The organism is Bacteroides sp. AM32-11AC, from assembly GCF_003603515.1.
In the GTDB taxonomy this organism is placed as follows: domain Bacteria; phylum Bacteroidota; class Bacteroidia; order Bacteroidales; family Bacteroidaceae; genus Bacteroides; species Bacteroides uniformis.
In genome coordinates this window covers 225,477-456,162 of the sequence record NZ_QTNH01000001.1, presented here as the reverse complement: position 1 = coordinate 456,162, position 230,686 = coordinate 225,477, and the positions used below count along the sequence as shown (strand labels likewise).

Below are 230,686 nucleotides of genomic sequence, written 5' to 3'. Positions count from 1 at the left end.
CAAGACTATCTTCCGCAATGAGGACGGACACCTTTTCCGTCACCTCCGCTACACTTACACTTATGACAGTGAGAACCGTGTGACGAGCAAGGAAGCTTTCAAGTGGGATAGCGTAAAGGAAGCCTGGGTGCCTTATTTCAAGCTGGATGTTGAATACACTGACAGTGAAGTTGAGTTGAGCTATGCCCGTTGGAACAGTAGAACTAATGGTTACGACAGCTATACGCAAACTACCGTTTACGAACTGAATGACAGCAATGCGGCTTTGATGTTGGCAAGTACCAAATAAAGGATAATATATCAAATACAAAAGAGCCAAGTATCGTGAGGTGACACACCTTTGATACTTGGCTCTTTTTCGTTGAGGAAATGTATTATTGTTTCTCTGTTATCAGTCCGACAGCATAATTCAGCACTGTATCTTCATCCTTCATGAAATCTGCTACGGTTTGGGATACTTGATGATGGGGCGGTATGCCTATACCTTCCATGGGGAAACCTTTAGAAGAGACGTCCGGCTGGCGGGTAGGGATACGGAAATAGGTCCGCTGTTTGGTACAGAAAGGACGGGGGCCATTGCCGGTATCCCCTCCGGTAGCTTCGCCGATGAGGGTGACATTTCCGCTTTCCTTCATGTCGAGTGTGAAGCTCTCGGCAGCAGAGAGCGTATATGTGTCGGTCAGCAGATAGATTTTACCCTTATAGGCGTCGGCTTCGGGCTGCATGAAGTAGTTCTTGCTGACGCAGTGTGGTTGTGTTTCGCGGATGAAGTACTTGCAGATGTTTACTCCATTCATGCTGTTTCCTCCTCCGTTTCTACGTACGTCTATAATGAGGTATGGTAAATCCTTGACTTTGGGATAGACCGCCTTGAAATCTTCCATGACGGGGTTCATCATGGTTTTGATGGTAAGGTAACCAATGCTGTCTTGTAATATCCTGCTCTCCATAGTTTGTTCTTCGTTATCCGGAAAATAGTCCCTTTGTTTCAAGGGAAGGGTGACGGTCAGAGTATCGCCCCCTCTCAGCAGTGTATAGTTTCTTAGGGTGTCTGCATAACTACGGAACGCATCATAGGCTGTACGGAGCCGTCTGTGGGGGACGGTAGATGCTTCGGTATATTTTTCGTTCTGTTCAATCCATTGTTTATAGGGGAGTCCGTTGATAGCTATAATTCGGTCTTTGTCCTGGAAGCCGTATTCTGTCAGATAGTCACTGGGTTTGTCAACGAACAAGGAATCCTCTATAAAGGCTACGCGCTGATTGGCTGTGTACCTCTTGTAGCAGGTAATGGCGTGGGCGCATTGTAAGGCAGAGATGTATTCCTGCACTATCAGTCCGTAGTCTGTGGTGGTCTGCGCCTGGCGAACGCGGGCGTCACAAGCTTGATACAATGAATCCATATTCAGATGCTTGGCTTGGTATAATGAATAATTCTCCATGACAATCTGGTGTATTTCTTTGAAATCTTCTTCAAACTGCGAGGGGGGTAACGGTAGTTCCGCGATGTAGAAGTTTTCTACATCAATCTGCTTGTCATTATAGAAATAGTTGGCATAAACATACAAACCACACCAAATGGTTGCCAGTACAGCCATTACGATGACTATTACTTTTGAAATTTTTTTCAGAATCTTCATGTTTTATAGAGTTTAGTCGATATTTGCTTTTTCGGTAAAAATAGTAATAATTTTCGTTAATCTTATTTTTCTAACTCCTTATTTGCCAATAATGGTAACATGGAGGTAACTAGCTGAGCTTCAAGTGCCTTCTTGTACGATGTCTGGTAGTTGGCTAACTTTGCAGCCGTAAATCAAAACATACTAAGGAGAAGTGATTATGAAGAACTATCAGAAAGTAAATGTGCCCGCAGGCGAGGCACGTGTCGAGTTGCACGATTCATTGAATCTGACTGGTGCAGAAGTATCTATCAGCAATTTGCCGGCTGGTGCAGGAGTACCTTTTGTGCATTCGCACAAGCAAAATGAAGAAATTTATGCCGTCCTCTCCGGACGCGGCACCATGGTGGTTGACGGAGAAACCGTAGAACTGCAGGCGGGTGACTGGCTTCGCGTGGCTCCGGCAGGAGAACGCCAATTGTCGGCTGCGGCAGACAGCGCCATCAGTGTGATTTGTATTCAGGTGAAAGCCGGCTCTCTGGAAGGCTTTACGATGACGGACGGTGTGGTGAAGTAAGAGGAAGTCACACAAGTAAAATTAAGGTGATAGGGGATGGTCTGTGGTGCAGGCTATTCCCTATTGTCATATGATGTGCAGTGATTTATTGACTGCGATTTGTTTTAAGTCAAAATAATCATATATTTTGTACTATACCTAAGAAAACAGACTATGTCAACTGATGCAATAAAACAGAAATTATGATTAAATTGAAGAAAGAGCATTGTTTCTGTCACATAACGAGGACCCAATCAAAGAGCTTAAAACTAAGAATTGAAAACATAATATCATGACCCAGCATAATGCCATCAAGCTTTTCGAAGCGAAGAAAGTCCGAACCGTTTGGGACGACATAGAAGAAAGATGGTACTTCTCAATAGTAGATGTGGTGACAGTCTGCTGTATGCCTATCCAGTTACGTCTCCGATAGATTGGAAAAGGAAAGATATAAGAGGAAACGTGTTTTCATTTTGTTCTTGTTTTGGGCGCAAAAGTAATAAATATCTCCGTTAACCTAACATTAACGTAACGATAACCTAAAAGCTTTTTACCACCTCCTATCTTTGCAATGTCGAAAGGGAACAACTCCCCCAAAGACAAGAACTTGAAACAAAATGTATAACTTAAAAAATAGAACCATTATGAAGACTTTAGTAATTTCAGCAATCATCGCAATGACCTCTTTAGTAAACGTAGTAAGCGCAGCAGCCGTTAACCGTACAGACAACTTTGCCTATAATACCGAAACCAACGACGGCCGTGTGGAAACACAAACCGTATTCAAAGTGGAGAATCAGAAATTCCTGCACCGCCACCTGAAGTACAATTACATTTACGACAACTCCGGTCGCATCTCCCAAAAAGAAGTGCTGAAATGGAACGAATCCACGCAAAGCTTTGAGAAGCACCACAGTCTTAACTTCTTCTATACGGACGACGTCACTGTGGAATACGCCCTCTGGAACGAGCAAAGCAATGCCTACACCGACATCAAGCAGAAAGCCGTCTATCGGCAGACCGACAGCAGTGTCTTGCGCTACCTCAGTTACGAATGGGACGAAAAGAACAATGACTGGAGCTTGACAGCAGACCATCACATGACGGATGAATCTGTGCAGCTATTGGCAGAGAAATAAGAAAACACGATTTCTATTCTATTTATTTTAAAAACCAAGACATTATGGCAATATTATTTCGCAAACACGAACGTTTAAGTAATTTGGCACAGAATTCTGTAAAAAGGTATATCCTACAATTATATATAAATACAGCAATCCGGCAAGACTGAAAGAAGTGGCAAAGGAAATCAGCACCATGTCCAGTGGGAGTGAGGGTAATTCCTATAGTGTGCTGAAAGTTATCTGAAGAAATCACTGTTGGCAGGTCGTATCGTGACTGAGTAAATTCTGAAAATATAGAGACTATGGGCCTCCTTTCTACACTGTGTGCGGGAGGGAGGCCTTCTTCTCTTCCAAAAATAACGGATTGCCTTTCTTGAACAAACAATTATAAATATCTTTGGAGCATTATTCACTCATTAAACTAACAGAAAACACCATGAAAGTCACAAACAAATCAACAGTGAGAGTAGGCGCGGCAGGAGTCGCAGTCATTGGAATTATAGTATTGTTCTTGGTCATGTTTGCCGTGGAGCGTATTGATTCGGGACAGACGGGCATCATCGTCAATCTGGCCGGTAGTGAGCGTGGAGTAGATGATGCCAAGGTGGAGACCGGATGGGTGGTTTACAACCGTTTTGCCAAGCAGCTATTCGAATATCCTGCATTTGCGCAGATTGTAGACTACGAACCTTTCGACATTCAGGACAAGAAGGGAACCATCTTCAAGACAGACCCTACTATAGAATACTTCATTGAGCGGGAGGATGCCAAAGTAGTTTTTCTACGCTATCGCAAGACTACCGAAGAATTGGAACAGAGTGTTATCCTGACGGAAGTGAAGAACGCTTATAAGGACGTGGCAGGACTCTATGAGACGGATTCGCTCATCAACAACCGTCCGGCTTTCGAGAAGGAGGTGGAGGCATTACTGAAGGAGCGTCTCAGTACCCGTGGCTTTACGTTTACCAACATACAGTCGTCCGTGAAACCCAACGATGTGCTGCAAGCTGCCATTGACGAAAAGAATACTGCTGTGCAGAATGCCTTGAAGGTGGAGAATGAAAAGAAAGCCGCTATAGCCGAGGCGGAAAAGGTAGTAGCTGCCGCCAAGGGTAAGGCAGATGCCAACCGTATCCTTCAACAAAGCATCACGCCGGAATTGATTCAACTAAAGGCTGTGGAGAAATGGGACGGGAAATTGCCGTTGTCTACCGGTGGAAATACGTTGCCATTCCTGAAGTTGCAATGACAATCTCTATGAGACCCCATTGGCAACTTGATTCTTTTGGGGAGGTACTGATTGTGTGCGCGGATAATCACAAATAAATCAAGCGGTAAGCCATCTATCTCTCTATTTGCTAAGATTTATTCGTCCGATACTTGTTGAATTATCGTCCGACAGCCGTTGAATTATCGTCCGACAATTGTCGGACGATAATTCAACGGCTGTCGGACGAATAAGTTTTAGTAAGCAAGAATTTAAAATGCAGTATTGCAGGAATTGTTGCTTAAATAGGGAATGTAGTAAATGGGAGACAACTGTTGCTCATCCTTGTTGGGATCGCATGAACAAGGTTTTCAAGAAGATAAAGGGCGTTTCGCCGAGTGAATATGTACTTTTGTAAGGGAAAAGGGGAAAGATACGAAAGGTATGGGCATAAAAAAAGGAGTACCGCTGTACTCCAACCTTTGTTAACCTTAAATCTAATACTATGAAAAACACATTGCAAAGGTACGAACTTTTTGCTTATCTCCAAATAAAGCAAATAAAAAAGACTGTTTTATAACATGTTTTAGGAAAATGCGTCTCTTTGTTAAGGCTTGCTAAGGTTTTGAAGCCTCTCCGTGGCTGTTTTCTAAAAAAGAATTATCTTTGTCACATTAAGTTTTGGGTCTTACTTGACGATTTCCTGCTCTCTTGGCTCAAAGCTTTGGAAATTAAAAATTAAAGACTTGTATGCACGAAGATATTGTCCTTACCCCGATGATGAAGCAGTTCCTCGATTTGAAGGCAAAGCATCCCGATGCTGTCATGCTGTTTCGTTGTGGTGACTTCTATGAAACCTATTCCACCGATGCCGTCGTCGCGTCCGAAATCCTCGGTATTACCTTGACCAAACGTGCCAATGGCAAGGGGAAAACCATCGAAATGGCGGGTTTCCCGCATCATGCGCTCGACACCTATCTGCCCAAGCTGATACGTGCCGGCAAGCGTGTGGCCATCTGCGACCAGTTGGAGGACCCGAAGCTGACGAAGAAACTGGTGAAGCGCGGCATCACGGAGCTGGTGACGCCGGGAGTTTCCATCAACGACAATGTGCTGAACTACCGGGAGAACAACTTCCTGGCTGCCGTGCATTTCGGTAAGGGTGCCTGCGGTGTGGCTTTCCTGGACATATCTACGGGCGAATTTCTGACGGCGGAAGGACCTTTCGACTATGTGGACAAGCTGCTGAACAACTTTGCCCCCAAAGAGGTGCTTTTCGAGCGTGGCAAGCGGCTGATGTTCGAAGGAAACTTCGGCAGCAAGTTCTTCACCTTCGAGTTGGACGACTGGGTGTTTACCGAGACATCTGCCCGCGAAAAGCTGCTGAAGCATTTCGAGGTGAAGAACTTGAAAGGCTTCGGTGTGGAGCATCTCAAGAACGGTATCATCGCTTCGGGAGCCATCCTGCAATACCTCATCATGACGCAGCATACGCAGATAGGGCATGTCACTTCGCTGGCACGCATCGAGGAGAATAAGTATGTCCGCCTGGATAAGTTCACGGTGCGCAGCCTGGAGTTGATGGGGTCGATGAACGACGGTGGCAGTAGTCTGCTGAATGTGATAGACAAGACCATCAGCCCGATGGGTGCCCGCCTGCTGAAACGCTGGCTGGTATTCCCGTTGAAGGACGTGCAGCCGATTAACGAGCGGCTGAATGTGGTGGAATACTTTTTCCGCCAGCCCGATTTCAAAGAGTTGATAGAAGAGCAGTTGCATTTGATTGGCGACTTGGAACGCATCATCTCCAAAGTGGCGGTAGGGCGTGTCTCTCCGCGTGAGGTGGTGGCGTTGAAGGTGGCTTTGCAGGCGATAGAACCCATCAAGGCAGCTTGCATGGATGCCGATAATGCCAGCTTGAATCATATAGGCGAGCAGTTGAATATCTGCCAGTCTATCCGCGACCGTATTGACCGGGAGATAGACAATGACCCGCCGTTATTGATTAATAAGGGAGGTGTCATCAAATCCGGTGTCAGTGCCGAGCTGGACGAGTTGCGCCGGATTGCCTACTCCGGCAAGGATTATCTGTTGCAGATACAGCAGCGCGAGAGCGAACTGACAGAGATTCCCAGTTTGAAGATAGGCTACAACAATGTTTTCGGCTACTACATCGAGGTGCGCAACACGCATAAGGACAAGGTGCCGGCAGAGTGGATACGCAAGCAGACCCTTGCCAATGCCGAGCGCTATATTACCCAGGAATTGAAGGAGTACGAGGAGAAGATTCTCGGTGCGGAGGACAAGATACTGGTACTGGAAACACAACTCTATGCAGAATTGGTGCAATCATTGAGCGAGTTCATCCCCGCCATTCAAATCAATGCGAACCAGATAGCGCGTCTGGACTGCCTACTCTCCTTTGCCACGGCAGCGCGCGAGAACAACTATATACGCCCCGTCATTGCCGACGACGATGTGCTGGAAATCTGCCAGGGGCGCCACCCGGTGATTGAGAAGCAGCTCCCCATCGGCGAGAAGTATATTGCCAATGATGTGATGCTGGATAGCCAGACGCAGCAGATTATCATCATTACGGGTCCCAACATGGCGGGTAAGTCTGCTTTGCTGAGGCAGACGGCGCTGATTACGCTGCTGGCTCAAATCGGCAGTTTTGTGCCTGCGGAGAGTGCCCATATCGGGTTGGTGGATAAGATATTCACCCGTGTGGGTGCCAGCGATAATATTTCCGTGGGCGAGTCTACCTTTATGGTGGAGATGAACGAGGCGGCGGATATCCTGAACAACCTTTCTCCCCGCAGCCTGGTGCTGTTCGACGAGCTGGGGCGCGGTACTTCTACATATGATGGTATTTCCATCGCCTGGGCGATTGTGGAGCATATCCATGAGCATCCAAAGGCGAAGGCACGCACCTTGTTTGCCACGCACTACCATGAGTTGAACGAGATGGAGAAAAGCTTCAAGCGTATTAAGAACTACAACGTTTCGGTGAAGGAGATAGATAACAAAGTCATCTTCCTGCGCAAATTGGAGCGCGGTGGCAGCGAACACTCCTTCGGTATTCATGTAGCCAAAATGGCGGGTATGCCCAAAAGCATCGTGAAACGTGCCAATGACATTCTGAAACAACTGGAAACAGACAACCGCCAGCAGGGGATTTCCAGCAAACCGATGGTGGAAGTGGGAGAGACACGCGGTGGTATGCAGCTCAGCTTCTTTCAGCTCGACGACCCGGTGCTGTGCCAGATACGCGATGAGATACTGAATCTGGATGTGAATAACTTGACGCCGCTGGAGGCGCTGAACAAGCTGAATGATATTAAGCGGATAGTGAAGGGAAAGTGATTTTTACTTATAGGAGAAAACGTGGAATTTCAGGACTTGTACAAGTTTTTGCACAAGCCCTGAAACTCCATGGTTAATAGTTTTTCCTCTAAAATTATTCTTCCAAGATTATCTCTAATTCTGCTATGGCAGCTTTCTTTCCTTTGTCATGGGCCGATAATCCCAATAGTTTCACATAACGTGCCCGGCAAGGAGTAAATTCTATAGTTTGCGTTGCTGTACCTATATGGAAGGTGCCATAGATAATGGGCTGCCCCCAATTTTTTCCATCTTTGCTTGCATATACTTCATAGGAAGCTATCCGTCCTTCTTCGCTATCTTGTCGCGGAGTGTAGCGGATACCCTTTATAGTGGCCTCTTTGGATAGGGAAAGATGTATCTCATGAGGGTAGGGAGCTATGTAGAATTGGTTGTGTACCGTGTGCCAATAGGTGTTTATGTTACCGTCTGCCGCCAGCTTCATGCTGTTGTCTGCATCGCTGTCTACGGAGACCACTATTTGTCTCTGGGATGCTCCGCTGATGTTTTTCAGGATGCTCACATTCAGTTCGGCTGCCGAAGCCCATTTCCTGCCGTGCATTTCGGACAAGGGAACGAATTTGAAGTAACGGGCAGTGACGGGTGTTTCCAATGTTATGGTTTGGGCAGACGTCAGATTGGAGAATGTACCTTTGACGGTGCTTTCCCAATTTTTTCCGTCTTTGCTGAAGCTTAGCTCGTAGTCTTTGACGTGTCCGTTATCATTGGAATGTCGTGCTGTGTAGATGAATTTGTCCACTACCAGTAGGGAAGCCATGTCTACCACAATGCTGTGTGGAAACTCTGGAATGGGTTCGTGCCAACGGGTGTGCCAATACGTGGAAGGGTCTCCGTCGATGGCGTTTTGCGCCTCTTCTCCTTGGCTGTCGCTGCTGGAGGAGACCACCTTCCATGCCGAGTGGTCTACGAATATGGGTAGTTCCATAGTAGTGACCAGGCTCTTGCCTAATTTTCCGGAAACAGCGTATGTTTGTATCTTTCCACCGTCAATGAACTCGAATGGAGCTGTGTATTCCCGGTATTCGTTACCGTTAAGGCTGTAGAAGATGGTCGCGTCCGGAGTTCCAGTACTCATTTGCAGGTAACCGTTGTTATCGCGTTCTACCATTACGGGCATGCATGCAGGCATCTGTACGCGTGCTTTCTTGGTAAGCTCACTTTGCGTGTAGCTTCTTTCCAAAGGCATCATGATGAAGCTGAATGCTACGGGAGTTGCTTGCAGTTCGTATTTTTTCATCGGGCCCGGACCGCAGCTTGCGTTGCCCAGAGGACGATTGTGGGCATCAAGACAAAGAACTGTCTCCTTGCGCATCGGGATGTCGTATTTGTGAATCAGTTTTTGCAGATGGTCGGGATCTGCCATGTCTTGTGCTCTGACATGCAGGGCAGAAGCCGCCATTTGGTCGCCTGCCACGAAAACGAAGCCCATACCGTCGGCGTTGGTGATGGAAATCCAGCGTACCTCTTCATGGTTACCCATCTCCTGAGGCTTTACATAGTTCACCCATTGGTCGGATACTGTACTTTCGTATACGCCTATTGGGGTGGCATCCTTGCGGTCTACGTAGTTTTCCCATGGGCCACGTCCATACCAACGCATACGCTCGAAGCCTTCGGGCAGTTCCATTCGATAGCCCACACGCGGAATGATTTCGCTGTCGGATACCGGGATGATGACACTGTTCACCATGATGGAACCATCGGCATTTACGGTGTATTCTATTTCTGTGCGATACTCAAAACCGAGTTTACCTTTGTGGCAGTTCCGGATGTGCAGGGTTATTCTGTCCTCTTCTTGGTGGGTTTCCCATTTGCCGGTTTCCGCTTGCAGCTGGTAAAGGCCTTTGCGTTGCCAATCGCCACTTACCTGTTTATCGTTGTCGGTGGGAGCACGGAAGAGGTTCAGTTCGAGTCCTTTACTTATCAGGGGGATATTATTCAATGTATATGCCGATAAAGTTCCTTCTTCCTTGGAGAAGACAGCTTCAAAACGTTCACCTTTCACCACCAATGCGTCGGCAGTTTCGTTTAGATTGATGTTTCCTTTTTCGGGTACGAATATAGGTTTCTCGCTGCTTGATAGCTTGAATTGTTCGGTGGCTACCTCGTAGTCGGCTTTTGCCCATTCGGTATCTCTTTTTTGGCAGAAACTGAAATTGATAAAGTATTCTGCTCCGGGTACCTTCGTTGCGGGTATGTCTGGCAGGGTGATGACTTTGCTTGCCTGTGCTTCCAGCTTCAAATCTTCCAGATTGCCTGAGCAGACGGTCCTTCCATCTTCCGTTATTTCGTATCTCCCGTAGAGGTCTTCCATATTGGCATGGAATCGCTTGTTGCTGATTCTATATTTGCCATTCCCTAATGCTTCTATGCGGATGGGTTGATGTATCTTCTTCATTTCATAGGATTTGGCAGATAATGTACGGTCGGAGAAGATGACGCCGTTGGTACAGAAGTTACCGTCGTTGGGCTTGTCACCAAAGTCACCGCCTACGGCCATGTAGAAGCCTTTGCCGTCGGGAGTGGGCATACGCAGGCTTTGGTCTACCCAATCCCAGATGAAACCTCCGATGAGTGCCGGATAGCGTTCGTAGGTTTCCCAGTATTCCTTGAAGTTTCCTATGGAATTTCCCATGGCATGGGCATACTCGCATACTACGTGCGGTTTCACGATCTCGCCCTTTTGTATTTTCTCCAATCGTTCACGGCCTACGTTTTCCAGCCAGTCCACACTTGGGTACATGCAACTGGTCACGTCGCAGAAAGAACTGTTTCCCTCGTAGTGGGTGGGGCGGGTAGTATCCAAACGTTTGATGGCCTTTTCAGCAGTGGAGAAGTTGTTTCCGTTTCCCGATTCGTTGCCCATGGACCACATTACGATGGAAGCGTGGTTACGGAAACGTTTCACTTGGTTCTCGTTGCGCTCGGTGAATGATTTTTCCCATTGTGGCTCGTGTGAGAGACGCATTTCGCCGTGACACTCTACATTGGCTTCTGCCAATACATAGATGCCATAGCGGTCGCATAGGTCGTAAAAGTAAGGGTTGTTGGGGTAATGGGAGGTACGGACGGCGTTTACGTTCAGCGCTTTCATTAGTTGTACGTCCTTTTCCATCTCTTCTTTGGAGACGGTACGGCCATTCAATGGGCTGTGATCGTGGCGGTTGACACCTTTGAAAAGAGTGGGTTTGCCGTTAATCAGCAGTTGTCCGTTTTTGGCAAACTCTATTTCGCGGAAGCCTACCTTTACACTACGTAGGTCTGTCACTTTTCCCTTCTGTTTTAGGGTCAGGGTCAGGTTGTAGAGGCTGGGTGTTTCGGCTGTCCATTTCAGTGGGTTCTCCACATCGAATTCCAGATGGGTACTACCTGTTTTTGTGGCGTGGATAGTGCGTGATAGCACTTCCTTTCCTTCTGTGTCGGAGAGCTTCACTATGAGTTCGGCAGAACTTTTCTTACCGGTGATTTCCACGTCCAAAAAAACTGTAGCATTACGATAATCTCCGTCCAAGTCGGTTCGGAAGAAGAAGTCCCTAATTTGCGTGCGTGGTGCTGACCATAGGAATACATCGCGGAAGATACCGCTGAACCGCCAGAAATCTTGACATTCAAGAAAACTTCCATCGGTGAAACGGTACACTTCAACTGCCAATGTGTTTTTTCCTTCTTGTAAATAGGGAGTCAGATTGAACTCGGCAGGTAAGTAGCTGTCTTCTGAATAGCCCACTTTTTTACCGTTCAACCAAAGATAGAAACCTGCTTCCACTCCATTGAAGCGAATAAATACATCTCTGCCCTTCCAAGATGTGGGCAAAGTGAATTCACGTCGGTAACTGCCTACGGGATTGGGCATGTTGGCAAAAGTATAGTCTGCCGGGCGAGGTTGGATGACGTTGGGCCATTGTACTCCTTTACTGTAATCACAGAAAGGGTAAATGGTATTACAATACAAAGGCTTGTCCCAGGGCTTGTTATGGCGTACAGCCTCTATCTGCCATGTGGCGGGCACTTTGATGTTATCCCAGTCACTTACGTCGTAGTCGGGCTTGAAGAAATCCTTCGGCCGTTTTTCGGGGTCGGCCACCCAATGGAATTTCCATGTACCGTTCAGAGTTTGATAATAGGGGGATTCCTCGATGCTCAGGCGTAGGGCTTGTCCTTCGTCGGCAAAGGGAATGGCGGTTTGGCATGCCGTTTCTTTGTTCACTCCCGAAATGTTCAGGTCATTCCATTCGGGCTGTTCGTGAGTTTGTGCTGTTGCGGCTGCGGTAGCAAGCAGCCCGGTGAATGCGATACTCAAAAAAGAGCTTCTTTTCATAAATGCAGATGGTATAAGATGATTAAGTATTAGTGATTTCCTGTCCTTCCCTCACGTTCTTCTTTTGCCGTTCGCAGTATTGACGGGGCGGCATTCCGTAACGTTGTGAAAAAGCTTTATAGAAAGTGCTTCGGTTGGTGAATCCCGTGCGGTCCATCAGCTCTTCGATGGTGAAGTTGCTGGAGACTAACAAGCGTTCCGCCGTGGAGAGGCGGTATTCTTTGATGATGTCGGCAGGCGATTTGTCAGTAAGTGGTTTCAGTTTGCGGTAGAACTGCCGGCTGCTGTAGCCCATTTCCTTACTCAAAAGTTCTACTTGCAGGTCTGGATTGGCTAAGTTCTTTTCAATGACTTCTGTCATTTTCTCTAAGAATTCTTGTTCTTCTTTGTGCAAGCAGCTTCCTTCTTTCCAGGTAAAGGTGCTGAGTGCCGAACTATAATATTCCTTCAGGTTTTCTTCGCGGCGGATGAGATGATAGACCATCTTTTCCAAATATTTCACATTGAAAGGCTTGGTGACATAGGCATCCGCCCCCGATTCCAGTCCTTTTACTTGGTCGTCTTCGTGATGCAGTGCTGAGAGCAGGATTAGGGGAATATGGCTCCACAGCTTGTGTTGCTTGATGGTGGAGGTGAAGGATAACCCATCTATATCGGGCATCATCACGTCTGAGATGATGAGATCTGGCTGTCGTTGCTCCAGGCTGTCTAATGCCTTTTGGGCATTATTGAAAGAGAGTACGTTGTATTTCTCTGTGAATATTTCGGATACGAACCACAGCATGGAAGGGTCATCATCTATCACCATGACCGTCTGCTTGTTTGCGTCGAATTCTTGGGTGTATTTTTCGGGCAATTCTTGCACTTCTTCGGTGGGAATGCTTGGAGAAGCCGCTTCGTATGCTGTTTGCGGTACTTCTTGTCCGTTGGGGGGGAGCGAGGGAAGGCTTACAGTGAAGGTGGTCAGTTCGCCCGGTGTGCTTTCGATGTTTATGTCTCCTTCCAACAGTGTCACCATGTTTTTGCAGATGGCCAACCCCAGTCCGTTTCTTGAGTTTTTGCCGTTCATCTCCACGGAGTCGAGAATCTTATAGCGGTCGAATATCTTTCCGAGATTTTCCGGTGTGATGCCTTTGCCGGTATTGGCTATCTTCAAAATAAGACGTTCGTTTTTCGTGTACAATGTTACGCTGATGTTCCCCTTGTCGGGTGTGTACTTGAAAGCGTTGGATATGAGGTTTCCGGCTATTTTGTTGAAGCAGCTCAGGTCGGTGTTCCATGTCAGTTCGGGGGCTATGTCAAGGCAGTAGTTCATTTCTCTGTTTTCCGCCATGTCACCGAAGGATTCGGCGATGTCCCTTAACTTTTCGGAAACAGGTTGCGGCTGTATGGAGAGCATTTTGTTTTCCGTTTCCAGTCTTCTGAACTCCAGCAATTCCACAATGAGACCATTCAGCTTTTCCACATTTTGCTGAATCATCTTGGCGTAGCGGTGCGTGTAGATATCTGTCTCCTTGTGGGTGAGTATCTTCTCGCACGGTCCCTGAATCAGGGTGAGGGGGGTGCAAAACTCGTGGGTGATGTTGGTGAAGAAGCGTAGTTTTGATTCATAGACTTCCTCTTTTTTCTGTCGTTCCATTTTCTTCATCATGTGCTGCCGCTTCAGGCGGTAGGTATAGAATGCATAGGCGACTATGCCTGTACATAATAGTAACCCTAACAAAAAGTAGCCCACATAGGCCCAGGTACTGAGATACCAGGGAGGAGCGATGTAAATGGTGAAGGCTTGCGGATGGCTTTCTTTACCGTTGATGTTGTTGCGGTATTTCACAAACAGAGTATATTCTCCGGGGGAAAGGTTGGAGAAGATGGCATTGGGTGAAACTCCGTTTTCTATCCATTGGTCGCTTGCTTCCTTTAGTTTATAGGAGTAGAAATAGTCGTTTCCGTTAATGTAGTCTGTTATCCGGAAGTTGAGCTGGAAGAAGTTGTGTTTGTAGTCCAGTTGTAGCACGGGCTTCCCGTCTTTGTAATGTAAAAAGTCATGCAGGTTGTATTCCTTACCGAAGATGGAAAGTCCTTTCAGGCTGATTTCGGGCATATAGTCCGTGGTGATGTAAGAATCGGGCTTCACGGTGACGAAGCCGTTTACACCTCCAAAGAAAAGGATTCCCGTAGCATTGTCTTTGTAGAAGGCTCCATCACTAAATTCGGTCACGGCCAGTCCGTTTCCGTTGTTGTAGGTCTGCTTGGTCTGTTCTTGGGGATTGAGTCTCATTAATCCTTGATTGGTACTCACCCAGAGATTGCCTCGGTTGTCCTCCAAGATACCATGTACGGTGCTGTTGGTGTAGAGCTTTGCACTGATGCTGTCTGGGTTTCCGTCTTCGTTTGAGTAGAAGCGGAGAAGCCCTGATCCAGTGCCCAGCCAGTAGCCTTGCTCGTTTTTGTGTATGGCGAACACATCGTTGGCGGTTTGGCTGTTTACCAAGTTGTTGAAGCGGAACTGTGCCATTTCTCCAGTACGTACATCAATGCGGTAGGCTCCGAGCCCTCTGTTCCCGAACCACAGCGTAGAGCTGCTTTCACGGTAGGAGGTGAAAAAATAGTTTGATGCCATATGTCCGTTACTCACCAAAGTCCGTGTAGCATGCTTCACAATAGGATCTTTTCTCTGATTTTCTAATGTCACCTTTACGATTCCTTCGCCCACGGTGGAAATCCAAAGTGTACTGTCATTGGTTTGATCAATGGAGTGCACATATTTCACTTTGGTTCCATTGGCTTGTACCGCCAGTTCTTTCAATTGGTGGGTAGAGTAGGAATAATAATTGATTCCGTTTTCCGTACCTATCCAAAGTCGGTCTTTTCCACCGGGTGCAAAACAGTAGACGGAGTTGTCGGTCAATGTGCTGTTACCGGTGATGAGACGATCATGTTTTTCGGGTGTATTGTTGACAAGATAATTCGGTATACGCAATATGCCACTGCCTTTGGTTCCTATCCATAAGGTTTGCTGTGGGTCGAGGTAAAGGCTGCGTACCGGGTTGTTCACCTGATATGCGGGAGTGTTGAGCAGGGTGTTGGTCATGGTGAATGTGTCATTGTAAAGCATGTATAACCCTTCTCCGTCGGTAGCTACCCATACGATATCTTGAAATTTGTCTTTCATCAGACAGAAGATGCCCGACTGTATTTCAGTGTATTCTATACGGTATTTAATCTTTTGGTTTGCTTCATATTTCAGTACTATCAAGCCGCTGCTTTTGAAACCGATACAGAAGTCATTTTCTCGTTTGATGATGGAAGATACTTCACCTCGTTTTTCTATTTCGTCTTTCAGGTCGGCAATGTAGTAACACTGTCGGTTGCTGAAACTATATTCGTAGAGGGCATAGGTTTCATCAATGAAGTAGGCTGAATCTTCTCCGATGAAGGCATGCTTCAAGCCGTGATGTCCAAATGGCTTTTCCGGAATCAGTGTCACGCTTTTTCCCGTGTGGTTCAGACGATAGCAACGAGTGTTGTTTCCAGTTGCGAATATCCAAAGCAGGTTGTTGGAATCAATGGTCATGGACAGTACTTTATTAAAATCCATGGAAGAGATGTTTAACTGGAGAAATTTCTGGTTCTCTTGTTGGTAGTGATACAGATTTCCGTCATCTTTCAGCACTAACATGCACTTGTTGTTGCTTCGTGCCAAGAAGATGTTGTCCTTGAATTCGGTAAAGGTCCGGCAGGTCTGTCGGTATGTATCCAATCTGTCTAACCCGTAGTTGGTTTGTAACCACAGTATGCCTGGCTCTGATTCTACGATCTGGCTGATAATGTTGCCTGACAATAGGTTGCGTGACGCATCAACGGGCGTATATAGGTGGATATTGTTGCCGTCAAACACGTTCAGTCCGTCGCATGTTCCTATCCATAGTACACCTTGGCTATCTTGGTAAAGGGATTGGATGGCACTATTGGAAAGACCGTTTTTATTGGAGAATTGCCGTAGGCTGTAAGCGTACACAAAATCCGGAAAACAGCATAAGAGGCTGATAAGCAATAAAATCGTATGGCCTTTCCAGTATATGTCTTTCATGTGGCTTGTTGTATTGATTTTGAGTTGCAAAGATATATTTTAAGGTGGAAACAGTCAATATTTGCAATATATTTCTTTAGTTGTAGGCTTACAGTTTGCTTTGTATCTGCTCCGTATCCTTAGAAATGTATTTGTACGGAGCAGATAGGTATGGATATGATTAGCGAATGACCGCAGCGAATCCACCGTTGCGTGCCAAACGGACTGTGATATGGTCGCCTTTCTTCAAGGATTGTTCTTGCTTGCGGTAGTCCATGGCTTGGTGGTCAGCGTTGATGCCGTCTTCAAAAGAGGTCATGAGATAATTTTTTCCTTCTTGCAGGAAATCAAGGGAGATGTTAAAGACCCGTTCACGTTCGCGGTTGTTGGTCATGCCTCCTATATACCATTGTTCTCCTTTGCGTTTGGCCACGATGGCATATTCTCCTGCTTTGGCTTCGAGAGCGATGGTTTCGTCCCATGTTTGGGGTACTTGGGTGATGAAACGTGTACACTCGTCGTTGCGATAATAGAGGGTAGGATTGTCTGCCATCATCTGCAGGCCGGTTTCAAAAAGAACAAAGAGTGCCATCTGATAGGCACGTGTGCCGATGCTGGCAGAATTGGGACGTTCGGAATGGTAGATTTCAGGCTGCATGCTAAGCATGGCGCCGGGAGTATAGTCCATGGCTCCTACTGCGTTGCGTATGAAGGGGAAATAGACACTGTTGTCGGGACGGCATCCGCCCATTTGCTCCATACCTCTTACGCCTTCGTAGGAGAGTACGTTTGGGTATTTGTATTCTAATCCGGCAGGTTTGAAAGCACCGTGAAAGTCAACGAAGAGATGGTGTTTGGCGGCTTCATGTGCTACGCGTTCATAGAAGTTTACCATCCATTGGTCGCTACGATCCATGAAATCTATCTTTACGCCTTTCACACCCCACTTTTCGAAAGTTTCGAATAGGTCAAAGTGGTTTTCTACCGTAAGCCAAGTGAGCCATAACACAATGCCTACGTTTTTTTCTTTGCCGTAGCGGATGAGTTCGTGTATGTCTACCGAGGGATTGGGTTTATAGGGGTTGCGGGTGTTCATGGCCCAGCCTTCGTCCATTACTATATATTCTACGCCGTAGTGGGATGCGAAGTCGATGAAGTATTTGTAGGTGTCAAGGTTGCAACCTGCTTTGAAGTCCACGTCGGGGCCGTAGGGTGTGGCTCCGTTCCACCATTCCCAGCTGGCTAGTCCTGGTTTAATCCAAGAGGTGTTTTCTATGACATTCTTTTCAGCGAGGCGATAGGATAGAGTGTTTTCTATAAGTTTGCGGTCATCGTTGGTAATGACGAAGTAACGCCATGGATAACTGCGCTTGCCTGCGGTACGGGCTATGCAGTTGGCTTCTTTCAGAATCTTGAGACTGCGGTCACCGTCTTCTCCGAATTCAAGAGGCAGACGGGGGAAGACGGCGGTAATGCCGCCTTGTCCATCGTTTTTCAGAAACATGGCGGGATAGTCTGTCAGATTGGTTTCACTCATGAGGATTTTGTCACCTTTGGGTGTGCTGGCTAAAAGGGGAAGCAGAGCCATGCGATTGGAGTTTTTCCACTCGCTGCTTGTTTGGTGGCGATATTCTTCTTCATAGGAAGTCTTAAAGCCGTCAGGTTGCTGAAGATGTAGCAGGCAATCATCCACAAAGTTCAGGCGGAGGATTTCATTCATTATTTCTTGCTCGCCTTTCAGGTCAGTAAGGAAGCGGTAGGCGAATCCGTCATCAAAGGCACGGAACTCTACTGAATAGCCTCCTTTAAACTTCAGTAGCAATTGGTTGTAGCGGTTGGTTATAGTAGAGAATTTCAGGGGTACGATGGGAGTCAGTTCCTCGTTTACATTTTGGCGTACTACTTTGTTTAGTTTAGGATGGATGCCCAGCTGGTGGTTGGCAGTTTCCAGACCAATGACACAGTTGTCCATCAGTGTTTGATTTCCTTGGGTTACATCATATTGGATTTGATCGGTCAGCTCCACTGAGATGCGGATGTTTCCGCTGGGTGAGGCCAGTTGATGTACTTTCTGTCCGAAAGCGGTCAGTGAGAGGCAGAGAACTGCCGAGAGTAGGAATTGTTTTTTCATGTTCTTAGCTTTTGGATTTTTACAATATACAAAAGTAGTTTGTATTCTGTAGGAAATGTATGCTATTTATGACATAAATATATAAAATCATGCCACAGACGACTTTTTACATATCTATGTCGCGAATCTGTACAGTATGAGAGTGAAGGATGGGCTATTTTTGTTACCAACATTCCACATGTCAGAAAACTATTGTTGCCGGATGGAGGCTAAAGAGAGAAGGTGAAAGAGCGGTTTGCGGCTAGAGGAGGCAGCACATTTATAACAAAGAATGCGGTGGTTTATATCGAATTGACATTATCTTTTACGAAAAAACAATAATAACAAAACCATGAAAAAGAGACGAATACTGATGGGGAAGACCCATCTGATAGCGGGAGCCGTGATGTTGGCCGTTGCAGGAGGACAATTATCGGCTCAGACCGTTGCACCGAAGAAAGCAAAAGCGTACATGGTGGCAGATGCCCACTTGGACACGCAGTGGAACTGGGACATTCAGACTACTATTAAGGATTATGTTTGGAATACCTTGAATCAGAACCTTTTCCTTTTGAACCAGTACCCCGACTATATCTTTAATTTTGAAGGTGGAGTGAAATATGCTTGGATGAAGGAATATTATCCTCGTGAATATGAACTGATGAAGGCTTTTGTAAAGGCAGGTCGATGGCATGTGAGTGGGGCCAGTTGGGATGCTACCGACACTTTGGTGCCGTCTGTTGAATCGTTTATTCGCAACATTATGCTGGGGCAGGAGTTCTATCGTAAGGAGCTGGGGGTAGAAAGTACCGACATCTTCCTTCCCGATTGCTTCGGATTCGGTTGGACATTGCCTACTGTTGCTGCCCATTGTGGACTGATAGGTTTCTCTTCACAGAAGCTGGATTGGCGTAACAATCCTTTCTACGGTAAGAGCAAGCATCCCTTTACCATCGGACTGTGGAAAGGAGTGGATGGAGCGTCCGTCATGCTGGCTCACGGATATGATTACGGTCGTCGTTGGGATAATGAAGACCTTTCAGAAAATAAATATTTGATGGAACTCTCCAAATGCACTCCCCTGAATACCGTTTACCGCTACTATGGAACAGGTGATGTGGGCGGTTCACCTACCATCGCTTCTGTGGCTTCCGTGGAGAAAGGTATCAAGGGAGACGGTCCGTTGAAGATTATCAGTGCAGCCAGTGACCAGTTGTTCAAGGATTACCAGCCCTATGGCAGCCATCCCGAGCTCCCCGTATTTGACGGTGAATTGCTGATGGACGTTCATGGAACCGGCTGCTACACTTCACAGGCTGCTATGAAACTCTATAATCGTCAAAATGAACTTTTGGGTGATGCCGCTGAACGTGCTTCTGTGGCTGCTGCCCTTTTGGGGGTTGCCGAATATCCTGGCAAGAGTCTGACGGAGTCTTGGCAGCGCTTCATATTCCACCAATTCCACGATGATTTGACTGGTACCAGCATTCCCCGTGCCTATGAATTTTCTTGGAACGATGAACTTCTCTCTCTGAAACAGTTCTCCAGTATCCTGACTCATTCTGTGGGAAGTGTGGCAGGCAAGTTTGATACTCGTGTCAAGGGGATTCCCGTAGTGCTCTATAACGCTTCGGGCTTCAAGGCTACAGATGTGGTGACCATCGAAGTGGAGGCTTCCCGTTTTCCCAAAAGTGTAGCTGTATATAACGAACAAGGCAAGTTGGTGGTTTCTCAGTTGGTTTCATATACTGATGGAAAGGTCCGCTTGTTAGTAGAAGCCACTGTACCCGCCAATGGATACGCAGTTTACGATGTCCGCCTCTCCGGCGAAGGAAAAGAGATGTCTGCTGTTGAAGCTGCAAGTGTTGAAAATTCGTTCTACAAACTGACATTGAATGAGAACGGTGACATTACTTCACTGTTCGACAAGAGAATCAACAAGGAATTGGTAAAGGCTGGTAAGGCTATTCGTTTAGCCCTCTTCACTGAAAACAAGTCATTCGAATGGCCGGCATGGGAGATATTGAAAGAGACTGTGGACGCTACTCCTATCTCCATCACCGAGGATGTGAAAGTGACTCTTTGCGAAAACGGTGCATTACGTAAGACTCTCTGCGTGGAGAAACGTCACGATGATTCTTTTTTCCGCCAGTACATCCATTTGTATGAAGGTGTATTGGCCCACCGCATTGACTTTACTAACGAAGTGGACTGGCAGTCTACCAACGCTCTGTTGAAGGCTGAGTTTCCCCTCAATTTGAATAATGAGGTGGCCACTTACGACTTGGGCGTAGGCAGCGTGCAGAGAGGAAACAACATCTTGACCGCTTACGAAGTATATGCTCAATATTGGGCAGATTTAACGGACGCTAACGGTTCTTATGGCGTTTCCATCATGAACGACAGCAAATATGGCTGGGACAAGCCTGATAACAACACCCTGCGTCTCACTTTGCTGCACACTCCGAAGACAAAAAAGAACTATGCTTATCAAGATCGTCAGGACTTCGGTCACCATACCTTTACTTACAGCTTGGTAGGTCATGTGGGCGCTTTGGACGTAGTTCAAACCCGCGAGAATGCTGAGTTGCTGAACCAGCGCATCAAGGCGTTCGTTGTTGGAAAGCATCGCGGCGAATTAGGTAAGAGCTATTCATTGGCTTTTTCCGATAACCGGAATGTACTTATTAAAGCCTTAAAGAAAGCCGAAAGTTCAGATGAATATGTGGTACGCGTGTATGAAGCCGCAGGCAAGCAGGCGCAGAAAGCCTCGATTGTCTTTGCCGACAACCTTGTGGCTGCTGTAGAAGCAGATGGTACGGAAAAGACCATCGGTAAGGCTACATTCAGTGGAAATCGCTTGGAAGTGTCAGTCAATCCAAACAGCATTAAGACCTACAAGGTACGTTTTGCTTCCAATAAAAAGGTGCAGACGGTGGCCGAACCATTGCCCCTTGTTTATGATAAGAAGTGCTTCAGTTGGAACGAGTTCAAGGCTGCTGCCAACTTTGAGTCTGGTTATTCTTATGCTGCTGAATTGATACCTGCCGAGATGAATGTGCATGGAGTGCCTTTCGAATTGGAGACACGTGAAGAGCTGAATGGTATGGCTTGCAAGGGCAATGTACTGAAACTGCCCGCCGACTGTACTTATAACAGACTCTATATCCTTGCTGCTGCCGCTTCTGATAAAGATGTGAAGGGGATATTCCGCGTAGGCAAGTATGTGCAGGAAGTCATTGTTCCTTCTTATACTGGCTTCATCGGTCAGTGGGGGCACACCGGACATACGGAAGGTTATCTGAAAGATGCTGAAGTTGCCTATGTGGGTACGCACCGCCATTCCGGTGAAGGCGATCAGCCGTATGAGTTCACTTACATGTTTAAGTTCGCAATAGACCTGCCAGAAAAGGCTACTGAGGTGGTATTGCCCGATAATAAGGATATTGTTATTTTTGCCGCCACTTTGACTGATGTTGCTGCTACTTCTGTTTGTCCCGCTTCCGAACTGTTCCGTACGGCAAACAAGTGCAATCGCTATCAGACGGAAAGCTCCACAGAGAGAGTGAACATTCTGAAGCAGGACATGGTAATGGGCTATTCAAGCTATGTGAACGAGAAAGAGAAGCCGGCTTTCATGGTAGATGGCGACGAAAACACAAAGTGGTGTGCTATTGCTGAAATGCCCCACTACGTAGACTTTGATTTGGGCGGTGAAAGAAGCATTAATGGCTGGAAGTTACTGAACGCTGCCGGCGAAAACCATTCCTACGTCACTTCCTCCTGCTTTCTGCAAGGTAAGAGCGACAAGAATGGTGAATGGCGCACACTGGACTATGTTTCTGGTAATGGTAAGAATGTACTGAATCGCACGCTAAATAAGTCTGAAAGTGTTCGCTACCTGCGTCTTTTAGTGACACAGCCCATGCAATCGGCTTCTGGTAAAGATGTGCGCATTTATGAAATGGAAGTATACGAATAAACAGTTATTATATTCCCATTTTTCAGATCTTTGTGTCTGTCACCACAGACACAAGGATCTGATGATTCTCAGGTGTAAGTGCTTAATGTGAGTAAGTTAACAACTCTATTGAAGTAAATTTATTGGAAATAACAAATACCTTGAAAAATGAAAATTAAAATATTTGCTGTTGTATGTTTATTAGCTGCTAATCTCTTTACAATATCTGCTCAAAAGTGGTTTACGCCTGAGGCGGAGAAACAAGTGGATGCTCTTTTGAGCCAGGTAGTAGAAGGAAACTACAAGAATAATCGCTATCCTCTACTCCGTAAGCCCTTAATGGAACTTCCTTTAGGCAGTATCAAACCTAAAGGCTGGTTGCACGAAATGCTGGTTCGTCAGAAAAATGGCGCCAGTGGTCAGATGGATGTTCTTTACCCTTCGGTTATGGGCAAACGCAATGGTTGGTTAGGTGGTGATGGAGACCAGTGGGAACGCGGTCCATACTGGATAGACGGTCTACTTCCTTTGGCGTATATACTGGATGATGATGTCTTGAAAGCCAAAGTGCAACCTTGGATAGAATGGGCTTTGCAGAGCCAGCGTGAGGACGGATTCTTCGGTCCTGAAAAAGATTATCCGGGAGAGCCTGGACTGCAACGTGATAACTCGCAAGACTGGTGGCCGCGTATGGTCGTGCTGAAAATCCTACAGCAGTATTATTCGGCAACGAACGATAAGAGAGTCGTCGCTTTTATGACAAAATATTTCCGTTATCAACTGAATACCTTGCCGCAAAAACCTTTAGGACACTGGAGCAGTTGGGCAGAATTCCGTGCTTGTGACAATTTGCAAGCTGTATATTGGCTTTATAATCTTACGGGGGAGGATTTTTTGCTTGAATTGGGGCATTTGCTGCACCGGCAGAGTTTCAGTTTCATAGATATGGTAGATAGGGGAGACTTGCGCAGACCCTGCACTATACACTGTGTTAATTTGGCACAAGGCATCAAAGAACCGATTATTTATTATCAGCAAGATACCGACCGGAAATATATTGATGCTGTCAAGGAAGGCTTTCGAGATATTCGCCGGTTCCACGGACAGCCGCAAGGCATGTATGGAGGCGATGAGGCTTTGCATGGAAACAATCCTACACAAGGCTCGGAGTTGTGTTCGGCCGTAGAGTTGATGTACTCGCTGGAAAAAATGGTGGAGATTACAGGAGACATAGACTTTGCCGACCATTTGGAACGCATTGCTTTTAATGCTTTACCAGCCCAAATATCCGATGACTTTATGACTAAGCAATATTTCCAGCAACCGAATCAGGTGATGGTAACACGCCATCGTCGCAACTTCGACCAGGATCATGAAGGGACAGACCTTGCTTTTGGCACTCTGACCGGATACCCATGTTGTTTTTCGAATATGCACCAAGGTTGGCCAAAATTTACACAGCACCTATGGTATGCCACACCTGATAACGGCATTGCAGCCATTGTCTATTCTCCGTCGGAAGTAACAGCCAATGTGGGTGATAATGTACCGGTGGTTATCAGTGAAGATACTTACTATCCGATGGATCATCAGATAACTTTTACCATTAAAGAGGTGAGGAATAAGGTGAAACAAGTGAAATTTCCATTTCACCTGCGTGTTCCGAAGTGGTGCAAGCAAGCTGAAATACGGGTAAATGGAAAGATGGAGCAAACTGTCAAAGGTGGGAAAATAGCTATCGTAGACCGTATATGGAAGCGGAATGATAAGATTGAACTGTATCTGCCCATGGAGGTCTTTACTAGCACTTGGTATGAAAACGCAGTATCTATTGAAAGAGGTCCGTTGGTATATGCCCTGAAAATGGAAGAAAATTGGGAAAAGAAAGAGTTTAAGGATAGTTGGTATGGTTCTTATTATTATCAGGTGACTTCTTCGGATCCATGGAACTACGGATTGGTGGATTTTGACCGTAACAGAATGAACGAGGTGGCCCAAGTAAGTATCAATAGCCAAAAACAGCAATTGGACTTTCCTTGGAATCAGGAAAATGCACCGGTTGAAATAAAGATGAAGGCTCGTCTTATCCCTACTTGGACAGTATATAATGAAATGGCAGGGCCCCAGCCTTTCTCTTTCTGTGGCAGTGCCGAAGGAGGAGAGCAAGAAATCACGCTGATACCCTACGGTTGTACAACCCTGCGTATTTCAGAATTTCCAGTTGTTGGGAAATGATGTTTCCGAAGTATGGGGGAAACGGTGTGTCTGTTTTGTGACAAACTTGTTTTAGAATTCTGCCATGTCCGGAATGTGGACGGTTATGTCACGGATTTATAGTTGGCTTTTAACCTTACTGTCTATTTTTGCAATCGTTTTTAATAGGGTTTATATATTATATAAAAGAAGACTCCTGCAACGGAGTGAAAAACAAGTCGAACAATTTAATGCCGTAGAAAAAAGATGAAAAATTCCAAGAAAGCACTCCTCTGCCTATTGGCATGCGCCTTGGCAGTAACCGGATGCAAGACACAGAAAGAACCGGCTGTGGCAGACAACGCAATGCTGGTCAGATCTACACAAACACTTGATTCCTTATATGCTCACTATTCCGCACCGGGCACTTGTCTGTTGCGTGAGAATTATCCTTCGGACGTGGAAGGCTATACCGCTACTTATCTGGCTTCCGAGGAACAGAAGAACCGTCCCAATCTCTACTCTTATTTGTGGCCTTATTCCGGTACCTTCTCCGCAGTGAATGCGTTGATGGAGGCCACTAAAGATAACAAGAAAGATTTCGGGAACTATCAGAAGTTGCTTGATGAGAAAGTGCTTCCGGGACTTGCTGAATATTTCGATACTCGTCGTATGCCCAAAGCGTATGCTTCTTACATCAAGGACGCTCCGTTGTCCGACCGCTTTTACGATGACAACGTGTGGCTCGGCATTGACTTCACAGACGTCTATCTGATGACTAGCCAAGAGAACTATCTGCAGAGCGCCAAGCTTATCTGGAAGTTTATAGAAAGCGGTATGGACGATTGTTTGGGAGGAGGTATCTATTGGTGCGAACAGAAGAAGGAATCAAAGAACACTTGTTCCAACGCCCCTGGTTCCGTCTTTGCCCTGAAACTTTTCAAGGCTACGCAAGACAGCTCCTATTTTGAGAAAGGGAAGAGTTTGTACGAGTGGACTAAAGCAACATTGCAGGACACAACAGACTGCCTTTACTTCGACAACATGCGTTTGGACGGTGAGATAGGACGTGCCAAATTTGCCTATAACAGCGGTCAGATGATGCAGTCGGCTGCTTTGCTCTATCAGCTTACCGGTAATGGGCAGTATCTGAAGGATGCGCAAGCGATTGCTGCTGCTTGTCATAATTATTTCTTCATGGAATTCACCCCCGGACAAGGAGAACCGTTCCATATGCTGAAGAAGGGTGATGTGTGGTTCACCGCCGTTATGTTGCGTGGTTTTATGGAACTCTATCAGGTGGACGGTAACAAGGTTTATCTTGATTCCTTTGCCCGCAGTCTGGACTATGCTTGGACGCATGCCCGTGAAGATAACGGCCTTTTCAATACTGATTTCACCGGCAAGAGCCGCGACAATCGTAAATGGCTGCTGACACAAGCCGCCATGGTAGAGATGTACGCGCGTTTGGCCGTGTTCGCTAATCAGTCTTTATAATTAAAACGAATCAGACCAAATGAAAAAGAGAAACATTACCTTGTGCGCTGTTGCCATGCTCTGTATGCAAGGCTATGCTAAGGCAGACACTTTTATCCTGAAAGGTGACAACACTTGTGTGGAGAACTATGCTCAGATGACTGCTGCTTACAAGAGCAATCGTCCAAAAATGAAGAAACGCCTTTTCACCTCAAAAGCGGTGGAAGCTGAGATTGTTCGCGTGAAGAAACTGCTTACCAATCCTAAGTTGGCGTGGATGTTTGAGAATTGCTTTCCTAATACGCTTGACACTACTGTACACTTTCGCATGCTGGACGGTAAACCCGATACTTTTGTTTATACCGGTGACATCCATGCTATGTGGCTGCGTGACTCCGGTGCGCAGGTGTGGCCATATGTGCAGTTAGCCAACAATGATGCGCAATTGAAAGAGATGCTCGAAGGTGTCATTCGCCGTCAGTTCCTTTGCATCAACATTGATCCGTACGCCAATGCTTTCAACGACGGACCTACGGGTGGCAACTGGATGACTGACTTGACAGATATGAAGCCCGAACTGCACGAGCGCAAATGGGAGATAGACTCTCTTTGTTACCCGCTTCGTCTGGCTTACCAGTATTGGAAAGTAACTGGTGACAGCAGTATCTTCGACGGTGAATGGATGAAGGCAATTACTGCTATCCTGAAGACTTTCAAGGAACAGCAGCGTAAGGACGGTGTAGGCCCTTACCGTTTCCAACGTAAGACGGAACGTGCTCTGGATACGCTGAATAACGACGGCTTGGGTGCTCCGGTCAAACCGGTGGGACTGATTGTTTCCGCTTTCCGCCCATCGGACGATGCCACTACGCTTCAGTACCTGGTCCCTTCCAACTTTTTCGCTGTCTCTTCTCTGAGAAAGGCTGCTGAAATTCTGACGGAAGTAAACAAGGAAACATCCTTGGCCAAAGAATGCACCGATTTGGCAGCCGAAGTGGAGGCAGCCCTGAAGAAATATGCCACTTACAATCATCCTGAGTTTGGGACAATCTATGCATTTGAAGTAGATGGATTCGGCAATCATCTGTTAATGGACGATGCCAATGTACCCAGCCTTCTTGCTATGCCTTATTTGGGTGATGTGGACGTAAACGATCCTATCTATCAGAATACACGCCGCTTTGTGTGGAGTGGCAGCAACCCTTACTTTTTTAAAGGTAAAGCCGGTGAAGGTATCGGAGGTCCGCACATTGGTTATGATATGGTATGGCCTATGAGTATCATGATGAAGGCATTCACCAGCCAGAATGATGAGGAGATAAAGATTTGTATCAAAATGCTGATGGATACGGATGCCGGTACGGGATTCATGCACGAGTCTTTCCACAAGGATGACCCCACTAACTTTACCCGTGCATGGTTTGCTTGGCAGAATACGCTGTTTGGAGAATTGATTTTGAAATTAGTGAACGAGGGTAAAGTGGATTTGCTGAACAGCTTGTAAAAACAGGAATTATTTAAAATCAATAAAGTGCGCTGGAAGGAGGATTAGGATACAAATTGCATGAATTGGTTGTTCGTTGGTATTATTTGTGTTCTTTTCCTTTTTTTATCGTGATTTATTATAATGTTTAATCTTAAAGAATATGAAAAAGAATCGAGTGTACACAGTAAATTCATTGCTGGCTCGGATAGGTGGGAACTATAAGTTCTGGCTTATTGCCTTGCCTGCTGTGACTATGCTGGCGCAGGCTCCTGCGGTTTATGCACATGCGGAGACTATTACTGTGGTGCAGCAAAACAATGCCACGGTGAGAGGTTCCGTTAAGGATGCCACAGGTGAAAGCCTGATTGGAGTGAGTGTTACTGTTAAGGGTAAAGAAGGTGTGGGTACCATTACAGATGTGGATGGAAACTATTCCATTGTTTGTAGTGCCCAAGATGTTCTCGTCTTTTCCTATGTGGGATATGCCACTCAGGAAATTGCTGTGAAAAATCAAAAACAATTGAATGTTGTCTTAAAGGAGGATACCAAGGTGCTGGATGAAGTTATTGTCATCGGTTATGGTACTACTACCCGCAAGAGTGCCGTAGGTGCTGTAGACCAGGTAAAGGCTTCCATGATCGAAGACCGTCCCGTGGCTAACATGACAGATGCTTTGCAAGGGGCTGCGCCCAACGTGGTTATCCAGCAGCGCAGTAGCAATCCTAATGATCGTAAGACTAACTTTAATATTCGTGGTATCAGCACTGTGAATGACAATAGTCCGCTTTTTGTCATAGACGGATTGGTAGCTGATGGCGGTAGTTTCGATAAATTGAATCCCAATGATATTGAGAACATTTCCATCTTGAAAGATGCCGGTACAGCTGCTATTTATGGTTCACGTTCTTCCAATGGTGTAGTTTTGGTTACTACTAAGAAAGGTAAGAAGAACCAGCGTGCGACAGTTCGGTTAAGTGGTATGATGGGATGGCAGAATCCGGATATCTTGTTTTCTCCGGTGAAAGGCTATCAGAACGCTACTTTGCGCAATTTAGCTGCCACCAATGCTGGAGAGGCTCCTTTGTATACACCCGATCAAATCCGTGACCTGGCTGCCCATCAAAATGAAGAAAGCTGGTTTTTTGATCAGATAGTCCGCACAGCCTTACAGCAGAATTACAATCTAAGCGTATCTGGAGGTAGTGATAAAACTACTTACATGGTGTCCATGGGTTATTATGACCAGGAAAGTAATTATGTGGGCAACAGTGATTTTGGCGTGCAGCGTTATAATTTTCGTACCAATGTTAGCACGGAAGTGGGACGTTTGAAACTGAATGCTATTTTGGCTTATACACGTAATAATAGTGTAAGTACCACCGGTGGGAGTTTGGAAGTGGATGCCGCCCGTGTACCTACTTATTATTATTACAAAATGAAATCGGAAGATGGAAGATATTTGTTAAATGATGTATTGACTGAATTTAACCCATTGGGAGCATTGGAAGCTGGTGGCCGTAACAAGTATCGTAACAATTATCTGAACGCTAATGTCAATGCTGAATTCCGGCTTATTGACGGATTGAAGTTGCGTGGAGTGTTGGGTGCGGATGTGATAAACGACATGCGTTCTACCCGCAATTTGGGCGTATCCTATTACTTGAATGAAGAGGCTACCGAACCACGTCCAGTGAAAGATACTGACTATCGGACCAGTAACTGGAATCATACGGCTTACCTTATTAATAGCCAACTTTTGTTGGATTACAACAAGACATTCGGTAAACACAATGTCAGCGGGCTTTTTGGAGTAACCAATGAATCGTTTACTTCGTCTAGCAATGAGATTGAGAAGAAAGGGGTAGATCCCGACTTGGGTATCGGTACAGACATTACCAATAGTACTGTGGGAAACATCACAGGAAAAACATTTGTAGATGAATCCAACCGTACCAGTCTGACTTCTCTGTTGGGACGTGTGGGGTATTCTTACGCTGACAGATATTATACAGAATTCAGCTTCCGTTATGACGCTTCTTCCAAGTTTCATAAAGACTACCGATGGGGTTTCTTCCCTTCTGTTTCATTAGGCTGGCGTTTGAGCGAGGAGAACTTTATGCAGGCTTACAAGGAACGTGTGGGTGACTTGAAACTGCGTACTTCTTTTGGTATCTTGGGTAACCAGTCTATTGGTACTTATGACCGTTTTACTGTTTACGAACTGTACAACAACTCTTACGCATACAACAACCAGACAGTATCGGGCGCAGGTTTTAAGTTAGGTAAGGATAATTTGACTTGGGAAAAGACCAAAACCTTCAACGTGGGTGTAGACGCTTCGTTCTTCAATAACGCTTTGAATGTGACGTTCGACTATTTCTACAAGCGTACGAGCGACATTTTAATGAAGCCCCTTGTGCCTTCGGTATTCGGTACGGATATGGCGATGGACAACATTGGTGAGATGCAGAATCAAGGTTGGGACCTCTCTATCAACTATCGTTTGAAAACGGGAGCTGCAAATCATAACTTCAACTTCAATCTTGGTGACTCTTGGAATGAAGTGCTGAAGTACCCTGGTCACGAAAGAATCTCACAAATAGAGGAGTTGAGCCGTATCACCCGTGAAGGATGTCCGTTGGAGTCTTACTACGGTTACAAGATGGACGGCTTTTTCCAAAGCTACGAGGAGATTGAGGCATCGGCTATTCCTGTAGGTGGAAAGGTACAGCCGGGTGACGTGAAGTTTGTAGACCGTAACGAAGATGGTGTCATCGACTCGAAGGATAAGTTTATCTTGGGTAATGCCTTCCCTCGTCTTACTTTCGGTTTCAACTACAATGTAGAATGGAAAGGATTCGATTTCGGTATGTTCTGGCAGGGTGTGGGCAAGCGTGACATGATGCTTCGTGGTGAATTGATTGAACCGTTCCACGCCAATTACTCTTATAATATCTATAAGCATCAACTGGATTTCTGGACTCCTACCAACACCGATGCACGTTGGCCGAGACTTACTGCTCCGGGTTCTACTTCCAACAGAAACAACTACGGAAACGGACAAGGTTCCGACCTATTCTTGATGGATGGAAAATACCTGCGTCTGAAGAACTTGCAGATTGGTTACACATTCCCTAAAACATGGAGCCGCAAGGTGGGTATGGAAAAGGCACGTATCTATGTCAACGGACAAAACTTGCTGACTTTCAGTAATAACTCGTTTATTGACCCTGAATCTTCTGAGTTCGACTCTAAGATGGGTAATAGTGGCGCCAATTCTGGTAGAAACTACCCGACGCTCCGTTACTATGGTTTCGGTATAGACATTGAATTCTAAAAACAACAGATAACTATGAGACTAAGAAAATATATAGCTTTTGCCGGAATGGCTGTTCTGATGCTTTGCAGTTGCAACGAGATGGAGAACGCACCGACAAACAAATTTACGGATAACTCTTATTGGACTTCCACCACCAAAGCCCAGTATGTGGTGAACATGGCTTACAGCCAGATGTACAATGCAGGCCGTATGTGGAGCGATGAAAGTTTGAGTGACAATGCTTACGACGGTCGCAGTGTGGACGACCAACGTGCCATTCGCAAAGGTATGGCTACTCCCTCGCTCGACATCTTCAAGAATGAATGGAAAGACCTTTACGGAGGCATAAAGACCTGCCACGTGTTCCTTGAAAAGGTGGATCTGGTACCCAACATGGACGCATCTGTTAAAGCACGTATGATTGCCGAGATACGCTATATCCGTGCAAGCCTCTACTTCCGTCTGACTAACCTTTATGGTGCAGTACCTTTCTTTACGGAGGACATCACGCTGGAAGAATCGCGGAGTGTAAGTCGTACAGACCGCGAAACCATTATCAGCTTCATTCACCAAGAATTGGAAGACATCAAGGATGCGCTTCCCACTCGCGACCAATTGCCCGAAGAAGACAAGGGCAAAATTACTAAAGGTGCCGTTTGTGCTTTGCAGGCTCGTGTCTACTTGATGGATAGCGACTGGAACAATGTGATGCTTTATTGCGACAATCTGATGAACAAACAGGGCGAATATGGTACTTATGCCTTATTTCCTGATTATGCCGGGCTTTTTGATGAAGCCAATGAGTATAATGAAGAGATTATCATGGACCGTTCTTATGTACCCAATTTGATTACTTGGGGTGAGATGGTAGACATGATTCCTTTGTCAAGAGGCGGACGTGCCGTGAACCGTGTGCCGCAGCAATCGTTGGTAGACACTTATCTGATGCTTAGTGGAAAGACTATCAGTGAAGCCGGGACAGATTATAACCCTGCTTATCCTTACGACAACCGTGACCCACGTCTCACCGCTACTATCATTTATGATGGCTATGACTGGAGTGGCAATGTGGACGATGGCAGTAAAGACGTAGTCATCAACATTCGTCCGGGTTCGGGAACCGATGCCTACGATGGTGGTGGAAACGGCACTTCTACCGGTTATTTCACCCGTAAGTATTATAATCCGCAGGCTCCCGGTGACCAGAATTCCGGTATGAATATCATCACTATGCGCTATGCTGACATCTTGCTGATGTATGCTGAGGCTGTTCACGAAACAAGCGGTATGACTGAAGAGGTATGGAACAAGACCATCCGTCCCATCCGCGAACGTGCCGGATTTACTGCCGATGCAGCCTTGAACTTTCCTGCCGGAAAGAGCAAGGAAGAGATGAGGCAGATTATTCGCGACGAACGTCGTGTAGAAATGGCGATGGAAGGTTTGCGCTGGTATGATATTAAGCGTTGGAAGGCTGGTAACGAATACTTGTCGGGCAAGGTGCGCGGTGCAAGCTTCGTGGACGAGAACAAGCTTGACACTCGCAAGTTCGAAGAGGCAAGAGATTATCTTTGGGCAGTTCCTATCAGTGAAATCAATTTGAATCCCAATCTGGCGCCTAACAATCCGGGATATGGAAATTAACGTGTATCTAAACTCATTAAAAACAATAGAACAATGAAAACAATATTCTCAACAATAGCTCTTTTTTCGGCAGTCCTCTTTGCTACGTCTTGTACGGAAGACATGGAATACAAGGATTCCAAAGTTTCCTCAGTAAATCAGTTGTATGAACCCACTGACGGCAAGGAAGTAGTCTTGCAATCGTCGGCCAGCGCCAGCCTGTTCTTTGAATGGGAGTCGGCCAAGGCTGAAGATAGCGGTGCCCCTCTTTATGAAGTGGTATTCGATAAAGAAGGTGGAGATTTTTCTAAGCCTATTTACAAAGTGCTTTCTGACAATGGCGGTTCTTTGAGCTATGCTACCATCAGCCACAAGACATTGAACAAGGTTGGTGCGGCTGCCGGATTGAACAGTGGTGAGACGGGTACACTTGTTTGGACAGTAATGGCTTCCAGAGGTTTGAATTCTGTAATGGCAAAGGAAAGCAAGAAGCTCACCATCACTCGCTTGGTGGGATTTGAAGAGATTCCGGCACAGCTTTACTTGACCGGAAGTGCTACTGAAGGTGGTATGGATGCTTCTAAGGCTGTGGCGTGTGCTTCACCCGAAAAGGATAAGTTCGAAGTCTTTACGAAGTTGGAAGGCGGAAAGACTTACAAACTGGTAGATAGAGCAGCCGAAGGTGCCAAGGTGTTTTATATCAATGGCAATAAGATTATGGAAGGCGAAGGCGAGACAACCGTAGAAAAGACGGGAGTTTACCGCATTGAGATGGATTTCTCCATTGCATCTGTAACCGTCAGGGAAGTAAGTAAGATGGAATTCTACTTCTGTCCGAGTGGTGCCGCAACTTTTGAATTGCCTTATGTTGGAAACGGTGTGTTCTGCGGTCAGGATAAAATTGAGTTCAAGCAAGAAGGATGGGGGCGCGACCAACGCTATAAGTTCTTGATGACTTATGCTGATGGTAGTATACAGTATTGGGGAACCAAGAATACTACAGACTCTAATCCTGGTGCGGCTACTCCCGAAGATCCTTATTTCTACATTATGGAGACTCCTGATAACCAATGGGATCAGAAGTGGAAACTGAACAATGAATTCGATGGTGCGGCCGATGGCCACAATCCGGGTGCCATCACCAAGATTAGTGTGATATTCAATGTGGAGAACTATACTCATAAAGTGGAATTGGCCAACTAATTTAAGGAGAGATTATGAAAAAAATATTATTTTGTCTGCCCCTGCTTCTTTTGGCACTTCAATCGTGCGAGATAGAAGATGAGTATATGTATGATAAGGGGCTTTACACCATAGATTGGGATGCGGCTGCCGACAGCAGTTCTGTGACCCTGATAGATCGTTTCTGGAATACGGAAGAGAATTATTTCAACTACGGGAATGACGGTTCAATCAAGGATTTCCATTATTGGCCGCAGGCTCATGCTATGGATGTGATGATAGATGCTTACAATCGTACCGGAGATAGCAAGTACAGCGACTTGTTCGACAAATGGTATGTCGGTATCAAGGCAAAGAACGGTGGCAGTTATTGGAACAACTTTTATGATGATATGGAGTGGATTGCTCTCACCATGATTCGCTTGTACGAAGTTACTGATGAAAACAAGTATCTGGAAACTTCTCAAGAGATGTGGAATGAAATCAAGACCGGTTGGAACGATTACGCAGGTGGTGGCATTGCTTGGACTCACGACCGGCTATGGAGCAAAAATGCTTGTTCCAACGGTCCTGCTGCTTTGATTGCTGCTCGTCTTTACCGTATTAACGGGAATCAGGAGGATTTGGATTGGGCTGTCAATATTTATAAATGGGAGCGTGAAAATTTATTTAACCCTGCTACCGGCGCCATCTATGATAATGTGAACGGTGAAACGGGTGAGTTGAGTACACTTTCTCTTTCTTATAACCAAGGTACATTCTTGGGTGCTGCTTACGAACTGTATAAGATCACAGGAGAAGAGTCCTATTTGAAAGATGCTCGTAAGGCTGCCAATTTCGGTATCAGTAATAGCAGCATGATAGATACTGGAAACAATTTACTTCGTGATGAAGGCGATGGTGACGGAGGTTTGTTTAAGGGTATTTTCATGCGTTATTATGTGCAGTTGATTATGGAACCGAATTTGGACCCCATATATAAGAAGAAATTCATCACTTTCTTTAACAATAATGCTGAAATCTTGTGGCGAAAGGGAATCAATAAACTTGATTTGCTGTATAATACTAACTGGGCAATGAACAATAGCGGTAACAACCATTTGACTACGCAGACAAGTGGTTGTACTTTGATTGAAGCCAAAGCTCTCTTTGAAAAGAGCCTGAAATAAGTTAGCAATTAAAAGTGTGTCGAAACTCAATCTGGTTATTGGGTTTCGGCACATTTTTTTTTAGAGCCAGTTTTAATTGGCAGTTATTTTGGAAATAATGTTTTTAGAGACAACAGTTTTTTATATAAAATAAACACAAAAGATGAAACAGAATCAATATTTATTTCTACTGTTCGCCCTGATTGTTCTGACGGGCTGTGGCGGTACGCAGAAGAAATTAACCGAATATGTCAATCCTTTCTTGGGTACGGCTACTTTGTGGGAGCCTGAGGACTTAGGGTATACGCGCAAAATAAAGTCACGTACATGGGGTGCGGAAACTTATCCGGGTGCTACCTTGCCCAACGCAATGGTGCAGCTCAGCCCCGTTACACAGTTTCGTAGCGGTGCGGGCTATCAATATGAGGACACTGTGATTTATGGTTTTTCACATACTGCTAAAGGGCATTGGAACTTGTTGCATGTCCCCATGTTGCCAGTGGTGGGAACTATCGCTCCGGGTAATTATTGCTCCGGGTTTAGTCACGAGAAGGAATCTGCGCATCCGGGGTATTACCAAGTTTATCTGGAACGCTATAAAGTGAACGCCGAGTTGACCAGTACCTTGCGTTGTGCCTACCATAAATATACTTTCGGCAAGGGCGACGATAAGTCATTATTGGTAGACATCCGCCGTTCTAATAATGATGTCCGTGATTGGAAGATTGAGAAGGTTGACGATAATACGTTCACGGGTTATCAAGATGGCGATGGTAAAATCTACTTTTACGCTAAGACCAACTATAAAATAGGCCAAGTGGAAATGGTAAAAGACGACAAACATGAGGTGGCTGTGCTGCGTTTTATCGACAGCAAAGGTGTTGAACCTTTGGAAGTGAAGGCTGGTTTCTCGTTTGTGAGTATAGAGAATGCTCAAATGAATTTGAAGGCCGAAATGTTGAACAAAAGTTTTGCACAAGTGGCAGAAGAAGCCGATGCGGCTTGGGAAGCACTCCTCTCCAAGATTCAAGTTGCAGGTGGCACGGAACGTGAAAAGAGATTGTTTTATTCTACTTTCTTCCATGCTTTTAAATGGCCGGCTTTGCGTAGCGATGTGAATCATGAATATACTGATGTCCGTGGCGAAGTAGTGAATAACGGCTTCCACTATTACACTGACCCTTCTTTTTGGGACGATTATCGCAACAAACTGGTACTCATAGGTATGATTTCTCCCGATGTGACTACTGACATCATTAGGTCTATTATTGACAAAGGCGAGAAGCGTGACGGCTACATGCCCACCTTCTTCCATGGTGATCACGCTTCCACTTTTATTTCTGGTTCTTGGTTGCGTGGTTTGCATGATTTCGATCTGGAGCGTGCTTATAAGTTGATTCTGAAAAATGCTACGGTGCCCGGTAAAGGAGGACGTCGCTATTTGGATGAGTATATGGAGCGAGGTTGGATTGCTGAAAAAGACACAGTGAATGTACCCACATGGGACGAATACAAAGGGGCTGTGACCAAGACCCAGGAATATGCTTACGATGACTATGCCGTAGCCTTGGTAGCCAAGGAGCTGGGAGATGAAGCCAACTACAAGCTGATGATGGAACGCTCCAACAACTACAAGACGCTATTCGACCCCTCTACCGGCTTTTGGAGAGGTAAGATTGACGATGGTAGCTGGATTCAGGATTTCGATCCGTATTATCCCTATTACCAGTACATGTACCGTGAGGCCAATGCATGGAACGCCCTCTTCTTCGCCCCCCACGACCCCGAAGGCATGATTAAGCTCTATCCCAGTAAAGAGGCGGTGGAGGCTAAACTGGATTCCTTATTCAGCGAACCGTGGAGAGGTTACGAGGCCCACAACCTGACCGGATTCATCGGAAACTATTGTCACGGAAACCAGCCGGGACACAGCATTCCTTACACCTATTATTTCATAGACAAACAAGAGAAAGCCCAATGCATTCTCGACAGCCTGATGAACCACTACTATGACATGGGTGCCGACAAGCTGGCTTATGCAGGGATGGATGATGCCGGCGAGATGTCTTCGTGGTATGTGCTCAATGCTATTGGACTTTACACTTATTCGCCTGCCGATCCTGAATATATTGTTACTGTTCCCTTGTTCGATAAAGTGACGTTCAATCTGAATGGTCGTCCCTTTACGATTGTGAAGAAAGGAAGCGGCAAGAAGATTATTGACATTACTTATGACGGTAAGAAGATTGACGGTTACTTTATCACCCATGACCAACTGAGGGAGGGCAAGGAACTGGTGATTACTACGGAATAGATAAACAATGGAGTTATGAAAAGAAATATACTGCTTCTATTCACATTCTTTGCTTGCATTACTGTACAAGGGCAGACTCCGGTTCGTTTGGTTGATCTGAGGAGCGAACATCTTGACAGACCTATAGGTTTGGATAATCCCGTTCCACGCCTTTCTTGGCGGATGGAAGATGGTAGGCAGGGAGCTGTGCAGACTTCCTGGCGGATTGTGGTAGACGAAGACTCGTTGAATGTGGTCAATGGCTGTGGCAGGATGTGGGATAGTGGAAAGAACGATTCCCGTAATCAGCTTGTGGCCTATGCGGGCAAAAAACTGCAGCCTTTCACTAGATATTATTGGAAAGTAATCTGCAGCGACATGGAATATAAGGAGACTGCTTCTCCTGTCTCTTACTTTGAAACGGGCATGATGGGGATGCAACATTGGCAAGGTGCTTGGATTGGCGATGGCAAGGATATTCATTATGGGCCTGCCCCTTACTTCCGAAAAGAGTTCAAGACCGGCAAAAAGGTAAAGTCAGCGCGTGCTTATATTGCCGCTGCTGGACTATATGAGCTTTACATCAATGGCGAGAAGATAGGAGACCACTGCCTTGCCCCTCTCTATACCCGCTTTGATCGCCGCAACTTGTATGTGGCTTATGATGTGACTTCACAATTACAGAATGGTGACAACGCTATTGGCGTACTTTTGGGTAACGGCTGGTATAACCATCAATCCAAAGCAGTGTGGGACTTCGACCGTGCCCCTTGGCGCAACCGTCCCACTTTCTGTCTGGACTTGCGCATTACCTACACCGATGGAAGCGTGGAGACTATTCCCACCGATCTCAGTTGGCGGACAGCGTCGGGTGCAATCACTTTTAATAGTATCTATACTGGCGAGCACTACGATGCACGTCTGGAGCAGAAAGGATGGAGCACTCCGGAATTCGATGATTCCAAGTGGCGCGGAGTAGCCTATCGGAGTGTACCTTCTTCCAATGTCACTGCCCAGCAAGTACATCCCATCCGTAATGTAAAGATTTTCCCCGCCGTCTCTTTCCGCAAAGTGGACGAGAAAACATACATCTATGATTTCGGGCAAAATATGTCCGGTGTGACTTGTATTCATGTTTCGGGTGAACGGGGAACGGAGGTCAGAATCAAACATGGCGAACGCTTACATCCAAATGGCCGCCTCGATCTCTCGAACATTGATGTCTACTTTCGAGGCGATAAGGAGAAAGACCCTTTTCAGACGGACATTCTCATTCTGAGTGGAGAAGAGGATGAGTTCATGCCCCGATTTAATTACAAGGGATTTCGTTATGTGGAGGTAGTGGCAGATAAGCCTATTGAGCTTGACCAAAACAGCTTGATTGCTTACTTCATGCACAGTGATGTGCCGGCAGTAGGTAGCTTGGAATCTTCGAGCCCACTGATAGGCAAGCTGCTCCATGCTGCCAATCACTCTTACCTTTCCAATCTGATGGGCTACCCCACCGATTGCCCTCAGCGCGAGAAGAACGGTTGGACTGGTGACGGTCATTTTGCCATTGAGGCAGCATTTTATAACTTTGATGGAATTACCGTTTACGAAAAATGGTTGGCCGACCATCGTGACGAACAGCAGCCCAACGGAGTGCTGCCCGATATTATTCCAACTGGTGGATGGGGATATGGTACAGACAACGGGCTGGACTGGACTAGTACTATTGCCATCATCCCTTGGAATATCTACCTCTTCTACGGTGATAGCAAGCCCTTGAGCGATTGTTACGAGAGCATCAAACGTTATGTGGATTATGTGGAGCGTATCTCTAACAATCATCTCACTACGTGGGGGCGCGGAGACTGGGTGCCGGTGAAGTCAAAATCCAATAAAGAGCTGACTTCCTCGGTCTACTTTTATGTAGATACCAAGATTTTGGCCGCTGCTGCCAAACTCTTCGGCAAACAGGCCGATTACGAATATTATAATGCCTTGTCGGAGGAGATAAAGCAAGCTGTCAATGATAAGTTCCTGAATCGAGAAACAGGCATCTATGCCGAAGGTTCACAAACCGAATTGAGTGTTCCCTTGCAATGGAAGATTGTGCCCGAAGAGTTGATAGGAAAAGTGGCAGCTAACTTGGCACATAAGGTAGAGGAGGACGGTTTTCACTTGGATGTGGGTGTATTAGGAGCTAAAGCTATTCTGAATGCACTCAGCGAAAATGGTTATGCTGAAACAGCTTATAAGGTGGCTGTACAGGACACTTATCCTTCATGGGGTTGGTGGATGGTGAACGGTGCCACTACGCTGCTCGAGAACTGGGATTTGCAGGCTACTCGTGACATCTCGGACAATCATATGATGTTCGGTGAAATAGGTGCTTGGTTCTACAAGGGGCTGGGAGGTATTTTCCCTGATCCCGTGCAACCTGGTTTTCAAAACATTCTGCTCCGTCCCCATTTCATAAAGGGATTGAAACGGTTTGAAGCTCGTCATCGGTCGCCTTACGGTGAAATTGTTTCTCGCTGGGAATGGAAAGGGAAATGTGTGCATTATGAAGTTACAGTGCCCGCTAACAGTACAGCTACACTCACTTTACCTGACAAGGCCGAGAATGTACGGGTGGTGGAACTGGCGGCAGGAAGATATGAGTTTATTGTAAAGTGACCCTGTACTTTTCATTTATGCTTGCAAATATGTAATTAGCGGGTTTGCCACGTTGTTGTGGCATAACTCGCTAATTTTTATAGTCGGTATGTTAAGGGATGGCTTTTTCATTCTTATAGCCTGATCTTTCCCTCCAACCGTATATCTTCCGATGAAGCCCCTATCAGCAGCTTCACCGTTCCGGGTTCTACAACGAACATCTGCTTTCCTTCGTTCCAATAGCCGAGCTCTTCTTTGGGCACGGTAAGCGTCACTTTCCGGGTTTCGCCGGCCTTGATGGGGATACGCCTGAAGGCGCGCAACTGCTTGGAAGGACGTTCCACTTTGGAGTCCGGATAGCTGGCATAGAGCTGTACGACTTCTTCTCCGTCGCGTCCGCTGGTATTCTTCACTGATACCGTCACGCGGATGTTCTTCTTGTCTTGCTTGACGGATTCAATCTTCTCGTACGTAAAGTCGGAATAGCTCAGACCATAGCCGAAAGGATAGAGCACAGGGCCTTGGTGGTACATATACGTACGTCCGTTGCGGATGTCGTAGTCCATTATGTCGGGTAGGTCAGTGATGTCTTTCACCCACGTCTGTACGGTACGTCCGGCTGGATTCACCTTGCCGAAGAGTACGTCGGCCAGTCCGTTGCCCTGCTCCTGACTGCAGTGGGTGATGTGGACGATGGCAGGCACGTGCTCCTGGCTCCAGTTGATGGTGTAGGGGAAGCTGCTGACGAGCACCAGTATGGTATTGGGATTGGCCTTGAGCACCAGCTTCACCAAGTCTTCATCGGGCAGCATCAGCGATTTGCGGTCCACGGCTTCGCGGCCGTCACTGGGGACGGGAGAGAACTTCCAGTCCGCACGCGTGCCGTAAGGATGGTTTCCTACACACACGATGGCAACGTCGGCGGCTGCAGCAGCCTTTTCTGCCTGGCCCATGCGGTTGTCTTCGGCGTGGATGATTTCGGTTCCTTCTTTCACAGCATTGCGTATGCCACTCAGAATCGTTGTTTCGTAAGGCGGGGTACCACTATACCAGTCTTGCACGATTTTGTCCGAATACGGGCCTATAACGGCTATTTTACGCAGCTTTCCGGCATCGAGTGGCAGGAGTTTTTTGTTTTTCAATAACACCACGGACTTGGCGGTGACTTCCCGTGCCAGCCTGCGGGCTTCTGCTGTCATGAAAGGCGGTGTCTCCGTACTGTTCTTTCCGATAGAGAGATAAGGGTTACGGGAGTTGTCCCCGTCCAGCAAGCCGAGCTTGAGGGCGACGAAGATGTTCCCGCGGATAGCCTTGTCGATGTCGACTTCGGTCAGTAATCCCTTTTCCAGAGCTTCCTTGACGTAAGGAACGTATGCGTCGAGAAATTGTCCTGTGGTGGCTTTTACTACGGCAGCAGCACCCTCCGCAAAGCTCGGAAAACTCTTGTGCGCTTCAATCAGCAGTTTCAGGGCACCGCCGTCCGTACAGATGATACCGTTGTTGCCCCACTGCTTGCGGGTAATCTCTTCGAGGCAGGGATGGATGGACATGGGGATGCCGTTCCAACTGTTGTAGGCGGCCATGAAGGCACGGCTGCCTCCCTCGGTGATGCCTTTATAGAAAGGATAAGCATAGTATTCATGGAACAAGCGCGTGTCGAAGTCGGAGGAAGTGCTGTCCCGTCCGTCCTCGTTGCTGTTGGCAAGGAAATGCTTCATCAGAGAGGCGGTTTTCCAGTAGCGGGGATGATTGCCTTGCAGGCCGCGTACGCTGGCAATGGTGAGTTGGGCGGTGAGGAAAGCATCTTCTCCGAAACTCTCCTCGGTGCGTCCCCAGCGTGGGTCGCGGGCAAGGTCGGCATTCGGAGCGCGCATCACGAGGGCATGACGCTTGTTGCCGGTGGTCTGCATGTAGTAGCGGGCTTCTTCAGCGGCTTGTTCCGCTACTTTCCGCACCAAATCGGTGTCCCATGTGGAGCCCAGACCGTAGGACTGGGGGAATATGGTGGTGGGGCAGTCGGTAGGGACTACTTTCCCGTCTTCCGTTCTTTGGCGTCCGCCCCACATGGCAGGCCCGCCGAGGGTCAGCCCGTGCAGTCCTTCGTAGTGTCCGCAACGGGGAATGTTGAGGCGGGGGACACCGAGGTCGGTGGAAAGAAGGTTTATCTTTTCATCCAATGTCAGGATGGAAAGAAGATGTTCCACGCGCTGTTCGTCGGTGAGCGTGGTATCTTGAAAGGCTTGTGTGTGTTGTGCGCTTGCCTGTAAGCCGAATAGCAGGGGCAAGGCGAGGAACAATAACTTGTTTCGCATGGGGTATTAGGGTTTAATGTGTTTGATATACCGGTTATGGGATTGATATCCGTTGTAACTGTCCGTCCTGCGGCAGGCAGAGCAATCCTTTAGCTTTCTTTTCGTCTGCCAGATACTTCTTCCACGTAATCTTGTCCCATTTCATCTGGTCTGTGCATTGTGCCACGGGGATATGGGGGATGGCCGAACCGTCCTTTACAAGAATGACGATGGGCAGGGTGCCGCACTCGATATGGTTCCATCCCGGAGCATACACCTTTCCGGTCTGGTAGTCTATCCATTTCTGCCGTCCGGGGAGGTAGACATCCCGTCCGCTGCCCTCTTCGAGCATGGGTGCCACGAGGAGGTTGGAGCCGAACATGTACTCGTCCTCTACCAGCCATGCACCCGGGTCGTCGGGATACTCCAGCAGCAGGGCGCGGAGCATCGGCCAGCCGTTCTCGGTGCACTCTTTGGATTGTGCGTATACATAGGGCATCAGTTTGTACTTCAGCTCGGCGCAACGGCGGAAATAGTCTGTGAACTCTTTCCCGTAGTACCACGGCTCAGTGGGAGGTGCTCCGTGCACGCGGCTGTGGCTGGTGAGGAAGCCGAAGGGCAGCCAGCGGCGGTAGAGGCTTTCGGGGCTTTGGGTCACGAAGCCGCCTATGTCATTGCTCCAGAAGCAGAACCCGCTCAATCCGATGGAGAGACCGCTGCGGACGGTTCCCTCGAAACCGGTTTCGGTGGTGGCGGCATCACCGCCCCAGTGCAGCGGGTAGCGTTGTGAGCCTGCCCATGCAGAGCGTGCCCAGATGATGTTTTCGCCGTGCAGCTTCTTGATGATGTCGGCCACGGTTTTGTTGTAGCGCAGCGGGTAGAGGTTGTGTTCGTACAGTCCGCTACGGCCGTTGGCATAGATGGCATCCAGCGGGGCACCTTCGCCGAAGTCTACTTTGATGGCGCCTACACCCATTTCAATCAGATTGCCGAGTTTTTCCTGATACCACTTCACGGTTTCGGGGTTGGTGAAGTCCAGCACCACGTCCTCGTAGGGGAGCTGCCCCTTACCGTTGCGTACGTACAGACCGCGTTCCACCAGCTCGGGGAAGAACTTGTTTTTCGGAGTGAAGTAGGGGAGTTGCCAGAGGCAGGTGCGGAAGCCTTGTGACCTTAGGTCGGTGAGCATCTGCCGGGGATTGTCGAAGCGGTCGGCGGCAAAGGCGTAGTCGCACTGCCAGTCCACGCCGAACCAACCGGTATCGAAGTGGATGACGTCGCTCGGTATCTTGTTCTCACGCAGTTTCCGGGCTACATCGCGGCCCTCTGCTTCGCTGAAGTAGGTGATGCGGCTCATCCAGGTGCCGAAGCTCCACAAGGGGGGCATTTCGGGCCGTCCTACCAGTGCGGTGTATTCGCTCAGCATCTCCTTCGGCGAACCCAGGAAGATGAAGATGTCCATCGCTTCGTCTGCCATAAAGAGTTTGGTGGCTCCGATGTAGGAGCAGCCGAAGTCGCAGGTCACGGGGGCGGAAGTGTGCATAAACATGCCATAGCTGCGGTTACTGAAAAAGAAGGGGATAGGCTTGTACATATCCGGAGTTTCGGGGCCCTGCGGGTCGGTGACAAAGAGGTTGACCTTTTGTCCGGCCTTGTTCAGTGCGGTGGCGGACTCGCCGCAACCGTAGATTTTCTCGTTTGGCGCGAGGCTGAATACGGGATTGATGCTGCGTGAGTTGTCCGAGCCGCGCTTGATAAAGCTGAATGGAGGTACCTTGACCTGTGTGGAGTCGTTGTCGCTCCAGCAACGAGTCTGTGTCAGCAGGCGTCCGTCGGCATCTTTCAGCACCAGGCGCCAGGGGTAATTCTCGATGAGCAGGCTGCCGTATCGGGAGGTGTACAGGGTACCTTTATCCGTCTTCTCGGCTTTCCAGAAGGAGCGTCCGTCGGCAGGCTTTCCTATGAGCATGGGGTCATCGGCATCTTCTTTCGGTACGATGGGCGAGGTAAGCATACGGATGCGGAGGGTGCGTTCGCTGACCGGTTCGACGGTGAACGTCAGCTGCGGGTTGTTGTCGTAGGCCGTCTCCGGGAAGTCCAGCGACTGGAGGGGCTGGTGCAGGTAGGTGTTTGCATTGAATGCCTGGCGGGGCATCAGTTGCTGGCGTTTCCACTGGACAGTCCCTTTACCGGTAGAGGTGTCGAACGATACCAGGCTGTCGGCAAAGAAATAGGTGTTGCTGAGGTCCAGAAAATCCTGGCTCATGTCTTTCGACTGGGAAAGCAGGTATTGCACGCCGGCATTTGTTTTCAGTTGGGCATGTGCGGGCGGGATGGCAGTTGCTGCTAGCAGCATAAAAGCTGCCCCTTTCATCAGTTGTTTCTCTTTCATGATAAATATATGATTTACGGTTACTGTTTCGATGCCGTAAAAGTAGAGAAATCCACACAGATGAAAGGGGTGGGTATGTTGCTTATGTAGGGCTGAAATGTTTATTTGGAAGCTTTCTTCCCGTAGAAACACATGAAATATACCCCGATAATCACAAACGGGATACTGAGCCACTGGCCCATGTTCAGCGTCATGCTGTCCTCAAAGTTCACCTGGTTTTCTTTCAGGAACTCGATGAAGAAACGGAAGGTGAAAATCTCCGTCAGGCAGAGTCCGAAGAAGAAACCGCGGTGATAGGGCAGGGAGGCTTCGGCCTGCACGGTGGTTGATTTCCGCTTGGTGGTGCTGAAATCTGTTTCGAGCTTGGTCTCTTGTTTCTTCTGTCCGCGTTTGTATAGCCAGACCATCCCCAGGAAGAAGATGAAGTAGGCGATGGCTTCGTAGAGCTGTGCCGGATGGCGGGGCAGCATGTCTTCGCGCTCGAAGATGAATGCCCAGGGCACGTCGGTCGGTTTGCCGATGATTTCGGAGTTCATCAGGTTGGCAAGGCGGATGCAGCAGGCGGTGATGGGAGTGGCAACGGCTATCATGTCGAGCACGTCCATGTAGTGCATCTTCGTCTTGCGGCAGTACATCCAGAGGGCGATAATCAGGCCCAGCGTGCCGCCGTGGCTGGCAAGGCCGGTGTAACCCGTCATTTTCCATCCTGCGGCGGTCTGCTTGATGGGGAGAATCATTTCAACGAAGTGGTCTTGGTAGTATGCCCAGTCGTAAAATATGCAGTGGCCCAGTCGTGCGCCTATCAGTATGCCGAAGAAGCAATAGAAGAAGAGAGGTTCGAATTTCTTTTCGTCTATTTTGCGGTCGCGGTACTGGTGTTGCACGATAAGGTAGGCAAAAGCGAGGCCGATAATCCATAACAAACCGTAGTAGCGGATGGATATGCCGAAGAAGTTGAATAGTTCGGGGTCGGGGTTCCAGTTGATGGTGAGTAATGATAGCATATTTATGAAGAATTAAATTACTGAATTACGGGGTTGTTCGGGACAAAGGTATGAAATTATCTCGTTTGGCAGTTCATCGTGACAGTTTATTTGAATTTCTCCGCCACCATCCTATACGTCGGCACCTCAATCCCTTGTTCCTCTGCAGCCGTAATCATGTCGAACAACAAGCCTTGTACTTCGCTCTGATGTCCTTTGGCCATATCTTTCTGCATGGAGGCGGTACTTTCAGGGGCGAGTTTGTCTATTACTTTGAGGTTATACTGCACGATGTCTTCCTTGAATTCTATACCCAACTTCCTGCCCAAAGCTGCACTCTCTTGTGACAGTCCGATAAAGGTGTCGCGCACTTTGCCCGGTTTCTGGACTTCGCCCATAGGTACGTCGTAATAGGCTCCGGTGACGGCCATAGCAGAAATGAAGGACCACTTGACGAATGTGTCCCGGTTGATGTCGTCGGAGATTTCGGCTTTGATGCCGCTTTCCTGCAAATCGCGTTGCACGGCTTCCAATGTTTCACGGGAAACAATCGTGCTGCGGTGTGCTCCGTAGACGAGCCGGAAAATCTTTCCCATCTGCGTGATTTCTCCCCGTCCGGATACGAATCCTACGATGTAGATGCAGCCGTCGAGCACCGTGACGCCGGGGACCAACCGCTGGATACGGGGACCGGTTCCGTAAACATTCAGGATGGGGATTACCACTGTACGCTCGTGTGAGGCACGTTTGATGAGTTCCGTAATGGAGTCTACGGAATAACCTTTGACGCAGACGAAGATAACATCCGCTTTGCCTTGGAATTCTTCTGCGGTAAATGCCGCCACTTTCAGACAATGTTCACCTTTCAAATCGGAGTGCAGTTGCAGACCGTTCCCGCGTATGGCGGCAAGGTGTTCGCCACGTGCAATGCAAGTGACGTCTTTGCCGGATAATGAAAGAAAGGCGGCGATGCTTCCGCCTACGCCGCCGGTACCTGCTATGAGGTATTTCAGATTACTGTTTGCCATTTGTTGTGTATGGTTTATTGAACGTAGTTTTCCTTTTCCATATAGTAAAGCCCTTCGCCCCGGTCACCGTTTTCCATGTCTTCCAGCTCTACTTTGAAGATACGGTAGGGAAGGTCTTTTTTGGGATGCTTGGGCATGTCTACTGTCAATAGATAGGCGTTGCCATATTCGTTGCTGTCGAAATATTCTTTTATTTCCTGCTTCATCAGCACGGGGACTTTCTCGCCGTCTATCCAGACGGTGACTTTCAGTTGCCCGGGCCGGGGAGCCATCTGGCATTCTCTGGCTTCTTTGTTTTGTTCTTGTTGCTCAATGTCACTCAGGTTTTCACCGTGTACCAATGACTCGGGCTTTGTTTCTTTCATCCATTGGTAGGTACGTGTCAAGCTCATGGGACGGACGTATATCTGATAAGTAGGCATGGCTCCGGGGATGCAGAAAGCACGCAGGCCATAAGCTTCCATACGATGATAACGTATGTCGAGTGTAGTGTCGCGGTCGGCGATGAAATCCCAGGCCCAGAACTCCAGGCGGTGTTCAGTCTCGGGCAGCCCGCTTTTCATGGCAATGTGCGCATAGGAGGGCAGATAAATAGAGGCTGCACTTTGATATTTCCCTTTGGGTATACGGGCCGTGTAATGCCCGTCTTTGTCGGTTATGGCTTCTATGATGTCATTGAACTGCGGGTTTTGCCACCAGACGCTGGCACTGTCTATCGGCTGTCCGTTGTAATCAGTCACCCGTCCGTGAATGGTTACCGAGTCTTGCTGTTGTGCATAAACGGCAGTACAGGACAATAAGAATAAAAGGAAGATAATCTGTTTCACAGTATTGTTATTGTATGGAGTTTATTAGAAAATGGCAATGTACAAAGAAAGTACATTGCCATCTGGAATGAATATCATTACACATTGAACCTGAAGTGCATGATGTCCCCATCCTGCACCACGTATTCCTTACCTTCCACACCCAACTTTCCGGCTTCGCGCACGGCTGCTTCGCTGCCATACTTGATATAATCCTCATACTTGATGACCTCTGCCCGGATGAATCCCTTTTCAAAATCCGTATGGATAACGCCGGCGCATTGTGGAGCCTTCCAGCCCTTGCGATAGGTCCATGCTTTTACTTCCATCTCTCCGGCAGTGATGAAGGTTTCGAGGTTCAGCAGGCTGTAGATAGCTTTAATCAAACGGTTGCAGCCGCTTTCTTTCAGTCCCAGGTCTTCGAGGAACATCTGCTTTTCTTCGTATGTCTCCAGTTCGGCGATGTCGGCTTCGGTCTGGGCGGAGATGATGATGAGTTCCGCATCCTCGCCCTTGATGGCTTCACGCACCTGCTCTACGTACTGGTTGCCGCTGGCGGCACTGACGTCATCCACGTTGCAGACGTAGAGCACGGGTTTGGTGGTGAGCAGGAACATCTGCTTGGCACATTGTTCCTCGTCGTCGTTCTGCGGAATGACGGTGCGGGCGCTTTGTCCTTGTTCCAGGGCATCCTTGTAGCGGAGCAGGAGTTCGTACTCTATCTTTGCCGCCTTGTCGCCACCCACTTTGGCAATCTTCTCTACACGCTTGATGCGGTTTTCCACCGTGTCGAGGTCCTTCAGTTGCAGCTCTGTGTCGATGATTTCTTTGTCGCGTACGGGGTTCACCGAGCCGTCCACGTGGACGATGTTGCCATTGTCGAAGCAGCGCAGCACGTGGATGATGGCGTCGCACTCGCGGATGTTGCCCAAGAACTGGTTGCCGAGTCCTTCACCTTTGCTGGCGCCCTTCACCAGTCCGGCAATGTCGACGATGTCGCACACGGCGGGTACGATACGCCCCGGGTGAACCAGCTCGGCGAGACGGGTCAGTCGTTCGTCGGGTACGGACACTTGTCCCATTTGGGCGTCGATTGTACAGAACGGGAAGTTTGCCGCTTGTGCCTTTGCGCTGCTCAAGCAGTTGAAAAGAGTGGATTTTCCTACGTTGGGAAGGCCCACGATACCAGCTTTTAATGCCATAGTGTTATCTTGTTTTTTAGTTATTGTTCAGTTAATTGGATGCAAAGATAGTGCAAACCGAATGCAGAATAAAATGAACTCGTTCATTTTTTATGCTGAGGTGCAGCCTATCTTCACTTTTTTAAGCAAAGATAGTACTTACCGGGGAAAGTGGGTATGTTAATTTGCATTAAAAGCACGAGAGTAAAATGATAAATTGATAGTTTTGTCGCAATTATAAATTTAAGTATCATTCTATAAATCAATGCGATTATGAAAAACAAAGTAAGAAAAATTCTGATGATTTTCTCATGTCTCATCGGTCTGTCTTTTACATTATCTGCACAGAATCCTTATCTGCCGCTTTGGGAGTTTATTCCTGACGGTGAGCCCTATGTGTTTGAGGATCCTGACTGCCCCGGCAAGTACCGTGTCTATATTTATGGCTCGCACGATAATCTCAAGTGGATGTATTGTGGACGTGACCAAGTGGTGTGGTCGGCACCCGTAGAGGACTTGACCCGTTGGAGATATGACGGCGTGATATTTAAAGTCAATGAGTCGCCCGAGCTGTATAAACTGAATGCTGATGGGACCGACGACGTGCTTTTTGCCCCTGACGTGACAGTAACTACCGATGCCGATGGTAAGAAAACTTATTACCTCTTTCCGAATAATCAAGGTGGCGGGCGCAATTCCATGATTGCCAAAAGCGACCGTCCCGATGGTCCGTTTACAGTATGCAATTGGAACAAGGAACGTCCTCGTGAGACTTTCGGTTGCTTGGGATTCGACCCCGCAGTGTTTGTTGACGATGATGGACGCGTGTATGGTTATTGGGGATTTGGCATTTCGCATGGCGCGGAGTTGGACCCTGCTACCATGTGCACGGTAAAGCCCGGTACCGAAGTGGTGGAGAACATGATTTCGGGCTATCGGCAGGAAGGTATATTCCGCTTCTTTGAGGCATCTTCTATCCGCAAGATTGAGGATAAGTATGTGTTTATCTATAGCCGTACTACCGCTGAGGGTGAAGATGGCCTGCCAAACGCCAGCAACTATACGTTGGCCTATGCCTACAGCGAGCATCCCTTGGGCCCGTGGACTTATGGTGGGACAATCATCGATGCGCGGGCGCGTGAGTATGACGAAAAAGGCAACGTGATAGCTTCGGCCATGCCCGGTGGAAATACGCATGGCAGTATCTGCAAGATAGGCGAGCAATGGTACGTGTTCTATCATCGCCAGATAGGTACCGATTGCTATGCACGCCAAGCTATGGTGTCGGCCATTGATGTAAAGGTGGAAAAAGGAAAAGGCGGGAAAGTCGTGATTTCACGCGGAGAGTTCAATTCTGAAGGCTTCCTTCTTGAAGGGCTCAATCCTATGCAGCGCATCTCGGCCGGGCTGGCTTGTTGGCACACCAATCCCGGAGGAATCAAAGAGGTCTATCCCCATTATGTGTATACGGGGTCTTATATCCGGCCTGTGTACCGGGATAATAATCCCTATGCCGGCGATAACAACCACAAAATCCCGTTCGCTCCGGTGGTGAATAACACAAGTGGGTCGATTGTAGGATATAAATACTTGAATATGAGTGCCGTTCCGCGAGATAAGTCTTTGCAGATGCAGTTAAGGTTGAAGGCTGAAGATACCGACGGGCGCATCCGCATCATGCTGGGTAGCCCTTGGACAACAAAAGGCGGTGTAGAGATAGGACTTGTGAATGTGAAGGCTGGCAGCACTTGCAGGGAGTTCTATGCTTCGCTCTCTATTCCGGCAAAGCTGCATAAGGGAAAGCAGCCGCTCTTCTTTGTCTTCGAATCAGAGACCGAAGGCCAGTCCATCTGTGAGTTTTATGATTTCCTCATGTTGGCACGCCCATAAGTCTTTATACTTATGGAGGCGGATACTTATCTTGTGAGACCTTCTAAATAGAGCTATTGTATTAGTTCACAGTACTGAACACTTTGTTACACCCCGTCGGAACAGATTGTTTCTCTTGTATGAAACGACTTGTTTCGACGGGATAAAACGATTTGTTCCGTTATAGGAAACACTTTGTTTCCTTATAGAGAACACTCTGTTCCATTATAGGAAACAAACCGTTTCCATAGTCGGAAATGAAATGGGGCATATGTTTCATTGATACCGCTATTACTTTTCCTCCTCGAATATTCGGTTGAAAACTTGCCGCAGTCGTCCTTCGTCTGCGATAATGGCTTGGAGCTTCTTCAGCTGTTCCGCATTCTTCCCCTCGGGAAACCAAAGCTTCAGATAACCGCCGGGTGCATACTTTGCCATGAGATGCTGATGGAACCGTTGGTAGTGCCACTCCTTGTCTGCGGCAGGATTCTGTTTCAAGCCGTATTGGACGGTGCGGCGCAGGGTGATGTCCGGGTCGATGATACGGTCTGCTTCGGCAACAATCTTGCCGTAGATGCTGCGCGGCTCGTGGTCGGTGGAGGCGCGGTGGTCTTCTACGGCTTCTTTCATGAGGAGGATTTCCGTATCGGAGAACCATTGCCGCAGGGTGGAGTCCGCCATCAGTATCTCGCCGGAGACAAGGTGGTGGGTGGTGCGGTCGCGGCACAGTCCCGTATCATGGTAGGCGGCAATGACGTATGCCAGGCGTTCGTCCGCTTCGGGATGTTGCCGGGCGAGGGCAAGACTTTCTTCGATGACGGTACGGACGTGGGAGAGGTTGTGTGCCTTGTCAAACTCCTTGTAACGGGGGATGATTGCTGTCTCGATGTAGGTAATGAGGGGCTTGGGTATCATGTGGCATTCCTTTTTCGGGTAAAGGTACGAATAATAACCGATAGCTGAATAACGAGGAGCAGGGAATGGCTCATAATTAGGTACCGATTACTATCTGTCTGTTTACTTAATGTTCCAAAGACTGCTCGTAGCTTTTCCCGTTGGCGTCAGTCACCACGATTTTTATTTTCTTTGCTTTATCGCTCGGTTTTGTAGAGAAAAAGAAATAAGCATTCTTGTTAGCTTGGCGACCACGTTCCTTCATATCCTTTCCCTCTGTGACAGCTTTGCGCTGCAGGAAGAAATCATAATCAGGATCCATGCCTTTATACTGCTTCATTTCGCCTTTCAACTTCCCGTCTTCGTAGTATTCCACTTTCCAGCGGTTATCCCAATTCCATACCTTGACACAGAGTTCGTCTTCATGGCCGGGTACTGTACCCACGGGATAGTAACGGAACTGATAGTCACGGTCATGTCCTAATGACTTGAAATAATTTGCAATTCCGTTCTTGCCGGATTCGAATACTTGGTAGCCAATAGGGGTACCGTCTTTGCTATAGATGCCGTCCCATAACCACCACGCGCCTCCGATGGAGGCGATATTGTACTCACGAATGTTGTTTCTGATTTGTGTGTTGCATTGTACATGGGTGTGACCACTGAGAATATCTACCTTATAACCCTCGAAAAGGTCGAGTAACTCGGCTACGCGTCCCAACTTGTAGTTCTCGTTATAGAAGTATGCCGGAGCATGCATGCAAACAAACAGATGAGCCCCTTTGGGGACGTACTGCAGATAGCTCTTCACCCAATTGAGCTGCTGATCATTGAGCCCCACCTCATACTTCTTGTTTCCTTTATAAAGGATATTGTCCAAAACGATATAATAGTCTTTTCCAGCATTGAACGCATAGTAAGTGGGTCCAAAGAAATGCCGATAAAGATGTGCACTGGCATCATCGTCGCTCACCTCCTTGTCGTGGTCGTGGTTGCCGATAACCGGATAGATGGGAATTTGGATCTTTGCTATCTCTTGCTTGATGTGGGGAAACATTTCCAGGTTATCCCATAAGATGTCGCCCAAGAAGATGGCGAAAGCAGGAATATTCTGGCTCATATATTCAAAGCCCACTTGCTTGAGGTCGGGGAAAGCTTCCGTTTCAAGCCGATGGAATGCGTTCTCTCCGCGCGGTTGTGTATCGGCTGCTGCCATCATGGCGTATTTGCCTCCTACTGTTCCCCAGCGATGGAGCTGGAAATCGTGGCTGTTCTCGTTCAGAGTCTTATAGAAGACGGGAGTACCCCCGTTGCAAGGTGCCATATAGCCTGAAGGTGTCACTACATAGATAAAGTGGGCCTTCTCATCAGCATCAATCATATAGCTTCCGTCTTCACTGGTAAGAGCGAATGCGGTGCCATCGGTTACTACAACTTTGGCCAGCCCCTTGCCGTCGGCCATGACTTTGCCTTTAATCTCTTTAGCTTCTGCCCCTATTGCCATAAGCAGCAATGCGGCGTAAAAAATGTTCTTTTTGTTCATTGCTTTTCTCTTTCAATTATTTGTTGTTTGAATTGAGAGCAAAAATAGGTGAGTGAAATTACTTCGTCGTTTCTATGGGGTTACGTTCAAGTTACATATGTCGGGCTCTCATCCGGTGTCATATCAAAATCACAGAAGTGACACAAGTCTGTAATACAGCATCCATTCTTTTGCAGCCGAAATTAAAATCATCATAGAAACTAATGAAAACAAGAATGATTAAATCCTTTGTGTGTGTCTGTGGGCTGCTTGTTTCGTTGAATGTAGTCGCAGCTTCACTGAAACCCATCAAAGGTAAAGTGGTGGACCGGTTCAATAATCCACTTCCCGGTGCTACAATTCAAGTGACCCATTCTCCCGAGAAAACCATTACCGATGTGGACGGCAACTTCAATTTTGAAACCATCGAAGACGCGGAACTCATCGTATCCTACATCGGCTTCCGTACCCTCAAGCTGAAGACTGCAGGGGAGAACTTCATTCATGTGGTACTGGATGAAGACTCACAATTGCTTAACGACGTGGTAGTGGTAGGTTATAGCACTAACAAGAAGGTTAATCTGTCAGGCTCGGTTTCTTCGCTTAACAGCGAGAAGCTTGCAAGCCGTCGAGTATCAAACGTATCTTCGGCTCTGCAAGGCATGGCTGCAGGTGTAACTGTCACTACACAGAGCGGTGAGCCAGGCGGCAATGGCGGTCATATACGTATACGTGGTATCGGAACCTTCGGTGGTGATAGTGCCGCCCCGTTGGTGTTGGTCGATGGCGTAGAAGGAACCATAGATGAAGTGGATCCTAACATCATCGAGTCAGTGTCCGTCTTGAAAGATGCTGCATCTGCATCCATCTATGGTTCACGTGCTGCCAATGGTGTCATTCTGGTGACTACCAAACGGGGTGGCAGTCAAGACAAGTTCAGCATATCCTATAAAGGATATTTTGGATTCCAAGGCGCAACGATGCTTCCTCAAAAAGTGGATGCATTGGAATATATGCAATTGGAAAATGTGGCAGCAGGTAACGACGGATCCGACCTGCCCTATAGTGATGAATATATAAGGGAATATGTGGCTGGCATGGCTACTGACCCGGACATCTATCCTAATACAGACTGGCAGGACTTGATTCTTACAGAAAACGGATTCAACCATGGGCATACGCTTACTCTGACTTCTTCATCAGAACGTATCAAGACACTTACTTCTATAGGGTATCTGGACCAGACGGGTATAGTGGTCAATTCCTCTTACCGTAAAATCTCTGTACGCAACAATATGGACATCAAGCTTAGCGACCGTCTGGACATGAAGTTTGACATACAAGTAAGCAATGCCAATAAAAATAGTTCTCCCTACGAAGGACATGCCTTCAATTATATGAACACCCGAACCCCGAACATTGTCAATCAATTTACTACTGGTCTTTATAATGGGGCAAATGGTCTGATGGGCAATAACCCCGTGCTGTTGTTGCGTGAAGGCGGTATTGTGAAAAACAATGTTATCCGTGCTACCATGGCGATGGCTCTGACCTATAAGATTCTCGATGGATGGAATGTGTCAGTTCAAGCCACTCCACGTTATATCACCAAGAATAACCATAACTATAAGAATTCTGTCACCACGTATGGTGACCCGGAAGGTACTACCAGCTTCAAGAGCGGCGAAACCTACAACTCGCTTACAGAATCGGCCTACCGTTACTTCTACTGGAACACACAGGCACTGACCAACTATGAGAAACAGCTGGATGACCACTACTTCAAAGTAATGGCAGGTATGGAGTGTCAGACCTATACAGAAAAGACTCTTTCTGCCTATCGTCAAGTATTCAACTTCCCTCAATATGACCAAATTGATGCCGGTAACATTGAGAACATGAACAATGGAGGAGGGGAGTACCAATGGGCCATCAACTCCTTCTTTGGCCGCTTGAATTACAACTACAAGGAACGCTACCTTGTGGAGGCCAATATCCGTACCGACGGTTCTTCCAGATTTGCAGAGGGTAACCGATATGGCGTGTTCCCTTCATTCTCTGCAGCATGGCGCATCAGCGAGGAACCCTTTATGGAATCTATACGCGATAGAGTGGATAATCTGAAATTACGTGCCTCTTGGGGCAAACTGGGCAACCAGAATATCGGAAGTTCCTATTATCCCACTACTCAGCAACTCTCTACGGGCTCTATATCTATGGGAGGTAATCTTTACACGACCTCTGCTGTTACCTCGCTCTCCAATAGGGACCTTACATGGGAGACTTCTACCATGACTGACTTAGGCATAGATCTTTCACTGTTCGGCTGTATCAACATCACTGCCGACTGGTATAGGAAGATAACGGATGGTATCCTGATGAAGCTGGACATCCCCAACCACATTGGTATGGGTGCTCCCTTCCAGAATGCCGGCAAGGTAAGAAACCAGGGATGGGAGCTAAGCGTAGGCTACAGCAAGAAGCTGACGAGGGACTTTTCGCTGGATGCCGCCCTTACGCTGAGCGACGTGAAAAACACCATCACCGACATGCGGGGCACAAGCAGCACAAGCGGTGATATTCGTAACCAAGAGGGGTCTTCCATTAACTCCATTTACGGATTGATATGCGACGGTTTCATCAATTCACAAGAAGAAGCGGACGAAATCAATGCCAACTGTCTCCAATTCGGTACAACCGTATATCCCGGTGACCTGAAATACCGGAATGTCAGCGGAGACAACAAAATTACTACAGATGACAAGACGATTATCGGAAGTACAGTTCCACGCTATAGTTATAGCTTTAATTTAGGAGTAGGATACAAAGGAATTCGTCTTTCGGCTTTCTTGCAAGGAGTTGGCAAGGCCGACGGTTATCTCAATTCCTACTACGTGATGCCTTGCTATCAGGGAGGAACCTACCGCAAGGAACACCTTGACTATTGGACGGAGCAGAATCATGATGCATCCACGCCTCGCCTCTCCTATAAGAGCAGTAACAACACCTATACATCATCCTTCTGGATGAAGAGTGCTGCTTACCTGCGTCTGAAGAACCTGCAGCTGGGTTACGACCTGCCCTCCAAATGGATGAAAGCCATCGGACTGAAGTCTGCCTACATTTATGCCAATGCTGAGAATCTCTTGACTTTTACTGACTTTTGGGATGGCTATGACCCCGAAGTCAACTATAACGCATCAGCAACAGATGGGGTATCTCTGGGTGCGGCAAACAATTATCCCCAGACGAAAGCCTTCACTTTTGGCGTTGACATCAAATTCTGATTAGTCGGAATAGGGAAACCGTCTGTATTCAAGAAGACATAAAAAGAAAAAATGATATGAAACGAAACAATATTTATACAGCACTCCTTTCGCTGTTTCTATTAGGCCTCGGTGCTTGTTCACTCGGCCTTGAACCACTCACTTCACCGTCTTCTGCCTCTTATCCTTCGAGTATGGAAGAGGCGAATTTCGGTTTGAACGCTGTTTACTCATCTCTGACAGCTTATAGTGCCAGCACCACCACCTGGTGGAAGGTGACAGACAATATTACAGATATTGGTGCTACACGTGTCAACACGGCTATGTATACGGAATTAATCACCTCCGGAGCTTCTGCTGAAAACGCGGTGGCAAACAAGCTTTATAATTGCGTGTATAAGACCGTGGCACGTATCAACCAGCTTCTCGATGCGCTGGATAATCTGCATGGCACAGCCTCTGATACGGATATAGAGAGTATACGGGCAGAGCTGCTGTGCATACGGGCATTCTGTTATGATCAAGCTTGCCAGCACTATGGAGACTTGCCGTATGTGGTCCACACAGCGGGTATAAATGACAGCCAGACCCCACGTACACCGAGAGAGACCATTGTAGAGAATCTGCTTTCGGATCTTAGCGACGAGTGTTTGGCTAACCTTCCACTCCGCCATAAAGCAGAAAGCTATGGCAGTGCACGCATCGGACGGGTAGCAGCGTATGCGTTACGTGCCCGTATTGCCTTGAATTGGAAAAAGTATGACTTGGCTGCCAGTTCGGCCAAACAAGCCTTGAATTTGGCTAAGGAGGCAGGCTTTGAATTGGAATCCATCAATACACAGTATTGTGGAGAAAGTCATGAGGCAGGAGAGCCAACCGGTCAGACGGCTCTGTTTGGTTATGACGGTGAGGCAAGCAATGAGTGGCTCTGGTCCGTGCAGTATGATGCGGTAATATCCAGTAATAAAACCAAGGAGGCATATTACATGGCTCCACGTACACTGGGAGGATGCGCCTATTTTGGTCCTACACAAACATTTGTTGATATGTTTCAATGCAAGGATGGCAAATCGATTACGGAATCTTCTCTGTATGACTGGCAGAACCCTTGGCAAAACCGGGACCCTCGTCTGGATCTTTTCTGTTTGCGACCTGGTTCACGCATATTCAATCTAGAATTCCAGACTTCCACTACCAGTAAAAAGATTCACGACTATAGCACGGGCAAGGACGTGACAAACATGGAGTCACAGGGAACCAAGGGCGTATACGGTGCCAATGGCACTAAAGGTCCTGCTGGATATCTCTGGAGGAAATATTTGGATATAGCCGAGTTGGAAAGAGCTGCAATCTCCAACCATGAAACCAGTGATCTTAATTGCGGCTTGATGCGTTTAGCAGAGGTTTATCTAATAGAGGCAGAAGCCAATATTGAAATGGCTGATGGCAATCTGGAGTTAGCACGAACGGACATCAATATAATTCGTAATCGTGTAGGAATGCCCGATGTGGTAGTTACTTCGCAGAGCGGACTCCGAAAGGCATTACGTTACGAACGTACTGTTGAACTTTGTAATGAAGGTTTTCGTTGGTTTGATCTCCGTCGTTGGGGTATGGCTTCTACAGTGATGACAGGTAAGATTTATGCTCCCAATCAAAAAGGGCTTATGTCCAATGCCAAGCCTTCATTTGATGACAACTGGCATCCGGCATATTCAGAAGGTAGTTCTTGGGATGGGAAAGCACTGAATCTCCGTGTGTATAACACGATGAAGTATATCAAAGGAAAGGATGAACTTTGGCCGCTTCCCCAAAGTGAGACTGATACAAACAGTGCCATTATAGAAAACAATCCAGGATACTAATCGTGTAAGGTTATTGGTATCTGACGGAAAGGATTTGTTTTTCAAGATATAATAAAAGAGCCGGAATGTGCGAATCATTCCGGCTCTTTTATGAAAGGTTTCGGTTATTGTTGTTAGGAATAAGATTTCTTACTTTAAGAGAGAGTTTGTCAATTACATGTTAGGGTTGTCCATGATTACCGTCATCTCGGGAACCAGTATGTATTCGCCTTTCTTGCTGTTCCATTTATAGTACGTGGTAGTCACCGTCTTGCCCTGGTATGCATAGCGGATGCACATGTCGTTGCCCCATGTATTCTTGGTGCTGTTCCATTTCAGGGCTTCGCTTTCTGTCATGCGGTTCTGGTCGTCGTACTTATAATTGTACTTCATATAGTTGGCGAGCGTGTTTCCGTCCATCTTGTATACGGTCTCTGCCACCTTCATGCCATTTACTTCTTCCGAATTGTAAATGAGGTTGCTCTTATTGTCGGCTGAGGCATTTAATCCGCAAACTAAGAGAAGTGCTGAAACAATCACTGTTTTTAAAGATACTTTTGCTTTCATGGTTTTATATCTTTTTTAGTTTAACTTTCTATTTTCTATCAATATGTCATTGATTTCGCTGCAAAGGTACGTATTAAATTGACATAAATATAAATATCGGATTAAATTTTATCAATATGTCAGTAGTGAGGGTTTCGGTATGCTTTCCTTTTGGCAAGATTGGTGAATAAAAAATATCCGGCAGCGAGGTTGCCGGATATTCTGATGAGCAAACTGTATTTGGAAAGGATTGCTTCTGTTGCTTTCTGATTGTAAGTTAAATAAAGTTATTGGGCTGTTTAGTGTGCCTGTAACCAGTTGTTTCCCCACCCACAATCGGCTTTCAGGGGTACGTACATGCGATATGCCTGCTCCATCTCTTCGATTACGATTTTCTGTACAAGCTCTTTTTCTGCCTCTGGAACGCTGAAATTTAGTTCGTCATGGACCTGTAAAATCATCTTTGCTTTCAGATTGTAAGCTTGGAAGCGCTGATAGATGTGTGCCATGGCTACTTTTATGATGTCGGCGGCACTTCCCTGGATGGGAGCGTTGATGGCATTCCGTTCGGCATAGCCCCGTACCACCCCGTTTCTTGAGTTGATGTCCGGCAGGAAGCGCTTGCGGTGGAAGATGGTTTCCACATAGCCGTTCTCGCGTGCCACCTGGATGCTTTTGTCCATATACTCCTTCACTTGTGGGTAGGTTTCAAAGTAGCCGTCTATCAGCTCTTTGGCTTCCTGGCGAGAAACGCCCATGCGTTCGGCAAGCCCGAAGACGGAGATGCCGTAGATGATGCCGAAGTTTGCCGTTTTTGCCTTGCGGCGCATGTCGGCGGTTACGTCGTTTATATCTATCTTATATATCTTGGCAGCGGTGGCGGCGTGGATGTCGTGTCCGCTGAGGAAGGCGTCTATCATGTTCTTATCTTCGCTGAGGTGTGCCATGATGCGCAGCTCTATCTGCGAGTAGTCGGCAGAGAAGAACTCGCAGCCGGTGTCGGGGATGAACGCCTTGCGGATTTCCTTTCCGTCTTCGTCGCGGATGGGGATGTTCTGCAGGTTGGGATTGCTGGAGCTGAGGCGTCCGGTAGCGGTTACCGCCTGGTTGAAGGAGGTGTGTATGCGGCCCGTACGTGGGTTGATGAGCTGGGGCAGGGCGTCTATATAGGTGCTCAGCAGTTTCTTCAGTCCGCGGTATTCCAGTATCTTCCCGATGATGTCGTGCTTGCTGCGGTAGCTTTGCAGCACCTCTTCGGAGGTGACGTATTGTCCGGTCTTGGTCTTTTTCGCTTTCTCCACGATTTTCAGCTTGTCGAAGAGCACTTCGCCTACCTGCTTGGCGGAGCTGATATTGAATGTCTCGCCAGCCATCTCGTAGATTTCCTTCTCAATCTCCTGCAGACGGACGGTGAAGTGTTGGGACGATTGCTTCAAGGCTTCCGTGTCGAGCAGCACTCCGTTGCTCTCTATATTAACAAGTACGGGGACGAGCGGCATCTCTATTTCGTAGAACAGATGTTCGGCACCTTGCTCCTTCAGTTCCTTTTCCAGCACGTTTTTCAGTTTGAGGGTGACGTCCGCATCCTCGCAGGCATAACGGTAGACATCTTCGGGTGGAAGGTCGCGCATGTTCTTTTGGTTTTTGCCTCGCGCTCCAATTAGCTCATCGATGTGGATGGTCTGGTAGTGCAGGTAGATTTCCGCCAGATAGTCCATGTTGTGTCGCAGTTCGGGTTGAAGCACGTAGTGGGCAAGCATGGTGTCGAAAAGTTTGCCTTTCACCTGGACGCCGTAATTTTGGAGGATAATCATATCGTACTTGATATTTTGTCCCACCTTCATGGATTTCTCGTTTTCGAAGAGGGGACGGAACTCGTTTACAATTTTTAAGACTTCCTCTCGTTCGGCGGGAACGGGTACGTAGTATGCACGGTTTTCGGCATCGCTGAAGCTCATTCCTACAAGTTCGGCGTCCATTGGCTCGGTTCCGGTAGTCTCGGTATCTATTGAGAGAATTTCGCTTGTAAGTAACTTTTGAATAATTTCTGCTCTTTTATCTTCTGTATCAATGAGTTGGTAGTCTACATCGAGCATTTCTAACCGCGTCAGGTTTGAATTTTCAGAAACGCCCGTCCCCTCGCCCGCAAAATTTGCAAACAAATCGCCTTGAATCGGGGCGCTGTTTTCGGGAGTGGAGGTTTGCGACTGGGCAAACAGAGTCCCGGCAAAGAGGTCGGGTACCGGAGAGGTTGGAGTAGGGGAGGACGAATTGCCGCTTCCCTTTTTGAGTACCCGATCGATGAGTGTGCGGAATTCCAACTCCTCGAAAATCTTGCGGAGTTCCTCTTCGTTCGGTTCTTCGCGGACGAGCGAATCCATGTCGAGCTGAATGGGAACATCTGTTTTGATGGTGGCAAGGAATTTGGAGAAGGTTATCATCTCGCGGTTGGTTTCCACTTTCGTTTTCAGTGCGCCTTTCAGCTGGTCGGTATGTTCCAGCAGGTTTTCGATACTGCCGAATTCGGCAATCAGTTTCTGTGCGGTTTTCTCGCCCACACCCGGACAGCCGGGGATGTTGTCGGAAGCATCGCCCATCAGTCCCAGCATGTCGATGACCTGCTCGGTGGTCTGTATGTTGAACTTCGTCTTCACTTCTTCGGTACCCATCACTTCGAATCCACCAGTGTGCTTGGGGCGGTACATAAAGACGCGGTCCGATACCAGCTGGCCGTAGTCCTTGTCGGGCGTCATCATGTAGGTGGTGATGCCTTGTCGTCCGGCTTCGGTGGCAAGGGTGCCTATCACGTCGTCTGCCTCGTAGCCTGCCACCTCGAGGATGGGGATGCGGTAGGCGCGGATGACGTCCTTTATAATAGGTACGGAAAGGCGGATGGCCTCGGGTGTCTCCTCGCGCTGTGCCTTGTATTGCTCGTAGGCCTCGTGGCGGAAGGTGGGGCCCGACGGGTCGAAGGCTACTCCTATGTGTGTGGGATTCTCTTTTTTGAGCACTTCTTCCAGGGTGTTTACAAAGCCCAGAATGGCCGAAGTGTTGAATCCTTTTGAATTGATTCTCGGGTTCTTGATGAACGCGTAATAGGCTCGATATATCAGTGCATAGGCATCGAGCAAAAACAGTTTATCGATTGAATTCATACATTTAATCCTTTTTTTCATGGTAAAAGTACAAAAAAATACCGTATTAACCGTTTTATTACTATTTTTGTAGGCAAATAGCGATGCATGGACAACTCATCATTGATAAAATCTCCGATTTCTGAGGAATTGGAGGACTTCAAGAAGCTTTTTGAAAGTACCCTCTCCAGTTCCAACCTTTTGCTGAACAGCGTAATTGCGCATATCCGGCAGAAGAACGGGAAGATGATGCGCCCCATTCTGGTGCTTCTGGCTGCGAAGCTTTTTGGTAAAGTATGTCCTGCAACCCTGCATGCTGCGGTTGCACTGGAACTTCTCCATAATGCAAGCCTTGTACACGATGATGTAGTGGATGAAAGTACTGAACGCCGTGGACAACTCTCCGTTAATGCCATTTTTAATAATAAGGTAGCCGTGCTGGCAGGCGATTATCTGCTTGCAACAGCGTTGGTGCAAGTGGGCATGACCCGTAACCATGACATTATCGACATCGTCTCCTGCCTGGGGCAGGATTTGGCAGATGGTGAACTTCTGCAGCTTTCCAACGTCAGCAATCTCCATTTCTCCGAGGAAGTCTATTTCGACGTTATCCGCAAGAAGACGGCCGTGCTCTTTGCAGCTTGTACGAAGGCGGGCGCTCTCTCGGTGGGAGCCAGCGATGAAAAGGCGGAATCTGTGCGTCTGTTCGGTGAATATATCGGGCTTTGTTTTCAGATAAAGGATGATATTTTCGATTACTCCGAGAGCAAGGAGATAGGCAAACCTACCGGAAATGATATGGTGGAAGGGAAGTTGACCCTGCCCGTACTCCATGTACTCAATACCGTGAAGAATAAAACAGCGGAAGAGATTGCCGTGAAGATAAAGAACGGAGAGGCAACGCCTAGTGAAATAGCCCATTTAATCGAGTTTACCAAGCAGCATGGTGGTATAGAGTATGCTTCGCAAGTGATGTATGACTATAAGGAAAAGGCTCTTTCTTTGCTGGTTTCTTTGCCCGACACGGAGGTAAAAGCAGCGCTAGCCGGGTATCTGGACTATGTGGTGGAACGGGAAAAATGACGGAACTGTTTCCGGTTGATAATATGAAAAAGCCTGATGGAACCCACTCCATCAGGCTTTATTTATAGGTAAATGCAGCTTCCTCTTAAAAGAATTTCATTTCCTCGCCCTTGATTTCCGAAAGCAGCAGGTTGGCAAGACGACTGGTTCCCAAGCGGAACAGTTCGTTGTTCAGCCATTCTTCGCCGAGCACTTCCTTGACGATGGTGTAATAAATCAGTGCATCGTTCACGCAGTTGATTCCTCCTGCGGGCTTAAAGCCTACCTTGATACCCGTCAGCTCGTGATATTCCTTGATGGCCTGGCACATAACCAGGGCGGCCTCCGGCGTGGCGGCAGGCTGCTGCTTGCCGGTGGAAGTCTTGATGAAATCGGCACCCGAATACATGGAAAGGATGGATGCTTTTTTGATGTTCGAAGCCGTCTTCAAAGCTCCGGTTTCGAGGATTACCTTCATGTGGTGCTCTTTGCAGGTTGCTTTGAGTTCTTGTATCTCCTCGCACATGCCTTCATAGTCTCCAGCCAGGAACTTGCCCACCGAAATAACGATGTCTATTTCATCGGCGCCTTCCATCAGTGCCATGGCAGTTTCTGCCACTTTCACTTCAATGAAAGTCTGGGAGGAGGGGAAACCTGCTGATACACAAGCTATTTTTACATCCTCCACTTCCAGCGTGTCTTTTACGACTTCTGCAAAATTGGGGTATACACAGATGGCTGCCACATTCTTCAGGTCGGGGAACTCTTCGTCGAATTTATTCACTTTCTGGGTGAATTTCATGACGCTTTCATCGCTGTCTTCACTCTTCAGGGTGGTAAGGTCGATGCAGTTGAACAGGAATTTCTTTACCTCCGGTGTATTGTTTGCCGGTACCTTCTCTGCAATGATTCTGGCAGCTTGTGCAGCTATTTCTGCATCATCCAGTTGGGTGTTGTACTTAGCCAGGGCGGCGTCATACTTACTCTGGGTAGGCTCATTCTTCTCCATGGTCTTTCAATTTAGGATTATTGATATGTCTTGTCTGGTCACGTCTGGTTTTCTTCTCGAAGTTGCGGCGGAAAGCCTCTGTTAGGTTCACTCCGGTCTGGTTTGCAATACAGAGAAGTACCCAGAGAATATCTGCCATTTCATCGTCGAGGTTGTCTTTTTCTCCTTCTTTGAAGGACTGGTCTCCATACTTGCGGGCCATGACGCGGGCCATTTCGCCCACTTCTTCGGTCAGTATGGCCATGTTGGTGAGTTCGCTGAAATAGCGTACTCCGTATTCCTTTATCCAGGAATCCACTTGTTTCTGTGCTTCTTCTAACGTCATTATTCCTTGTTTTTTGTATCCATACAGATGGTTACGGGACCATCGTTCATTAGTTCTACTTTCATATCGGCACCAAATTCGCCGGTACCTATTTCTTTACCTAATGCTAAACTCAGTTCCCGGCAGAATTGTTCGTACAGCGGGACGGATATTTCCGGTCGTGCTGCCCGTATGTAGGAAGGGCGGTTACCTTTCTTGGTGGAGGCGTGTAGGGTGAACTGGCTGATAACCAGTATTTCGCCGCCTGCCTCAAGAATGGATTTGTTCATCACGCCGTTTTCGTCATCGAAAATGCGCAGGTTGACTATCTTCTTGCAAAGCCAGTCAATATCTTCTTTTCCATCGGATTCTTCGATGCCTACGAGTATCATGAGGCCTTTTCCGATAGAGGCTTTGCAGGTTCCGTTGATGGTGACGGAAGCGTGTCCGGCACGTTGTATCACTACTCTCATGTTGTTCTTGTCTTTTTGAGGGAACAAAGTTACGAATTAATTCGTTGTGTGCATGGCTTTGCAGGCTGATTTATCAGTCATTATTTCTCTGAGAAATAGGTCTGGATGATTTTGGCTTTCGCTTCTCCCACCACGGCGGCAAGCTCCTCGGCAGATGCTTCGCGGATACGCTTCACGCTTTTGAACTCCTTGAGCAACGCGCTTTTCGTCTTTTCACCGATGCCTTTTATCTCGTCCAGTGCGGAGGCAATCTGCCGTTTGCTGCGTTTGTCGCGGTGGAAGGTGATGGCGAAGCGGTGTACTTCATCCTGAATCTGTGTCAGCAACCGGAAGAGGGGGGTGTGCTGTTTCAATCCGATGGTCTGGGGAGGGTAGCCATACAATAGCTCGGAAGTGCGGTGTTTGCCATCTTTGGCAAGTCCGGCGATGGGGATGTTCAGGCCAAGCTCGTCTATCACCTCTTTTACGGCGCTCATTTGCCCTTTTCCACCGTCGGTGATAAGAAGGTCGGGCAGGGGTGTTTTCTCTTCTATAGCGCGCTGATAGCGCCGTTTTACGACCTCTTTCATGGAGGCATAGTCATCCGGTCCCTCTACGGTCTTGATATTGTACTTGCGGTAATCCTTCTTGGAAGGTTTCCCCTTGACGAAGACCACGCACCCGGCCACGGGGTCGGAACCCTGGATGTTGGAGTTGTCGAAACATTCTATCTGCATGGGCAGGCGGTCCAGGTGCAGCTCTTGCTGTATCTCTTTCAGCAGGCGCACGGTCCGTTGCTCCGGATTCAGCTTTTCGGCTTGCTTCAGGCGGTCGGCTTTGTACTGCTTCACGTTGAGGATGGAGAGTTCCAGCAGCTTCTTTTTGTCTCCCCGTTGCGGGATGGTAAAGACGACATCTTTCAGCTCCATATCCAGCTCGAAAGGCACGATGATTTCGCGTGAAAGGCTTTTGTATCTTTCCCGCATTTCGATGATGCCGAGGGAGAGCAGTTCTTCTTTGCTCTCATTCAATCGTTTCTTGTATTCAAAGGTGAAAGCCTGGTTGATGGCACCGTTTGTAATGTGCAGGTAGTTGACGAAAGCGGACTTTTCATCGCTGTCTTCCTCGATGGAGAACACGTCGATATTGTGCAGCACGTTGCTTACCACTTCCGATTTCGCCCGGTAGTTTTCCAACAGCAGGTATTTCTCCTTTATCTTCTGTGCTTCTTCAAACTTCATTTCGGCTGCCAGTTCCTGCATTTGCTGGAAAAGCATCCGTTCTATCTCCTGGGTATTCCCTTTGAGTATTTCCTTGATTTCAGCGATGTTTTTCAGATACTCTTCCTGGCTTTGCTTCCCGATGCAAGGTCCTGCACAGTTCTTGATGTGGTATTCCAGGCAAACATTGAACTTTCCGGCACGTATGTTTTCCGGAGAGAGGTTCAGGTGGCATGTACGCAAAGGGTACAGATGCTTGATGAGGTCGAGTAATGCGTACATGGAAGGTATATGGCTGTAAGGGCCATAATAGGAGGAACCGTTACGGATTATCTTCCGGGTTCTGAATACACGTGGAAAGTATTCGTTCTGCACGCAGATGCTGGGATACGTCTTGTCGTCTTTCAACAGTACGTTGTAGCGAGGCTTGTATTTCTTGATAAGATTGTTTTCCAACAATAGCGCGTCTTCTTCCGTATTCACCACGATATATCGGATATCTGCAATCTTGCTGACCAGCACTCTCGTCTTTCCCGGTTCGTGCTCCCGGTTGAAGTAGGAAGACACTCTTCGCTTCAGATTCTTTGCCTTTCCTACATATATAATAGTCCCTTCGGTATTCAGATATTGGTAAATACCGGGACTTTCGGGAAGGTTGGATACAATCCCTTTGAGGTAGTCGTTAGTTCTGAGTTCTTCCATAATACCGACGTTTCACCACAGATTACACAGATTAGCGCAGATTTCTCTTTGATAAAACTGTGTTTTGTGGTGGATAAATAATCTGTGTTAATCTGTGTAATCTGTGGTGAAATATGAAATGGCTAAAGCGACAGCACAGCCTCCACTTCCACATCATCTCCAAACACATCCTTGCCATGAAGCTCTTTCAGCTCGATGATGAAGTTTACATACACTTTCTTGGGGTTCATCTGTTTCACCAGTTTGCAGGCGGCTTCCATTGTTCCACCGGTTGCCAGCAAGTCGTCGTGTAGCAATACTACATCGTCTTCATTGATGGCATCCTTGTGCATCTGCACGGTGTCTTTGCCATATTCTTTATCATAGCTTTCTTCAATGGTTTCTGCAGGAAGCTTTCCCGGCTTGCGGATAGGTACGAAGCCTGCCCCCAGTTTGGTGGCGAGAATGGGGCCCATAATGAATCCTCTTGATTCTATACCCACTACTTTGGTGATGCCTTTGTCTTTATACATCTCGTATAGTGTGTCCGAGAGTTCCTGCAAGGCGGCAGGTTCCTTGAACAAGGTAGTTACATCGTAGAATAGAATTCCCGGAATGGGGAAGTCGGGTATTTCTCGGATGCTTTTGGTAAGAGTTTCTTTGCTCATAATCAGTTTATTTAATACGTTTATTGAATTCTTTGTTTCACGTGGAACTTTGCGCCCTATCGTCCGCAAAGTACCAGTAGCACGTTGATGTCGCTTGGAGATACTCCCGGAATCCGACTCGCTTGGGCTATTGTTTCCGGATCTATCTTCATCAGCTTCTGTCTGGCTTCGGTAGAAAGGGATTGAATGGAATTATAGTCAAACTTGCCTTTTATCTTGATGCTTTCCAATCTTGCCAATTTATCCGCAATAATCCGTTCGCGTCCGATGTATCCCTCGTACTTGATGAGTATTTCTGCAGCTTCTACAATTTCTTCCTTTCTATCGGATATTTTATCCAGTTCTCGTTTAAAGGCACTGACGTGTTCGGCAATGTTCTCAATCGTTATCTGCGGACGGTTTATCAAATCTATCAATTTGCATCCCTGGCGCAGTGGAGTAGTGCCGAGCTGCTCCAATACCGGATTGATTAATGCCGGTTTCATCGAGTAATTCCGCGCGAAGTCTATAATCCGGTTCACGGCTTCACGTTTTTCTGTCAGCAGCTTGTACCGCTCTTCCTTGACGAGTCCCAGCTTCCAGGCTTTTTCCGTGAGTCGCATGTCCGCATCATCCATACGGAGCAGGATGCGATATTCGGCACGGGAAGTAAACATACGGTAGGGCTCGTCCACACCTTTTGTTACCAAGTCATCGATTAAAACGCCGATATATGCTTCATCCCTTGCAAGGGTGAACGGTTCTCCGCCGTGGCAATTGATGTGGGCGTTGATACCTGCCATGATTCCTTGTCCAGCTGCTTCCTCGTAACCGGTTGTTCCGTTTACTTGTCCGGCAAAGAACAGATTCTTTATATTCTTCGTTTCCAGCGTATGTTTCAGTTGGGTGGGGTCAAAGAAGTCGTATTCGATGGCATAGCCCGGGCGGTAGATGACGAGGTCTCTGAACGCCGGTATCTTTTTCAATGCTGCAATCTGGATGTTCATGGGCAATGAAGAAGAGAATCCATTCAAGTAGAGCTCTTGGGTTGTTTCCCCTTCGGGCTCCAGGAAAAGCTGGTGCTGCGGTTTGTCGGGGAAAGTCACAATCTTGGTTTCTATACTGGGGCAATAACGTGGGCCGATACTTTGGATTTGTCCGTTGAAAAGGGGAGAATCCGGCAGACCTTCCTGCAGGATGCGGTGTGCTTCTTCGTTGGTGAAGCAGGTCCAGCAAGGGAGCTGTTTCAAATGGCGTACATGAGTGTCCATGAACGAGAACTTGTGGAAGTCACATTCTCCGTCTTGGATTTCCATATCCTCATAATGCACGCTGCGTCCATCTATGCGTACGGGGGTTCCCGTCTTCATGCGTCCAAAGGTGATGCCATGCTTTGCGATGGATTCGGTTAATTGGTAGGATGCAGGTTCTGCCATACGTCCGCCTGGAAGCATGGTACGTCCCACGTGCATCAGTCCATTGAGGAAAGTTCCTGCGGTGAGTACTACACATTTGGCATGGAACGTTACTCCCCATAATGTGACTACTCCCGTAATCTCACCGTTTTCAACGAGGATTTCCTGCACGGTATCCTGCCAGATATGCAGGTTGGGGATATTTTCCAGTATCTCTCTCCATGCCCAGATGAATTTGTTGCGGTCGCACTGCGCGCGCGGACTCCACATAGCGGGACCTTTGGAACGGTTCAGTATACGGAACTGTATGGCTGTCTGGTCTGTCACCAATCCCATATATCCTCCCAAGGCGTCTATTTCGCGTACTATCTGTCCTTTGGCGATGCCTCCCACTGCCGGGTTACAACTCATCTGTCCGATTTTGTTCATATCCATTGTGATAAGACAAGTCTTCGAACCCAGGTTTGCAGCAGCGGCAGCGGCTTCGCATCCTGCGTGTCCGGCGCCGATTACAATAACGTCATACTTAAACTCCATTCGTTCAGTGTATTTTAAAACTGTGCAAAGTTACGAAAAAAGTTGTATGCCGGGACGTGTCATATCTTAAAATCCGGATATATCTTCTTTGGCATTGCTTATATTTCCGTATCCAGTATCATACTTATTGCTTGGAATGCTTAGGCTATAGACATATTGCTTGTGTTTAGCTTAAAATACAATCAAAATGAAGCTTTTTGAATACTATTGCTTTTCTTTTTGAAAAAGATACATACCTTTGCAGCGTTTGGATATTAAAAAGTGTTTTGATTGACTAATTTTAAGGAAGAGAAGCATGAGAAAGAAATTCTTCTTGTTAATCATTGTCTGCCTGGTTATGGGGGCGGGAGTGATGGCTCAGACGTCTACGGTCTCGGGAACAGTATTTGCCGAGGACAACAATGAGCCGATTATTGGGGCATCGGTATTGGTGAAGGGCACAACGCTGGGGGCCGTGACCGATATCGAAGGTAAATTTACAATCTTGAATGTGCCGGGCACGGCAAAGACAGTGATTGTCTCTTTTGTAGGTATGCAGAAAGTAGAAGCTGCCATAAAGCCTGCTATGAAGGTGGTGCTGAAATCGGATTCGGAACTGCTGGATGAAGTGATGGTGGTGGCTTACGGCACGGCCAAAAAGAGCAGCTATGCAGGTTCGGCTTCTTTAGTGAAAGCGGATGCGCTGAAAGACATTCCGACGACCAGCTTTGAAAACGCGTTGAACGGTAAAGTGGCGGGCTTGCAACTGACGAATAATTCCGGCCAGGCGGGTTCCGCACCGGCCATCCGCATCCGTGGCATAGGTTCTATGAATGCCGGGAATGAACCGTTGTATGTAGTGGACGGTGTTCCGGTCTCTTCGGGCAATACGGGGCAGATGAGCGGTGAGCTCTATTCTACCAACAACATCATGAATACGTTGAACCCGGAAGACATCGAATCTATTTCTGTATTGAAAGATGCGGCGGCCAGCTCGCTTTATGGGTCGCGTGCGGCAAACGGCGTCATTCTGATTACTACCAAAAAAGGACAGATTGGCAAGCCGGTGGTGACGCTGAAAGCCGAAGTGGGCTTCACGCCCTGCTGGGCAACGGACAACTATGAAATGGCCAGCGTACAGGAGAATGTGAATATGCTCTACACCGTATTTCACGATGCCCGTACAAGCGGTAAGGGCGAAACGGACGAAAAGGCGGCAGCCTATGCCATAGGCCAGTTGAACAGCCGTTTCAACAAACATGGCTACCAATTTACCACAAATGGTACGGGAGCTTACGAGAACGTCAATATCCTTGAGTACGACAACTCCGGGCGTGGAGGCAAATACTACGATTGGGACAAGGCATATTTCCGTACCGCCATTTACCAGACCTACGATATGTCCGTCAGCGGTGCTACGCAGAATACCAACTATTACACTTCCCTTTCCTATACCCAGGACGAAGGACGTTTGAAGATGAACAGCTTCGACCGTGTTTCCGGTCGCCTGAACCTCACCCAGAAGGTGAGGAAATTCCTTGAACTGACCACCAATGCCAGCCTGGCGCGTACCAAGAAAAGCGGTTATAATGATACACGCAACACGGGCAGCAATTACTTCATGCAGACCCGTAACTTGCTGTGGGGACTCTACTGGCCCACTGATTACAAGACCGGCGAGCTCTGGACCGAACGTTACGGTAGCTACGCCTACAATGGGCTTTATTATGACAAAGAGTGGGAGAACGGTTCTACCAGTACCAAAATCATGGCTGCGGAGACGCTCACCCTGCATCTGATGCCGGGCCTGGACCTTCGTTCTATCTACTCTTACGACAATACTACTGTAAAAGACCATATCTATTACAGTGCCAATCACTATAAAGGCTCGGCAGACAATGGGAATGTCAACGAATACCGTACTACATACGAGAAGATGGTTACCTCCACTACCGCCAATTATACCGGCACCTTCGACAAACACACAGTTGGCACCATGGTGGGTTTCGAAGCGGAGAAGAACAAGACAGACTATGTGCGTGCCACAGGAAGCAATCTTGCGGTCAGCACCATTCATACAGTTTCTACTGCCGGAACGCAGACTTCTGCCGGATATTCCTGGGGAAACTCGATGGTGTCCGTGCTCTCCAAGTTGGATTATAATTACGATGAACGCTACTTCATTTCCGGTTCTTACCGCCGCGACGGTTCTTCCCGGCTCAGCAAGCAGGAACGTTGGGGAAACTTCTGGTCAGTGGCAGGAGCGTGGAACATCATGCGCGAGGGTTTTATGAGCAAATATTCTTTCCTGAGCAACCTGCGTATACGTGCCTCTTATGGTATTAACGGTACGCTGCCTTCGGACAATTACGGCTATATGAGCTTGATGAGCTATACCAGTAAGTACATGGGTAACCCGGGCGGTACAATCACTACCGTCACCAATGACAAGCTGTCTTGGGAGACGAGCTACAACACGAATGTGGGTATCGACTTCGGCTTCTTCGGCCAGCGTCTGCGCGGTACGGTGGAATACTTCAACCGTGATTCGAAGAACCTGCTCCAGGATGTTCCCATTTCGATGGTTACGGGATTTTCCTCTACGTTGCGGAACGTAGGATGCATCAATAACCATGGGGTAGAGGTGGAGTTGAGTGGTGACATCATTGATAGTAAAGGATGGTTATGGAGTGCCGGTGTCAACGCAACCTTTCTCCGTTCTGAGGTGAAAGAGTTGTATGGCGGTGCGGACATTATCTGGTACGACCCCACCAGTAGCGACAGCCGTGCGCAATATGTATACCGGGAAGGTCAGTCCACGCTGGCTTTCTATGGATACGAATGGGCAGGTGTGGACAAGACCAACGGCAAGAACGTCTACTATGTAAATGACCCCAAGAATGGCAAGGCCGGAGATTTTGAGTATAACGGACGCGGAGCTACTTATGACTATAACAATGCCAACTACACCATCATCGGCAATGCCGTTCCCAAAGTGTATGGGGGCATCAATACCTCGGTCTCCTACAAAGGCATAGCCCTTTCGTTGGGCTTTACCTATAAGATAGGAGGAGACTTGTACGATGGAGCCTACATGGATGTGGCCGACGACGGTTATTATTGGGAGCGTATCCGTGCTAAAAGCTACTACAACAACCTTTGGACGCCAGACCATACGAACGGTACAGAGCCCCGTATCGAAGGTGTAGACCTCGATGACCCGCAACAATACAGCAGCCGCCACTTGTTCAATGCCAGTTATCTGCGCTTGAAGAATCTCTCATTGGCCTATACGCTGCCCAAAGCCATGACCCGCAAGGCTTTCATCGAGAATGCCCGCCTTTTCTTCACTGCCAGCAACCTTTGGACAATAGCCAAATACAAGGAGGCAGACCCCGAAGTGAGCGAATACGGCACACGTGGTTGGGAAACCCCTATCGGAAAAACGTTTGTCGTTGGCGTTGAATTGAAATTTTAATGAACTGGAGGAACTAACAATGAAAAAGATATATCATTTATTGGCACTTGTGATACTTGGTGCCTTTACATTCACTTCGTGTGACGATTTTCTGGATATGCAGCCCACCAACTCCGGAAATGCAGAAGGTGCTGTCGGTACGGTAGCCGATGCGCAGGTGGTTATCAACGGTGTGATGAGTGCGATGACCTCATCGTCCTATTACGGCAGAAACCTTTTTATGTACGGTGATGCCAAGGGCGGTGACCTCACGATTTTTGCTGCCGGACGCGGACTGGATGCATTCTATACGTTCAACCACACTTCCAACAGCAATACTTATTCCGGTTTCTGGAGCCGTGGATATTACTGCATTCTGCAGGTCAACACCTTGTTGAGCAACATTGAGAAGCTGGAAGAATCGGGCAGTATGGAAGACTTTTCCGAAGCCAAAGGGCAGGCGTTGACTCTGAGGGCGCTGTTCTATTTCGATTTGGTCCGTCTCTACGGGCTTCCTTACAATTACAACAAGACCTCTTATGGAGTTCCCAATGTAACCGAGCCGCTTACGGTGAACGCCCAGCCCACCCGTGCTACTGTGGAGGAGAACTATCGCCAGATTCTGCAGGACTTGTCGGACGGGGCGGCCCTGCTTGCCAAGAAGAAGACAAAGCAGAGCGGATATGCGGACTATTACACCAACATAGCCCTGCAAGCGCGTGTGAAACTCTATATGGAAGATTATGACGGTGCTTTGAACGCTGCCCGGGAGATTATAGAAAGCGGTGTGTACAAACTGTATGAGCCTGCCGATTGGACGGCTTCCTGGAGCAAGCAGTTTGGTTCCGAGTCCATCTTTGAGCTGGGCATCACCACTGAGGAATCAGACCTGGGAACTTCTTCTTTGGGCTTTTACCTGATGCGCTACGGACAGTTGAAGAATGCCATGGGCTGGTATCTTGCCAGCGATTATTTCCTGAACCGTCTGGGTGAAGACGAGACGGATGTGCGTTGGGGAATTATGGACAACGATGAATACTGGGTGGACAATGAGATTGAACGCAAGGGAGCCTGCTACAAGTATATGGGCAGTACCACCCTGGCAGGTGACGGCAAGGCAACCAATACAGCCGTCAATATCAAGATAATCCGTCTTTCCGAGATATATCTGATTGCCGCCGAAGCAGCCTTGCACTCCACGAAGCAGGAAGCAGGCGCAGATGCCGCCGCCGGTTACCTGAATGAAATCCGCAGGCGTTCTCCCGGACTGGCACCGGCCACTGCCGCTACCATTACCGATGATATGATTCTGGACGAGCGCAGCAAGGAGCTTTTTGGTGAAGGACAACGCTTCTTCGACATGATGCGTATGGGCAGAACCATCGAATTCAACGACGATTTTCAAGATATTCCGGTGAGTCACCGTGGAAAAACAATCGACCGTACTTTCGAGAAGATTGTGCTTCCTATTTCGCAGGATGAGATAAATGCCAATCCGGCATTGGAGAACCAGCAGAATCCGGGATATTAGTCATTCCCTGCTGTCTATTGTTTGCTACTCCTTGTATATCAGGGAGGTATTTTGCCAACAAGTTGTCACTGCCTTGGCAAACTTTTGCCACGCCTATGGCAAAGTTTTGCCAACGCGGTGGCAAAGTCTTGCCAATGGGAAGGCAAAACCTTGTCATAGGCGTGGCAAGAAAAGCGGAAAAAGGTGCCTTTGATGAATTTCTTTGATAAAATGAGATGGTAATACCTTGATATTCCACAAAAATACTATTTATTGGTTCGAAATTTCTATTCTTTTTTTCTGAATCGGCTTATCTTTGCTTTCGTAGAAACCAATAAAAAGTTATAATACTATGAGAAGATTTTTCCTCATATCGTCATTCTTGACGTTGTTTGCAATCGGAAGCTCGGCGCAATGGAAGCCGGCAGGTGATAAAATCAAAACGGACTGGGCATCCCAGATCAATCCCGCGAATGTGTTGCCCGAATATCCTCGTCCCATCATGGAACGGAGTGACTGGAAGAACTTGAACGGACTGTGGAATTATGCCGTTATAAATAAAGGTGAGCATCTTCCGGCAGAGTTCGAAGGGCAGATACTTGTTCCTTTTGCCATCGAATCCTCCTTGTCCGGAGTTGGAAAAAGAATCAATGAAAACCAGGAACTGGTCTACCAGCGCAGTTTTGAAATTCCTTCTGCCTGGAAGGGAAAACAAGTGCTGTTGCACTTTGGCGCTGTCGACTGGAAAACGGATGTATGGGTGAATGATGTGAAAGTAGGCAGCCATACGGGGGGATTTACTCCGTTCTCTTTCGATATTACTGCCGCCCTTTCTGGCAAAGGCAATAATCAGTTGGTCGTAAAAGTTTGGGACCCAACGGATAAAGGACCTCAACCCCGTGGAAAGCAGGTCAGCAATCCGGAAGGTATCTGGTACACTCCCGTAAGCGGTATCTGGCAGACGGTATGGATGGAGCCGGTTGCCGGAAAACATATCAAGAACCTCCGTATCACTCCCGATATTGACCGTAATCTGTTGACAGTGAAGGCTGAATTGAATAGTGCATGTCCTTCCGACTTTGTGGAAGTGAATGTGTATGACGGCAATCAACTGGTAGCCACCGGCAAAAGTATCAATGCAGAGCCGGTGGAGGTGTCCATGCCCCGGAATGCCAAGTTGTGGAGTCCGGATTCCCCCTTCCTCTATACGCTGAAAGTGACTCTGAAAAGCGGAGGCAAGGTAGTGGATAAGGTGGACAGCTATGCTGCCATGCGTAAGTACTCCACCCGTCGTGACGCGGATGGCATCGTACGCCTGGAACTAAATAACGAGGCTTTGTTCCAGTTTGGACCGCTGGACCAGGGTTGGTGGCCCGACGGACTGTATACAGCTCCCACAGACGAGGCTTTGCTGTATGATGTACAGAAGACGAAAGATTTCGGTTTCAATATGATTCGCAAGCATATCAAGGTGGAACCGGCACGTTGGTACACACATTGTGACCGTTTGGGTATCATCGTATGGCAGGATATGCCGAGCGGTGACCGTAATCCGGAATGGCAGAACCGCCGCTATTTCGACGGAACAGAACTGAAACGCTCCGCCGAATCCGAAGCCTATTATCACAAGGAATGGAAGGAAATAATGGATTGTCTCTACTCTTATCCGTGTATCGGTACATGGGTACCGTTCAACGAAGCCTGGGGGCAGTTCAAGACGGTAGAGATAGCCGAATGGACGAAACAGTATGACCCGACCCGTCTGGTGAATCCGGCAAGTGGCGGTAACCATTATACTTGCGGTGACATGCTCGACCTCCACAACTATCCCCAACCGGAGATGTATCTGTATGATGCACAGCGTGCCACGGTTTTGGGTGAGTATGGCGGCATCGGCCTTGTCTTGAAAGACCATATCTGGGAACCGAACCGCAACTGGGGATATGTTCAGTTCAACTCTTCCAAAGAAGTGACTGATGAGTACGTGAAATATGCCGATATGCTGTATCAGATGATAAAAAGAGGTTTCTCGGCAGCCGTCTATACACAGACCACGGATGTGGAGGTGGAAGTGAACGGTCTGATGACTTACGACCGCAAGGTGATAAAGCTGGATGAGAAACGCGTGAAAGAGATAAATACACGTATCTGCAATTCACTTAAGAAATAGGGGCATTTACAATTTACCATTTACAAAGTACAATTTGGCTGCGCTGTCATCTGCATAGTTAAATTGTACTTTGTAAATGGTAAATTGTACATTAAAAGTGTTGTTATGAGACAGTTGATTATAAAGCTTTTACTTGGCCTGTGCATGGGAGCGGCGTTGCCGGTCTGTGCGCAGGATGCTGTTCATTACTATTTCAGAACGATGGATATCCGGAACGGTCTTTCGCAGAACACCGTGTATCAGATTTTGCAGGATAGGAAAGGCTTTATGTGGTTCGGAACCAAGGACGGTCTGAACCGGTATGACGGATTGTCTTTCCGTATTTACAAGAAAGAGAACTCCGGTTTAGGCAAGAATTTCATAACCGCGCTCTACGAGGACCGCCGGGGCAATATCTGGATTGGTACCGATGGGGGAGTCTTTATTTACGACCCGGTACTGGATTCCTTTACCGCTTTCGATGAGGCCAGTGATAACGGCAGTATCATCAGGGATTTCGTCACCATGATTGGAAGTGACGAGGACGATAATATCTGGATATCGGTAGAAAACCAGGGGTTGTTCTGCTATAAACCGGATGAAGGGAGGCTGCTGAACCATCTGCACGATTCGGGACTGCCCAATGTAACCCGCTTTTGGCTGAATGGGAATACGTGTTGGCTGGCCTTGTATGCGGATAATCTTTACTATACGAAAGCTGACTTTGAAACTCCTCTGCAGCCTTTCAAGGACGCGGAAGGAAATGAGATTTTCAAGAATGATATTATCAACTGGCAGGTCAGCGGACCCCATAATTGTGTGTATATCGCTTCGCTGAACGGGTTGACAGAGATAAACCAGACTACCGGCAAGACGCGGAAGCTGCTGAACACCTATGTGAGGGCTTTGCAGTTCAAATCTGACAACGAGCTGTGGGTGGGCGCAGAGTCCGGCTTGTATATTTACAATCTGACGAATGACAAGATTACCCATTTGACCGTTCCCGACCAGGATGATTCGTATGCATTGTCGGACAATGCCATTTATTCGCTCTGCTGCGACAAGGAGAACGGCATGTGGATAGGGTCTTATTTCGGTGGAGTGAACTATTGTCCTTATCAGTGGACTTACTTCGAGAAGTTCTATCCGAGAGACAATCTCAGGCATTTCGGCCGTCGTGTACGGGAAATCTGTGAAAGTAATGATGGCACCTTGTGGATAGGTACCGAAGACAAAGGCTTGTTCAATTACAATCCGGAAAACGGAAAGATAGAGCCTTTTGAGCATTCGGCCATTTATCAGAATGTTCATGGCCTTTGTCTGGATGGGGATGATTTGTGGGTAGGTACGTTTTCCGGTGGTCTGAATCGGGTGAATCTTCGGACCAGGCAGGTGAAACATTATGCCAAGGGTGAGAGTGAGAATTCCATGGTCGCCAATGACGCCTTTACCATTTGCAGGACCACTACGGGAGACGTGTGGATAGGCACCACGTCCGGTCTGTTGAAGTACAATCGCTCCACAGATGACTTTACCCGGATTCCTCAGCTGAAGAATATGTTTACTTATAACATTCTGGAGGACTTCAACGGAAATCTGTGGTTTGCTACTTTCTCCAATGGAGTGTTCTGCTACAATGTAAGAAGCCAGCAGTGGAGGAATTATCTGTCTAATGAGAATGATTCGACCTCTCTTCCCTACAATAAGGTAATCAGTATCTACGAAGACAGCAGGAAGCGTCTGTGGTTCATGACGCTGGGTGAGGGCTTTTGCCGCTACAATCCGGAAACGGACAATTTTACCCGTTATGACATGTCGAAAGGATTTCCGAGCAATACCATCTACAAGATGGTCGAGGATAAGCGGGGTAACTTATGGATTACTTCCAATTATGGTCTGGTCTGCTTCAATCCCGATACGGAGAGCAAACATGTCTATACCACGGCAAACGGGCTGCTGAGCAACCAATTTAATTTCCAGTCCGGTTACATTGACAAGAAGGGACGCATCTATTTGGGAAGTATCAACGGATTCATAGCCTTTGACCCGGAAACTTTTGTGGAGAACACTTTTCTCCCTCCCGTAGTGATTACAGATTTTTATCTGTTCAACAAACGGCTTTCGGTGGATAGTCCGGATTCTCCTTTGGAGAAGAGCATCACCTATGCGGATGAGATAGAGCTGGATGCCGACCAGAATTCTTTCTCTTTTCAGGTTGCAGCCCTGAGTTACCAGGCACCCGAAATGAATGGTCTTGAATGTAAGCTGGAAGGCTTTGACCGCGACTGGTATACGGTAGGGCGGAATTCCATCATCAACTATTCAAACCTTCCTTATGGAAGCTATACATTGCGTATAAAAGGTTCCAACAGCGATGGCAAGTGGAACGCGACGGAACGTGTGCTCGACATCCATATTCATCCTCCTTTCTATCTCTCCACTTGGGCGTATGCTGTTTATACGGTATTGGCGTTATGTTCACTGGCTGCTGTAATTATCTATTTCAGAAAACGGACCCGGCAGAAGCATCAGCAGGCTATGGACAAGTTTGAGCGGGAAAAGGAACGGGAGTTGTATACTGCGAAGATAGACTTCTTCACGAATGTGGCGCATGAGATACGTACACCGCTTACACTGATAAAGAGTCCGCTCGAGAATGTATTGGCTTCCCGTTCTGTTTCGGATGACATCAGGGATGATTTGGAGACCATGGAACTGAACACCAACCGACTGCTTGATTTGGTGAACCAGTTGCTGGACTTCCGGAAGACGGAGACACAAGGCTTCCAATTGAATTTTGTGGAATGTGACGTGTCTGAGCTCTTACAAAAGACGTATAAGCGTTTCAAGCCTTTGGCACGTGAAAGGGGGCTGGCATTGAGTATAGAGACTCCCGAAAGCTTGTATGCTTCGGTTGATAGGGAAGGGCTTACCAAGATTATCAGCAATCTGCTGACCAATGCGATAAAGTATTCGGAGACCTATATACGCATCAGGCTATATTCGGAAGGTGAAAGACTGCTGCTTTCTGTATGCAATGACGGCCTTGTCATTCCGGTAGAGATGCGCGAGGAGATTTTCAAGCCGTTCATCCAGTATAAAACCGGTACCTTGCGCTCTGTACCCGGCACCGGTATCGGGCTTGCACTTGCCCGTTCATTGGCCGAACTCCATGAGGGTACGTTGTGCATGGAAGATTCGATGGAGAACAACTGTTTCCTGCTGTCACTTCCGCTGAAGCACGAGCAGACGGTGGCTATGGAGCATAAAGAACCGGTAACGGGCGGGGAATCCTCTGAGGAAAGTGGTGCAGGTACTGCCTTGGAACAGCACCGGTATACTCTTTTGGTGGTGGAAGACAGTCTGGAAATGCAGGCATTTGTTGTGAAACAGCTCTCTTCGGAATATCGTGTGCTGACTGCCGTGAATGGGGTGGAAGCTTTGAAGGTGTTGAAGGAACATACTGTAAATCTTGTCATTTCAGACATTATGATGCCCGAGATGAATGGATTGGAGCTGTGCGAGCATCTGAAGTCCGAGCTTGACTATAGCCATATACCGATTATCCTGCTTACGGCGAAGACGACCCTTCAAGCCAAGATAGAGGGAATGAAGCTGGGGGCTGACGTATATATAGAAAAGCCTTTCTCTGTGGAATATCTGAAAGTGTGTGTAGCCAATCTGCTGAACAACCGTGAGAAGCTACGGGCTTCTTTCGTCAATTCTCCTTTTGTGCAGACGGGCAGTATGGCAATGACAAAGGCAGATGAATCTTTCCTTAAGACATTGAAGGAAGTGGTAGTTGCCAATATGCAGAATCCGGATTTCTGTCTGGATGATATGGCAAGCCTGCTGAACATGAGCCGTTCGAGCCTGAACCGGAAGATAAAGGGCATATTGGATATGACCCCGAATGACTACATCCGCCTGGAGCGGTTGAAGAAAGCGGCGCAGCTTTTAAAGGAAGGAGAGTGCAAAATCAATGAGGTTTGCTACATGACCGGCTTCAATACTCCTTCCTATTTTACCAAGTGCTTCCAAAAACAATTTGGTATTTTGCCCAAAGACTTCGTGAAATGATGAAACTATATAATCAAGTATTAGAATTTTTGTATCAACAATGCTTTGATGTATATATCCGCTCCAATTGTTTTATGAAATGATTGTTTTGTTGCATTTATAGTTGTATTTATGGATTATTTTTGAAGTGAAAAATTTCATTTGGTAATGTCTCGAGAATTTGTCGAATGGAATTGGATTTATGAAGAAAAAACAGTGTTTAATTAAAACTTTAAATCTTATGCAGGTAAATACAAAATTCCTCGTGTGTTCGCTTATATATATGGGGAGTCTTTCTGCGAACGCGGTGGGATCGTCTTCTTTGGCAAATGAAACGGTGCACGTATCTATCCTTTCGGTGGATCAAACAAAAAATGAACGGAACATTACAGGACGTATAATCGACGGAGATACCGGAGAGGCTCTTATTGGTGTCAGCATTCTGGTTAAAGGAGCCTCTATGGGTACGGTGACCGATGTTGATGGGAAGTTTTCATTGTCTGTGGCTACAGGAGATGTCTTGGAGATATCGTATATCGGCTATAAAAGCCAGTCGATAGTGGTTGGCAATCAGAGTGTCTTGGATATACGGATGATGTCCGATAACGAATTGTTGGATGAAGTGGTAGTGGTGGGCTATGGCTCTCAGAAAAAAGTGAATCTGACGGGCTCTGTTGCTACGGTTAATTTTGATGATAAGACCTTGTCGCGTCCCGTAACTACGCTTGCTTCTACTTTATCGGGTATGGTGGCCGGATTGAATGTGATGCAGACATCCAGTAAGCCCAACTCGGAATCATCTACTCTGCGTATTCGCGGTACAGGTACTTTAAATGATTCTGCACCATTGGTGCTGGTTGATGGAATGGAAATGTCGCTGAATAATGTCAATCCTAATGATATCGCTTCTATCTCCATCCTGAAAGATGCCGCTTCGTGTGCTATTTATGGTAACCGTGGTGCTAATGGTGTTATTCTATTGACTACCAAGAAAGGTACGGACGGGAAAATCAACGTGACCTATTCAGGAAAATTCTCCTATAATACACCGGCTAATCTGATCCGTATGGTTTCAAACTATGCCGACTACATGGAATTTATCAATGAGGCTTCGGACAATGCAGGGCAGGCACAGGTGTTTAGCCAAACTACCATTGATACGTGGCGTGCAGCGGCCAGTAATCCGAATGGAATATCCGAATCGGGCTATCCGAATTATGTGGCCTATCCGAATACGGACTGGTATGATGAGGTGTATAATCCGAAATTGATGCAGGAACATTCTATTACGCTTACCGGTGCGGAAAAGAGAACCCGGTATAGCCTGAATGCTACGTATGTGGATAACCCCGGTTTGGTGGTGAATTCAGGAATGAAGAAATATTATATGCGCAGTAATCTGGAATCACAGGTTGCCAGTTTCTTGGCTGTGGGGCTGAATGCATGGGGTTATCATGTAGATCAGGAAAGAAATAATGTTGATGATTTGAATGGTTTGCAAATGCAGAAAAGTACACCGGGAACCTATCCGTATTACGATGGGAAATATGGAGCTCCCGAAGCCCTCGAAGAAGATCCGGTAGTCAACAATCCGGTTTATTATCTGAATAGTGCGGGAGGCTCTTATAAAACAACGAAATTCTTTGTGAATCCTTATATTAAGATTGATTTCCTTAAGAACTTCCATTTGACTTCTAACTTCTACTACAATCATTATCGGCAAGAGAATCTGTGGCATTATTCCGATTATCAGGAAAGATTTTCATTCCAACGTGGAGAAACTATGAATGTTCCTCCTACTTCCGAATTGCTTGCGGAGTACCCTGTGAAATATTATATTGATGGAAATCAGAGCTGGAAAAATACTACCACCTTAAACTGGGGACAGATTTTCAAAGGTAAACACGATGTGGCAGCCTTAGTGGGCTATGAGGAATTCCGCAAATGGGCACGTACTACCGACATTAGTAAGAAAGGAATGCTTGATACCAGCCTTACAGACTTTGACGCATTGACGGAGCCTGATTATATTGATGGAAGCACTACAGAGTTTTCATCCCGTTCTATCTTTGGTCGTGTTACTTATACGTATGATTCCCGTTACTTATTTGAGGCGAATGTCCGTTATGACGGTTCCTCCCGTTTTTCTCCGGAGAACCGCTGGGGTATATTCCCATCCTTTTCGGCAGGGTGGCGTTTGTCGGAAGAGAAATTCATGAAGAAGCTGAATTGGCTCGACAACCTGAAACTACGTGTTTCCTGGGGACGACTCGGAAATAACTCAATCGGTAACTATGAATGGCAGGCTGTTTATGCTACGGCTCCCCATTATGCTTTTGGCAACAAGGAGGTTCCTGGACTGGGCATGGGAAGTTTTTCCAACTATAACTTGGAATGGGAGACAACTACGGTTACCAACCTGGGTATCGACTTCTCTATGCTGAAAAACCGTTTGAGTGGAACAGTGGAGGTTTATAATAAGTTGACGGACGGTATCTTGTATAATCCCACTTTGTCACCTACTTTGTCTGGGTTCAGTTCTCCCCGACAGAATATTGCAGAGGTTACTAATAAGGGACTTGAAATAACCTTAGGTTGGAATGATCGGATCGGTTCTGTCTCGTACGGCATATCCGGAAACTTCTCTTACAACAAGAATGAAGTAACCAAATACAAAGGAGAACTTGTCCGCGGATGGCAGCAGAATGCGGATGGTAGTTCCACTTATTATACCAATTTGGGTGAGGTTTCAACAGGAGACTTGCAGCGTGTTTTGGAAGGGCACATGATCAATGAATTTTATGTGCTGAACGTATATAAAGGCAATAGAAACTATTTTAATGCCGACGGTACGGTAAATCCGAAAGGAGGGCCTTCTGACGGAATGATCCGTACGGAAGATGATATGAAATGGTTGCAGGCCATGACGAATGCCGGATATAAGTTCTATCCGAAACAGGGAATCGGCAAGAGTAATATCTGGTATGGTGATATCATTTATGCAGACTTGGATGGAGATGGCATTTATGGTGACGACGATGACAAGGATTTCCAGGGTTATTCTAAAACACCGAAGTATTACTTCGGCTTCCAGACAAACCTGTCATGGAAAGGCATTGACTTCTCTATGAATTGGGCTGGTGCTGCCGGATTCAAAATCAACTGGTATCAGTCTGGTGAGAATAGTAGTATAACCTGGTTTGGGTATGGAATAGGTAAAGATGTAGCTTATGACCATTACTTTTACGATCCTGAGAATCCGAATGACCCGCGGACAAATCTTACTTCGGCAAATCCCCGTCTCACCATGGATAAAGCAGCTCAGGTAAGTGTTTCCGGCCAGCATATTCTACATAATGGCAATTATCTGAAACTGAAGAATCTGACAGTCGGCTACACGCTCCCCAAAGATTGGGTACAGAAGGTGTGTATGCAAAATGTGCGTGTTTATGTTTCGGGAGAGAATCTGTTGACGATTACTAAGTTCAAAGGTATTGATCCTGAAATGATGAGTGGAGTGGGCTATGCTCCTATGAGACAATATGCTTTTGGTGTAAATGTTACTTTCTAAAATTAAATGGTATGAACAAGATAAATATAAACAAAGGAAGAAATCTGATGAAAACGATGGCCGCAGTGGTCCTTGTGGGAATGTCAACCGCAGGTTGCGTAGATATGGATTTGTCACCCAATGGAAAGCCGGCGGAAGGGAATGTATGGTCGACTCCTACCTTGGCGGAACAGACGATAGCGGGTGTGTATAATCAACTGTATGTGGATTATAGCGATGTTGCCAATGGATGGTTTGATATATGGTCCAGTACTATGGATTACGGTATAGGTATAGCTCCTACTTTCAATTTCTTATTTGCGACAAATTCTCCGAGCTCTGTTAAGGGGAGTTCTGCTCCCTGGCAAAGATTCTATAAGGGAATTATCAAGGCAAATGATGTGATTGGCAATCTGCCTACGGTCGAGGGATTTGATGAGACTAAAAGAAGCCGCTATATTTCAGAATGTATGTTTCTGCGTTGCTGGTGGTATTACAGGCTGAATATCTTGTATAATGGAGTTCCTTACTATAAAAATCCGATTAAGGATATTGATGAGGCAAAACTGGCACGTTCCACTCAGGATGAAGTCTGGGGATATATAGTGGATGATCTGACTTCCTGTATCAATAATCCGGATTTGCCGGATAAATACAGTTCGGATGATGCCAATTACGGGCATATTACAAAAGGTGCAGCCTATGCTTTAAGAGGCAAGGTATATCTGTGGATGAAAGAATGGAAAAAGGCGGCTGATGATTTTCAGGCAGTAAAGGATTGTGGATACACGCTTTATAAAGGTGCGGGTGAGGAGTCATACAAGAAACTGTTTAAGGTGGAAAATGAGCGTTGCGATGAAATGATATTCTCTTTGCAATGTCTGGATCATCCAGATTATACGCAAAAGAAGAACAGAGGTTTCGGTAACAGATGCTTGCCGCCTGACCCTTCAGGCAATGGATTGGGATGGAATAATTATATTATAAACCCGCAGTTTGCCGAGTCTTACGAAAATAGAGACGGTAGTAAGTTCAATTGGGATGACATTATCCCCGGATATAATGATATGGGCATTGATAAGCGTATGGTGTATTTCCTGCGGAATAATATCACGGAGACTGAAAGAAAGAACGCAGTAGCTGCGGGGGCTGATATGTCCAAATATGATGCTTCCGGTAACGAGGAGAGGATTAAAAAAGCCTATGAAAACCGTGATCCGAGAATGGCAATGTCCGTTATAACCCCTTATGCCTCTTTTCTTGGTGGGGTTGAAGGAACTCCTAAAGAGTATGTGATGCGTTATCCTTTCCGTTCTTATACCACATATGGGGATTTGAAAACAGATACAAGTTTGAAGTTCTATTACTTAAATCGTAAGTTTGTGGGTGAAGGATTAGAGTTGCCGAATATATATTCTGAATTGGATTTGCCGTTTATCCGTTATGCGGATGTTCTGTTGAATTGGGCGGAGGCATTGAATGAGTTGAATGATCTTCCCGGAGCCATAAGCAAAGTGAATGAGGTGCGCGAAAGGGCAGGTGCCCAATTACTGGGAACCAACGAATTTACTCAGGTTACAGGAAAAACAGATATGCACCAGCGTATCATGAACGAACGCCATTGGGAATTAATAGGTGAAGACGTGATTTATTTCGATGAGATTCGCTGGAGAACCTGGAAAGATCTGAAGTTCTATAAGGACAAAGAAGGCAAGATGAATGGTATGACTCAGATATGGGGAACCAGAACTAATAATTATGCCTGGGGAGGAGATCATTACTGGAGTCTTCCGATACCGGCGAGAGAAATGCAAATGAATCCTAATATGGTGCAGAATCCGGGTTGGGATTGATGTGATTGAGTCTCTGCATACTTCATAATCTCTTTATAGGGGTTATGGAGTATGTGTCGTTTTTTATATGGTTATTAATTAAAATCAGATAGTTATGAAGTTTATAAAACATCTTTTCTCAGGAATCGTTCTCCAGGGAATAGGTTTGTCTTTGTTTGCGCAGACAGATAAACCTAATATCGTAGTGATAATGACGGACCAGCAACGTGCCGATTTGTGTGGACGTGAAGGTTTTCCTATGGATATTACTCCATTTGTCGATGAATTGGCACATCAGAACGCTTGGTTCGATAAAGCGTATACGGTTATGCCGGCCAGTACTCCTGCACGTTGTTCCATGTTTACCGGCCGTTTTCCAACTGCAACTCATGTACGTACCAATCACAATGTGCGTGACATTAATTATGCGAAAGACTTGGTAACCGTTCTGAAGGAGAATCATTATAAAACTGCTTTAGTAGGTAAGAATCATGCTTATCTGAACTCAAAGGATATGGATTTTTGGTCTGAATATTCTCACTGGGGGAAGAATAAGCCGGTGACGGAAGGAGAGCGTGCTATTTCCAAATTCTTTAAAGAGGCAGTCGGGCAGTATCTGGAACCTTCGCCTATACCTTTGAAAGATCAGCAACCTACGAGAATTGTGGATGAGGCTATAGAATGGATAGATAGCCAGAAGGACAATCCGTTCTTTGTATGGATTTCATTCCCTGAACCGCATAATCCGTATCAGGTTTGTGAACCTTATTATTCAATGTTTGCACCGGATAAGATTCCAGCTGTGAAGACTTCACGGAAGGATGTATTGAAGAAGGGAGAAAAGTATCAGATTCTGGCGGAACTGGAAGACGCTTCTTGTCCTAATCTTGAAAGAGACCTGCCTCGGTTACGTGGAAATTATATGGGGATGATTCGTCTCATTGATGATCAGATCAAACGCTTGGTTGAGGATCTGAAGGAAAAGGGACTATTCGAGAAAACTATCATCGTTGTTCTGTCCGATCATGGAGATTATTGTGGTGAATACGGACTAATTCGTAAGGGAGTAGGCTTGTCTGAGTCTCTAACCAGAATACCGATGGTTTGGGCAGGCTATCAGATAAAGAAGCAGCCTAAAGCTATAGATGCGCATGTTTCGTTGGCCGATCTTTTCCCTACTTTTTGTACTGCGATAGGTGATTCAATACCGGTAGGTGTTCAGGGACGGAGTTTGTGGCCTATGTTGACGGGTAAAGAATATCCGAAAGAAGAGTTTTCAAGCGTTGTTGTACAGTTAGGTTTTGGCGGAGAAGATGTTCCTTTGGACGATAGCTTGACTTTTGAGCAGGAAGGTGCGCTGGGACCCAATAAGGTGGCTCATTTTGACGAACTGAATACATGGACTCAAAGTGGAACCTCTCGAATGGTACGTATGGGTGACTGGAAACTGATTATGAATAGTTATGGAAAAGGGGAACTGTACAATTTGAAGAAAGATCCGTATGAAATTAATAATTTATTTGGAAATCCCAAGTTGATAGATAAGCAGAGCGAGTTGCTGACAAAATTGTTGGCTTGGGAATTGCGTTTGCAGGACCCGTTGCCATTACCAAGACATCGTTATCATTTTAAACGAAATCTTTATAATTATCATTTAATACAAGATAATAATTTAGAAAATCAAAGCAGTTTCTAAATAGGATACTTTATAAGATATAAACATGAAGAAGAATTATATATTGCTGCTATTGCTTTGTCTTTGTTTTGCAGGGTGCAAGGAAAAGCTGGTTGTAGAGTCCGACCATCTGCCCATTGCCGACCCTTACGTAATGCTTTACGAAGGCAAGTATTATGCCTACGGCACCGGCGGTACGGTGGAAGGAGAGGGCTTTGCCTGCTTCTCTTCCGACGACTTGAAAAACTGGACGCGTGAGGGGCAGGCACTGTCGGCTGCCAATTCCTACGGTACGTGGGGATTTTGGGCACCGGAGGTGTACTATATCAAGTCTAAAAATAAATTCTACTTGTTTTATTCCACCGAGGAGCATATCTGTGTGGCAACGGCAGATGTTCCCCAAGGCCCGTTCCGTCAGGAAGTGAAGCAGCCGATATGGGATGAGAAGAGTATCGATACCTCTCTATTCATTGATGATGACGGTACGCCTTACCTTTATTTCGTGCGTTTTACAGATGGCAACGTTATTTGGGTGGCAGAGATGAACGATGATTTGACCGGCATTAAGCAGGAGACGCTGACAGAGTGCATTAAGGTGGGAGAGCCTTGGGAACTTTCGCAGGACAAGCCTGCTAAGGTGGCCGAAGGTCCTTCAATTTTGAAGAAAGAGGGTGTCTACTACCTGGTTTATTCAGCCAATCACTTTGAAAGCAAGAACTACGGAGTGGGTTACGCGACTTCGAACAGCCCGATGGGACCGTGGAAGAAATACGAGGGAAATCCGATTCTGCAACATGCCGACGGCTTGATGGGTACCGGTCATGGAGCACCCTTCTGCTGTAAGGACGGTAGCTGGAAATACATTTTCCATGCACATTGGGATTCCACGAAAGTACAGCCGCGCACTTCGTATATCAAGGATTTTGCCATTTCCGACCAGGGAACGGTTTCCATCGGCGGCACTCTTGTCCGTCCGCAGGTATTGGGCAGTACATCACCCGAAAAGTAAAATGAAAGAATGAAAAGAATACATTGTATGAAGAAGTTTCTTGTATTATCAGTGTTATGCAGTCTGATAGCCTGTTCCTCGTCATCGGCTACAAAAGAGGATAAACCGGAAGAACAACAGCCGAAGAATGTCTATCGCAATCCGGTGATAGATTATAGTTTGCCAGACCCTTCTGTCATTGAGGGAGATGATGGATACTACTATTTGTATGCCACCGAGGACATACGCAATCTGCCGATTTACCGTTCCAGGAACCTGGTGGATTGGGAGTATGTAGGTACTGCCTTTACCGACCGTACGCGGCCTGATTTTGAGCCGAACGGCGGTTTGTGGGCGCCGGACATCAACAAGATAGGTGATAAATACGTGCTCTATTATTCTATGTCTGTTTGGGGAGGCGAGTTAACTTGCGGCATCGGTTGTGCTACTGCCGATAAGCCTGAGGGACCTTTTACGGACCACGGAAAGATGTTCCGCAGCAATGAAATCAATGTACAGAACTCCATCGACCCTTTCTATATAGAGGATGGAGGGAAGAAATATCTTTTCTGGGGCAGTTTTCGAGGAATCTATGCGATTGAACTGTCTGATGACGGACTCTCTCTGAAGGACGGCGCCACACCGCAGCAAGTGGCAGGAACCGCTTACGAAGGTACCTATATTCACAAGAAGGACGGGCATTACTACTTCTTTGCTTCCATAGGAAGTTGTTGTGAGGGATTGAAGAGTACTTACACTACTGTTGTAGGCCGTTCAGATAATCTTTTCGGCCCCTATGTCGACAAGAATGGCGGTAGCATGATGGATAACAAGCACGAAGTGCTGATTCAGAAAAGCAATTCCTTTGTGGGTACCGGTCATAATTCGGAGATTGTGACGGACAATGCCGGCAATGACTGGTTCTTCTATCATGCGGTGAGCACAAAGAAGCCTGAAGGCCGTGTATTGATGTTGGATAAGATTAGCTGGGAAGACGGATGGCCGACGGTAGAAGGCTCCGTTGCATCCACGGAAGCGGAGAAACCGAAATTCTGACAAGTATGAAGAAATCTATTTTAATCTCCTTGTTGGCCTTATTGATGATGGGCTGTCAAGTATCGGGTGGCAGTTCCTTGAAAGTGGAGGAAACCACTGTTGAAATGCGGAAGAATCCCGAAGGAGTGGCTGTATCGGCTCCCCGTTTCTCATGGCAACTAGTAACCGACAAGCAGGATGTGATGCAGACTGCTTATCAGATTGAAGTGGCGGACTCGGAAAAGGGCTTGCAGGCCGGCTCCGGGCTGGTATGGAACAGCGGTCGTGTGGAGTCTGGCCAATCGGTGCTGGTGAAGTACGCAGGGGCGCCTTTGGAGTCGGGACAGAAATATTGGTGGCGTGTCACTGTATGGACAAATACCGGTGACAAGGCGCAAAGTAGTATCCAATATTGGTCAATGGCTTTGCTGGACAGTTCGGACTGGAAAGCCGGCTGGATTGGACTGAACGACAGTACAAACTTGAAACTGGACGGTGAGCGGACCATCCTTCCGGCACGTTATCTGCGGAAGGAGTTTGATTTGCCGTCACAGCCGAAGCGTGCAGTCCTTTATGTTTCGGGAGTAGGCTCTTCCGTATGCTATATGAATGGCGAGAGGATTGGAAATGATGTATTCGGTCCTTTGCCTACCTGGTACGATGCTTCTGTATCTTACCTAACTTATGATGTCACCCCCTTGTTGAAGTCCGGTACCAATGCGATAGGCGTGGCTCTGGGCAACGGCCGCTATCTTTCCATGCGCGCCAATGGGATGGTAGGTTTTGGTTTGCCCCGTCTCATGGCGCAGTTGAATATAGAGTACGACAATGGTGAGACGGTGTCGGTAGTCAGCGATGATTCCTGGAAAGCGACGAACCACGGTCCTATAACTGCGAACAACGAATTTGACGGTGAACATTACGATGCCCGCTTGGAATTGGGTAAATGGACGGAAAGCGGCTATAATGATTCCGGATGGCAGTTGGCCGAACGGATGGAGGCTCCCAAAGGAAAACTTGTGGCACAGCTCTCTCCGAGTCTGAAGGTGATGGAGGAGATAAAGCCAATATCCGTTAAATCGGTAGGTGATGGAAGATATATCGTGGATATGGGGCAGAATATGGTAGGAATACAGCAGGTGAAACTGCGTGGCAAGAAAGACAAGCCCATTACTATGCGTTTTGCCGAAGTGCTGAAGGACAATGGTACGGAACTGTATCTTGACAACCTGCGCAGTGCCCTTGTCACGGATATTTATACTCCTGCCGCTGACGGTGAGTTTGTTTGGGAACCGTTGTTTGTTTACCATGGTTTCCGTTTTATGGAAATATCCGGTTTGGACTATGAACCGGCAACGGATGATTTCACCGGTAAGGTGGTGTATGATGAAATGGCAACGAACGGTACGTTCGAGACTTCCGAGGAGTTGATTAACAGACTTCACAAGAATGCCTATTGGGGAATCCGTGGAAACTATCGCGGTATGCCTACCGACTGCCCCCAGCGTGATGAACGTCTTGGATGGCTGGGCGACCGCACTACTGGTGCCTATGGTGAAAGTTTCATTTTCGGCAATGCCTTGATGTATAAGAAGTGGCTGGTGGATATAGAAGAGTCCATGAATGAAAATGGAAGTATCTCTGTGGTATCTCCCCGTTACTGGACCATCTTCCATGATGACGTGACTTGGCCGGCTGCCTATTTTTACGTAGCCGACATGCTTTACCGCCAGTTTGGCGATGATAGCTCCATCAAAGAACGCTATCCGTCCATGAAGCGCTGGGTAAACCACATGACGGAGACCAAAATGAAGGACTATATTCTGGTGAAGGATGAATACGGGGATTGGTGCATGCCTCCCGAGTCGCCGGAGCTGATTCATTCGGAGGACCCTGCCCGGAAGACGAACGGCGAAGTGCTGAGTACAACGGTGTTTTACAGCATTCTGCAACTGATGGAGAAGTTCGCGCAAATGAACGGACTTCCGGCAGATGCTGAAGAGTATGCAGCACTTGCCATTAAGGTCAAGGACGCTTATAACAAGAAATTCTTCAATACTGAGACTGCACAATATGACAACAATACGGTGACGGCAAACCTGCTTTCCCTTAGACTGGGCCTGGTTCCCGACGGATATGAAGATAAAGTATTTGCCAATGTCGTGGAGAAGACGGAAAAAGACTGTAAGGGACATGTCAGTGCCGGTGTGCTTGGCATCCAGCATCTGATGCGCGGACTTACCGAGTACGGTGGACTGGAACTTGCCTATAAGATAGTGACCAATGACACTTATCCCTCATGGGGCTACATGATTAAGAAGGGTGCAACCACCATTTGGGAATTATGGAATGGTGACACGGCAAATCCGGCGATGAATTCAAGAAACCATGTGATGCTTTTGGGAGATCTGCTGATATGGTTCTATGAGGATCTTGCCGGCATAAAGAATACTCCCGCTTCCGTCGGGTTCAAGCAGATTCTGATGGAACCGGTATTCCCGGAAAAACTGAATTATGTGAATGCTTCGCATGTATCGCCTTATGGCAGAATAGGAAGTTCCTGGAAACGTGATGGCAATAAGCTGGAGTGGAACGTTGAGATTCCTGCCAATACAACCGCTACGGTCAAGCTGCCGCTTGACTTCCATGTACAGGTAGATGCCGGTCAGGCGGGGATTCATTCCGTGGAGGAGGCTGACGGTAAGCTGGTAGTCGAATTGGGCTCCGGCAAGTATGTATTCATGTCTGAATGATATTTTTCTAACAACAATAAAACAGATGTAGCTATGAGACTAAAAAGATTGTTTTTGGGGGTAATGCTTTTGGTGGGCATTACGGGTGCCGGAGCGGCAAATGCTGCTCCGGAAGACATCTCTGCTTCTATTTCCTTGAAAGTGCCGGGGAATGATGCCAAGCAATATCCGCTGGCCTTGCAGAAGATGCAGGATGGTATGTACAGCTGCCGGGCTTCGGAAAAGTTACCGTTGGACATCATCCGCCAGGTGGTGGACAAGGATGGCAAACAGCGCATTACCGTCACACTCAAGGCGCTGGAAAATGTGTATTTCAACTACGGGGAACAGATAAAGACCGGTTACAAGCATTCGGACTGCCAGTTCTACATGCCGGGCTTCTGGTATCGCCGCAACCTGCGTTCGCCGAAGGAAGCTCCTTCTTTCCACACATCGGACAGTTGGCTGGTGCGTGAGGACCGTTTGAGCACTCCGCTGACGGCAGCTTTCAATCCGGCAAGCGGTACGTCCATGTCGGTTATCCGTATTGACAAGTTCGACAAGGAAGCTTTGACCACTCATAAGGAGGGAGAGGTAATCTTGTCCGGCGAGACTTCCATCGGATATACCGGTTTCTGCAATGTGGATGGTATGACTGTCTTGGCATACGGTTTCCCCTATAAGGAAGCACCGAAGACATATATCCGCAAATTGACGCTGGCTCCTGCCGTTGAGGCTTTCCAGTTGCTGCGTAAGGGCGACAGCATCTCCATGACTTGGGAGGTGTCCGAAAGGAATGCTGCCGATTTCTCGGAATGCGTACAGCGCACCTGGGAGTATTGTTATGACACTAACCGCCCGAAACCGGTTGACACACCTTACACGGTAGACCGCATGAAGGAGGTGATGAGCAACTTCTTTGTGGAAAGCTATGTCAGCAATACCCCCACTCATTATTACTCCGGTGTAGAGTTGGAGACTGCTACTTGTGCCAATACCGATGTTGCCGAAGTGGGCTTTGTGGGACGTACGTTGCTGAACGCTTTCAATGCTTTGGAGTATGGCAAACAGCAGAATCGCCAAGACCTGGTGGATAATGCCAACCATATCTTTGACACTTATCTCCAAAATGGTTTTTCGCCTGCCGGTTTCTTCAACGAAGTGGTACACTACAACCGCGGCTTCAAGGAAACCAGACATAGCATCCGCCGTCAGTCCGAGGGAGTGTATGCCATCTTGAACTATTTGAACTACGAGAAACAGCAGAAGCGTAAACACCCCGAATGGGAGAAACGCATCAAGGGCATGCTGGACAGCTTCCTCAAGTTGCAGAACGAGGACGGCAGCTTCCCGCGCAAGTTCAAGGATGATTTCTCTGTCGTGGATGCCAGCGGTGGTAGCACGCCTTCGGCAACATTGCCTTTGGTGATGGCGTCCAAGTATTTCAAAGACAAGCGTTATCTGGCAAGCGCCAAGCGTACGGTAGACTATCTGGAGAAGGAACTGATATCCAAAGCCGATTATTTCTCTTCTACGCTGGATGCCAACTGCGAGGACAAGGAAGCCTCCTTGTATGCTGCTACGGCTGCTTATTACCTGGCTTTGGTTACCAAAGGAGAAGAGCGTGCACACTATGCCGGTCTGGCAAAGAAAGCCGCTTATTTTGCCTTGTCATGGTATTATACTTGGGATGTTCCTTTTGCCGAAGGTCAGATGCTGGGAGATATCGGCTTGAAAACCCGTGGTTGGGGAAATGTGTCGGTAGAGAATAACCATATCGATGTATTTATCTTCGAATTTGCCGATGTGCTGCATTGGCTCTCCAAAGAGTACAACGAGCCGCGCTTCTCTGACTTTGCCGAGGTGATATCCACTTCCATGCGCCAGTTACTGCCGTATGAAGGGCACATGTGTGGCATTGCCAAAGTAGGCTATTACCCGGAAGTGGTGCAGCATACCAATTGGGATTACGGACGTAACGGAAAGGGATATTACAACAATATCTTCGCTCCGGGCTGGACGGTTGCTTCTTTGTGGGAGTTGTTCACTCCGGGACGTGCGGAGCAGTTCTTGTTGAAAAAATGATAGTCTAAACAGTAACCAATATTGTATTTATGAATAAGATGATGACTTTGTTGGCAAGCGTGATGCTATTGGCATCGGCTTGCACGGGCAAACAGGCGAGTGAAAAGACTGCTTCTGGACTGGAACCTGCGAACTTCCGTACGGAAGTGGATGGCAAGCAGACAGACTTGTTTGTTTTGGAGAATAAGAATGGTATGGAAGTTTGTATTACGAATTTCGGTGGACGTATTGTATCAGTGATGGTGCCGGACAAGGATGGCGTTATGCGTGATGTGGTGCTGGGCTTCGATTCCATTCAGGACTACATCAAGTTCCCTTCGGATTTCGGCGCTACCATCGGACGTTATGCCAACCGTATCAACCAGGGTAAGATTACAGTGGATGGGGTAGAGTATCAGCTGCCGCGCAACAATTACGGTCATTGCCTGCATGGAGGTCCCAAGGGATACCAATATCAAGTGTTCGATGCCCGCCAGTTGAGTAATCAGGTTTTGGAACTGACTTATCTGTCGAAAGACGGAGAGGAGGGCTTCCCGGGTAACCTGACCTGCAAGGTCACTTTCTCGCTGACAGATGACGATGCCATCGACATTCGTTACAGTGCCGAAACAGACCGTACCACTGTTGTCAATATGACGAACCATTCTTACTTTAACCTGGACGGTGACCCCTCCAAGTCCAATTCGGATTATCTGCTCACTATCGATGCAGATGCTTATACCCCCGTGGACAGTACCTTCATGACTACCGGTGAGATTGTTTCCGTAGAAGGTACGGATATGGATTTCCGCACTCCTACTGCTGTTGGCGCCCGTATCGACAATGACTTTGAGCAGTTGAAGAACGGCAAGGGCTATGACCACAACTGGGTACTCAATACGAAGGGCGATGTCACCCGCCCGTGTGCCACCCTCGAATCTCCCTCAACGGGTATTGTGCTTGATGTCTATACCAACGAACCGGGCATTCAGATTTATGCCGGTAACTTCCTGGATGGCACACTGACCGGAAAGAAAGGTATTGTGTACGGTCATCGTGCTTCTGTCTGTCTGGAGACTCAAAAGTATCCCGATACGCCCAACAAGCCGGAATGGCCTTCTGCATTGCTGAAGCCGGGAGAGAAGTATGACAGTCATTGCATTTATCGCTTCTCGGTGAAGAAATAAATATAGGGGATGTGTCATCTGTGTGCTATCAACCGTTTTGATACCCTCTTATTGTATGGCCTTTTTTGTGAATCTAAAATATAATATACAATGAGACACTTTAGTGTTTTTTTATTGGCTACTTTATTCCCTTTGATTTTCATGGGTTGCAAAAGTGAGGAAGACTCTTATCCTCCTATTCATTATGGATACAATTTAGCATTTGTCGATGAAAATGGCAATGATTTGATTGAGGGAATGCAAACCGGTCTTGGAAGAAATGGTAAGCCTGCTTTGAGAGAGAAAGATTACTCCTATAAATTGGTAGAACCCGATTCTAAAGATGACTTTACCGGACCGGACTGTATCTATGTGGAAAGCAGGGACGGACTTTTTACTTTGGCAATCTTTGATGCACTATGGGATGGATATAAATATGACAAGAAGACTGAAGTATTGAGGCGTACGTTTGTTTGTCCCTATATCTTTGGTGACGGAGAGGAACATTCCATTATTTCCCATTGGAAGTACAATGATGGTTATGGCAGTGTTGAACTTATTAGAGTAACTATAGATGGTGTGGATGCCCGCATCGAATCAGGAACAGACAAATATCAACAACCGTTAGTTATCGCTGTGTTGGCAAAGTAACTTGTTTTTCTTGGAATACTCTGTCTTGGTAAAATCAGCACTTTATCAAGACAGAGTTTTTATTCTTTGGAATTACCGCATCGCCAGCGCCTTATTCTCCGCCTCCTCCATAATCTCCCGTTCTCCCGGCCCTTTGTCATTGATGCCGCAAAGGTGGAGGATGCCGTGGATGATGACCCGGTACAGTTCGCGTTCGTAGTTGTTATCGGCGAACTGTTCCGCATTGGTGCGTACGGTATCGAGGCTGATGAAGAGGTCACCGCTAAGGCGGTTGCCTTCACAGTAGTCGAAAGTGATGATATCTGTGTAATAATCGTGTTGCAGATATTGGCGGTTCACTTCGAGTATTTTCTCGTCCGAGCAGAAGATATAGGCGATTTCACCGACTCTTTTTCCGTAAGTGGCGGCTACGGATTTTATCCATTCCGTGGTTTCACGCTTCTTGATGGATGGCATTTCCACGCCGTCTGTCTGATAACTAATCATTTTATTTACAATTTTACGATTTACGATTGAAATTACATTCCTGTGATTAAGACAGTTTCTTTAGAAGAAGAACATATAACTGATAATAATCGCTGCAATGATGCCGGAAAAATCGGCAATCAGCCCACACGTCACGGCATTCCTCGTTTTGGTGATACCTACGCTGCCGAAATACACAGCAAGAATATAGAATGTGGTGTCCGAAGCGCCACGTGCCACGCAACTCATGCGTCCTACAAATGAATCGGCGCCATACTGTTTCATGGTGTCAATCATCAGTCCGTTGGCACCGCTGCCGCTCAGTGACTTCATCAGGGCAGTGGGTAGGGCACCTACAAAGCTGGTATCTACACCGAATAGTCCTACTACATAACCGATACCGTTCACCAGTATATCCATGGCGCCGGAAGTGCGGAAAACGGCGATTCCAACGAGAAAAGCAACCAGATAAGGGATAATGCGTACGGCAGTGGTAAAGCCTTCTTTGGCTCCTTCTATAAAGGCATCGTATACATTGATTTTCTTCCATAGCCCCCAGAGGATGAACAGCAGGATGATGGAGAACAGCAGTATGTTGGCAATCAAAGTGGAATATACACCCATTTCATCACGGCTAATCTGTGTGAACAGATAAATGAGCGCGGCAAAGAAAAGACTGATGCAGCCAATCAGGATAAGTATGGGCTTGTTCAGCAGGTTGATGCGTTGTGCAATGCTGACGGCAATGACACCGACAATGGTCGAGATGGCAGTCGTTATCAGTGTGGGGATAAAGATGTCCGTGGGTTGGGCGGCACCCATCTGCGAGCGATACATCATGATGCTGACGGGGATAAGTATCAGTCCCGAAGTGTTGAGGACAAGGAACATGACCATCGGATTGGTGGCGGTATCCTTTTTCGGGTTCAGCTCCTGAAGTTCCTTCATGGCTTTCAGTCCCATCGGAGTAGCGGCATTGTCCAGCCCCAGCATGTTGGCAGAGAGATTCATGAATATGGAACCCATGGCAGGATGTCCTTTCGGTATTTCGGGGAAGAGGCGGCAGAATACCGGACTCAACCAACGGGAGAGGGCATTGATCATACCACTGTTTTCGCCTATTTTCATCACGCCGAGCCAGAGGGCGAGTATTCCTGTCAGTCCCAGGGATATTTCAAAAGCTGTTTTGGAAGAGGAGAAGGTGGAGTTGACGAGTTCTGTGAATATCTCCACATCACCCATAAAAATGAGTTTGCAGAGGGCTACGATGAATGCGATGACGAAGAAAGCTACCCAGATGTAATTTAAAACCATGTATCGTTACTTTGTTTCTAGTGGATTAATATTTGTTTTCGTTGGCAAGATTCCAGGCGTTGAGGAAAGCTGCTTTGGTTATTTCTATCATTTTTTCCCAGTTCAGCCGGTCGGTGTGGTCCGAAGGCTGGTGATAATCGGGATGTCCGTCTGTGTGGTACCAGATGATGGGGATGTTGCACAGGGCAAAAGAAGCATTGTCACTTCCTCCCGTGGGGCGGTCCCAGGCGCGGTAGTCCGGTTGCAGGCGCAAGCTGTAGCGTGCAATGTCCTGCTTCAGCCAGTCGCCGAATACGGGGTGGGCGGCGGTGTAGAAGTAGACAACGTGTTGAGGCTGCTCGGGCTTATTGTTACGGCCTATCATGTCGAAATTGAGATAACCTTTCACCTGGCTGATGAAAGGACAGCTTTGTACAAAGTATTTTGAGCCGAGCAATCCCTTTTCTTCCCCATCCCAAAAGGCAAAGATGACCGTGCGCAGAGGCTTCTGTCCGGTGGCAAGAAATGCACGGGCTATCTGCAGGACGGCAGAGACACCGGAGGCATTGTCGTCTGCACCGTTGTATATCCGGTCGTTTGCCAGCGTCTCGTCCACACCCAAATGGTCGAAGTGGGCACCTACGATGACATATTCATCTGGTCGTTCTCCCGGGATGGTTCCCAATACATTACTCATCTGCAGGATGCGGTGGACGCCTTGTTTAAGGATGGCGATGGAGTCGGGATGCACTTGCCACCGTCCCCGTTGTTGGCGTTCCTTGTTGTAAGCCTTGAAGGGTTGGTAATAATTGTCCTTTTCCAGCGGGGCAATGCCGGCTTCTTTCAGGCAGGATGCCAGATAGCGGGCAGCCAGTCGTGAACCGTGCATGCCTGCTTCGCGTCCTTGCAGCTCATCGTCGGCCAGAAAGCCGACAATAGCCTTGGCCGAAGTGCGGCTGATGCTTTGCAACCCCTTTTCTTGTGGAGATTGTGCATGTAAGGATAGTGCGAAAGAAAGGCAGCAGATTGCTCCCAAAACAGCTTTATACATGTCGTACGGTTTTAAGGATTGGACATACCGGTTGCAAAATTAAAGATAACTTTCCATAGTTTCTATATAAATGTTGTATTTTTGTCCATTGGTGGATGAATTCAAATCCGTGTAAATCAAATGAGAGAAGGATGAAAAAGAAGAATGAAGCAGTGGAAACCGTCTTGTGCGAACGTGTGCTTTCGGCAGAAGAAGTGGCGTGCATCTCGGTACAGATTCAGCAGGAATTGGAGGCGTATATCGACCCGGTGAAAAGGGAGTATCTTCCCCGTTTCTTCAAGACCGGAAAGGGGCAGTATGGCGAGGGGGATAAGTTTCTGGGAGTGGTGGTACCCAACACCCGGCAGGTGGCAAAGCAGCACAAGCACGAACCTTTTGGGGTAATGGCAGCCTTGCTTCAGAGTGAATGGCACGAGTGTCGCCTTTGTGCCTTGCTGATGTTGGTGGAGCGGTTCAAAAAGAGCGATGAAAAGGGGAAAAAGGAGATTTATGACTTTTACCTTTCGCAAACGGGCCGTATCAATAATTGGGATTTGGTCGATTTGTCTGCCCCCGGCATTGTGGGCGAATATCTGAAAGACAAACCTCGCAAAGACCTCTACCGGCTGGCGGATAGTCCGCTGCTTTGGAACCAGCGCATTGCCGTGGTATCTACCTATACACTTATCAAAAATGGTGATTTCATCGATATATTAGCCCTTTCGGAACGGCTGCTCCATCATAAGCATGACTTGATGCAAAAGGCGGTAGGATGGATGCTCCGGGAGATGGGTAAGCGGGACAAGGACTTGCTGGTGCAATTCTTGGAGAAGCATTGCAGGACGATGCCGCGAACGATGTTGCGTTATGCGATAGAGAAGTTCCCGGAGGAGGAGCGCAAGGAGTTTATGAAGCGCTGATGGGGAATGAAAATCGTGAAACTGTATTTTGCTCTTCTTGCCAACAAGTTGACAAGTTTTTGCCACCTTATTGGCAAGACCTTGCCACCGCGTTGGCAAACTTTTGCCATAGGCATGGCAAAGTTTTGCCAAAGGTGAGGCAAAGAGTTGGCAAAATTAGTCTCTGATGGTCAGTGTGTTACCAAAGGTAGCCTTCTGCGTAACTATCAAATTCTGTAGCCATGCCGGCATCCAGATGTCTGAAGACGTTCAGTACGGATTCCTGCTCTTCGGGGAGCAGCAGGCGTTCGCCTTTGCGGGCGCGGTAGTAGGTGCGTTGGCCGAAGCCGGCTATCAGGTTGGCGATGGCGATTCCCCGCTTGTTGTAGGGTAGGCTGTTCAGCATGTTCATGAAGCCTTTGGCGTAGCGCGCCTTCTGACTGGAGCGGTAGAAGGGGCATTCCCCTTTGACGGTGGCAAGGCGTTTGGGGCTGATGATTTTCCAGTAATCCTTTTCGGTAGGCATGCTCTGCATGGCGAGCTGGCGGAGGCAGGTGGCAGCCTTGGGGCATTGCCCGTTGAGGCATAAGGGGTAGTCGAAGGGGACTTGGGTAAAGGATATTTCTTCTTTCATAAGTAGCGTGTTCTATGCATTGTGCTTTCAGCAGGGGGGAGATTCGGCTTGCTGTCAGTAAATGGCTGGTTATTCTGCACAAATGTAGGAAGAAAGTGTGAGCCTGCAAATATATTTCAAGTATATATCTTGCTACTTCTATCGTTTTTTCTGTAATTTGCCTCCGGGCAGCATAATATTCCGTTGTATGGAGCGTACCAGGTATGTCATACGCCTTTTACTTATGTGAAAAAAGAAAGGGGATGAGTGCTATCTCAAAATAAATTCGTTATTTTGCAGGAAACAAAAGGAATATCCCTATGATTACTTATCTTAAAATAAATGGTTTTAAGTCATTTCATAATTTTGAAATGGAGTTTACCCCTTTGACCATTGTTGCAGGAACAAATGCTGCTGGGAAGAGTAACTTGTTTGATGCATTGAATCTGTTGTCACGCTTGGCTGAAGTGGACAAAATACATACAGCATTCAGAGAAGGGCAAAGAGGTGATTTGTTTGAACTATTCACTCAGTATGATGAACATGCTTATGCCGATGAAATGGAGTTTTGTGTGGAAGTGCTGGTAAATCGTGAAGTGACTGATGCTTGGGGAGCTACTGCAAGATTGAAATATACGAGGTTGCGTTATGAACTAAAAATACATCGCTTTGTAAACTCCAGTGGTATTGATGATTTAGAAGTTGTTTATGAACATTTGGCTACATTGAAACATCAAGAAGACAAATGGATAAAACTTTTGCCTAAAGAACAAATAGAATTTTGGAGACCTAAAGTAATTACAGGGAAACGTGGTCAACCTTATATCTATACACAAGAGCAAAATGAATTGCCTACGGTATTTGTTCCTCAAGATGGTGGTGGAGGTAACAAGCGAAGTTTTCCCCTGAGAAATGCTACGCGTACGGTATTGAGCAGCATTGATTCTGTTGATTTCCGCCATATTCTGGCCGTGAAGCAGGAAATGATCAGTTGGCGTTTCTTACAGTTGAACCCGGAGGATTTACGTCAACCCACAAGTAAGAGGACGGGAGAAGATGTCATTGGTGTTTCTGGGAAAAACCTGGCTGCAGCATTATTTAGGATTCAGCAGGAAGATAAATATTCATTGGTAGAGATATCTCGTGAATTAAATAGTTTTATTCCCAACTATACCCAGGTCTTTGTAGAAGATGATACAGAAAACAAGCAGTATATCATTTATCTGAAGAATGTGGACGGAAAGAAATACTCTTCCCGCGTGTTGTCCGAGGGTACGTTGCGATTGCTTACGCTTTGCATCCTGCAACACGATATGAAATACTCCGGTTTGCTTTGTTTTGAAGAACCGGAGAATGGCATTCACCCATTTAGGATAAAATCAATGGCGAAATTATTGAAGGATTTGACCACTAACTTTGAAGACCATGATCTACCTTTAAGACAAGTGATTGTGAATACGCATTCTACCGTTTTTGTCGGTGAAATTCAGAAATGGGAAGATGATTTGAATGTTTCCATCCATTTTGCGGAGATGAAATCAAGAGTGCTTTCTTTGCCATCGGGCAATAAGGTGAAACTCGATGTTTCGAAAATTATACAAGTTCCTAAAGAAGGGCAATTGACTATCAATTTCTCTGAGCAAGAACGAAAGCTTTCTTTGCAAATGATTAAGGAGTACTTAGAAAATACCCTAAAGGAGTGGTAATATGGCTAGACAATTATTTATTGGATTAATCACGGAAGGCCCTACGGATGTACGTTTCTTGCAGAGTGTGGTGGAAAGGACTTTTATTGATGTGGCTTTTGAATGCGAGAATGATTTAGAACCATACGTGAAATGCTTGACTGTGGAAAAAGTGCGACTTAGTTTTAATGAATATGTAGAGAAAGCTTCACGTCGAGGAATGGAAGAGATGGGTATGGATATACTTTGTGTCCATACAGATGCTGATAGTAAGGATACTAAAAGAGCCTATGCTGAAAAGATAAATCCGGCCAAAGAGTTCTTGTCTGATAAGAAAGGGGAGATTTGCAAGAGTCTGATTCCTATTGTTCCAGTGAGGATGGTAGAAGCATGGATGCTTGCTGACAAAGAACTATTAAAAGAGGAAATGGGTACAAGGATGTCGGATGAAGAATTGGGTATAAATCGTATGCCGGAACTTTATCTTGATCCTAAGGCTACCATTATACAAGCCATAGGTAAATCTAATCGGACTACGACACGTAGGCATAGGAAGGATTTGGATATTAGTGAACTATATGCTTCCATTGGTGCGAGGTTGGAATTGGAAAAGTTGCATCTGCTTCCTTCATATAGGCAATTTGTGGATGAGGTCAGAGAAGCCTACAGACAGTTGGGATTGTTACGGTAATGTGGAAAAATCAATAGGAAATAAAGCAGTGTTTGGAACATGATAGATAGTATGGAACAAGAAGATTTTGATATACGCAACCAGCAGCCCGTCACCAGCCGAGAACGTGATTTCGAGAACGCTCTCCGTCCGTTGAATTTTGAGGATTTCAGCGGGCAGGACAAGGTGGTGGACAATCTGCGCATATTTGTGAAAGCTGCCCGCCTGCGTGGCGAGGCGCTAGACCATGTGCTGCTTCACGGCCCTCCCGGATTGGGAAAAACGACACTCAGCAATATCATAGCCAACGAACTGGGCGTAGGTTTCAAGATAACTTCCGGTCCGGTACTCGATAAGCCGGGGGATTTGGCGGGAGTGCTTACCAGTCTGGAGCCCAATGATGTGCTTTTCATCGACGAAATACACCGGTTGAGCCCCGTAGTGGAGGAATATCTGTACTCAGCCATGGAGGACTACCGCATAGACATCATGATAGACAAAGGCCCTTCTGCCCGAAGCATACAGATTGATTTGAATCCTTTCACGCTGGTGGGAGCTACCACGCGTAGCGGTCTGTTGACAGCTCCGTTGCGTGCCCGTTTCGGTATCAACCTGCATCTGGAATATTACGATGATGATGTGCTGAGCGGCATTATCCGTCGTTCGTCCGGCATCCTCGATGTGCCTTGCTCCGTAAGGGCTGCCGCCGAGATTGCGAGCCGCAGCCGTGGCACACCGCGTATTGCCAATGCATTGCTGCGGCGTGTACGCGATTTTGCCCAAGTGAAAGGTTCGGGGAGTATCGATACGGAAATCGCACAGTTTGCCCTCGAAGCCCTGAATATCGACAAATACGGTCTGGATGAGATAGATAATAAGATACTCTGCACCATCATTGACAAGTTCAAAGGCGGCCCGGTGGGACTGACCACCATTGCCACCGCTTTGGGCGAAGATGCCGGCACGATAGAGGAAGTCTATGAACCGTTCTTGATAAAAGAGGGTTTCCTGAAACGTACCCCCCGTGGGCGTGAGGTGACGGAGCTTGCCTACAAGCATTTGGGGCGGAGTCTCTATAGTAGCCAGCGTACCTTGTTTGGCGACGAGTGATTCATTAATCATTAATCACTAACCATTAATCATTAAAAAGAAGTGGCCGGATTAAAATCATTGGCAAAAGAAACTGCCATTTATGGGCTGAGCAGTATTGTGGGGCGTTTCCTCAATTACCTACTGGTGCCCGTATATACCATGGCGATGTCCGCACAGAGTGGCGGCTATGGCGTAGTGACGAATGTATATGCGTGGGTGGCCCTCATGCTGGTATTATTGACGTGCGGCATGGAAACCGGTTTCTTCCGCTTTGCCAATAAAGGGGAGGATGACCCGATGCGTGTGTACTCCACGACATTACTCAGTGTGAGTATGGGGGCGCTTACTTTCCTTGCATTGGGGCTGCTGTTTCTCGACCCTATTGCCGGATGGATGGAGTACAGTGAGCATCCCTGGTACGTGGGCATGATGATGATTGTGGTGGCGATGGATGCTATTCAAAGCATTCCTTTCGCTTATTTGCGCTACAAAAAGCGTCCCATTAAGTTTGCGGCACTCAAATTGCTGTTCATCTTCTTGAATATAGCACTGAATCTGGTCTATTATGTAGGGATGAAAGGGGATGACGTGGGCTATGCCTTCCTTTTCAATCTGATATGCACCTCTACCATTATGCTTTGCATGATTCCGGAGTTACGCGGGTTTGCTTATGTGCTGGATAAAAAACTGTTGAAGCGGATGCTTGCTTACAGTCTGCCGTTACTGGTACTTGGCTTGGCGGGTATCTTGAATCAGGTGGCCGATAAGATTATTTTTCCTTTTGTCTATCCGGATGAGGCGGAAGCTACTGTGCAGTTGGGCATTTATGGAGCTGCCAGCAAAATTGCTATGGTGATGGCGATGCTTACACAAGCTTTCCGCTATGCATACGAGCCTTTTGTCTTCGGAAAGAGCCGGGACAAAGACAATAAGCAGGTATATGCGCAGGCCATGAAGTTTTTCATCATCTTTACACTGCTGGCATTCCTGGCTGTCATGTTCTATCTGGATATTTTGCGCTATATCATCGGCCCTGATTACTGGCCGGGATTGCGGGTAGTGCCTATCGTGATGGCTGCCGAAATCTTTATGGGTATCTATTTCAATCTTTCCTTCTGGTACAAGCTGATTGACGAAACGCGTTGGGGAGCCTACTTCTCCTTGATAGGTTGCACGGTGCTGGTAGTGATGAACATACTTCTGATTCCCCGATACAGTTATATGGCTTGTGCCTGGGCAGGATTCTGTGGCTATGGTATCGCCATGCTTCTGTCCTATTTCGTAGGGCAGAAGAAGTATCCCATTCAGTATGACCTGAAGGCTATCGGTAGTTATGTGCTGCTTGCGGCAGTACTCTATCTGGCTGCCGAATATGTCCCGATAGAAAATATTTACCTGCGTATGGCGTACCGTACCGTTTTGTTGCTGCTCTTTGTGGCCTATATCGTGAAGTGCGACTTGCCGTTGAGGCAGATTCCGTTCATTGGTAGGCTGGTGAAGTGAGGTTAGAGAAGTTAGCTTGATAAACATTGCGTATTTAACAGTTTTGTCAAGAAAAGCATTACTTTTGTACTGTTATTAAAACTGAAGTGACACAATGGACAGAAAAATCAATCGCATAAAGATTGTTTTGAAATCAAGGATTGTGCAGAAGAGCAAACAATAAATTCAGAATCAAGTATGATTAAATCAGAAGCAATTCAGAATCTCCTCGCAAGATTCGAATCCATTGCGTGTGAATACGAAGGCGTGGAGTGCTGGAGTGCTCGCGAATTATATCCCATTCTGGGCTATGCCAAATGGCAAACGTTTGAGAATGTTTTAGGAAAAGCTAAGGAGGCTTGCCAAAACGCTGGTGTAGAGACGAGTAATCATTTTACCGGCATCAGTAAAACGATACTTATGCCTAAAGGTGCATCAAAGGACATTGAAGACTTTATGCTCACTCGCTATGCCTGCTACCTCGTGGCACAAAATGGTGACCCTCGTAAGTCGGAGATTGCTTTTGCCCAAAATTACTTTGCTGTACAAACACGTGTGGCAGAGGTAATAGAGCAACGACTTCTTGACTACGACCGTGTCCAGGCTCGCCATAAGTTGGCAGAGACAGAGAAACGCCTCTTTGGTGTTCTTTACGAGCGTGGTGTGGATGACAAGGGGTTCGGAATCATACGTAGTAAGGGCGACCAAGCTCTTTTTCGCATGAACACTGCTATGCTTAAACGTAAACTTGGGGCACCGGAAAAACGTGCTTTGGCAGATTTCTTGCCAACTCTTGGCATTAAGGCAAAGGACTTTGCTGCCGAGATGACCAGCAGTGTTTTACGAGGCGTTTCATTGAGAGAAAATTGAAAACTGATAATTGATAATGGAAGAAAAGACGACCGACAACAGAAATACCTTCGCTATCAAGACTTTTCTGAAAGACTATCTTGATTTGCGCAAAGACAAGGACAATGAACTGGAAACTGTAGATTCCATCCGTAAGGGAGTGGAATTCAAAGGAGCCAATCTTTGGATTCTGATATTCGCCATATTCATGGCCTCGTTGGGATTGAATGTAAACTCCACAGCCGTGATTATCGGTGCCATGCTCATCTCGCCGCTGATGGGGCCTATCATGGGCGTGGGGCTTTCTGTGGGGTTGAATGATTTTGAATTGATGAAGCGGTCTTTGAAGAGCTTCTTGATAACTACCTTGTTCAGTGTGACCACTGCTACCATTTTCTTTCTGGTGAGTCCCGTTGCCGAGGGGCAGTCGGAATTGCTGGCACGTACGTCACCCACCATTTATGACGTATTCATCGCCTTGATGGGTGGCTTGGCAGGTGTGACGGCGCTCTCTACCAAAGAGAAAGGAAATGTGATTCCGGGTGTTGCCATTGCTACGGCTTTGATGCCGCCTCTCTGTACGGCAGGCTACGGGCTGGCAACGGGTAACTTGATTTATTTCCTCGGTGCATTCTATCTTTATTTCATCAATTCCGTGTTTATCAGTCTTGCCACTTTCCTGGGCGTGCGCGTGATGCACTTCCAGCGCAAGGAGTTTGTGGATAAGAACCGGGAGAAGAAAGTACGTAAATATATCGTCCTGATTGCTATCCTGACCATGTGTCCCGCTGTCTATCTGACGGTAGGTATCGTCCAGGATACCTTCTTTGAGAGTGCTGCCAACCGTTTTGTCAACGAGCAGCTCTCCTTTGAGAATACGCAGGTGCTGGACAAGAAAATCCATCACGAGGGCAAGGGCCACGAAATACGTGTCGTGCTGATTGGGCAGGAGGTGCCCGAAGCTTCCATCGCCATTGCCCGCAGCAAGATGAAAGACTATAAGCTGGACAATACCAAGCTGATAGTCCTCCAAGGTATGAACAATGAAGCGGTGGATATTTCTTCCATCCGTGCCATGGTGATGGAAGACTTCTACAAGAACAGCGAGCAGCGTCTGGTGGAACAGAAACAGAAGATTGCCACACTGGAGCAGAATTTGGAAAGATACAAAACCTTCGATGAATTGGGCAAGAAGATTATCCCGGAACTGAAAGTGCTCTACCCGTCGGTAAAGACTGTATCAATATCTCATGCGATTGAACTGGCGGTAGATTCTGTACGGGTGGATACTGTGACCCTTGCCGTCTTGAAATTCGGCAAGCATCCGGGTGCGCACGAGAAGGAAAAGATTGCGGAGTGGCTCAAGGCGCGTACGGGTGCCAAGCAATTGAGGCTGATTACTGAATAATACAAGAATTGACGGAATGAAAATAAGATTTATACTGATAGCTGTCTGCTTCCTTTTTTCTCTGCCGGGACAAGCGGATGAAGGGATGTGGATGCTGGGAAATCTGAACAAGCAGACACGCCAGACCATGAAAGAGTTGGGCTTGCAGATGTCTGTCAACAAGCTATACAATACGAAACGCCCGTCTCTGAAGGATGCGGTAGTCAGCTTCGGAGGCTTTTGTTCCGGAGTGGTGGTGTCCGGGGACGGGCTGGTGTTTACCAATCATCACTGCGGCTTCAGCAGCATACAGCAACACTCGTCTGTGGAGCACGACTATCTGAAAGACGGCTTTGTGGCACGTAATCTTAGTGAAGAACTGCCTAATCCGGAACTTTACGTCCGCTTCCTCTTGCACCAGCAAGACGTGACCCGTCGGGTACTTGGAGCAGTAAAACCGGATATGAACGAATCTGAGCGTACAAGTGTAGTAGATTCGGTGATGCTGGTCATTGGCGAAGAGGTTTCTCGTAAAGACTCCACGCTGATAGGCATTGTGGATGCTTACTATGGAGGCAATGAATTCTGGCTTTCCGTTTATCGCGACTACAATGATGTGCGTCTGGTATTTGCACCCCCTTCTTCAGTGGGCAAGTTCGGCTGGGACACTGACAACTGGGTATGGCCGCGCCATACGGGTGACTTCGCCGTATTCCGTATCTATGCCGGCAAAGACAACCGTCCTGCCGACTATTCTCCCGACAATGTTCCCTACCATCCCGAATACGTGGCTCCGATATCTCTGGACGGCTATCGTGAGGGTTCCTTCTGTATGACGATGGGCTATCCGGGCAGTACGGAACGCTATCTTTCCTCTTTTGGCATCGAAGAGATGATGACCACCACCAACCAGGCTCAGATAGATGTCCGTGGTGTGAAGCAGGCCATCTGGAAGCGTGAAATGGATAGCCGTGACAGCATCCGCATCAAGTACGCTTCCAAATACGACGAAAGTTCCAATTATTGGAAGAACAGCATAGGAGTGAACCGCACCATCAAGAAACTGCATGTGCTGGACAAGAAGCGTGCCATGGAGACCGAACTCCGTCGCTGGATACAGCAGACACCGGAGGAGCGGGAACATCTGCTGCATCTTTTTTCCGACCTGGAGCTGAACTACAAGAGCCGCCGTGATGCTTATCGTGCCAGAGCTTACTTTGCCGAATCTTTCCTGAACGGTCCGGAACTGGTGCAGCTTGCTTTGTCCATCCTCAACTTCGACTTTGAGGGGGAAGAGAAAACGGTGGTTGCCAATCTGAAAGCTATCGTTGAGAAATATGCCAATCTGGACTTGGGCATTGACAAGGAAGTGTTTACAGCACTGTTGAAAGAATACCACTCCCAAGTGGATTCCACCTATCTGCCCGAGCTCTACCAGACGATTGCGACAGAATACGGAGGTAACGAGCGTACCTATGTGGATAGTCTTTATGCCCGCTCGGAGCTGACCACCCCCCGTGGATTGAAGCGTTTCCTGGAGCAGGACACCACCTATCAGATATATAACGACCCTGCCATCAATTTGGGCATCGATCTCATCACGAAGCTATTCGAGATGAATATGCAGGTACAGCAGGCTTCCGGTGAAATCGAGCGGAATGAACGTTTGTTCAACTCTGCCGTGCGACGGATGTACGCATCCCGTAACTTCTATCCCGACGCCAACTCCACCATGCGTTTGAGTTTTGGCACTGTCTGCGGTTATGCCCCCTTCGACGGAGCGGAATATGATTATTATACCACCACGAAAGGTATTCTGGAGAAAGTCAGAGCCCATGCAGGCGATGTGGATTTTGAAGTGCAGCCCGAGTTGCTATTCCTTCTTTCCTCTGGTGATTTCGGTAGATATGCCGATGAAAAGGGAGAAATGAATGTCTGCTTTATCTCCAATAATGACATTACGGGAGGCAATTCCGGCAGTGCCATGTTCAATGCCAAAGGAGAACTTCTGGGGCTTGCCTTCGATGGGAACTGGGAAGCCATGAGCAGCGACATCCTTTATGAGCCGAAGATGCAGCGCACCATCGGGGTGGATGTACGCTACATACTGTTTATGATTGAGAAGTATGGGAAGGCAGGAAATCTGATTCAGGAACTGAAGCTTGCCAATCCTTAGCGTGTGCCCCCTGCCTATACTTTTATGGGTGATATTTTCTAAATCACTCCACGGATACGGTCATCGAATGCCGAGAGTGCTGCCTTTGCCCCTTCGCCCATGGCAATGGCTATCTGCTTGTAGGGAACATTCGATACATCCCCTGCCGCATATACCCCCGGAAGTGTGGTACGGCAGAAAGCGTCAATCTTAATCTCCCCGGCCGGAGTCGTTTCCAGCTTGTCGCGGAAAGGAGCGCTGTTGGCTGCCAAACCGATTTGCACGAAGATGCCGTCTAACGGGAAGTCTCGTTCCTCGCCGGTAAGGCGGTCTTTGATGCGGATAGAAGTTACTTTTTCCCTGTTTCCATCGACTTTGACGGTTTGTGACGAGGTGAAGATTTCCACATTCGGCAGGCTCCGGGCTTTCTCTTGCAGCACTTGGTCGGCTTTCAGTGTATCGGCAAATTCGAATACCGTTACCTTCCGGCAGATGCCTGCCAGGTCGATGGCAGCTTCAATCCCCGAGTTACCTCCACCGATAACCGCCACATGCTTGCCTTGATAGAACGGACCGTCGCAATGCGGACAGAATGCCACGCCGCGTCCTATGTATTCCGCTTCGCCCTCCACATTCAGTTTGCGCCAGCTTGCCCCTGTGGCAATGATTACCGCCGGTGCATGGAACATCTCGCCGCCTACGGTGGAGACACTTTTCTCCGTTCCCTGCAACTCTACTTTCTCTATCTTACGCTCCTCGAAAATCTCTATCGGATAGTGCTCTATATGTGTGCGGAGTGCGTTGGCAAGTTCTGCACCAGTAGTCTGCGGCACGGAGATAAGGTTTTCTATGCCTACCGTCTCTTTTACCTGTCCGCCTATGCGCTCGGCAACAATCGCCACCCGTAGGCCCTTGCGTGCAGAGTAGATGGCTGCGGAAGCTCCGGCTGGTCCGCCGCCCAATACCAGCACGTCGAAATCTCTCTCTATCGGCGCTTCGTCCTCTTGCGGAGCACTGCCGAAGGCTTCTTCCAGCTTCTGCAAAAGCTCTCCTAAAGAACCGCGACCTACGTGAAGCAGCTTGCCATTAGCGTAGACTGACGGCACGGCTTGTATCTTCAGCGCATCCACTTCCTCTTGATTAAGCGCCCCGTCCACCATCTCGTGGGTGACGTGCGGATTCAGCAATGCGATGATGTTCAGTACCTGCACCACATCCGGACAGTTGGTGCAAGTAAGCGATACATACGTTTGCAGGCTGATGTCGCCTTGCAACGCCCGGATGCGGCGACGAATTGCTTCGTCCGGCAGATTTTTCCCCTTTCCATCGGCATTCAGCACGGCAAGCAGGAGGGAAGTGAACTCGTGTCCGCCGGGGATGCCGCGGAACTTGATGCCGGTTTCCATATCGTCTTTCAGCAATGTGAACTCCAACACGGGGTTCTCTATCTCACTCATCCGGCAGGAGAGCTTGTCGGAACAGCTTGCCACATCCTTCAAGAATCCGATAAGCTCTTGTGCCTGCTCGTGCCCCGGATGATAGGTGATGTGAAAGACGTAGCGGGCTTCCAAATGCTGGAATACGCTCCGCACCTGGTCTAATATAGTTGTTTCTAACATGATTAATAGGGTGTTTGGGGTGAGAAAATAGTCTTTTAATATGTTTGATATAGAGTAGTTGCAGAACTTGTGAGGAAGTACTCCAATACTCCTTCGAAAGTACTGCGGTACTCCTTTGAAAGTACTACAGTACTTCTGTACAAGTACTGCGGACGTCTTAAAGGAAAGCGGACGTCTTTCTATGGTGAAAGCGCCCGCTCCTCCTATTACTTATCAAATCTTTCCTACAAGGTCGATGCTCGGCTTCAAAGTTTCCGCTCCTTTCTTCCACTTGGCAGGGCAGACTTCTCCATCGTGTGTGGCAACAAACTGTGCAGCTTCTACCTTGCGCAGCAGCTCGTCGGCATTGCGTCCGATGTTGTTGTCCTGTATCTCGGCAATCTTGATTTTACCCTCGGGATTTACGAGGAATGTGCCGCGATATGCCATGCCTTCTTCTTCAATCATCACGCCGAATGCGCGGCTCAGCACGCCTGTGGGGTCGGCAAGCATGGGGTACTTAATCTTGCGGATGCTTTCGGAAGCATCGTGCCATGCCTTGTGCACAAAGTGCGAGTCTGTGCTTACAGAATATACTTCTACGCCCATTGCTTGGAATTGGTCATATTTCTCTGCGATGTCTACCAGCTCGGTAGGGCATACGAAGGTAAAGTCTGCCGGATAGAAGAAGAAAATGGCCCATTTACCTTTTACGTCTTCGTGGGATACTGTTTTGAAACTTCCGTTTTGGAAAGCCTGAACCTTGAATTCAGGGAGTTGTGAGTTGATGATCGGTTCCATAATTTTTCTCTTTTAATAGGTTTAGTTTTTTGTTTTACCAATGCGAAGATTGTGCAGACAGAATGTAGAAGCCAGTTTGCTTGATGATGCTGAGGTGCAACCGACCTTCGCTTTTTCTGTTTGCAAAAATATAGCATTTTTCCCCGATAGAACAAAAAATCCGATTGAAAGATTTTATGGAGCGATAGATGAAATCTATACGACTGCTTGGGTTGCTTTCAGTGAGAGCATTTCCTTGGGTACGGAAAGTTTTATCTCCTTAACCAGCACTTCGAGCAGCGTGTGGCGGATAAAGTTCTTATTGGTCAGCAGCACGACCTGGCGGGTGGGGCAGGGGATGGCGAAGGAACGTACCAGCTCTTTCTGGGCATCGCCCAGTTGCAGAACGGCCAGTTCGGGGATGAAGGTCACGCCTTTGCCGCTTTCTACCATGCGCATAAAGGTCTCCATGCTGCCCAAGTGATAGGCAAGCTGGCTGGCACGTGCCGACTTCATCTGGCAGAAGCGCACCAGCTGGTCACGGAAGCAATGGCCCTCGTCGAGCAGCCAAAGCTGTTCGCCGTTCAGGTCGGAAGTACGGATTACCTCGTTGTTGAAGAGGGCGTCTTCGCGCGACACGTAGGCAAAGAACTGTTCATAGAACAACGGCGTCTGCTGCAACTCTTCCATACCTGCCAGACTCGCTACGATACCTGCATCTATTTCTCCCGTCTGCAGGGCTTTCTTGATGTCGTTTGTTTTCATTTCGACTACCCGGATGTCGAGGTCGGGGTATTTCTTCATCAGCTGCGGAAAGAAACGGGGCAGGAGGTAAGGAGCTACGGTGGGAAGTATGCCCAGCTTGAAGATGCCGGTCAGTGAGTGTTTTTCTTCTTCTATAATATTCTTTATACGGTTGGCTTGAACCAATATATTCTGTGCTTGTTCTATGATGTGGATACCGACGGGAGTGGGGCATACCGGCTGCTGGCTGCGGTCAAAAATCCGGGTGTCCAGTTCCTCTTCCAGTTTCTGAATCATGGCACTGAGGGTGGGCTGTGTCACGCGGCAATATTCGGCTGCTTTGGCAAAGTGGCGGAACTGGTTGACGGCAAGGATGTATTCCAATTGTTGTAAAGTCATGATGAACAAGGCATTTGAAGGTTATGTATAGACTTCGTCTATGCAAAGATAGAAATTATCTGTTTGACAAGCCTTGATTTACCCCTTATCTTTGCAATACCCAAAAGAAAAATAGTATAAATATTTAAAACAATAGAATTATGAAAACTTTAGATTACTTGCATTTGAATGAAAAGAAAGTGGCTGGCGTAGCATCAGCATTGCACCAATTATTGGCCGACTTCCAGGTACATTACACCAATCTGCGCGGTATGCACTGGAACATCAAGGGACACGGCTTCTTTGTGCTGCACGAGAAGTTCGAGAGTATGTATGACGATACCGCCGAGAAGATTGACGAGATTGCAGAGCGCATCTTGATGCTGGGTGGCGTGCCCGAGAATAAGTTCAGTGAATACCTGAAGGTTGCCAACGTGAAGGAAGTGTCCGACATCTCTTGCGGCAGTGAGGCTGTGGACCATATCCTCGAGACTTACGGCTACCTGATTGGTGAAGAGAGAAAGGTAATTGAACTGGCAAATGAAGCCGGCGATGACGTGACGGCAGATTTGATGACCGGCTACTTGAAAGAGCAGGAGAAAATGGTTTGGATGCTCGTTGCATTCAGTACGAAAAGCTGCACGAAATAAAGGATAAAGAGTCGTGAAAAAGGATAGGGTGATAAAACGGTAGCGGATGCTGCCGGTTTTATCACCCTATTATCTTTCTATAGTTTATATCACTTTTTCTTCTTCGGTGTCCGTCTTGCCCACCCTTCTTCACTGAAGTCGGGCTCTGCATCCTTAAAGTCATTGTTGCCCTGGAAGAACTGTTTCCAGTCATCCTTTTTGCCACGGGCTTTGGTGTAACCCCGCTCTTCGCGGCTGGGCTTGCCTTTCTTCTTGTCGTTTGCAGGACTTTCGGCCTTTTCGCTGCGTTTGCCGGTGGCATCGTTCCGTTTGCCGTCTTCCTTGTAGCTGCGCTTCTTGCTGTCAAACTCTTTTTTCCCATAGCTTCCGGCTGTACCCGGACGTTTGCCCCTCGGAGCCTCCTTACCCTCGTCTCCGGCAACCTCTACGGATACTTTACGGCCGTTCCAGCTGGCGCGGTTCAGGGCCTTCACTACATTGGTGGCTTCCTTTTCCTCCACTTCGAAGAAGGAGAACTTCTGCATCAGGTCAATTCGTCCCAGCTCTACACGTCCACGTGTATTGTTGTTCAGCAGGCTGATTAATTCGTTGGGGAAGAAGTTGTCCATTTTACCCAGGTTGATGAACAAGCGGGTAAAGCCGGGTTCTGCTTTGCGGCTGCTTCTACGGTCGTTGCGGTCGCCCCTCTCGCCACTTCTTGCACCACGCTCACTACCGGTTGCTGTCTCTATCTCGTCACGGCCGCGATAGTAATCCAGGAAACGGTTGAATTCATGCGAAACCATGCGTTTAATCAGGTCCTCTTTGCTCAGCCAGTCCAGCTTGCGGTAGATGTCGGTCATAAAGTCGGCGATTTCCTCCTCGTTCACTTTCACCTTTTCAAGATCGTCTATCACTTTGAGCAGTTGCTTTTCGCATATCTGTTTGCCGGTGGGCATTTCGCCTGCAATGAATTTCTTGCCGATGATGCGCTCAATCTCGCGCATTTTGCCTTTCTCTCGCAGGTTGATGATGGCGATGGAAGTCCCGGTTTTGCCGGCACGTCCCGTACGGCCGCTGCGGTGGGTATAACTCTCGGTGTCATCGGGCAATCCGTAGTTGATGACGTGTGTCAGGTCGTCCACATCGAGGCCGCGTGCGGCAACGTCCGTGGCAACCAGCAGTTGTAGGTTGCGGATGCGGAACTTCTGCATCACGGCGTCACGCTGCGCTTGACTCAGTTCGCCGTGCAGCGAGTCGGCATTATAGCCTTCCTGCATCAACTTGTCAGCTATTTCCTGCGTTTCTTTGCGGGTACGGCAGAAGATGATGCCGTATATCTGCGGATAGTAGTCCACAATACGTTTCAGGGCAGCATACTTGTCTTTGGCATGTACACAGAAGGCTACGTGTTTCACGTTGCTGGTGCTTTCATTTTTGCGTCCGATGGTGATTTCCTTGGCATCGCGCAGGTACTTCTTGGAGATGCGTGCGATTTCCGGGCTCATGGTAGCGGAGAACAGCAAGGTGTTGCGCTCCTGCGGCACATCGGCGAGAATGGCGTTGATGCTGTCTGTGAATCCCATGTTCAGCATTTCGTCCGCTTCGTCCATAACCACGTTCTGTATGGTGGCGAGGGACACGGTTTTGCGTTCCATCAGGTCCAGCAGTCGTCCCGGTGTGGCTACGATGATGTGTACACCCCGTTTCAGGGCGCGTATCTGGCTTTCGATGGACGAGCCTCCATATACGGGCAACACTCGCAAGCCATCGGTATATTTAGAATAATCGTTCAAGTCGCCTGCTATCTGCAAACAAAGTTCGCGGGTGGGGCAGAGAATAAGTGATTGGGGAATTCGGTTGTTGACGTTAATCTTCTGTATGAGCGGCAGGCCGAACGCTGCGGTCTTTCCTGTTCCTGTTTGTGCCAGTGCTACTACATCATTGTTTTCTCCTAAAAGGTAGGGAATTACTTCCTCTTGTACCGGCATGGGCTGCTCGTAACCCATTTCTTCGATGGCGCGGCGTATCTCCGGCGACACACCGAGCTCTTCAAATGTCTTCATTAAATCTTCTGTATATCTTTATCTTTATATTTCGGGCGCAAAGATAGTGCTTTTCAATGGATAATTGATAATTGATGGTTGATAATTATGCAATTACATGATAAAATCGTTTTTTATTGGCTACTCATTATCCATTATCCATTGTCAATTATCCGTTAAAAGAATGTCTTGCAGTCTCTTTCTTTCTTCTTTTGTCAGACCGATGCCTCTTTGCAGGTAGGTGTCGGTATCTCCATACCTTCGTTCCATTTCTTCGATGGCGGCATTCAGGAAATCCTCGCGTGCCGAGAAGAGGGTGGTGATGGCCTCTTGCGAGCGTGCCGGAAGCTGGTAGGCGTATCGGGAGGCCGCCGGGATGTTGAAGTAGTCGTTGCTGAGGCGGTAGTCTTCCATGATGATGTCTTCGTCCACTCCAAGGGAGGCAAGCACAAGTGCCGATACGATGCCTGTGCGCCCTTTGCCCGACGAGCAATGGATAACGACGGGATAATTGTTCTTGTCCAGCAGAATATCGAAAATCCGGCGGTATTCTTTGGTGTAGTTGCTGATGAGCTCGCGGTTCATCTGCTCCACGATTCGGTAGACAGTATCGCTCTTGATTTTCTGTTCCTGTACACCTTTCAGGATATACTCCATGTCGCCGGTAGGAATGGGGATATGGATCACTTTGAATTCCTGTTGCAAAGGGCTTTGTCTGTTCGCTTCGACAGATGAACGCAGGTCGATGATGGTCCTTATGCCTATGTTCTTGAGCTCTTTGCGCGAACACGGTTTCAGTTTATCTATTTCGGCAGAGCGGTACAGCATGCCCCAATGCACTTTCTTTTGGGTGGGATAGGAGGAATAGCCTCCCAGGTCTCGGAAGTTCTGTATGCCGGGGATGTTGATGTTGCGGGTGGCAATCTTTACCCGGTATTTGTCAGCGAATACAAGTGTGTAGTAGTATCGTTGTGTAGGGTCGGTAGTGATGACAGTCATCTTCAGGTCGGAGATGTTGGCGACGGCAACGGGAACATCTTCGGGGATATGGTTGGGATTGGTCGAAGCATATACCTTCACATTTCCTTTGATGAGAGGGGCCATTTCCCATTTTACAATGCAGTTGCCCACGTTGTTTTCTTCGCATACAACGGAAATGTGAGGGGCAGTGCCATTGCAGGAAGGGAGCAGCACTGCCAAAACAAGCAAGTTCAATAAGTTCTTATACATAATTCGTAACCTCTCTGATGTCGTTAATCACAAATATATGTAATTTACCCACAGAAGGTAACAGCAATGCCAAGCTTTTATATTTCTTTTTTGAACTTTAAAAAAACTGCTATAGATTCTTTCGTGCATAGGCAGGTTGGTTTACAATGTTACATCAGCGAACCGGGAGGTGGTAATGGGGGGAGTTTCCCTTGGGGCTTTTGTCTCCATGACAGCATGATGTAATTGAGTTGTTTTCCCACTTCTCCGGGTTTAAAGTGTATTTGTTCTTTCAGTTTTACTTCGATTTCCCTATATACATGCAGTGGTACTCTGGCGTATGGGCTAAAGGTCGTGAAATTGAAATTCACTTCCATTACTTTCCCCGTATCCGGACTGAGTAGCATGGTTATTGTGAACTCACGCTTTCCGAGTTCATCTGCCATGGCTTTGGTAAAAGCTTCGTCCACAATGAAGTCTGCTTGTTTACTCATGGAGCTATTGTATTCAATTACTTTTTTTTCATTCCAGCTACCGATGTATATTTTTCCTGTGGCTTTATATACAATATCTTTGTATGTCAACTTGTTCTCTTTGTTATAAAGAGTCACAAACTGGCTACCGTCATCTACGTCACATTGATACGTATAACCATCTACCTCGAAAGTGGTGGTTTTTTTATAAATGACTGTTCCTTCAAGCGATTCTTCTGTTCTGATAGGTTTATCCTGTGCTACACAAGGGTAGATGTATCCTATAAGCAGTGTAATAAGCAATAGTCTTTTCATTCGTCACAATTTTTAGTTGTTAATTTTGTATGTTGCTTACATTAGCGAACCGGGAGGAGGTAATGGGGGGAGTTTCCCTTGGGGCTTTTGCATCCATGCCAGCATAATGTAGTTGAGTTGTTTTCCTTCCTCTATGGGTTTAAAATGAATTTGTTCTTTCAGTTTTACTTCGATTTCCCTATATACATGTAGTGGCACTTTGGCGTATGGCTCAAAGGTGAAAAAATTGAAATTCACTTCCATTACTTCTCCCGTATTTGGACTGAGCAACATGGTTATCATAAGTTCCGTTTTCCCAATTTCATCTGCCATGGCTTTGGTGAATGCTTGGTCTACTATGAAATCTGCTTGCTGACTCATGAATCTGTCATATTCAATTACATTGCTACTCCAGCTGCCAATATATGTCTTCCCCGTGTCTTTATACACAATCTTTTCGTATGTCAGTTTGTTTTCTTTGTTATAAAGAGTCACAAACTGGCTACCGTCATCTACGTCGCATTGGTACGTATAACCATCTACCTCGAAAGTGGTGGTCTTTTTATAAATGACTGTTCCTTCAAGTGATTCTTCTGTTCTGATAGGTTTGTCCTGTGCTACACAAGGGTAGATGTATCCTATAAGCAGTGTAATAAGCAATAGTCTTTTCATTCGTCACAATTTTTAGTTGTTAATTTTATGTTGGGAAAAATATTGGTGATATCCGAATACTCTTTAAATGGATAATTGTCGTATCCTTCCTGACGGAAAGCATTAACGACATTATTAGATATATAGGTTTCAAAGATATCCAAGAATGAAGTTGTAACATGACCTTGCTGATTTACATATTTAGTCAATGAAGTTGTTGCTCTTAGGCGTTGGCTTTTTGCATATTTATCTTGTTTTTTGTCCGTCCACTCCGCTCTCCTTTGTAAGAACAGGTATTGCGCATAGTGCGCTTCTATCTCTCTGTTCATCATAGAACTTTTGAACGATGATATAGGCTCTTGTGTGGTTTGGAAAACATGGAACATTTCATGCAGAAGGTTGTTTGCTTCCAATTCTTCCAATCCGATGTGCAAGGTATGCTCTTCCCAATTGTAGGAATACCCTTTGCCGAAATCGAATTCCAGATTGATTTTGTTGTTTTTGACTTTCTCTTTCAGTTGACTGTATAGGTCTCCTCCCAAACAGTCTTCCATGATTCGGGCTGTCATGTTTTCGGTGATTACCCATAAAAGCGAGTCTTGGTCGGCTTCTTTCTTGAATATATTTCCTGCCGGAGTACCCGGTGAAGAGCCGGAACCTCCAGAACTTCCTCCTCCAATCCACACATCGCCACTTCCTCCTCCACCACTGTTCCAGTTGCTATTATTTATAAAGGCATCATCCACCCAATAGGAATGACTAACGCAGTTGGTATAGCTGTATTCCAGCTGGTCTTTAGGTCCGGTATATACATCCCAGCATTGGGTGACGGTTATTACCGAACGGGTCTGGGCATGAGGCTTGAATGTGAGTCCTTGCGCATTCTCTTCGCCAAATACTAGATAGCTTAACAAGTCGAATATGAACACTTGGTCGCTTTCTCTTATGAGTTCGTCATCACGCTTCAATGGAAAAAACTTCATCCATCCGTCTTTGATGTGCAACAGCCAGATGGCATCGATGCAGTGTGGCTTGTCAAGGCGGTAGAGGGGAACGAAGATACAGGTCTCTTCTCCAGTCAATTTATAGGTGAAGTTCCAGAGAGGAATGCCGTATTTCAACAGGAAAGAAGCGGTGAAATGCTTTTCTTCTTCCACTCTGCGTAGTGCGGAAATCACGGCTTTTAGGGTAGAGTCGGTGTAGGCAAAGAAGTTTTCCGGCTTGAATAACGCTTGCCGGGTCAACGGGACATCGTTTGCCGGGAATCGGGGTTGATAGAAGGATTCTTCTGTTTCGCAAGAGGCGAGTATTCCTAAAAGAATGCACAAGGCAAGGCAGATGTTTTGCCATTTCTGCTTAGGAGGGGTTGGAGAGTGCTGTCTGCTTCCTTTTGTATTCATAGCGCGAATGCTTAAGGTATAAAGGATAGACAAATAAAGCAAAAAAAAAGCAGAAATGAAAGGAAAAGCGGGAGAATTTTGTTAATCCGGAAGCTGTTCTACCACAGATTGCATGGATTTTCAGGCCATGTAATCTGTGGTGAACACCCTTTTGTAAGGGTGTCTATGGCTGGTATTTTCGTGCTTCTGCAAATTCCTTTGAAACGGAGTTGTTGAAACTCTTGCATACCTCGGCGGCAAACTCAATGCCGTATTGGATAACTTGGTCCCAAGTAGCCTCGTCCATGGTATCGAGGTCCTCGTAGCGTACATTATGTTTCAGCAGCCCGAAGATGATGCCTGCGTTGAAGTTGTCTCCTGCACCGATGGTGCTGACCGCCTCCAGTGGGGGGATGGAATATTCCTTGGAAATCGTGCCGGTGCGCAATGACACCTGCTCCGCGCCTGCCGTGCAGAGGAAGTTGCGGCAGTAGAATTTCACCTTGTCTTTGTATATCTTGTCGGCCTCCTGCAGGTCCCACATATAGAAGAAATCCTCTTGCGAGCCGCGTACAATGTTGGCGTATTCCAGATTCTCGATGATGGTGGGAGCCAGCTTGATGGCCTCCTCTTTATGGGACGAACGGAAATTGGGATCGTAGTAGATGATGGCATGCATGTCGTGTGCGCGTTCCAGTAGCTCCACCACTTTGTCGCGCAGTACCGGATTCAGGGCATAGTACGACCCTATGATTACGATGTCGTCTTCCTGAATCTGCGGATATTCCACGTCCAGGCGCTGCTTGGGATAATCTTTGTAGAAGATGTATTCCGCATCGCTCCGGTTGTTCAGGAAAGCGAGTGATACGGGGGACTTCCCGTCGGGGAACACATTGACATGGTCTGTGGGAATATTGTTCTCGCGCATGAAGTTGAGGATGATATTGCCCACGTGGTCGTTGCCCGTTTCACTGATAAAGCAGATGGGAACACCGATACGTCCCAGTGAAACGATGCCGTTGAATACCGAACCGCCCGGAACGGCTGCTGTGGGCTGTTCGCCACGGAATATGATGTCCAGTATGGTTTCTCCGATGCCTATTACTTTACGCATAGCGATCTTGATTTTTCTCCGAGGTAACCACCGTGATGGCGCTTGGAGTAGTCTTCAATGGTGAATCCTGTTTCTTTCATGGTCTGTACCACCAGGATGTCGCCGATGACGGTCATGGCGGTGGTCGAAGTCGTGGGTGTCATGCCCAGTACACATACTTCTTGCGGTTTCCCGGTGCTGAGGCATACGTTGGATTCGTGTGCCAGGGGGCTGTCGGGGTTTCCGGTGATGACGATGAACTTCAGTCCCGGGTTCAGGTTATGTGCCAGCTGTGTCAGCTCCACGATTTCGCGAGTTTTGCCCGAATTGGAGATAAGTAGCAACAAGTCGTTCTCCTGAAGAATGCCGAGGTCACCATGCTGTGCTTCGCTGGGGTGCAGGAAAACGGAAGGAATGCCGGTGGAGCAGAAGGTAGTGGCGATGTTCATGGCTATTTGTCCGGCCTTGCCCATACCCGAAGTTACCAGTTTCCCTTTTTTGCGGTGCACTTGTTCTACGATGAGTTCTACAGCTCTTTCATAAGCGTCCGTCACTGGAATGTTCAGTACGGCTTGTGCCTCTTTCTGCAAAAGCTCTTGAATGGATGCAATCATACTTAATGTGCTAATTTGATTAATGTGCTTAAAATTATAGCAATTGCAAATATCTGCAATTTTCTATAAACGGCAATAAGTTTTATTGTATTTTTGTCGCCTCAAATAGCTTGAAACGTCAGAATGAAGAACTTAAAAGAAAATTTACTGCCAACTTTCAATCAATATACCCTGCCCAATGGCATGCGCATCATTCACGAACCCTCAGCCTCCAAAGTGGCTTATTGTGGTTTTGCCGTAGATGCGGGTACGCGCGACGAGCTTGAAAACGAGCAGGGTATGGCGCATTTTGTGGAGCACCTTATATTTAAAGGTACCGCCAAGCGCAAGGCATGGCACATTCTGAACCGCATGGAGAATGTGGGCGGCGACCTCAACGCTTACACCAACAAGGAAGAGACGGTGATTTACTCTGCTTTCCTGACCGAGCATTTCGGCCGTGCCTTCGAACTTCTGGTGGATATTGTATTCCACTCCACCTTTCCGCAACGCGAGATAGAGAAGGAGACAGAGGTGATTATCGACGAGATACAGTCCTACGAAGATAATCCTTCCGAGCTAATCTTCGATGATTTTGAGGACTTGATATTCAGGGGGCATCCCCTGGGACGCAACATTCTTGGCAATCCCGAGCAGTTAAAGCAGTTTCGCAGTGAGGATGCTGCCGCATTCACTGCCCGCTTCTACCATCCCAACAATATGGTTTTCTTTGTTCTGGGCAATCTGAGTTTCAAGAAAGTTGTGCTTATGGCAAAAAAATTTCTGGCGGATATACCGGCAACACCGGTGCATTATGGTCGTACTCTGCCGCCCCTCTATGTACCCGAGCATCTTGTAGTGCATAAGGATACTCACCAGGCACATGTCATGATTGGCAGCCGGGGATATAATGCATACGATGACAAGCGCACCGCACTTTACCTGCTGAACAATGTCTTGGGTGGCCCGGGCATGAATAGCCGCTTGAACGTCTCTCTCCGTGAACGTCGTGGGCTGGTCTATAACGTAGAATCCAACTTGACTTCCTATACCGATACGGGAACTTTCTGCATCTACTTCGGTTGCGACCCTGCAGATTTGGACTACTGCACCCGCCTGGTATATAAGGAATTGAAACGCTTGCGTGATGTCCGGATGACTTCCTCGCAGCTTGCGGCCGCCAAGAAGCAGCTTATCGGGCAAATCGGTGTAGCTTCGGATAATAATGAGAACAATGCGCTGGGTATGGGAAAGACTTTCCTGCATTATAATAAATGCGAAACTTCCGAAGCCGTGTTCCATCGCATTGAACAGCTCACTTCGGAAGCTCTGTTAGAGGTGGCGAACGAGATGTTTGCCGAGGACTATCTTTCGACGCTCATTTATCGCTGACCGCTTTTTTTATTTGAAAACCTGCAACATAGGACGTCCTATCCATACTTGTGGCTGTTTCAGCCCGAAGATGTGGGCAATGGTGGAGGCAACGTCATACTGCATCATGCTTTCGTGGAATTCGCCTTCTTTCTTAATGTTCTTTCCGGAGATGATGAAGGGAGTCTGCATTTCCTGCATGGTCTTGCCGCCATGTCCTTTTTCAATGCCTCCGTGGTCGGCAGTAACGATGAAGATGGTTTCTTTCAGCATGCCTGCCTCTGTAACGGCCTGGATGATGCGGCTCACATAACCGTCGAGTTCTTTCAGTTTGGCGTAATATTCAGGAGTATTGTGTCCGGCTTGATGGCCTACATGGTCGGGGTTGTCAAAGCAAATGGCAAGAAGGGTCGGTTGTTTCTCCTTGATATACTTTTCTGCCATACCGCATAAGGCTTCGGGATGTTTGTTGTAGTCGGGCGCTTGCGCATAGTGGCTTAAGGCAAGAGTGTCTACAAGGTATTTGATACCGTCCCATTCATACAGGCAGCCTATTTCCGCTTCCGGCCGGGCATCACGTAGCAGCTGGAAGATGGTAGGAAATATGCCGTGCTGGTTCAGTACGCGTGACGGAAGCTCGGGAGTCTTGGAGCCCCATTGCGTATATCCGTGCAATTCAGGACCTGCCCCCATAAACATGCTTGCCCAGTTGACGGCGCTGGAGGAGGGAAGTACAGTCCGTTTTTCTAATGTATAAGAACCGTCTGCCATCAGTTGCTTGATGTGGGGGATGTCTGCTTTGGGAACACTGTAGCTACCCCAGCCGTCAAGACCGATGAAAACTACGTGTTTTGCTTTTCCCTTGGCATTGCAGGGAACTGAAAAGAGGCATGCCACTGCTAGGGCGATGAATAATGTAAAAGTCAGTTTCTTCATGTTTTCTTTAGTTCTTATTGTTAACATGAAACAAAGTTACGAGAAACGTACCTAGTTTTAGTACGATATCGTACATAATCCGGCCGATTTTATATCGTTTCGTTCTTTTCCAACCGTTGCATGCTGAATTCACAGCCGCAATACTGCTGGTTGTAGAAGTCATACTCTTTCAGCAGTTGGTTGCGCCGCTCCTGGAGCCCGCCTTTCCGCCAATTCTGTTCCCAGAAGAGGGTATCCGGATAGAGCGCGGCGGCACGGCGTCCGGCTTCATTGATTTGCTCCAGGCTTTTCCAGCGCGAAGAGGCGAGGGTAGTGGTGAATACGGAGAAACCATGCTCGGAGGCGTAGCGGGCTGTCTCTGTCAGGCGCAGTGTGAAGCACTTTAGGCATCGGCTGCCACGTTCCGGCTCGTTTTCCAGTCCTTTTATAGTGTGCAGCCAGTGTGCATAGTCGTAGTCCGCGTCGATGAAATCGAGGTTTTTGGAGGTTACGAAGCGGATAGCCTCCTCTTTCCTTATCTCATATTCCGCCTGCGGATAGATGTTGGGATTGCAGTAGAATACGGTGGGGCGTATGCCGTTTTCCAGCATGCACTCGATGATGGCAGAGGAGCAAGGTGCGCAGCACGAATGCAGCAGCACCTTGTCTTCACCGTTGGGTGTCTGAACTTTCAACATTATACTTTCAGTTTAATCTTGCCTTTCACCAGCAGGCCGGTCAGCCCCACAATGACAAGCGAGAACATGAGGGACTTGAGCAGCCCCGGTACACCGCTTCCCAATGCCTCGGGATAGTGCAGATGCAGCAGTTGCTGGACAGCATACCAGATGTAAGGGATAATATAGCAGGTCAGCGTTGCCGTACCTGCAGGTTTGATGATATCGAACCAGTTGGTTTTGCCTTTCACGTCCGTCAGCCAGTAGAAGAAACCGAACAGCGGGAAGAACATGGCGAGGCAATAGAACAGCCATGTCGGTGTGGCTTGTATTTTGGATATAATCCAGAACGGGTGTGAGACGAGGGCAAGGACAAGCATTCCTACGCCGAGGGCACAAAGCATGCCGATGAATCGTCCCGGCCGTTCCCGGTCGGCATAGCGCTGCATGAGCAGGGAGGTCAATACGCCGGACATACCGAAGGCATGCAGTGTCCAGTCACTCGGGATAAAGGGAAGCAGGATAATCCGGCTGCCGTACTCTCCCGGTATCAGGTCTGAATGGCTGATTACGGCAAGCAATACGACCACGAACCAGGCAATGGCATTCTTCCGCAGGCTTTCCCGGGTGAACAGATAGATGCCTGCACATACCGCATACGTCCAGCCGATAAGTCCGAGGATGCCCCACCAGCTTATCTGGAACGGTTTCCCATTCATGTCCTTGTAGATGACGAGGAAGGCGAGCAGCAGCACGCCTGCTGTTTTCATTGCGGTGAAAAGGGTCTTTTTCGTTCCTTCCGCTTTGGGATATACCCCCCAGGTGAGGAAGAAGCCGATGACCATCAAGATGGAAAACCATTGATGTGAGAGGCCGCCTTCGATGCCTCCGCTGTTCAGTGAAAACAGTCCCATGGCAATCAGTGCCACTGTCCGCCAGAAGATATGGGCCACGACTTGCAGGGTGTTGTCTCCCTTTTTGTACCGGTTTTGTATGGCAAAGGATACGGACATGCCCATGCAGAAAAGGAAAGCAGGGAAGATGGTGTCGGAGAATCCCATCATGTCTTCGTCCATCCTGGCATGCATCAGCCAGTGGGGCACGTTTTTCAGTCCGGGAATGTCGTTGACAAAGAGCATGAGGAACATGGTGAGTGCGCGGAATACGTCTACCGCGGCAATCCGTTGGAGTGTTAAGCTTTTCATGATAGATAATTTGTTTGGGGGTTTTGAACGCAAATATAGGAAACTATTCTTTCCGATGCTACTGCTTTGCAGGATTTCTTGCTATATTTGCATGAACTTTATGGTCATGGAAAGGAGATTGTTCATTTTTTGTTTTCTTGCCGTCGTGGTATGGCAAAGTGTGGCTTTGGCTGCCGGCACGCCCTCTTTTACTGCGCTGACGTCCTCTTTGGATGAGGCTATCGAGGCGCACCGGCACTATGTCGCCGTGCGTGAAGGACGCATTGCCCGGCTGAAGCGCCAAGTGTTGGATACCGATACCGCCAATATCTCTTTTTTTCGATGGAATGGGGAAATTTATAAGGAGTATAAGGCATATATCTGCGATTCGGCCATCCATTATCTTCGTGTCAATCTGGATTGGGCAGAGCGCTATGGCCGGCAGGATGCAGCACTCGAAACAAGGCTGGAGCTTGCCCACTTGATGGCTTCGGCAGGCATGTACGAGGAAGCCGCCGAACTCTTGAGGCAGACGGACAAAGCCTCCCTTCCCTCCCATCTGCTGCCGGACTATTACAATGCCTGTCATAAACTTTACACAGAACTGAGTTTCTATACGCTGGACGATTCTTTCAAGAAGCATTATCAGGCTTTGGCTACCCATTATGACGATTCTTTGATGCAGGTACTTCTGCCTTCATCCCCCCTCTATCTGGAACGAAGAGAGACGCGGGAGGCCGCTGCAGGCCATCCGGACGAAGCCTTGAGCATCAATGATACGCGTCTGGCACATGCCAAGCCCAATACTCCCGAATATGCGCTGGTGACCTATCAGCGCTCATTGCTCTACCGCCGGCTCGGGAACCGGGAGGAGGAGAAGCGCTATCTGGCTTTGTCTGCACTGACCGATATTCGCCTGAGCATCACAGACCATGCCTCACTCTGGAACCTGGCGGAACTTCTTTATGAGGAAGGGGATATGGAGCATGCCTACCGTTACATCCGTTTCTCGTGGGACGAAACCAACCGATACAACGCCCGTAGCCGCAGCCTCCAGACTGCCGGCATCCTTTCACTGATAGACCTCACTTATCAGGCCATGCGTGAGAAGCAGAATGACCGGCTCCGGCTGTACCTCTGGCTCATCAGCGCTTTGATTGTGCTGTTGGTGGTGGCAGTGGGCTTTATCTACCGGCAGATGCAGCGACTCTCTGCCGCACGGAACAAGCTGGAGCATGCCAACGAGCAACTGCAACTCTCAAACAACATCAAGGAGGAGTATGTGGGCCGTTTCATGAATCTCTGCTCCGTTTATATCAACCGGCTGGATACCTACCGGCGGATGGTCAACAAGAAAATCTCTGCCGGGCAGATGGAAGAGCTGCTGAAGATGGTGCGTTCCCGCGAGGTGCTGGACGCCGGACTGAAGGAACTCTATGATAACTTTGATACTGCCTTCCTGCACCTTTTCCCCGATTTTGTCGATGAATTCAATGACTTGCTGCAGCCCGAAGAACGCATCGTGCTCCGTAAAGGCGAGTTGCTGAATACGGAACTCCGCATTTTCGCCCTGATTCGTCTGGGCATCGACGACAGTTCGCAGATTGCAGAATTCCTCCGTTATTCCGTAAACACCATCTATAATTACCGTGCCAAGGTGAAGAACAAGGCCCGCATTTCGCGCGAGGACTTCGAGATGCGGCTGATGCAGATACGCTGACAATACGTCAAACTGGCTTTTTGAATCCACTTTCTGCCTTTCTCTTCTTCTGATTATATTTCTGATTATTAGTTGTTTGTTTGTTCATGCTTCTTCACTCCTTCCACCTATTCCCGATTCGCCGGTACGAGGTGTTCTTATCTTTCCTAACTTTGGGGAAGCAAAAGCGAATATCGCAACTAATACTATAACCAAAATTATTGCCATGAAACATTTATTAGCGACAAGCATTTCCATCGCCTTGCTGTCTTTGGGCCTTGCGGGATGCGGTGAGAAACAAGCGACAAAAGAAGTAACTTCGGATGCATTCGTAACCATTCAGGGTCAGGACTTGATAAAGCCCGACGGTACCAAACTCTTCATCATGGGTACCAACCTGGGCAACTGGCTGAATCCGGAAGGATACATGTTCAAGTTCAACAAGACCAATTCCGGCCGTTTCATCAATGAGATGTTCTGCCAGTTGGTGGGACCGGACTTTACGGCCGACTTCTGGAAAGCATTCAAGGACAATTATGTAACGCGCGAGGACATCCGCTTCATCAAGGAGCAGGGTGCCAACACCATCCGCCTGCCTTTCCACTACAAGCTGTTTACCGACGAGGACTATATGGGGCTGACTGCCGACCAAGACGGCTTTGCCCGCGTGGACAGCCTGGTAGAGTGGTGCCGCGAATCGGACTTGTACCTCATCCTCGACATGCACGACGCTCCCGGCGGACAGACGGGCGACAATATCGACGACAGCTACGGCTATCCCTGGCTGTTCGACAGCGAAGTCAGCCAGCAACTCTACTGTGACATTTGGCGCCGGATAGCCGACCGCTACAAGAACGAACCGGTCATCCTCGGTTACGAACTCTTCAACGAGCCCATTGCCCCTTACTTCGAGAACATGGAGGAACTCAACGGCAAGCTGGAAGATGTATATAAGAAAGGTGTAGCCGCCATCCGCGAGGTGGACAGCAACCACATCATTCTGCTGGGCGGTGCGCAATGGAACGGTAATTTCAAGCCTTTCAAGGACTCCAAGTTCGACGACAAGATAATGTACACTTGCCACCGTTACGGAGGCGAACCTACCCAAGCTGCCATCCAGACGATTATCAACTTCCGCGACAGTGTGAACCTGCCCATGTACATGGGTGAGATAGGCCACAATACGGACGAATGGCAGGCCGCTTTCTGCCAGACGATGCGCGAGAACAACATCGGCTATACCTTCTGGCCCTACAAGAAGATGGACGGTTCTTCTTTCGTCGGCATCACTCCGCCGGAGAACTGGGCAAACATCGTGTATTTCTCCGAAGCACCGCGTGCCACGTACAAGGAAATCCGTGAGGCACGTCCCGCGCAGGCCATGTCCCGCAAGGCGATGATGGACTTTATCGAGGCATGCAAACTGAAGAATTGTGTGGTTCAGGAGGGTTATATCCGGTCATTGGGAATGAAGTAGCGGGTGCTGCCTCGCTGCAAACAGTACGTATCAAGTCCCAGAGGATGAGATGCCGGGACTTAGCATGAAAGAGGTAGGGACTGAGCTGTACACACCATAGGACTGAGCACCCAAAACATCCGGATGTTTTAGGGCAAAACATGGGGATGTATTGGGATAAAACATCCGGGTGTTTTGGGGTAAAACATGGGGATGTTTTGGACAACAACATCCCCATGTTATGGATACTCACTATACGGGTGTAAGGACTTCAGTTCCTATGTAGGTAGGGCTAAGTCATATTCCCTTATATGTTGGGGATTATCAATGGTACGGACTGATTATGATTGCTTACTTATATAACAACTTAATTATACAACAATGAAAAAAGTATTATTCGGTTTGGTTCTGGCTGCTGTCGCGCTGCCTCTTTCGGCCCAGCAGAAGCCCGTCTATCTGGACGCAAGCAAACCTATTGAAGAAAGAGTGGAAGACGCCTTGAGCCGTCTGACCCTGGAAGAGAAAGTGAAGTTGACTCATGCGCAAAGCAAGTTCAGCAGTGCGGGTGTGCCCCGTCTGGGCATTCCCGATGTATGGACGGACGACGGCCCCCACGGCATACGTCCCGATGTGTTGTGGGACGAGTGGGAACAAGCCGGATGCACCAACGACTCCTGCGTGGCTTTCCCTGCCCTGACCTGTCTGGCGGCAACCTGGAACCCCGAAATGTCTCTCCTTTACGGACAGAGCATCGGTGAAGAGGCACGCTACCGCAACAAGTCCGTCCTGCTGGGCCCTGGTGTCAATATCTACCGCACACCGCTCAACGGACGCAACTTCGAGTATATGGGTGAGGACCCTTATCTGGCCGGAAAGATGGTGTCGCCCTATATCCGGGGCGTGCAGCAGAACGGCGTGGCTGCCTGCGTGAAACACTTCGCCTTGAACAACCACGAAGTGAACCGCCACACCACCAACGTCATCGTGGACGACCGTGCTCTTTATGAAATCTATCTGCCTGCTTTCAAGATGGCCGTGCAGGAAGGCGGAGCGTGGAGCATCATGGGTGCCTACAACCTATACAAAGGCCAACATCTTTGTCACAACCAATACACATTGAACGATATATTGAAGGGCGAATGGGGATTCGACGGCGTAGTCATTTCCGACTGGGGCGGCACGCACGATACCCGGCAAGCCATCACCAACGGGCTGGATATGGAATTCGGCAGTTGGACCAACGGGCTCTCGAACGGTGCCAGCAACGCATACGATAACTATTATCTGGCAAATCCCTATCTGAACCTCATCCGCGAAGGTAAGGTAGGTACCACGGAACTGGACGACAAGGTACGCCGCATTCTGCGCCTTATCTTCCGTACGGTGATGAACCCCGACCGTCCGTGGGGAAGCATGCTCTCTCCGGAACATTACGAGGCTGCCCGCCGCATCGGTGAGGAGGGCATCGTACTGTTGCAGAACAAGGGCAATGTGCTCCCGATAGACTTGAACCGGGCTAAAAAGATTCTTGTAGTGGGCGAGAATGCCATCAAGATGATGACCGTAGGCGGTGGTAGTTCTTCCCTGAAGGTACAGCGCGAACTCTCTCCGTTGGACGGCATCAAGCAGCGTGTGGCCGGCAAGGCCGAGGTGGTCTATGCCCGTGGCTACGTGGGCGATGCAAGCGGTGAATACAACGGGGTGGTGACCGGACAGAATCTGAAGGATGACCGTACTCCCGAAGAGCTGATAGCCGAAGCCGTGAAAGAGGCCCGGGATGCCGATTATGTCATCTTCATCGGTGGCCTGAACAAGAGTAACGGCCAGGACTGCGAGGACTCCGACCGTGAGGGTCTGGGCTTGTCCTACGGTCAGGATGCCGTTATCTCCGCACTGGCCGGGGCGAACAAGAATCTGATTGTCGTCAACATCTCCGGCAACGCCATTGCCATGCCGTGGGTGAACGAGGTGCCTGCCATCGTGCAGGACTGGTATCTGGGTTCCGAAGCCGGCAGCTCCCTTGCCGCCATCCTCATGGGCGATGTCAATCCCAGCGGCAAGCTTCCCTTCACCTTCCCCGTGAAGCTGGAGGACTGTCCGGCTCACAGCCTGGGCGAATATACCGGCAAACGGAGCAAGGACATCATCGACATCAAGTATAATGAAAGCATCTTCGTGGGCTACCGTTGGGCCGATAAGCAGAAGAAGGTGAAACCGTTGTTCCCCTTCGGCCACGGTTTGAGCTATACCACTTTCGAATATGGCAAGCCGACGGCCGACAGCAAGACCATGCAGGCCGACGGTACGCTGACCGTGAAGGTTTCTGTAAAGAATACCGGAGCGCGCGAAGGGCAGGAAGTTGTCCAACTGTACATCAGTGACAAGAAGTCCTCTCTGCCTCGTCCCGTCAAGGAACTGAAAGGTTTCCAAAAGGTGAAACTGGCTCCGGGCGAAACAAAGGAAGTCACATTTACCATTGATAAGGAGGCTCTTAGCTTCTTCGATGACACCCAGCACGCTTGGGTGGCCGAGCCGGGCAAGTTCGAGGCTGTCATAGCAGCTTCGGCAGCCGATGTGAAGGGAACGGTTCCTTTTGAATTGAAATGATGTAGGAAAATAAAGTTTCCTTTTAGGTTATTATCAAAGATAGTGTAGATGGAGGGTGTGGCCGTGAGGTTGCACCCTTTCTTTGTACTCTTTACAAGCCAATATGTTTTCTTATATTTCTGAGTTTCTTCGGGTTGGCTAAGGAAGATGCAGATATGCTGGATGTTTAGAGTCAAAGCAGTGATGTTTTGTAGTAATGGGTGAGTTTTTACCGCCGTGTTTGGGCAGATCTTCATCTTTTATATTTATTTTTGCAGAAATCAATGTTTAATAAAAACTATCATGAAGAAGTATTTAGCAGAAATGATCGGGACAATGGTTCTTGTCCTGATGGGATGTGGTAGTGCTGTCTTTGCCGGAAGTGCGGCGGGGGCGGTTAGTGCAGGTGTCGGAACGCTGGGAGTGGCTTTTGCTTTCGGCTTGTCCGTTGTGGCGATGGCATACGCTATCGGAGGAATCTCGGGCTGTCATATTAATCCTGCCATTACCCTGGGCGTTCTGTTGTCCGGCAGGATGAGCGGGAAAGATGCAGCCATGTATATGGTGTTTCAGGTTATCGGGGCGGTTATCGGTTCTGCCATTCTTTATGCATTGGTGTCTACGGGCGCTCATGGTGGTCCTACGGCTACCGGTTCCAATGGGTTTGCTGACGGAATGATGTTGCAGGCATTCATTGCAGAGGCTGTGTTCACGTTTATCTTTGTGCTGGTTGTCTTAGGTTCTACGGATTCCGAGAAGGGGGCGGGTAATCTTGCAGGATTGGCCATTGGTCTTACGTTGGTATTAGTGCACATTGTTTGTATTCCTGTTACGGGAACTTCTGTCAATCCTGCCCGTAGCATCGGTCCGGCACTGTTCCAGGGTGGCGAGGCTCTCTCTCAGTTGTGGCTGTTCATTGTAGCTCCGTTTGTGGGTGCTGCGCTGAGTGCCGTTGTATGGAAAGTGCTTGCTGCAAAAGAAGGTAAATAAATGTCGGCAGACAGTGCCTTAAGAAGAGGCGGCTGATGGCAGAAAACTTATAAAGGGAAGCCCTCCGTCCGAAACTTTGAAGTTTCGGACGGAGGGCTTCCTGTTCTTTCCTTATGCTTGCTATATCTTGTGCCTTATTCGTACAGCGATTTGGCTATACCCATTTCCAGTCCACGAAGCTCTGCCAGTCCGCGCAGACGGCCGATACAGGAATAGCCGGGATTGGTTTTCTTCTTCAAGTCGTCTACCATCTGGTGTCCGTGGTCGGGTCGCATCGGGATAGAGACACCACGGCGTTGTTGCAGTTCAAGGAAGGCTTTCATCACGTGATACATGTCCACGTCTCCTTCCAGGTGGTTGGCTTCGTAGAAATTGCCTTCGGCGTCGCGTTGTGTACTGCGCAGATGGACAAAGTTGATGCGGTCGGCAAATTGCTGCATGATGACTGCACAATCGTTGGCGCTGCTTACACCGAGCGAACCGGTGCAGAGGCAAAGACCGTTGCTCTTGTTGGGAACAGCGTCAATCAGTGCCTGGAAATCGGCAGCACAGCTCATGATGCGTGGCAGGCCGAGGATGGAGCACGGTGGGTCGTCCGGATGGATAACGAGCATGACACCTGCTTCGTCGGCTACCGGAGTGATTTCTTGCAGGAAATAGATCAGGTTGGCACGCAGGCGTTCCGGAGTGATGCCCTTGTAGCGGTCCAGTTCCTGTTGGAACTGTTCCAGGGTGAAGCTTTCTTCTGAGCCGGGAAGTCCGGCAATCATGTTGCGTACAAGCAGTTGTTTGTCTGCCTCTGTCATCTGTTCGAAGCGGGCACGGGCTTTGGCCTTTTCTTCATCGGTGTATTCGCCTTCTGCACCGGGACGACGTAGCAGGAAGAGGTCGAAGGCGATGAAAGCGGCACGTTCAAAGCGGAGGGCACGACTGCCGTCGGGTAGTTCGTAGGCGAGGTCGGTACGTGTCCAGTCCAGTACGGGCATAAAGTTGTAGGTGACAATGTGAATGCCGCATTTGCCCAGGTTACGCAAGCTCTCTTTATAGTTGTCGATATACTTCTGGAAGTCTCCGGTTTGGGTCTTGATATGTTCGTGTACGGGTACACTTTCTACTACAGACCAGCGCAGACCGACGGCTTCAATCATTTCTTTCCGTTTCTTGATTTCCTCTACTGTCCATATTTCCCCGTTTGGAATATGATGCAAGGCGTTTACAATGCCGGTAGCCCCGGCTTGTTTGATGTCCCAAAGGCTTACCGGGTCGTTGGGACCGTACCAGCGCCAGGTTTGTTCACAAAGAATCATGTTATTTATTGTTTGATGATTTGCAATTTACTATTTACATGGCGAATGCGTTGAACCCTCCGTCCACTACAGCCACCGTACCGGTGACAAAGCTGGAAGCATCGCTGATGAGGTATTGGATGGTTCCGCAAAGCTCTTCTGCACGGCCCATACGTCCGAAGGGAGTTTGGCGAATCACATCTTGCCCACGTTCCGTGTAGCTTCCATCCGGGTTCGTCAGCAGGGCACGGTTCTGCTCTGTGAGGAAAAATCCGGGTGCGATGGCATTTACACGAATACCTTCACCAAACTTCTTGGCAACTTCCGTAGCCATGAAGGCTGTGAAATTGGAGATACCGGCTTTTGCGGCAGCATATCCGGCTACACGCGTCATGGGGCGGAAAGCAGCCATGCTGGAGAAGTTGACAATAGCACCTGCCTTCTGCTCCACCATCGGTTTGAGGAAGACTTGTGTAGGCAGTACGGTACCGGTCAGGTTTAATTCCAGCACCCGTTGGAACTCTTCTATCTTCAAATCGAAGAAAGTGCCCGTGGGCGCGATGGTGGCACCCGGCATATTTCCGCCGGCTGCATTCAGCAGGGCATCTATGCGGCCATAGGCTTTCAGGATGTCAGCCAAGTTCTGTTCCAGCAGTTCACGGTTCATCACGTCGGTTGTCAGGAACATGGCTTCTCCACCGTTTGCCTTGATTTCTCCGGCAATGGCGTCCCCTATTTCTGTCTTGCGTCCCAAAATGACGACCTTTGCACCTTCTTCTGCCAGATGAAAGGCGATGGCTTTCCCCAATACTCCTGTTCCGCCGGTTATGACCACTACTTTGTCTTTAATGTCAAATAAGTTTTTCATGATTCGTTCATTTAAAAATTACGTTGTGTTTTATTTGATTAGCGTTGCAAAAATACGGAATAATCTGTTGCACTGACTAACAATCATACAAAAAAGATGCATTTGTTGTCCGGAAGAAAGTGCTATTTCCTTATCGGGTTGTCCAATGCCGTGGCTTGTATATACAGTAGATTGAAGTTGTCATGCGGTTTTAGGATACGGTGGGCATAATAAAGATTCAGGTAGTCTTTGCGTGCAGGATTCAGGTAGACGGCAGTACGGTAGAGGTCTTTGCAGAAATTCTGTATCGAGCTTTCCCAGCCGCTTATCTGCTGGTAGGGCCATTCACTGAGGCCCTTTCCGACGTAGGAAGCCAGGAAATCCATGGCTTTGTAGAAGTTACGTCCATCGGTAGAGGTGATGTCATCCAGCTTGATTCCAAGATTTTTTGCCATCAGCATGATGTCAATAAAGTGGGTCAGGTTGTACTGTGAGTAGTGGAAGGCAAGGGTACGTTGCAGTTCGTGCGGTTGTCGTCCGTCAGGAGCTATCTGGGGGAAGATACGTTTTTGGGGGAAGTCATTGATGATTTCCTGCGCCAGTTTCTTGTTACCGGTATAGAGGGCGAAAGCTATGATTTGGGCATCGTAGGCTACGCTGTGGTTGTTGGCACTGGCTGCTTCTTCCTTACCTTGCGGACTGGCGAGCATCCAGTCGGTCAGTTTGGAAAACCATTTCTTCAGTTGTTTGCTGTCCTGGGTAGTAAATGCTTTTGACTGTTCTAGCAGTGCCACAGCATCCAGCATTTCTATGAAGGAGTAGGTGTCTATCAGCCCATAGCAGCGACCTTTGTCGTTATTGTGTCCCGGTATCATTTGTGCATATTCCAGGTTGGGGTTCATTCGGGTGTCTTTGTTCAGAAACCATACGCGGATAAGTTCTGTGGCTTTCCGGGCATACTGCTCTTCTCCGCTGAAGTACCAGACCAGAGCCAGGGTAGTGATACGGCCGGCTGTTGTTCCCAACCGATTACGGTCTAGTTTGTTCAGTTCAGGATTGGATACGCCGTCGCGGTTGATGTAAGGCAGGCCGTTTGGCTTTGTTGGGTCGGGCCAATAGTATCGGGCTTGGCTCATATAGTCATGCTTGTCACCGCTGGCAGGTGTTTTTTCTTTCATCATGACAGAAAGGGGCTGGGCGTCCAATAACCTGTCCGCTTCCGCTTTCAATATCTCGTAAGTTGTGGCATAGAAAGGCTCGTGAATAGAGTGCTTTACATTTGCAAGGTGTGCTGTGTTCCAAATGGATTGTGCTTGCATACAAGATGCCAGAAGCAGGAATGCAAGCGTCCATTGTATTGTTGTTTTCGGTTTCATGTCTTTTATTTTAGAGCGATGGACTTCTGTAATACCAATAAGCTTTCCGGTCCCATATTGAACAGCAGGTCTATGATGCTCAAGTTGGGCAGAAACCCGAGTCTCTCTTGAAACACTTGATAATAAGGTTGTGGTGAGAATTCTGTATCTTCCAGAGAAAAATCCTTTTTCGGATGAATGCGTTCGCGGAAATCTGTCTCATCCGGAGCAAACTCAGTCCGGTATCCGGTAGTACGTGCCATATCCGGTTGCAAGTCTATCAGGGAGCAGACGAGGTGGCAAAGTTCTTCGTTGAAATCGGCTAAGAATTCATATTTCTGTTCATAGAAGGGACGGAAGTCATCCTTGTAGTATTCAAAGAAAGGAGTGTGGTTATAGGCAGATTCTATGGCATTCCAGTGCAGATGCCGCCAGTTACCGTGGTCGGAGATACGGATATCGCGCATCGGGCATTTTAGGCTATCCGGCTTTACGGTAGGGATGGAAAGTGCCAACTCGCCGTCCGGTGCGGCAATGGTGCAGCGGTTGCGGTAAGTCTGCTTCATATAGTGGTCATGCTGTTCGATGAATACTTTATCGTATGCCAGCAATTTGGTATAATATTCTATGGGAGCCAAATAGGCGGAAGAAAGAAAAACTGTTTTCATCAGTATATTTACGATTAGATGATTTGCGATTTACGATTGAAGCTACTGTTCATTGTTTGTATTTTCATTTTTATTCTTTCATTTGTTTGTCATTCCACTCTTTTCCATATCTTGCCCCATCGGTAACCGCTGAAAGGTCCTGTTCCCTTTTCTTTGGAGAACCAGATGATAGATGCCTTGCCTATGATGTGGTCTTCGGGGACGAAACCGAAAAGACGGGAGTCCGAAAGATTGATGGCATTGTTGGCACTTACCCAGTAGTAGTCTTTGGTAAAATGGCAGTGTTGCACGGGTTTGCCTTCCACATAAAGGGTGTCGTTTTTGATTTCGGCTTGTTTCTTTTCGTGAAGTACCAGGGTGTTTCGCAACAAAGTCTTGTTCCACGGATATACGCGTATGGCTTTGCCTTTGCTGGGGATTATCAGAGGTTTCAACATCTCCATGGAGTCTTCCTTGACAATCGGTTCTATCCAGCAATTCCCGTTCATGGCTTGTTCCAGCAAGTAGTGTTCATAGCGGCTGAAACTACGTATATTCTTTATTGAGTCCTGTCCCAATAGTTGGTTGGGAGCGATGGAAAGGATGGAAAGCAATGAATCCAACTGTTGTTCCCGTTGACTGGGGTAAGAATAAAGAAACTTCTGGTCGGGTGCATTCTTTTCGGAAGGAATCACTGAAAAAAGCGAATCTATCAGCAAGGTATCTCCAGGAGTACCGATGCAACGGCTGATAAAGACTTCCCGTCGGTCAATCACGGGTTCTGAAAGATTGGCAGGATTGTTGAATACAAGAATATCCTCTTTCTGCACCGGACTGTCCGCCCAGCGATGATATCCCCATAACTTCATGAAAGGAAGCCGCAGACCGTAGCTCCACTTGTTTACAAGAATACGTTCACCCTGATACAGTGAGTTCTCCATGCCGGAAGAGGGGATAAGATAGGAAGTTGCCACACAACCCCGAAGCAGCACCACGACGAGTGCCACTCCAACTATTGTGATTGCTATCTTACACCCTTTTTTCATTTAATGCCGTCCACACACTTGAATATCCGGTTCCAGCGTATCTTGCCGTCAAACCAGTTGCGGTCTTTGTCCAGTGACAGCCATACTACAATCGGTTTTCCTACGACATGGTCTTCCGGCACAAAGCCCCAGTAACGGGAGTCGGCGGACTTGTCGCGGTTGTCGCCCATCATCCAGTAGTAGTCCATATTGAAGGTATAGGAGTCGGTCTTTTCACCGTTGATGTAGATGCCGTCTTCCTTGACTTCCAGTTTGTTGCCTTCGTAAGCAACGATGCAGCGTTCGTAGATGGGAAGGTTGTCCTCGGTCAGCTTGATGGTGGCGCCTTTGGCAGGAATCCATATCGGGCCGTAGTTGTTGCGGTCCCATTTGGTGTAAAGGTTCAGCGGATACATCTGTCCCGAGAACTCTCCCGGCTCGATGATAATCTTGCTGATGAGTTTCTTGTTGCCCGTAAGGGTCTTGTACATCTTTTTGGTGAGCGGAAGATGATAGACCGGTGCCAGCCTGCCCTGGGCATCCCGGCGGTCCAGTCCCATTTCAATCAGATTCTCTTCCCAGCCCAGACCGTCGGTCATCAGTGTCTGGTCCTCTTTGCTGATGCCCAGTTCACGGAACATATCATCGGTGATATAAGGACCTGTAGTCTGTACAAAGTAGTTGAACTGCATTTCTGCAGGGTTCTCGATGGCCTTGCCGTCGATGTATACCTGTCCTTTCTTGATTTGCAACGTATCGCCGGGCAGGCCTACGCAACGTTTTACATAGTTTTCACGACGGTCAACGGGGCGTATGACAATGTCACCGTACATTCTCGGATTGGAACGGATGAGGTTACGTCCGGCATTGTAGTACAAATCATAGACGGTACGTTGCTGCTTGCGTGTCAGGCTGTCCATATTCACCTTGTTGGGATACGCGCGTTTTCCTTCTTCGTAAGCAAGGGTATAGAAGTCTGTCTGCTGGAAGTTGGTGGCTACCGTGTCGCCTGCCGGGAAGTTGAACACCACAATATCGTTCAGTTTCACTTTGCCGAAGCCCGGCACACGTTTGTATTCCCATTGAGGCCATTCGATGTACGACTTGGTGTTGAATACCGGTAGTGTATGTTGTGCCAGCGGCATGGAAAGCGGCGTATTCGGTACGCGCGGGCCATAGCTCATCTTGCTGACATAAAGGAAATCGCCTACCAACAAGGATTTCTCCAGTGAGGAAGACGGTATCTGGTAATTCTGGAACACATAGATATTTACGAAGTAGACGGCTACCAGCGCAAATACGATGGCATCCACCCAACTCATGATGCTGCGTACGGCAGGATTCTCCGATTTCTTCCAGAACCCCCAGGGTATCTTCTTACTGATGTAGATGTCAAAAATGAAGGGTAGTACAATCAGTCCCAGCCAGCTTTTTACCCAAACCAGAAAGGCAAGGTAGAGCAGGGTGACTATACTGAATTTAATCCATTGGGTGCGTGTTGTTTTTCTCATGATGTTTTAGTCTTTTAAAAATGGAAACAAGTCACTCATTCCCAAAGCACCTTCGTGCTTGGCGGTATATTCGGCAGCAAGGACAGCTCCCAAGGCAAATCCCCTGCGATTCTTGGCATCGTGGGTGATAGTGATGCTGTCGGCTTCGGAGTCGTAGCGGATGCTGTGGATGCCCGGTACTTCTCCTTCGCGGATAGAACTTATGGGTAGCTCATTGGCTGCACATTCCGTAGAGCCCGAAACGGTTCCGTCGGGAGCCTGGAAAGTTCCTTCTATCCATTTGTCCTTACGGTCGAGATTCTCCAGAATACCTTCGGCAAGCGTGATGGCTGTTCCGCTCGGAGCGTCCATCTTGTGGATGTGGTGCGTTTCGCTCATTGTCACATCATAGGCAGGGAATTGGTTCATTATCTTTGCGAGGTACTTGTTGACGGCAGAGAATATGCTTACTCCCAGACTGAAGTTGGACGACCAGAACAGTGTCTTGCCGCCTTCGGTACAAAGTCTCTTCACTTCGTCTCCATGTTCCGCCATCCAGCCCGTACTGCCGGATACCAGTTTGACCCCGGCGCGGAATGCCTTCATATAGTTATTGTATGCAACCATGGGGTTGGTGAACTCTATGGCAACGTCGGCGCTCTTGAAGGCTGCCGATTCAAAGTCTTCCTGATTGTCGACATCGATGATGCTTACAATTTCGTGTCCGCGGCCAAGGGCTATTTTCTCGATTTCCTTGCCCATTTTTCCGTAGCCGATTAATGCGATTTTCATTGTTTCTATCTGTTTTTATTTAGTTTATCAACAAACTATAGGTCGCAAAGATAATCTTTTTCTTACATTTGTGCTCAACATTAACGTCTTGTTAACATGGAACAACTACTGCATTATGTTTGGAAGCACAAAATATTTCCTTTGTCATTGCTCCAGACAACCTCCGGCCGGCCGGTAGAAGTGATAGATCCCGGTTTGCCGAACATGAATGCAGGCCCCGATTTTTTTAATGCCAAACTGAAAATAGACGGTACGCTCTGGGTGGGCAACGTCGAAGTGCATACGCAGGCATCAGACTGGCTGCTCCATAGGCACGACCGTGACAAGGCGTATGATACCGTCATCCTGCACGTGGTGGGCGAATCGAATTGTGATGTGTACCGCACGAACGGTGAGCTGGTTCCCCAGATGGTGCTCACTTGCCCCGACACTGTCCGCTTGCGCTATGAAGAGCTTCGGCAGACAGAGATTTATCCTCCCTGCTATTCCATCCTTGCCTCCCTCCCAAAGCTGACCGTCCATTCCTGGCTGTCCGCTTTGCAGGTAGAGCGTTTTGAGCAGAAAGCATGCGTCATATCCCAGCGGCTCGAACGCTGCAATCATCATTGGGAAGATGTTTTCTTCATTACTCTTGCTCGTAACTTCGGCTTCGGGCTGAATGGGGATGCTTTCGAGGCATGGGCAAACCGCCTTCCATTCCGCGCCGTAGACAAGCATCGGGACAGTCTGTTTCAAGTGGAGGCTTTCTTCCTGGGGCAGGCAGGCCTGCTGGAGGAGGTCTCGGCAGAGGCAGATGATTATTATTTGATACTTCAGAAAGAGTTCCGCTACCTGCAACACAAGTTCGAGCTGCCAGCTCCCATGTCTGTTGAGCAGTGGCGGTTTCTGCGTCTTCGTCCCGATAACTTTCCACATGTACGCCTCGCCCAGCTTGCCTGTCTGTATCACAAGGAGCAGTCGCTCTTCTCGCGTGTTATGGAGGCTGAAACGCTGGAGGCGGTGAAGAAGATACTGGCTGCCAAGACTTCCGCGTATTGGGAGGAGCACTTCAATTTCAGAAAGGTTTCACCCCGGAGGGAAAAGCGGGTAGGGGACGGTGCCTTGAATCTGATTGCCATCAATACGGTCATCCCGTTTCTTTATGCTTATGGCCTGCACAAGGCCGATGACGTTTTGTGTGACCGTGCCACCCGTTTCCTTGAATCCTTGAAGGCCGAAAACAATCACGTAACCCGACTTTGGGATGGTGCCGGTTTGCCGGTATCTACCGCTGCCGATTCGCAGGCTCTGCTTCAACTTCAAAAGGAATATTGTGACAAGAAAGACTGCTTGCGTTGCCGGTTTGGTTACGAGTATCTGAAACATAGATGATAATAATTATCGCCCCATAGCCTTAGCATTTTATTACTTTTATATTATCTTTGCGCATTGAAAAATAATCCGAGTATATGAAGGCTATCCGCTTTGTTTTTTGTCTGTTTGCGGCACTCATGCTGACGACTCTCAATGGTCTGGCTGCCGAAGAGGAGGATTTCAAGACATTTCTCCAGAAATTCACGTCCAGTGCTTCATTCCAGTATTCCCGAATCAAGTTTCCTTTGAAGTCTCCCATCGCCCTCTTGAAGGATGACGGTGAGACGGAACAGACTTTTCCCTTCACCCGCGAGAAGTGGGCATTGCTAGACGAAGAAACGCTGAAGGAAGGACGTACTACCGAAGAGGAGGGAGGTACCTATATTTCTCACTTCACTGTCAATGAGCCTGCCCATAAAGAGTTCGAAGCAGGCTATGATGAATCAGAACCTTCCCTTCGTGTGGTCTTTGAACTGACAGACGGCAAGTGGTATGTCACCGACTGCTATAACGACTGGTACAACTTCGATCTCCCTATCAATGAACTGGAAGAAACTATTCAGGCGGTACAAGAGGAAAACAAGGCTTTCGAAGAACTTCATCCCTGATGAAGTGGGGGCAGAAATCCGCCTCAATCATTATTTTATCCTTCTTCTGTACGATTTATGCCCCTCTTTTTCCAAAAAGAGGGGTTTCTTTGTACCGTACTAATACATTGAAATATGCGGTTACAACTTCTTTTGATGCAACTTCTCTTATGTGTCCTCCCCGGTATGGAGATGGGCGCTTCCTGCCGGCTTACCGCCTGGGTCGTGGAGGATTCTTCCGGAAAAGTGGAAATTACATGTATCGGCGATACGATGGATATTGTATCTCCGGACGGGCTGTCCCTTTGGTATAAGGAACGGTTGACGGGAAACTATGAGATTACCTACCGGGTACAAGTGGTGGTTGAGAATGGTAGCTACGACCGTCTCAGCGACTTGAATTGTTTTTGGGGGGCCGATGACCCCCGGCATCCGGATGACTTCTTTGCCCGCAGTGCATGGCGCAACGGCGAGTTCAAGAATTACAATACGCTGGACCTTTACTATGTGGGCTACGGCGGTAATGATAATGGAACTACGCGTTTCCGTGAATACCATGGAGAGTATTATGGAGTGGACGATGCAAAGATTAAACCCATCTTGAAAGAGTATACCGATGCCGCCCACCTTTTGAAGCCCAACCATTGGTATGAAGTTAAAATCCGTGTGGAGAATGGAGCCACCACTTATGCCATGGATGGTGAAGAGCTTTTCAGCTTACCGGTTGCCGATGGCAAAGGAGACGGCTATTTCGCCTTACGGTTGTGGCAGAACCACGTACGTTTTGCAGATTTCCAAGTCGCAAATATCGATAACCTTAAATAAACAGACATGATGCAATTCAGTAAATGGAAAATAGGAGCGGTAGCGCTCGTTTGCATGTTGCTGCCGGGCAGTGTACATGCACAAATCGTGAAGAATGAGCGCTTGCTTTCTTTTGAGGAGAAGCAGGTTCCGGCGTTTGTCACTACGGCAGCTGGTTCGCAGTTGGGCATTAGCGACGAACATTATAGGGATGGTGACCACAGTTTGAGCTGGACTTTCGAGCCGGGTGCCGCACTGTCTATCAAAAAAGACTTGAAGTTTGAGAAGAAAGACCCGACGGGGAAAGACACCTATCTTTCGGCTTTCATCGTATGGGTGTACAATGAGCAGGCCCAGGACAAGCAGATTCGGTTCGAGTTCCTGAAGGACGGCAAGGTATGCACCTCTTTTCCTTTTGGCATCAACTTCACCGGTTGGCGCGGAGCATGGGTATGTTATGAACGCGATATGCAAGGCACCCCGGAAGAAGGGATGGACGAAATCCGCATTGTAGCCCCTGATGTGAAAGGGAAACTCTTTTTCGACCATCTGATTACTGCCAGCAAGGTGGATGCCCGCCAGCAGACTGCCGACTTGCAGGTACCGTTTGTAAATAAGGGAACCACCAACCACTGGCTGGTTATCTACGAACACTCCTTGTGGAAACCGGACATTCCTTTGACAGACGTGACCGAGGCGCAGAAGCAGGATATACGGATTATGGAGAAGCGTTTCCGCAACATGCTCTACACGCCTTCCGCACTTTCGGACAAGGAGATGCAGTCCATCCGTGAGAAGTATGATTTTTATCGGATTACCTACAAGAACGGCAAGGTGGCAGGACGTCCTATCTATTTCGTACGTCACTCCGAGGCATACGAACGTATGGTACCCGATTGGGACAAAGATATGTTCTCCAGACTGGGGATAGAGATAAGCGACTATTTCAACCTGATGAAACGCGTCGCTATCGCCTACAACAATGCGGAGGATGCGGCGCTGAAACACGAGTTGGAGCAGAAATTCATCGCCATGTACGACAATGCCACCGACCAGGGTATTGCCTATGGCAGTTGCTGGGGGAATATCCACCATTACGGATATAGTATGCGCGGTCTGTTTGTGGCTTATTTCTTGATGAAGGACGTGTTGCGTGAGGCAGGTAAGCTGGAAGAGGCGGTACGTACGCTCAACTGGTATGCCATCACCAATGAGGTATATCCCGAACCTGCCGTCAACGGTATTGATATAGATACGTTCAACACCAAGTTGCAAGGCCGCATAGCCAGCATTCTGATTATGGAGGATACCCCGGAGAAACTGCAATACCTGCGTTCCTTCTCCCGTTGGCTGGACAAAGGCTGCCTTCCTGCGCCGGGATTGGCCGGTTCTTTCAAGCCGGACGGTGCTTGCTTCCATCATTGCAACAATTATCCTGCCTATGCAGTGGGCGGTCTGGACGGTGCCACTAATATGATTTACTTGCTGAGTGGTACCGAGTTCCGTCTGTCCGAGCAGGCACACGAGACGGTGAAGAAAGTGCTTCTCACCATGCGTTTCTATTGCAATCTGAAGCAATGGTCTCTCTCCATGTCCGGACGCCATCCCAACGGGGGAGGAAGCCTGATACCTATCCAATATGCCACGATGGCCATTGCCGGTACGCCGGATGGCAAGCAGAAGTATGACCCCGAAATGGCTGCTGCCTATCTGCGCCTGGTTGCCTATACAGAAGCTCCGGACAAGAATGCGCCCGACTATCTGCCGAAGGCTTCTACCTGCCACGAATTGGAGATGAAGAAGTTGCTCGAAGCCCAAGGCTTCCGTCCGGAACCCGACCCGCAAGGCAATCTGGCTTTGGGTTACGGTTGTGTATCCGTACAGCGTCGCAGCAACTGGGCTGCCGTAGTACGCGGACATTCCCGTTACCTCTGGGCTGCCGAGCACTATCTCCCCGCCAACTTCTATGGCCGTTATCTGGCACATGGCAGCATGCAGATTCTTACCGGAAAACCCGATGAAATGGTTACTTTTGCCACCAGTGGCTGGCAGGAGGCCGGTTTCGACTGGAATCGTATTCCGGGTGTCACGAGCATTCATTTGCCTTTCGACCAGCTGCGTGCCCGGGTATTGAATGTCGATACCTTCTCCGGCATGGAGGAGATGCTCTATTCCGACGAAGCTTTTGCCGGCGGTTTGTCCCAAGCACATCTGAACGGTAACTTCGGTATGGTGCTGCATGAACATGATAAGTATAACGGTTCTCACCGTGCCCGCAAGTCGTTCCATTTCTTCGACGGCACCATTGTATGCCTCGGTACGGACATCGAAAACCTAAATACCGAATATCCAACGGAAACCACCGTGTTCCAGCTTGCCGCCACCACTCCCGAAACCCGCCGGTACTGGGAGTCCTATCAGAGTGATGGACAGACTTATATAGACCCCAACGGCGTAGGTTATTACATTTCCAAAGCTTCCCGTCCTACTGCCCGATATGAGAAGAACTTCCCGCAAGTGACCGTAGGCGAGCGTAGCACCAAGCCTACTTCCGGCGACTGGGTGTCCTTGACATTGCAACATGGCAAAGCCCCGAAAGGCGCTTCCTACGAATATGCAGTGCTGCCCCACACGGATGCCGCCGCTTTGAAGGCATTCGCCAAGAAACCCACTTACAAGATTCTCCGGCAAGACCGCAACGCCCACATTGTGCGTTCTCCGGCAGACGGTCTTACTTCTTACGTCTTGTTTGAGACTCCGCAGGCTCTGCCCGACGGTGGATTGTTGCAGAAAGCCGATACATCGTGCCTTGTCATGATACGCGAATATAAGGACAAGCTTCTGCTGACTGTTTCCCAGCCCGACTTGGCCTTGTATCGTGGTCCGAGTGACGAGGCTTTCGATAAAGACGGAAAACGTATTGAGCGCAGTATCTATTCACGCCCGTGGACTGACAATGAGAGTCAGGAGATTCCCGTAACCGTTACTTTGAAGGGACAGTGGAAGGTTGCCGAGACGCCCTATTGCAAGGTGTTGTCGGCAGACAAGAATCAGACTGTGCTGCGCTTTACTTGCCGGGATGCTGCAAGCTTAGAGGTAGAGCTAAAGAGGTAGGGAGAGTATAGGTTAGACATTGATACTGAATACCCACAACACCCGGATGTTTTACCCCATAACATCCGGGTGTTGTGCTATAAAACATGGGGATGTTTTGGGGTAATACATCCCCATGTTTTGGGTGAATACATCCGGGTGTTGTGGGTATTCGGTATAGGAGTCTTAGCCTTTCTCTCCTATAGAGAAAGATACTGGAAACGGTTGTTTAATATGTTCCGAGCAGATTGCTTACTGCTGACTGATAGTTTGCCAGTTTGCTGGTCTTATGAATGGTCTTTCTCGCTTTGCGGTCTCCGTCCGGCAATAGGTACTCCCAGAAACTTTTCATTTTCATTAATAGCTGTGCCTCACCGCCTTGCAGTAGCTCTTGATAGGCGTTGAAGACCTCGGTGTGTAGTTGTCCCACTTTTTTCGCCATTTCATCGGAAGAAATCGGGGTTCCTTGCTTGTATTCCAGCGCCAGGGCAGGATTGGCGAGTAGCCCGCGGCCGATGACGATACCTGCCAATCGGGGGAACCGTGTGGTGATAGAACGGATATCATTCGCGGTATGCAGGTCTCCGTTGTAGAACAGAGGGTGGGTGCACTCTTTGTAGAAAGCTTCAAATCCCTCCAGGTCTACCTCTCCTTTGTATTGCTGCTTGCCCAGACGCGGGTGCAGGATGATGTGTGCGAGGGGGAGTTCGTTGAACAGCGGTAGCAGGGCAAGACACTCCTCTGCCTGCTCCCAGCCCAGACGCAGCTTCACGGAGAAACGGATGTCGGGATGTCGGTCGATGGCTTCGGAGAGCAGCGCCTTCACTTCTTCGGGATAGGGCAGCATGCCGCAGCCATTGTGGCGCCGGGCCAGCATCGGAAAAGGACAACCCAGATTGATGTCCGCTTCCTGGTATCCTTTTTCGATGAAAAGGGACATTATGTGCTCCAGCTTGTCCGCATCCGGAGCAATGAGCTGGGGGATGAGGTGCAGGTCCGGGTTGTTGTCCGGCTCAATGTCACGGGCATCTTTCCGCCGGATTTCTCCGTGCTCCATGCGTACGAAAGGAGAGTAATAGGTCTCTATGCCGCCGAATATGCGTGCATGCGCCCGCCGGTAGACGGCATCGGTGTAGCCTTGCAGCGGGGCGAAGTGGATGGGTAATATGTTCTCGTTCATGGCTGCAAAGATACACATTTTTACTTCCGATCTTTGATGGGAATCACCATATTCCAAGAACGGGATGCATTTTCGAATCCTCCGGGCCCGTCCATCGTGGCAAAGAAGATGTAGGCAGGCTTTCCGTCCTCGAAGAGGATGAAGGGGCGTTCCAGTTGTCCTTGCTTCTCCACGCTGCCGTCTTCCCACTCCACAGTGAGCGAGTAGGCTTTCGGGTCTTTGTCCACCGTCCATTGGATGCCGTCTTTGGAATGTGCCATGACGCCTCCGCCCCGTTCGCCAGTAAACTTGGCTACATGGTCTTTGAAGATGGCATGATAACCGTTTGCATCTTTCCAGAGGAAAGGGTCTTCCGCTTCGCCCTGACCGTCTACTTCAAAGATGGGACAGTCATTGTTCAGCACTCGATAAGGGCCTTCTATGGTAGGAGCATAAGCCATTCCGAGGCTCATGGCCGAGTGCAGGTAACCGTTCGTGTAATGTCGCCCCTTGAATATCATCATCACCGAACCGTCTTCTTGAATGATAGGCGAGGGATTTGAGGTCAGAAAACTGTAGAAAGTATTGGGCTTGGTCTTCAAGATGGGCTCGTCCAAGCGTTTCCACGGACCGTAGGGCGAGTCGGCAACGGCCAGTCCCACGCGTTTGTTGGCGCGGGCAACGGTACACCAGGGGCTTTTCAGGGTGAGTTGTTCGTAAGTAGGGTCGGCAAAGGGGTGGGTGGAACCCATATAGATAAGGTAGTATTTCCCGTTCTGCCTCAAAATGCGTGGATTGTGTGTGGAGCGTCCGTCCCAGTATTGCGCACCACGGGCAGGGAGGGCCACTTCGCTGAACCGATAAGGTCCCTGCGGTATCTCGGATACGGCATGTACAATCTCCGAGGCTACCATCCATCCCGGATGGAACGGCAAGCTTTTGGGAAAGCGGGAAACGAACATATGGTACTTGCCGTCATCTCCTTTCACTACCGAACTTCCCCAGGCCCAATAGCCTTCGCACTCGAAAGCTGGTGTACGTGGAGCTTTGTCCAAGTGATGAAACAGTGGGTTTTCCGACTTCTGTTTCAGTTCTACCAGATTGTCCAGCTTCTGGGCAGAAGACGTTATAGCTATGAAAGCGGCAAAGAGAAAAAGCAGATGATGTCTTTTCATGGGGAGTGTTGTTAATAAGGTTATTATGATGAAACAAAGATAGCCAATCTTTTTATGCCTGTTGCCGCACTCAGCCAGTTCCGTACGAAAACTGCATCTGTTTTGTATGATTGCCGTCATTTCTTCCCTCTGCCTTTCATTATATTTGCTGAAAATATAATCGGACATTATACAATAACCAATACGATTCTAATATGCAGAGAAACCTTATTCTGACCATTCTCGGCCTTTGCTTGGCCGCAACCGCTTTTCCGCAGGAGAAGGAAACGCAGTTTGCTTTCAATAATTATCACCGTTACTACAACGAAGCCCGGCAGCGGGGGGATGCAGAGAAGGAGAAGTCCATCAAGGCTTTCCGCGCTTCCTTTGCGCAGCATCCTTACCGTTATCATTCCCTGGACACCCGGTTGAGTGCGCAGGAGTGTCTGGCACAACTCACTGCCGACGGTATCTTTTCTGGTTTAAGGGAGCAGGAAGAGCAATTCCGCAAAGAGAATGCCTTTCAGAAGCCTTACTCCAACCCGCAGGCCGAAATAGGCTTGTTCGTGGCGGATGCCTTCAACCGTATCTGGAAAGTAGCGGATGCCTATCGTAAAGGTGAACTGACAGAAGAGCAGGCCTTGTCCGGTAAAGTGCTGAAGGCAATCTTGCATTACGGCGGTATCGAGGCAGGACGCCCCAATGACGGTCCCCGTTTCCATGCATCTTGCTTTGCCATACCTACGGCAGCGGTCAATACTTATTTCTGCTATCTGAAACAGATGGACGATGCTGAAGGTGGGAAAGGCGGCACATTGCTGCAAGAGGCGTGCGATATGTTGAAAACCATTGCCTTACAAGCTTGGACCCAACCTCTCCGCCACGACGAAACCGATGAGAATGTAGTTTCCATTTCCCGTTTCCGCAACCATGTGTGGTGGGTGGGCGGCAATGCATTGGCCTATCGTTCCCTATTGCCCGTGGCCGCCATGTACCGTTCCATTCCTATGATAGACTTGCTGGCGGAAGTTTGCCAGCGCGGTATCAGTATGACCTCCCAAACTACGTATTCCGATGCTTTCTGGACTGAGGGATTCACTGCCGACGGGGCAGGTTGGGGACATGGAAAGCAATGCCTGATTTGGGGCTATCCCATTGACGGGACTTCCAATGCACTTAAAATGCTGAATATGCTGAAAGGCTCTCCCTGGGCCAAGAATCTGGGCCGGGATAATGTGCAGGCACTTCTTAATTTCCTGCGTGGTGGTGCCTGGTATTATTATAAGGGATATCGCCTTCCTTGCCTGGACCGTGGCTCGTATGTATATAATCCCACAGAGCTTTCTATCCCTTATGCCGGAATGCTGGATAACCTTATCAGCAACTGGATGGATTCTTTCACCCCCGAAGAGCAGCGGGAACTGTTGCAATTGCAGCAAGAGGTGAAGAAGAATCGCATCATGATGGAGGAGTATGCTCCGGGCATCTATTCCGGTACCCGTTGGTTCTTCAACAACGACGACTTGATAAAGAAGACCCCCGACTATCATATCACGATTAATATGGCCTCTGTCCGTTGTGACGGACTGGAGAGTGCCGCCAGTTTTGCTGATGCCTACAATTTCTATCCGACGGATGGAATGACGTTGTTCCAGCGCAGCGGCGATGAGTATTTCCGGATTATGGGCGGTTGGGATGTCACCGCTTCCCCGGGTGTGACTGCACGCGAAGGCATGGACAAACTGGTTCCCGTAGAGAATTGGCGTGGTTATTGCAGCAGGAGTAATTTTGCTGCCGGTACTACGGATGGTGGGAGTAATGCCGTTGCAGGATATATCTTCGAAAAGATGAACGCTTCTGCGAAAGAGGGTGTGAACGACAAGGGGAACAGTGAGGGTTTGAACGAGGTTCTTTATGGCTTCAAGGCATATAAGTCTTATTTCATTCTGGGAGATTACATGGTAGCTTTGGGTGCGGGCGTAACCAATAAGCGTCCTGAACTGGATGGGGAGATTCGCACCACCATCGACCAGACGGCTTGGACGGATGAAGTTTTCTCGATGAAAAGGGGAAAAATGGAGCTTGTCGCTTCCGGCACTCACTCGCTTTTGTCGGCAGATGGTACTCCCCTCTGGCTGGTGCAGAAAGGTAAGTTTGCCTATCGGATACTTCCTGAGTATACCCGTGAAGCATTTGTTACTTGCGAGACTCGTCCCACAGATTGGGTGAAGCGGAACAAGGTGAATGAAAAGAAACAAGGCTTGCCCTCAGAAGCCAGAATCCTCCGTCTGTGGGCAAATCATGGACAGCGTCCGGTTGATGATACCTATGGCTATGTGGTTTATGCAGGCCGGCAGATACCGTCGGATGAACTGCCGTTCCGGGTATTGCAGAACGATACCCTGGTGCAGGCGGTCTGCTCTATGGATGGAAAGGTGGTGGAAGCTGTCTTGTATCCCGGCAATAAAGGTTTGCAGGCAGAAGGTTTGTCTCTTTCCGCTTCTGCCCCGTGTGCGGTGCTGATAAGGGAAGAAGCAGGGGAGATTGTGGTTTCTGTCACCGATGCTTGCATGAATGCGGCTCTGAAAGGGATTCGGATTGTTCTCAATGGAAGGGAAATCAAAGTACCTATGCCGCAGGGGATGCTTTGTGGAAAACCGGCGGTAATACGTGTGGATAGAATGACAAATCAATGATATAGATTATGAAAAAGATTTTTTTATTAATTATTTTCTGGGCTTGCATCGGTGTACTGCAAGCACAAGAACACTTTTCTGCTGCCAGTTTTTATCCGGTGCCCAATTCCGGCCGCGAGGTATTGGACTTTAATCCCGGATGGCGTTTTCATCGGGGGGATATTCCTTTAAAAGCTGATCCTTTGCAACTGGATGACAGCAAGTGGGAGCTGGTAAACCTACCGCATACCGTACAGCTGGTTCCTTCCGAGGCGAGCGGTTCTCGCAATTATCAGGGGCCGGCCTGGTATTCCAAGCGTTTCACTGTCGATACTCGGTATCAAGGTAAGCGGTTGTCCCTCTATTTTGAGGCGGTTATGGGTAAAAGCTGCTTTTATATCAATGGTTACAAGGTAAAGGAGCACTTCGGTGGTTTTCTCCCGGTGAGTATAGATTTGACTGCTGTTGGTGTGCGTCCAGGTGATGAGGTAACCGTTGCCGTATGTGCTGATAACAGTGATGACCCTTCTTTCCCGCCGGGGCGCAAACAGTATACGATGGATTTTTGTGTATTTGGTGGCATCTACCGTGATTGTTATCTTATCTGTACCGGTGACGTGCATGTAAGCGATGCCAATGAGGCTGGCCAGGTGGCTGGGGGAGGCGTGTTTGTCAGCTATGAGGATGTGTCGGACCAAAAGGCTCGGGTGAATGTCAAGACTCATATCGTCAATGATAGAGAGAGTGGTTGCCGGGTGGTAGTGGAGTCAACCCTGCTGGATGCTGTTGGCAAGCAGGTGACCAGTACAAGGAAAAGTCTCAGCTTGTCTGCCGGAAGTGATGGACACGTCATGCAGCAGCTCACTGTCAGAAATCCGTCTTTGTGGCATCCCGATACTCCGAATCTGTATCGGCTCCGCACCTCTGTCTATCTTAACGGCAAGCTGTGCGACGCTGTTGTTTCCCGTATCGGTATCCGAAGCATTGAGTTTCGCGGTGCCGACGGTCTCTATATCAACGGTAAGCCGTTCGGAGACAAACTGATGGGGGTAAACCGCCATCAGGACTATGCTTATATCGGGAATGCCGTACCCAACAACCTGCATTGGCTGGACGTGAAGAAAATGCGTGATGCTGGTTTCCGGATTATACGCTCGGCACACTATCCCCAAGACCCTGCATTTATGGATGCCTGCGATGAACTGGGCATGTTCATTATTGTAGCCACTCCCGGCTGGCAGTACTGGAATCCGGAACCGGTGTTTGAAGAACGTATCCTTTCCGACATCCGTAATATGGTCCGTCGAGACCGTAATCATCCGTCTGTCCTTCTGTGGGAACCGGTACTTAATGAGACGGCTTTTCCGGAGTCTTTCGCACAGAATGCCTATCGGGCTACTCATGAAGAGTATCCGGCTCCGGGTTGCTATGCTGCCATTGATGACAAGAGCAAAGGAGCAATGGGATATGATGTAGTTTATACAGCCCCCAAGAACGAGGCGTTTTACCGGAATGCAGGCAAATCCTGCTTTACCCGGGAGTATGGTGACTGTGTGGATGACTGGAATTCCCACAATTCTTACAGCCGTGTGGCACGTGAATGGGGTGAAGAGCCACAGATTCGCCAGGCCCAGCACTATGCCCGCAAGGATTATGGCGGCTCTCTTACGGTTGATCAGTTCTACAAATCTCCTCGGGGGCATATAGGAGGTGCCTTGTGGCATTCGTTTGACCACCAGCGTGGTTATCATCCTGACCCTTTCTGGGGAGGACTGATGGATATGTTCCGTCAGCCAAAGTATTCCTATTACATGATGATGAGCCAGCGTGATCCGCACCTGCACTTGGAGCAGGCTGATAGTGGGCCGATGGTGTATATAGCTAATGCCATGACTCCTTTTTCCCCCGAGGATATAGTGGTTTATACCAACTGTGATAGTGTACGTGTCATTGTGAACGAAAAAGACACCCTTGTGCAAGTGCCGTTGCTGGAGGAGAAGGGGATTCGTCATCCTCCCGTTGTTTTTAAGGGTGCTTATAGCTTTGTGGATGTCCGGGCACTTCATCGGGCCGGGAAACCGGAACAATGTAGTATTGTGGCTGAGGGATTCCTGGATGGCAAGATTGTTGCTAGGACCAAGAATATGCCTTCCAAACGTAATGAACAGCTTGTACTGACTGTTGATTCTGGACTGCCCCTGCGTGCCAATGGTTCGGATATGGTCACGGTGATTGCTTCCATTACCGATAAGGATGGCTATGTAAAGCGCCTTTCTCAAGAAACCGTTATTTTTGAGGTGGAAGGAGAAGGAGAGTTGGTCGGTGGAAGAGAGGTAGAAGCCAATCCCCGTGTCAGTCGTTGGGGGACTGCACCTGCACTGATCCGTACAACAACGAAAGCAGGTACTATCAAAATAAAAGCACGTCTTTTGCATCCAGGTATACAGTTCCATCCCCAGGCAGTGATTGAAATGGCTACTTTGCCTGCGGAACGTGTAGCCTTGTATAGAGAGCTTCCGGTTCCGCAAAAGACGGAAATCTTTGGAAAAACTGAAGTCGGAGAGATTGACTTCAATGAAATAGAGCGCCTTGCCAGGGAAGAGCAGGAACGTATCAATGAAATGAAGCAGGTGGAACAGCAGCAACGCCACTTTGAAAGTACGGAAAAGAAATAGCATTTACTGGTATTTTTGTTTCTACACAAAAAAATAAAAACATCTGTCACGCTATCACGCAAAGGAGTATATATGTGATTATAAATTTATTAGGGTGTGATAGGTGTTTTTTCATACCTATCTATCACGCTCTAATGAGAGTATTGGAAATAGAGTGATATCGTTGTTTTATCTATTAGGGATAGTCTTATATTGTTAGTTTTCAGCATGAAGCTTTTAGTTTCCAGCTGGATGTCTTTTCCCTGATTTAGTTGGATGTTGTTTGGGTAGTATTACATTGTATTGATAAATAAAAGGGAGGAACCTCACGGCCCCTCCCTTTCGTACATATCAAATTGATTAAGGTCTATTTGATTTCTTGATAAATAAGGTTAGAAGTTTTGTGTTATTACGTTTTTATCAGTATTAGTAGCCTGCATTATTAGTCCACTGTGTCAGACGGATTTGCTGATAAGGTATGGGGAAGTAATAATGGTTGTTGCTTTGGAAAAGCGAACCATTCCAAGTCTCGGCTCTAACTTCACTTACCTTTTCCAGACGAACAAGTTCGAACCAACGTTTCATTTCTGCAAAGAATTCCCAACCGCGTTCGTTGAATACAGCTGTTGTGAAAGCTGTAGGATCAGTAGTTGTGGTCAGCTGGTCTTGTGCATAACCGGCACGTTTCTGTACTTTCTGAATGGCATCCAAAGCTTGTGCGTTTACACTGTTTGTGGCACGGGTGGAAGCTTCTGCGTACATCAGCAGGACATCGGCGTAACGGTAGATACAAGTGATACCATTAGCTTGGGCACTCTTACCGGGTGCGCCGTTGTCATAGTCATAATACTTGGAAATGGCGGGAAGCTTATCGGCACTTTCTTTATAAGTGACATGACCGTTTTTAGTTTCCCATTCTGTCATATAATTCCACTCTTTACGTGCATCATCCGGATAATTTAGAAAGAAGCTTTCGTTTGCATAGTAGTCAGACCAACCGGCATTGGGGGCAAAATCGCTGGGGTAGTAAGACTTTCCATAGTTACTTGCCGTCTTCATCTTCGCATTATGGTGGATGGCAAACATTACTTCATTGGGTTGTGCTTTATTGGCTTCTTTCCACAATTCTGCATATTCTTCGGTCAGGTACAAACCAGAGTTGTCTATGATGTCTTTAGCTGCAGCCGCTGCCAGTGAGTAATACTCTTGTCCTCTTTTCAAAGGCCAACCGGCCATTGTCATGTAAGCGTCTGCCAGACAAGCTTCGGCTGCCCATTTGGAAGGAGTAGAGCTGAAGCCGCTGCGACTTTTTGCCGGTAATATTTCTACTGCTTTTTTCAAGCTAGGAATAATCGCTTGATCATAGATTTCTGCAACAGCAGTTCTCGGCATGTACGTTGAAGCGTCTGTTTCTGCTAGAATTAGGGGTACATCACCATACATGCGTACCAAATAAAAATAAGAAAGTCCACGGAGGAAGTAAGCTTCTCCTAATACTTCTTCAAACTTCTTGGCTTGGTCTGCATTTTCCGGTAATACCGTCTTATTAATAAGTGTATTGGAGTGGTTGATAACGGCAAAAAATAGTGACCAAGTAGTATCGAAATCTGCAGTGTTGGCTGTGATATTGGGAGATAGTCTATAGTAATTGGCCAATTCATTATTTGCTTTTGCCGCACGATAAGTAATATCATCTGCACATACATTTATGCGTTGTAAACGGCAGTTAAAACCATAGTTCCCATTCCATAAATCGTTATAAAGTCCTGTTGCAGCTTGTTGAAGACCTGTTAGGTCCATGCTGGCAATGTAATCTTCATCAGTAATGAAAGACTGTGGCTCTTGGGTCAGGTCTACACAAGAAGTTGTCAGGAACATACTGCAGGCTATTGTTGCTATATATGCTAATTTTTTCATATTATTCTTGTTTAAAAGGTAAATCATTAGAATGCAAAATTTAAACCAATCAGATAGTTACGGCTGTTAGGATATGAGCCCCAATCAACACCTTGTATCAGTGGGCTTCCCATTGTTGCTTCAGGATCCAGACCGGAATAGTTGGTGATATGGAACGGATTCTGGATGGAAACATAAAGTCGGAGATTGCTGATACCAAGTGATTTGCAGGCTAATTCGGGCAAAGTGTAACCCAAGGTGATACTTTTCATCTTGATAAAGCTTCCATTTTCTACAAAACGACTGCTGAATACTTTGTTTTCTGTGCCTCCTTGTACGAAACCCGGTACATCTGTATTTGTATTGGTTGGCGTCCAACGGTTCAAGAAGTCACGCATTGGAGTTACTGCAGCCATGTTCTGACCGGAAACTGTATTGAATCCCATTTGATGAGTTGCATTGTATATATCAAAGCCATGGAAACCTACCATAAAGAATGAGAAATCAAAATTCTTGTAATTGAAGCTATTGTTCCAACCCCAGTTAAATGTCGGTTGACCACAGCCGATGATACCTTGGTCTGCATCATTCAGTACTCCGTCTTTATTGGTATCTACATATTTAGAGTTACCAGCTACGACTTTATAGACTTCACCGTTTGTTTTGCCATTTGTTTGACCGTTGGCGTCTACGAATGGAGCGTTCACTTCATCTTCCTGCCAGATACCTCCGAAAGTATATCCCCAGAATGTACCTAATTTTTCACCTTCAATCATCTGGAATAATTGATTTTGGAAACTTCCGGCTTGCTGTTGGCGATGGTTAGCTGTAGGTATGCTGTTGAAAGTTCCTTTATTATGCGATAAAGTAACGTCGGTATGCCAGCTGAAGCCTTTACCGGTAAATGGGTCTGCACTGATTGTGAACTCTATACCAGTATTCTTGATTTCGCCAGAGTTCATCAACAATGAGGGAAATCCCATGTGTGTTGGTTGTGCCAGATCCAACAAAATATCTTTGGATAATTTGCTATACCAATCGGCAGTCAAGCGTATGCGACCGTTGAGTATACCAAAATCAACACCTGCATTGAACTGGTCGTTACGTTCCCATTTTAGGTAAGGAGCAGCAGGGCGGTCTACTTTATAAGAGGTGGAGCCATCACTATTTCTTATTGGAGTACGTTTGGAATAGGGGCGGTAAGCTTCTACAGCTTGGTTACCTACAGAACCATAACCGAGGCGAAGTTTCAATTGGTCGATAAAGCTGTTGTCTTTCAAAAAACTTTCTTGTTTCAAGTCCCAAGCCAAAGCTGCAGATGGGAAATAGCTCCATTTATCAACAAGACGTGAAGAACCATCTGCGCGAATAGATGCAGTAACCATGTAACGGTTCATAAATACGTAGTTTACACGTAACATACCTGACATTAATGTATTGATAACACGGTCGGAGCTATTGGTAGCAAGCTCTGCATTTGACCATGCCAAGTTGTTTATACCGATCCTATCAATATAATCCAAACCATAAGCAGTACCGGTATGATTGAAATTATTATCATAAGACTGTTCGAAAACAGCAGTTGCGTTGACACGATGATTAGCATTAAATTCTTTTACATAACTTAATGTGTTGGTGTTTAACCAGGAAGTGTTCCAGTAACTACGTGCTTGACCTTGCGATAAATTGCTATTCTTGAAAGCATAGTAACTTTTGTCATTTTGTACGGAAGTGTTTAGTCTATTGTCAAGCAGAACTCCCAGTTGTGAGCGGAAGCTCAAACCGTCCATGATGTCAAACTGGACATAACCTTGTATACGATTATTTATTGTCTTGTTGGCATTGTCTGCTTCCCAAATATGCCCCATTGGATTGTAAGTTGAACTACCCTCAAAAAATGAATTATTGTAGTTTCCATCTTCATCTTGCGGTTCAATAGTACTGGGAAAGTACATTGCTTGTTGGATTAAACCATCATATTCATTGACACGTGGAGTACTTGTTTCTCTGTAGTGACCATAGATGTTCATACCAGCTTTCAGCCACTTCTTGATTTTGGTATCTACTTTCAAACGCCAGCTGTAGATTTGGCTACTTGACTCCTTGATGATACCTTCATCGTTTTGATAGCGGAGAGATGCCAGGAAAGTAGTCTTTTCGCCACCACCTGCAATAGACATTTCATAGTTCTGTGTAACGGCAGGGCTGCGGAAGATTTCTCTTGAGTAATCATAACCTGCTTTGCCAGACTTGAAGGCTGCTAATTGCTCTGCACTATAATAGTGATTGTCGCCGTATCCAAAATATTCCTTACCATAGTCATTAACCAGGTTGGCATATTCATAGGTAGAAAGATTATCAGCATACTTGGCTACAGTCTTGATGTTGGCAAATGCATTAAAAGATACGGTCAATTTGTCTTGGGATGGGTTTTTGGTAGTAACCAAGATTACACCGTTTGCACCGCGAGAACCGTAAACAGCTGTTGCAGATGCGTCTTTCAATACTTCGATAGATTGAATATCGGAAGGATTCAACGACTGAAGGGAACCACCGATGAAACCGTCGATAACAACCAAAGGACCGGTTTCTGCTGTGATAGAGTTGATACCACGTACACGGATGGTATTGTCTTCAGTAGGATTACCGGAACCAGAGAGAACTGATACACCGGCCATACGTCCCTGCAATGCATCGGATACATTACCGGTCGGGGTATTCTTCAATGCATCTGCTGCTTTTACAGAAGCAACTGCACCGGTCAGGTCACTCTTACGTTGAACGCCGTAACCCACTACGACAACTTCCTGCAGCAATTGGCTGTCTTCTGCCAGTTTTACGTCGATTTTGGTCTTTCCGCCTACGGCAATCTTTTGTGTCTGATATCCGATATAGGAGAATACGAGAGTTGCGTTTGCCGGAACATTGGGAAGGGTGTAGTTTCCGTCAATGTCTGTGATACATCCGTTACTTGTTCCTTCCACCTGGATAGAAGCACCAATCACCGGACCTAAGTTGTCAGTCACTGTACCTGTTACTGTGAGATTCTGTGCATTGGCCTGCGTGGCAAATAGGACAGAAAGCAACATAATACCTAATGCTTTAAAGAAGCTGGATTTCTGTTTCATAAATATTAATTTAATTAGTTATTAATAAAGGTTGTTTCTTTGTTTTGTACTCACTTCAGAGTTGAATCACATCGCAAATGTAGGGGATGGAATATACAAATGCATTAGTTAATAGTTCGCAAAAAGTACGAATTCGTACAAAACTTGCGAACTATACCACTCTTGTACTTTTATTCCCTTTCACTTTGGTTCTTTGCTTCCTTCACCTCTTCCAGTAGGGCAGAGAGCGTTTTTACCTTGTCCGGATGGGCTTCTGCCACATTGTCTTTTTCGGACGGATCAATGGAAAGATTGTACAGTTGAGGCTGCGGGGCGTTCCCCATTTCTATTTTTGTCCAATACTCCAGTGCCGGCTTGTCGCTGGGCTCTATGTATTTCCAGTCTCCTTGGATAATGGAGAGTGTATTGTCCAGATTCTGTTGTACAATATAGTCACATCCGGCAGTATCGGTTCCCAGGAAGTTGTTGAGCTGGTCGCGGCTGTCGGGAGCGATGCCTGCTTCCAGCGGATGGTTCAGCAGGGCGGCGAATGAAGCGTATACATCAATCATGGAGAAGGGGGCTTGTTGTTTGCCGGGTTTGATGCCATTGGGCCAGCGTACAATGAAGGGAATACGGGTACCGGCATCGAAAGCGCTGTACTTCCCACCGCGGTAGTGCTTCATGGGAGTATGGCCGTTCAGCAGTTCGCGTGCCTGGTCCTGATAGCCGTCGTCTATGACGGGACCGTTGTCACTGCAGAATACAAAAATGGTGTTGTCGGCAATGCCGAGGCTGTCCAAAGTGTGCATGATTTCACCCACGGTCCAGTCCAGCTGGAGGATGACGTCGCCACGTACGCCCAAACCACTCTTGCCGGCGAAACGCGGATGTGGCACGCGGGGAACATGTACATCTTGCGTACCCATATAAAGGAAGAAAGGTTCGTCTTTATGGGCTGTGATGAAGTTCTTGGCTTTGTCTGTAATCACGTCGGCAATGTCTTCGTCTGTCCAAAGGGCGGATTTGCCGCCGGTCATCCAGCCGATGCGGGGGATGCCGTTGATGATGGTGTTATTGTGCCCCTGGCTGGGTTTCATCTTGACGAGTTCGGGGTTTTCGAGACCGGTGGGCCAGTCACCGACCTTGTGGTCGTAGCTCACAGTGATAGGGTCGTTGTGGTCGAGGCCCACTACATGTCCGTTCTCTACAAAGACGCAGGGAACGCGGTCGACGGTAGCGGGGATGATGTATTCATAGTCAAAGCCGATGTCTTGGGTGTTCGGTTTGATGGAGTGGTTGAAGTCTGTACCGCCTTTAGGACCCAGGCCGAGGTGCCACTTGCCCACTGCTGCAGTGGCGTAGCCTTCTTCTTTGAACATATCGGCCATAGTGACGCAGGCGGTATCGATGATGAGTTCGGAATTGCCCGGAGCAATGCCGGTATTCTTCTGTCGCCAGGGATACATGCCTGTCAGCAGGCCGAAGCGGGAAGGGGTGCTGGTGGAAGAAGTGGCATAAGCGTTGGTAAACTGCATGCCTTGTCCGGCAAGGCGGTCAATGTTGGGAGTGCTTACTTTGGTGGCACCGTAACAGCTCAGGTCGCCGATACCCAGGTCATCAGCAATCAGATATACTACATTGGGCTTCTGCGGCGAGTGCTCCGAAGTCTTGTCTTTAGGTTGGCTTCCGCATCCCGCTATCAGGGCTGCACCGGGAATCAGAGACCACAAGGGGGAAAAATGCTTCATAGTTCTTTGACTTTAGATTGTAATTCTGAGGTCAAAGGTAAGAGGTTTTATGGAATCGGGTGTATAAGGAAGTACAAGGGAAGGGAGAAAAAGTACAAACCGTATCATGCGATGGCTTGATGTACAATATTAAGATGTCTCTTCACTGTCTTCCGTACTTTCCTCTCCTCCATTCTCTCCTTTGCGGTAGGCCAGCGGGCTGACGTGGTAAATGTCCTTGAAGCATTTGGAGAAATAGCGTGAAGAACTGAAACCTATCCGGTCCGAAATTTCGGTGATATTCAGTTCCGGATTGTTGCGCAGCATCAGGGCACCCTTCTTCAGGCGGATAGTCAGGATAAAGTCGTTCGGAGTTTGCCCGGTGATAGCCTTCAGCTTGGTGAACAGATTGGTGCGTGCCATTGCCATTTCACGTGCAAAGACGTTGACGTTGAATTCCGTATCGTCCAGATGTTTCTCAATGACTGTCATGGCGCGGTCCAGAATCTCCTTGTCTATGGGATTGGTGGCAAGCATCTGTGCGAAAGCCTGTGGTTGCTTGCTGAACTTCTCCTGCAGAAGAATACGCGAGTTTACCAGATTGTTGCAGCGCGAAATCAGCAGATTGGTGTTGAACGGCTTGGTGATATAGTCGTCCGCACCGATGCGCAGTCCCTCGATATTCTGTTCGATGGCAGTACGTGCCGTGAGCAGTACCACGGGAATATGGCAGGTGTTGAAGTCGCTCTTTATCTGTTTGCACAGTTCCGTTCCCGACATGTTGGGCATTACTACATCGCTGACTACGATATTGGGCATTTCGCTGCGCACCAGTGCGAGTCCTTCCGCTCCGTCGGCCGCAGTCAGCACTTCGTAGAAGGGCTTGAAGATACCTGCCAGCATGTCGCGGATGGAGTCGTTGTCTTCCACTATCAGGATTTTTGCATCCGGGAGTCGTTTGATGGGAGCACTCTCTTCCAGCTCCGCCTTGAGCAGGGCATCGTTTTCCGGTTTGGGAATTTCTATTTGTTGCACACTGTCTGCATTCTTATTTATTTGCTCTTCGTCAAACTGTGCGTTCCCCAATTGCAGGTTTACGATGAAGCTGCTACCTTTGCCCAGTTCGCTTTCCACACGGATGGTGCCGTGATGGAGCTCCACGATACCCTTCGTCAATGCCAGGCCGATACCCGTACCCGTCTTGCTTGCATCCGTAGAGTCCATTTGGTCTATCTGGTAGAAGCGGTCGAATATCTTGTCCACTTCCCGGGCATCTATGCCGCTGCCGGTATCGGTTACGCGGATGACGGCATTGCTGCCTTCGGTCTTGATGCTGAGGGTGATGCTGTCTTCCGCCTTGGTATGCTTGACGGCGTTGGACAGCAGGTTGTTTATCACTTTCTGCATCTGTTTTTGGTCATACCATACTTCGAGGCTGTCTGTTTCCTTCTCGAAGTAGAGGCTGATTTGTTTGGCGCTGGCATATTCCAGGAAAAGCAGATAGTTTTCGTATAGGAAGTTCACGATGTTGTGTGGACTTACCTTTATCTTCATGTGCCCTTGTTCCTGCTTGCGGAAGTCGAGCAGCTCGGTGATGAGTTCCCGTAGCTGTATGCTGTTCTTGTAGATGCCCAGTACCTTGTTATATATGGCAGGCGTGAAGTTCTGGAGTTGCATCAGCGTTTCCACTTGGGCCACGATGAGTGTCAGCGGGGTGCGGAATTCATGGGAAATGTTGGTGAAGAAACGTAGCTTTGACTGGTTCAGGGCCTCTACGTCACGGATGTGCTTCTGTTCGTACTTCAGTGATTCCCGCAACTTGATTCTGGACTTGTAGGTACGCACCAGATACCAGAGCAGGATTCCCGTCACTATCAGGTAGATAAGATAGGCAAGGGGAGTCTTGTAGTAGGGAGGCAACACGTGTATGGTCAGGTGGACTTGCGGACAAAGGCTCTCGTCTTTTCCGTTGGGCTTTATAATCAAGTTATAGGTTCCGGCGTTTAGGTTGGTATAGGTGATGTTGTGCAGTCCACGGGCACTGTTCCAGTCGTTGGAGAAGCCTTCCAGCTTATAGATGATGTCGTCTTTGTTGGCGGCTACATAGTTTGAAGTGGCGAACTCTATGCTGAACATGGACTGGTCAGCGTTGAGCGTAATCTCGGGGGTGCAGTACAAGGCTTGCTGCAGGATACCGGTCTCATCTCCCACTTGTATTTCCGTTCCGTTCACAATGAGGCGGGAGAGGATGATTTTGTAGGGTTTTGGTGTGAAGTTCAACTCCATTTCGTGGAAAGAAATCATTCCCTGCGTGCCTCCCAGGAATATTTCTCCGTCACGGGTCACGCAAAGGGCATTCTCATTGACGGCAGTCATTGGGAAACCGTTTTCGGCACTGTAGTTCAGGAATGCCTTTTGCCGGTAGTCGAAGATGGAGAAGCCTTCGTTGGTGATGAGCAGCAGTTTGCCGCTGGTAGGGGATTCCTGCGTCTCGTAGATGCAGTCGCTGGAAAGGCCGTTCTTCGCTTGGTCAAAGTTCTCGAAGTCGTTGCTGGCAGGGCGGTATAAGTCCAGTCCGCTGCCCGAAGTGGCGAACCACAGATTGCCTTTGCTGTCTTGGGTAATGTTGTTTACATTGTTGTTGCTGATGCTGTGTGGGTCGGCAGTATCATGGCGGTAGTTGGTCAGTTTGCCGGTATCGAAACGGTAGCTGAACACACCTTCGCCCGTGGCTGCAATCCAGAGCGTACCGTTACTGTCGAAAGTGACATCTGCCACCATCTTGATTTTTTTGCCTTCTTTGCTGTCCTGGAACAGTTGTTGGCATTTCCCGTTGGCAGGGTCGAAGAGGCAGATTCCGTTTTGGGTGGCTATCACCAGGTGGTCTTGGTAAGGCGCGATATCGCGGATGATGTCGGAAGGCAAGGTCTCCGGATTACCTGCTTCCATGCGGTAGTGTGTGAATCGCCCCGAGCGTATGTCCAGTCTGTTCAGTCCGCCCAGATGGGTTCCTATCCAGATGATGTCTTTGGAGGCATCATAATAGAGAGCCTTGATGTTGTTATGGGAAATACTGTTGGGACCGATTTCCGGGCGGAACCATTTGAACTCACGGGTACGGCGGTTGTAATAGTTCAGTCCGCCCCCTTCGGTGCCAATCCACAGATTGCCGTCCTTGTCTTCGATGGTGCGGCCTACAACCGGATTGCTCAGCCCCTTCTTTTCGATGGGCGAATACATATAGCGGCTGTATATCTCGTACTCGGGGTTGAAGTAGTTGACGCCGCCAAAGTAGGTCCCCAGCCACAGCGTTCCTTGGTTGTCCTTTACGATGCACCAGATGGAAGAGTGTGTCAGTCCGTCGCTCTGGGCATCACTGGCAGTGTGGTTCTGGAAGAGTCCCGTACTTTTGTCATACCGGTTCAATCCGTTGAATGTCCCAATCCAGATGTTTCCCAGATTGTCTTCACAGCAGGCTCGCACGAAGTTGGAAGAGATGCTGTAAGGGTTCTTTGCGTCGTATTCAAAGATTTCGATGGTTCCGTCGGTCTTTACATGGTGCAGCCCTTCTTCCCAGCTGCCAATCCATAACTCGCCTTCGCTGTCTTGGTATATGCTGGTGATGTTGCCTTTCAGGATGGGGTGGGTCAGCTCGTTCTTGTCCAGTTGCAGGCGGTATGCTCCGTTGGTGGTCGTTCCAATCCACATTTGTCCATTGTCCAGATGCATACAGCAGATTTCCAGACTTTTTCCGGGAAGCTGGTAATAGAGGTCAAAGTTCCCGGTCTGCTCGTTATAGCGGTAGATTTCATTCTGTTTTCCGATGAAAAGGGCCTCTTTGTAATATATGCTGTGTACATTTCCTTGCAGCAGGGTGGTGAATCTTTGGGTGGCAAGATTGAACTCGGCTACTCCTTCCGTACAGAGCAGGTAGATTTTTCCGTTACGGTTGCCGGCCATGCGCAGCACGGTGTTGCAGAAAAGGCTGTAAGGGTCGTTCTTCTGCAGCTTGTAAGTTTGTATGTCTTCTCCGTCATAACGGTTCAAGCCTTCTCGGGTTCCAATCCATAATACACCGTTTTCATCGATGTAAAGGCTGTTCACGGAGAATTGTGACAGACCGTCGTCGGTTGTCAGATGGTTGAAGGTGATGTTCTGCGCCTGCAGGGTTGCAGCAATCATGCTTACTGAAACAAGAAGCAGCCGGATGATAAACGTTCGCACTTTTCGGGTAGTTTTTAAGGTTTCAGTTACAAATATAGGTATATTTTGTACAAGACTTCTTATTTATTAGGCAGTTTTTGCGGTTATGTTTGGATAAATGTATAATTTTGGAAGCGCGCCGAACGATACTTGTCTTTTGATAGATGGCAATCGGCGTATCTTTGTAAACAAATTAATTCATTTATTATCATGAAAGACCTTTTATCTATTGTATCTCATTTTCAAATGCAGGGTACGGTTCGTGAAATCAAGCCTTTAGGCTCAGGCCTGATTAACGATACGTACAAAGTGACCACCGCTGAGGCCGATGCGCCGGACTATGTTCTGCAACGTATCAATCATGCCATTTTCCAGAATGTAGAGATGTTACAGTCCAATATCGAGGCTGTGACCGGGCATATCCGTAAGAAGCTGGAAGAGAAAGGAGAGGCCGATGTCGAGCGTAAAGTGCTTCATTTCATCCCCACGGCCGAAGGGAAAACCTATTGGTATGACGGTGAGAACTACTGGCGTATCATGACTTTTATTCCCCGTGCCAAGACTTACGAAACGGTGAACCCCGAATATTCCTATTATGCGGGAGCTGCCTTCGGTAACTTCCAGGCTATGCTTGCCGATATTCCAGATACATTGGGCGAGACAATTCCCGATTTCCACAACATGGAGTTCCGCCTGAAGCAACTCCGTGACGCTGTGGCTGCCGATGCGGCAGGACGTGTGCAGGAGGTGCGGTATTTTCTGGATGAGATAGAAAAACGCGCTGATGAGATGTGCAAGGCAGAGCGCTTGTTCCGTGAAGGCAAACTGCCCAAACGGGTATGCCACTGTGATACGAAAGTGAATAACATGATGTTCGACGAAGACGGTACGGTGCTTTGTGTCATCGACCTGGATACGGTGATGCCCAGCTTCATCTTCTCCGATTATGGTGATTTCCTTCGCTCTGGTGCCAACACGGGGTTGGAAGACGACAAGAATCCGGATAATGTGAACTTCAATATGGAAATATTCCGGGCATTTACCAAGGGCTATCTGGAATCGGGTAAGTCCTTCCTGTTGCCGATAGAGATTGAGAATCTGCCTTATGCGGCTGCCTTGTTCCCATACATGCAGTGCGTACGCTTCCTGGCAGATTATATCAACGGTGATACTTATTATAAAATCCAGTATCCGGAGCACAATCTTGTGCGTACCAAAGCTCAGTTCAAACTGTTGCAGAGTGTGGAGGAACATACACCGGAGATGAAAAAGTTCATTGACTCATGTATCTGAAAAAGTATCTGATGATGATAGCTGCCGCTCTTTGCATGCTGCCGCTGTCTGCAATTAATCCCCAAAATAGTAAAATGAAAGAATTGAATGTAAAGAAAGTTAGTGTGACCAATATACCGGTAGAGTCGGTTCCGGCTCTTATGGATGAAGAGAAAGTGGCGTTTCAGCCTGTAAACACAGTGAATTGGGCTGTTTTTCCTTATGCTCCCGATGTGGCGTTCCGCATAGCGCATACGGAAGATGCCATTCTGCTGCATTTCAAGGTAAGGGAAGCGAGTGTACGCGCAGTTGCAGGCCACGATAACGGTCCGGTTTGGGAAGATGCGTGTGTAGAGTTCTTCTCTGTGCCTGTCGGTGACGGAGTGTACTACAATATGGAGTGTAATTGTGCCGGAACGCTGCTTATCGGTGCGGGTGCCGGACGTGGAAACCGCCAGCATGCCCCGCAAGAGGTGCTCGATAAAGTACAGCGTTGGGCTTCTTTGGGACGTGAGGCTTTCGACGAAAGAGTAGGTGAGTGTGCCTGGGAAGTGGCCCTGGTCATCCCTTATTCCGCTTTCTTCCTGCATGACATCACTTCGTTGGATGGAAAGACGCTCCGTGCCAATTTTTATAAATGCGGTGACAAGCTCCAGACTCCCCATTTCCTTTCCTGGAATCCGATAGGTCTGGAGAAGCCGAACTTCCATTGCCCGGAGTTCTTCGGTACCCTGCATTTCGAGTAGTAGTAGAACAAAAAATTACTCAACCTGCCCTCACCACTATCACCGCTTTTCTGAAACTCCCTATTCATCGCCCTTTCAAGGGTGAGTGAGAGCAAATAAAAAGGGTGAGGGCAAATTTTACCCTCACCCTTCCGAGCGTACCCGGTTGCTTCCTGCTTCTTTCCCCGTCTTTTATAGGACAAGACAGACCATTGTCTACAGAAACAGTATAATAAATACCCTTTATATACTTAATCCGTTAGTTCACAACACTGAACAGTTTGTTCCAGCATTAGAGAACACTTTGTTTCAGTATAGAAAAACACTTTGTTTTCATATAATGGAACGAACTGTTTTGTTAAGGGAAACAAAGTGTTCTCTATAAGGAAACAAAATGTTTAGTTAAAGGAAACAGTTTGTTTTACTTAGCATACTGCCTGGAATGAATGTGCATCAAAAAATAGTAAAAGATAATGCAGGAACTATTGTAGAGGAATATAGAAAAGGGCACGAACTACGCAGACTTACAGAAAAGAATTTATTCATCCGTATTGTCTGCGTGATTCGTGCCCGAAGAAGGGTGTTTACTTCACGATTCCTTTGGAATTCTTGATGAAATTGATGATATTGTGTATCTCGTCACTCATCGGTACTTGGTCTTCAATCTTCTGCAAGGCATCCTGCACGCTGAAGTTTCCCTGGTATACCAGACGGTAGGCATTTACGATATGGCGCAATACACGTTCGGTCACCTGGTGTTTGTGTTGAAGCACAGCAGCGTTGATACCGTGGTATTCCGCCGGATTACCGTTCATGATGATATAGGGCGGCACATCCTTTGATATGCGGCAGCCAGCTTGAATCAGTACCCAACTTCCAATGTGGCAGTATTGGTGCAGAATGACGTTGCTGCTCAGAATGGTACAATCGTCTATCTGACATTCTCCGGCTACGGTAGTCTTGATACCCAGTACACAATGGTTGCCTATCTGCACGTCGTGGCAGAGGTGTACACCATCCATCAGGTAGTTTTCATTGCCGATGCGGGTAGCGCTTCCTGCATGGGTAGCACGGCTGATAACCACGTTCTCGCGGATGTCGTTATTATCACCGATAATCAGCATACTGCTCTCTCCCGTATAGTGGAAGTCTTGCGGTTCGGCACCCAGAACGGCATTGTGATGTACCTTGTTCCCTTTTCCCATGCGGGTACCGTGCAGAATTTTTGCACCCGACATAATAATACAGTCATCACCGATTTCCACGTTCCCTTCGATAAATGCAAAGGGCTGGATGGTTACATTCTTGCCGATTTTTGCGGCAGAATCTACATAAGCTAACGGACTTATCATAGTAATTAGCGATTAATGATTAATGATTAGTGATAAATGGTTAGTGATTAGGATTTACTATTTCATTAATCGCTAATCACTAATCACTTATCGCTCATTTTATTCTCTTCCTCCTCCAAGCGCTTGATACAGGCTGATAACCGCCTGCATGCTGCTGAAGGTGTCGGATACTTCTGCAAGCTGTGCGCTGAGGTAAGACTGCTCGGCAGACAAGACTTCCAGATAGGTCGACGTGCCTAAGTTAAACAATTCTTTTGTATCTGAGGCAGCTTGGCGGGCAGAATTTACTTGAATAGTGCGTGAAACAGCTTTGTCCTTCTCCATTTGATACAGATGCAGGGCGTTGCTCACTTCATTTCCGGCATTCAGCAGGGCGGTTTGGAACTGAATCTTAGCCTGCTCCTCTTGTGCCTTGGCTTGTTTCAGACGGGCAATGTTGGCACCGCGATAGAACAAGGGTTGCGTCAGCGAACCGATGGCGGAAGCCAGCAGTTTGCCCGGGTTGACGATACCTGCACCGGAGTTATTGGTCCAGCCTCCCGAACCGCTCAATGTAATCTGCGGGTAGAAAGCGGCACGGGCGCTATTGGTGTTATAGTAGTTGGCAGCCAGTGACATCTCGGCAGCTTTCACGTCCGGACGGTTGGATAGCAACTGCAAGGGGATACCTACTGAAAATTCCGTAGGCAGCTGCTGCTCTTCCAGCACACCGCGTGCGATGCTCTGTGCCGGTTGGTGCAACATCAGGCAGAGGGCGTTTTCGGTTTCGCGTATGCTCTGGCGTATGTCGGGCAGTGATGCCATGACTTGAGCGTAGGCAGTGCGGCTCTGCTCTACGGCAGCAGAAGTGGTTCCGTAGATGCCTGCATCTTTCATGGCTTGCACGGTCTCCAGGTTCTTTTTCAGAATCTCGACGGTGCCTTCGGTGATTTGGAGTTGGCGGTCCAGCATCAGCAGGGTGTAGTACATGTTGGCTACGCCGGCGATGACTTGCGTCTGAACGGCTTGTTCGTAGAACTGCGTCTGCTTCAAGCTAACCTTTGCTTGTCGCTTCGGGTTCAGCAGTTGACCGAAGAGGTCGACTTGCCAGCTTGCGGTGACGGGCAGGGAGTAGATTTGTGTAGCCTTTCCCTTGTCCCAGCTGCTGACGGTTCCTTGCGGAGACAAGACAAGCGTCGGAGCATAGGCAAGACGGGCAGACATCAGTGCGGCTTGTGCTTGTTTCACGTTCAAGGCGGCACTGCGCAGGTCACCGTTGTTGGTGAGTGCTTGCTCGATAAGTGTCTGCAGCTGCGGGTCTGTGAACACTTCTCTCCAAGGCAGATTACCGAAGTTGGCCGTATCTGCGGCTAATGTATCGTTCACGGACGCCGTGTCGCGATACAGTCCGGCAGTTGTTATGTCTTCGGGTCTGTCGTATGATTTGTAGATGTGGCAACTGCTCAATAAAGCAGTTGCGCACATCAGGCATATTATTTTCTTCATAATCGCTAATCGTTAATCACTATTTTGTATATTGTTCAATCTCCGGTTCTGCATCCGAGTTGTCCACATCTTCCCATTCCATCGGCTTGAATTTCTCCTGCAGGTACTGGAATGCCACGAACAGTGCGGGCACTATGAAGATTTGCAGAATCATACCGATTAACATACCGCCGATGGCAGACGTACCCAGCGTACGGTTACCGTTGGCACCCGCACCGGAAGCAAACATCAGCGGGAGCAGACCGACAATCATTGCCAACGACGTCATCAAGATAGGACGCAGACGGGCTGCGGCACCCAATACGGCTGCCCAGGTGATACTCATACCCATTCTGCGGCGTTCGAGGGCAAACTCTACAATCAAGATGGCATTCTTGGCCAACAGACCCATCAACATGATGAGGGCAATCTGCATATAGATGTCATTGGACATCGTACCCAGAATCATTTTCAGTGCCGGGATGCTGCCCAATGCGCCTATACCGCCTACAAAGAGGAAGCTACCCAGCAGACCGAACGGCACGGACAGCAATACGGATAAAGGCAGGATGTAGCTTTCGTACTGGGCACTCAGCAACAGATAAACGAATACGAAGCACAATATGAAGATGAGTCCCGTAGTGCTGCCACTCGTTTCGGCCTCTTCACGCGCCATACCTCCCAACTCATAACCGAAACCGGCAGGCAGGTTTTCCTGCGCCACTTCGGCAATGGCTTGCAGAGCCTGACCGGAAGTGTAGCCTGATGCGGGAGCCACCATCACCTTCATGGAGGTGTAGAGGTTGAAACGGCTGATGACGTCAGGACCATATACTTTCTTGATGGAGATGAACTGCGTGATAGGTGCCATCTCGTTGCCGTTGCGCACCTTGATGCTTTGCAGTGTTTCCATATTCTTGGTAGCATCAGGTTCGGCTTGTACCATTACGCGGTACATCTTACCGAAGCTGTTGAAGTTGGAAGCATACAAACCACCGTAATATCCCTGCAAGGTAGTCAAGATGTCATTGGGGCTGATGCCTGCTTTCTTACAAGCGGCAGCGTCAATGTCCAGCTGGTATTGCGGGAAGTGAGGGTTGAAGGATGTCTTGGCAGAGTTGATTTCAGGGCGTGCTTCCAGGGCTGCGTTATAGTTGTTCACCACGTCGAAGAAGTGGTTCAAATCACCACCCGTCTTGTCCTGCATGTTCAACTCGATGTCGCTTGAAGCCGAGTAACCCGGAATCATAGGCGGCGCGAAGAACAATACCTGCGCTTCCTTGATAATCTTTTGGGCGCGCATGTACAAAGTGGCGTACACAATCGTGGAGTTCTGCATCGTGGAACGTTCTTCCCAGTTCTTCAGCTTGATGATGAGTGAACCGTAGGAGGGGCCTTGACCGCCCAAGAAGCTATAACCTGAGATAACGGTACGTGACTGTACGGCAGGGTCTGCAGCAACCAAGCTGTCCACACGGTTCAAAATCTCTTGTGCGCGTTCTTGTGAAGTGCCCGGAGGCAGTGTCACAGCGCCCATGATGGTACCGGTGTCTTCGTTGGGCACCATACCGGTCGGGGTTATCTGCATGAATACGCCCAACAGTACAATAGAGCCGATAACCAGTCCTGCCGATATCCAGCGTTTCTGGATGAAGAACAGCACTTGTTTCTTATACTTGCCCAAGATACCGTTGTATGAGTCATTGAAGGATTGTTTGAACTTGTCGGTAGTCATACCTGCCAACGCCAGCACACTGATGATAATCATCAAGCTACACAGAATGGGGTGTTCGCTGAAGCTGAACAGACCGAAAATCATGCCCAGGATAGCTACCGTCACGAAGAGCAGTGTAATGCCGGGACGCATCAACCGGCCTATAGAGTCGGCATAACGTGCAATCATAATCTTGCGGGCTTCCTTGGCGGCAACGCCTACACGCTCTTTCAGACTTTCGTGTCCGCCGTTGTGAGGTTTCAGGAAGATGGCACACAGCGCAGGACTCAGGGTCAGGGCGTTCAGAGCCGAGAAACCGATGGCAATCGCCATGGTCAAACCGAACTGACGGTAGAAAGTACCTGCCGTACCTCCCATGAAGCTCACGGGAACGAATACGGACATCATCACCAACGTAATGGAGACGATGGCACCACCCAGTTCACTCATGGCGTCGATGGAAGCTGTACGGGCCGATTTGTAGCCCTGGTCCAGCTTGGCATGGACGCCCTCGACGACGACGATGGCATCATCGACCACAATCGCAATGGCAAGCACCATGGCCGAAAGGGTCAGCAAGTTGATACTGAAGCCAATCAGTTTCAATACAAAGAAGGTGGCAATCAACGCCACGGGAATGGCGATGGCGGGAATCAACGTGGAGCGCATATCCTGCAGGAAGATATACACTACGATGAACACCAGGATAAAGGCCTCGATCAATGTCTTGATTACCTCATGTATGGAAGCGAAGAGGAAGTCGTTGGCACTCTGTGCAATGTTTATCTTCAAGCCGGCGGGCAGTTTGCTGGAATAGTCGTCCAGTAGGGCCTCGATATCCGAGATGGTCTGCGTGGCATTACTGCCTGCCATCTGGAAAATGATACAACTCACGGCTTTATGTCCGTTTACCATATTGTTGAATCCGTATGACAGACGACCCAGTTCCACATTTGCTACATCCTTCAGACGGAGTATTTCACCGTTCTCCAAGGCCTTGATGACAATGTTCTCGAACTCCGTAGTCTGTTGCAGACGTCCTTTGTAACGCAGAGTATACTGGTAGGTTTGGTTACCGCGCTCACCCAACTGGCCGGGAGCCGCTTCGATGTTCTGTTCGCTCAAGGCGGCAACCACATCGTTGGGGATAAGTTTGTATTGGGCCATTACATCAGGTTTCAGCCAGATACGCATGGAGTAGTCTTGTCCCAATACCATGGCATCGCCCACACCGTTGACACGTTTCACCTCAGGGATAAGGTTGATGTTGGCGTAGTTTTCCAGGAACTCGATGTTGTACTGGTCTTTTTCATCATAGATGGAGAATACCATCAACATGGAAGTCTGGCGTTTACGGGTGGTTACACCGATTTTGGTAACTTCGGCAGGCAGCAAGCCTTGCGCCATGGAAACGCGGTTCTGTACGTTCACCGCTGCCATATCGGGGTCGGTACCTTGCTTGAAGTAGATGGAGATGTCGCCCGAACCGCTGTTGGTGGCGCTCGAACTCATATACATCATATTTTCCACACCGTTAATCTGGTCCTCCAGCGGAGCGATAACGGAGTTAAGCACCGTTTGGGCATTGGCACCTTGGTAAGTCGCACTTACCGATACGGTGGGAGGTGCAATGTCCGGGTATTGGGTGATAGGCAAGGTAGCCAGACCAATAACTCCTAAGATTACTATCAGGATGGAAATTACCGTTGATAGTACCGGACGGTTAATAAATCTATCTAATTTCATTTCATGAACAATTAAGGAATTAAAAATTGAAGAATTTTTTTATTTTTCATTCTTTCATTGAAACGCAGTCTGAATATTGCCTTCTTTCTGGTCTTTTAGGGCCTTCTGGTATTCGGCTTCCTTTTCAGCAGGCGTGATGGGCGTGATGGACTGTCCGTCCTTCAGGTTCTGTACCCCTTCGATAACGATTTTTTCGCCTGCTTTCAAACCTTCCGTCACGTAATAATACTTGCCGTCGTCTAAGCTGAACACTTTAACTTCGGTATTTTTCAGCGTGTTGTCCGGTTGCAGTACGAATACGAACTGCTTGTCCTGGATTTCGGTAGTGGCAGACTGTGGAATCATGATGACATCATGCAGCGGGTTGGGGAATACCACATTGCCGGTGCTTCCACTACGCAGCACGTTGTGCTTGTTGGGGAAGAGGGCACGCATGGTTACCGAACCGGTAGTCTGGTCAATGACTCCGCTGATTGTCTCCACGCGGCCACTGTCGGCATACATGGTCCCGTCGATGAGCTGCAACTGTACATCCGGCATCTTTTCCAGAATTTCCTTGGTGCTACCGCCTTCACGAATCTGTGACAAGAGTTGGCGTTCGGTCATGGAGAAGTAGGCGTACATTTCGGAGATGTCGGCAACGGTAGTCAGCGGGCTGGCTACGGAAGGACTAACCAAGCTACCTACGCGGTAGGGAATGCTACCTACTACACCGTCACTGGGGCTGGTTACACTGGTGTATGACAAATTGTTCTTGGCATTGACCAATTGGGCATTGGCTTGTGCCAGTTGTGCCTTTGTCTGTGCCAGCTGGTTTTCGGCCATTTGCAAATCGTAGTCACTGATGATGTTTTTCTTGTTCAGTTCACGTTTGTTGTTTACAGTCAGTTCTTGTGTGTTTACGGCAGCTTTGGCTGTTTCAACAGCAGCTTTGGCCGAATTTACGGCTGCCTGATACTGTACGGGGTCGATGCTGAACAACACTTGTCCTTTGCGCACTGTTGCGCCTTCATCCACGTGCAATTTTGTGATGAACCCACTCACCATCGGGCGGATTTCTACATCTTGTTTACCCTTGATAGTAGCAGGGTAGCTGTTTGTCAAGTTGGCAGTGGTGGTCTTTGCCTCAATCACTGCAAATTCGGGAGCTTTACCCGTTCCTTTGTCGCCTTGTCCGCAACTGCTGAGCAGTGCCAGGCAACATGCCAATAATACTAATCTACTCTTCATACTCTTTTTTGTTCTCTGTATAATTTTATATTCTTCTTTTTTTCGATTCTTGAAAGGCGTTTTTGTGTGTAATTCATGATTTAGAAATAAGGTAGGAAAAAGAAAACTGAATACTCCTATTCAGTTTTCGTCTGCAAAAATATTCTTTTCTTAGTATATAAGGTGTGAAACACTTCCTTTTTTAACTATGTTTCATACATAGATGAGAACGAAAGGACATTTTTTGATTAAAATACTGTAAAGCATACCGCTAATTGGCAGATAACCTTTATTTTTGCAGCATGTTAGAACGTAAACGCCATACTAAAATGAAGCCGCTTTTCCGCAGGTTGTTGGGGGGTGTTGCCATAGCTGCCGCACTGTATTCTTGTGCCAGTGTGGGCCGTATTGAAGGAGGACCTTATGATGAGACTCCTCCGCGTTTTATTTCCGGTACTCCCACGCCCGGCGCACTCCATCACAATAAAAATAAACTTTCCATTGAGTTCGATGAATTTATCAAGCTTGACAAGCCGAATGAGAAGATTGTAATATCCCCTCCGCAGGTGCAGCAGCCCGAAATTAAGTCTAATGGGAAGAAGGTGGTCATCACTCTGCAGGATACATTGAAACCCAATACTACTTATACATTCGATTTTGGTGATGCCATCCAGGATAATAATGAGGGGAATCCCTTGGAGAATTTCTTCTATTCTTTCTCTACGGGCGACCGTCTCGACTCTATGGCTGTGGCCGGTACAGTACTGAATGCGGCCAATCTTGAACCGGTGAAAGGAATGCTGGTCGGTCTGCATGCCAATCTGGCCGACTCCGCTTTTACCAAACTTCCTTTTGAGCGGGTGGGGCGTACGGACAGTCGCGGACGCTTCTCTATCCGTGGAGTGGCTCCCGGCAAGTATCGCATTTATGCCTTGCAGGATGCCGACCAGAATTTTGCCTATTCCCAGCCGACGGAAGTGATAGCTTTTAATGACTCTATCATCATTCCTTCCATGGAAGAGCGCATGCGCCAGGATACGACCTGGATAGACTCGCTGACAGTAGATACGATTGTAGAACGTCAATATACCCACTACCTTCCGGATGATGTTCTGCTGCGTGCTTTCAAGGAGCTTTCCTTCTCGCAACGTTTTTTGAAGGCCGAACGGTTGACTCCGGAGAAGTTTTCGCTCTATTTCACTGCTCCGGCAGACACGTTGCCTTTATTGAAAGGATTGAACTTTAATGAGGAAGATGCGTTTGTTATAGAACAGCCTACCGGCCGGAACGATACGATTCATTATTGGATAAAGGATTCTCTGCTCTATAAGCAGGATTCCCTGAAAATGAGTATCACCTATTTGTATACGGATAGCCTGAAACGATTGGTACCCCGTACCGATACTTTGAATGTGCTGGCGAAGTTGACATACGACAAGCAGCAGAAGCAGAAGCAGGAAGCGAAGGAAAAGGAACAGAAAGAGCGTGAGAAGAAAAAGAAGAAGTTGAAGGAAGGTGAGGTGGAAGAGCCCGAGCCGACGGAATTCCTGGCTGTAGATGTGTATGCCCCTTCTGCAATCGATGTATATGATTATCTTACTCTGTCGTTTACGGAGCCGGTGGCAAGCATAGATACCACCGCTTTCCATCTGAAACTGAAAGTGGACTCGTTGTGGCAGGATATCCCGTTCGACTTTATGCGCGACTCTTTGGACTTGAAGCGTTATAATCTGTTTGCCGAATGGGCACCCGGCGAAAGCTATACATTTGAAGTGGATTCTGCTGCCATACGCGGATTGTACGGGTTGTTCTCCGACAAGATAAAGAAGGACTTCAAGGCCAAGAAGCTGGAAGAGTACGGGCAGATATTCTTTAATGTGCATGGAGCGGACTCTCTGGCTTTTGTGGAACTACTGGACGGTCAGGACAAAGTGCTGCGCACGGTGCCGGTGGTGGATGGGAAAGCCGATTTCTATTTCCTCAATCCGGGCAAATATGGAGCGCGGCTGATAAATGATACGAATGGGAATGGCGTCTGGGATACGGGAAACTATGCCGAGAAGCGCCAGCCTGAAATGGTTTACTATTATCCGATGGTTCTGGAGCTTAAAGCGAACTTTGATTTGACCCAGGAATGGGATATTAAGGCCAAGTCCCTGGATAGGCAGAAGCCGGACGAACTAAAAAAACAAAAACCAGATGAAGACAAGAAAAAGCAAAACAGGAACAAAAATAACCGCAGTGGCAATAGCAGCCGCAACAGTGGTAGAGGCCATAGCTATTAGGCGGAAGCAATTGTTCATTCTATTAATGGTGGGAGCGGTCTGTTTGGGAACCTCCCAGTCTGTTCAGGCCCAATGTACTGCAAAGAATGAAGCTTTCCAGTCGGGCGAGCATGTCATGTACGATTTATATTTCAATTGGAAGTTCATTTGGAAGAAGGTGGGTCTGGCAAGCCTCACTACCAATGCCACGACTTACCATTCCGAGCCTGCATTTCGCTTTAACTTGCTTTGTGTAGGCAGTAAAAAGACCGATTTTTTCTTCAAGATGCGTGATACGTTGACTTGTTATGTCAGCGATAGGTTGGAGCCGCTCTACTTCCGTAAAGCGGCGGAGGAGGGAAGCCGCCATACGGTGGACGAGGCTTGGTTCTCCTACTCGGACGGACTGGCGAATGTAAAGCAGAGACGCACCTGGCACAATCCCGTGCGTGAGGCTCAGGAGATGGAATACAGTGATAGTCGCTGTATCTTCGATATGTTGAGCATTTTGGCGCAGGCGCGCTCTTATGACCCTAAAGACTACAAGGTAGGGCAGAAGATACTCTTTCCCATGGCCACAGGACGCAGGGTGGAAGAGCAGACGTTGATTTACCGCGGCAAGGAGGAGGTCAAGGCGAATAACGACACCGTTTACCGCTGCTTGGTATTCTCTTTCGTAGAGTACAAGAAAAGTAAGGAGAAGGAGGTCATCACCTTCTTCGTATCCGATGATAAGAACCACCTTCCCATTCGCTTGGACATGTATTTGAATTTCGGTTCGGCCAAGGCATTCTTCAAGAGTGTCCGGGGCAACCGCTATCCGATGACGTCTGTGGTAAGGAAAAAGTGATGTTATCCCCTTTTCTAAATACACTGGATTCGAAAGTGGCAATCAGTTTTCCCTCCTGGTTGGTGACGTCGATCTGGTAATATCCGGTGGTGCGGCCGATGTAGCGTTCGCGTGCTTCGGCATACAGTACATCGCCCGGTCCGCTGCTGCGCAGGAAGGTGATATTGGACGAAAGAGAGAAGGCCAATGTTCCGTGGGAGTTGGCTGCTGCTGCCAGTGCCAGGTCGGCAAGGGTGAAGATGGCACCCCCTTGCGTACGGCCTCCCGCATTGAGATGCTCTGCCGTGATAACCAGGCGTGCCTTGCTGTATCCTTCCTTTATTTCTATCAGTTCTACACCTGCATTCGTGGCGAAGCGGTCGTTCTTAAAAAACTCTTGTGCGGTCATGGGGAGTAATGATTAATGTTTAGTGATTAATGATTAATGGGTGGAAAATATGTGCTTCCGGACGCAAAAGTAACGATTTTAGCCATTAATTGAATTATTTAGGCGGGTCAAATCTGTACACTTGCTCTACTTTTGCAGCAGGAAAAATCATAAACTCTTAATAAATAAATCCCTTATTATGAAAACAGTCCTCACTACATTGGGAATCTCCCTCCTTGTATTGGCAGGTTGCGCAGGGCAAAAGCAGGCTGAAAGCAACTTTATCCAAGAAAACATTGATAATGCTGTGGCTCAGGAGACAATTCAGACAGACATTATCGAAAAATCCGGTAAAATCCTTAATCCCCGTACCATTGATAAGGATGGGAACATTGTCTATGTACCTATCGACGATTGGTGTTCCGGCTTCTTCCCCGGTAATATCTGGCATATGTACGAGTTGACCGGTGACCAGAAGTGGCTGCCGCTGGCAGAGAAGTATACCGAGGATTTGGATTCGGTACAATACCTTACCTGGCACCATGATGTGGGCTTTATGATTGGCAGCAGCTACCTGAACGGATACCGTTTTGCGGGTAAGGAGGAGTACAAGCCGGTCATCATACAGACAGCCAAATCATTGTCTACCCGTTTCCGCCCTGCAGCAGGCGTACTTCAGTCATGGGATGCAGACAAGGGGTGGCAGGCTGAACGTGGCTGGAAATGTCCCGTTATCATTGATAATATGATGAACCTCGAACTGCTGTTCGAAGCTTCCAAGCTGTCCGGCGACTCCACTTTCTATAACATAGCCCGGAAGCACGCCGATACGACTATGGCTAACCATTTCCGTGAGGACAACAGCTGCTATCATGTGGTGGATTATGACCCCGAAACCGGTGAAGTCCGTAAGAGACAGACTGCACAAGGCTATGCCGACGAGTCTGCTTGGGCACGTGGACAAGCGTGGGCCTTGTACGGCTATACCATGTGCTATCGCTATACACACGATGCCAAATACCTGGAACAGGCTGAAAAGGTCTACAACTTTATCTTCAACAACAAGAATCTTCCGGAAGACTTGGTTCCCTACTGGGATTTCGATGCTCCCAATATCCCGAATGAACCTCGCGATGCTTCGGCAGCTGCCTGCACGGCGTCCGCCCTTTACGAGCTGAGTACTTATCTGCCGGATAAGGGATACAAGGAAACCGCCGACCGGATTATGGAAAGCCTCGCTTCTCCTTCCTACCGTGCCAAGGTGGGTACCAACGGCAACTTCATCCTGATGCACTCTGTGGGCAGTATTCCTCACGGTGCGGAGATTGATGTACCGCTGAATTATGCCGACTATTACTTCCTGGAAGGATTGATGCGTAAAAGAGACTTGGAAAAATGAAAACTCAATTAAATATTTTGTTAGGTGGTTTAGGTTTGTTCGCCTTGCAGGGCTGTAAAGCCCCGCAGGCGGAACAATCCGTCCAGCCGAATGTCATTTACGTTTTTCCCGACCAATACCGTAACCAGGCGATGGAGTTCTGGGGCCAGGAAGGTTTTCGCGAGAAAGTGAACTTTCGGAATGACCCGGTGCATACCCCACGCTTGAATGATTTTGCCCGGGAGTCGGTGGTATTGACATCTGCCATGAGCAACTGCCCGTTGAGCAGTCCCCACCGTGGTTCTCTGTTGACGGGAATGTATCCTAATAAGAGTGGTATTCCATTGAATTGCAATTCGAGCCGTCCCATCAGCTCCCTGCGTGAGGATGCTGTGTGTGTGAGTGATGTTTTCTGCAATGCCGGATATGACTGTGCCTACTTTGGCAAACTGCATGCCTACTTTCCTACCCCCAACGACCCCGAACGTCCCGGACAGTATGTGGAAGACCGTGTACCTGCATGGGATGCCTATACGCCGAAAGAACGTCGTCATGGGTTCAATTACTGGTATTCTTACGGTACCTTTGACGAACACAAGAATCCGCATTACTGGGATACGGAAGGCCGTCGCCACGACCCGCGCGAGTGGTCACCGTTACACGAATCGGGCAAGGTGGTGTCTTATCTGAAGAACGAGGGGAATGTACGCGACCCGAAGAAACCTTTCTTCATTATGGTAGGCATGAATCCTCCCCATAGTCCGTACCGTTCTTTGGACGACTGTATGGAGGAAGATTTCAATCTCTATAAAAACCAGCCTCTGGACAGCTTGCTCGTCCGTCCGAATGCCGACTCCAAGATGCTCAAGGCAGAGAGTGCACGCTACTACTTTGCTTCTGTGACGGGTGTCGACCGTGCTTTCGGTCAGATACTCGATGCCTTGAAGGAACTCGGACTGGACAAGAATACCATTGTCGTGTTTGCCTCCGACCATGGAGAGACCATGTGCAGCCAGCATACGGAAGACCCGAAGAATTCCCCGTACTCCGAGTCCATGAACGTTCCTTTCCTGGTGCGTTTTCCCGATAAGATTAAGCCCCGCGTGGACGACTTGATGCTTTCCTCGCCGGACATCATGCCTACCTTGTTGGGTCTTGCCGGTCTTGCCGACTCCATTCCGGCCGAGGTGCAGGGACGCAACTATGCACCGCTTTTCTTCGATGAAAAGGCGGATATTGTACGTCCCACCGGCGCTCTCTACATCCAGAACCTGGACGGTGAGAAGGATGCGGAAGGTATGGTCCGTTCCTACTTCCCTTCGTCGCGCGGCTTTAAATCGGCGCGCTACACGCTGGCGCTCTACATTGACCGCGAAAACCATAAGCTGGTCAAAAGTTTGTTGTTTGACGATGAAAAGGACCCGTATCAGATGAATAACCTTTCTTTGGAAGAAAACCAAGAAGTCGTAAAAGACCTTTGCGCAGAGATGGGCAAAGTGTTGAAAGAGATTGATGATCCTTGGTATAAGGAAGGTATCTTGAAGGATATGATACCTTATTGATTGGAAATGGGTTATAGATAATCCTCCATAAATTGCTTGAACGTTTTTTGCGACCCGCTTCGACTGATAGTGAACTATTTGTCGGAGCGGGTTGTTTGATTCAGAGTGGAATAAATTACCAATACGTATTAAGTAAATGATGGAGATGAAGTATAGACTATGGGCTTGTTTGTTGTTTTTGCCGATGGTCCTTTGGGCGTCCGGGCGTCCGAAAGTGGCTGTCGTACTCAGTGGGGGTGGCGCCAAAGGGACGGCGCATATCGGTGCTCTGAAAGTAATTGAAGAAGCGGGTATCCCTATAGATTATGTGGTGGGCACTAGTATGGGGGCCATTGTGGGCGGTTTGTATTCTATCGGATATACCCCGCAGCAATTGGACAGTATGGTGAATGCCCAGAACTGGAAATTCTTGCTCTCGGATGCCCCCAATCCTAAGGATGTGTTGCTGGATGACCGGTTGAAGTCGGAGCGCTATGTACTCTCCATTCCGTTTTCTTTGAAATCTGCCGCTGTTTCGGATGCGGGTATCATAAAAGGGAAGAACCTGGCACGTTTGTTCTCCACATTGACAGAAGGTTACCAGGATTCTGTGGATTTTAGCCGTCTTCCTATTCCGTTTGCCTGCGTGTCGGAAAATCTGGTGAATGGCAGCGAAGTAGTGTTCCATGAGGGAATACTGGCCACTTCCATGCGTTCCAGCATGTCCATTCCCGGTGTGTTTGCTCCGGTAGACCTGGATGGAATGGTGTTGGTGGACGGTGGAATGGTGAATAACTATCCGGTAGATGTGGCGCTTGCCATGGGGGCCGACTACATTATCGGGGTGGATGTGCAGAGTCCGCTGCTTAAGGCTTCCGAGCTGAAATCGGTGAAAGACATCTTCGGGCAAATCATTAATCTGCAAGGAGAGAAGAAATACCGTGAGAATCTGCGTAATACCGACGTGTTGATAAAGGTGGATGTCACCGGCTATTCGGCTGCAAGTTTCACCAAAGAGGCCATCGACACTTTGATGGTGCGGGGAGAGCGTGCTGCCATGGACAGTTGGGACGGACTGCTTGCCCTGAAACGGAAGCTGGGACTTGCAGAAGATTATCAGCCTCGCCGCCCGGGACCTTTCCGCTTGCCCGGCGCGGCTGTTGATAGGGAGATTCCCGTTGATTCCCAAATAGCCGCCCCTGCTGTACGGGAGAACAAGCTGAATGTCGGTTTTCGTTTTGATACGGAAGAACTGGCGGCGTTGCAGGCAAATACGGACTTCTATTTCGGCCGGCAGCGGGAGTCGCTGGCCAGCCTCACCGCCCGTCTGGGCAAGCGTACACTGGCACGACTCGGATATAGTTACCAGTGGGACGGTGGATGGCAGGCGGGACTTGCCTATCAGTTCGACTATAAAGATATGAATATTTACAATGAAGGCAAACGGGCGCTGGATTTGACTTTTACACATCAACTGGTCCGTATGGGGGCGGCGAAGGACTGGAACAATATCCAGGTCAGTCTGGGCATTGACTTTGATTACTACCACTATCATGATTTGCTGTCGCTCGACCCGTTAGCTTCGGCACTGTTTGAGAATTCGTCCTTATTCAGTTACTTTGCCGGACTTGTGTTCAACAACTTGAATGAGAGGAGCGCCCCTACAAAAGGTATGTCGTGGGCGGTATCCTATCATCTCTATACGGATAACTTCTTCCAGTATAAGGACAACAATCCTATTTCTGTTTTCGATGCCCGTTGGCAGGGATGTTTCTCTCCCTCGAGTAAGTTCACTGTCACTCCTTCGTTTTATGGACGCGTATTGTCCGGAAGCGGTAATTATCCTTTTGCCATCATTAATATGGTGGGGGGAACCATACCGGGGCGCTATATGCCACAGCAGATACCGTTTACGGGCATCAACCGTGCGGAACTGTCACAAGCCGCACTGCTGGTTGCAGGGCTGAACCTCAGACAGCGTATCTTGAAAAACCAGTATATATCAGTGATGGGCAGTTATGGGCGAAACTCCGGGAAGTTTCATCAGATTCTTGACTCTTCCGAATCGGCTGATATGGCAGGGGTAGGCATCGGCTATATGTACAAGAGTTTTCTGGGACCAGTGGAGATACAGTTGAATTGGTCCAACCAGACGAAGAAAGTAGGGTGGTATGCTGGGTTCGGATTCGTATTCTAACGAGGATATATCAAAATATTACATGGATTTTATTTTTCAGACAAAAGAACAGAAGAACAAGAGAAAAATATGTTCTTTTGTTCTTCTGCCTAAAACTTACCCCCAATCTGTATGATTCTGCGGTGAGTTATGATACCTTCGTTATTTATTCAGCTTCCATTCGCTTCCGTCCTTACCGTCCTTAATCTCGAAACCGAGCGCGGTGAGTTCATTGCGGATTTTGTCGGATGTAGCCCAATCTTTGTTGGCTTTTGCCTTTGAACGCTCTTCCAATAGCATGTCCACTACCTTGCCGAAGGCAGCTTCACGCTCTTCGTTGGAGGCGTTGTCTTCTTGTAATCCTAAGATGTCGAAGCAGAAGAGGTGGAAGGTTTCCTTCAATTCTTTCAGGTCTTCGGCTGTGATGGAATCGTTTCCAGCTAGGATATTGTTTACCATCTTGGCGCCGTCGAAGAGGTGGGCGATGACAATCGGTGAGTTCAAGTCATCATTCATGGCTTCGTAACACTTGGCACGCAGGGATTTCACGTCTATGGTGGAGGTTGCAGCAGGGGTAATCTTGTCCAGTCCATGTACAGCATCCATCAGTCTTGCCAATCCCTTTTCGGCGGCTTGCAGAGCTTCGTTGCTGAAGTCTACCGTACTGCGGTAGTGGGCTTGCAGGGTGAAGAAGCGGATGGTCATTGGGCTGTAGGCTTGCTCCAGCATGGGGTGTGTGCCTTTGAAGAGCTCTTCCAATGTGATGAAGTTACCGTAAGACTTACCCATTTTCTGTCCGTTCACGGTCAGCATGTTGTTGTGCATCCAATAATGTACCATATCTTCCCCTTGGGAAGCTACGGATTGTGCAATCTCGCATTCGTGATGCGGGAAGATAAGGTCCATGCCGCCACCATGAATGTCGAAGTGCTCGCCCAAGTATTTCTTTCCCATGGCTGTACATTCGGCGTGCCAGCCGGGGAAGCCGTCGCTCCACGGGGAAGGCCAACGCATGATGTGTTCCGGTTGCGCACATTTCCAGAGGGCAAAGTCTGCGGGGTTGTGCTTCTCGCTCTGTCCGTCCAGTTCGCGGGTGGTGTTGAGAACATCATCCAGGTTGCGTCCGGAGAGCTTGCCGTAGTGATGGTCCTTATTGTATTTTTCTACATCGAAATAAACGGAACCTTCACTTTCGTAGGCATATCCGTTCTTCAATATCTCCTTTACAAGTTCTATCTGTTCGATGATGTGGCCGCTGGCATGTGGCTCGATACTGGGAGACAGCACATTCAATGCATCCATCGCCTTATGATAGCGGTTGATGTAGTACTGTGCCACTTCCATTGGTTCCAGTTGTTCCAGACGGGCTTTTTTCGCAATCTTGTCTTCACCTTCGTCGGCATCGTGCTCCAGATGGCCCACGTCGGTAATGTTGCGGACATAGCGCACCTTGTAGCCGATGTGCGTCAGGTAGCGGAACAGCAGGTCGAAAGTGATGGCAGGGCGTGCATGTCCCAAGTGCGGGTCACCGTACACGGTCGGTCCGCAGACATACATGCCTACATGCGGTGCATGCAGCGGTACGAACAGCTCTTTTTTTCTATTTAAAGTGTTGTAAATGGTCAGTTGATGTTCCATAACAGTTGATTATTAGTTCTTTTAGGAGTACAAAGGTATAATAAATCTGTGAAAATCTATAATGATATTCTGTTTTATAAGAGTAAATGCAACGGATTTCACCTTCGTTTATTACTTTTGTATCCATGAAGTCAGATAAACGTGTATTGCTTGGCATGAGTGGCGGCACGGATAGTTCCGTGGCCGCCATGAGGTTGCAGGAAGCCGGTTATGAGGTGACTGGCGTGACTTTCCGTTTCTATGAGGCAGGAGATGAGACCGGGTATTTGGAAGATGCACGGGCTCTGGCCCTGAAGCTGGGGATGAAACACATTACCTATGATGCACGCGAGCTTTTCCGTTCGCGTATTATCCGCTATTTTGTGGAAGAGTATCTAAGGGGGCGTACTCCCGTTCCTTGCACGGTCTGCAATAATGAGCTGAAGTGGGCGCTGTTGGCTAAAATAGCCGATGAAAAGGGGATTTATTGGATTTCTACCGGACATTATGTGCGTAAAGTCTTGTCCGGAGGAAAGTATTATATAGCTCCTGCCGCAGATAAGGACAAAGACCAGACTTTCTTTCTGTGGGGATTGAAGCAGGACATCCTGCAGCGTATGTTGCTTCCGATGGGAGATATTACGAAAAATGAGGCGCGCTCGTATGCGGCGGAGCGTGGTTTCGGGCAGGTGGCTGCGAAGAAAGACAGTATAGGGGTGTGCTTTTGTCCTTTGGATTACCGTTCCTTTTTAAAGCGTGAAGTCCCCGAAACACTATTACCCGGTAAAGGTAGATTCGTCGATGAAAAGGGGGATTTCTTGGGATGGCATGAGGGCTATCCGTTTTATACCGTAGGGCAACGTAGGGGCTTGGGTATCCATCTGAACAAGGCTGTTTTTGTGAAAGAGACAAGAGTGGAAAGCAATGAAGTCGTTTTAGCTCCGCTCTCTTCCCTCTACAAGCAGGAAATGTGGCTGGGAGAGTGGAACCTGGTGGAGAATAGTCGTGTGCTGGGTGCAAACGAGGTTATTGTGAAGATACGCTACCGTAAGCAGGCAAACCGGTGCAGGGTGACTCTTACGGTGGAAGGTCTGTTACGTGTCCGTCTGATAGAGCCGCTGGAATCCATTGCACCCGGGCAGGCAGCGGCTTTCTATGATAAGGACGGATACTTGTTGGGCGGTGGAATTATTCTCTGAACCTTACATTCGTTTTATAGCTTCTCGAACAAAAGATAGTAAATGTTGTTAATTTTATGAGACGTCTTTTTATGAGAAACTTTTAAAACGAACTGTAATATGAAAAGGATATATATTGTAATGTTGTTTGCTGCTTTAGCAACCATAACTTATGCTCAGACGGATGATAAGGGTTATCAGGAGGCAGCTTGGGTATTGAAAGGAGTGACTGGTCTTAATATGTCACAGACTGCCATGGCCAACTGGTCGGCAGGAGGTGAGAATTCCATTGCTGGAAATGCCTACTTGAATGCATCACTGACACACAAGAAAGGAAACTGGCTCTGGGTCACCAACATGGTGCTGGACTATGGCTTGTCGAAAACCAAATCTCAGGGGATGAGGAAAAGTAGTGATAAAATAGGGCTTTCCACTCAGTTGGGATATTCTACAGACAACGTCTGGTTCTATACACTGATGGGTGATTTGAATACCCAGTTTGCCAAAGGATATGACTATCCCGACAAAGAGCACCAGATTTCCAATTTCTTTGCTCCTGCCTATTCGAATATCGCCCTGGGTATGGAATGGAGGCCTAAGAGTAACTATTCTCTACTGCTTTCACCCGTTTCCACCAAGATGACTTTCGTGACTGATGACTATCTTTCCGATTTGGGTGCTTTTGGTGTAGACCCGGGTGACCACTTCAAGATAGAGGGTGGCGCTTTTGTGAAAGCCCGTGCTGAATTGCCCGTGATGGAGAATGTGAATCTGATTACTACGGCTGATTTCTTTACTCCTTACAGCAAAGATTTTGGAAACATAGATGTGAATTGGGATGTACTTATCAGCATGAAAATCAATAAAGTATTGTCGGCTACCATCAATACAACTCTGAAGTATGACAATGATGTGAAAACGTTTGATGACAATGGAGTGAAGAAGGGCGCCAAGGTGCAGTTTAAGGAAGTGCTGGGAATTGGGCTGGCATATAATTTCTAATCCTTGAGGCTGATTGTTGAAATGAAAAAGTAAAGTCAAAACGTACTGACTGATTTGTAAAACGCGGATTACGCAGATTACATGGATTTATTAATTTATCCGCGTAATTTGCGTAATCCGCGCTTGATTTTTATGATATAGTAATTTATCGGTTCAGTTCCAGCATTTCCTCTATATACTCCCTCGTGTTGCTGAGCCGGGGCACCTTATGCTGTCCGCCGAGTTTCCCCTTGCTATCCAGCCAGTCATGGAAGAGGTTGGGACGGGCGACGATGATTTCCAGCGGTTGCAGCGCCAGATTATTCTGCCTTTTAGCCTCGTAGTCGGAGTTCACCTCTTTCAGGGTATCGTCCAATACTTTGGCGAACTTCTCCAGGCTGTCCGGCATTTGTGCAAACTCTATCAGCCACTGGTGGCGGCATTTGGCATGCTTGTCCATAAACACGGGAGCAGCAGAGTAATCTACTACTTGTGCACCGGTCTCGGCACATGCCCTGGCAAGTCCTCTTTCCGCGTTATCCACAATCAGTTCTTCGCCGAACGCGTTGATAAAGTGCTTGGTACGTCCGGTGATGACGAACTTATAGGGGTTCTTCGATGTGAACTTCACCGTATCTCCAATCATATATCGCCACAAACCGGCAGAAGTGGAGATTACCATGGCGTAGTTTTTGTTCAGCTCCACCTCCTCGAGGCAGAAGGTACGCGGATTCTCCTTGCCTACATCTTCAAGCGGGATGAACTCGTAGAAGATACCGTAGTCAATCATCAGCAACATGGCAGGGTCGGCAGGGTCGTTCTGCGTGCCGAAGTAGCCTTCGGAGGCGTTATAAGTCTCTACATAATGCATCTTGCTGCTACGGATCACGTCTTTGTATTGCTCGCGGTAGGGAGTGAAGGCAACGCCGCCGTGGAAGAATACCTCCAGGTTGGGCCATATCTCTTCGAGGCTCTGCTTTCCCGTCTTTTCCAGTATATGTTTGATGAGTACAAGCATCCAGGACGGTACACCGGAAAGGTTGCTTACATTTGCATGGATGGTTTCGCGGGCAATGGCCTCCATTTTGGGCTCGAAGTGCTCCATCAAGGCTGTCTGCTTGCTGGGTACGCGGACAAAGTTTACCAGTGGGTTGATATTTTCTATGAGGATGGCGGAGAGGTCGCCTACAAGACTGTGGTTGGTGTTCAGGTTGGGAGCGTGGCTGCCTCCAAGGATAAGCCCTTTACCGGAAAAGAAACGACTTTCGGGATTCTGTCCCAGATAGATGGCAACGGCATCCCGGCCTCCCTTGTAATGCGTGTCGTGCAAGGACTCCCGGCTGACGGGCAGGAACTTACTCTTGTCGTTGGTGGTACCCGATGATTTGGCAAACCAACGTATTTCCGAAGGCCAAAGCAGATTTTGCTCACCGGCACGCAGGCGGGTTACATAAGGCTTTACTTCTTCGTAAGTTTGTATGGGAAGGCGCTTCTTGAAATCTTCATAAGTACGGATAGAGGCATAGTCATGCTTCTTTCCCCATTCCGTGTTTGCCGCTGTCCGGACGAGGCGCTGCAGTACAAGCTGTTGCAATTCACCGGCATGGCTGGTGTATTGTTCGATTTCTTTCAGACGGGGAGCAAAATATACCTTATTCAGAAACTTTGTAATATTCATCGTTCTTTGTGAAATCTTATTTTAAACCGCAAAAATAATCTTATTTATCGGCATCTCTATCTTTTTTCTCTTTTTTTTCTATCTTTACGGACCTATAGAACAATAATTCAAACAAAAATATCATGAGAATAGGTATTTTGACTTCAGGAGGCGACTGTCCCGGCATCAACGCTACCATTCGCGGTGTATGCAAAACAGCTATCAACCATTATGGAATGGAGGTAATTGGCATTCACAGCGGTTTTCAGGGGCTGCTGACCAAGGATGTGGAGTCGTTTACCGAAAAGTCCTTATCTGGTTTGCTGAACTTGGGAGGTACGATGCTCGGTACTTCGCGTGAGAAGCCCTTTAAGAAGAACGGCGTGATGTCCGACGTGGACAAACCGGCACTGATAGTGCGGAATATCAAAGAGATGGGACTTGATTGTGTGGTCTGCATCGGTGGAAACGGTACGCAGAAGACAGCCGCCAAACTCTCCGCTATGGGGCTGAACATCGTATCCGTGCCAAAAACAATAGACAATGACATTTGGGGAACCGATTTTTCCTTCGGATTCGATTCTGCCGTCAGTATTGCTACGGATGCCATCGACCGGCTGCACAGCACGGCCAGCTCGCACAAGCGGGTGATGGTGATTGAGGTGATGGGGCACAAGGCAGGTTGGATAGCCTTATACTCCGGTATGGCAGGCGGTGGTGACGTGATTCTGATTCCGGAGATTCCCTATAATATCCACCGTATCGGAGAAACGATTCTGAATCGGCTGAAGAAAGGAAAGCCTTACTCCATCGTGGTGGTAGCCGAAGGTATACAGACGGACGGGCGGAAGCGTGCCGCCGAGTATATCGCTCAGGAGATAGAGTATGAGACGGGTATCGAGACCCGTGAGACTGTGTTGGGTTATATTCAGCGGGGCGGCTCACCCACACCTTTTGACCGTAACCTTTCCACACGTATGGGCGGACATGCCACGGAACTGATTGCCAACGGGCAGTTCGGGCGGATGATTACCTTGAAGGGGAATGAAATAGCTTCTGCACCGCTGGAGGAGATTGCGGGCAAGTTGAAGCTGGTGACGGAAGACAATGACTTAGTTGTCCAGGGACGTCGGATGGGAATCTGTTTCGGCTAATTTTTCTTGTGGGGATTCTTCAACAGCTTCTGCCATGGGATTTTCTTCTGTGGAGGTTTCTGTTGCATGGTTTCGCTCCTTGGCTGCCTGGACTTCCTCCTTGAAAGCGGCATCCTTAATTTTTTTCAATGCCATCTGTGCCGCATTTTGTTGCGACTCCTTCTTGGAATAACCGGTGCCGGTACCTGCCGATATCCCTTCGATGCGGACTTCGGTGTGGAACATCGGATTGTATTCTTCGTCGAGAAACTGCTCGATAAGCTCGAATGACACCTCCATTTTGTTCTTCTGGCTCCATTCGATGAGTTTTGACTTGAAGTTGACCTCTTTGCGAGACATCTTGTCGAGGTCGATATAGTTTTTGAAAATCTTCTCTTCCATGAACTGCTTGCAGCGGTCGTAGCCCTGGTCCAGATAAATGGCGCCGATGAAGGCTTCGAATGCATTGCCGTACATGTAGCTGTTGTGGGATGAGGAGCGGGTGGAGTATTTCACCAGTTTGTCCAGTCCGATTTCCACGGCCAGTTTGTTGAGTGTTTCCCGCTGTACAATTTTGGAACGGGTATTGGTAAGGAAACCTTCGCGGCGTCCTTCGAAATGGCGGTAGACAATATCTCCTACAATGGCGTCGAGGATAGCATCGCCCAAGAATTCCAGCCGTTCGTTGTTGATGGGACGTCCTTTTTCGGAGCGCATGGAGATGGATTTATGCAGCAAAGCCTGCTGATAGACCTTGATGTCACGTGGAAAGAAGCCGAGAATTCTGTAAAAACAAAAATAAGACTCTCTATCCTTGCGGAACAAGAGCCTTATTTTATCTATTTGGTTACGTAACACGACCTTATTATTCTGCGTATTTCTTGAAAATGACACACGCATTATGACCACCGAATCCAAAAGTATTGGACAAAGCTACGTTCACTTCGCGCTTTTGTGCTTTGTTGAACGTGAAGTTCAGGTCATAGTCGATGTTTTCGTCGTTATCACCCTCTTCGTGGTTGATGGTCGGAGGAACAATGCCATTCTTGATGGCGAGGATGCTTGCAATGGATTCTACCGCACCGGCAGCGCCCAGCAAGTGGCCGGTCATGGATTTTGTCGAACTGATGTTCAACTCATACGCATGCTGTCCGAATACCTCTTTGATTGCTTTTGCTTCCGAAATATCACCTACGGGAGTAGATGTACCGTGAACATTGATATAATCTACTTCTTCGGGTTTCATTTCTGCATCTTCCAACGCATTCAGCATCACTAACTTGGCTCCCAAACCTTCGGGGTGAGAGGCTGTCAGGTGATGAGCGTCGGCAGACATTCCTACGCCGGCAACTTCCGCATAGATTTTGGCACCGCGTGCCTTGGCGTGTTCCAGTTCCTCGAGAACGAGACAACCGCCACCTTCACCCATGATGAATCCGTCACGGCTTGCGCTGAACGGACGGGATGCAGTTTCGGGAGAATCATTGCGGGTTGACAATGCATGCATGGCATTGAAACCACCTACACCGCAAGCGGCGATGGCAGCTTCCGAACCACCGGACACGATAACATTTGCCTTACCCAAACGGATGAGGTTAAACGCATCGGCAATAGCATTTGTGGAAGTGGCACATGCAGAACAAGTTGCGTAGTTGGGACCATGGAAACCATACATGATGGAAATTTGTCCGGCAGCAATGTCCGAAATCATCTTGGGGATGAAGAACGGATTGAATTTGGGGCCGTTTTCCTTACCGGTCAGGGCATAGTTGCCCGCCTCTTCTTCGAATGTACGGATGCCACCGATACCGGCGCCGAAGATGACACCGATTCTGTTTAAATCCTCATTTTCGACGTCAAGCCCAGAGTCACCTACCGCTTCTTTGGCTACTGCAATGGCATATTGTGTGTACAAGTCCATCTTGCGGGCCTCTTTGCGGTCTATATATTTGGTAGCATCGAAGCCTTTTACTTCGCATGCAAACTGAGTCTTGAAAAGCGATGCATCGAAATGAGTAATAGGTCCTGCTCCACTAATCCCATTCACAAGATTTTCCCAGAATTCGGGAACACTGTTGCCAATGGGAGTAATGGCGCCGAGACCTGTTACTACAACTCTTTTTAATTCCATGTTATAAACGAATGGATAAGATTACTTAGCGTGTTCTTCGATGTAAGATACAGCATCACCTACAGTACCAATCTTTTCAGCCTGGTCATCGGGAATAGAGATACCGAATTCCTTTTCGAATTCCATGATAAGTTCTACAGTGTCAAGAGAATCAGCTCCCAGGTCGTTAGTGAAGCTAGCTTCGTTAGTAACTTCTGATTCTTCTACGCCTAATTTATCGACGATAATCGCTTTCACTCTTGATGCAATTTCAGACATAACTTTAAGTTTTTAATTAATAATTAGTTTTATTTCTTTAAATTTGCGGTGCAAAGGAATGAATATTTATCATTCCTCGCAAATATTTGATGAATTAAATGCACCTTTTTGCACATTTTTCACGGTTTTGTGCAGTAATTGGAGGGATTATGGGAAAAAATATCGCAGTTTTAGCGTCGGGAAGTGGTACGAATGCCGAGAATATCATCCGTTATTTCCGGGAAAAAGGTTCGGCACGTGTGGCTCTGGTTTTGACTAACCGGCAGAATGCGTTTGTTTTAGAGCGTGCCAAGGGGCTGGGAGTGCCTTGTGTCTGGTTTGCCAAGAGCGATTGGGAAAGTGGAGAGCTTGTTTTGTCGACGCTTCGAGAGCATGATATTGATTTTGTGGTATTGGCAGGATTCCTGGCACGTGTGCCGGACAATATTCTGCATGCTTATCCCAATAAAATGATAAATATACATCCTTCGTTGCTGCCCAAGTTCGGTGGAAAGGGAATGTACGGCGACCGTGTGCACGAGGCAGTGATTGCTTCCGGCGAAAAGGAAAGCGGTATTACCATCCATTATACGAATGAGCATTATGACGAAGGCGGCATTATCTGCCAGCAGAAATGCCCCGTATTGCCGGGCGATACGCCGGAGGAGCTGGCGCAACGCATCCACCGGCTGGAGTATGAATACTATCCGAAGGTGATAGAGGAGTTGGTGGAAGGCCTCTCTCCCAGTTATTTATAGAATCGGTTAAGGGAGAGGATGGCCTCGTTCAGCTTACGGTTGTCTATCTTGTAGTTTTCCAGGGGATTCAATGCACTGTCGCTGATCTCTATATATCCGGAAGGGTGTTTTTCCAGAATAGTATGATTTTCTACGATAAAGGCATAATTGAGATTGTCGCCCACGATATGCCAGTTCCGTGGACAAGTATCGGTTATTAAATGCCCCATACTGTAATCGGAAGGCGGATTGGTTACACCCAGCACTTTATTCATTAGGGTTGGTGCAAAATCATAGTGCGTGGTACGGTGATGGTAGGTATGTGGCTGTTCTCCCGGTTCATATAATAGGAAGGGGATATGTGTTTGTACCGGTGAATAATTACTGCCGTGGCCCCAATAATTTTTATGATTCTCATTGAATTCTTGTCCATGGTCTCCGGTAATGATGACCAGGGTATTGTCTAGCAGTTTCTTTTCTTCAAGTTTGTGGAGGACGCATCCCACCAGTGAGTCGGCTTCCGCCACGCAGTTGTAGTAGAGGTTCAGGAAAGGAGTAGGGTCTATGTCGTTGTTCAGTTTCATATAGTCGGCGAACTCCCAGGACGGTTGGAAACGATAAAGCTTGTCCTTCGGCACTTCATATCCGTGTGCCAAATCATAGAAGAGAAAGGAAAAGAAAGGTTTTGTACCGCTGCCCAGCGTATCGAGTGCTTGCAGATAATCTGCTGTAATACGGCAGTCGCGGTCATAAACGGTTTTTCCTTCGGTATGGGTACGCAAGTCGGGTACCTTTGAGAAAAGTATTTTGGCAAATGGCGGGTTGACGATTGTAGCACTGGGATAAATACCTATCTGATAATTCTGCTTCAATAGTTCTTCTATGAGCAGGGGCTGTATGCCCGATACCTCAAAATCAGTCCAGTAGATGGATGAGAGACTGAAGAAAAGCCCGAAGATACTTCCACGTGTGCCATTGCTGCTGCTTAGATGGGAGGTGAATCTGCTGCAACTGTCGGCAAAGTGGCTGATATGAGGTGTAATGTCCTGGTTAAAGGCGCGGTAGTTCCATGAGTCTATGGCTATCAGCACTACATTCTTGGGGTTGGAATGGACTTCGTATTTCAAAGAATCTATCGGATAGTTGAGGTCAGCAGACTGCTTTTTGTTGTTGAAGTTCATTTTAATGACATCCTTGGATGAGACCACTCCTAACTTCATCATCAGGCGGGTTGCCGTAAGCGGGAAGTAATAGGGCAGGCAGGGGGCGCTGCGAATCACTGAAGTCTTTTGCGCTACAGCGGCATAGGCATGATAAAAGTTAGAGAATAGTGCAAACAAAATCAGAGTGGCAAGTACAGGACGGAAGCCACAGCGGTGAAAGCGGGTATAACAATGGCCTGCAAGTATTCTTAGCAAAGTATTGGCGGCAAATATACCCACTAATACTCCTGCAATCTTCAGATAAAGCCAGAAGCTGAATGTGAAAATCTCACTGTTGCCCTCTCCAACCAGGAGATTCAGTACAAAACCATTGATATGGAACTTGTAAAGACTGTACACACTGCCGTCTATGTAAGCAAGTATATTGAGTAATGATACAAGAATAATGTGTGTGATGGCGGCGGCTTGATGGCGCCGGACGGTAATGGCTACGATTAAGGATATGATGTAAGGAATAAGTGCCCACAAGGCGGCATGTGAGCAAGCGGCCGTTATATAAAACATCCAGCCTCCCACGTCCATCATGGCGAGCCGGGGACTGTGAATCAGATAAAACAGAAATTGTATGGCAATCGTCAGAGTTGAAATTGCATAAAAAATAAATCCTTCACTGAGTGATTTCTCTAACTGTATTTTTTGCATTGATATTGTAATGTTTTGCCTATAGTTTCCTCTGATTCGGCATTGATAGTAAAGGCGTGAGGAGCTTATATAGTGACGTCTTTTGTATTATCGGGCTGTATTTCTAAATGTATGTGCTACTTTGGGATATAAGTGTAAGCATCTTTTTCTCTTCGTAGCGGGTAGTCTCCCCGCAATTTTTCAAATTGTTCGGGATGTGTTTTCAGTGCTTCGCTGTCCCTTCTCGGGTCATACATTTGCAGATATGCTTCTGCCAGGCTGTCGGCGGTAATAATCGGGTTCCGGGGTTGGGGGGGAGCGATGCGGTAGTCGGCTTTGATGTGAAAGAAACGACAAAGGGCATCCAGGGACATACGGGTGGCATTGGCTTTTCCGTCGGCTGAATAACCGGCTATATGGGGAGTTCCAAGGAACACTCTATTTAATAAGGTAAGATTGATATCAGGCTCATTCTCCCATACATCAATGATGGCATCGGAAATCAGTCCGTCTTCTAAGGCATTCAGGAGCGCATTGGTTTCAATCACCTCTCCACGTGAGGTATTGATAATGACGGGACAGCGTTTTAATGACCGGAAGAAAGTATGGTCTGCCAAATGGAATGTTTTGTATGGCCCTTCCTTATATAAAGGTACGTGGAAGGTGAGGATATCACATTCTGCTGCGAGTGCTTGCAAGGAACTGAAATCGCTCTCTCCTTCCTTGTCTTGCCGGGGCAGGTCATTCTTCAGGACACGCATGCCTAGTTCTTGCCCTACTTGGGCTATTTTGCTACCCACATTGCCTACGCCGATGATGCCTAATGTCAATTCGGACAGTTGTACTCCTTTGAGTTGTTGCAATAATAGTAAGGCTGATTGCACGTATTGGGCTACGGATGCTGAATTGCATCCGGGGGCATTGGTCCAAGCGATGCCTGCTTCACGGCAATATTCCGTATCTATATGGTCGAAGCCTATGGTGGCGGTAGCAATGAAGCGGACTTTACTGCCTTCCAGCAATTCCTTGTTGCAGCGGGTGCGGGTACGTATAATCAGTGCATCGGCATCTTTTACCAACTCCGGAGTGAAGTCTCTGCCGGGAGTATAAATCACGCTGTCGGCTATTTTTTCGATGGCTTCTTTAATGAAAGGTATTTTGTTGTCAACAATGACTCTCATAATGCTGCTGTTCTTTTCGACGATTTTCCATCGTGCGAAGATACGACTAATCCGTCAAAGTGGCTAAGTAATGCCCGGAAAATAATTTTACTCTTTCCGTTTTTAAGTTTGCATTTCTGCCCTCACCGCTCTCACTCTTTTCTTCAACTTCCCTATTCATCGGCATTGCAGGGGTGGGTGAGAGCAATCGAAAAGGGTGAGGGTAAATTTTGCTCTCACCTGTGTTTTCTTCCGTTCCGCATCCTTCTTTCTTCTGTTGCATCCTTTTCATTCTTTCGTTTTACTTTTGGATTCTTCAGCAGCCCACGTTAGTGAGCCGTGATGTTCACTTGAGTGAACTAAACAGCTCACTAGTGTGGTTGAATTGGTTCATAACAGTGGGCCGATGATGAATAAAGTAGTTTTCGGGAAGGAGATAAGGTGTTTGAAGGATAAAACAATGGGCCAGTACGGATTGAACAATGGGGATGTGCCCGATTCCGTACTTGGTTTTTGTAACAGACAGCAAGTGATTGCTCATCTCTATCTTATGTTTTATAGGTGAATTTGTGTTTTTGTCAAAAAAGGAAAGCGAAATAGACTGCTATATGAGGATTATCTTGTACATTTGCAGCTGAAACTTTTTAGAGATGAGAATAGGATACGACGGAAAACGGGCTGTGCAGAATTTTACGGGATTGGGTAATTACAGCCGGTATGTGGTGCAGTCATTGTCAGCCTTTGCTCCGGAAAACGAGTATTGGCTGTATGCTCCGGTACACCGTGAAAATCAGCAACTCTCGTCGATGGTGGCCGAAAGCCGGGGAACGGTATCGGTACATTATCCGTCTTATTGGCTCTGGAGAGGAATGACTTCGTTGTGGCGTGTGGGAGGCATACGCAGGACTTTGAAACGGGACAACATACAGCTGTTCCACGGACTGAGTAACGAACTTCCCCTGACCATCCATCGGGTACGGGAAGTAAAGAGTGTGGTGACTGTTCACGACCTTATTTTCCTGAGACTTTCACATTGTTTTTCGTTGGTCGACCGCTTGATTTATAACTACAAATGCCGCTATGCATGCAAGCATGCAGACCACATCATTGCCGTGAGTGAGTGTACCAAGCGTGACATCATACATTATTATGGAATTCCTGCGGATAAAATTTCCGTTATTTACCAAGGGTGTAGTTCTCTGTATGCCTGCCGTGTCGGTAAGGATAAGCGCAAGGAGGTGATGCGGAGTTATCGGTTGCCCGAACGCTATATCTTGTCGGTGGGCACCATTGAGGAGCGTAAAAATGCGCTGGCCATTGTGAAGGCTTTGGAGTATCTGCCCGATGAACTGCATTTTGTTCTGGTAGGGAGACCCACAGCCTATATCCATCAGCTGAAAGAGTTTATGACAAAAGCCGGATTGCAAGACAGAGTACATTTTCTGCATGGTATCCCTTCGGACGATTTACCTGCCATTTATCAGTCGGCCGAGACTTTTGTATACCCATCCGTTTACGAAGGTTTTGGCATCCCTATTCTTGAGGCTTTACATTCCGGCATTCCGGTGGTAGCAGCAACTGGCTCTTGTCTTGAAGAAGCGGGGGGGGAGCATTCATTGTATGTGAGTCCCCATGATGTGGAGGGATTGGCGGCAGCGATTGCCCGTACACAAGAGCCTTCTTTGCGTGCCACCATGATTGAGGAGGGATTGAAGTGGGCACAGCGTTTCACGGAGGAGCAGATGGCGCGTGAGACGATGGAGTGTTATCGGAAAGTATTAACAAAAGAAACCTAAGATATGAATTATTTGGACCGCAATGAGTTTAACTACGCACCTTCACAAGAGGTGGTGGAGGCTCTAAAGAATTTTGATATAAACAAACTCTGTTTCTATACCCGTATCTACGACGAAGGCAAGAAGAGTATTCTGTCTGTTTATCTGTCTGAATCTTACGGAATTGATGAACCGCAGGTACTATTGGGTTATGGTGGAGAAGATATATTGAAACAAGCAGTCCACTATTTCCTGACCCAAGAGGATGGGAACAAGACGATGCTCATTCCTAAATTCTCGTGGTGGTACTATAAATCCATTGCTGATGAAGTGGACGGGCATACGTTGCAGTATCCATTGTATGAGGATGGCAATACCTTTAAATATGATTTCGCTGCCATGAAAGAGATGGTACAGCGTGAGAATCCCAAGGTCTTATTAATCGCTTCGCCCAATAATCCCACCGGTAACGGTCTGACCCCTGCAGAATTGGACGCTTTGTTGGCTGAGTTGCCCGTAACAACCATCGTTTTGGTGGACGAAGCCTATGCCTCTTTCGTATCTACTGATACGGACTATATTAAAATGCTGGTTGATAAATATCCCAACCTGATTATTTCACGCACGCTTTCCAAGTTCTACGGATTGCCCGGATTGCGCATGGGGTTTGGGTTTATGAGTAAGGAGTTGGCCAACTTTGGCAAATACAGCAACAAATATCTGGGTTATAACCGTATCTCTGAGGATATTGCTATTGCCGCACTGAAATCGGATGCGCATTACCGGAATATAGCACGGCTGATGAATGAGAGTCGCGCCTGCTTTGAAGCGGAGATAGGGACGTTGCCTGGTTTCAAGGTATATGAGTCGGTGGCGAACTTTGTCCTTATAAAATATCCGATTGTCTTGAAAGAACGCTTACAGAAAGCTTTTGCCGACGAGGATTATAAGGTGAAGTTCATGAATGAACCAGACATCAATACCCATTTGCGTATTACCTTGGGGCGTCCTGAACAGAACCGTATTGTCATTGACACCATTAAAAAAATTGCATTACAATGAAAGCGGTTATATTGGCTGCAGGGATAGCTTCGCGTTTGCGTCCGTTGACTGATACCACTCCAAAATGTCTGTTGAAAGTTGGAGAGCGTTGTTTGCTGCAAAGAGCCTTTGATGCATTGCTGCAGAATGGCTTTCGGGAGTTTGTCATTGTCACCGGTTATAGACAGCAGCAGATTGTGAACTTTCTGGAAGCTCATTATCCGGCATTGGAGGTTACGTTTATCTATAATGAGAAATATGCTTCTACCAATAATATCTACTCTTTATGGCTTACACGGCCTTATGTAGATAAAGAGGACATTCTGTTGCTGGACAGCGATATCCTTTTTGACCCGCAGATTGTAGCCAAGTTGCTTGGATATGGTCAAGCGGATGCGTTGGCTCTGAACCATCATACATTGGGGGAAGAGGAAATCAAGGTAATAGCGGACAATGATGGCAAGGTGTTGGAAATCAGTAAGACGTGCTCCATATCCCGAGCTATTGGCGAGTCTATTGGCATCGAGAAGATGTCTGCCGCTTATACAGAAGCGCTTTTCCGGGAATTGGAGGTTATGATTACCAAAGAAGGTTTGGATAATATCTTCTATGAACGTGCTTTTGAGCGTCTCATACCACAAGGACACTCTTTCTATGCGCTTGACACTACCGAATATTTTTCTGTGGAGCTTGATACGGTGAATGACTTTGAACAAGCACAGCGGTTGATTCCTTCACAACTTTATTAATTAATGGGCTGATTTTTATGGCAGATTATGATATACGTCCTTTGCAGCTTCGTATTTTGAAGATATTGCTTGCTGTGGATAAAGTTTGTAAAGAACATGGTTTGCGCTATTATATAATGGCCGGTACTATGCTTGGTGCAGTCCGTCATAAGGGATTTATCCCTTGGGACGATGATTTGGATATCGGTATGCCGAGGGCTGATTATGATTTGTTGATGTCTCATTCCAAGGAGTGGCTTCCCCAGCCTTATGAGGCTGTCTGCGCAGAAAATGATCCGAATTATCCATTACCTTTTGCCAAGATACAAGATGCGGATACGACTCTTATCGAGCGTATGCATTTGAAATACTTGGGAGGTATCTACTTGGACGTATTTCCATTGGACGGTGTACCGCAAAGCAACCTGAAACAGAGGATTCATTTTGCCCGGTATGAATTTTACAAGCGGGTGCTCTATTTTATCTACCGCGACCCTTATAAGCATGGGAAAGGTCCCGACTCATGGTTGCCGCTGCTGTGCCGGAGACTTTTTACTACTGCCGGCGTACAGAGGAGTATCAGAAATGTGATGACCACCTATGACTTTGACAAGTCTTCTTTAGTTTGTGATTATGATGACGGTATGCGCGGCATCATGCCCAAGGCAGAGCTGGGAACTCCGACTCCCGTTTCGTTTGAGGACGAAACTGTGTGGGGAGTACAAGATTATGATACCTATCTGACCAGAAAATATGGAGACTACATGGTTATACCGAAACAAAGCGGGCAGAGACAGCATAATTTCCACTATCTGGATTTAGATAAGCCCTACAGAGAATATGGAGCCTGATTACCGGTGTAACTGAAAGTCAATGATGTAATAATGCTATCAATGATTAGAGTTGTCCGGTCATCTTGAAGTACTTTTCCAATACAAGAAGGGATATCAATTGTTCCCGTTTTTTATTCTTGAATTGCTCTATATACTCATGTGCATGTTCGATTATTGCTTGAGCTTCATCAGTATGAGCCATGTAATATTGCAGTCTTTCTTCCAAATCAGAGAAGTCCGGTTTGATTTCAATGTAGTGATAGTTAGGAATTAATGTGCCTTCCATGAACCAAGTTTCACAAGTAGGACGGGGCATTACGGCAATAGAGTTGGAAGACATTACCCATTTTAGATTGCTGGCAACATCATAGCCTTCTATGGCTAGAATAAATTTGTATTCCAATTGTTCTTTAATGGTCAATTTTCCAATGCACCACGTAGGATTGATAGTATCCCGGCTGATATCTCCCAAATCGCACATGGGATGGCCAAAATACATTTTCATGAATTTGATTCGCTGCTCTTTGTCTGTTACTTTTCCGCGAAAGACAGCCATATCTTTTTTCTCTGTAAATTTTTTCTTGTCACGGACAAAAATAAAATGCCTTATCTTGTTGAGTTTCATAATAACCCCGTTTCCGTTGTTTTCAGTTATAAGACGGCTTTTTGAAATGGATGGGATTGGTGGGACGAAATCCACATCACCGGCACATAGGTTCAACCGTAGTTGTTGGGAAAACCAGCGGGTATAGCAGCGGGTATCATAGATATAGACTTTGTGCCCTTTTAGTTTATGTTCTGCGAGTGCAGGTACCGATTCGGGCAATATTGCACCCGGTAAAAGTTTGTTATAGTAGTTTACTCGGTATAAAATGTAGTCTTTATCTTTTCTGTCGGATAAAGATGCCAACTTATGACGAAGCTGCATCTGAAAGAATATATTGGGTATCAGCATACCGAGCATATTCTTTATATAATAGATAAGTTTGATGTTCTTCCCGCTTCTTAGGGCATACAATAGTTTGTACTCCATTGATTTCGTTTTTTATTCAGTAGGTGCATTGTATGAAATATGATGCAAACTTATATAAATAAATGAGAACTTCCAATTGAATTTATCCTTTAATTATCATATTCTTTTTGTAATAAAGAGTTGCTCTGTTTTCAGATTTTGAGTAGTCTGGTTTGTTTTTTCGTTGTTAACGCTTACTTTTGTGCCGAATCAGCAATTCTAATAAATTTGTTATGACCAAATTCTTAATTATCCGTTTCAGTTCGATAGGGGATATTATCCAGTGTATGGGAATTATCGGTGGAATACGTGAACGGTTTGCAGATGTGGAAATTCATTGGATTACCCGGAAAGATATGGTGGGGACCTTGTCGATGGATGGCAGGATTGATAAAATCTGGGCGTTTGACAAGGAGACCGGACTTGCCGGATTGTTGAAAATGGCGGCTGATTTGAGAAAAGAGCATTTCGACTACATTTATGACGCTCATAGTAATATCCGTTCCAACATATTGAAGCTGATAGTGTCTCCATTGCCTTTTGTGAAACCTTACGTTGCTTTGCGGAGCAAAGAGAGAGGCAAACGCTTTTTGTTGTTTAAACTGGGAATCAATCATTTCGACAAGCCTTTCAGGGGGATGGTGTCTTTTCAGAAACCATTGAAGAAATGGGGAATTACGCATTTTCCGGACAACTATCACGACTGGCATTTCCCGGATGAAATACGTAGCAAGTATGAGAACTTTGTAACCAAAGATATGATTACATTGGTGCCGTCTGCCAACTGGGAAATGAAACGCTGGCCCGTTTCCTATTGGAAAGAATTGGTTGCCCTTCTTCCTGAGTATAGATTTGTCATTCTGGCGGGTCCGAAGGATACTTTCTGTGAGGAAATCAGAAGTGCTGCACCGGAACGGGTAGTTAACCTTGCGGGACAAACCTCATTGATGGAATCTTCTTACATAGTGTTGTGTTCCAATCTGGTAATCAGCGCTGATACGGGTTTTATGCATGCCGCTGATTTGTTCCGTGTTCCTGCTTTTGCCTTGATGGGACCTACGGCCTTCGGTTTCCCTACGGGACCTACGGTGGAAATACTCGAAACAGCCCTGCCTTGCCGTCCGTGCACCAAAGACGGACGGGGTAAATGCAAGCTGGCTGTTTATCAGAAGTGTATGGTGGATATTACCCCCCAACAAGTCGCTGAAAAGATTATTGCTTCTCTTGGTTGATGGCGCCTATAGTCTTTGTAGTGGAATAACCGTCTACGAAAGGGATAGTTACTGTTTCTTGGGCGTACTCCCTGCCTACAATGTTTTCTATGGCATAGTCGCCACCTTTTACCAACACGTCCGGTGCAACTGTTTTGATGAGATTCAGAGGGGTATCTTCCGTAAAAATCACTACGTAGTCCACTGCTTCCAAGGCTGCCAGGACTGTGGAGCGGGCGCTTTCATCATTGATGGGGCGCGATTCCCCTTTCAGACGTTTTACTGAGCTGTCCGAATTCAATCCTACGATAAGTACGTCCCCCAGTCTTTTGGCCTTTTCCAGATAGCACACGTGTCCTTTGTGCAGAATGTCGAAGCAGCCGTTTGTGAATATGATTTTGCGCTCCTGCGCACGCAGTTGTTTTATAGTATCTGCAAGTTGGGAAATAGGAATAAGTTTGCTGGCCGGTTTCCCGATTTGTAACTCGTCCTGCAACTCTTTGAACAGAATGGGGCTGGTGCCTATTTTCCCGACTACAATGCCGGCCGCTTTATTGGCAAGATAAATGGCATCTGCAATAGGGATACCGGCTGCCAGCGCAGCTGCTAAAGTTGCCACGACAGTATCGCCTGCACCTGAAACGTCATATACTTCCCTTGCTTCGGTAGGAATGTCTTGTGAGGCTACCGGAGCTATATATGACATACCTTTTTCGGAACGTGTCACTAATAGAGAAGTAAGGTTATACTCCTTCAGTATCCGGTCTGCTGCGCTATGGATTTCTTTATCCTCATTTCTCACATCCACTCCCGAAACAGCCGAAAGCTCTTTCAGGTTGGGGGTGATGATGGTTGCGGAACGGTATTTCTCCCAATTTGTCCCTTTGGGGTCTATAATGACCTTCTTCCCTTGCCCGGCAGAGGCGGATATAACCTGCTGGCATACTGTATCATTGCATACTCCCTTGCCATAATCCGAAATCACGACAATGTCCACTTCGGGGAGTGCACGCTTCACGGCATCCAGCAGTTTCTGCTCAGTCTCTTCGTTCAGGCATTCATTTTCTGTTTCAAAGTCCAGCCGTACTACTTGCTGGCTGTTGCCTATTACGCGGGTTTTGGTGATGGTTGGGTGTCCTGTATGAAACAGTTCGTTTCTGATACCCAAATCAGCGAACATCTCCTGCATTGTGTTTCCGTTGTGGTCGTTGCCAAGCAGGCTGACGACATACGGCGAGCAACCCAGTCCCAACAGATTTCTTGCAACATTGGCCGCTCCTCCCAATACATTGTAGGTACGGGTGACACGGACCACTGGTACGGGGGCTTCGGGAGAAATCCTTTTCACGTCCCCTATATGGTAAGTATCCAGCATCACGTCTCCGATAACGAGTACCTTCTTTCCCTTTATACTGTTTAATTCTGTATTCATAATAGGTTGTTTTTTAATTGGTTGGCCCAATATATAAGCGGATGTTCCTCTGTGACCCGGAAAGACTTGACACCGCTTCGCTCGCCGCATTCCGTATCCGACTTCTTGTCTCCGAACATATAGGATTGGGACGGGTCGATTTCATATTTCTTCATCGCTTCCGTCACCATGAAAGGAGAAGGCTTACGGCATTCGCAATGTTCTTCCGGAGCGTGAGGGCAAGTATAGAAATCGTTCAGTATAACTCCATGTTTTTCCAGCTCTTGGGCGAGTGCCCGGTTGAACTGTTCGGCGTCCTCCAGTGTAAAGTAGCCACGTCCAATACCGGATTGGTTCGTGATGACAATCAGCAGATAACCCAATTCCTGAAAAATACGGAGTGCTTCGGCTACACCGGGCAATAATTCAAGCTCTTGGGTCTTATAAACGTAGCCGAAATCAACATTGATGGTACCGTCCCGATCAAGGAAAATCGCTTTATTCATGGGAGAACAGTTTATTGTCAACGATGCCGCACAAGATATGTCCGATGGTAATGTGCACTTCTTGAATCCTGGCAGATTCGGCGTGCTGTATAATCAACGGGTAATTGCAAAGTTCCTTGCACCTTCCTCCATCCCTTCCCAGGAGCCCTATGGTGGTGATGCCCATAGATTGTGCCTTCTGCAAGGCATGCTCTACGTTGGGAGAGTTGCCGCTGGTAGAAAGGCCTATCAGAATATCACCTTTCGTTCCCAAGGCTGCCGTCTGCCGTTCGAAGACGCGGTCGAAGCCATAATCATTGCTGACTGCGGTCAGGATGGAAGTGTCGGTTGTCATGGCGATGGCGGGCAGGCCTTCCCGTTCGGTCACGAAACGTCCGACGAGTTCGGCAGCGATATGCTGGGCATCGGCTGCACTGCCGCCGTTACCGCAAAGCAAGACTTTGTGCCCTTGTCGAAGGGCTTGTACTATCAGATTGCCGACAGTTTCGATGTCGGTAAGCATTTGCCGGTTGTTCAGGATATTTTCTTTGAGCCTGATACCTTCTTGGATGGACTGGGTGATATAATCTTGCATAATTTTCTAATCTCGTTGGTACAAAGATACGACATTTCAGAAATGAAGCTTGCTTTTGACGAAATTTTTAAATTGTCTTTGCTTTCTCCATTTCAGTCTGCTGAAGAGAGTGAAGAATATGCATTCTTCAATATCGAATCCTCTTTGCTCGGCATATAGAGGTATTATTTTCATGAAGTCATCGGCGGGAATACCCAGTTGGCTGAAGGCATTCATGGACATTCTGATACCGGGCACTTTACCGAGCTTCAGGCGGTTGATGTCAATGAGGGCGAAGTGATATTTGCCGTCTGTCTTCCGGTAAAATATATTCTTGGGATTATAGTCCAGTGGCAAGACCTTGTTCAGATGTAATTGGAGAGTGAAGTCTACGAGGTCATGTCTTAGCCGTTTTTTCTCTTCTTCCTCCATTCCCGTACCGAACATATCCGTTACAAGCGGGTAGGGGAGGTATTCGGAAATAAAGTATCCGGTGTGGAAGAAACCATTCTTTTTGATTTCTATATAAGCTACCGGAGGGGCGGTCTCTATTCCCCGTTGCAGGAAAAGTTCTGCATATTCAAAGGCGCGCTGCGCTTTGCTTTTGCGGAACCAAGTGTAAATGAGGCAGTTTATGAGGGCAGGTCTTTTGTATTTCTTGATTACGAAGTCCTTGTCTCCAAACCGCACTCTTTCGACTGTGTTCCTTCGGTTACAATAAACTTCTTCCCGTTCATATTCTTCCGATGGGATGGCTCGGATATAACTCTCGTAGTCGGCATAATGCGGATGAATATGTACCTTCATTGTTTTTATTTACATTTTACTTCTTTTGAACGGTGCAAAGATAGTGCAAACCGAAAGCAGAACAAAATGAACTTGTTCATTTTTTATTTTGAGGTGCCGCCTATCTTCGCTTTTGAGCAAAGATAATCAAAATGTATCATCTGGTCGGAAATATCGTATGCTTTTTTGGCGAACTCGGCTTCCGTCGGGGTGGGATCTTCACCTACCACCTCCATTTGGGGGCTGATGGCGAATCCTTTCTTGCATGGGTCGAGGATGCTTTGGCCCAATCCGTTCCAGTAGTAATCATCCAGTTGGAGCAGGTTCAGTAAGGTGGGGTACATATCGATTTGTCCCATCACTTTATCATAACGCATGCCTACCGGAGAGTTTACTATGATGAAAGGGGTGAATGTCTTGTCGGATACGATACCCTTGCCACCGGGGGCGTTGCACAATTCTTCACGGTAGGTAGCCAGTCCTTCGTGGTCACCGGTGATGACGATAAGGGTCTCGTCGTATTGTGGGAGTGTTTTCAAGTACTCCACGAATTTTCCTATCGCCTTGTCCGTATAGCGTGCAGTGGTCATGTAGTCATTCATTTTCTGTGGAATGGCCGGAGAGAAATGAATCTCTTTCAATTCTTCAGGCAATTTGAAGGGAGCATGGCCGGAGTAGGTCACCAGCTGCATGTAAACATTCTCCCCCTTCTTCCAGATTTCCCCCTTCTCTATTTTTTGGCGGCATTGCGCCAGGAAGGAGCCGTCTCCGGTACGTTTGTGCGTGCCAAAGGCTTCTGTCAGTTCAAAGTCATGATAAGCAATGATGGTGTCGGTCCCGAAACTGTAGGCTATGACGCCTTGGTTCCAGGTCGATACTTTATCAATGGTCAGGAGGTAGTTGCGCGAGTTCTTCTGCTGATGCATGGCTTTTTGCAGGGTTCCGTAGGTGTGGTCAGGATATTGGCTGCTGTATGTGCCGCTGTTGATAGGCAGCATACCGGCGCAAAGCAACAGCTGTGCATCAATGGAACGTCCTCCTTTCACTTGCGTCAGTACGTGGGGAGCGTATAAGGAGGTGGAGTCTTGCAGCAGTTTGTTGAGATATGGAGTAATCTCTTGCCCTTCCACTTCCCTTTCGAGTACCCAGCTTTCCAAAGATTCTGCCAGGATGACGATGCAGTTGTTGCGGATTCCGATACGTCCGGTCAAAGGGTGATGTCCGGGTTTCTGGCTCAGCCACTCCTTTATCTCTTGCTGTATCTGTGGGGTGGCCTCCTGCTTCTGGTTGATGAGGTCATAGTATAGGCTTCCGAAGACAGTATACATGGAAGTGGTGCTTGCACACAGATAGGCTTTCTGGCGGACGGTGTTGTATGCTTCCTTGAATCCTCCTTTGGCCAGGGTGGTGATGGCAAACAGCAGGATACCGATTCCCAAAGCTCCTCCGTAATACTTGTATGATGTTCTTCCGGCGGTATTTCTTTTGTAATGCCAATAAAGGGGGATACTGGCAATGGTAGATAGAGGGAAGAAGATGTCGTACCAGCGGAAGGAGTCGTAAACGCTTCCGGTGAAATCGGCGAGGTTTCCAGAAAGTCCATAGCTGTTAAGTGGGATGGCAGTATAGTAGGTGCGGAAATACATCAGGTTGACAATCAGCAGTATATCCAGTAAAAGCATGATGACTATCTCTGTTTTCCAGAGCCGGAAGAACTTATAGGGGACGAGAAGTACGAGGGTGGCTATTATCTTGGTTGCATAGAACTCGATGGTAGAGAATGAAGCGAATGTGGTGGGTATGCTCCAGATGAAATCGAATAGCAGGAATTTGAAAAAAATGGTGATTCCGAACAAAAGAGTCACTTTATCTGTTGCCCCTTGTTGACTGTCGGAGCAATGAAAAAGGTTTCTTCTCATAAAATAGTATTTTTAAAATATTGGGGTGCAAAGATAGATATTTTAGAGAAGAAAAAGCTTCATAAACAGCAACTTTTGGAGGAAAATTGATAAAAGTCATTTTTTTTTCCGGATTGATGCAGTATATAAAGAATTCTTGTATTTACTTTGCAGACGTTTAAAGCAAAGAAAGCAAAACTGTTACAAACTAAGGGCTGGATTTTATTGTTCTATTGGTAATTTGAGGTGACGATTGTGTCGTTGCCGTGATATTTTGAGTGTATGAAGAAGCATTATTTATTTTTCGTTTCGGTAGCCTATTCCTATCCTATACTTCGCCCGCTTCAGGACGAAATCAGGCGTAGAGGAGACGATGTTGCATGGTTTATCGAGCCAGACTGTCCGGTTCTGTTGAATCAAGATGAAAGGTGGCTTCAATCTGTTCAGGAAGTGATGGATTATCAGCCTATTGCTGTTTTTGCACCGGGTAATTATATTTATGATTTCTTCCCGGGAGTGAAAGTTTCCCTTTTCCATGGCTACCCCATCAATAAGCGTGGCGATGAAAAGGATGACCATTTTTCTGTTCGTGGATGGTTCGATGTCTATTGCACGCAAGGAGAAACGAGCACTCTTCCTTTCAAGGAACTTGAGAGGAAATACGGCTTCTTCAAGGTATACGAAACGGGCTGGTGCAAGGCGGATACTTTCGTGAAAGAACGTGCGCACACTCCTCATAATGCACGTCCGGTAGTTTTGTACTCTTCTACGTTTACAAAAAATATAACTTCTGCTCCTCATCTGTTTGATACCATCAAGAGACTGGTGCGCGAGAAGAACTGGGATTGGATTATTTCGTTCCATCCGAAATTCTCGGATATGGAAGTCCTCAAGAAATACAAGGAACTGGCTGCTTCCTGCCCCAATATTACTTTCCACGAGAGTGGACTTGTTGATGCCAAGCTGCTAAACAGTGCAGATGTACTGTTGTCCGATGCTTCGTCTGTGATTGTCGAGGCAATGATGTTGGACAAACCGGTTGTGACCTATTGCAACACCATGCCGGGAGCTCATTTGCTGAATGTCACTGACACGGATGCTGTAGAGGGAGCGATAGAAAAGGCCATTTCCCGTCCGGCGGAACTGATGGAACGGATGCGTGCTTATGTGCACAAGCATGAAGCCCATCTGGACGGTGAGTCCTCTTCACGGGTACTGGATGCCGTAAACAACTACATCTGGTATTTTCAAGGTAAGACCAGAACCAAGCCCTGGAATCTGGTGCGTAAGTTTAAATTGCGATGGCGGGTGGGTTATCCGTTGATGGCCACTTTGCGGTTATGGTAGGCGATAGATAATCTGTCGGCCTATTTTTTTGTTTTATAAAGTATGAAATCTGCATAAATTTTATGGATAATTCTCCTATGGTGAGTGTAATACTTCCCAATTATAATCATGTTGTTTATTTGAAAGAGAGGATTGAAAGCATCCTCAATCAAACCTATCAGAACTTTGAATTGATTCTGCTGGATGATTGTTCTGCGGACAATAGTTGTGATATTTTGAATGCCTATAAAGAACATCCAAAAGTTTCGGCATTAATGTTGAATGAAAAGAATACAGGCAATACTTTTCTTCAATGGGATAGGGGCATTCGCCTTGCTAAAGGAAAGTATGTTTGGATTGCAGAAAGTGATGACACTGCCGATATTCATTTTTTGGAGGCAACAGTTGCCGCATTGGAGTTGAATCCAAGTGCAATAATGTGCCTTACTGGTTCCATTCTGATAGATGGACAGGGACAAAGGATGAAACGTAAGAGCCGTGACCGTTGGAAAGAAACCGGAGAAGTGAAAACATTCGATGGCAAAGAATATGTAAAACATAATCTGTTATATAGGAATTATGTGTATAATGCCAGTATGGTGCTTTTCAAGAGGGAGGTTTACGATAAACTAGATAAGTCCTTTCAGCAACTTCGCTGTGCGGGTGATTGGCAGTTCTGGGTAGAAGTGGCACAGGAGGGGAAAGTTGTAGAGGTACGCCGGAAATTGAATTACTTCCGGCAACATACCAATAAAGTAACCAGCAGGTCTAAATATACAGGGGAAGGAATGTTCAATACGATAGATGTGATGTCGTATATGTTTTCTTGTACAGACGTTGGCTGGTATAGAAAATGCTTGGTGAGGGGAGAGTGTTATAGACTTATAGCGAAACTACCGGTTTCACCGGACATCCGTGCCCGTCTGTATGTTGAGGCAAGAGGGAAAATGGGGGTTCTGCCAGTACATTACTATCTGGAACGTATAAATAGGATATTAGCATTTGTGATTCCTTTTCTTCCTACTCATAGAAAAGATAAATTCAAATAAAGGTACATTATATAAAAGAGGATATAAGAATGCTGTCAATTATCATTTGCTCTATTTCACCGGAACGATTGCAAGAAATCAGCCAAAATATACATGCTACTATTGGAGTGGAACATGAGATTATCGCTATAGATAATCGGGAGAAGTGCTGGTCTATAGCTCGCGCTTATAATGAAGGTGCTCGGCAGGCTCGCTATCCTTATTTGTTTTTCGTCCATGAAGATGTGAAATTCCATTCGCAGGATTGGGGGACGGTTGTTGCTGAGAAGTTGGCGGAACCGAGTTGTGGAGTAATAGGTTTTGCAGGAACTAAAATAATGTTCGACTGCTATTCGGGATGGATGCAGCATCGTCGTTTTGCTTGTACTTCTTATTTACAAAAAAAAGGAAATGTGACGGCATTCACTGGGTTCAATGTGGTACAAGGAGAGTGGTTTGCGGAAGTTGTAGCAGTGGACGGTTTCGGAATGTTTGTCCGAAAAGAGGTATGGAAGGCATATCCTTTCGATGAAAAGATGCTGACTGGATTTCATTGCTATGATGTTGATTTCTCTTTACAGATAGCTGTAAGCAAACGATATAGGAATTATGTTTGTTGCTCACCGGAAGTTCAAGTGGAACATCTCTCGGAAGGTAATTATAATCGCAACTGGTGCCAAGATACGGTCAGGATGTATAATCGGAAATGGAATGTTATTTTGCCGATAAAGATAGATGACCTTTGTCTTACTAAAAGGGAGATGGAAAGATATAGAGAAAAGAGCTTTAATCGTTTCTTGCAAAAATCTTTTAAAGTTGATTTCCCTGAGAAGAAAGAAGTTTTGATGGCTTTTTTGTCTTATCCTTTTTCTTTAGAACATTTGTTGCATTGTATTTCGGGAGTATATAGATATTTAGTAGGGAAAGATTCTTAACTTTGTAAATTGATTATTGTCATCTGCTAAATAATTTAGATAAAATATAAACATATTGTATGGACGCATTAAATGAAAAGGGTATGGTGTCTGTTATTGTACCTTGTTATAATCAAGCCATTTATTTGCCCGAAGCCTTGAACTCTTTATTGGGTCAGACTTATCAGTGCTGGGAAGCGATAGTTGTGAATGACGGTTCGCCTGATGAAACAGAAAAAGTGGCATTGGAGTATACGTGGAAAGACTCAAGAATTAAATATGTATTCAAGGAAAACGGAGGATTGTCTTCTGCGAGAAATAAAGGTATAGAATTGGCTCAGGGAGAATTTATATTGCCGTTGGATGCAGATGACATTATACATCCGGAGTATATGGAAAAGGCGATGGAGGCATTCGAGGACAATCCATTCCTGAAACTGGTATTTTGTCGAGGAGTTTTTTTCGGAGTAAAAAATAAGGTTTGGAATTTGCGTTATGAAGGGTATGAGGAGTTGCTTCAGAGAAATCATATTTTTTGTTCTGCTTTTTTTAGGCGCAGTGATTGCATGGCCATTGGCGGCTATGATGAGAATATGCGGAAAGGACACGAGGATTGGGAGTTCTTTATCAGGTTGTTAGATGAAAATAGTCTTGTGTATCAGATACCCTCTCCACTCTTTTATTACCGTGTCAAGGAGCAATCTATGATAACTGCGGCAAAGCAGGCCGATGTATTTAATGAAACGGAGTTTTATATCTATTCAAAACACAGAACCCTTTATGCTTCCTTTTTTGGAGGCAGTGCATTGCACATCATTCGCGAACTGCTTTATCTGCGCAAGAAGCGCGAGGCGCATAGAAATAAATGGTATAGAAGATTTTTCCGTCAATATATAAAAGGACTTTTTCACAAATGAAACTATCTGTCATAACTATCAACTATAACAATGCTGAAGGACTGACCAAGACAATGGACAGTGTTTTCAGACAGCGCTTTTCTGACTTTGAATATATTGTCATAGATGGTGGCAGCACTGATGGCAGTAAGGACTTGATTGTGAACAATCAGGATAAAATTGCTTATTGGTGCTCTGAAAAAGATTCGGGCATATATAATGCCATGAATAAAGGCATCCGGGAGGCATCTGGAGAGTATTTACTTTTTTTGAATTCGGGTGATTTTCTTCATGACTTTGCTGTATTGGAGGACATTCATCCTTTTTTGTCGGACGAAGACATTGTTTACGGGGATTTGCTTTTTGTACACGGCGATGGAAAGGAGGATTTGTTTGTATACCCGGATGTCTTGAGCTTTGAATATTTTTTGGAACGCTCTTTGGGACATCCTGCTGCTTTTATAAAGAGAGCATTATTTGAGGGGTGCCTTTATACGGAGACGCTTAAGATTGTTTCTGATTGGGAATTCTTTGTGAAGAAGATAGTGCTTGAAAGCTGTTCTTATAGACATGTCGAGAGGGTGATAAGTATCTTTAATATGCAAGGCATCAGTTCTGTCTCTTTAAGTCTTTGTGAGGAGGAAAAGAAATATATCCTGCAGGGAATATTTCCTCCCATGATACTCGACTCTTTGCAGTTGGCTGCTTGCCTGAAAAAGCAGCCTTTGTTTGAACTTTTCCGTGAGATGAGCAAGACACACCGTTTCCAGAAGAGGGTAAAGCCTGTCCTGACCTTCTTGCTGAAATTGAACAACGCTTTCTCTATGCGGAAATGAATGGTCAGAAGACTGCTTTTGCTACTTTCCGGTAGACAAGTTCGGTTTGGCGGGTTGCCTTTTCCCAAGAGTAAAGTTTAATCCTTTCTTTGCCGGCAAGTATAAGTCTGGTGCGTTCAGCTTCGTCGTATATCACACTTTTGATAGCTTCTGCCATCGAAGAAACAGAGAATGGGTCGAAATATGCCGCTGCATTTTCGGCAATTTCAGGAAAGCAAGAGGCTTGGCTCAAGGCTACGGGGCAGTTGCAAGTGTAGGCTTCTAAAATAGGGATGCCGAAACCTTCATAATAAGATGGATATACAAATAGCAGAGCACGGTTGTATAATTCTTTCAGATGCTGGTCGTTGACCGAAATTTGCAGTGTATGCGGAGCGATGCCTATACGTGATATTAATTCTGATTCAGCCTTTGAAAACGGTTTGCCTGCACATATTAGATGTAGATGTGCATCTGTTTGATGAATTATACTGAAAGCTTCTGCTAATCGTTGGAAATTTTTGTAGGATGTCCGGTCACCAACAAACAAAATGTATCTTTGGGGAAGATGTAGATTAGGCTTGCTTATAGTGGATTGTAGACTACAACCGTGGTAGATAACGTCTATTTTTTGAGGGGATATGCCTAATGTTTCTATGATATCTTTCTTGGTATGTTCGCTAATGGCTATAATGTGATTGGCTTTTGTGATAATTTCTTTCTTCTGTTGAATAATGGATATGGAGTCTTGAAACAAGTCTGGATATTTTTCATAGGTCATGTCGTGTACGGTTATCACAAAAGGATTATTGCCTATTTGCTTAAGAAAAAGGGGATTGTAATATGTCGGATGATAGACAAATGGAGCGTGTTTCTGCATCAGCTTTAAGATTAGTTTGGCGTTGCTTTGATACAGTTTCTGTTGATGATACTTAAAGAACAAATGGGGGATGTAGATACCGTGCTTCTTGATTTTACTATTCAATAGATAATGATTTTCTGTATAGCGTACTGCAATATCGTAATTAAACTGTAAATTGGACATGATTTCACAGAAATAGCGAGAAATGCCGCCGAATTTCTGCTGGTCGAAAATTTGTGAATCATATACTATAAAGGGCTGCTCCATGCTTGTCTATATATTGTAATACGATGCAAAGGTAAAGGAAAGTTTTGAAGTTCTGTGATTGAAATGATTTTTATATCTTTTATATTGTGTATTTTTGTGCCCTTCAAAGTTATAGTGTATGGATAAAAAAGATATTGTAGTAGTAGTGCCTATTTATTTACCTGCTCTATCAGAGATGGAAGCGGTGTCGCTGAAACAGTGCTTGGATATTTTGTCTGATTACTCCATAGTGATTATTAAGCCTGAAAATCTGGATATTTCCAATATACAATCTCAATTTTTACTCCCTAAGGTAATATCTTTCCCAGACAGATGTTTCCAAGGTATTGAAGCTTATAATCGTTTAATGCTTGACGTGGCTTTTTATAGAACTTTTTCGAGCTATACTTATATGCTTGTTTATCAATTGGATGCTTATGCGTTTAAAGACGAATTGTTCTTTTGGGCTTCACTGGGGTATGATTATATTGGTGCGCCGTGGATGCCGCACCAAAGAAAATATTGGAGGTTTCCTACTCGTTTCGTCTGGTTTGTCCAGCGTTGCTTCTGGAGTATTTTCTATCCTAAGAATCTGCGCAGAATGAAGTATTGTTGGTTTCATGTTGGTAATGGTGGCTTTTCTTTAAGGAAAATCAGTAAGATGATAGCAGTTACAGAGCATTACAAAGCTATAATTGATAAGTGCATGGCAGACAGTAATTCTTTTTTCCCCGAAGATGTCTTTTTGCTTTTGAATACTCATGATAAAGAAGTTCATTTGAAACGTCCTTCTTACAAATTGGCTATGAAATTTGCAATTGAGCAAATTCCGGCATGGTCATATAGGGCAAATGGATGCCAGCTCCCTTTCGGCTGCCATAATTGGACGCATCCTGAGATGCTCCCTTTTTGGTCTCAATTCATAAAGCTCGGTTAAGGAGCATGACCGCATGATTTCTTCCGGTGTGGTTTGCTCTTTCCTTGGACCTTGTTTGGTGCTTGGTTTGAAAACAGTATGAATAAAGTAGTATTATTAACTATACGTGAATTCGATATAGCTGTACTATCAGCCATCACAGCCATCAGCTTCGTTCAAAACCTCTTTTGATTCATATCGAATTCACGTTAATATAGTGTTTCTGTTATGTCTTGGAGAATGGTTAGGGTTTGATTATATATCCGTCAATTCCGAAATATTGTTCACCCCATTTAGCTTTGGCATACTCTACGGTCGCATAGCTGTTGGTGTACCAAGTGTCTTTTGTGTGTGTGCTCTTGAGATGATGCAGTGGTACAGTATTGGGTTGCTCGTCAGCATATACATATCCATCTATTCCATAATACTGTTCATTCCATTTCTTTTTAGCATATTCAACATCAGCGTAACTGAAAGCATACCACGTGTCTTTGGTATGTATGCTTTTCAGGCGATGCATTGGTTTTGTATTGGGTGCAGGTTCTACTAATACAAATCCTAAAAAGTCAGTTAAATAATCACCGCTTACTTGATTTATATAGTTTACGTCATCTTGTGAAAAAACCCACCAGTTGTCTTTTGTGTGTGGACTTTTTATTTGAAACATTGGTTTTACCTCTATAATCGGACGAATTTTGCTTTTGATGTATTTTTCTGCAGCGTCTTTAATTTGCTGTTTTTTTATAGGGTCTTTGATGAATTCGTATATGGGGTATGTCTTATTGAAATTAATTTCTGTCAATACACAATGCGTTTTGTCAACAGACTGCTGCCATCCGCTAAGATTGAATGTGTGGTTGGTTGCTCCGTCGGATGTTATTGTGATTGTATGACCATCGTGCTGGCCGCCATACATGTTGACGTTGCATGACCAGTTACTATTTCTCCTTTGGTATTGTTCTACTTCGGTTGTAGTAGAACTTCCGGAGAAGGAGAGGTTAACCGTTTTAATGGCACCAGTGATGCCTCCTTTGGCAATTTTGGTTTTAGACTCTACTTTTAGATTGTCGGTGATAGTTGACTTATAGAATATAGAAAGGCGTCCACCTACATTGAAGTCGATAAGAATATGTGTTCCGAATTCTTCAATAATGGCATCAGGAGAGGCTGTAGAAAGTCTGCTCTTAAAGTATGGAGTGAGGTAGTCGGCCAAAACTGTGGGGTCAGCATAAAGTTGGTAGCGTTCTAATTGCTTGATTTGGTCGACCCGAATGTAGGTCTCTTTGGTCGTAATGGAAGTCTTATTGCTTGATTCTTTGTCAAAAGAGACATTTGCTGAAAGGCTATAGGGTACTTCCTTATTGGAGGTGTCTGTGCTGGTTGCCCCATCTTTTTTAGGATTGATTTTTGCAGCAACCGAACCACTAAAATTCGTTTTATTGATGATGTCTTTTACATAGTTCATGTAGTCTTCTCCAGCATAAAAGTTGTCTTTGATTTCACCTACATATTCCACTTTGTATAATTGGGGATTTTTCGCATAGAAACCTGCAATATCTAATACTTCGTTTTTTATGGATTGTCTGGCAAGATATTCTCCGGTTATATCATAACCGTAGCCTAATACTTGATATTGACCATCTCCCATTGACTTCGTTGTTGGCATTTGTTGGTCTTCTTGAACAAACTGCTCGTCAAAAGTGTTGGTGCAGCTAATGGCGAATATTCCCATTGTAATGATGGGAATAAAAAGAAAATGTTTTTTCTTCATAATTCTGGAAATTAATTTAGTTTGCCTTTTGAAAGGACTGGTTTAACGCGTATTCAGTCCTTTCAATCGGTTCGTTTTATAAATTGGTGATATATATCACTTCCTTGTCAGTTGGATGTTTCTATAGCGTGAAGCTGCCATATAGGAATGCTTCATCGGACTCTATTTGAATGGAGTAGTTGCCGCATGATTCTTCATCTAGGTTGATGCTGATATTTGTTGGAGCATCGTATGTTTCTGAATAGACGGTTTCACCGGTTGATTCATTGATGAGGAGGATGGTGACGGTGGGTAATACCTCGTTGAAGTCGACACATACCGTATTATTATATAGGTAGGCGTTGGCGGTTTGAATGATACTACGAGATATAGGGGTATCTCCTTTACTAGTCGGATTTTTTCTTTTTGCTTGGATTAGGGCGATTTCTGTAAAAGGATTGTTCTTTTTTTGTGCGTATGTCACAATATTGCTTAAAAAGAATGTCGCAATTAAGATAGACAATAGATTCTTCATCATTATACACTTTTTTGATTATTGATGCCGCAAAGGTCGGTTTAATACGGCAGGATAAGTGTATAATATTGTATAATTTCGGTGTATAATGGCGTATAATATTGTATAATTGTTGTACTTGCTAATGATTGTTATGATTGGCAAGATGATTGGAGATTCTTTTTTAAAGCTTCCTTAAGAGATATCTCTTTGTGTGCAAATCCCATTTTGTTTTCTAATATGCGGTCTGCCTTTTTGTAAATAGTATCCCGTTCGCAGCTCAATATATGGCAAAAATGGCTTATCGGGAGGTTTGTCAGGTACAGACAACATAAGTAGATTTCGTCTTCTGTCAGGTGATATTTTGATTGTAGTTCCCGGGCAATATTATTCCAACATTTGTTGGTTTCTGCAATTAGTTGTAGCCAGTCACCTTGATGCATTATTTCTGATTCTGCCTTTTCTTTATGAGAGCGGATGATTAGAGTCATCTTGTTGTATACCTCAGATTGTTCGAATAGAACAAGTCCTGCCTTATGCAGCATTTCTTTTTCGGTTTGGTTATTGGGCTTTTGTTTTCTTTTCTTATAGGATAGGATGATTACAGCTACAATGAGGGTTAATATGATTATTGATATACCTATGATACGATAATGGGTGTGTTTGCTGATTATGTTTTGCTTGTTGCTTGGCATCCCTTGTTCTGCGCAGACAATGGCATCGGGCTGTCTGGACTTCTGCATGCTGTCCAAATAGGCAGAGTAGTTGCGTTCCATCTCTAAGGAAGTAGCTAAGTCTCCTTGCTCTTTGGCTATGTCTGCCAGATACATGTAAGCCCCGGCTTTGGTGGCATAGTCTGTTGTGAAAAGGGATTTTTGTAGGTAGTAGCGGGCAGAATCATATTGCAATATTAGGTAATATGCGCTTCCAAGTAGTTCGAAAGCTTTGTAGCATGTTGTGCGGTCTTTCTGTACGCCAAGATTCTGTTTGGCGAATTCTATAGCTTTCTCTCCGTTTTCCATCCAGTTGTATAGTTGGCATAGTGAGGAGGACACATTTTCTTTTAATTGTATGTTGGACTGTTTTTGGACGATAGCGAGTGCCTTCAACATCATTTTTTCGGCTTCGGGATAGAATTCTTCTCCTTTTTCCATACAGATGACTCCTCGTCGTGACAGAACTTCTGCTTGAAGAACAGAGTCCTTTAGCTGAATACCTATTTGTTGTGCCAATTGATAGCTGGAATCGGCTTGTGTATTTAGGTTTTGTGAATAGTATAGATAACCTATATTCAGGTAGATAAGACTTAATAGACGTCTTTCTCCTGCTTTTTCAGCCAAGGGCTCTGCTATGAGGTATTGAGTCATAGATTCTGTTCTTCTCTGTGAATCCCGGTAGACGCAGCCGGAATAGTAATGGGCCCTTGCCCGCTTTTCTATGTCGTTTGTGCCGTTGTAGTAGGTCAGGGCCGATTGTATCAGGGAATCATTGGTTTGGATAATGTAGTTCTTATCTCTTGCTTCTGTCATTAATAGGCCATAATAAGCACTGTCAGCTTGGGTCTGCAGGCTGTTTGTCGGGAATGCTTCGAGCATAGATAGGGCAGTGTCCGGTTGCTGAACGATGAGCGAGTCAATTGTAATCAGGTACTTATTATAGTTCACTCGGGTATTGCAAGCAATGGACAGAAGTACGATTAGGACAGATAGGGTTGTGATAATAGCTTTTCTCATGTGGTGAACAAAGTTCTCAGTTAAGTCGGGTGCAAAGGTACATCTTTTTCATTATTTACTCATATAATTGCTTGGGCATATTGAAGTTTGAAGAAAATTGTGTGGAAGTTAGGAGTAAAGATGGAAAATAAATGAGCCGGCTATTATTAAGATGACAATGTATGAGTGTACATGGTGCTGGAGAAGTATGCAAGGACACAAAAGAAAGTAGAGAATGTGGGCATTTAGGCAGAAATAACCTGAAACCCTTTTCCATTCCCTCGTTTTCTTGTATCTTTGCGACCTCATAATTCACTTAACTACAAGCAATGAAGGAATTCCTACAACTGATGCGGCGCTTTGTGTCGCCTTACAAGAGATATATCGGTTGGGCAATCGTGCTCAATGTGCTGTCCGCTATATTCAATGTCTTTTCATTCACACTGCTCATTCCTATTCTCAATATCCTTTTCAAGACGGGGGAGAACACCCAAGTGTATCACTTCATGGAGTGGGGAAGCGGTAGCTTGAAGGAAGTGGCGGTGAACAATTTCTATTATTACGTCACTCAGATGATTGAGACACACGGGCCACAGATGACATTGCTGTTCATGGGGCTTTTCCTTGCTTTCATGACCATGTTGAAGACTTCCTGCTATTTCGGTTCTTCCGCCATTATGATTCCCCTTCGTACGGGAGTGGTACGCGATATCCGCGTGATGGTCTATTCCAAAGTGATGCACTTGCCGCTCGGCTTTTTCTCTGAAGAAAGGAAAGGGGACATCATTGCACGTATGAGCGGTGACGTAGGCGAAATTGAAAACTCCATTACCAGCTCACTGGATATGCTGCTCAAGAATCCTATCCTGATTCTGCTTTATTTTTCCACTCTGATTGTAACCAGCTGGCAGCTGACTCTGTTTACTGTCCTGGTATTGCCGGGTATGGGCTGGCTGATGGGAAAAGTCGGCAAGAAACTGAAGCGTAAGTCGTTGGAAGCCCAAGGAAAATGGAGTGATACCATGTCGCAATTGGAAGAGACGCTTGGCGGACTGCGTATAATCAAGGCTTTTATAGCAGAAGACAAGATGGTGGACCGTTTTAAGCAATGCAGCGACGAGCTGCGTGATGCAACCAACAAGGTAGCCATCCGTCAGTCGTTGGCACATCCGATGAGTGAATTCCTCGGTACGCTGCTCATTGTATTGGTACTGTGGTTCGGTGGTCTGCTTATTCTGGGCGACGGCACTTCCATGGAAGCATCAACGTTCATCTTCTATATGGTGATTCTGTACAGTATCATCAATCCGTTGAAAGACTTTGCAAAGGCAGGATACAACATTCCAAAGGGTCTGGCATCCATGGAACGTGTGGACAAAATACTGAAAGCCGAGAACCCCATTAAGGAACCGGTAAACCCGTTGCCGCTGCACGGGATGAATGACCGGATTGAATTTAAGGACCTCTCCTTCAGTTACGACGGCAAGCGCGAAGTGTTGAAGCACGTCAATCTGATGGTGCCCAAAGGACAAACCATTGCACTTGTCGGCCAGTCCGGCTCCGGCAAATCTACATTGGTGGATTTGCTGCCGCGCTATCACGATGTGCAGTTAGGTGAGATTACAATTGACGGTGTGAATATTAAGAATTTTCGCATCCACGACCTGCGTGCGTTGATAGGAAACGTGAACCAAGAGGCCATTCTGTTCAATGACACCTTCTTCAACAACATTGCCTTCGGTGTGGAAAATGCAACTATGGAGCAGGTGGTCGAAGCGGCAAAGATTGCCAATGCCCACGACTTCATCATGGAGACCGAACTCGGTTATCAGACCAACATTGGCGACCGTGGCGGCAAGCTTTCCGGCGGACAGCGCCAGCGTATCAGTATTGCCCGTGCCATCTTGAAGAATCCGCCTATCCTGATACTCGATGAGGCCACTTCAGCACTCGATACCGAAAGCGAACGACTGGTGCAGGAGGCTCTGGAGCGGCTAATGAAGACCCGTACCACGATTGCCATCGCCCACCGCCTTTCCACCATCAAGAATGCGGATGAGATTTGTGTACTCTATGAAGGTGAAATCGTGGAACGTGGTAAGCACGAGGAACTTCTCGAGAAGAACGGCTATTATAAGAGACTGAATGATATGCAGTCTCTCTCATAGCAATAAGATTCTGCGTACTTTGCTTCCACCCGCTTGTGCTAGGCTGTTATGACTAAATAGGAAGTTAATTTCCTGCAAACAGCCTATTAATTCTTCTTTCTCTTCTATATTTCTTACGCAGAATCTATGATGCAGGTGGGTGTTGACGGCTGCCGGCAGAGTGTTTCACGGCTGTTAGGCGATGATGAATAAAGGGCGTTCTTTTGCCTTTTACGCTTTTTTAATATCTGCTTGCTTCCATTCTATCACTAATTATCCTATTTTTGCAAAGAACACATACATAAACATTGCAAATGCCATGAAAAAATTATATCCAACGTTTACGACGACAGCTACTATGACTATCAGTCCAAGTACTCTTAATCATGTAATTCAATCGACCCCGATAATACTATAACTGTAAATATTTAATATTCGCCTACCATGAAAATAAAAGTTGGTTTGATAGGGTTCGGCAGAATGGGGCAAATGTATTGGGAGGAAATGCAGAAAAGCGGTCGATGGGACATCGCATATATCTGCGATACCGATCCGGCCTCCCGAGAATTGGCAAGAAACCTTTCCCCTTCATCCAGAATCATATCCGATGAACAAGAAATCTTTGATGACCAGAGTGTAGAAGCTGTTGGTCTTTTTGCATTGGCAAATTCCAGAAAAGAACAAATAGAGAAAGCTGTCCGGAGCAATAAGCATATCCTGACGGAGAAACCCATTGCCGATACCATTGATAAGGAATGGGAAATTGTGGACCTGATTGAAAAGTATGATCGCATTGCCGCTGTCAACCTTTATCTGCGGAACTCCTGGTATCACCAGGCTATGAAGCAGTTTATCGATGAAGGCGAGATTGGCGAACTGGCTATCTTGCGCATCTGCCACATGACTCCGGGATTGGCGCCGGGCGAGGGACACGAATATGAGGGTCCCGCCTACCACGACTGCGGCATGCACTACATAGACATTGCCCGCTGGTATGCCGACAGTGAATACAAGACCTGGCATGCCCAAGGCATGCGGATGTGGGACTACAAGGACCCTTGGTGGGTACAGTGCCACGGTACGTTCGAGAACGGCATCGCCTTCGATGTCACACAAGGCTTCGTCTACGGACAACTCTCCAGAAACCAGACTCATAATGCATATACGGACATTATCGGTACAAAAGGTATCGTGCGCATGACGCATGATTTCCGGACTGCCGTAGTGGAGCTTCATGGTGTGAACCGTACGCTTCGCCTGGAGAAGCCGTTTGGCGGGAAGAACCTGGATAAGCTATGCAATATTATGGCCGACTCCATCGAGAGCGGGAAACGCGATTCGAGATTGCCGCAGATGCGAGACTCGGCCATTGCTTCCCAATACGGATGGACCTTCCTGGAGGATGCGCGCCGCCACGACCTGCCCGGCATAGGCGACTTGCAGACGCTGGAGGAAATCAGGGAGCGCCGGAGGCATATGAAAGAAGGTTACGGACTGCTCCGTCCGAAGAAGACGGTAGTCTGATGCCTACTGTAATTAAGGATTGTTTTAAAACTCATTATATTAACCGATTTTAAAATCTAAAGAACCATGTCGAAATTTACAAGAAGAGAATTTCTTAAGACCGGAGGTTTAGCTTTGGCGGGTCTTACCATTGCTCCAAGCAGCATTTTGGGTAAGAGCCACGGACACGTGCCTCCCAGTGACCGTTTGAACATTGCTGCCGTAGGTATCGGCGGTATGGGACACACCAACATCAATCATGTGAAGGCTACGGAAAATATCGTGGCGCTTTGTGACGTAGACTGGCGCTACGCGAAAGGTGTGTTCGATGAGCTTCCCAATGCGAAGAAGTATTGGGACTATCGTAAGATGTACGATGAGATGGGCAAGGACATCGATGCCGTTATCATCGCTACTGCCGACCATACACATGCCATCATCACTGCTGATGCCATGACGATGGGCAAACACGTATATTGCCAGAAGCCGTTGACGCACTCTGTATACGAGTCCCGTCTGCTTACCCGCCTGGCTGCTTCTACGGGAGTAGTTACCCAGATGGGTAATCAGGGTTCCTCGGACGAGGGTACCGACCTGGTATGCGAGTGGATATGGAACGGCGAAATCGGTGACGTGACGAAGGTGGAATGTGCTACCGACCGTCCCATCTGGCCGCAAGGATTGAATGTTCCTGAAAAGGAAGACCGCATTCCCAAAACCTTGAACTGGGATTTGTTTACCGGTCCTGCCAAGATGAATCCATATAACGAAATCTATCATCCCTGGAACTGGCGCGGATGGTGGGATTATGGTACGGGTGCTTTGGGCGATATGGCTTGCCACATCCTGCACCAGCCATTCAGAGCTTTGAAGTTGCTGTATCCTACCAAGGTAGAAGGTTCGTCTACATTGTTGCTCAATGCCTGCGCTCCGCAAGCACAGCATGTGAAGCTGACTTTCCCCGCACGTGAGAATATGCCGAAGGTGGCTATGCCCGAAGTGGAAGTTCACTGGTATGATGGTGGCATGATGCCCGACCGTCCGAAAGGCTTCCCCGAAGGAAAGCAACTGATGCAGAGCGGTGGCGGTCTGACTATCTTCCACGGAACGAAGGATACGCTGATTTGCGGTTGCTACGGACAGAATCCGTGGTTGCTTTCTGGCCGTGTGCCCAATGCACCGAAGGTTTGCCGTCGTGTGCCGAAGGCTATGAGTGGCGGTCATGAAATGGACTGGGTACGTGCTTGTAAGGAAAGTGCTTCCAGCCGCGTAATGCCTAAGTCTGACTTCTCCGAAGCCGGACCAATGAACGAAATGGTGGCAATGGGTGTATTGGCCATCCGTCTGCAGGGCCTGAACAAGACACTGGAATGGGACGGAGCCAACATGCGCTTCACCAATATCGGCGACGACGAGACATTGCGTACAGTCATCAAGGACGGCTTCAAGATACACAACGGCCATCCGAGCTTCGACAAGACATGGACAGATCCGGTAAATGCCAAGGCTTTTGCAGAAGAGCTCATCAAGCATAACTACCGTGAAGGCTGGAAGTTGCCCGATATGCCCAGATAAACATTAAAAAGAGTATCGGAACCAGGTTCCGATGCTCATAAACGAATACTAATCATTTAATTTTTCAGATTATGAAGAAAATATATTATTCTTTGGCTTGTTGCCTTATCGGAGGTATGCTCGCCTCTTGCGGTGGCGGTGCAAAGAAATCGAACGCTACGGAGGAAGCTGCAGCTCCTACTACTACTGCGGTGTCTTATTCCAAGTCTCTGAAAGCGCCTGAAACGGACAGCTTGAACCTGCCGATTGATGCGGACGGTTATATCACTATCTTTGATGGAAAGAGCCTGGACGGATGGCGTGGATACGGTAAGGACAAAGTGCCTTCCAGATGGATTATTGAGGATGGTTGCCTCAAATTCTGTGGAACCGGTACCGGCGAAGGACAGACCGGTGAGGGCGGTGACTTGATTTTCGCCCATAAGTTCAAGAACTTTGAGCTGGAACTGGAATGGAAGATTTCCAAAGGTGGTAACTCCGGTATCTTCTATCTGGCTCAGGAAGTTACTTCAAAGGACAAGGACGGCAACGAAGTGTTGGAACCCATCTATATCTCTGCTCCCGAGTTCCAGGTGCTGGATAACGCCAATCATCCGGATGCCAAACTGGGTAAGGACAACAACCGTCAGGCTGCTTCCTTGTACGACATGATACCGGCTGTTCCGCAGAACGCCAAACCTTTCGGCGAATGGAACAAGGCAAAGATTATGGTATACAAAGGTACTGTAGTTCACGGACAGAACGATGAAAACGTACTGGAATATCACTTGTGGACTAAGCAATGGACTGAAATGTTGCAGGCAAGCAAGTTCAGCGAAGAGAAGTGGCCCTTGGCTTTCGAACTGTTGAATAACTGTGGCGGCGAAAACCACGAAGGCTTTATCGGTGTGCAGGATCATGGCGACGATGTTTGGTACCGCAACATCCGTGTAAAGGTTCTCGACTAATTCCTTCTAAAAAGATAGTACTATGAGAATCAAACATATGATGATTTTGTCAGCACTGTGCTTATCCATGATGGCCACAAGCTGCAGCAGCCACAGCACGGAAACGGCGCCGGAAACGACGAAAAAGGAAGTAGCCATCCAGCTCTATTCTGTAAGAGACTTGGTGAAGGACGGCAGTAACCTCGACCAGATTCTGAAGGATTTGGCTGATATGGGCTATACCAGTGTGGAGGCCGCCAACTACAATGACGGTAAGTTCTACGGCAAGACTCCCCAGGAGTTCAAACAGATGGTGGAAAAGAGCGGTATGACCGTGCTTTCTTCGCACACTACCCACGGGTTGTCGGACGAGGAACTGGCTTCGGGCGACTTTACGGAAGCCTTGAAATGGTGGGATCAGTGCATTGCTGCCCATAAGGAGGCCGGTATGGAGTATATCGTGACTCCGTATCTCTCCGTTCCCAAGACATTGAAAGACTTGCAGACCTACTGCGACTATTACAATGAAGTGGGCAAGCACTGCCAGGCTGCCGGTTTGAAATACGGTTACCACAATCATGCCCATGAATTCCAGAAAGTGGAAGACAAGGAGCTGATGCTGGACTACATGCTGCAACACACCAATCCCGAATATGTATTCTTCCAGATGGACGTTTACTGGGTAGTGCGCGGCCAGAACAGCCCGGTGGATTACTTCAACAAGTATCCCGGACGCTTCACCATGCTCCATATCAAGGATCACCGCGAGATTGGGCAGAGTGGTATGGTAGGTTATGATGCTATCTTCAAGAATACGGATACTGCTGGCGTGCGCCACATCGTAGCTGAGATTGAGAAATACAGCTGCCCCGTAGAAGAGAGTGTGAAGCAGAGTCTTGACTACTTGCTTGATGCTCCTTTCGTGAAGGCATCGTATAGCAAATAAAACATGATGGCGGCTATTCATTCATAAGCTCGGCCGCATCATTTTCTTGACGCGGGCACAACCGGATGAAGAATCCGGGGTGCCCGCGTTTTTTTACTTCCTTCCGAAGTCGGCCGGAATTTCCCCCCATTGCTTTGTCTCCCATTTTAGGATGCGGGTGGTGTAGGTGTTTTCGCGCAACCACTTCTCCGCACGTTCTATTAGGCAGAAAAGCTCTTCGGTCTTGGCGTCGCGCGGCAGTTTGGTTTTGCATTTTTTCTGTTTTATCCAGTTGATGGCGTTCACGCTGTCACTGTAGATGGGCATGTCGAAACCTTTCTGTTTCAACAAGGCAAGTCCGTGGACAATGGCGAGGAATTCGCCGATATTGTTGGTTCCATACATCGGCCCGAAGTGAAAGATTTCCTGACGGCTGGCGACGTGTACTCCCCGGTACTCCATGGCACCGGGATTTCCGCTGCAGGCGGCGTCTACGGCAAGGCTGTTTTCTGCGACGGCGGCAGGAAGGGGAGCGTCGGCGCCGGGAATAGTCTTGGCAGGAGAAGGGGCCGACCGCTTGATGTACGCGTACGGCGAAGAGGCAAAGGCTTTTTCCGCTTCCTCGCGTGATTCGAACGACTTGTATTTTGCTCCTTCGTAGCCTTTGGTCTGTAGTTGGCAGTCTGTCCAGGAAGTGTAGATACCCGGGCTGACTCCCGCCCATACGACGTAATATTTTTCTTTCTTCATAACTGCGGACAAAGGTAAAAAAGAAAATCCGAACAACTTAACTCTTTTATTTGTTTCTTTGTATGGCGGATATAAAATAAATAAGAGAAAACTCAATAAAAAAAGAAAGGACAAAAAATGAAGAGAACATTTGCAGAAGCCATGGCGCATCGCCGTAGTTATTACTCTATCGGCAGCGATTCGTCGGTGCTGGATGAAGAAATAGTACACATTATTCGTGAAGCCGTAAAGAATGTGCCGTCAGCTTTCAATTCACAGTCTACAAGAATTGTATTGCTGCTGGGCGACGAACATAAGAAATTGTGGAACATTGTGAAGGAAACCCTGAAAGCACGCATCTCTGCCGAGGCTTTTGCCAAGACGGAAGCCAAGATTGACGGCTGTTTTGCTAGCGGACACGGTACTGTGCTCTATTTTGAAGACACTTCTGTAGTCAAGAAGCTGCAGGAAGCATTCCCTTCCTATAAGGATAATTTCCCCACTTGGTCACAGCATACCTCCGCTATGCACCAGTTTGCCATCTGGACTATGCTGGAAGATATGGGGTTGGGCGCCTCCCTGCAACATTATAACCCCTTGATTGACGACGAGGTACGTCGCACCTGGAACCTGCCCGACGACTGGATGATGATTGCACAGATGCCCTTCGGTACACCCACCGGTGAACCGGGAGAAAAGGAATTCGAAGATTTAAGCAAGCGTATCAAAATTTTTCTCTGATACAGAGGCGTTTTCAGCTTGGAATTGCTACCTTTGCAGGAAACCTGTAACTCGTAGCAGATATGATACGTATTTTCTTGACCGGCTACATGGGAGCCGGTAAAACTACTTTAGGAAAGGCTTTTGCCCGCGAAATGAATGTGCCGTTCATTGATTTGGACTGGTACATCGAAGAACGTTTTCACAAATCAATCCGTGAATTGTTCACCGAGCGGGGAGAAGCCTCTTTTCGTGAATTGGAGCGAAACATGCTGCATGAAGTAGGGGAATTTGAGGATGTCGTGGTCTCTACCGGTGGCGGTACTCCTTGTTTTTTTGACAATATGGAGTATATGAACGGTTGCGGGCAGACGGTGTTTCTGGATGTACACCCCGATATTCTGTTCCGCCGGCTCCGGGTGGCGAAGCAGCAACGCCCCATCCTGCAAGGCAAGACGGACGAAGATTTGCGCACCTTCATTGTGGAGGCGCTGGATAAGCGTGAGCCTTTCTACTCGCAGGCCCGTTATCGCTTTGATGCCGGTTATCTGGAAAGCCGCAGCCAGATTAGCGAATCCGTGCAACGGTTACGCCAACTTTTAGGACTTTAATCCCTTGTAAATGTGTATTTTTCAGTCCGAGGAGCTGGATATATTAGATTTATGTGTATTTTTGTCGCCCCCTTTATAAGACACACTATAGTGGGAAAATAGTAAATTGTAAATAGTCTAATAGTAAATGTACTGATGAGAAAATGGCGTATTGAAGATTCAGAAGAGCTGTACAACGTAACTGGTTGGGGCACTTCGTACTTTGGTATCAATGACAAAGGTCATGTTGTGGTGACACCGCGTAAGGATGGGGTTGCCGTCGATTTAAAAGAGTTGGTGGACGAGTTGCAGTTGCGCGATGTAGCGGCTCCGGTATTGGTGCGTTTTCCCGATATTCTGGACAACCGCATCGAGAAGGTGTCCTGCTGCTTCAGACAGGCAGCCGACGAGTACGGGTATAAAGGAGAGAACTTTATTATCTATCCCATTAAAGTGAATCAGATGCGTCCCGTGGTAGAAGAGATGATTAACCATGGGAAGAAGTTCAATCTGGGGCTGGAAGCGGGTTCAAAGCCGGAGTTGCATGCTGTGATAGGGGTCAATACAGACCCGGGTTCCCTCGTGGTTTGTAACGGATATAAGGACGAGAGCTTCATTGAACTGGCACTGTTGGCACAGAAAATGGGCAAACGCATTTTTCTTGTTGTAGAGAAACTTAATGAGTTGAATCTTATTGCCAAGATGGCGAAGCAATTGAAGGTGAAACCTAATATCGGCATTCGCATTAAATTGGCTTCCAGTGGAAGTGGCAAATGGGAAGAAAGCGGAGGAGATGCCAGCAAGTTCGGACTGACATCCAGTGAACTGCTCGAAGCGCTGGACTTCTTGGAGAAAAAAGATATGAAGGACTGTCTGAAGCTGATACATTTCCATATCGGCAGTCAGATAACCAAGATACGCCGCATCAAGAATGCTTTGCGTGAAGCTTCGCAATTCTTTGTGCAGCTGAACAAGATGGGCTTCAACATCGAATTCGTGGATACTGGTGGCGGTATGGGAGTTGATTATGACGGTACACGCTCTTCAAGTAGCGAAAGCTCCGTCAACTATTCCATCCAGGAATATGTCAACGATGTGGTGTCGACTTTCGTTGATGTTGCCGACAAACACGGGTTCCCTCATCCCAATATCATTACCGAGACGGGACGCAGCCTGACTGCCCATCACTCCGTGCTTATCTTCGAAGTGCTGGAAACGGCTTCCCTGCCCGAAATGGACGACGACTGGGAACCGGGAGAGGATGCTCACGAACTGGTGAAGGAACTGTATGACATCTGGGATAATCTGAGCCAGCGCAGTATGCTGGAACCTTGGCACGATGCGCAGCAGATACGCGAAGAGGCACTCGACCTTTTCAGCCATGGCATCGTCGACCTGAATACGCGTGCACAAATAGAGAAACTCTACTGGAGTATCTGCCGCGAAATCAACTCCATTGCCAGCGGCATGAAGCACTGCCCCGAGGAATTCCGCAAGTTGAGCAAGCTGCTTGCCGACAAGTATTTCTGTAACTTCTCGCTGTTCCAGTCATTGCCCGATTCCTGGGCCATCGACCAGATGTTCCCCATCATGCCCATACAACGGCTGGATGAAAGACCCGACCGCGAGGCTACCTTGCAGGATATGACTTGCGACTCGGACGGCAAAATTGCCAATTTCGTCAGCTCGCGTGCCGATACGACGACCCTGCCGTTGCACTCGTTGCGCGACAAGGAGCACTATTATCTGGCGGTTTTCCTGGTCGGAGCTTATCAGGAGATTCTGGGAGATATGCACAATCTGTTTGGTGATACGAATGCCGTGCATGTGTCCGTCAATTCCAAAGGCTACACCATCGACCAGTTGATTGACGGCGAGACGGTGGCTGAGGTGTTGGACTACGTGCAATATAATCCTAAAAAACTGGTACGTACGCTGGAAACTTGGGTGACGCAGTCCGTCAAGGAAGGGCGTATCTCTGTGGAAGAAGGGAAGGAATTCTTGTCTAATTACCGTTCCGGACTGTACGGATATACTTATTTGGAATAAAATGGAGAAACTGACTGTAATAAAGGTGGGTGGCAAGATTGTAGAAGAGGAAGCCACCCTCTATAAGTTATTGGATGACTTTGCAGCCATCGAAGGCTACAAGGTCTTGGTACACGGAGGCGGACGCTCGGCCACGAAGCTCGCTGCCCAACTGGGTATTGAAAGTAAAATGGTGAATGGCCGCCGCATCACTGATGCCGAAACGCTGAAGGTGGTGACCATGGTGTATGGCGGACTGGTGAATAAGAATATCGTTGCCGGCTTGCAGGCGCGTGGTGTCAATGCACTGGGCTTGACGGGAGCCGATATGGATGTAATCCGTTCGGTAAAGCGTCCCGTGAAGGAGGTGGATTATGGGTTTGTGGGCGATGTGAAGCAGGTGAATGATGCTTTCTTGGCAGACCTCATTCATAAGGGTGTGGTTCCCGTGATGGCTCCGTTGACACACGATGGAGACGGGCACATGCTGAATACGAATGCCGACACTATTGCCGGAGAGACCGCCAAGGCTTTGGCGGGTTTGTTCGATGTAACTTTGGTGTTCTGCTTTGAGAAGAAAGGGGTGCTGCGTGACGAGAACGACGATGATAGCGTGATTCCACAGATAACGCCGGAGGAATTCAAGCAATATGTGGCAGATGGTGTGATTCAAGGTGGCATGATTCCAAAATTGGAGAACTCTTTCGAGGCGTTGGATGCCGGTGTATCCGAAGTCGTAATCACTTTAGCATCAGCCATCAACGGGAACGGTGGAACCCGTATTAGAAAATAATTCAAAAAAAACGGCAATAGGCTGTAACTTTCTGAATACTTAACCGTCAATTTATTAGAGATGCAAGAACTCAGCTTTCGCAATGACATTCTCCCGCTGAAGGATAAGCTCTTTCGGTTAGCCCTAAGAATTACGTTCGATAGGGCAGAGGCAGAGGATGTTGTGCAGGAAACGCTGATAAGGGTTTGGAACAAGCGTGACGAGTGGTCGCAGTTTGGTTCTATCGAGGCCTATTGCTTGACAGTGGCAAGGAATTTGGCAATAGACCGTAGCGAGCGAAAAGACTCCCGCACCGTGGAGTTGACCCTTGAAATGGAGCAGGCCTCCGATGCATCGAGCCCTTACGAAAAGCTGGTGAACAAGGAACGAATGACGTTGATACACCGGCTGATGAACAAGCTTCCCGAAAAACAACGGTTGATTATGCTGCTTAGGGATGTGGAAGGTAAGAGCTATAAAGAAATAGCAGCAGTCCTGAACTTGACCGAGGAGCAGGTAAAAGTGAACCTCTTCAGGGCGCGGCAAAAAGTGAAACAAACGTTTATTGATATAGAAGGTTATGGACTCTAAATATATAGAACAACTCTTGGAACGCTACTGGCAGTGCGAAACTTCTTTGGAAGAGGAGGCTGAATTGCGTGCTTTCTTTAGCGGAAGCGATGTGCCCAAGCACTTGCTTCGCTACAAGGATTTGTTCGTATATCAGCAGCTTCAGCAGGAAGTGCATCTGGGTGAGGATTTTGATGCCCGGGTGCTTGCCGAAGTGGAAGTTCCGGTGGTCAAGGCAAAGCGCCTGACATTGACTGCACGCTTCATGCCGCTGTTCAAAGCCGCCGCAGTAGTAGCAGTGGTCCTTTCGATGGGGAATGTGATGCAACATTCATTTTTCTCGGATGTAGAGGAGGTGGCCGCAGCCGATACTATCGGTAAACAGATTTCCGCACCGTCGGTAGCTCTCTCGGGAGATGTGGTCGTGTCTCATGAGAAGCAGGTAATGGACAGCCTGCGCCGGGTGGACAAGGAACTGGAAATCAAGGAATAGATATTTTCATTTGCTTTTAAAATAACATTTTCATTTGCTTTAAACATAATAGTTAGTGTGCTTTATTAAAACAACTTGAGGCTGTGAAGTTTCAATTCTCTCAAAATCTTATAAAAACTAACTAAAATAGAAGGGACGCTGCGTGATGCAGCGTCCCTTTATTGTTTTGCCTGCGAGTTATTATTTACAGTATATATAGTTTGGAATCTACTGTTTTTTTTCTCAACTTTACTCGCTCCAAATATATAATGGAGACCATGAGAAACATACTATATATCTGTATAATGCTTTTAGGCATTATGTGCTTCGTTGGCTGTAATGACCATAATGGCCACAAAATACTTTTGGCGCGGACCGAT

At 47.4% G+C, this 230,686-nt stretch carries 159 protein-coding genes and 2 pseudogenes (2 of these 161 only partly in view); 87 read left to right on the top strand and 74 right to left on the bottom strand.

Annotated features, from left to right (window positions below; genetic code table 11):
* A protein-coding gene (locus DW800_RS01710) for a DUF3836 domain-containing protein (RefSeq protein WP_119957727.1) crosses the window boundary here: on the top strand, window positions 1-289 show its 3' portion. It extends 137 nt beyond the left edge of the window; only the last 289 of its 426 coding nucleotides appear in the window; its start codon lies off the left edge, out of view; its stop codon occupies window positions 287-289.
* An 85-nt stretch (window positions 290-374) separates the two neighbouring features.
* Here the strand turns inward: DW800_RS01710 and DW800_RS01705 are convergent, their stop codons facing one another.
* Window positions 375-1,640: a S41 family peptidase gene (locus DW800_RS01705; protein ID WP_119957726.1), complete on the bottom strand. Its 1,266-nt coding sequence runs from the start codon at window positions 1,638-1,640 to the stop codon at window positions 375-377.
* 199 nt (window positions 1,641-1,839) lie between these two features.
* On the opposite strand from DW800_RS01705, the gene DW800_RS01700 reads away from it, so the two are divergent.
* From DW800_RS01700 to mutS, 5 genes are all read left to right on the top strand, one after another.
* Window positions 1,840-2,196: a cupin domain-containing protein gene (locus DW800_RS01700; protein WP_005824807.1), complete on the top strand. Its 357-nt coding sequence runs from the start codon at window positions 1,840-1,842 to the stop codon at window positions 2,194-2,196.
* A 271-nt stretch (window positions 2,197-2,467) separates the two neighbouring features.
* On the top strand, window positions 2,468-2,608 hold the full coding sequence (locus tag DW800_RS19545; protein WP_005824809.1) for a hypothetical protein: 141 nt from the start codon (window positions 2,468-2,470) through the stop codon (window positions 2,606-2,608).
* A gap of 184 nt (window positions 2,609-2,792) precedes the next feature.
* Complete coding sequence (locus DW800_RS01695) at window positions 2,793-3,314, top strand: DUF3836 domain-containing protein (RefSeq protein ID WP_005824811.1); 522 nt, start codon at window positions 2,793-2,795, stop codon at window positions 3,312-3,314.
* A gap of 421 nt (window positions 3,315-3,735) precedes the next feature.
* Window positions 3,736-4,548, top strand: coding sequence for an SPFH domain-containing protein (locus tag DW800_RS01690; RefSeq protein ID WP_005824816.1), 813 nt, complete (start codon window positions 3,736-3,738; stop codon window positions 4,546-4,548).
* Window positions 4,549-5,256: 708 nt separating this feature from the next.
* Window positions 5,257-7,872 (top strand): DNA mismatch repair protein MutS, encoded by a 2,616-nt coding sequence (gene mutS / locus DW800_RS01680; RefSeq protein WP_117688936.1) that lies wholly within the window; start codon window positions 5,257-5,259, stop codon window positions 7,870-7,872.
* Window positions 7,873-7,966: 94 nt separating this feature from the next.
* Here the strand turns inward: mutS and DW800_RS01675 are convergent, their stop codons facing one another.
* From DW800_RS01675 to DW800_RS01665, 3 genes are all read right to left on the bottom strand, one after another.
* Window positions 7,967-12,229 (bottom strand): glycoside hydrolase family 2 TIM barrel-domain containing protein, encoded by a 4,263-nt coding sequence (locus DW800_RS01675; protein WP_057087311.1) that lies wholly within the window; start codon window positions 12,227-12,229, stop codon window positions 7,967-7,969.
* Between the two features lie 22 nt (window positions 12,230-12,251).
* The gene (locus DW800_RS01670; protein WP_119957725.1) at window positions 12,252-16,319 is read right to left on the bottom strand and encodes a hybrid sensor histidine kinase/response regulator transcription factor; all 4,068 of its coding nucleotides are present in this window, start codon (window positions 16,317-16,319) and stop codon (window positions 12,252-12,254) included.
* 160 nt (window positions 16,320-16,479) lie between these two features.
* Window positions 16,480-18,429 (bottom strand): glycoside hydrolase family 97 protein, encoded by a 1,950-nt coding sequence (locus tag DW800_RS01665; protein ID WP_016272163.1) that lies wholly within the window; start codon window positions 18,427-18,429, stop codon window positions 16,480-16,482.
* A gap of 331 nt (window positions 18,430-18,760) precedes the next feature.
* Between DW800_RS01665 and DW800_RS01660 the strand changes: the two genes are divergently transcribed.
* The 10 genes from DW800_RS01660 (at window position 18,761) to DW800_RS01615 (ending at window position 39,753) form a co-directional block, all read left to right on the top strand.
* Entirely contained in the window at window positions 18,761-22,390 is a 3,630-nt protein-coding gene (locus DW800_RS01660) for a glycoside hydrolase family 38 C-terminal domain-containing protein (RefSeq protein ID WP_119957724.1), read from the top strand.
* A gap of 147 nt (window positions 22,391-22,537) precedes the next feature.
* Window positions 22,538-24,604, top strand: a complete 2,067-nt coding sequence (locus DW800_RS01655) for a beta-L-arabinofuranosidase domain-containing protein (RefSeq protein WP_005824835.1) — start codon at window positions 22,538-22,540, stop codon at window positions 24,602-24,604.
* Between the two features lie 225 nt (window positions 24,605-24,829).
* On the top strand, window positions 24,830-26,059 hold the full coding sequence (locus tag DW800_RS01650) for a glycoside hydrolase family 76 protein (RefSeq protein ID WP_005824838.1): 1,230 nt from the start codon (window positions 24,830-24,832) through the stop codon (window positions 26,057-26,059).
* A 19-nt stretch (window positions 26,060-26,078) separates the two neighbouring features.
* On the top strand, window positions 26,079-27,542 hold the full coding sequence (locus DW800_RS01645) for a glycoside hydrolase family 125 protein (RefSeq protein WP_005824841.1): 1,464 nt from the start codon (window positions 26,079-26,081) through the stop codon (window positions 27,540-27,542).
* A 142-nt stretch (window positions 27,543-27,684) separates the two neighbouring features.
* Window positions 27,685-30,861 (top strand): SusC/RagA family TonB-linked outer membrane protein, encoded by a 3,177-nt coding sequence (locus tag DW800_RS01640; RefSeq protein WP_005824843.1) that lies wholly within the window; start codon window positions 27,685-27,687, stop codon window positions 30,859-30,861.
* Between the two features lie 15 nt (window positions 30,862-30,876).
* Window positions 30,877-32,487 carry a RagB/SusD family nutrient uptake outer membrane protein gene (locus DW800_RS01635; RefSeq protein WP_005833936.1) on the top strand — a complete coding sequence of 537 codons (1,611 nt, stop codon included), beginning with the start codon at window positions 30,877-30,879 and terminating at the stop codon, window positions 32,485-32,487.
* Window positions 32,488-32,520: 33 nt separating this feature from the next.
* The gene (locus DW800_RS01630; protein ID WP_005833935.1) at window positions 32,521-33,669 is read left to right on the top strand and encodes a SusE domain-containing protein; all 1,149 of its coding nucleotides are present in this window, start codon (window positions 32,521-32,523) and stop codon (window positions 33,667-33,669) included.
* A 14-nt stretch (window positions 33,670-33,683) separates the two neighbouring features.
* Window positions 33,684-34,817 carry a glycoside hydrolase family 76 protein gene (locus tag DW800_RS01625; RefSeq protein ID WP_005833934.1) on the top strand — a complete coding sequence of 378 codons (1,134 nt, stop codon included), beginning with the start codon at window positions 33,684-33,686 and terminating at the stop codon, window positions 34,815-34,817.
* A 142-nt stretch (window positions 34,818-34,959) separates the two neighbouring features.
* Entirely contained in the window at window positions 34,960-37,110 is a 2,151-nt protein-coding gene (locus DW800_RS01620) for a GH92 family glycosyl hydrolase (protein ID WP_005833933.1), read from the top strand.
* 15 nt (window positions 37,111-37,125) lie between these two features.
* The gene (locus DW800_RS01615; RefSeq protein ID WP_057087315.1) at window positions 37,126-39,753 is read left to right on the top strand and encodes a glycoside hydrolase family 78 protein; all 2,628 of its coding nucleotides are present in this window, start codon (window positions 37,126-37,128) and stop codon (window positions 39,751-39,753) included.
* Window positions 39,754-39,866: 113 nt separating this feature from the next.
* On the opposite strand, the gene DW800_RS01610 is transcribed toward DW800_RS01615, so the two are convergent.
* The 6 genes from DW800_RS01610 to ychF form a co-directional block, all read right to left on the bottom strand.
* Window positions 39,867-42,044 (bottom strand): glycoside hydrolase family 3 C-terminal domain-containing protein, encoded by a 2,178-nt coding sequence (locus DW800_RS01610; protein WP_119957723.1) that lies wholly within the window; start codon window positions 42,042-42,044, stop codon window positions 39,867-39,869.
* A 34-nt stretch (window positions 42,045-42,078) separates the two neighbouring features.
* Window positions 42,079-44,415: an alpha-xylosidase gene (locus DW800_RS01605; protein ID WP_119957722.1), complete on the bottom strand. Its 2,337-nt coding sequence runs from the start codon at window positions 44,413-44,415 to the stop codon at window positions 42,079-42,081.
* A gap of 101 nt (window positions 44,416-44,516) precedes the next feature.
* On the bottom strand, window positions 44,517-45,419 hold the full coding sequence (gene lgt, locus DW800_RS01600) for a prolipoprotein diacylglyceryl transferase (protein WP_022401919.1): 903 nt from the start codon (window positions 45,417-45,419) through the stop codon (window positions 44,517-44,519).
* An 86-nt stretch (window positions 45,420-45,505) separates the two neighbouring features.
* Window positions 45,506-46,426 (bottom strand): ketopantoate reductase family protein, encoded by a 921-nt coding sequence (locus DW800_RS01595; protein WP_005833928.1) that lies wholly within the window; start codon window positions 46,424-46,426, stop codon window positions 45,506-45,508.
* 14 nt (window positions 46,427-46,440) lie between these two features.
* Window positions 46,441-47,253, bottom strand: a complete 813-nt coding sequence (locus DW800_RS01590) for a carboxypeptidase-like regulatory domain-containing protein (RefSeq protein WP_005824864.1) — start codon at window positions 47,251-47,253, stop codon at window positions 46,441-46,443.
* A 77-nt stretch (window positions 47,254-47,330) separates the two neighbouring features.
* Window positions 47,331-48,434: a redox-regulated ATPase YchF gene (ychF, locus tag DW800_RS01585; RefSeq protein ID WP_016272151.1), complete on the bottom strand. Its 1,104-nt coding sequence runs from the start codon at window positions 48,432-48,434 to the stop codon at window positions 47,331-47,333.
* A 252-nt stretch (window positions 48,435-48,686) separates the two neighbouring features.
* On the opposite strand from ychF, the gene DW800_RS01580 reads away from it, so the two are divergent.
* Window positions 48,687-50,303 carry a family 43 glycosylhydrolase gene (locus DW800_RS01580; protein ID WP_119957721.1) on the top strand — a complete coding sequence of 539 codons (1,617 nt, stop codon included), beginning with the start codon at window positions 48,687-48,689 and terminating at the stop codon, window positions 50,301-50,303.
* A 270-nt stretch (window positions 50,304-50,573) separates the two neighbouring features.
* Here DW800_RS01580 and DW800_RS01575 read toward each other — a convergent pair whose 3' ends face one another.
* Window positions 50,574-51,197 carry an HD domain-containing protein gene (locus DW800_RS01575; protein WP_119957720.1) on the bottom strand — a complete coding sequence of 208 codons (624 nt, stop codon included), beginning with the start codon at window positions 51,195-51,197 and terminating at the stop codon, window positions 50,574-50,576.
* Window positions 51,198-51,303: 106 nt separating this feature from the next.
* Window positions 51,304-52,719, bottom strand: coding sequence for a calcineurin-like phosphoesterase C-terminal domain-containing protein (locus tag DW800_RS01570; protein WP_005833924.1), 1,416 nt, complete (start codon window positions 52,717-52,719; stop codon window positions 51,304-51,306).
* A 215-nt stretch (window positions 52,720-52,934) separates the two neighbouring features.
* On the opposite strand from DW800_RS01570, the gene DW800_RS01565 reads away from it, so the two are divergent.
* Together DW800_RS01565 and DW800_RS01560 are read left to right on the top strand one after the other, a co-directional pair.
* Window positions 52,935-55,985: a SusC/RagA family TonB-linked outer membrane protein gene (locus DW800_RS01565; protein WP_243634886.1), complete on the top strand. Its 3,051-nt coding sequence runs from the start codon at window positions 52,935-52,937 to the stop codon at window positions 55,983-55,985.
* 56 nt (window positions 55,986-56,041) lie between these two features.
* The gene (locus tag DW800_RS01560) at window positions 56,042-57,829 is read left to right on the top strand and encodes a RagB/SusD family nutrient uptake outer membrane protein (protein ID WP_119957718.1); all 1,788 of its coding nucleotides are present in this window, start codon (window positions 56,042-56,044) and stop codon (window positions 57,827-57,829) included.
* Window positions 57,830-57,982: 153 nt separating this feature from the next.
* Here DW800_RS01560 and DW800_RS01555 read toward each other — a convergent pair whose 3' ends face one another.
* Window positions 57,983-58,375, bottom strand: a complete 393-nt coding sequence (locus tag DW800_RS01555) for a DUF3836 domain-containing protein (protein WP_025834519.1) — start codon at window positions 58,373-58,375, stop codon at window positions 57,983-57,985.
* Window positions 58,376-58,653: 278 nt separating this feature from the next.
* Window positions 58,654-61,509 (bottom strand): DNA polymerase I, encoded by a 2,856-nt coding sequence (polA, locus tag DW800_RS01550; protein WP_044468047.1) that lies wholly within the window; start codon window positions 61,507-61,509, stop codon window positions 58,654-58,656.
* Window positions 61,510-61,596: 87 nt separating this feature from the next.
* On the opposite strand from polA, the gene DW800_RS01545 reads away from it, so the two are divergent.
* Window positions 61,597-62,571, top strand: a complete 975-nt coding sequence (locus tag DW800_RS01545) for a polyprenyl synthetase family protein (protein ID WP_044468048.1) — start codon at window positions 61,597-61,599, stop codon at window positions 62,569-62,571.
* A gap of 85 nt (window positions 62,572-62,656) precedes the next feature.
* On the opposite strand, the gene deoC is transcribed toward DW800_RS01545, so the two are convergent.
* The 6 genes from deoC to mnmG all read right to left on the bottom strand — a co-directional run bounded on the left by deoC (window position 62,657) and on the right by mnmG (window position 68,815).
* Window positions 62,657-63,559, bottom strand: a complete 903-nt coding sequence (gene deoC, locus DW800_RS01540) for a deoxyribose-phosphate aldolase (RefSeq protein ID WP_009037467.1) — start codon at window positions 63,557-63,559, stop codon at window positions 62,657-62,659.
* Window positions 63,546-63,884: a nucleotide pyrophosphohydrolase gene (locus tag DW800_RS01535; RefSeq protein WP_044468049.1), complete on the bottom strand. Its 339-nt coding sequence runs from the start codon at window positions 63,882-63,884 to the stop codon at window positions 63,546-63,548. The genes deoC and DW800_RS01535 overlap by 14 nt, the downstream gene beginning before the upstream one ends.
* On the bottom strand, window positions 63,884-64,336 hold the full coding sequence (dtd, locus tag DW800_RS01530; RefSeq protein ID WP_044468050.1) for a D-aminoacyl-tRNA deacylase: 453 nt from the start codon (window positions 64,334-64,336) through the stop codon (window positions 63,884-63,886). The genes DW800_RS01535 and dtd overlap by 1 nt, the downstream gene beginning before the upstream one ends.
* A gap of 80 nt (window positions 64,337-64,416) precedes the next feature.
* On the bottom strand, window positions 64,417-66,237 hold the full coding sequence (gene uvrC / locus DW800_RS01525; protein ID WP_119957717.1) for an excinuclease ABC subunit UvrC: 1,821 nt from the start codon (window positions 66,235-66,237) through the stop codon (window positions 64,417-64,419).
* Window positions 66,238-66,359: 122 nt separating this feature from the next.
* Complete coding sequence (locus DW800_RS01520; protein WP_165859875.1) at window positions 66,360-66,884, bottom strand: adenine phosphoribosyltransferase; 525 nt, start codon at window positions 66,882-66,884, stop codon at window positions 66,360-66,362.
* Between the two features lie 56 nt (window positions 66,885-66,940).
* Window positions 66,941-68,815 (bottom strand): tRNA uridine-5-carboxymethylaminomethyl(34) synthesis enzyme MnmG, encoded by a 1,875-nt coding sequence (mnmG, locus tag DW800_RS01515; RefSeq protein ID WP_057097385.1) that lies wholly within the window; start codon window positions 68,813-68,815, stop codon window positions 66,941-66,943.
* A 295-nt stretch (window positions 68,816-69,110) separates the two neighbouring features.
* On the opposite strand from mnmG, the gene DW800_RS01510 reads away from it, so the two are divergent.
* From DW800_RS01510 to DW800_RS01450, 13 genes are all read left to right on the top strand, one after another.
* On the top strand, window positions 69,111-72,272 hold the full coding sequence (locus DW800_RS01510) for a SusC/RagA family TonB-linked outer membrane protein (protein WP_119957716.1): 3,162 nt from the start codon (window positions 69,111-69,113) through the stop codon (window positions 72,270-72,272).
* A gap of 19 nt (window positions 72,273-72,291) precedes the next feature.
* Window positions 72,292-73,782, top strand: coding sequence for a RagB/SusD family nutrient uptake outer membrane protein (locus tag DW800_RS01505; protein WP_005833916.1), 1,491 nt, complete (start codon window positions 72,292-72,294; stop codon window positions 73,780-73,782).
* Between the two features lie 331 nt (window positions 73,783-74,113).
* On the top strand, window positions 74,114-75,931 hold the full coding sequence (locus tag DW800_RS01500; RefSeq protein WP_005826156.1) for a glycoside hydrolase family 2 protein: 1,818 nt from the start codon (window positions 74,114-74,116) through the stop codon (window positions 75,929-75,931).
* A 105-nt stretch (window positions 75,932-76,036) separates the two neighbouring features.
* Window positions 76,037-79,990, top strand: coding sequence for a hybrid sensor histidine kinase/response regulator transcription factor (locus tag DW800_RS01495; RefSeq protein ID WP_117703748.1), 3,954 nt, complete (start codon window positions 76,037-76,039; stop codon window positions 79,988-79,990).
* A gap of 220 nt (window positions 79,991-80,210) precedes the next feature.
* Window positions 80,211-83,540 carry a SusC/RagA family TonB-linked outer membrane protein gene (locus DW800_RS01490; protein WP_119957715.1) on the top strand — a complete coding sequence of 1,110 codons (3,330 nt, stop codon included), beginning with the start codon at window positions 80,211-80,213 and terminating at the stop codon, window positions 83,538-83,540.
* Between the two features lie 11 nt (window positions 83,541-83,551).
* Window positions 83,552-85,372, top strand: coding sequence for a RagB/SusD family nutrient uptake outer membrane protein (locus DW800_RS01485; RefSeq protein WP_005833912.1), 1,821 nt, complete (start codon window positions 83,552-83,554; stop codon window positions 85,370-85,372).
* 94 nt (window positions 85,373-85,466) lie between these two features.
* Window positions 85,467-87,047 carry a sulfatase gene (locus tag DW800_RS01480; protein WP_005833911.1) on the top strand — a complete coding sequence of 527 codons (1,581 nt, stop codon included), beginning with the start codon at window positions 85,467-85,469 and terminating at the stop codon, window positions 87,045-87,047.
* 25 nt (window positions 87,048-87,072) lie between these two features.
* Window positions 87,073-88,035 (top strand): glycoside hydrolase family 43 protein, encoded by a 963-nt coding sequence (locus tag DW800_RS01475; RefSeq protein WP_207814315.1) that lies wholly within the window; start codon window positions 87,073-87,075, stop codon window positions 88,033-88,035.
* Window positions 88,036-88,062: 27 nt separating this feature from the next.
* Window positions 88,063-89,070: a family 43 glycosylhydrolase gene (locus DW800_RS01470; protein ID WP_118274287.1), complete on the top strand. Its 1,008-nt coding sequence runs from the start codon at window positions 88,063-88,065 to the stop codon at window positions 89,068-89,070.
* Between the two features lie 5 nt (window positions 89,071-89,075).
* Window positions 89,076-91,802, top strand: coding sequence for a glycoside hydrolase family 78 protein (locus tag DW800_RS01465; RefSeq protein ID WP_119957713.1), 2,727 nt, complete (start codon window positions 89,076-89,078; stop codon window positions 91,800-91,802).
* Window positions 91,803-91,835: 33 nt separating this feature from the next.
* Window positions 91,836-93,866 carry a hypothetical protein gene (locus DW800_RS01460; protein ID WP_119957712.1) on the top strand — a complete coding sequence of 677 codons (2,031 nt, stop codon included), beginning with the start codon at window positions 91,836-91,838 and terminating at the stop codon, window positions 93,864-93,866.
* A gap of 29 nt (window positions 93,867-93,895) precedes the next feature.
* Complete coding sequence (locus DW800_RS01455; protein WP_117720922.1) at window positions 93,896-95,032, top strand: aldose epimerase family protein; 1,137 nt, start codon at window positions 93,896-93,898, stop codon at window positions 95,030-95,032.
* Between the two features lie 90 nt (window positions 95,033-95,122).
* A complete protein-coding gene (locus DW800_RS01450) occupies window positions 95,123-95,662 on the top strand; it encodes a hypothetical protein (RefSeq protein ID WP_118931075.1) in 540 nt (179 codons plus the stop codon).
* Between the two features lie 72 nt (window positions 95,663-95,734).
* Here the strand turns inward: DW800_RS01450 and ybeY are convergent, their stop codons facing one another.
* The 3 genes from ybeY to DW800_RS01435 are packed head-to-tail and all read right to left on the bottom strand — an operon-like array spanning window position 95,735 to window position 98,471.
* Window positions 95,735-96,148, bottom strand: a complete 414-nt coding sequence (gene ybeY, locus DW800_RS01445) for an rRNA maturation RNase YbeY (protein ID WP_005826129.1) — start codon at window positions 96,146-96,148, stop codon at window positions 95,735-95,737.
* Window positions 96,149-96,208: 60 nt separating this feature from the next.
* The gene (locus tag DW800_RS01440; protein ID WP_119957711.1) at window positions 96,209-97,441 is read right to left on the bottom strand and encodes a nucleoside recognition domain-containing protein; all 1,233 of its coding nucleotides are present in this window, start codon (window positions 97,439-97,441) and stop codon (window positions 96,209-96,211) included.
* Window positions 97,442-97,466: 25 nt separating this feature from the next.
* Window positions 97,467-98,471 (bottom strand): M28 family metallopeptidase, encoded by a 1,005-nt coding sequence (locus tag DW800_RS01435; RefSeq protein ID WP_005833906.1) that lies wholly within the window; start codon window positions 98,469-98,471, stop codon window positions 97,467-97,469.
* A gap of 131 nt (window positions 98,472-98,602) precedes the next feature.
* On the opposite strand from DW800_RS01435, the gene DW800_RS01430 reads away from it, so the two are divergent.
* Window positions 98,603-99,370: a DNA alkylation repair protein gene (locus tag DW800_RS01430; protein WP_119957710.1), complete on the top strand. Its 768-nt coding sequence runs from the start codon at window positions 98,603-98,605 to the stop codon at window positions 99,368-99,370.
* A gap of 178 nt (window positions 99,371-99,548) precedes the next feature.
* Here DW800_RS01430 and DW800_RS01425 read toward each other — a convergent pair whose 3' ends face one another.
* Window positions 99,549-99,983 carry a DUF6078 family protein gene (locus DW800_RS01425; RefSeq protein ID WP_119957709.1) on the bottom strand — a complete coding sequence of 145 codons (435 nt, stop codon included), beginning with the start codon at window positions 99,981-99,983 and terminating at the stop codon, window positions 99,549-99,551.
* A 299-nt stretch (window positions 99,984-100,282) separates the two neighbouring features.
* On the opposite strand from DW800_RS01425, the gene DW800_RS01420 reads away from it, so the two are divergent.
* From DW800_RS01420 to DW800_RS01390, 7 genes and pseudogenes are all read left to right on the top strand, one after another.
* Window positions 100,283-101,668, top strand: coding sequence for an AAA family ATPase (locus tag DW800_RS01420; protein WP_016272131.1), 1,386 nt, complete (start codon window positions 100,283-100,285; stop codon window positions 101,666-101,668).
* Window position 101,669: 1 nt separating this feature from the next.
* A complete protein-coding gene (locus DW800_RS01415; RefSeq protein WP_016272130.1) occupies window positions 101,670-102,338 on the top strand; it encodes a DUF4276 family protein in 669 nt (222 codons plus the stop codon).
* A gap of 51 nt (window positions 102,339-102,389) precedes the next feature.
* On the top strand, window positions 102,390-103,427 hold the full coding sequence (gene ruvB / locus DW800_RS01410; RefSeq protein WP_034525480.1) for a Holliday junction branch migration DNA helicase RuvB: 1,038 nt from the start codon (window positions 102,390-102,392) through the stop codon (window positions 103,425-103,427).
* Between the two features lie 42 nt (window positions 103,428-103,469).
* Window positions 103,470-104,912, top strand: coding sequence for a lipopolysaccharide biosynthesis protein (locus tag DW800_RS01405; RefSeq protein WP_035447585.1), 1,443 nt, complete (start codon window positions 103,470-103,472; stop codon window positions 104,910-104,912).
* 180 nt (window positions 104,913-105,092) lie between these two features.
* A pseudogene (gene dinD / locus DW800_RS01400) lies at window positions 105,093-105,725 on the top strand (DNA damage-inducible protein D); the annotation flags it as partial.
* 52 nt (window positions 105,726-105,777) lie between these two features.
* Window positions 105,778-107,148, top strand: coding sequence for a TIGR00341 family protein (locus DW800_RS01395; protein WP_005826112.1), 1,371 nt, complete (start codon window positions 105,778-105,780; stop codon window positions 107,146-107,148).
* A gap of 16 nt (window positions 107,149-107,164) precedes the next feature.
* Window positions 107,165-109,303 (top strand): S46 family peptidase, encoded by a 2,139-nt coding sequence (locus tag DW800_RS01390; protein ID WP_119957708.1) that lies wholly within the window; start codon window positions 107,165-107,167, stop codon window positions 109,301-109,303.
* A gap of 38 nt (window positions 109,304-109,341) precedes the next feature.
* Here the strand turns inward: DW800_RS01390 and ahpF are convergent, their stop codons facing one another.
* The 3 genes from ahpF to DW800_RS01375 form a co-directional block, all read right to left on the bottom strand.
* On the bottom strand, window positions 109,342-110,901 hold the full coding sequence (gene ahpF / locus DW800_RS01385) for an alkyl hydroperoxide reductase subunit F (protein WP_119957707.1): 1,560 nt from the start codon (window positions 110,899-110,901) through the stop codon (window positions 109,342-109,344).
* Window positions 110,902-111,114: 213 nt separating this feature from the next.
* A complete protein-coding gene (ahpC, locus tag DW800_RS01380) occupies window positions 111,115-111,681 on the bottom strand; it encodes an alkyl hydroperoxide reductase subunit C (RefSeq protein WP_005826106.1) in 567 nt (188 codons plus the stop codon).
* Window positions 111,682-111,876: 195 nt separating this feature from the next.
* Window positions 111,877-112,803: a hydrogen peroxide-inducible genes activator gene (locus DW800_RS01375; protein WP_022401899.1), complete on the bottom strand. Its 927-nt coding sequence runs from the start codon at window positions 112,801-112,803 to the stop codon at window positions 111,877-111,879.
* Between the two features lie 140 nt (window positions 112,804-112,943).
* Here DW800_RS01375 and DW800_RS01370 point away from each other — a divergent pair, with 140 nt between their 5' ends.
* Entirely contained in the window at window positions 112,944-113,432 is a 489-nt protein-coding gene (locus DW800_RS01370; protein WP_005826103.1) for a Dps family protein, read from the top strand.
* Window positions 113,433-113,521: 89 nt separating this feature from the next.
* Here DW800_RS01370 and DW800_RS01365 read toward each other — a convergent pair whose 3' ends face one another.
* From DW800_RS01365 to DW800_RS01335, 7 genes are all read right to left on the bottom strand, one after another.
* Complete coding sequence (locus DW800_RS01365; protein ID WP_022401898.1) at window positions 113,522-115,477, bottom strand: DEAD/DEAH box helicase; 1,956 nt, start codon at window positions 115,475-115,477, stop codon at window positions 113,522-113,524.
* A 144-nt stretch (window positions 115,478-115,621) separates the two neighbouring features.
* Window positions 115,622-116,686, bottom strand: a complete 1,065-nt coding sequence (locus DW800_RS01360; protein ID WP_117959176.1) for a tyrosine-protein phosphatase — start codon at window positions 116,684-116,686, stop codon at window positions 115,622-115,624.
* Window positions 116,687-116,835: 149 nt separating this feature from the next.
* Window positions 116,836-117,453 carry a DUF5043 domain-containing protein gene (locus DW800_RS01355; RefSeq protein ID WP_005826097.1) on the bottom strand — a complete coding sequence of 206 codons (618 nt, stop codon included), beginning with the start codon at window positions 117,451-117,453 and terminating at the stop codon, window positions 116,836-116,838.
* 36 nt (window positions 117,454-117,489) lie between these two features.
* On the bottom strand, window positions 117,490-118,104 hold the full coding sequence (locus DW800_RS01350; RefSeq protein WP_005826095.1) for a DUF5043 domain-containing protein: 615 nt from the start codon (window positions 118,102-118,104) through the stop codon (window positions 117,490-117,492).
* The gene (locus DW800_RS01345) at window positions 118,101-119,483 is read right to left on the bottom strand and encodes a hypothetical protein (RefSeq protein ID WP_119957706.1); all 1,383 of its coding nucleotides are present in this window, start codon (window positions 119,481-119,483) and stop codon (window positions 118,101-118,103) included. Before DW800_RS01345 ends, DW800_RS01350 begins: the two co-directional genes overlap by 4 nt.
* 163 nt (window positions 119,484-119,646) lie before the next feature.
* On the bottom strand, window positions 119,647-120,576 hold the full coding sequence (locus tag DW800_RS01340; protein ID WP_117703740.1) for a carbohydrate kinase family protein: 930 nt from the start codon (window positions 120,574-120,576) through the stop codon (window positions 119,647-119,649).
* Window positions 120,564-121,169, bottom strand: a complete 606-nt coding sequence (locus DW800_RS01335; RefSeq protein WP_005826081.1) for an SIS domain-containing protein — start codon at window positions 121,167-121,169, stop codon at window positions 120,564-120,566. Before DW800_RS01335 ends, DW800_RS01340 begins: the two co-directional genes overlap by 13 nt.
* Window positions 121,170-121,292: 123 nt before the next feature.
* On the opposite strand from DW800_RS01335, the gene DW800_RS01330 reads away from it, so the two are divergent.
* Window positions 121,293-122,540, top strand: coding sequence for a M16 family metallopeptidase (locus DW800_RS01330; protein WP_117703739.1), 1,248 nt, complete (start codon window positions 121,293-121,295; stop codon window positions 122,538-122,540).
* 9 nt (window positions 122,541-122,549) lie between these two features.
* Here the strand turns inward: DW800_RS01330 and DW800_RS01325 are convergent, their stop codons facing one another.
* From DW800_RS01325 to DW800_RS01315, 3 genes are all read right to left on the bottom strand, one after another.
* The gene (locus tag DW800_RS01325) at window positions 122,550-123,455 is read right to left on the bottom strand and encodes an alkaline phosphatase (protein WP_008662118.1); all 906 of its coding nucleotides are present in this window, start codon (window positions 123,453-123,455) and stop codon (window positions 122,550-122,552) included.
* Between the two features lie 89 nt (window positions 123,456-123,544).
* A complete protein-coding gene (locus DW800_RS01320) occupies window positions 123,545-124,132 on the bottom strand; it encodes an epoxyqueuosine reductase QueH (RefSeq protein ID WP_008662117.1) in 588 nt (195 codons plus the stop codon).
* Entirely contained in the window at window positions 124,132-125,316 is a 1,185-nt protein-coding gene (locus tag DW800_RS01315; protein WP_057281865.1) for a DUF5009 domain-containing protein, read from the bottom strand. Before DW800_RS01315 ends, DW800_RS01320 begins: the two co-directional genes overlap by 1 nt.
* Window positions 125,317-125,422: 106 nt before the next feature.
* Here DW800_RS01315 and DW800_RS01310 point away from each other — a divergent pair, with 106 nt between their 5' ends.
* From DW800_RS01310 to DW800_RS01295, 4 genes are all read left to right on the top strand, one after another.
* Window positions 125,423-127,015, top strand: a complete 1,593-nt coding sequence (locus DW800_RS01310; protein ID WP_227224156.1) for a DUF6377 domain-containing protein — start codon at window positions 125,423-125,425, stop codon at window positions 127,013-127,015.
* Window positions 127,016-127,220: 205 nt separating this feature from the next.
* The gene (locus DW800_RS01305) at window positions 127,221-128,471 is read left to right on the top strand and encodes a glycoside hydrolase family 5 protein (RefSeq protein ID WP_009037434.1); all 1,251 of its coding nucleotides are present in this window, start codon (window positions 127,221-127,223) and stop codon (window positions 128,469-128,471) included.
* 360 nt (window positions 128,472-128,831) lie between these two features.
* On the top strand, window positions 128,832-131,057 hold the full coding sequence (locus tag DW800_RS01300; RefSeq protein ID WP_044468250.1) for a glycoside hydrolase family 3 C-terminal domain-containing protein: 2,226 nt from the start codon (window positions 128,832-128,834) through the stop codon (window positions 131,055-131,057).
* A 282-nt stretch (window positions 131,058-131,339) separates the two neighbouring features.
* Complete coding sequence (locus tag DW800_RS01295) at window positions 131,340-132,026, top strand: MIP family channel protein (protein ID WP_022401890.1); 687 nt, start codon at window positions 131,340-131,342, stop codon at window positions 132,024-132,026.
* Window positions 132,027-132,160: 134 nt separating this feature from the next.
* Here DW800_RS01295 and uxuA read toward each other — a convergent pair whose 3' ends face one another.
* From uxuA to dapB, 7 genes and pseudogenes are all read right to left on the bottom strand, one after another.
* Window positions 132,161-133,333, bottom strand: a complete 1,173-nt coding sequence (gene uxuA / locus DW800_RS01290; protein WP_005826068.1) for a mannonate dehydratase — start codon at window positions 133,331-133,333, stop codon at window positions 132,161-132,163.
* 34 nt (window positions 133,334-133,367) lie between these two features.
* Window positions 133,368-134,180 (bottom strand): SDR family oxidoreductase, encoded by an 813-nt coding sequence (locus tag DW800_RS01285; RefSeq protein WP_117703738.1) that lies wholly within the window; start codon window positions 134,178-134,180, stop codon window positions 133,368-133,370.
* Between the two features lie 137 nt (window positions 134,181-134,317).
* Window positions 134,318-135,535: pseudogene (locus DW800_RS01280) on the bottom strand (alginate lyase family protein); the annotation flags it as partial.
* A gap of 5 nt (window positions 135,536-135,540) precedes the next feature.
* Window positions 135,541-136,182 (bottom strand): WbqC family protein, encoded by a 642-nt coding sequence (locus DW800_RS01275; RefSeq protein WP_117703736.1) that lies wholly within the window; start codon window positions 136,180-136,182, stop codon window positions 135,541-135,543.
* A gap of 89 nt (window positions 136,183-136,271) precedes the next feature.
* Complete coding sequence (lepB, locus tag DW800_RS01270; protein ID WP_117703735.1) at window positions 136,272-137,207, bottom strand: signal peptidase I; 936 nt, start codon at window positions 137,205-137,207, stop codon at window positions 136,272-136,274.
* Window positions 137,204-138,697: a signal peptidase I gene (gene lepB, locus DW800_RS01265; protein WP_117703734.1), complete on the bottom strand. Its 1,494-nt coding sequence runs from the start codon at window positions 138,695-138,697 to the stop codon at window positions 137,204-137,206. The genes lepB (DW800_RS01270) and lepB (DW800_RS01265) overlap by 4 nt, the downstream gene beginning before the upstream one ends.
* 6 nt (window positions 138,698-138,703) lie before the next feature.
* Window positions 138,704-139,468, bottom strand: a complete 765-nt coding sequence (gene dapB / locus DW800_RS01260) for a 4-hydroxy-tetrahydrodipicolinate reductase (protein ID WP_005833852.1) — start codon at window positions 139,466-139,468, stop codon at window positions 138,704-138,706.
* Window positions 139,469-139,564: 96 nt separating this feature from the next.
* Between dapB and DW800_RS01255 the strand changes: the two genes are divergently transcribed.
* From DW800_RS01255 to DW800_RS01240, 4 genes are all read left to right on the top strand, one after another.
* Window positions 139,565-140,839 carry a DUF2851 family protein gene (locus DW800_RS01255; RefSeq protein WP_005826054.1) on the top strand — a complete coding sequence of 425 codons (1,275 nt, stop codon included), beginning with the start codon at window positions 139,565-139,567 and terminating at the stop codon, window positions 140,837-140,839.
* A 77-nt stretch (window positions 140,840-140,916) separates the two neighbouring features.
* Window positions 140,917-141,429, top strand: a complete 513-nt coding sequence (locus DW800_RS01250; RefSeq protein WP_005826053.1) for a hypothetical protein — start codon at window positions 140,917-140,919, stop codon at window positions 141,427-141,429.
* A 114-nt stretch (window positions 141,430-141,543) separates the two neighbouring features.
* The gene (locus tag DW800_RS01245; protein WP_005826049.1) at window positions 141,544-142,233 is read left to right on the top strand and encodes a DUF6250 domain-containing protein; all 690 of its coding nucleotides are present in this window, start codon (window positions 141,544-141,546) and stop codon (window positions 142,231-142,233) included.
* Between the two features lie 6 nt (window positions 142,234-142,239).
* On the top strand, window positions 142,240-145,326 hold the full coding sequence (locus tag DW800_RS01240; RefSeq protein WP_117703733.1) for a chondroitinase family polysaccharide lyase: 3,087 nt from the start codon (window positions 142,240-142,242) through the stop codon (window positions 145,324-145,326).
* 208 nt (window positions 145,327-145,534) lie between these two features.
* On the opposite strand, the gene DW800_RS01235 is transcribed toward DW800_RS01240, so the two are convergent.
* Entirely contained in the window at window positions 145,535-146,503 is a 969-nt protein-coding gene (locus tag DW800_RS01235; protein ID WP_005826046.1) for a tRNA-dihydrouridine synthase family protein, read from the bottom strand.
* 2 nt (window positions 146,504-146,505) lie between these two features.
* Window positions 146,506-147,639: a glycoside hydrolase family protein gene (locus DW800_RS01230; RefSeq protein WP_008662105.1), complete on the bottom strand. Its 1,134-nt coding sequence runs from the start codon at window positions 147,637-147,639 to the stop codon at window positions 146,506-146,508.
* Window positions 147,640-147,833: 194 nt separating this feature from the next.
* Between DW800_RS01230 and DW800_RS01225 the strand changes: the two genes are divergently transcribed.
* Together DW800_RS01225 and DW800_RS01220 are read left to right on the top strand one after the other, a co-directional pair.
* Window positions 147,834-150,314 (top strand): polysaccharide lyase family 8 super-sandwich domain-containing protein, encoded by a 2,481-nt coding sequence (locus tag DW800_RS01225; protein WP_117703732.1) that lies wholly within the window; start codon window positions 147,834-147,836, stop codon window positions 150,312-150,314.
* Window positions 150,315-150,322: 8 nt separating this feature from the next.
* Window positions 150,323-152,968 carry a glycoside hydrolase family 2 TIM barrel-domain containing protein gene (locus tag DW800_RS01220; protein WP_117703731.1) on the top strand — a complete coding sequence of 882 codons (2,646 nt, stop codon included), beginning with the start codon at window positions 150,323-150,325 and terminating at the stop codon, window positions 152,966-152,968.
* 405 nt (window positions 152,969-153,373) lie between these two features.
* On the opposite strand, the gene DW800_RS01215 is transcribed toward DW800_RS01220, so the two are convergent.
* From DW800_RS01215 to DW800_RS01200, 4 genes are all read right to left on the bottom strand, one after another.
* Window positions 153,374-154,864, bottom strand: a complete 1,491-nt coding sequence (locus DW800_RS01215; RefSeq protein WP_034522898.1) for a RagB/SusD family nutrient uptake outer membrane protein — start codon at window positions 154,862-154,864, stop codon at window positions 153,374-153,376.
* 26 nt (window positions 154,865-154,890) lie between these two features.
* Entirely contained in the window at window positions 154,891-157,971 is a 3,081-nt protein-coding gene (locus DW800_RS01210) for a SusC/RagA family TonB-linked outer membrane protein (protein ID WP_005826038.1), read from the bottom strand.
* A gap of 170 nt (window positions 157,972-158,141) precedes the next feature.
* Window positions 158,142-159,701, bottom strand: coding sequence for a sulfatase family protein (locus tag DW800_RS01205; protein WP_117680837.1), 1,560 nt, complete (start codon window positions 159,699-159,701; stop codon window positions 158,142-158,144).
* Between the two features lie 129 nt (window positions 159,702-159,830).
* A complete protein-coding gene (locus DW800_RS01200) occupies window positions 159,831-163,904 on the bottom strand; it encodes a hybrid sensor histidine kinase/response regulator transcription factor (protein ID WP_117588608.1) in 4,074 nt (1,357 codons plus the stop codon).
* A gap of 189 nt (window positions 163,905-164,093) precedes the next feature.
* Here DW800_RS01200 and DW800_RS01195 point away from each other — a divergent pair, with 189 nt between their 5' ends.
* Window positions 164,094-165,176, top strand: a complete 1,083-nt coding sequence (locus DW800_RS01195; protein WP_117703801.1) for a phosphotransferase enzyme family protein — start codon at window positions 164,094-164,096, stop codon at window positions 165,174-165,176.
* Window positions 165,167-165,901 (top strand): carbohydrate-binding family 9-like protein, encoded by a 735-nt coding sequence (locus DW800_RS01190; protein ID WP_119957705.1) that lies wholly within the window; start codon window positions 165,167-165,169, stop codon window positions 165,899-165,901. Before DW800_RS01195 ends, DW800_RS01190 begins: the two co-directional genes overlap by 10 nt.
* Before the next feature lie 563 nt (window positions 165,902-166,464).
* Here DW800_RS01190 and lpxA read toward each other — a convergent pair.
* The 4 genes from lpxA to DW800_RS01165 form a co-directional block, all read right to left on the bottom strand.
* A complete protein-coding gene (gene lpxA, locus DW800_RS01180) occupies window positions 166,465-167,232 on the bottom strand; it encodes an acyl-ACP--UDP-N-acetylglucosamine O-acyltransferase (protein ID WP_008662093.1) in 768 nt (255 codons plus the stop codon).
* Window positions 167,233-167,331: 99 nt separating this feature from the next.
* Window positions 167,332-168,717 (bottom strand): TolC family protein, encoded by a 1,386-nt coding sequence (locus DW800_RS01175; protein ID WP_119957704.1) that lies wholly within the window; start codon window positions 168,715-168,717, stop codon window positions 167,332-167,334.
* 19 nt (window positions 168,718-168,736) lie between these two features.
* Window positions 168,737-172,156, bottom strand: coding sequence for an efflux RND transporter permease subunit (locus DW800_RS01170; protein WP_005833831.1), 3,420 nt, complete (start codon window positions 172,154-172,156; stop codon window positions 168,737-168,739).
* A gap of 54 nt (window positions 172,157-172,210) precedes the next feature.
* Window positions 172,211-173,386, bottom strand: a complete 1,176-nt coding sequence (locus DW800_RS01165; RefSeq protein ID WP_057254017.1) for an efflux RND transporter periplasmic adaptor subunit — start codon at window positions 173,384-173,386, stop codon at window positions 172,211-172,213.
* A gap of 308 nt (window positions 173,387-173,694) precedes the next feature.
* Between DW800_RS01165 and DW800_RS01160 the strand changes: the two genes are divergently transcribed.
* On the top strand, window positions 173,695-175,650 hold the full coding sequence (locus DW800_RS01160; protein ID WP_005833829.1) for an Ig-like domain-containing domain: 1,956 nt from the start codon (window positions 173,695-173,697) through the stop codon (window positions 175,648-175,650).
* Window positions 175,565-176,479, top strand: a complete 915-nt coding sequence (locus tag DW800_RS01155; RefSeq protein ID WP_165859874.1) for a DUF3108 domain-containing protein — start codon at window positions 175,565-175,567, stop codon at window positions 176,477-176,479. Before DW800_RS01160 ends, DW800_RS01155 begins: the two co-directional genes overlap by 86 nt.
* Here DW800_RS01155 and DW800_RS01150 read toward each other — a convergent pair.
* Window positions 176,424-176,867 carry a PaaI family thioesterase gene (locus DW800_RS01150; protein ID WP_005826009.1) on the bottom strand — a complete coding sequence of 148 codons (444 nt, stop codon included), beginning with the start codon at window positions 176,865-176,867 and terminating at the stop codon, window positions 176,424-176,426. The genes DW800_RS01155 and DW800_RS01150 overlap by 56 nt on opposite strands.
* 178 nt (window positions 176,868-177,045) lie before the next feature.
* Between DW800_RS01150 and DW800_RS01145 the strand changes: the two genes are divergently transcribed.
* From DW800_RS01145 to DW800_RS01135, 3 genes are all read left to right on the top strand, one after another.
* Window positions 177,046-178,245, top strand: a complete 1,200-nt coding sequence (locus DW800_RS01145) for a glycoside hydrolase family 88 protein (RefSeq protein ID WP_005826007.1) — start codon at window positions 177,046-177,048, stop codon at window positions 178,243-178,245.
* Window positions 178,242-179,786 (top strand): sulfatase, encoded by a 1,545-nt coding sequence (locus tag DW800_RS01140; protein ID WP_117878293.1) that lies wholly within the window; start codon window positions 178,242-178,244, stop codon window positions 179,784-179,786. The genes DW800_RS01145 and DW800_RS01140 overlap by 4 nt, the downstream gene beginning before the upstream one ends.
* A gap of 145 nt (window positions 179,787-179,931) precedes the next feature.
* The gene (locus DW800_RS01135; protein ID WP_207814313.1) at window positions 179,932-181,962 is read left to right on the top strand and encodes a patatin-like phospholipase family protein; all 2,031 of its coding nucleotides are present in this window, start codon (window positions 179,932-179,934) and stop codon (window positions 181,960-181,962) included.
* A 141-nt stretch (window positions 181,963-182,103) separates the two neighbouring features.
* Here the strand turns inward: DW800_RS01135 and cysS are convergent, their stop codons facing one another.
* Window positions 182,104-183,579 (bottom strand): cysteine--tRNA ligase, encoded by a 1,476-nt coding sequence (gene cysS / locus DW800_RS01130; RefSeq protein WP_008662079.1) that lies wholly within the window; start codon window positions 183,577-183,579, stop codon window positions 182,104-182,106.
* A gap of 125 nt (window positions 183,580-183,704) precedes the next feature.
* Between cysS and mnmA the strand changes: the two genes are divergently transcribed.
* Entirely contained in the window at window positions 183,705-184,757 is a 1,053-nt protein-coding gene (gene mnmA / locus DW800_RS01125) for a tRNA 2-thiouridine(34) synthase MnmA (RefSeq protein WP_005825997.1), read from the top strand.
* Between the two features lie 99 nt (window positions 184,758-184,856).
* Window positions 184,857-185,738, top strand: coding sequence for a DUF3078 domain-containing protein (locus DW800_RS01120; protein ID WP_117878289.1), 882 nt, complete (start codon window positions 184,857-184,859; stop codon window positions 185,736-185,738).
* Window positions 185,739-185,883: 145 nt separating this feature from the next.
* Here DW800_RS01120 and DW800_RS01115 read toward each other — a convergent pair whose 3' ends face one another.
* Complete coding sequence (locus DW800_RS01115) at window positions 185,884-187,395, bottom strand: GH3 auxin-responsive promoter family protein (protein WP_005833815.1); 1,512 nt, start codon at window positions 187,393-187,395, stop codon at window positions 185,884-185,886.
* Between the two features lie 122 nt (window positions 187,396-187,517).
* Between DW800_RS01115 and DW800_RS01110 the strand changes: the two genes are divergently transcribed.
* On the top strand, window positions 187,518-188,528 hold the full coding sequence (locus DW800_RS01110; RefSeq protein ID WP_035447667.1) for an ATP-dependent 6-phosphofructokinase: 1,011 nt from the start codon (window positions 187,518-187,520) through the stop codon (window positions 188,526-188,528).
* Here DW800_RS01110 and rnc read toward each other — a convergent pair.
* Genes rnc through DW800_RS01095 form a run of 3 tightly spaced genes read right to left on the bottom strand, consistent with a single transcriptional unit; the run spans window position 188,487 to window position 190,896 of the window.
* Window positions 188,487-189,365, bottom strand: coding sequence for a ribonuclease III (gene rnc / locus DW800_RS01105; protein ID WP_172679983.1), 879 nt, complete (start codon window positions 189,363-189,365; stop codon window positions 188,487-188,489). The two genes, DW800_RS01110 and rnc, sit on opposite strands and share 42 nt — an antisense overlap.
* A gap of 7 nt (window positions 189,366-189,372) precedes the next feature.
* On the bottom strand, window positions 189,373-190,638 hold the full coding sequence (gene fabF / locus DW800_RS01100) for a beta-ketoacyl-ACP synthase II (protein ID WP_117878287.1): 1,266 nt from the start codon (window positions 190,636-190,638) through the stop codon (window positions 189,373-189,375).
* Window positions 190,639-190,659: 21 nt separating this feature from the next.
* A complete protein-coding gene (locus DW800_RS01095) occupies window positions 190,660-190,896 on the bottom strand; it encodes an acyl carrier protein (protein WP_004291965.1) in 237 nt (78 codons plus the stop codon).
* A gap of 149 nt (window positions 190,897-191,045) precedes the next feature.
* On the opposite strand from DW800_RS01095, the gene purN reads away from it, so the two are divergent.
* Complete coding sequence (gene purN, locus DW800_RS01090; RefSeq protein ID WP_016272085.1) at window positions 191,046-191,633, top strand: phosphoribosylglycinamide formyltransferase; 588 nt, start codon at window positions 191,046-191,048, stop codon at window positions 191,631-191,633.
* Here the strand turns inward: purN and DW800_RS01085 are convergent.
* The 3 genes from DW800_RS01085 to DW800_RS01075 form a co-directional block, all read right to left on the bottom strand.
* Complete coding sequence (locus DW800_RS01085) at window positions 191,624-193,477, bottom strand: sulfatase-like hydrolase/transferase (protein WP_005825980.1); 1,854 nt, start codon at window positions 193,475-193,477, stop codon at window positions 191,624-191,626. The genes purN and DW800_RS01085 overlap by 10 nt on opposite strands.
* Before the next feature lie 116 nt (window positions 193,478-193,593).
* Window positions 193,594-194,637, bottom strand: coding sequence for a 4-phosphoerythronate dehydrogenase PdxB (gene pdxB, locus DW800_RS01080; protein WP_117878285.1), 1,044 nt, complete (start codon window positions 194,635-194,637; stop codon window positions 193,594-193,596).
* 46 nt (window positions 194,638-194,683) lie between these two features.
* Window positions 194,684-194,899, bottom strand: a complete 216-nt coding sequence (locus tag DW800_RS01075; protein WP_044467390.1) for a hypothetical protein — start codon at window positions 194,897-194,899, stop codon at window positions 194,684-194,686.
* Between the two features lie 367 nt (window positions 194,900-195,266).
* On the opposite strand from DW800_RS01075, the gene DW800_RS01065 reads away from it, so the two are divergent.
* From DW800_RS01065 to DW800_RS01050, 4 genes are read left to right on the top strand one after another with little or no spacing between them, the layout of a single operon-like run.
* Entirely contained in the window at window positions 195,267-196,412 is a 1,146-nt protein-coding gene (locus tag DW800_RS01065; RefSeq protein WP_057097427.1) for a glycosyltransferase family 4 protein, read from the top strand.
* Between the two features lie 3 nt (window positions 196,413-196,415).
* Window positions 196,416-197,453, top strand: coding sequence for a pyridoxal phosphate-dependent aminotransferase (locus DW800_RS01060; protein WP_008662064.1), 1,038 nt, complete (start codon window positions 196,416-196,418; stop codon window positions 197,451-197,453).
* On the top strand, window positions 197,450-198,181 hold the full coding sequence (locus DW800_RS01055; RefSeq protein ID WP_005825963.1) for an NTP transferase domain-containing protein: 732 nt from the start codon (window positions 197,450-197,452) through the stop codon (window positions 198,179-198,181). The genes DW800_RS01060 and DW800_RS01055 overlap by 4 nt, the downstream gene beginning before the upstream one ends.
* A 17-nt stretch (window positions 198,182-198,198) precedes the next feature.
* On the top strand, window positions 198,199-199,011 hold the full coding sequence (locus DW800_RS01050; RefSeq protein WP_117866438.1) for a phosphorylcholine transferase LicD: 813 nt from the start codon (window positions 198,199-198,201) through the stop codon (window positions 199,009-199,011).
* 46 nt (window positions 199,012-199,057) lie between these two features.
* Here DW800_RS01050 and DW800_RS01045 read toward each other — a convergent pair whose 3' ends face one another.
* Window positions 199,058-200,026 carry a glycosyl transferase family 90 gene (locus tag DW800_RS01045; RefSeq protein WP_057097429.1) on the bottom strand — a complete coding sequence of 323 codons (969 nt, stop codon included), beginning with the start codon at window positions 200,024-200,026 and terminating at the stop codon, window positions 199,058-199,060.
* Window positions 200,027-200,238: 212 nt separating this feature from the next.
* On the opposite strand from DW800_RS01045, the gene DW800_RS01040 reads away from it, so the two are divergent.
* On the top strand, window positions 200,239-201,237 hold the full coding sequence (locus tag DW800_RS01040) for a glycosyltransferase family 9 protein (RefSeq protein WP_057097430.1): 999 nt from the start codon (window positions 200,239-200,241) through the stop codon (window positions 201,235-201,237).
* Here DW800_RS01040 and hldE read toward each other — a convergent pair.
* The 5 genes from hldE to DW800_RS01015 all read right to left on the bottom strand — a co-directional run bounded on the left by hldE (window position 201,218) and on the right by DW800_RS01015 (window position 206,391).
* Entirely contained in the window at window positions 201,218-202,648 is a 1,431-nt protein-coding gene (gene hldE / locus DW800_RS01035) for a bifunctional D-glycero-beta-D-manno-heptose-7-phosphate kinase/D-glycero-beta-D-manno-heptose 1-phosphate adenylyltransferase HldE (protein WP_119957701.1), read from the bottom strand. The two genes, DW800_RS01040 and hldE, sit on opposite strands and share 20 nt — an antisense overlap.
* Entirely contained in the window at window positions 202,645-203,133 is a 489-nt protein-coding gene (locus DW800_RS01030; RefSeq protein WP_098031937.1) for a D-glycero-alpha-D-manno-heptose-1,7-bisphosphate 7-phosphatase, read from the bottom strand. Before DW800_RS01030 ends, hldE begins: the two co-directional genes overlap by 4 nt.
* The gene (gmhA, locus tag DW800_RS01025) at window positions 203,126-203,707 is read right to left on the bottom strand and encodes a D-sedoheptulose 7-phosphate isomerase (RefSeq protein WP_057281889.1); all 582 of its coding nucleotides are present in this window, start codon (window positions 203,705-203,707) and stop codon (window positions 203,126-203,128) included. Before gmhA ends, DW800_RS01030 begins: the two co-directional genes overlap by 8 nt.
* 36 nt (window positions 203,708-203,743) lie before the next feature.
* On the bottom strand, window positions 203,744-204,493 hold the full coding sequence (locus tag DW800_RS01020; RefSeq protein WP_119957700.1) for a lipopolysaccharide kinase InaA family protein: 750 nt from the start codon (window positions 204,491-204,493) through the stop codon (window positions 203,744-203,746).
* Between the two features lie 83 nt (window positions 204,494-204,576).
* Window positions 204,577-206,391 carry an LTA synthase family protein gene (locus tag DW800_RS01015; protein ID WP_119957699.1) on the bottom strand — a complete coding sequence of 605 codons (1,815 nt, stop codon included), beginning with the start codon at window positions 206,389-206,391 and terminating at the stop codon, window positions 204,577-204,579.
* A gap of 261 nt (window positions 206,392-206,652) precedes the next feature.
* On the opposite strand from DW800_RS01015, the gene DW800_RS01010 reads away from it, so the two are divergent.
* The 5 genes from DW800_RS01010 to DW800_RS00990 all read left to right on the top strand — a co-directional run bounded on the left by DW800_RS01010 (window position 206,653) and on the right by DW800_RS00990 (window position 211,370).
* The gene (locus tag DW800_RS01010) at window positions 206,653-207,717 is read left to right on the top strand and encodes a CDP-glycerol glycerophosphotransferase family protein (protein ID WP_117680846.1); all 1,065 of its coding nucleotides are present in this window, start codon (window positions 206,653-206,655) and stop codon (window positions 207,715-207,717) included.
* A 62-nt stretch (window positions 207,718-207,779) separates the two neighbouring features.
* Window positions 207,780-208,745, top strand: a complete 966-nt coding sequence (locus DW800_RS01005) for a glycosyltransferase family 2 protein (protein ID WP_016272069.1) — start codon at window positions 207,780-207,782, stop codon at window positions 208,743-208,745.
* A 29-nt stretch (window positions 208,746-208,774) separates the two neighbouring features.
* Window positions 208,775-209,659 carry a glycosyltransferase gene (locus DW800_RS01000; RefSeq protein WP_005833777.1) on the top strand — a complete coding sequence of 295 codons (885 nt, stop codon included), beginning with the start codon at window positions 208,775-208,777 and terminating at the stop codon, window positions 209,657-209,659.
* A gap of 59 nt (window positions 209,660-209,718) precedes the next feature.
* Entirely contained in the window at window positions 209,719-210,555 is an 837-nt protein-coding gene (locus DW800_RS00995; RefSeq protein WP_119957698.1) for a glycosyltransferase family 2 protein, read from the top strand.
* Window positions 210,552-211,370, top strand: coding sequence for a glycosyltransferase family 2 protein (locus DW800_RS00990; RefSeq protein ID WP_119957697.1), 819 nt, complete (start codon window positions 210,552-210,554; stop codon window positions 211,368-211,370). The genes DW800_RS00995 and DW800_RS00990 overlap by 4 nt, the downstream gene beginning before the upstream one ends.
* A gap of 4 nt (window positions 211,371-211,374) precedes the next feature.
* Here the strand turns inward: DW800_RS00990 and DW800_RS00985 are convergent, their stop codons facing one another.
* Window positions 211,375-212,478, bottom strand: coding sequence for a glycosyltransferase family 4 protein (locus DW800_RS00985; RefSeq protein WP_119957696.1), 1,104 nt, complete (start codon window positions 212,476-212,478; stop codon window positions 211,375-211,377).
* 118 nt (window positions 212,479-212,596) lie between these two features.
* Here DW800_RS00985 and DW800_RS00980 point away from each other — a divergent pair, with 118 nt between their 5' ends.
* Entirely contained in the window at window positions 212,597-213,394 is a 798-nt protein-coding gene (locus DW800_RS00980; RefSeq protein WP_005833769.1) for a DUF5672 family protein, read from the top strand.
* A 223-nt stretch (window positions 213,395-213,617) separates the two neighbouring features.
* Here DW800_RS00980 and DW800_RS00975 read toward each other — a convergent pair whose 3' ends face one another.
* The 3 genes from DW800_RS00975 to DW800_RS00965 all read right to left on the bottom strand — a co-directional run bounded on the left by DW800_RS00975 (window position 213,618) and on the right by DW800_RS00965 (window position 217,370).
* Window positions 213,618-215,144, bottom strand: coding sequence for an MAC/perforin domain-containing protein (locus DW800_RS00975; RefSeq protein WP_005833767.1), 1,527 nt, complete (start codon window positions 215,142-215,144; stop codon window positions 213,618-213,620).
* 121 nt (window positions 215,145-215,265) lie between these two features.
* Window positions 215,266-215,607 carry a DUF3244 domain-containing protein gene (locus DW800_RS00970; RefSeq protein ID WP_225982637.1) on the bottom strand — a complete coding sequence of 114 codons (342 nt, stop codon included), beginning with the start codon at window positions 215,605-215,607 and terminating at the stop codon, window positions 215,266-215,268.
* Window positions 215,608-215,789: 182 nt separating this feature from the next.
* Window positions 215,790-217,370, bottom strand: coding sequence for a tetratricopeptide repeat protein (locus DW800_RS00965; protein WP_117878279.1), 1,581 nt, complete (start codon window positions 217,368-217,370; stop codon window positions 215,790-215,792).
* A 308-nt stretch (window positions 217,371-217,678) separates the two neighbouring features.
* On the opposite strand from DW800_RS00965, the gene DW800_RS00960 reads away from it, so the two are divergent.
* The 5 genes from DW800_RS00960 to DW800_RS00940 all read left to right on the top strand — a co-directional run bounded on the left by DW800_RS00960 (window position 217,679) and on the right by DW800_RS00940 (window position 224,446).
* Window positions 217,679-219,517 (top strand): ABC transporter ATP-binding protein, encoded by a 1,839-nt coding sequence (locus DW800_RS00960; protein ID WP_005825904.1) that lies wholly within the window; start codon window positions 217,679-217,681, stop codon window positions 219,515-219,517.
* A 423-nt stretch (window positions 219,518-219,940) separates the two neighbouring features.
* A complete protein-coding gene (locus DW800_RS00955; RefSeq protein ID WP_022401845.1) occupies window positions 219,941-221,020 on the top strand; it encodes a Gfo/Idh/MocA family protein in 1,080 nt (359 codons plus the stop codon).
* A gap of 66 nt (window positions 221,021-221,086) precedes the next feature.
* Window positions 221,087-222,574, top strand: a complete 1,488-nt coding sequence (locus tag DW800_RS00950) for a Gfo/Idh/MocA family protein (RefSeq protein WP_022401844.1) — start codon at window positions 221,087-221,089, stop codon at window positions 222,572-222,574.
* 71 nt (window positions 222,575-222,645) lie between these two features.
* Complete coding sequence (locus DW800_RS00945; protein WP_005825897.1) at window positions 222,646-223,521, top strand: DUF1080 domain-containing protein; 876 nt, start codon at window positions 222,646-222,648, stop codon at window positions 223,519-223,521.
* Window positions 223,522-223,543: 22 nt separating this feature from the next.
* Complete coding sequence (locus DW800_RS00940) at window positions 223,544-224,446, top strand: sugar phosphate isomerase/epimerase family protein (protein WP_005833753.1); 903 nt, start codon at window positions 223,544-223,546, stop codon at window positions 224,444-224,446.
* A 93-nt stretch (window positions 224,447-224,539) separates the two neighbouring features.
* Here DW800_RS00940 and DW800_RS00935 read toward each other — a convergent pair whose 3' ends face one another.
* Window positions 224,540-225,175, bottom strand: coding sequence for a viroplasmin family protein (locus DW800_RS00935; protein WP_005833751.1), 636 nt, complete (start codon window positions 225,173-225,175; stop codon window positions 224,540-224,542).
* A 117-nt stretch (window positions 225,176-225,292) separates the two neighbouring features.
* Between DW800_RS00935 and DW800_RS00930 the strand changes: the two genes are divergently transcribed.
* The 7 genes from DW800_RS00930 to DW800_RS00900 all read left to right on the top strand — a co-directional run.
* On the top strand, window positions 225,293-225,895 hold the full coding sequence (locus DW800_RS00930; protein ID WP_009037386.1) for a nitroreductase family protein: 603 nt from the start codon (window positions 225,293-225,295) through the stop codon (window positions 225,893-225,895).
* Between the two features lie 62 nt (window positions 225,896-225,957).
* Window positions 225,958-226,485 carry a shikimate kinase gene (locus tag DW800_RS00925; protein ID WP_005825881.1) on the top strand — a complete coding sequence of 176 codons (528 nt, stop codon included), beginning with the start codon at window positions 225,958-225,960 and terminating at the stop codon, window positions 226,483-226,485.
* A 135-nt stretch (window positions 226,486-226,620) separates the two neighbouring features.
* Entirely contained in the window at window positions 226,621-228,513 is a 1,893-nt protein-coding gene (gene speA / locus DW800_RS00920) for a biosynthetic arginine decarboxylase (RefSeq protein ID WP_005825878.1), read from the top strand.
* 1 nt (window position 228,514) lies between these two features.
* Window positions 228,515-229,285, top strand: a complete 771-nt coding sequence (gene argB, locus DW800_RS00915) for an acetylglutamate kinase (protein WP_016272057.1) — start codon at window positions 228,515-228,517, stop codon at window positions 229,283-229,285.
* 60 nt (window positions 229,286-229,345) lie between these two features.
* Entirely contained in the window at window positions 229,346-229,855 is a 510-nt protein-coding gene (locus tag DW800_RS00910) for an RNA polymerase sigma factor (RefSeq protein WP_008662032.1), read from the top strand.
* The gene (locus tag DW800_RS00905; protein ID WP_016272056.1) at window positions 229,845-230,327 is read left to right on the top strand and encodes a hypothetical protein; all 483 of its coding nucleotides are present in this window, start codon (window positions 229,845-229,847) and stop codon (window positions 230,325-230,327) included. The genes DW800_RS00910 and DW800_RS00905 overlap by 11 nt, the downstream gene beginning before the upstream one ends.
* Window positions 230,328-230,575: 248 nt before the next feature.
* Window positions 230,576-230,686, top strand: the start of a protein-coding gene (locus tag DW800_RS00900) for a LuxR C-terminal-related transcriptional regulator (RefSeq protein WP_057097448.1). It continues 1,569 nt past the right edge of the window; only the first 111 of its 1,680 coding nucleotides appear in the window; the start codon lies at window positions 230,576-230,578; the stop codon falls past the right edge of the window.

What these genes read in the sequence shown, in the direction of transcription:
- DW800_RS01705 (WP_119957726.1), bottom strand. Translation starts at nt 1,640, where the DNA reads ATGAAGATTCTGAAAAAAATTTCAAAAGTAATAGTCATCGTAATGGCT.
- DW800_RS01700 (WP_005824807.1), top strand. Translation starts at nt 1,840, where the DNA reads ATGAAGAACTATCAGAAAGTAAATGTGCCCGCAGGCGAGGCACGTGTC.
- DW800_RS19545 (WP_005824809.1), top strand. Translation starts at nt 2,468, where the DNA reads ATGACCCAGCATAATGCCATCAAGCTTTTCGAAGCGAAGAAAGTCCGA.
- DW800_RS01695 (WP_005824811.1), top strand. Translation starts at nt 2,793, where the DNA reads ATGTATAACTTAAAAAATAGAACCATTATGAAGACTTTAGTAATTTCA.
- DW800_RS01690 (WP_005824816.1), top strand. Translation starts at nt 3,736, where the DNA reads ATGAAAGTCACAAACAAATCAACAGTGAGAGTAGGCGCGGCAGGAGTC.
- mutS (WP_117688936.1), top strand. Translation starts at nt 5,257, where the DNA reads ATGCACGAAGATATTGTCCTTACCCCGATGATGAAGCAGTTCCTCGAT.
- DW800_RS01675 (WP_057087311.1), bottom strand. Translation starts at nt 12,229, where the DNA reads ATGAAAAGAAGCTCTTTTTTGAGTATCGCATTCACCGGGCTGCTTGCT.
- DW800_RS01670 (WP_119957725.1), bottom strand. Translation starts at nt 16,319, where the DNA reads ATGAAAGACATATACTGGAAAGGCCATACGATTTTATTGCTTATCAGC.
- DW800_RS01665 (WP_016272163.1), bottom strand. Translation starts at nt 18,429, where the DNA reads ATGAAAAAACAATTCCTACTCTCGGCAGTTCTCTGCCTCTCACTGACC.
- DW800_RS01660 (WP_119957724.1), top strand. Translation starts at nt 18,761, where the DNA reads ATGAAAAAGAGACGAATACTGATGGGGAAGACCCATCTGATAGCGGGA.
- DW800_RS01655 (WP_005824835.1), top strand. Translation starts at nt 22,538, where the DNA reads ATGAAAATTAAAATATTTGCTGTTGTATGTTTATTAGCTGCTAATCTC.
- DW800_RS01650 (WP_005824838.1), top strand. Translation starts at nt 24,830, where the DNA reads ATGAAAAATTCCAAGAAAGCACTCCTCTGCCTATTGGCATGCGCCTTG.
- DW800_RS01645 (WP_005824841.1), top strand. Translation starts at nt 26,079, where the DNA reads ATGAAAAAGAGAAACATTACCTTGTGCGCTGTTGCCATGCTCTGTATG.
- DW800_RS01640 (WP_005824843.1), top strand. Translation starts at nt 27,685, where the DNA reads ATGAAAAAGAATCGAGTGTACACAGTAAATTCATTGCTGGCTCGGATA.
- DW800_RS01635 (WP_005833936.1), top strand. Translation starts at nt 30,877, where the DNA reads ATGAGACTAAGAAAATATATAGCTTTTGCCGGAATGGCTGTTCTGATG.
- DW800_RS01630 (WP_005833935.1), top strand. Translation starts at nt 32,521, where the DNA reads ATGAAAACAATATTCTCAACAATAGCTCTTTTTTCGGCAGTCCTCTTT.
- DW800_RS01625 (WP_005833934.1), top strand. Translation starts at nt 33,684, where the DNA reads ATGAAAAAAATATTATTTTGTCTGCCCCTGCTTCTTTTGGCACTTCAA.
- DW800_RS01620 (WP_005833933.1), top strand. Translation starts at nt 34,960, where the DNA reads ATGAAACAGAATCAATATTTATTTCTACTGTTCGCCCTGATTGTTCTG.
- DW800_RS01615 (WP_057087315.1), top strand. Translation starts at nt 37,126, where the DNA reads ATGAAAAGAAATATACTGCTTCTATTCACATTCTTTGCTTGCATTACT.
- DW800_RS01610 (WP_119957723.1), bottom strand. Translation starts at nt 42,044, where the DNA reads ATGCGAAACAAGTTATTGTTCCTCGCCTTGCCCCTGCTATTCGGCTTA.
- DW800_RS01605 (WP_119957722.1), bottom strand. Translation starts at nt 44,415, where the DNA reads ATGAAAGAGAAACAACTGATGAAAGGGGCAGCTTTTATGCTGCTAGCA.
- lgt (WP_022401919.1), bottom strand. Translation starts at nt 45,419, where the DNA reads ATGCTATCATTACTCACCATCAACTGGAACCCCGACCCCGAACTATTC.
- DW800_RS01595 (WP_005833928.1), bottom strand. Translation starts at nt 46,426, where the DNA reads ATGGCAAACAGTAATCTGAAATACCTCATAGCAGGTACCGGCGGCGTA.
- ychF (WP_016272151.1), bottom strand. Translation starts at nt 48,434, where the DNA reads ATGGCATTAAAAGCTGGTATCGTGGGCCTTCCCAACGTAGGAAAATCC.
- DW800_RS01580 (WP_119957721.1), top strand. Translation starts at nt 48,687, where the DNA reads ATGAAAAACAAAGTAAGAAAAATTCTGATGATTTTCTCATGTCTCATC.
- DW800_RS01575 (WP_119957720.1), bottom strand. Translation starts at nt 51,197, where the DNA reads ATGATACCCAAGCCCCTCATTACCTACATCGAGACAGCAATCATCCCC.
- DW800_RS01570 (WP_005833924.1), bottom strand. Translation starts at nt 52,719, where the DNA reads ATGAACAAAAAGAACATTTTTTACGCCGCATTGCTGCTTATGGCAATA.
- DW800_RS01565 (WP_243634886.1), top strand. Translation starts at nt 52,935, where the DNA reads ATGATTAAATCCTTTGTGTGTGTCTGTGGGCTGCTTGTTTCGTTGAAT.
- DW800_RS01560 (WP_119957718.1), top strand. Translation starts at nt 56,042, where the DNA reads ATGAAACGAAACAATATTTATACAGCACTCCTTTCGCTGTTTCTATTA.
- DW800_RS01555 (WP_025834519.1), bottom strand. Translation starts at nt 58,375, where the DNA reads ATGAAAGCAAAAGTATCTTTAAAAACAGTGATTGTTTCAGCACTTCTC.
- polA (WP_044468047.1), bottom strand. Translation starts at nt 61,509, where the DNA reads ATGAATTCAATCGATAAACTGTTTTTGCTCGATGCCTATGCACTGATA.
- DW800_RS01545 (WP_044468048.1), top strand. Translation starts at nt 61,597, where the DNA reads ATGGACAACTCATCATTGATAAAATCTCCGATTTCTGAGGAATTGGAG.
- deoC (WP_009037467.1), bottom strand. Translation starts at nt 63,559, where the DNA reads ATGGAGAAGAATGAGCCTACCCAGAGTAAGTATGACGCCGCCCTGGCT.
- DW800_RS01535 (WP_044468049.1), bottom strand. Translation starts at nt 63,884, where the DNA reads ATGACGTTAGAAGAAGCACAGAAACAAGTGGATTCCTGGATAAAGGAA.
- dtd (WP_044468050.1), bottom strand. Translation starts at nt 64,336, where the DNA reads ATGAGAGTAGTGATACAACGTGCCGGACACGCTTCCGTCACCATCAAC.
- uvrC (WP_119957717.1), bottom strand. Translation starts at nt 66,237, where the DNA reads ATGGAAGAACTCAGAACTAACGACTACCTCAAAGGGATTGTATCCAAC.
- DW800_RS01520 (WP_165859875.1), bottom strand. Translation starts at nt 66,884, where the DNA reads ATGAGCAAAGAAACTCTTACCAAAAGCATCCGAGAAATACCCGACTTC.
- mnmG (WP_057097385.1), bottom strand. Translation starts at nt 68,815, where the DNA reads ATGGAGTTTAAGTATGACGTTATTGTAATCGGCGCCGGACACGCAGGA.
- DW800_RS01510 (WP_119957716.1), top strand. Translation starts at nt 69,111, where the DNA reads ATGAGAAAGAAATTCTTCTTGTTAATCATTGTCTGCCTGGTTATGGGG.
- DW800_RS01505 (WP_005833916.1), top strand. Translation starts at nt 72,292, where the DNA reads ATGAAAAAGATATATCATTTATTGGCACTTGTGATACTTGGTGCCTTT.
- DW800_RS01500 (WP_005826156.1), top strand. Translation starts at nt 74,114, where the DNA reads ATGAGAAGATTTTTCCTCATATCGTCATTCTTGACGTTGTTTGCAATC.
- DW800_RS01495 (WP_117703748.1), top strand. Translation starts at nt 76,037, where the DNA reads ATGAGACAGTTGATTATAAAGCTTTTACTTGGCCTGTGCATGGGAGCG.
- DW800_RS01490 (WP_119957715.1), top strand. Translation starts at nt 80,211, where the DNA reads ATGCAGGTAAATACAAAATTCCTCGTGTGTTCGCTTATATATATGGGG.
- DW800_RS01485 (WP_005833912.1), top strand. Translation starts at nt 83,552, where the DNA reads ATGAACAAGATAAATATAAACAAAGGAAGAAATCTGATGAAAACGATG.
- DW800_RS01480 (WP_005833911.1), top strand. Translation starts at nt 85,467, where the DNA reads ATGAAGTTTATAAAACATCTTTTCTCAGGAATCGTTCTCCAGGGAATA.
- DW800_RS01475 (WP_207814315.1), top strand. Translation starts at nt 87,073, where the DNA reads ATGAAGAAGAATTATATATTGCTGCTATTGCTTTGTCTTTGTTTTGCA.
- DW800_RS01470 (WP_118274287.1), top strand. Translation starts at nt 88,063, where the DNA reads ATGAAGAAGTTTCTTGTATTATCAGTGTTATGCAGTCTGATAGCCTGT.
- DW800_RS01465 (WP_119957713.1), top strand. Translation starts at nt 89,076, where the DNA reads ATGAAGAAATCTATTTTAATCTCCTTGTTGGCCTTATTGATGATGGGC.
- DW800_RS01460 (WP_119957712.1), top strand. Translation starts at nt 91,836, where the DNA reads ATGAGACTAAAAAGATTGTTTTTGGGGGTAATGCTTTTGGTGGGCATT.
- DW800_RS01455 (WP_117720922.1), top strand. Translation starts at nt 93,896, where the DNA reads ATGAATAAGATGATGACTTTGTTGGCAAGCGTGATGCTATTGGCATCG.
- DW800_RS01450 (WP_118931075.1), top strand. Translation starts at nt 95,123, where the DNA reads ATGAGACACTTTAGTGTTTTTTTATTGGCTACTTTATTCCCTTTGATT.
- ybeY (WP_005826129.1), bottom strand. Translation starts at nt 96,148, where the DNA reads ATGATTAGTTATCAGACAGACGGCGTGGAAATGCCATCCATCAAGAAG.
- DW800_RS01440 (WP_119957711.1), bottom strand. Translation starts at nt 97,441, where the DNA reads ATGGTTTTAAATTACATCTGGGTAGCTTTCTTCGTCATCGCATTCATC.
- DW800_RS01435 (WP_005833906.1), bottom strand. Translation starts at nt 98,471, where the DNA reads ATGTATAAAGCTGTTTTGGGAGCAATCTGCTGCCTTTCTTTCGCACTA.
- DW800_RS01430 (WP_119957710.1), top strand. Translation starts at nt 98,603, where the DNA reads ATGAAAAAGAAGAATGAAGCAGTGGAAACCGTCTTGTGCGAACGTGTG.
- DW800_RS01425 (WP_119957709.1), bottom strand. Translation starts at nt 99,983, where the DNA reads ATGAAAGAAGAAATATCCTTTACCCAAGTCCCCTTCGACTACCCCTTA.
- DW800_RS01420 (WP_016272131.1), top strand. Translation starts at nt 100,283, where the DNA reads ATGATTACTTATCTTAAAATAAATGGTTTTAAGTCATTTCATAATTTT.
- DW800_RS01415 (WP_016272130.1), top strand. Translation starts at nt 101,670, where the DNA reads ATGGCTAGACAATTATTTATTGGATTAATCACGGAAGGCCCTACGGAT.
- ruvB (WP_034525480.1), top strand. Translation starts at nt 102,390, where the DNA reads ATGGAACAAGAAGATTTTGATATACGCAACCAGCAGCCCGTCACCAGC.
- DW800_RS01395 (WP_005826112.1), top strand. Translation starts at nt 105,778, where the DNA reads ATGGAAGAAAAGACGACCGACAACAGAAATACCTTCGCTATCAAGACT.
- DW800_RS01390 (WP_119957708.1), top strand. Translation starts at nt 107,165, where the DNA reads ATGAAAATAAGATTTATACTGATAGCTGTCTGCTTCCTTTTTTCTCTG.
- ahpF (WP_119957707.1), bottom strand. Translation starts at nt 110,901, where the DNA reads ATGTTAGAAACAACTATATTAGACCAGGTGCGGAGCGTATTCCAGCAT.
- ahpC (WP_005826106.1), bottom strand. Translation starts at nt 111,681, where the DNA reads ATGGAACCGATCATCAACTCACAACTCCCTGAATTCAAGGTTCAGGCT.
- DW800_RS01375 (WP_022401899.1), bottom strand. Translation starts at nt 112,803, where the DNA reads ATGACTTTACAACAATTGGAATACATCCTTGCCGTCAACCAGTTCCGC.
- DW800_RS01370 (WP_005826103.1), top strand. Translation starts at nt 112,944, where the DNA reads ATGAAAACTTTAGATTACTTGCATTTGAATGAAAAGAAAGTGGCTGGC.
- DW800_RS01365 (WP_022401898.1), bottom strand. Translation starts at nt 115,477, where the DNA reads ATGAAGACATTTGAAGAGCTCGGTGTGTCGCCGGAGATACGCCGCGCC.
- DW800_RS01360 (WP_117959176.1), bottom strand. Translation starts at nt 116,686, where the DNA reads ATGTATAAGAACTTATTGAACTTGCTTGTTTTGGCAGTGCTGCTCCCT.
- DW800_RS01355 (WP_005826097.1), bottom strand. Translation starts at nt 117,453, where the DNA reads ATGAAAAGACTATTGCTTATTACACTGCTTATAGGATACATCTACCCT.
- DW800_RS01350 (WP_005826095.1), bottom strand. Translation starts at nt 118,104, where the DNA reads ATGAAAAGACTATTGCTTATTACACTGCTTATAGGATACATCTACCCT.
- DW800_RS01345 (WP_119957706.1), bottom strand. Translation starts at nt 119,483, where the DNA reads ATGAATACAAAAGGAAGCAGACAGCACTCTCCAACCCCTCCTAAGCAG.
- DW800_RS01340 (WP_117703740.1), bottom strand. Translation starts at nt 120,576, where the DNA reads ATGCGTAAAGTAATAGGCATCGGAGAAACCATACTGGACATCATATTC.
- DW800_RS01335 (WP_005826081.1), bottom strand. Translation starts at nt 121,169, where the DNA reads ATGATTGCATCCATTCAAGAGCTTTTGCAGAAAGAGGCACAAGCCGTA.
- DW800_RS01330 (WP_117703739.1), top strand. Translation starts at nt 121,293, where the DNA reads ATGAAGAACTTAAAAGAAAATTTACTGCCAACTTTCAATCAATATACC.
- DW800_RS01325 (WP_008662118.1), bottom strand. Translation starts at nt 123,455, where the DNA reads ATGAAGAAACTGACTTTTACATTATTCATCGCCCTAGCAGTGGCATGC.
- DW800_RS01320 (WP_008662117.1), bottom strand. Translation starts at nt 124,132, where the DNA reads ATGTTGAAAGTTCAGACACCCAACGGTGAAGACAAGGTGCTGCTGCAT.
- DW800_RS01315 (WP_057281865.1), bottom strand. Translation starts at nt 125,316, where the DNA reads ATGAAAAGCTTAACACTCCAACGGATTGCCGCGGTAGACGTATTCCGC.
- DW800_RS01310 (WP_227224156.1), top strand. Translation starts at nt 125,423, where the DNA reads ATGGAAAGGAGATTGTTCATTTTTTGTTTTCTTGCCGTCGTGGTATGG.
- DW800_RS01305 (WP_009037434.1), top strand. Translation starts at nt 127,221, where the DNA reads ATGAAACATTTATTAGCGACAAGCATTTCCATCGCCTTGCTGTCTTTG.
- DW800_RS01300 (WP_044468250.1), top strand. Translation starts at nt 128,832, where the DNA reads ATGAAAAAAGTATTATTCGGTTTGGTTCTGGCTGCTGTCGCGCTGCCT.
- DW800_RS01295 (WP_022401890.1), top strand. Translation starts at nt 131,340, where the DNA reads ATGAAGAAGTATTTAGCAGAAATGATCGGGACAATGGTTCTTGTCCTG.
- uxuA (WP_005826068.1), bottom strand. Translation starts at nt 133,333, where the DNA reads ATGATTCTTTGTGAACAAACCTGGCGCTGGTACGGTCCCAACGACCCG.
- DW800_RS01285 (WP_117703738.1), bottom strand. Translation starts at nt 134,180, where the DNA reads ATGAAAAACTTATTTGACATTAAAGACAAAGTAGTGGTCATAACCGGC.
- DW800_RS01275 (WP_117703736.1), bottom strand. Translation starts at nt 136,182, where the DNA reads ATGAAAACAGTTTTTCTTTCTTCCGCCTATTTGGCTCCCATAGAATAT.
- lepB (WP_117703735.1), bottom strand. Translation starts at nt 137,207, where the DNA reads ATGAAAAAAGGGTGTAAGATAGCAATCACAATAGTTGGAGTGGCACTC.
- lepB (WP_117703734.1), bottom strand. Translation starts at nt 138,697, where the DNA reads ATGAGAAAAACAACACGCACCCAATGGATTAAATTCAGTATAGTCACC.
- dapB (WP_005833852.1), bottom strand. Translation starts at nt 139,468, where the DNA reads ATGAAAATCGCATTAATCGGCTACGGAAAAATGGGCAAGGAAATCGAG.
- DW800_RS01255 (WP_005826054.1), top strand. Translation starts at nt 139,565, where the DNA reads ATGGAACAACTACTGCATTATGTTTGGAAGCACAAAATATTTCCTTTG.
- DW800_RS01250 (WP_005826053.1), top strand. Translation starts at nt 140,917, where the DNA reads ATGAAGGCTATCCGCTTTGTTTTTTGTCTGTTTGCGGCACTCATGCTG.
- DW800_RS01245 (WP_005826049.1), top strand. Translation starts at nt 141,544, where the DNA reads ATGCGGTTACAACTTCTTTTGATGCAACTTCTCTTATGTGTCCTCCCC.
- DW800_RS01240 (WP_117703733.1), top strand. Translation starts at nt 142,240, where the DNA reads ATGATGCAATTCAGTAAATGGAAAATAGGAGCGGTAGCGCTCGTTTGC.
- DW800_RS01235 (WP_005826046.1), bottom strand. Translation starts at nt 146,503, where the DNA reads ATGTGTATCTTTGCAGCCATGAACGAGAACATATTACCCATCCACTTC.
- DW800_RS01230 (WP_008662105.1), bottom strand. Translation starts at nt 147,639, where the DNA reads ATGAAAAGACATCATCTGCTTTTTCTCTTTGCCGCTTTCATAGCTATA.
- DW800_RS01225 (WP_117703732.1), top strand. Translation starts at nt 147,834, where the DNA reads ATGCAGAGAAACCTTATTCTGACCATTCTCGGCCTTTGCTTGGCCGCA.
- DW800_RS01220 (WP_117703731.1), top strand. Translation starts at nt 150,323, where the DNA reads ATGAAAAAGATTTTTTTATTAATTATTTTCTGGGCTTGCATCGGTGTA.
- DW800_RS01215 (WP_034522898.1), bottom strand. Translation starts at nt 154,864, where the DNA reads ATGAAAAAATTAGCATATATAGCAACAATAGCCTGCAGTATGTTCCTG.
- DW800_RS01210 (WP_005826038.1), bottom strand. Translation starts at nt 157,971, where the DNA reads ATGAAACAGAAATCCAGCTTCTTTAAAGCATTAGGTATTATGTTGCTT.
- DW800_RS01205 (WP_117680837.1), bottom strand. Translation starts at nt 159,701, where the DNA reads ATGAAGCATTTTTCCCCCTTGTGGTCTCTGATTCCCGGTGCAGCCCTG.
- DW800_RS01195 (WP_117703801.1), top strand. Translation starts at nt 164,094, where the DNA reads ATGAAAGACCTTTTATCTATTGTATCTCATTTTCAAATGCAGGGTACG.
- DW800_RS01190 (WP_119957705.1), top strand. Translation starts at nt 165,167, where the DNA reads ATGTATCTGAAAAAGTATCTGATGATGATAGCTGCCGCTCTTTGCATG.
- lpxA (WP_008662093.1), bottom strand. Translation starts at nt 167,232, where the DNA reads ATGATAAGTCCGTTAGCTTATGTAGATTCTGCCGCAAAAATCGGCAAG.
- DW800_RS01175 (WP_119957704.1), bottom strand. Translation starts at nt 168,717, where the DNA reads ATGAAGAAAATAATATGCCTGATGTGCGCAACTGCTTTATTGAGCAGT.
- DW800_RS01170 (WP_005833831.1), bottom strand. Translation starts at nt 172,156, where the DNA reads ATGAAATTAGATAGATTTATTAACCGTCCGGTACTATCAACGGTAATT.
- DW800_RS01165 (WP_057254017.1), bottom strand. Translation starts at nt 173,386, where the DNA reads ATGAAGAGTAGATTAGTATTATTGGCATGTTGCCTGGCACTGCTCAGC.
- DW800_RS01160 (WP_005833829.1), top strand. Translation starts at nt 173,695, where the DNA reads ATGAAGCCGCTTTTCCGCAGGTTGTTGGGGGGTGTTGCCATAGCTGCC.
- DW800_RS01155 (WP_165859874.1), top strand. Translation starts at nt 175,565, where the DNA reads ATGAAGACAAGAAAAAGCAAAACAGGAACAAAAATAACCGCAGTGGCA.
- DW800_RS01150 (WP_005826009.1), bottom strand. Translation starts at nt 176,867, where the DNA reads ATGACCGCACAAGAGTTTTTTAAGAACGACCGCTTCGCCACGAATGCA.
- DW800_RS01145 (WP_005826007.1), top strand. Translation starts at nt 177,046, where the DNA reads ATGAAAACAGTCCTCACTACATTGGGAATCTCCCTCCTTGTATTGGCA.
- DW800_RS01140 (WP_117878293.1), top strand. Translation starts at nt 178,242, where the DNA reads ATGAAAACTCAATTAAATATTTTGTTAGGTGGTTTAGGTTTGTTCGCC.
- DW800_RS01135 (WP_207814313.1), top strand. Translation starts at nt 179,932, where the DNA reads ATGAAGTATAGACTATGGGCTTGTTTGTTGTTTTTGCCGATGGTCCTT.
- cysS (WP_008662079.1), bottom strand. Translation starts at nt 183,579, where the DNA reads ATGGAACATCAACTGACCATTTACAACACTTTAAATAGAAAAAAAGAG.
- mnmA (WP_005825997.1), top strand. Translation starts at nt 183,705, where the DNA reads ATGAAGTCAGATAAACGTGTATTGCTTGGCATGAGTGGCGGCACGGAT.
- DW800_RS01120 (WP_117878289.1), top strand. Translation starts at nt 184,857, where the DNA reads ATGAAAAGGATATATATTGTAATGTTGTTTGCTGCTTTAGCAACCATA.
- DW800_RS01115 (WP_005833815.1), bottom strand. Translation starts at nt 187,395, where the DNA reads ATGAATATTACAAAGTTTCTGAATAAGGTATATTTTGCTCCCCGTCTG.
- DW800_RS01110 (WP_035447667.1), top strand. Translation starts at nt 187,518, where the DNA reads ATGAGAATAGGTATTTTGACTTCAGGAGGCGACTGTCCCGGCATCAAC.
- fabF (WP_117878287.1), bottom strand. Translation starts at nt 190,638, where the DNA reads ATGGAATTAAAAAGAGTTGTAGTAACAGGTCTCGGCGCCATTACTCCC.
- DW800_RS01095 (WP_004291965.1), bottom strand. Translation starts at nt 190,896, where the DNA reads ATGTCTGAAATTGCATCAAGAGTGAAAGCGATTATCGTCGATAAATTA.
- purN (WP_016272085.1), top strand. Translation starts at nt 191,046, where the DNA reads ATGGGAAAAAATATCGCAGTTTTAGCGTCGGGAAGTGGTACGAATGCC.
- DW800_RS01085 (WP_005825980.1), bottom strand. Translation starts at nt 193,477, where the DNA reads ATGCAAAAAATACAGTTAGAGAAATCACTCAGTGAAGGATTTATTTTT.
- pdxB (WP_117878285.1), bottom strand. Translation starts at nt 194,637, where the DNA reads ATGAGAGTCATTGTTGACAACAAAATACCTTTCATTAAAGAAGCCATC.
- DW800_RS01075 (WP_044467390.1), bottom strand. Translation starts at nt 194,899, where the DNA reads ATGCAACAGAAGAAAGAAGGATGCGGAACGGAAGAAAACACAGGTGAG.
- DW800_RS01065 (WP_057097427.1), top strand. Translation starts at nt 195,267, where the DNA reads ATGAGAATAGGATACGACGGAAAACGGGCTGTGCAGAATTTTACGGGA.
- DW800_RS01060 (WP_008662064.1), top strand. Translation starts at nt 196,416, where the DNA reads ATGAATTATTTGGACCGCAATGAGTTTAACTACGCACCTTCACAAGAG.
- DW800_RS01055 (WP_005825963.1), top strand. Translation starts at nt 197,450, where the DNA reads ATGAAAGCGGTTATATTGGCTGCAGGGATAGCTTCGCGTTTGCGTCCG.
- DW800_RS01050 (WP_117866438.1), top strand. Translation starts at nt 198,199, where the DNA reads ATGGCAGATTATGATATACGTCCTTTGCAGCTTCGTATTTTGAAGATA.
- DW800_RS01045 (WP_057097429.1), bottom strand. Translation starts at nt 200,026, where the DNA reads ATGGAGTACAAACTATTGTATGCCCTAAGAAGCGGGAAGAACATCAAA.
- DW800_RS01040 (WP_057097430.1), top strand. Translation starts at nt 200,239, where the DNA reads ATGACCAAATTCTTAATTATCCGTTTCAGTTCGATAGGGGATATTATC.
- hldE (WP_119957701.1), bottom strand. Translation starts at nt 202,648, where the DNA reads ATGAATACAGAATTAAACAGTATAAAGGGAAAGAAGGTACTCGTTATC.
- DW800_RS01030 (WP_098031937.1), bottom strand. Translation starts at nt 203,133, where the DNA reads ATGAATAAAGCGATTTTCCTTGATCGGGACGGTACCATCAATGTTGAT.
- gmhA (WP_057281889.1), bottom strand. Translation starts at nt 203,707, where the DNA reads ATGCAAGATTATATCACCCAGTCCATCCAAGAAGGTATCAGGCTCAAA.
- DW800_RS01020 (WP_119957700.1), bottom strand. Translation starts at nt 204,493, where the DNA reads ATGAAGGTACATATTCATCCGCATTATGCCGACTACGAGAGTTATATC.
- DW800_RS01015 (WP_119957699.1), bottom strand. Translation starts at nt 206,391, where the DNA reads ATGAGAAGAAACCTTTTTCATTGCTCCGACAGTCAACAAGGGGCAACA.
- DW800_RS01010 (WP_117680846.1), top strand. Translation starts at nt 206,653, where the DNA reads ATGAAGAAGCATTATTTATTTTTCGTTTCGGTAGCCTATTCCTATCCT.
- DW800_RS01005 (WP_016272069.1), top strand. Translation starts at nt 207,780, where the DNA reads ATGGATAATTCTCCTATGGTGAGTGTAATACTTCCCAATTATAATCAT.
- DW800_RS01000 (WP_005833777.1), top strand. Translation starts at nt 208,775, where the DNA reads ATGCTGTCAATTATCATTTGCTCTATTTCACCGGAACGATTGCAAGAA.
- DW800_RS00995 (WP_119957698.1), top strand. Translation starts at nt 209,719, where the DNA reads ATGGACGCATTAAATGAAAAGGGTATGGTGTCTGTTATTGTACCTTGT.
- DW800_RS00990 (WP_119957697.1), top strand. Translation starts at nt 210,552, where the DNA reads ATGAAACTATCTGTCATAACTATCAACTATAACAATGCTGAAGGACTG.
- DW800_RS00985 (WP_119957696.1), bottom strand. Translation starts at nt 212,478, where the DNA reads ATGGAGCAGCCCTTTATAGTATATGATTCACAAATTTTCGACCAGCAG.
- DW800_RS00980 (WP_005833769.1), top strand. Translation starts at nt 212,597, where the DNA reads ATGGATAAAAAAGATATTGTAGTAGTAGTGCCTATTTATTTACCTGCT.
- DW800_RS00975 (WP_005833767.1), bottom strand. Translation starts at nt 215,144, where the DNA reads ATGAAGAAAAAACATTTTCTTTTTATTCCCATCATTACAATGGGAATA.
- DW800_RS00965 (WP_117878279.1), bottom strand. Translation starts at nt 217,370, where the DNA reads ATGAGAAAAGCTATTATCACAACCCTATCTGTCCTAATCGTACTTCTG.
- DW800_RS00960 (WP_005825904.1), top strand. Translation starts at nt 217,679, where the DNA reads ATGAAGGAATTCCTACAACTGATGCGGCGCTTTGTGTCGCCTTACAAG.
- DW800_RS00955 (WP_022401845.1), top strand. Translation starts at nt 219,941, where the DNA reads ATGAAAATAAAAGTTGGTTTGATAGGGTTCGGCAGAATGGGGCAAATG.
- DW800_RS00950 (WP_022401844.1), top strand. Translation starts at nt 221,087, where the DNA reads ATGTCGAAATTTACAAGAAGAGAATTTCTTAAGACCGGAGGTTTAGCT.
- DW800_RS00945 (WP_005825897.1), top strand. Translation starts at nt 222,646, where the DNA reads ATGAAGAAAATATATTATTCTTTGGCTTGTTGCCTTATCGGAGGTATG.
- DW800_RS00940 (WP_005833753.1), top strand. Translation starts at nt 223,544, where the DNA reads ATGAGAATCAAACATATGATGATTTTGTCAGCACTGTGCTTATCCATG.
- DW800_RS00935 (WP_005833751.1), bottom strand. Translation starts at nt 225,175, where the DNA reads ATGAAGAAAGAAAAATATTACGTCGTATGGGCGGGAGTCAGCCCGGGT.
- DW800_RS00930 (WP_009037386.1), top strand. Translation starts at nt 225,293, where the DNA reads ATGAAGAGAACATTTGCAGAAGCCATGGCGCATCGCCGTAGTTATTAC.
- DW800_RS00925 (WP_005825881.1), top strand. Translation starts at nt 225,958, where the DNA reads ATGATACGTATTTTCTTGACCGGCTACATGGGAGCCGGTAAAACTACT.
- speA (WP_005825878.1), top strand. Translation starts at nt 226,621, where the DNA reads ATGAGAAAATGGCGTATTGAAGATTCAGAAGAGCTGTACAACGTAACT.
- argB (WP_016272057.1), top strand. Translation starts at nt 228,515, where the DNA reads ATGGAGAAACTGACTGTAATAAAGGTGGGTGGCAAGATTGTAGAAGAG.
- DW800_RS00910 (WP_008662032.1), top strand. Translation starts at nt 229,346, where the DNA reads ATGCAAGAACTCAGCTTTCGCAATGACATTCTCCCGCTGAAGGATAAG.
- DW800_RS00905 (WP_016272056.1), top strand. Translation starts at nt 229,845, where the DNA reads ATGGACTCTAAATATATAGAACAACTCTTGGAACGCTACTGGCAGTGC.